Below are 230,686 nucleotides of genomic sequence, written 5' to 3'. Positions count from 1 at the left end.
GATTAGAAGATGAGTACCCTCCAGGACTACAAGTTGCTGCTCAGGTAGTATCTATCCAAAAATATGGCTTTTTTGTAGAATTTGGCTTAAATGGAACTGGCTTAGTTCACAAAAGCAAACTCAAAAATATAGAGTCTTTGGATAGTTATGAAGAAGGTGATTGGGTGGAAATCGAAGTCATAAAATATAATCGTGACCATAAGAAGTTTGATCTTAAGCTTGTGGATTCTCAAAATTAATACAGTTGAGCTTATTGCAACTATCCTCTATTGAGATCAAGAAGATATTAATCTAACCATTAAAAAACACCAGAAAATTTATTTTCTTCAAAATATCTACTATTCTACTTAAGCGACAACACAAAACAGCCAGTAGAATGAAGCGCCAATTACCCCTAGCCTTATTAACCTTCATCGCACCTTCCCTAAATAACCACCAAACTGTACGACCAATAATTTGGTAAAAAGTATGACGGTAATTTGGTTCGCTACACCTTGTAGAAGGAGACTCCATGTCTAAGCCTATCTTTGCCTGGATGGGTGGCAAGCGTATACGAAGTAGATGAACAAGGTGATAAACGATAGGAGGGGAGAGCAGGTAAGCCCGCTGATTAGCAGGGGCTTATCTACTTTGATTACCATCAAAGTGTATACTAGTAGTTTAGTGTGCTCCACCTTGAATCAATCTTCAAACGGAGAGCCTAGAGATAGAGCTGAAACACCAGTTTGAGGCTCTCTCAATCAGTTTGATGAGGAAGAGATTAAAATCGCTAAAGCTTTATTGGAAAGCTTGATTTTAAAACATAATTCAAAGTGGGGTTTTTTGTAGAAACTTAATTATTCTGAGTTAGTACTAATTTTTTGCTTATCGAACATACCCTTCATTATTAGAAGATAAATAGTAGGTAAAACAAACATAAAAAATAAAGGTATAGCACTAGTAACTTCTCCATGTAATGTGCCAACTAAAGCTAGAAAGTGTGCAAACAAACAACAGCACAATGTTAGTCTATTTTTCACAAAGTACTTTGCATTATTTGAGGTAATAATATTATTTATTAAATATTTCACTTTTAATCCTGAATACCAAAATTTATATTTTGCTATGGCTTAAAATTTTAAAAACTAAACTTTTTTCAGATGCCAAGCAATGCTTGGCTCTAGTATTATAGTAGTATTAATTGCCTGCCATACCTGACATTGCTTCTTTTAAGCCATTAGATAATGCATCAGCAGCACGCTTCATAGTAGTATTTGCAGGATATGCTCCTCCCATTAAATATGGATTCATACTACAAGCCATTGCTCCTGTTACTCCATCAGCAATCGGGTATAATATGATTTTTACTGGATCAAATCCATTTTGAATTTGAGAAGTAACTTCACTTACTACTCCCCAACCGAAGCCAAGGACTGCTCCTCCAGCAGTTGATACTGGATTTGCTGCCTCTCCAGTAGAGTCTGAGTATTTTAGAGGGTTACCCAATACATAAGCATAAGTATTCAGTCCACCTTCAAGTCCAATCGGATCACTCTGAACATAGCGTCCAAGGTTAGGGTCATAATCCCTAAAGTAGTTGTAGTGTAGTCCTGACTCTGGGTCAAAAACCTGCCCAGGAAAACGCAGTGCAACCACTGTTTTCTGGCCATTGCCATCAACATCTTCATTGGCCCGGCCAACCCCAAAGGCATCTGATTGCCACTGCCAAACAGCCTGGCCTGCTGTATTGGAGGCAACTCGCGGGGTGTTAAGGTGATCACTGTGAATATACGCCACTTGCTGTTTAGTGCTTTGGCCTTTGTCGTTTAGCCATTGCTCTAACATGGCAATTGGTTGAGTACCTAACCATGCATAGTTGCGGGTGTAGAACAGCTGGTTGTTAGCGTTGTAATAAGCTTCTGCTAACAGTTGCCCGTTTTGGTCATAGTTGTAAATAACGGTTTGGTTATTTAAGACTTTTACTAATCGTTCGCCAATCGCGTTATAACGGTATTCAGCTTGGGTAGTTCCACCTTTAACAACAGCTTTTAATCGCCCTTGACCATCATATTGGAGCTGTAAACCATTACCATTATTTTGGGTATTGCCCATGCCGTCATAACTGACATTGCTTTCTTCATGCTTGATTAAGCGGTTGCTGTTTTCGGCATAAGTTAGTTTTTGGGTTTCAGTTTTACCGGCTTTTTCGGTTGTACGCTTAGTACGGTTACCGACCGGATCATATTCATAGGTTTTACGGCCATAGTTAGCTTGCTCTTCGATTAAGCGGTCTAACGCATCATAACCATATGAGCTGTTGTTTTGCTGAGCTAATAAGTTATCAATGCCGGTAATGTTTCCGTTTGGATCGTACTGGTAATTCAGCTCTTGGATGCCTTGTACCGTTTGCTGAATTAACTGTAAGTCCTGATCATATTGGCGGTTTAAGGTTTTCCCATTACCCCACGTCAGTTGTTGTACAGGGCCAAACGGTACATAGCCAATATTGTTGGCTAAATTAATGACCTGATCGCTGCCCTTAAATTGACCGGTAACCTGGTTAACTTGCCCATTGCTATTGCGTTGGTAGCTGATAGTTAAACCAGAGGGGTATTGGATACGAGTCAGTTGGTTAGCTAGGTTGTAGCCATAGGCCACACCAAAGAATTGATCCTTACCATTGAAGCTAACCGAGCGCATGGTTTTGGTAACATTACCCCGGTCATCATATTGGTAAGCAATTAAGCCTGATTGATCCTGAATGCCCGTTAAGCGGCCAATGCCTTTGTTACCATCATTGGTGCCATCATAAAGGTAAGTAACATTCAGCTCTGGACTAGCAGGATAAGACCGGCTGGTTTGACGGTTTAAAGCGTCATAGCTGTATTTGGTAACAACACCACGGCCATCTACCTTTTGAGTCACATTACCGGCGGCATCATGGCTATAAACCGTTTCACCACTGCTAGGGCTGACTTCTTTTACCAAACGCCCTAAACCATCATATTGATAAGTGGTGGTAACGCCGCGCGGGTCAGTGACTTGGGTTAAATTATCTTGCGAATCGTATTTAAATTGGGTGTTTTGGTTTAATGCATCAGTGCTAGTGACTAACCGATTTAACGCATCATACGCATTACCACTTTTATAATTACGAGGATTAGTTGCACCTGTTGTATTACTGTTTTTATCGTATTCAAACCGGCTGGTTTGACCATTAGCGCCAACAGACTTTAACAGTCTACTCATTTCATCATAAGCCTGGCTAAATTGGCTGACTACTGCGCCAGTAGAAGATTTAACGACCTGCTTAGTAATATTCCCAGCATTATCGTGTTGATATTCGACACGCTCGCCTAAACCATTTTGAATAGCCGTTAAACGTTTCGCTCCATCATATTCATAATGCAATTCACTGCTATTGGGTAAATAGATCGCTGTCACTTGGCCAATGGCATCGTATTCAAAGCGAGTGGTGATATCACCCGCTGTACTTTTAATAGTGGATTGGGTTAATTGCCCCATCTCATCATAGGACAGATTAGTTACCGTGCCATTAGCATCAGTAATTTTCTGGGGATTTCCAAAGGCATTATGGTCAGATAATTGTGTCGAATGTCCCAGTGCATTAACAACTTCGGTTAATTGCCCTTCATTGTTGTAACGAAATTGAGTGATATCTTGCACATCAGTGCGTGGACCATCAATTTGGCTAACCTTGTTCTGGTCATTATATTGATAGCTGGTATTAGTAGTGATCGCTGAAAGCGCTAACGGGGAAATAACTAACGATAAAGCCCCGGCTAATAAAGTCTGTTTAAACTGCATAATATGACTACTCAAAATAAATTTAAAACCTGGCCAAGGCGGTCTAGTGCCGCCTAGCAATTTAAATTAATTGATTTTATTTAGCGCTTTCCTGCCGTTGACTTGTTAGCTGGCCTTTATCGCTATATTCGTAAATGGTGGTTTTACCTGGTTCTGTCACCTTTACTGGTAAACTAAAGGTTTCGTGCCATTCCGTGGATACTGTTCGAGCTTGTGGTGTACCTGCCGCTTCTGTTTTTTCAGTTGCTAAACCACGATCATTATATTGATAAGTAGTTTTAACACCTTGCCAATCGGTTTTGGATTTTAATAACCCATTATCGAAATATTCGTAGTCTTTATTAGCGGCTAAGCAATTAGCAGAGGCATGACCTTCCACTGATTTTACTTTACGAAAACCATTTATTTCCTCAAAACGATACGTGGTTTTCTTACCGAGAGGATTAGTAACAGTCGTTGAGTTTTCATCAGGATAGCTAAACGTAACATTATCTACATCCCCTGCGTGTTTACTAACTGTGGCACGGCCCTTTTCATCATACTGCCAAGTAGCATAACGTTGATTGTTCGCGTTGGTAATACCCGTTAATAAGGTAGGATACTGATCATTCTCATAATGGTAGGTTTCCTTATAGTTACCATTAAAATCAGCACTCGTTAATTGACCTTGCTCATCATATTGATAATTACGCACTAAACTACCGCTTTCAATACGGGTAATTTGCTGATTATCGTTGAGGTGATAGTTAATCGATGAATTGCCTTGACTAATAACTAACTTTTTATCCTCATAAGCCAATTCTATTGCCTGCTGTGAGGGAGACTCAACTTTAATTAAGCGGCCTTGATTATCATAGGTCTCGGTTAAGTTAGCAGCTGTTACTAGCTGGTATTGACCATTTTCCAATGCCTTAACTTGATAACCGTTAGCATCATCATCCTGCCAAACACCATCTTCTTGGTACATAACTACTTCCTGGCCGTTGTCACGAGTGATGTGGGCAATGAGGTTATCGGCACTGAGATAAACACTTAACTTACGACTAAAGCTAAAACGCCAACTACCCGTTTTACCTGCTTGAAGATAAAGGCGCTTAATAGATAAGTTGGACAAGCTTAAGTCAGTAAACCACTGAATTTTATTGCCTGTAGCAATATTGACAGGGTTTCCTTTTAACGTCTCGCAGCTTTGAGGCTGTGCATTTTTGTTAATACAACCACTGACTTTCTCGTCAAAGACTAAAGGAGACTCACACCCTTTTCCTTGAAGACCTGCATTCAGGTGCCATTGATAGCTATAGCCATTTGGATAAGTAAATAAATAAGAGCACTTTTTAAAATTAGGATTTACCTTCCCTGCCCAATAAGTATTTTCAACAGCTAAAAAACTATATCCTCGGCCATCTTTCCTAAAAGCATCTGCAGAACGCTGATACGAATTCATCTGCTCTATGCAAGACTCATAGGGAGTGGCTACATAGACACCTGATATACTGTCTGTTTTCCATGGATCATGTGAAGTGTAAGGAGCATACCATCTAACTTCAGCCTGAGTGCTACAACAAAGAACTGAGGCTAACCCAGCCCCCAACAAGAAAGACAACTTTACATTAATGCTCATTCACACATCCACTTCTGAAACGATCAAAACTATGTTTTGCAAACATGAAAATGCGCAATTTTTACTCACACACAAGCAAAGATCAAATTTAATTCACGTTTATTAATTTCAGTTATAGGGAAAGTAATTAATCATAAGTGTGAGTGATTATGGCTCGGTAACTACGTAGAAAATACCACCCAATCAAGCTTGACAAAGAACATGAAAAAGGAACAAGAAAGGAAAGCTAACCCAATATTGGGCCTGCTATATGATGTGGCTGGAAGCAAGACTAAACACGGTTACTTACAGCTTATTTTTCGGCTTGCTATGTACTTCAACACCATAGCTAACCAGATAACTTATTCTTCGATATTAACACTCATCCAAAAGAGCAATATTTGATGCTCTATTAATTGTGCGTAAAGCTTGCTCCATTTCTATAGCTTTCATAGTCACTTTTAAATATTTATTTTTTAACTCCTTATACTCTTCTATGCTCACATGACCAATCTCATCTGTCGTCAACGACGATTGGTTTAACTCAGCTATTAACTTTTGTATTTGGTTATTATTCCAGGGTTTATTTTCAGACATTCTTAGCCCTTGTTAATCAATGATTGAAAAAGGGTGTATTCACACCTGGTGCTATTTAAAAAGCTATGATACTGAAAAATTAGGGGAAATTCTTCCAGGAAATATTTTTAGAACCAAACGATAAATTGATCTGTTGTGTATTTAGTTCACTAACTGATGCAAAAGGACCTTATTGACGTAAAAGCGATATATTAAGGTTATAAAAACATCTATAAATATAAATAATTAATCTAAATATTGGTTCTGGTAATGGCCTGAATTTATAGAAAGTGGAGCGTCTTCAGAATGAAAAGTAGAGGCCAGCTGAGTGGGGTAGGGGATCGATTGTTAGACGATAGATCAAAAGACAAGAAGCCTAAATTTTAACCACGACAGGTGTTACCTATCCCAAAGGCCCAGAATGTCTGCAATATGCACCTTGTAGCCCAGGATTCATAAGGGGGTATAATGGCTATAATGGGTGTAGGACAAGAGGGTGCTTTTTTCAATAAAATCAATAGGTTATACTAGATCATAGGATATATATGGGGTTGTGGGGGTCGGAGGTTCGAATCCTCTCACTCCGACCATTTTTTCTCTTTAGATTCAATTACTTACATCCTTTCTGCAATTAAGAATCATTCTTCTTTAAGTATAAATTAAGTATATTTTAAGTAAATAACACCAGATTCTACCCCTGTTTTTAGAAGTCAGTTGACGTGTAATCTAGTTCGCTAAGTCTATTTTTTTAGTTGAGCCCTACTTCATGCTATATTCTTATATGATCTAAAAACAACAGTTTGTGACGTTACTATTAGCGTGGTATGACTTGTAAATGAAGTTTGATCCCTGATATCGACGGTTTGAAAGCCTTCTGTATTGTATGGATTTAGTCATGGAAGATGAAATTATCAAAAAGTTAAAAGAGTCCATGTTTACTTCGCACATGGATTCATTTCGTTTCTTGCAAGATGAGAGCATGCCAATAGGAGCAGAGTACCTGTTAACAGTAAATGCTGCTAAAGCAATTGATGAGTTGAACAAGGATCCAGGCACGCCATTCACAAGCGGGGTATACCAAATTTTCTTAGAACATAAGACAGCTAAGCTAGAATCTAGGTGTAAACCACGTCCTTCAAGAAGGCCTCTTATGTCAAAAAAAAGTTGGCTATATCCGAGGGAAGTTTATGGTCCCGGAAAAAGGGTAAGTAGAAGAGGAAGAGTTGATATTGCTGTATACAAAAAAAGTAGGAATCCTATAATTCACGATCCGCTTTGCGTGATAGAATGTAAGGGGTTTAATCCAGTAAAAAAATATATTCTTCGAGACTTGAAAAGAAATAGTGAACTCCTTAATTTAAAATTTACTACAGGTGTCTCAAAACTTTCTTTTACGGCATTTATGGCTTTTCACAGTTTTAGAAAAGCTATAAACGACTCAGACAAAAATAAGAACAAAGAAAAAATAAAAAAACGTTATAAAAAATATATAAGGCATGAGCCAATTCTAAATAAAGTATCACAAGATATAAATGTTTTTACAGTTGAAGAGGGATATTTTCCTAGACCTGATGATCCATATGTACAGGAATATGAACTAGATGGAAATGAGGATTATCAGCTTGTTGGAGTAATTGTTATAAGTAAGAAAAGCGATGGGCTTTAAATAAATGTATTGCCTTGGCAATCGTGAAGCGAATTTTTATATACACATGGTTGCCAAGGGGAATGTAATTTATGATAGTACCACTAATCTGGTATGACTAGTTCAGCTGAACATTCTGTCCATCGATTAGCATGACCATCTAAGTAATGTGATGTCATTTTTTCAGAAGTATGACCCATTAGTCGTCTAATAAAGTCCTTGTCGTATCCCGCTTTTTCATAGAGGTAGCCACCCAGGGATCGTATTTCGTGAAAGGTGGGGCGCTCTCTGGCTTTTAACTCCTTAAATAAGTTAGTTTTATCCCGCACCTCAGAGAATGCTCGGCTGAGATAATCACGCTTAATAGCTGTCCAGTGGTCATTACGCCGATGGCTGCTACTGCGCCTGTCAGGGTTTCTGTGAACAATGTAGGGGCTACGTATACCACTCTCGCTTGCTCGTTTAATAACTGCACCTAGCTCTTCGCCAATGTTGATGGCCAGGTAGGCTGATTCACCATGCTTTTCTGTCTTCTGTTGTATAACAAAGAGGCGGTTGTCTTTGATGTCCTCAAACTTCATTTTTACAACATCACCTGCACGTTGAAGGGTAATTAACCCAATATCCATAGCATTTTTCAACCAAGGGTCTGCTAATTGGTATATAGCGTGGTATTGCTCAATGGTCATCCGTTGCCGTATTTTTTCAGCTTTTTTATTCATTGTTACTTCAGCGGGGTTGAAAGTTAGTAATCCTTTAGTGATACCGAAGCGACAAACTTGAATTAAAATTGATCGATGTTGGCAGTAAGAGTCACCTGAAAAACTATTATCTAGATAGTCAGCAACAGTTGGCACTGTAAGTTCTTTTAATGGCAGCTTTCCAATATCCCTGGCAATGCGATTTAATCGATACTCAGAATTCAATAAGCTGCGAGGCTTAAGGTTGCGAGTAGGTAAAAACTCTTTTTTAAACCTATCAATTAGCAGCTCAACATTAGCTGCATCGGAGTCCATCACATGAGCGACCAGCATACACTGGCCATCAAGCCTAATATTCAGCTGACGAGCCGCCGCTTGTGCTTTGGCTCGATTCTTACCCATGGGGTGGTACTTTCCAGTAAGGGGGTGCTTGTACCGGAAGTAGTCGTTTTTTGGTCCATAGGTATATAAGTTAGGCTCTAGCCCTAGATTTTTCCTACTTCTTTTGCGTGGTGGCATAATTACAAACCATTTAATACTTTATCAACCAGCTCATTACCAGTCATACTCTTTTCAATATCTGCTTCAATGTACCAAGTATTGCCTATTTTAGTGGCGGGTAGTTTACCTTCACGACATAAGCGGTTTACTGTGCTAATAGAGGGTGCACCTGAAATAAAGCGGGTTGCAATCCAATCTTTAATTGATAATAAATTGGGTTTTTTTATCATAAATAATTACCTTTATATTTGTTGGTTGTTGTAAAAACCTCAAGTCACTACGCCAAAATAAGTTTGACTATTACTCCTGTTAAAGCCTGTTTCAATTTCATCACGCTCGACTTTTATGTGTTTAGGTGCACTAACACTTAGCTTTGCCTGCCCCATTGACTTAGATAAACTCTCCCTATTGCTAGGGTAGGGGTAAACTGTTATCTCGTGATTCAACTTAAGGGGGTGGCCAAACTCAATGTCTTTAATGCTTATATGACCTCGATGCAAGGTAGTGAGCGTTACTCCGCCCACTCTTCTCGCTCGCATTACCAGCCGGTAATCCCCAACCTTCAGGGATTCACCTATACGACGTGTTACAGTCAACATAATTAAACAGCTCCTAAATAGTGCGTGTACATTACCCCTCGGAAATTTTTAGGGGGTGAGATTCCAGCTTTTCTGCAATCACTTTTTATACTTCTTATCTGGTCGTGAGTAAGCCAAATAAAGTGTGGCTTACGACCTTTATTCGCCTCAAAAACTTGAATGTATTGGTAAATTTTATTAACTAGCTTTTGGTTATCTTTACTCAATTTTTCAGCATCAAAGTCATTATTTTTTAATTTATTTGAGGCAACCATTTTAGCTATTGCCTGGTTAGCGATACCTGCAGACTGATCAAGAATAAACTCAGTGACGCCTATTTCATTACTATTAGCATCAATACGACGATAATTAAACACCCTGGTGCGTGGTTTCCATGGTTGTAAGTCCAGTTCGTTATTGATCATGGTTATCGGCGTCTTCCTTAGTTTAAGGGTATAAGCCGCACGCCATTAATGGTATACGGCGGCTTGCAATTGTATTTAATTAAGTTCGTTTTAAAGGCTTCCAACTGCTCTTTAGTAATATGTAATTGTCTTGGTTTTCTATTTTTAGCGAGGGTGTAATACTCAATATATTGTTTGGCTTTCTCGTATAGCTTTAAATTCTTTTTAGTTAACTCCATTCGATTGATTTCCATGTCAATTTCTCCATAATAGATAGTATTAGCTACTTAATGAGGTCAACTGGCATAAATATTTCGTCAATTCTTGGTTTTTCTAAAAAGCTTTCTTTGATAGTAAATCGATAGCCTTCCCCTAATGTTCTAAATAAGCCATAAGACTTCCAGTCACACGCTTTACCTTCTTTTGACTTCACACCAGAATTACACTCATAAGGATTAGTTGAAATACCATTGCATGCAGGGCACTTGAAAGCGACTGTTTTTATTGCAGCTTTCAAGTCTTTTAGTGTTTCATATACATCAACACCTTCTAGACTGGGAAAGTTTGACTCTTGATAATAGTTAATGGCTGAATAATTTCTGGTTTTTTCGATAGCAGAGATAATTTCGTACTCGGAGTAGCCAAGTTTTTCTGAGTATTCGGTAAGCATTTTATTCAAAAAGGACTCAAGTTTAACTGCTCTGTCTTCACCGACTTTTCCTTCCCAACTACCTCTAGCCTTCTCTTTAAGTTCATTGATGATGGTTTGGGTATTCATTAATTATCTCCTTTCTTCAGGCAATAAGGTGCCGTGGCTCAAAATTGAGCATTTAATAACTATTATTTATTTAGTTTAAAAAGTTGCTGGTTCTACAAATAACTTATGCCGGGTTTTATCAAGCACATACCGCATTCGACAGCGCAGACTTTTATGAATAGCTAAATCAGCTTGATATTTTTCGGTTATTTTATCCCATAGCAAATCGGCTTCTGTTTTTCTCCTTCTTTGTTGCTGGTTAATAACTATTTCATTCTTAGGTAATCGAGTAGCCATAGTCATGCAGCCACCATGTGGTTTAGCATTATGGCAGTTTTGCCACTGCTAACTATTTGTGTAAATAACTGTAGAAATAACTTATTTAAATCGATATCTTGATTGTTAACGACTAAGCAGCCTCGCTCCGTATCAATATAAACCTCAACCACTGTTGTTATTTTGGGTGCCTGAGGAATCAGCCCGGTTCTAATTTCTTTCCATACACATTCAATTTGCTGTTTAGTCAAACGTTCTCCCGTAAGGTCTTTATGGTCTTCAACAGCTTCAATGACACGCTGTCTTAAAACCGTAGGTGATAATACCTTTTTCTCTAATTTAACTTTGAATACGGCTAATTTTTTTCGTGTCTCCAGATAACTACCTTTTTTAACCGGTACAAAACCATAACTTAATTCTTGATATTTACTACAAGGGGTAAACTCAGCATCTCTAACCCCACCTAATAACTGCTCAACAACATAATCAGCATTAGCATTTAGCTGATATACATTTGCGTTTTCATACATAGCTCGTCTCCTTTTGAGTTATCTAACGGTAAATACTCCAGCCGTCTTCCAGTCCGTTGTACTATGCGGACTTGCCTGGGTTTATCAGGGTTATCATTCACCACCATCGGCACACTATTAACGACAAATGCAGATAACAACATCATCACCACTGGCGAAACATTAAGGGTGACAATCTTCAGCCGTATTAACTCGGCCACTAAATGCGCTCGATTAGCAGTTTTAAGCTTGTAATGTACGTTTTTTATTCTGCTGCTCACTGAGTTGGGCTCTACACCCTGCTCACGAGCAATGACTTTATCAGTCTTGCCGGATAGTAAACCTAAGCAGTATTCAGTCTCACGTGGCGCTAAATATGGGTTGTCCAAGTGAGCTTGCCAGTGTCCATCTGAAGTTATTGTGCTGTCCATAGCTATACCAAAACACTAAAGTAACCATATAATAATTTGTTAAATTTGAGTAGATTTGAAGTTTATTTTGGTTATTGTAAAGAAAAAAACAATAGATAAAATCTATTTGTATGAAATTCAAGGAGGTTCAGAAAGGAACAGGAAGATAGCGGTAGGTAGTTATTTTTTATCTTGCCTATTTTCAATAACATCAAGGAAAGCTTTCAACATCTGGATATCACTTGCTGTAACGCGTTTTTCAAATGCTAGCTTGGTCATTCTTATTGATAGCTTACTAATTTCTTCAACAAAGCCTGCTTCATCTGCAACAGCTTTTTGCCCGTATGTTTTAGAAGCGGAATCTTCGACAATATTAGGTGGTGATGAGCTATCTTCGTTTATACCTGCCTTCCACTTCTTGCCAAGAGCAACCTCATCAGAGGATAGCCATTTGTATGGGCAATCAAAAATTTCACTAACCCTTTTAATTATTACCTCATTAGGTCTACTGCGGCCAGTTTCCCATGCCGCAACGGCAGCCGGGGTAATGTGTAACTGTTCAGCCAGCTCCTTTTGAGTAAGTTTTCGAAACTTTCGTACAACCTTTAGTCGATCTTTAAACTCACTATTCTTTTCAAATCCTGTCTCAATCCAGTCATCAGTAATATAAGTTTCATCAGACTCTAGCCACTCTAAAGGGGTATCAAGAATATTAGCCAACTCTTTCATAACAAGCTTTGAAGGATCATTCCTACCTTGCTCCCAAGCACCTACAGCCGACTTAGTTACTCCTAACTTATCGGCTACTTCTTGCTGGGAAAAGCCAAGAGCTTGTCTAGATACTCGGATTCTATCTTTAAGCTCGCTATTCTTTTCAGTCATATTTACAGGTAACCAAACTGTAACAGAAATTAGTTTAAGTATTCTAAAACAATTGTTATTGACAACTTAAAACGCTATTAATACTATTCAACTCATAAATAAAAAAGCCGGACCTCTCATATAGGAAGCCCGGCCTCATAATAAACCCTTATCAACACTAACACTAGTGCTTGAGAGGTACCCTTACGCCAAAGTTTGGGGGTGAGTGTTAGACCCAGCTCTCGTAGTTCTAGCGCTCATGTTGTGTAAAAACTATACCGAGTTTCTGTTTGGTTGTCATTGAAACTAAAAGGTCTGTCTACTTGTACAGTATCCAATATAAAGGAGCGCTGATATGGAAGTAGTAAAACCACAATGCATTAATCCAAAGTCTCAGTCTGGGTAACTTAACCGTTATCAATTATTGGGTTTAACGCTCAATTAGTGGCTAGCAAATAAATTGTTTTTGCTGGCAGGGTATTTTTACGCGCTGATTTTCTTAGCTGTAGATTGGCGGGGATAAATTTTAGGCATAAAAAAACTGCTTTACCCGTCAAAGCGAAGCAGTTTTTTTAACAACAAAAGGATGTAGATATTATGCAGAAAACTGTCGAAAAAATCAACATCAATTCAGTGTTTCAAGAGGGTTATTTATGAGTATTCAAGCGATGTCTTGGGTATTTACCCTTTCGAAACTAGACCCTTATAAAAAAATCGTTTTATTGTCATTGGCTGATAATGCGAATGACCAAGGCTACTGCTGGCCGTCAATGGATACAATTGCCAATAAATCCTCAATGTCCAAGCAGACAGTTAGACGACACTTAAAATCATTAGAAGAATTAAATTTAATTACTAAACAACAAAGAACGCGTGCAAATGGCGCCACCAGCACGAATGGTTTTTTCTTGCATATCGGTGCAACCATTAAAGAGCCACTAACCGAGGAACCCCAGAAAAATAAGGGGGTAAAATCTGATACCCCTATAACAGAAGGGGTATCAGAGCTCTGTAAGGGGGAGGGTATCACAGCTGTGGTACCCCTAGAATCATCATTAGAATCATCAAACACAATTACAACAACCGCGCGCGAGGTCAAAAATTCAGAGCCCGATATTTTTCAAAAAAAATACGAAACCCCAGTAAAAACCCAAGGCAATCCCATGACTGCGGATTGGCAACCTGACTGGCAACGAGTTAAAGCGAGTTTAATGCTGGCAGGCATTGATCCCGCTTTTGCAACCTTGAGTCTTGAAGAATTTAAAACCTACTGGCTTGATCGAACACATGTCGTCCACCCATCATGGACAGCCAAGTTTATCAAACACCTGATCAGCCAATGGCCTTACTACCAAAGCCAACAGAAACGGCAGCAGCAACTTAACCAGGCGTTGGAAAAGAAAACTCAGCAGCAAGTGCAAAACATCGAGCAAGAAACCAAAAACCTTGCCAGTAAATCAACTAAGAAACCCGTTGACCTTGATGATGAAACCTGGGCAGACGATATGGAGGTTTTCAAATGAAACGCATCAACGAAATTACACAAAACCTGAAACCTGGTCAGTTGCCACCTCAGCCAAAATTAACAGCTGATGATAAAAAAATAGCGGTTAAGCTAATTAACGATGTTTTTCAAAAGCTCAAAGGTTGTTGCCCGGCTTGGAGTCATGCATACCCAGATAATGAGTCGCTTAACCTAGCTAAACAAGAATGGTTAAAAGCGTTTATCGAGAATGGCATTAACACTGACTTTCAAATTTACTATGGCCTCAAAAACGTGCGTAACCAGGGAAAAGCATTTGTCCCTACGCCCTCAGAATTCATTAAGTTTTGCCAACCAAAGCTTGAAGAGCTGGGATTGCCCGAGGTTGAAATTGCTTACCGTGAAGCGTGCAGGCATAGCCACGAACCACTAAAAGCGAAATGGTCACACCAAGCCGTATACGAAGCAGCAAAACAAACGGGTTTCTTTGAATTAAAGTCTATGGCAGAAAAACACATACTGCCTGTCTTCACGAGAAACTACGACATTATCACCAAGAAAATACTCAAGGGCGAGCCCATCAGTGATATACCCAAAGCGTTACCTGGCCAAGTACAAAAGACCATTGCTGAGCGAAACAAGGCTTACCACGATGATCAGCAGAAAAAACAGTTACAAGAAAAAGGGTTGGATCAATTAAATAATCCAAAGGACGCAATGAGCGAAATATATCGCATGTTGGGTAGGAATTAAAAAAAGCACTGCTTCGTCAACGCAGGTTTAGGGAGTAGTAGGTAAAACGAAGCAATGCACACGGGGGCTACCGTGTAATCAGTATGACCCTAGCCAATTAAAGAAGTTCACACTTAGTGCTTTATATCGATCCAAAGAGGATATACATCATGTCAATCATGAACGAGCTAACCGAAACTATTGGAGAACAAGCAGCTATCAAGTTAGGTCAGTGCCTTGGAGGGGCTAGGTTATACATCCCCCGAGTTATAGGTAAGGGTCATCTGATCACCCTTGCTGTTGGTCATGAGGCGGCTAATAAAATTGCAGCACGTCTCAGTGGGCAAACAATTCATTTTCCAACGAAAAACGAATTTAAAGAACTCAGAAATCAGTTAATTAGGAAAGAGTATATCAATACAAAACCTAGCACAGGTGTCTCAAGAGCTGACTTAGTTGCATTAAAATATGCATTATCAAGAAGGCAGGTGTTTAACATTATAGGTTGCAGAGGAAGAAAGATAAAAATTTCTACAAGTAATTAGTTACTAAATAGTACTATTTTGGTATTTAAAAAACTTTCTTTGATAGGTACTTAAGCTCCATTTTATATTAATGAGTGTAATATCTAATTAAATTGAGATAACCTGTGATATCCACTTAGACTAAAGAAATATTGTTTTTCATGGATGTTGGATAGTGTTTATGTTGCTAAAAGAAGATCCTCAATTTAATTCCAGTTTAATACCTGTCAATAAAATTCGGTCAGTCTTTAATTTGTTAAAGCGGTTACCTTACATTAAAGCAGAAGAGGTATCGAAGCGTTTATCGTTAAACTTATATGAAATTAATCGAATATATAAATTTATTAGATCGTCAACTAAGCTACAACATGAATTAAAAAGCTCAGATAATAGGGATTATTTTGATACAGTAAATAATCACTTTGGCAGGAAAATATACACTGTTGTTTTTTTTGTAGGCTTATATTGTCCTGCAAGATGTCATTTTTGTCCAAGCGTCAAAATACATGAAGATGGATATCGTGAACTGTTTAGATTTCAAAGTAAAACACCAGGTAAAAAGAAATTGAATTATGAGGACTTTGTAAGAATATTTGATGATTTAGGAAAAATGATAGAGGAAGGTGTACAGGTAAATATTAAAATTTCAGGAGGCCTAGAACCTTTTACTGATCCTAAAACTATAGAGTGGATTTTGCAGTTATCCAGAAAGCATGGCATAAACTCAACAATATTCACAAATGGTATGCTACTTAAGATTGAAAAGAATCGCAAACTAGCTCTGCAGTGTGACAACTTACGCGTTAGTCTAAGCACATCAGATAGTAATAGCTACAATGAAGCATATTTTGGAGACCATATAAAAAACAAAAAAGTAGCTAGTTTGTCTGAGTTGATGGAAACACTTAAGGAGCTAGTGTTAGTTCGTAATAAAATTGGGTCAAAGACTCAGCTTGGTATCAATACAGTGGCTGGCGAGTTTAATTTTCACGAGCTTGAAAGGCTTGTTCGTGATATTTCCAATATAGAAATGGATTACATTGAAATAAAAAGCGATTATTTTGATAACAAGAATGATGCTTACTTTAATCAGCTAGAGACAATAGTGAATATAATTAAAAATGAAATTGCTGATGGAAAATTTGGTGTTACTAAGGTTAATTTAACTGGTTCGCTCGGTCGTGACAACTTCTTCAATAGTATTCCAAAAGGATATTGTCTACCAAAAGACCAGGTAGCTCATAAATTATTTATAAACCCTTTTGGTGAATGTACTCCACTTCATTATTGGGCATACCCCAGAAGTGGCTGTGAATTAGATAGCAGTGAATTTATTGGTATTATTAGCGATACAAGTAGCTTGTTAGACTTAATAAAAAAGGGAAAGCCTCTACCAAGACTTGACTACATTAACCTGAATCCTTTTGAGCTAATCCTCGCCCTAGAATCTGAAAGAGTCAGAAGTGACATAGAATTTGGTATTGATCCTGTTAATAACCCCTACATCTCTAATGTTATATAGTTAGGAATAAAGATAAATATGTTATATGAACTTCGATATTATTATATCCAACCCGGCATGATAAACGACTTCATTAAAATAATGGAAACGTGTATTATTCCATTTCAGCTATCTCAAGGTATGCTAGTAATTGGAAGCTTTATCGATACTGAAGACGAGAACTGTTATATTTGGTTGCGTAGGTATAAAAATAAGGAAGAGAAACAACAGCTGTATGACCGAGTGTATGGTAGTGATCATTGGAAAAATAATATACGTCCCAAAATTGCAGATATGATTATTCGTGAGAAGACACGAGTCAATATGCTAAAGCCTACCCCGCAATCATTTCTACAGTAAATACAGTCTTTTGATAGTTGTTGCAAAAAATAATTTAAGCGAACTAAAACAGTTCGCTTAAAAAATTACGAAAGTGCAACGTTGCACCTAAACACAACTCTTTTTTCCCTTCATAATTAATCTAATTCCTCGGTTTTAAACCAGTTTATTTTTTCAATTTAGATTCAGGAGCAACAAATTGCTATCTGGACGTACAGTAACCAAAGAACAAAAGCTATTTCATGATGCCTTGGCAGAACACGTCGGCTGTATTGCATGTAGAAAAGCTGGTTGCCACAACAACTGGGTATCAATCCACCACATAGATGGCAGAACAAAAGACCACGCTCATTGGTATGTATTGCCTCTATGTGCTGGACACCACCAAGACGGCACCGGCCATAACATATTAAAAGGCTGGGCAATTCACCCATACAAAACCCGATTTGAAAAACGCTACGGTACCCAACACCAGCTGTACATCGAATGCTTACACCTACTTGCTAAAAACCACTGTCCTCTACCAGAAGGATTAAAAACTTGGATAAGGGAAACAAAATGACAAGCATCAACTTGCCACTCATAAAACAGCAGTTTCCAAAATCAATGTTCAAGCAGTTAGCCAAACCTGCAGTCAGTAAAACTGCAATAAACGTAAAGCCCGGTCAGTGGGTATGGGAAGACGGAAAAGGCAACACATACAGCCTAGATGGAGTAGTTGAATGGCATACCCGCAGTGAACCAGATAATGAAGCTCAAGCTATGTATGAGGTGTATTTAAAACTAAGCCAGTTATGTGGTCATTCGATAGAGCGATGTTAAAAAAAAGCATTACCTCAGCAAAAAAGTACGGACGAACAGAAGGAAGGCTGAGGCAATGCACCATAACGAATGGCTTTAAGTGTCTTATACAAATCGAGCCAGACAATACAACATGTGAAGTCTACTTGGCTAACAATAAATGAATGGTAAGTCATAAAACAACCCAGGGTTTGATATGAGTCAATTGGAGTTAACCTTAGAACTTTACTTAAAAGCCCACAAGCTCCCCATGCCAGTAAGCGAATACAAGTTCCATCCCACAAGAAAGTGGCGCTTTGACTTTGCTTGGCCAGATAAAAAGTTAGCAGTAGAGGTAGAAGGAGGCGGATGGGTAAACGGAAGGCACAACCGGGGTAAAGGCTTTGCCAGCGATATGGAGAAATACCACGAAGCAATGAGCCTCGGCTGGAACATCTACCGCTGCAACAGCGAGCTAATCCACAGTGGCCGAGCGGTAGAACTGATACAAAAGCTGTTGTCTGCTAGTTCCTAGTAGGCGTGCTAGACAGCCTGAGACCGAATTAGGGGGTGGAACACACAATAAACTAAGTACAACGTATTAAGCCTAAATCAGCTGCTAATACCTGAATTAGAGCGGCTAACACCAAATCAACAAGCATAAATCAAGAAAACCAACAACAAGAATAAAGCCTCCAATTTGCCGCTACTTATCGTGCTAGAGAGGCTAAGACCATATTAGTAAGAACGAATAAACCCTTGAAGGAGTGAAGTATGGTAAATGCAAACGTAATGGCATTATTAGCCCATGGCAGTATCAATTATGAAGGTGTAGCTGGAGGTACTCCCCAATTAACCGCTGAAGATGTTGCCGGTGCATTGGGTATGGGCAACCTACCACGAGAGGCGTACTTATTAGGGCTGTTAAAGTATGCAGGTGATAAGACTGTGTTGCATGAATTGGATAGATTGGTGCAGGAATATGTAATTCGTGTGGGGGTGAGGGAAAAATGGCGCGAACCATGGCCAAATGACAAAAAGCGCTCCTTAATGTTCTTTAAGCAATTTGCCCGATTAATGATTAACGAAATAGTATTCGAAAACCTATGTGATGTATGTAAAGGAACAGGCATTGACAAACGATCTAATAAATTCAGAAAGTGCAATTGTAATGATGGCAAAAGACCACTAACTAAAATGAAGCAAGCAGAGTTTTGCGGTATATTTGAAAAGTGCTGGCGTGAACGTTGGTATGCACGTTATGAAGTATGCTTAAAGCAAGTTCATAAATGGCATGCTCAAATTATTTTTCATTTAAGTGAATATTTGGAAAAAAATAAAAAATCCCTTTGACAGAGGTCGGTGAATTGTGTACTATTTTTCCAGAATGTATTTTTGCGTCTAATCAAAATTCATTCGAGTATAGAAAGTCTTGAGAAGAAAGCCCTATCATTCGATGGGGCTTTTTTTATGCCTGCAGAAAACCATTTCCCTACTAGATATCACTATGGACACTACTAGCTTATATGCTGGCTCGCTTGTTAGATTAAAATCAGGCGGACCGGTGATGACTGTTATTAATGTAAACACTTCAGCTGTCGAATGTCGTTGGTTTGATGGCGCTACCCCACATAAAGACGTATTCCCTAAATCCGCTTTAGAGCAAGTTAATTCTTTTTAACTATGAAAATCACTAAACTCGTTGTTCATTGTTCTGATACACCCGACGATAGAGATATATCAGCTGAGGATATCCATCGATGGCATAAAGAACGGGGGTGGGACGGCATTGGTTATCACAAAGTCATTAAACGTGATGGCACAGTTGAAAATGGACGCCCTGACTATTGGCCTGGCGCACATGTTAAAAACCACAATCAACACAGTTTAGGTGTATGCTTAATTGGCCGTGATTGCATTACTTCCGCTCAGTTAGTTAGCTTAGGAAAAGTAATTGACGACTGGCTATTGAAATATCCTGATGCTGAAGTGGTTGGCCATTGTGATTTAGACTCGGGTAAAACCTGCCCTAACTTTGATGTGCCTGAGTGGTGGATTTCGGTTAAGGATATTAGGAAATATAGCCAGAATGGAATTAACGATTAGCTTTTTCATCATTCTTGCAGCTGCCTTTATTGGCATTGCATTACCTGCCCTTGGTTTATTAGTTTACTGTAATTACCAACGCAGTAAGTATTCCCAAGACTACTTAAATAGAAAGTGCAAACCAAATGATAGCCACTATCGTCACAGCCGTTAGTAGTTTATTTCAATCCTATTTAACCAACAAACAACACAAAGCCGAACTAAAACAAGCCATTCACCAAAAGCAATTAGACGAAATACAGCAAGGTAATATCAGTGCCTCAGAGCTTGATTCGATAAGCATTCAGTCGCGTGGCTGGAAAGATGACTTTTTGTTGATTATTACGGTGTTCCCGCTAGTCATTTGCTTTGTACCTGGTATGAGCATTTATATTCAGGATGGTTTTGATGCTTTAAAAGCCAGTGTGCCTGAATGGTACTTATACGCCTTAGCCCTTGTATTTATTGATACCTTTGGATTTAGAAGAATACTGCGTAGTGTGTTAGTTCAGTATTTAACAAAACGATTTGGAAAGTAACTGACAACACGGTTAGTCCAATGGTGACTGAAAAAATCATTTCTAATGCCCCTTATGTTGCAAGTGCAGCAACCGTAATTGCAGGTATGACAGTCAAAGACTGGGGTGTAATCATCGGTGTTATTCTCACTACAACTACCGTTGTGGTTAATTGGATTTATAAGCATCGACAAGATAGGCGTGAAACAGAACGTTTTTATCGGGAAATGTATGGTGGTGCATCATCACCTGATAAAGAGTAAATAGCTAACCACCAACCTTTGCCCACGCCCTGTGGTTTTTTTTTAAAACAACAAAGAAGATAGGTAATTTATGAATATTATTCCTTTCGAATTTAATCACTCATCAATTCGTGTTATCGACAAAAATGGTGAACCTTGGTTTGTGGCTAAAGATGTTGCAAAACTATTAGGTTATAGCAATCCAAACGCTACAATAGGTCGTCATTGTAAGGGGGTAACGAAACGTTACCTCCCCACCACTAGTGGAGTTCAAGAGTTAGCGATCATTCCGGAAAGTGATATATTTAGGTTAATTGTTAAATCTAAACTTCCAGAGGCTCAAAAGTTTGAAGAGTGGGTAATGGGAGAAGTATTGCCAAGTATTCGCAAAACTGGCAGCTATGGACTAACTCAAATTGATTGGTCTAATCCACAACAAATTGCAGGTATCTTGGCTCAATCAATGGAAAAAATACAAGAACAAAGCCTGCAAATAGAAGTAATGAAACCGCAAGCAGAGGCCTATCATCGCATTGCTGAATCCGATGGTGCATTGTGCATTACTAATGCAGCTAAAGACTTACAAGTGAGGCCAAAAGATTTATTTAATTGGTTATCTGAAAATAAATGGATATATCGCCGGACCGGTAATGCCAACTGGATAGCGTATCAGGATAAAATTCAACGTGGCCTGTTAGAACATAAAGTGACTGAAGTATACCGTTCCGATGGAACAGAAAAGATAGTTGAGCAAGTTAGGGTTACCCCAAAAGGACTAACATTTCTAGCAAAACAGTTGAATCAAGCATTATTAGTGCATTAATTTAACCAGTAAACTCAAAAGGAAGCTTGCCCACTTCGGTGGGCTTTTTTTTAGGTATTTATTATGCGATTTATCTTATTAGTCGTTTTAGTCTCTTCACTATTTAATTACTCACTAACTACTACTGACGTAGATAGCAACACTAAAGAACATCATGCCTAAGCGCACACCTCGTCCTTGTCGATCATTAGGTTGCAATGGTTTAACCCGAGAAAAACACGGTTATTGTGAGCAACATAAACAACAGGCGTCAGGCTGGACTCAATGGCAAAAGAACAAAGGCAACCGCCACCAGCGTGGCTATGGCAAACCATGGGAAAGACTGCGAAAGCAGGTATTAGAGCGTGATACTTATCTATGCCAAATGTGTTTATTAATGAATAAATATACACCTGCGAATAGTGTTGACCACATTAAACCCAAGAGCCAAGGTGGTGATGATGCGCTTGAAAATCTACAGGCTATCTGTCGTGCTTGCCACCAGAAAAAAACCGATCAAGAAAAAAATTATCGTCGCTAAGACTGTCTGAGAGCCTTTGTAAGCAACGCTAAAGATGATTAATGTCCTGCTATTAAATTCCTGCAAGGGGAGGGGCGGGGTTAATCTCTGGGGCTTGTAGCTAGGTATCGAGCGTTTCAAGAATTTTTTTATTCCCGCGAAATTAAAAATTACAACATGCGATGGCTAGAGGTCGAAAACCAAAGCCCACCCAGCAGAAGTTACTCGCAGGGAATCCCGGCAAACGGGCTTTAAATCATGATGAACCGAGTTATGGTGCACTGACTAATGTTGACCCGCCTGCCTGGTTGGATGCCACTGCTACGGAGTTGTGGGGCTATCTAGCCCCGAAGTTAATCAAGAGTGGTGTGTTAACTGAAGTCGATTTTCATAACCTGGAAATCTTTTGTACGGCATACGCGCGTTGGCGTGCCGCTGAAGCAGCGATAGAACAACACGGCATTATGGTCACAGATAACAACGGTAACTTAAAGAAAAACCCGGCTTGTACCGTGGCGAACGAATCCATTAAACAGGTGGATAGCTACGGTGCCAAGTTGGGTCTTGATCCTGCCAGTCGTGCTCGATTAGCGGTTGGCCAGCCAGCGGAAGAAACCAACGAATTTAATTTATGATGAATTACGAGCGCGCTCAACATTACGCGAAGGCGGTGGTCGCTGGTGATATACCGGCTTGCCAATACGTTATTCAAGCATGTCAGCGCCATTTAACCGATTTAACCCAAGTTGATGACCCTGATTTCCCTTATTATTTTGATGAGGAAAAAGCCGAGCGTATTTGTAAATTTGTTCAGCTACTGCCGCATACCAAAGGCAAGTGGGCCTCTAAAAAGCAAAATATTCAGTTAGAACCCTGGCAGTGTTTTGCGTTTGGTGTGCCGTTTGGCTGGTGCAAGAAAAAAGACCACACCCGCCGTTATCGTGAGGTGTATTACGAAGTCCCCCGTAAAAACGGCAAGTCCATTTTGGCGGCAGGCGTTGGCTTATATTGCTTTGCCATGGATGGTGAGTTTGGTGCGGAAGTGTATTCAGGTGCCACCACTGAAAAACAAGCCTGGGAAGTATTTCGACCGGCCAAAATCATGGTCGAGAAAAGGCCGAAGCTGCAGGAACATGCGGGCATTCAAGTCAACGCCAAAAACATGCATATTGTATTAGACCATGCCCGCTTTGAACCGTTGATTGGTAACCCGGGTGATGGTGCTTCACCGAGTTGTGCATTAATTGATGAGTACCACGAGCATCAAACCAGTGATTTATACGACACCATGCGTTCAGGCATGGGAGCGCGGGAACAGCCATTATTATTTGTGATTACCACGGCAGGCTTTAACATTGCTGGGCCTTGTTATGATAAACGACAAGAAGTGATTAATATCCTTAACGGTTCCGTGCCGAATGATGAACTGTGGGGACTCATTTATACCATTGATGAAGACGACGACTGGACCCAACCGGAAGCATTAATCAAAGCCAATCCGAATTACAATGTATCGGTATTGGAGGATTTTTTATTATCCCAGCAAGCCAGTGCCGTTGCCAATGCCAGCCGCCAAAATCCATTTAAAACGAAGCACCTGAATGTTTGGGTCAATGCCCGAGAAGCCTGGATTAATTTAGTCGATTGGCATCGGTGCTGTGATAAAGGGTTATCCCTTGATGATTTTAAAGGGGATGAGGCTGTTTTTGCGATTGACCTTTCATCACACATTGATATTTGTTCTTTTGTGCAGGTATTTACCCGTCAAGTCGCAGATAAACAGCATTATTATGCCTTTTCTCGTCACTATTTACCGGAAGACACGATCTATGACGAGAATAATAAAAACCATTCCGCGTATCAGCAGTGGTTAAACGAGGGTTATTTAACGAAAACTGATGGGGCTGAAATTGATTACAGCCAAGTCAGGCAAGATATTCTAGAACTATCCGAGCAGCATCAAGTCAGGGAAATTCCCCACGACCCTTGGGGCGCGGTACAACTGGCACAAGAGCTGGATCAATACCATTTAAATCCGGTTAAATTTCCTCAAACCACCTCCAACTTTTCACCGGCGATGAAAGAGTTAGAGGCAGCGATAAAAGCGCAGCGACTTCACCACGATGGCAACCCCATCTTAACTTGGATGATGTCGAACGTCACGGTGAAAGAAGACGCTAACGAAAATATCTTTCCGCGCAAAGAAAAGCCCCATAATAAAATTGATGGTGCCGTTGCATTAATTATGGGTATTGGTCGCTCCATGCTCGACGATGATAATCCTTCATTAAATAAAGTGTACGAAAACCACGGCATTCGTTTTCTATGAGTTTTTTTAAAAAACTGTTTACCAAAAGTCAGGCGGTCCCATTTGATTCGCATGCTTTGCTGCAAGCGTTAGGCATGGGTTATGAAACCGATACCAATATCACGGTTACGCCTGAGAGTGCCATGCGTTGTTGCACGGTGTTTTCCTGTATTCGGGTATTGGCTGAATCGGTTGGCCAGTTACCGCTGAATTATTTTGTGCAGCAAGGTGAAAAACGGGTAAAAGCCACTGGGAGTCGTCTTTATAGCCTACTTAAACTGTCGCCGAACAGTTATATGACGTCCCAAGAGTTATGGGAGTTGTGCATTACCCATTTATGTTTGCGCGGTAATTTTTACGCCTATAAAAATACGGTAAAGGGTGAACTACGGGAACTATTACCCTTAAACCCGGATAACGTAGAACCCAAATTACTGGACAATTACACCCTGGTTTATGATGTCACCTTCGCTAATGGTAGCCGCGACATTCTTACCGCTGATGAAGTGTTTCATGTGAAGGGGTTTTCCGTTGATGGCATCAAAGGTGTGTCACCCATTAGCTATGCCCGTAATGCCATTGGCTTGGGTTTAGCCACGGAAAAACACGGTTCGAAATTATTCAGTAATGGGGCACGTCCTGGGGGCATTTTAAGCACGGATCAGCAGTTAACGGATGATGTGGTTAAGCGTGTTAAACAAAGTTGGGACGATCAATATCAAGGGTTAGATAACGCTCATAAAGTCGCGATTTTAGAGGCTGGCTTAAAATGGGTGAGTGTGGGCATGACGTCAGATGATGCTCAGTTTTTAGAAACCCGCAAATACCAACGTTCGGAAATTTGTGGATTATTTCGCGTGCCACCCCATATGGTGGGTGATTTAGAAAAAGCCACGTTTTCCAATATTGAACATCAAGCCCAAGAATTTGTGGTCAATGCACTGGTGCCGTATTTAACCCGGATTGAACAACGTATTCAGGTGAGTTTAATTCCTGAAGCCAAACGTGCCAGCCACTTTGCCAAGTTTAATGTGAATAGCCTGTTGCGAGGGGATATGAAATCCCGTGCTGAGTTTTACACCAAGCTGCAACAAACCGGCTCCTTATCCCCCAATGAAATTCGGGCACTGGAAGATTTAGACCCAAGGGAGGGCGGTGATATTTATTTAACCCCCATGAATATGCTGATTAATGGCAAAGAGCCAGAAAAAAATGAAACTCACTAAGATTGCTAAACCCTTTGAAATTAAATCGATAGACGAGTCAGGGGTATTTGCGGGTTATGGCTCGGTGTTTGATGTGGAAGACAGTTACGGTGATGTGGTTGAAAAAGGCGCTTTTTTACAATCACTGAATCAGTGGCAACAGAAAAATAAATTACCCGCTTTATTGTGGCAGCATCGTTATGACGAGCCCATCGGCGTCTATACCAAAATGATGGAGGATAACCACGGCCTGTATGTAGAGGGCAAATTATTAATAGACGATGATCCCTTAGCGAAGCGGGCGTATGCCCATTTAAAAGCGGGTTCAGTCACCGGGTTATCGATTGGCTTTACTCTTCCCAAAGGTGGTGGTGAATGGGATGAAGACACCGACACCTATCGTCTAAAGCAAGTGAAATTATGGGAAGTGTCCTTAGTAACATTTCCTGCCAATGAATCGGCCACGGTGGATGGCGTTAAATCCGCCATTGACGGTGGCCCCAAAACCTTTGAGCGATTCCTGCGCGAAGCCGGTTTATCGCGAGCCCAAGCCAGAGGCTTAATGGCCGATGGTTATCACGCCTTGAATCAGCGCGACGCTGAGTTATCAAGTACCGTGAATCAATTGCAATCCCTTATTCAAACCTTAAAAGGATAAATGAATGGCTTACGCTGAAGAGATTAATAAGACAATTGAGGCATTAGGTGGTGCCTTTAATGAATTTAAAAAAACCAATGATGAACGCTTAACGACCTTAGAAAAAGGTGACGCGCTGGATGGATTGGTGGAAGGCAAACTGAAGTCAATCAATGACAAACTTTCGGAACTGGAAAAGCTCAAAGGTCAGTTTGAAGAATTGGAAACCAAAGCGAATCGCCCCGGCAGCACGTTTGGCGGTAAACAACAAAACGCCGAATATGAAAAAGCCTTTGATCAATTTGTCAGAAAAGGTAAAACCGACCAGATCGATGATTTAAAAACCAAAACCATGCAAACCGGCAATGATGAGGATGGCGGTTATGCGGTACCGGAACAATTAGACCGGCAAATTATCGATTTTGGCCGTGATCAAGTGGTGATGCGTTCGGTTTGCGCCAGCCAAACCTTATCGACACCTGAGTTTAAAAAACTACGCAAAGAAGGCCGAGCGACATCGGGCTGGGTAGGGGAAACCGACCCAAGACCACAAACGGATACCCCTAAACTCAAAACGATTACACCCACCTGGGGAGAGATTTACGCCAATCCTGAAGCCACGCAAACCATGCTGGATGATGCCTTTTTTAATGTACAACAGTTTTTAGTGGGGGAAGTTGGTGAAGAATTTAGCGAACAAGAAGAAATTGCTTTTACTCGCGGTGATGGTAATGACAAGCCAAAGGGATTGTTTGCTTATCCTCGCACCCTAGAAACCGACGACAAAAGAGCGTTTGGCAAATTGCAGTATTTGGATACCGCCACCGCTAAGCTCGAAGCAGATGACCTGTTAAAGCTGTTGTACGCTTTAAAACGTAAATACCGCACCGGTGCTCGCTGGATGATGAACAGCACCAGTGTTGGGCAAGTACGGCTGATGAAGGATAATGACGGTAATTATTTATGGAGCCCTGGTTTACAAGCCGGTGAGCCGTCGAAACTGCTGGGCTATTCGCTGACGGAAAATGAGCAAGTCGATGACATTGCTGCGAAAAAAGCGCCGATATCCTTTGGTAATTTTAAGCGGGCGTATTTGATCTTAGATCGGATTGGTACACGGGTATTGCGCGATCCCTACACCAATAAACCCTTTGTGTCGTTTTATACCACCAAGCGGGTGGGGAATATGTTGTTGGATAGCAATGCTGTTAAGGTATTACAAATTAAAGCGGGATAATTAGAGGCGGGGATTCCCGCCTTTTTTAATCGCCCAGTGCATATGGTTAGTATTTGCATGTACTTCCCTCATAATCCCATGCGCCACCCGCATCTAAACAGGCATCAATTTGTAATGCGTTGGGATCAAAATCATGGAGCGCATAAATAATACCTGTCGCGGCCAGCCAAAAAAGAATAGCCATACCGCCCAAAACGGCAATAATAATTAACAACTTCATTTTGATGTTTTTACTCACAGTACAAAGAGCCTCACCAGACGTTTAAATTATCCATCTCAATATACTACTGGTTATTGAAGCAATTGGTGTGCATTAAATTTGCAAATTTTGTGCAGAAAGGCCCTTTATTTATTGTTGCGCGGTTAATATTAGGCAATCACTATGCTTGAACTCAACCTAGTTAAAAAACACCTGAATATTGATGAAGAAATAACCGAAGATGATGCCTATTTACAGGTATTAACCGAGGCGGCTATCGCTCATTTTGAAAGCACGACACAACGCTTGCTAGTGCAAGAAAACCTCACTGATACCGCCGTGGTGATCACCCGTGAAATTGAAATTGGTTTACTCATGCTCATTGGCCACTGGTATAACAACCGGGAGTCTGTAGTGATTGGCGGGGTTGTCAGTGAATTACCGTTATCTACCCAAACGATTTGGAATAAATACCGTTTTAAATCCCTATGAGAGCTGGACGTTTAAAACATCGTATTACCATTGAAAAACCTGAGTTAACTAAAGATGAATTTGGCCAGCCCACTAAAACTTGGGTCGTGGTATGTACAACAAGAGCCGCCATTGATCCCATATCAGGTAAAGAGTTTTTTGCTGCCCAGCAAATTAATAACGCCATTAATTACAAAATAACGATGCGTTATCGGCCAGGCATTAAGCCGCAGTGTCGGGTGAAGTATAAAGATCGGCTTTTTGACATTCACGCAGTACTCAACCCCAAAGAAGCCAATCGCGAATTACAGCTGATGTGTGAAGAACATGGAACTTAATCTGAATTTAACCGATGTGGAAGAGTTAACCGAGCAGTTTCGTGATGTAGAAGAAAAGCTAATTAATCGGGCGGTACGGCAAGGCTTGTTAGAAATTATTAAGCCGGTTAAAAAGCAGATGAAGCAGAATGCACCGGTTGATACGGGTGAACTAAAAAAAGCGATTAATCATAAATCCTTTGCTAAAGACCAATTTGCGGTGGTTTATTCGGGCATTTCGCAAAAAAAGCATCAGCCATCCGTCGTACAAAAAGCGTTAGCCATGGAATATGGCAACAACCGGCAAAAAGCTAAAAAGCCCTTTATTCAACCCGCTGTTGATCAATCCAATTTTTCCAACGCTAAGCAGGAGGTTATCGAGCTGATTGAAAAAAGGCTTGATGAATTGCTAAATGATTGAAATTAAAATCCAACAAGCCTTGTCCGCATTAGTGGATGATCGAGCTTACCCAACCATACTACCTGAAAAAGCCAAATACCCAGCCATCACTTACCATCGGGTGAATGCAGCTCAAGGCAGTGGCCGTATTAATACCACTGAGATCAGTGGACAAAACAGCGTATTTCAGGTGGTTGTTTGGAGCCAAAATTATGGCCAAGCACATTTGCTACAAAAGCAGTGTATAACTGAGTTTGCCGGTTTAGGGCTGCAACTGATATCCAGTGCGGATGGCTTTGAGCCAGAAAAAATGCTGCACTCGGTGATTATGGAGTTTGAGTGCTGGGGTGATTTAGCCTTAGTGGCAGATCGGCAAAGCACCCCAGACAAAAGCCCAATTAAACAGTTTTTAAATAATGTACAGCAGCAGCTGTCTATGGTTTCCAATACCGCGCTGACTGATTACCAACTAGTTCAGCCAGTATTACCCGCCATTGTCCTTAAGCTACGACAAATTAAGCCTGCTAACGATTGGAGTGGGCCGGGCGCAGTAGAATGTAACTTAACTGCCTATTGCTGCCACCAAGTTGGCTACGCTGGGGATTTGGCGACTCAAGTATCATTACTGATTAATGCAAATCAATGGGACTTAGGCGACGCGCTGGACTTCCCGAAAAACATTACCGCTGATCAAGAAGTTATGTCACTGGGTGAGACACCCTACGAGCGCTGGCAAGTGAATTGGCAGCAAGTGATTAGAACCGAAGCATCAATCTGGCAAGACAGCGGTACACCACCAACCACTGTCTTATGCAGTGACGCCCCTGAAATTGGAATCCCTCATAAAGATGACTACCGAGTTGTTTCGCGTTAATGAGCTTTACCGGCTTTTAGTTAACTTAATTCGCCCTGGCACCATTCACCAAGTGGATCACCAACGCACGCGCGTCAGAGTGCAAATCGATCAATTAACCTCTGGCTGGTTACCTTGGTTAACCACCAGAGCTGGCCATGACCAAAGCTGGTGGGCACCGGAAGTGGGTGAGCAAGTCATTGTGTTATCCCCCAGTGGCGAATTAGCCAATGGTTTTGTGTTACCGGCTGTCTATCAAAACAAGTACCCAACCCCTAGCCATGATCCAGATGAGTGGGTATGGCAGTTTAAAAATCATGCCCGGTTTAGCTATCACCGAGGCAGTGATGAATTAATCATTGAGTTAACCGGTGCAGGTAATACCAAATTAATTAGTCCCGAAGGTATTCATTGTGTCGGTGATTTATTGGTTGAGGGGAATATTAAAGCCACTCAAGAAATAACCGACCACACGCGAAGTATGCAAGGTGATCGGGATATTTATAACGGCCATGGGCATGATGTGCCAGGTCATGGTACAGCGGTGCCGACAGGAGCTAAACAATAGCATTGCCAAACAGCGTCTGTTCAATTAATATACACGCGCTACAAAATCTAGGATTAAAGCACGTTGTGGAGAAATTAGTGAAAGAGCCTTATGCTGTACCAGAATCAAGCCTTGAAGACTGTAAAATAGAGTCAATGAGTACGTGGGCTGTACTGCTATCACTAGGGCTGATTGTTTTATCTTTATTTATCCATATTGGAGTAATTTTTGTTATTCCACAATTTCAAAAAGTATTTGCTGGTTTTGGGGCTGATTTACCAGCTATTACCGAGTTTGTTTTAAGTACTTATCGGTTTTATTTCTTAGTGTTTCTGGTTCTTTTACCTATTTGCACTCTTATTTACAGAAAAAAATTAATTTACAAAGGTAAGGAAAAACGCCGTAAAAACCCAATGCTTGCTTTTTCAGTTTTAATATTCGTGTTAACACTAGTTATAAATGGATTTTCGATGATTTCTATGTATATACCTATATTTTCTTTAGGATCAGTGGTATAAAAATTTTATAATGACATTAAATTTTAGTTGTTAATCGTTTTAGTAATTAACTCCTCTAAAATATTTTATGAAAGGCACTCACCGACAAACCGGTAAACCCCTTTCTAACCTCTATCACCTCCGCCAATCCATCACTGACATTCTAACCACCCGCATTGGTACCCGACTGATGCGGCGTGACTATGGCAGTCGTTTACCTGAATTAGTGGATCGCCCCATGAATGGTCAGTGGCTAGTGGAAATCTATGCGGCCACCGCTGAAGCCTTAATCCGTTGGGAACCTCGTATAAAGGTCACCAAGGTGCAAGCGTTTCGTGGTGAACCTGGCGAGTTATTGATTGCGTTAGAAGGGATTTATTTACCCGAAGGCAAACCCATTACATTGGATGGCATCATTGTATGAGCGAATTTACTGCCATTGATTTATCACAGTTACCCGCGCCAGATGTGATTGAGCCGATTGATTATGAAATGGTCCTAGCATCCATGCTAGATGATTTACAAAAGCGCGATAGTAGCTTTACAGCCTTAGTCGAATCAGACCCGGCCATGAAGATTTTAGAAGTCTGCGCGTATCGCGAAATGCTAATTCGCCAGCAATCGGTGTTTGTCAACGTAGTTGTCGTGTTATCTTCTTATCTTCATCGAGCTATCTCAAAACGTGAGGCATAATAAATATTAATAATCAATTTAGGGCTAATTATTAATAACACAGACAACACCCATTGCTCCTTCTGGTGGACGCCTTGCGATGCAAAGCATCCATCCTCAGCAGCTTCAATTAAAGAGGGGAGTTGCACAGTTTTAAATGGATATTAACGAGTTTGATTTCTCTCAGGGTTTAAGTGGACTTCATCTGCCAACTCCCAGTTTCGTATATTCCCACTCCATCGGTTAGGGGAAGCTGCTTTAGCTTGCTCATAAACCTGTTTCCGCCGGCTTAAAATAACTAGGTCTTCACCTGTATGGCGTTGTACCGGTGTTACAAACTTTAATCCACTATGCTGATGCTCATGGTTATACCAATGAACAAATTGATCAACCCACCGTTGAGCGCTTTCTAATGAGGTAAACCCTTGGTGAGGGAAATCTGGTCGGTATTTAGTGGTCTTAAATATGGACTCTGCATAAGCATTGTCATTGCTAACTCGCGGTCGACTATAAGAAGGCTCAATACCAAGTTCAGCGAGTTTGACTTGTAAAGCGCTTCCCTTCATTGGACTCCCATTATCTGAATGTAATATCAGGGGCTGCTGGTGAATTTTATGGAGATTTTCCCGCCAGAAGGCTTTCTGTATTAAGTCTGCCGCTAGGCTACTACGCTCACAATCGTGCACCTCCCAGCCAACCACCTTGCGGCTGAAAACATCAAGGATCAAATACAGGTAAAAAAAGATGCCGGTGACGGGACCTGGCAACCAAGTGATATCCCAGCACCAAAGTTGATTAGGGCCTGTCGCCGTGTGGGTGGTTTTCGGTTTGGGTTGACGAGATTGGGTCTTCCCTCGATGGGTTGATAACCCTTCTGCCCGCATGAGCCGATAAAAGCTGGCTTCACTGGCAATATACTCACCTTGATCTGCTAATTTAGGCACAATCTGAGAAGGTGGGAGGTCAGCAAACTCCGGTGAATTCAGCGTTTCTCGCATCTGTTGATGAACATTGGGAGGCAGCTTATTAGGCGGCAATGGACGCTGTGCAGTGGTGCGGCCATCCGGTTGTAGCTCACCGCCTTGCTGCCACCGTTGATAAGTGCGCGGGGTTAACCCTAATACTTCACAGGCCTTAAATTGCCGAGCCCCTGCAGTTGTGGCTTCCCCAATTAACTGAACTGTTTGTTGCCTATCCGCATACGACGTTAGGCTTCCTCGTCCGGTCCCCAGATTGACTGAGCTTTTTTTTGAAGGACTAACAGGGCCGCGGCTTCGGCCAGTGCTTTTTCTTTTCGCTTTAGCTCTTTTTCAAGTTGTTGGCACCGCTGCTTTTCCACTTGCAAGCTTTTCTTTAGCTCCTGGGAGGGTTGCTCTGGCTGAATAAATGCCTGTTTCCACTGCTCAACTTGCTCAACATACAACCCTTTTTTTCGGCAATAGGCTGCTAGCTCTGCTTGAGATAAGGCCGCTGTCTCAATGATCACATTAAGCCTTTGTTCTGATGACCAGCTTTGATTTGATGTTTCTTTCGGCATGTTGGCAGATTGACTTCGCACTTTGGTTTTCCAAGTATGCAGGGTTGACTGAGGAATGCCAGTCATTTTGTGTACCACTGGGACTGATTTATTTTCGGGTGGGAGCAATAGCTTTAAGATATTTTCTTTTTGCTGTTTGGTATATTTAGCCATCAGTTATCTGTCGTCATCTCAGTGAATAAAAACGACAACTAGCCTGACAGAGAGGGCAATTTAATGAACGAGCAAAAGCGGTCATGTTAGCTTATGCGCAAGGTTCGGATTTAGATCATTTGGGTGCGAATTACGGCGTTAAACGTAAAGTGATTAAACCGGCTGATGATAATCAAGTGCCACCCACACCTGCTGTGATGGAATCTGATGAAGACTTTCGTCGTCGCATTCAATTAGGCCCTGAAGGGTATTCAACCGCTGGCCCGGTTGGGGCATATTTAGCCCATGCCCATAATGCCCATGATCAAATTGCCGATGTCTCGGTGTATTCTGATCAGCCGGGCGAGGTGGTTATTACTTTTTTACGGCGACCATTGGCTGATGAAGCGGATATGGCACCGGATGAGGAAATAAAACAGGCGTTGTTAACCGCGTTAAATGATGAAGATGTCAGGCCATTAACTGATCATATTACTGTGCAAGCGGCGGAAATTATCGACTATGCCATTGATGCGAAACTGCATGTACAACAAGGGCCGTCTTCCAAAACCATTATGGATACGGCGACGGCTGCCTTAAATACGTATGTTGATCAGTGTTATAAGCTGGGTAAAACCGTCGCCTTATCGGGTATTTATGATGCGTTGCATATGGGGGGCGTTACTCGCGTCGAATTAATTGCTCCAACTTCTGATATTCAAGCCAAAGTTTTTCAAGCGCCTAAAGCTAAATCTATTTTCATTACCCTCGCATAACTTCATGAGTTTACTACCGAATAACACCACTCCTTTAGAGGAAGGGTTAGCCGACAGTACCCGTCGTATCAGTGAAATACCCGCTTACCCTAATCACGTCTGGCATCCTGAGTCTTGCCCGGCTAATTGTTTACCCTGGTTGGCTTGGGCCTTATCGGTGGATGAATGGGACGAAGCTTGGGAAGAGCAAACCAAGCGTAATGTCATTAAGGCATCCATTGAAGTGCATCGACATAAAGGCACCCTTGGCGCGGTAAAAAAAGCGTTGGCTGCAACAGGTGTAGATATCACGGTAACCGAATGGTTTGAATATAACGGCCAGCCTTATACGTTTAAAGCCGATGTGAATTTAGAAACCCGTGGCCTTACTGAAAAAGAATACGACAATATTAATCGGCTAATTAAGCGTACTAAAAATGTTCGGAGTCATTTTGACTTAACCGTTTATTTAACCAATAAAACAAAAATGCCGCGTGTGGCAGTGACATGTCAACAAGGTCAACAAACCACGGTTATTCCCTATTTAACCAAAGAAATGAATAGCCAGCTGTGTACTTGTTTGACGTCCGGTTACCAAAGTGCTGTGACACACCAGATTTATCCATTTATTACAACGCAACTGACAAGCAACATTTGCCGGGTACTGGTGACGGGCTATCAAGCAGTTAATACCATCACGATCTATCCCAAAGGAGCCTAAATTTGAATCAAGAATACTTTAGTCTGCTCACTAAGCTTGGGCAGGCCAGGATTATTAATGCCCAAGCATTGGGTAAAACGGTTAAAATCACCAAACTGAAAGTGGGTGACGGTGGTGAAGATGGCGGTAAAGAAACCAACCCCAAAGAAACGGATACATCACTGGTTAGAGAAAAATGGCAGGGGCCTATTAATAGTATTTTCCAAGACCCGGATAACGATCATTGGCTGGTGATTGAAACGGTCATCCCTGAAGAAGATGGTAACTTTTATATTACTGAATTTGGACTGTATGATACAGATGATAATTTAATTGCCATCGGTAAATACCCGAAAACGTATAAACCCACTTTGGCTCAAGGTAGTGGTAGTAGCCTATATATAAAGGTTATTTTTGAGCTAAGTAATACAGCGAATGTAGAACTTAAAATTGATCCTGCAATTGTATTGGCTTCTCGCTCATATGTTGAAAACTTGTTAGCCAATAGTTTTTCACAAATACCGGTTGCTGCAGAAATACTGAATGACGATAACCGGCTTAAAGTCAATCTGAGTAGCCAATTATTAACGATAAAGCCCAATCAAATTATACGCTGGCGCGGGTGGAAAAACTTCAATACGGCAAGTTATTCAGAAGGTGAACGTACATTCTCCTATGAGCAAGACAAAACCTATCACTTACGATGGTCACCTTCTACAGGCTTCAATTTAAGAGACTTAGAGGATGGCACGTATAATACTCATGGTTTGGATGAACAACATGTATCTTTTGATTCAAGCTATGACGATGTGTTGTTAGGGAAAATTGAAAGCAGTGAATTTTACCCAACGATCATTGCATCTAAACGGATATATCGACCACAAGTTTCCGGCAAAGGTACGCTATGGTTACCGCTAGGCTATCGAGATCGTTCTTTTCGTTTATTAGTCACAATTAGAAATCAACAGCAGAAAGGAAATATTTTAATCCAGTCAGTTGATAAGGCGCATACTGCATTATTTACCATGAGAGGAAACAAACATGGTGACAACATGAGTGTTGAACTAGATAGTGATGATGAATTTTGGTTGACCAGCAATAACAGTAACGGTGAAGTCAGTATTAGTACATTAACCGGTGATATCATTGATGACTTGCTGTATATGCAAAACCATCAAAGTGAATATGTGAAAAAAGTTAGCCCGGACGATACGATTGATGGTGATGAAGAACTATTTTCAATGGGAATAAAGCGCTTAACGACTGAACAAGTTAAAAAAGGGCTACCACTGGAATATGAAGATATTGAAAGTGCCACTATTACCTTCGAAGTCTTTTAAATAAATTTACCCTACCTTGTATTTTTGACTTCATTCTTTAATCATAAAAAGGAACCCCCATGCCAGGTGAATTTCTCCATGGCGTCGAGGTCGTTGAAATTGACAGCGGCCCACGCCCCATACGTACCGTTAAAAGCAGTGTGATTGGTTTAGTCGGCACAGCCCCCGACGCGAAAGACGACGTTTTTCCTTATGACACCCCGATTTTATTAGCCGGCAGCTTAAAAAAAGCGAAAGCACTCGGTAAGCAAGGGACGTTACCAGCCGCCTTGCAAGGTATTTTTGATCAGATTGGGGCGATGGTGGTGGTTATTCGGGTTAACGATAAACCGCCTGTATCCCCAGAAACCACAGATAATGAAAATACGGCACTGAATGCCATTATTGGTAAGCAAGGTGAACCTAATACCGGCATGTATGCGTTGCTGGATGCTAAAAGTACGGTCCATGTCGAGCCCCGGATTTTAATTGCCCCAGAATTTTCACATATCAAGGCCGCCGCCCAAAAGTTGGTGCTCGTAGCAGAGCGATTAGGCGGTATCGCGATCATTGATGGCCCTAATACGACCGGTGAAGAGGCGGTTAAATATCGTGATGTATTTGGTAAGCGTTACGCTTACCTAATCGATCCGTGGGTTAAAGTCTGGAATAGCGACATAAACGAAGGTAAAGGTGGCATTGTCATTGAACCCCCTTCGGCTCGTGTGGCGGGATTAATGGCTAAAATTGATAACGATCATGGCTTTTGGCATTCCCCGTCGAATAAATTAATTAACGGCATTTTAGGTACGGCTCGACCGATTGATTTTAAATTGGGGGATAAAAACTGCCGAGCCAATTATTTAAATAGCCATGATGTCACTACCATTATTCAAGAAGACGGCTACCGTCTCTGGGGTAACCGGACTTGTAGTGGTGATCCGAAATGGGCGTTTGTCAGTGTAGTGCGTACCGCAGAAATTATTTATGACTCACTGCAACGGGCACACCTATGGGCAGTGGATCGTAATATCACGAAAAACTACATCGCTGATGTCACTGAAGGTGTAAATAATTATCTGCGCCGGTTAAAAAATATCGGTGCTATTTTAGGTGGCACTTGCTGGGCTGATCCTGAATTAAATACCCCGGATGCTTTAGCCGATGGCAAGGTGTATTTTAATTTTGATTTTACGCCCCCCGCACCAGCGGAACATATCACCTTCAATGCCACCTTAACCGACGATTATTTTAAGGAGGTGTTTAATGCACGCTAATCACGTCGCTTATGCCACGTTATTTATTGATGGGGCTAGCCAAGCGGGACGGGTCCAGTCCATTACCTTGCCCAAGCTTACCCTTAAAACTGAAGAGTTTAGAGGTGGCGGCATGGATGGAGTAACCCATTTGGATTTGGGGATGGAAGCCATGGAGCTGAGCTTTACCATTGACGACTGTAATACCGACGTCCTTAAGCATTTTGGTTTTCAAAAAGGCAAACAGGTGCCGTTTAATATTAAAGGCGTCCTGCGCAATCCTGGCCAGGGTGAACAAGGGATTGATGCGGTCTGTCGTGGTTTGGTCAGTGAACTGGATTTTGGGGAATGGAAACAAGCGGAATTATCCAGCTTAACCGCCACCCTCAAACTGGATTACTACAAACTCACCATTAACAACCAGCTGATTTATGAGATTGATGTGGTTAACCATGTCCGTAACGTAGAAGGCACTGACCACATGCAAACTATCCGTGAATTATTAGGCTTATAAAAAAACCAACTATCTCAACCAGCTAACAAGCAAACAAACACACAACACAATAGGTACACCATGAGCGAAATTATTAAATTAAATTACCCCATCGAAATCAATGGCGAAGTCATTAACGAAGTCACCTTACGCCGCCCTAAAACCAAAGACATGAAAAATATTGAAAAACGCGGTGGCGGTGAAATTAGCCAAAGTATCCATATGATTGCGGATTTATCCGGCTTGGATATTAAAACCATAGAAGAGTTAGATGCCGCTGATTTTCAACACTTGAATGATGTGGTGGCGGGTTTTTTAGACTCGACTGGCGATCGGTCCAGCAAATCTGTTTAAACCTGTCTTATTACCTGCGAGGTACGCCATTGTCTGAGCTGTTAGACATGGACCTCGACGACTTGCTTGATTGGTATCAATCCCTTCCTAAGCAACCATAATCATGGCCAATAAACTCAATATTGCTATTGGCGCTTATATTGATAAGTCGCTGGCAAAAAGCTTTAAAAAAACCGAATCCGCTGCCAGTAAATTAGGTAAAGCCTACCGGGAAACCAATAAAAAACTGGCCGCTGTACGACAGGTAGATCGGTATCGCCAACGCTTGGCTCAATTACGTCGGCAACAGCAACAAGCCGGGGGAAGTAATCAACAGTTAGCCAATGCGATTCGGCGTACCGAACAATCCTTATCACGGGCCTCTCGCTCTGCACAACGCTATGGGGTGAATTTAAATAACCTAGCCCGCACACAGCGACAGTTGCAGCGTACTGCTCGTTTTCAAGGACTTCAGCAATCAGGGTTGAGACGGCTTGGCCAGTTAAAAACTGCCGGTAAATGGGCGGCCGGTGGATTAGCCGGGGCAGCGGGTGGCCTATTGGCCATGGTTAAATCCACGGCTGATCGTGGTGACCCCATTGCCAAGCATGCAGCTAAATTGGGGTTTACTGTTGAAGGACTCCAAGAGTATCAATATGCCGCTGAACGCTCTGGGGTATCGACGGCACAGTTTAATACCGCTTCCCAACGGATGGTACGACGGGTGTCGGAAGCGGCTGCCGGGATTGGTAAAACCGGTAAAGCGCTCAAAGAATTAGGGCTAGATGCTAAGTGGTTAAACTCACTGAAACCTGAAGAGCAGTTTGAGCAAATCTCAGAAGCGATGAAGCATATCCCCAATAAAGCGGATCGTGTACGACTGGCCATGAAGCTATTCGACACTGAGGGTGTTGGGCTGGTGAATATGCTGAATGGCGGAAAAGCGGGCCTTGAAGCATTAAGAAAAGACGCCAGAGCGACTGGTAATATAATTTCTAAAGAAGATGCTAAAAATGCCGAGGATTTTCAGGATGCCTTTTTAGACTTTAAACAAATCATTGGCAGTGTCAGTACATCCATTGGGGCCAAGTTTATGCCCTTGGTTACCCGAATGATGATTAAGTTTAAAGCCTTTCATGAAAAATACGGTGCTCGCTTTAATCAATTGCTAATCCACATAGCAGATTCCTTAGTGAATGTGGGTCGCTTTATGTGGAGCCTGGGTAAAACGGTATTTACCGTTGCCAGTCAAATTAATCATTTTATTGAGGCCACTATTGGCTGGAAAAATATTGCGGCTGTTGTAGGCGCATTAATTGGGGTGAAATTAGTCGGTGCCGTATTAGCAGCAGGAACGGCAATAGTGGCATTAATTCCAGCCATTAAAGCTGTGGGCTTAGCCATGATGGCCAATCCCATTGGCTTAATCATTAAACTTATTGCTGTTGGCGCTACGTTGATTTATACCAACTGGAGCACCGTTTCTACCTTTTTAGGGGATACATTTGATTCGATTGCTAATGCTTGCAGCTATGCATTTGAAATAATTAAAAAATACTTTCTCAACTTCACGCCGCTTGGTTATATCGTTTCTAACTGGGATAGCATCAGTGATTTTTTTAGCAAACTATGGGATGGGATTGGTAAGGCATTTGATGGTGGAGTAACAGGTATTGCCAGAAGCTTTTTAAGTTATTCGCCGTTAGGGTTAATGATGAAAATCTGGCAGCCCGCCATTAATTGGCTACGTAGTAAATTTAAATGGATTAATACCGCCATTGAAAAACTAAAAGGCATTAAGCGCTGGTTTACGGGTGATGACGAAGAAGAAAAGCAAACCGTTGCAGGCAAAGTTAATCAACGGATGGAACAACGCCGAGCCCAGATACAAGCGACACAAGGCGTCAATGCCAAACAAATCGAAAGGCGGCTGCAGCAAATCAACCAACAAAAAAACATGAATGCTACCACCCACATCAATGCACCGATCACGATTCAGGGGGCAACAGGCATGTCAGCTGAAGAAATTGCTCAGCAGGTTAATGCCAAACTTGAAGAGCGCGAGCAGGAAGCTGAAGCCAGGCAGCGAAGTGCTTTATACGACATGGATATGGCGACTCTATGAGTTATACATTGCTTAAGCTGGGTGATTTTATCTTCTCGATTAAAACAGCCAGCTACCAACAACTACGTCAACAATGGCAATTTAAATGGGCTAGTCAGCCTATTATCGGGGGTTATCCCCAGCAGCAGTATACCGGGGAAACCGTGCGAACCATGACTTTAACCGGCACCATGTACCCTGGCCAGTATGGCAGTCGTGATAGCCTGCTTCATATGGTTGAGCTGGCGGGTACAGGTGCGCCCTTTATCCTGGTAGCCGGTACTGGTGAAATTCTCGGCTACTGGTGTATTACCCAAGTCAGTGAAAGCGGTTCCTACCCGGATAAAGAAGGCAAGTGCCGTAAGATTGAATTCAGTGTGAGCATAACCTACTATGGCGACAGTCTACCGAACCAAAGACGGTGATACCCTGGATTGGATTTGTAAGCAGTATTATGGTAATGAAAGCTTTGTGCTGCAGGTGTTAGATGCCAATCCTAGGTTAGTGGAGCAAGGGCCAGTTTTAGCTGCAGGGATTGAGATTAAACTACCTAAGCTTGTCCTTAAAGCCCAGGTGTCTGAGAATTTATGGTCCTAATTTATTTCATCAACTTAAAAAATATAAAGATAATTAATTTCTTATTACCAAGAGCCAAACATTAAAAATACTGGCACTAAAGATAGGCGTGTTATAACAACAGGGAGCCAAATAGATTCCCAGTCTTCACCTATAGCTAATTTTAAAACGAGAAGCATAACACCCAAAGAAATTAGTCCTGCTCCAGCAGTAGGAATAAAAGCCGCACACACTCCTGATGCAATGCAGGCTACTACAGGTTGCCAAATTTTATATTCGATTTTCAATATTTTTAATACAAAACAAAGGATTAATGATCCACCAATAGCATATATCAACCCAAACTCAATATTTTCCATCTTTATTTTTACTCAAATTAGGTTTCGGCTTCTAAAGCACCTTAAAGCTAAGCCAATAAAAAAGAACGAATTTTAATCAATTTGCTTTTTTGTTACAAGAGTAATTTAAAAATATAGGTATTTTCTTTTACAGTTATTCACCATGTTTATAAAGCATCAAGTCACCATACCATCGTTCCCCATTAACATCCAAAACCACCTAATCAGCCTAGAGCTTACCGATGAAGCGGGTATCAAGTCAGATAGCGTAACCCTTAAACTTTCTGATCATGATGGCAATTTACCGATACCCGCCAAAGGCACTAGGCTATCAGTCGCTATCCAGAACATTCATATGGGTGATTTTATTATTGATGAAGTGTCACTTTCTGGCCCACCTAACCAAATGACCATTCAAGCTAAAGGGGCAAACCTTCGATATCAACTCCGTAGCCCTAAATCACGCTCATGGCATCAAAAAAAGTTGGTAGATATTGTCACCACAGTGGCCAATGACAATGGTTTGAAACCTAAAATTGCAGAAGTATTTACCTCCATTGTCATTGATCATATAGACCAGACAGAAGAATCTGATATTAATTTTTTAAGTCGCATTGCGTTAGATCATGGGGCAATTGTTAAGCCGATGATGGAACATTTAGTGTTTGTCGAGCGAGGAAAAACTAAAACGGCTACTGGTAAACAATTGTCACCTATAACAATTTCTAAAATTAATAAATGGAGTTTAAAAGCACCTGACAGGCAATATTATAAAAGTGTGATGGCTAAGTATCACAGCGCTGAAGGTGGTAAGACAGAGCATGTTAAGGTGGGTAATGGCGAACCGACCTATACTATTAAAATGGTATATCCGACCAGGGAAGCAGCCAAAGCCAGTGCTAAAGCCAAACTAAGTGGATTAAATGATACAGAAGCCAGTTTAAGTATAACTGTAGTGGGTAATCCTGAATTAATCGCTGAACGGCCTGTGATTATTCAAGGAGTAAGGATTGGCGTTGATGGTCGGTGGGTGGTAAAGAAGGCAAAGCATTCGGTAAGTGCTTCGGGGTATACAACAGGTGTCAGTTTAGTTAAGTGATGTATAAAGCGAGTTATGCGTCAGCATGACACAAAATATTAGGCCACTCAGACGTGTAATAGAAATATAAAACTCATTGAAGCTATTAAAAATCAGCTATTTATAGAGAGTAGTTAAATATTAATCTGGATATAAAAACTATGAATTTAATCAGTTAATGTTAATTAGGTTATAACTAGGAATCACGATGGATACTAAAACCATAAGAAATTGGAGCGAATTTGATGAGTTTGTAAGGTGTAAGCATTTTCGCAAGTGGATTTATAGGGGGCAGTCTGACTCGAGTTGGCCTCTGGAAAGCTCATTACATCGTGCATTCGAAGAAGCTCAGTTAATACATAAATTGAAAAATGGCAATGAGAAGCGATTAAGTAGGTTTGAGCATGAAAAGGTAATGATAGACCGTTTCAAATGTAACGCTCATTTGTATCTTGATCACTTGCCTCAATTTGAAGATCATTTAAGTTGGTTGTCTTTGATGCAGCACCATGGAGCCCCAACAAGACTGTTGGATTTTTCGTTTTCGCCCTACGTTGCGCTCTACTTTGCCTTAGAGTTTGGTGAAGAAGATGCCTCTGTTTATTGCATTAGTCATGATGCCATTCGTAATGATGATGATGAATACTTCGGAAAAAATAGACTCAAAGTTTATTCAAGAATACTTGAGCCTATTAGCTCAAAAGATGATCCTTGCCTTTTTGCTTTTGAGCCTACATTCTCTAATCAACGATTACTCTCGCAACAAGGGTTATTTGTAGCTACGAACACTTTAGACTTAAGCCATGGGAAGATCTTAAATGATTACAATATTCATAATGGTTATGTACTTAAAATTATTATTCCTGCCAGTCAGAGGCTTGAAGGCCTTCGACAACTGAACAAAATGAATATCAATTCAGCCAATATATATCCTGGTTTGGATGGTTTTTGTAAGAGTATGCGCCGACAACCAATTTTTGGTCTTGAGAGGCAAAAGAGAATCGGTAATGAGCTGTAACAAAGCACTGTAGCGGACATACCACTGAATGTAAGTCTTATGTCTTAAGTCAACCTATCTCGTGACATTTGATGAATACCCAATGAAAACTATTATTTGGGACTTCGACAACACTTTGGTAGATAGCAATAGAAGGATTCGTGAAGCCCTAGTAGCTATGTATTCCCAAGTTCCAGAAACTACATGGCATAACATTCAGCAAGCGCTCCCCATGTCATTACAAGGGCTATACAACATACTCAAGTCTAGCAATCTAGAGAGCCGAGAGTATTCAGAGTTTGAAATTTTATTCAATAACGCGCAACCCAAAAACCCATATCTGTTACCGTGCATCAAGGAGATACTATCTATACCTGATATAGCGGAGTGTGAAAATATAATCTTCTCAAGATCAAATAAAGACTTTATTGTAAATCAAGTAGCTAATAACTCACTTCCTTTTTCATTTGATGATATCTATTCGGATTCAAACAAATACATTGACTGTGAGTCACTATGTCGATTTATCCAGTCGATTAATAAAACATTTGAAGAATGTATTTACGTCGGAGACTCTTCGAAAGACAGAAATTTGGCTGCGCGAGCCAATGTCAAGTTCATTAATGTTCGTGACTTAATCAATAATGGACTTACCGAATTCAAGGATACATTACTAAATGAAACTGTGTCTAACCCAGAAATGCTTCAACTACAATATCAGTCTCTACGTAGAGAAGTCGCTGAGTTACAAAATAATAATGCATCCGGTGTATCGATGATTGTTACTGCATCAACAGTTATCTGGGGTTTCTTTATTACAATTTCATTGTCAAATGAAGTACCTTTTTTACTTGGGTTTTTATTTACTTTGCCCGCTGTATTAGCAATGATTGCGCTTTCCAGTTATTCTGTAAATAGCAAGAGAGTTGCCAATATTGGTGCTTTCTTAGCTATTAGGTACCAGAAATATTTCAACGCAAGAGAGAATTGGGAATTTCAAATATCCAAGTTTGCAAATCTTGCAGTCATTGATCTATCATCTAACATATCTATTAAATTGTTATATCAAATAATATTTCGAATCAGTGTTTATGGAGCTTTGGTAGTCCTGTTTATAAACTTGTTTTTTCGAGACTTTATGCCATTAATGATATTAGACCAGGCTATCACTTCTTTAATTGCACTATCAATAGCTATTCCTAGTTACTTAATCAAGAAAAAGGATATCAGCTATAGGAAATTACGATGCTGTCTTGATAAGTACTGGTCAGATAACTAATGATAATAGCAATACATCTAACTCATGAAGCACCACCTGATAAAGTAGCTGGAATAGGGAAATGGTTAAGTTATCTTCTCGATTCGCAATCATCTTGCAATGCCGTCAAACACATCCCTCTAGCTATGAGTTTTCCTGGCTTTCATAACTATAAAGGTGGACTATCTCAAGAGGGTTGGTATCGTACTGAACCTTCTGGTCACTCCAGCAATTTTAGCGAAAGCCTAATAGAACAAAACGAACAGCTTTTTACGTTATTTGAGAGTGTTATTAATCATCTGGATCAACCCTTAAATAGTATTATAGTTCATTGTCACGATTGGTTGTGTTGGGTGGCCGCAAAAAAAATTCGGCAAGAATATTCTTGTCCAGTAATTTTGACAATACATACTGTACTGAACGTCAGGCTCAAAAAGGGGTTTCTGGAATTGCCAGATAAGAAAGGGCTTAATTTAGCCTTAAATTTACAAAGGGAGGCAGCAAAAAATTCTGATGTCGTAACGTTCTTTGATAAAAAATCGGCTTTAGATAGTACTCTGTACTTTTCGATTCAAGGCATAAAAGAGGTTCTTCCTCTAGGTATTCCCATAAAAAAATATTCCAAGCAGTATTTTTCCCCAATTAACAGATTGCGTATTGGCTATTTAGGAAGATATGCATCTGAAAAAGGGTGTGATTTACTATGTGATTTCATGAAATACTTAGGGCCCACGGCAAAACTATTTCTTGCTGGTAGTGGACCATTAGCGAAACAACTTCTGTGGAGCCTATCATTTAATGAAATTTCTTACGAACATCAAGGATATGTTTATAATCTAGAAAATTTCTTTCAGAATATTGATGTGCTGATAATTCCCAGCTTTTATGATCCTGGACCATTAACTGCACTAGAAGCTATATGCCATGGAACTCCTGTTGTACTAAGCAGTCGATGTGGAATTAGTCATTATCTAAAAGGCTACACAAAATGTATCTCAATTGTAGAACCAAACAGCATAGAGTTTGGAAAATCAGTTATGTATTTAACTAAATATTGGCCTGAATGGAATGCTGAGTTACGGAGAGTTATTGGCAAACTATGTCAAAGTGAACTAGATATAAATAGAACTATAAGAAGACTTAAGTGTATATATAATTACTCTCTTAAAAAGGAAAAAATTAACAACATCATTCTCGATATAATTGAGTGCATTCCAAATGGTATTGGAATTAAGTCTATATATCTATTTGGTAGCACACTACAAACAGAACACTCAAGAGATATCGATTTGCTTATTCTTGTCAGTGAGTGGTCAAGTCATTTGGAGGGTGAACTACATATTAATGCAAAGATAATGAATTATAATATACATACTGACTTTGGTATTAGCCTAAATGACGATAAAAATCAGCTACACCTATTGTTTATAACTAGCCAAATAATGGAGTTGCTTTCGCCTTTATTTTTGCACCAATCTATTAATAATGGAATCTGCATTTTTGGTAAAGAGTTGGCAGTGAAAAAGCCTAACCTACACCAATTAATAAACTCTGAGGGCGGGCTATATAGCGCATTAAGTCAAATCAAAAATGAATTTTTGTTGGTAAACAAATGGTCATATAATAAATTAATAACAATTCAATATATTTTGAAGCCCAATGACTTACCGAAGCTATTAGAATTTTACTTGAGAATGTCTAGGTTGAACATCATGGAAGTTAGCGGATTCTGCTCTGCTCTACCAAAAAGTTTCGAAAAGAGAATAGCTGTTAAATGGATAAATGATCAATTGGAATATCTGCATGCAACAGCTGAATGATACTGCTTTTATTGGAATAAGTATCTTTAAACCAAGATTTATGGATAAAAAATCACTTGTTAACTACTTGAGTTTTATCAGGAAAGAATGGCCTAGGTTAACGATTGTTATTGCTGACAAGCCGGAAATTTTTAATCTACAGACAATGGAAAATATTAAATACAATCAAGCAATGCATATCATCACAAAAAGAGGTGTCGATATTAAGAAAAATATTCAGGAAAAGTTTAACGACGTGAATATCGTGCTGTGGCAGGACATAGAATTTAAACTAGAATCCTATGTTACAATCCTAAATTCTCACATAGAAAGCTGCGCTGAATTTAAATATCTTCTTTTTGGTACGGTAGCCGAAAACTTACGTCCACGATATGGCGATATTGAAATGAGAAAGCTATACAATCTGTCCAAATATCTAATACAAGAATTAGCACAGACTATTTACTTCAATATTGACCTTGGAATAAAGAATGAAATATATCCAGGAAAAATTGGGGAAGTTAAAAAATATGTAGCTGAGCTAATGGATCTAACATATTCCTATTATGATGTTCGGAACAGAAGTATAACAAAGCTATACACTAGGACAAGCAAACAGTCTCTTGTACCTAATAATGCCAATGATTGCTGACGTTAGCCTAAAAGTAAACTCTTTTTTAATAATTTTCATATTTTACCAGTCTACCTCTACTTGCAGTGCGCTTATAAGTAGTTTTTCCCTTGTAGAAGGAGACTTCATGTCAAAGCCTATTTTTGCCTGGATAGACGGCAAGCGTCGTTTAGTCTGATGAAGTAGATGAATGAGGTAATAAATCGATGGGAATGCAGACAAGCCCACTGATTAACAGGGGCTTACCTACTTAAATTACCATCAAGCTGTACGATAAATAACTAGGCAAAAAGTATAACGGCAATTCAGTTTGCTACACTAAATATAACAAGGTAAAAGCTTGATATTAAATTACTTAAGTTTATTTTCTGGGATGGATATGTTGGCATTCATCTTCAAATTAACTTCCTTTGCTATTTCTATATAACTTTCAGAGGCATTCCCTTCTTTTAGAAAACGCTGAACTTCTTTTATTGCAGCTGTTTTTTTATCTTGCTCCCATAATATATGCATCAAGCCGCGTGATATTTTTTCAGATTTAGGCCCTAATTTTACTGCTTTATAAAAAAATTCAGTTGCAATATCAATACGACCTAAGTCCCAATAAAGATTTGCGAGCGTTGCTGTAAGCATAGGTGACTCGGGATTAGCTTGTGATAATGATTCAAATATAGGCAGCGCTTTATTCAAAGCGCCATTCTTATATAGGTCAGTACCTTGTTCAAAAAGCACCTTATCAACTTCATTCAAACTTAATTTATGCAACATAAATAGCTATTTTATGATCAACTACTGTACTTCTTTGAGCAATCACAGTCTTTATTCCGATTTTTTAAAAATTCAGAAGCCAGTTGATACTGACTCCAGATTATTTGATCAGCCCGATCCTGGGCATTAGAACTATTCCCACCAGAGAACCTCTCACGAAACTTATCATATGTAAAACTATGATATGAGTGCAAACAAGCCCGCTGATTAACAGGGGCTTATCTACTTAAATTACCACCAAACTATATGGCCAATAATTTGGTAAAAAGTATGATGATAATTTGGTGTGCTACAACTAACTAGATTTATTAACCAAATAACATTGTTTTTTTTGCTCAATTAGAAATTGTAATTTTGGAAGCGCATCTTCAACTATCTTTTGTGTCAAGGAGTCTAAATTGCCTGCATTTTTCTCTAATGCATAAGAGTACGCTGATTCTAAGTCTATAATTCTATCTGTAAAGTCATGCTCCCACTTCTGCTCGACTTCCTCTAGAGCATCTCTTAAAAACATAAGGTCTTCAATCAAAGACCTTAAATCAATTTTACCATCCTTATATGCACTTATTTGGAGGTGCATTTTTTCTAATTGACGTAAGTTATAATCGCTCATTGTTATCTTTTTCCTGGGATGACGGTAATTACATCATTACCTTCGGTGATGACAGTTATATTATTTTCAGAACTATAGTTTCTTGTTCTGCCTGGTATAGGGTCTGGACTTTTACTTCCATTTTGAATTGCATCTTCAATAACTGATGGAGTAAGCCCACGATTTTGAGCCTGATCTAATGCATGTCCTGTATAACGGCGACCATTTACCACTTGGTCGGCGTTTCGAGTTGGTTGATAAGACGTATTTTGTAGAGGAGACCCCTTCCGGCCAACAGGTGCTGTTGCAGGAGTTCCTCCATCAAAGCCTTTCTTTAAATGTTTTCCGTGCTTTAGTTTACCAATTGGTGTTACACCAATTAAAATTTCTGGCCAGTCTCTCCAGTCAATATTAAAATCGTAAGTCCAGCACCCATCCGCTGTTTGATAAGGTTCAGATACATAATATTCTGGAAACTCCCCAAGACCCAAAAAGATCGGCAGGAACATGTCTAGCATCCAAACATTTCTATCGTGCTGAGCTGCTTCTTGAGATTTAAATTTATCACCAGGTGCCAATCCAAGAGGGTCGATCAGTGAGACTGGATTATTCAGCACATAAGCATAAGTATTCAACCCACCATTTAACCCAATCGGATCACTCTGAACATAGCGTCCAAGGTTAGGGTCGTAATCCCTAAAATAGTTGTAGTGCAATCCTGACTCAGCATCATAAACCTGCCCAGGAAAACGCAGTGCAATAACCACCTTCTGGCCATCACCATCAACATCTTCATTGGCCCGGCCAACCCCAAACGCATCCGATTGCCATTGCCAAACAGCCTGGCCTGCTTTATTGGTAGCAACCCTCGGAGTGTTAAGATGATCACTGTGGATATACGCAACTTGCTGCTTAGTGCTTTGGCCTTTGTCGTTTAGCCATTGTTCTAACATGGCTATCGGCTGAGTACCTAACCACGCATAGTTACGGGTATAGAACAGCTTGTTGCTAGCGTTATAATAAGCTTCTTCTAGCAGCTGTCCATTCTGGTCGTAGTTGTAAACAACGGTTTGACTGCCAAGCTCTTTAACGATTCGCTCGCCGATAGCATTGTAACGATAGTGCGTGGCTCTTGAGCCTCTAACAGCAGCCTTTAATCGTCCTTGGCCATCGTATTGCAGCTTTAACCGCATTTTATCAAGACTGTTACCCATTCCATCATAATTAATGGTTTGGCGGCCACGCTTAATTAAACGGTTGCTATCATCGGCATAAGTCAGATTCTGCGTTTTAGTTTTACCGGCTTTTTCGGTTGTACGCTTGGTGCGGTTACCGACCGGGTCATACTCATAGGTTTTACGACCGTAGTTAGCTTGCTCTTCGATTAAGCGGTCTAACGCATCATAACCATATGAGCTGTTGTTTTGCTGAGCTAATAAGTTATCAATGCCGGTAATGTTTCCGTTTGGATCATACTGGTAATTCAGCTCTTGAATCCCTTGCACGGTTTGCTGAATTAACTGTAAGTCCTGGTCATATTGGCGGTTTAAAGTTTTACCATTACCCCACGTCAATTGTTGTACAGGACCAAATGGCACATAGCCAATATTGTTGGCTAAATTAATGACCTGGTCGCTTCCCTTAAATTGCCCTGTCACTTGGTTAACCTGACCATTGCCATTACGTTGGTAGCTGATGGTTAAGCCAGAGGGGTATTGAATACGGGTCAGTTGGTTAGCCAGGTTGTAGCCATTGGCCACACCAAAGAATTGATCCTTACCATTGAAGCTAACCGAGCGCATGGTTTTGGTGACATTACCCCGGTCATCATATTGATAAGCAATTAAACCTGACTGGTCCTGAATGCCCGTTAAGCGACCAATGCCTTTGTTACCATCGTTGGTGCCATCATAAAGATAAGTAACATTCAGCTCTGGACTAGCCGGATAAGACCGGCTGGTTTGACGGTTTAAAGCGTCATAGCTGTATTTGGTAACAACACCACGGCCATCTACCTTTTGAGTAACGTTGCCTGCGGCATCATGGCTATAAACCGTTTCACCACTGCTTGGGCTAATTTCTTTAACTAAACGGCCTAAGCCATCATATTGATAAGTAGTGGTAACACCACGCGGGTCAGTGACTTGGGTTAAATTATCTTGCGAATCGTATTTAAATTGCGTGTTTTGGTTTAATGCATCAGTGCTAGTGACTAACCGGTTTAACGCATCATACGCATTACCGCTTTTATAATTACGAGGATTAGTAGCACCTGTTGTATTACTGTTTTTATCGTATTCAAACCGGCTGGTTTGGCCATTAGCGCCAACAGACTTTAACAGTCTACTCATTTCATCATAAGCCTGGCTAAATTGGCTCACTACTGCACCGGTTGAAGATTTAACAACCTGCTTGGTAATATTCCCTGCATTATCGTGTTGATATTCGATGCGCTCGCCTAAACCATTTTGAATAGCCGTTAAGCGTTTTGCTCCATCGTATTCATAATGCAGTTCGCTACCATTCGGTAAATAAACCGCCGTCACTTGGCCAATGGCATCGTATTCAAAACGAGTGGTGATATCACCCGCTGTGCTTTTAATGGTAGATTGGGTTAATTGGCCCACCTCATCATAAGACAGGCTAGTTACCGTGCCATTAGCATCAGTAATTTGTTGGGGATTACCAAAGACATTATGGTTAGATAATTGTGTGGAATGCCCCAGTGCATTAACAACTTCGGTTAATTGCCCATCATTGTTGTAACGAAATTGAGTGATATCTTGCACATCAGTGCGTGGACCATCAATTTGGCTAACCTTGTTCTGGTCATTATATTGATAGCTGGTATTAGTAGTGATCGCTGAAAGCGCTAACGGGGAAATAACTAACGATAAAGCCCCGGCTAATAAAGTCTGTTTAAACTGCATAATATGACTACTCAAAATAAATTTAAAACCTGGCCAAGGCGGTCTAGTGCCGCCTAGCAATTTAAATTAATTGATTCTATTTAGCGCTTTCCTGCCGTTGACTTGTTAGCTGGCCTTTATCGCTATATTCGTAAATGGTGGTTTTACCTGGTTCTGTCACCTTTACCGGTAAACTAAAGGTTTCGTGCCATTCCGTGGATACTGTTCGAGCTTGTGGTGTACCTGCCGCTTCTGTTTTTTCAGTTGCTAAACCACGATCATTATATTGATAAGTAGTTTTAACACCTTGCCAATCGGTTTTGGATTTTAATAAACCATTATCGAAATATTCGTAGTCTTTATTAGCGGCTAAGCAATTAGCAGAGGCATGACCTTCCACTGATTTTACTTTACGAAAACCATTTATTTCCTCAAAACGATACGTGGTTTTCTTACCGAGAGGATTAGTAACAATCGTTGAGTTTTCATCAGGATAGCTAAACGTAACATTATCTACATCCCCTGCGTGTTTACTAACTGTGGCACGACCCTTTTCATCATACTGCCAAGTAGCATAACGTTGATTGTTCGCGTTGGTAATACCCGTTAATAAGGTAGGATACTGATCATTCTCATAATGGTAGGTTTCCTTATAGTTACCATTAAAATCAGTACTGGTTAATCTGCCTTGCTCATCGTATTGATAGTTTCGCACTAAACTACCGCTTTCAATACGGGTAATTTGCTGCTTATCGTTGAGGTGATAGTTAATCGATGAATTGCCTTGACTAATAACTAACTTTTTATCCTCATAAGCCAATTCTATTGCCTGCTGTGAGGGAGACTCAACTTTAATTAAGCGGCCTTGATTATCATAGGTCTCGGTTAAGTTAGCAGCTGTTACCAGCTGGTATTGGCCATTTTCCAATGCCTTAACTTGATAGCCACTAGCATCATCATCCTGCCAAACACCATCTTCTTGGTACATAACAACTTCCTGGCCGTTGTCACGAGTGATGTGGGCAATGAGGTTATCGGCACTGAGATAAACACTTAACTTACGACTAAAGCTAAAACGCCAACTACCCGTTTTGCCTGCTTGAAGATAAAGGCGTTTAATCGATAAATCAGATAAGCTTAAATCAGTGAACCATTGGATTTTATTGCCAGTAGCAATATTGACAGGGTTTCCTTTTAACGTCTCGCAGCTTTGAGGTTGTGCATTTTTATTAATACAACCACTGACTTTCTCGTCAAAGACCAAAGGAGACTCACACCCTTTTCCTTGAAGACCTGCACTCAGCTGCCATTGATAGCTATAGCCATTTGGATAAGTAAATAAATAAGAGCACTTTTTAAAATTAGGATTTACCTTCCCTGCCCAGTAAGTATTTTCAACAGCTAAAAAACTATATCCTCGGCCATCTTTCCTAAAAGCTTCTGCAGAACGTTGATACGAATTCATCTGCTCTATGCAAGACTCATAGGGAGTGGCTACATAGACACCTGATATACTGTCTGTTTTCCATGGATCATGTGAAGTGTAAGGAGCATACCATCTAACTTCAGCCTGAGTACTACAACAAATAACTGAGGCTAACCCAGCCCCCAACAAGAAAGACAACTTTACATTAATGTTCATTCACACATCCACTTCTAAAACGATCAAAACCATGTTTTGCAAATATGAAAATGCGCAATTTTTACTCACACACAAGCAAAGATCAAATTTAATTCACGTTTATTAATTTCAGTTATAGGGAAAGTAATTAATCATAAGTGTGAGTGATTATGGCTCGGTAACTACGTAGAAAATACCACCCAATCAAACTTGACAAAGAACGCGAAAAACGAATAAGAAAGGAAAGCTAACCCAATATTTGGCCTACTATATGATGTGGCTAGAAGCAAGACTAAACACGGTTACTTACAGCTTATTTTTCGGTTTGCTATGTACTTCAACACCATAGCTAACCAGATAACTTATTCTTCGATATTAACACTCATCCAAAAGAGCAATATTTGATGCTCTATTAATTGTGCGTAAAGCTTGCTCCATTTCTATAGCTTTCATAGTTACTTTTAAATATTTATTTTTTAACTCCTTATACTCTTCTATGCTCACATGACCAATCTCATCTGTCGTCAACGACGATTGGTTTAACTCAGCTATTAGCTTTTGTATTTGGTTATTATTCCAGGGTTTATTTTCAGACATTCTTAGCCCTTGTTAATCAATGATTGAAAAAGGGTGTATTCACACCTGGTGCTATTTAAAAAGCTATGATACTGAAAAATTAGGGGAAATTCTTCCAGGAAATATTTTTAGAACCAAACGATAAATTGATCTGTTGTGTATTTAGTTCACTAACTGATGCAAAAGGACCTTATTGACGTAAAAGCGATATATTAAGGTTATAAAAACATCTATAAATATAAATAATTAATCTAAATATTGGTTCTGGTAATGGCCTGAATTTATAGAAAGTGGAGCTTCTTCAGAATGAAAAGTAGAGACCAATTGAAAGGGTAGGGGATAGATTGTTAGACGATAGATCAAAAGACTTAAAGCCTAAATTTTAACCACGACAGGTGTTACCTATCGCGAAACCCCAGAATGTCTGCAATATGCACCTTGTAGCCCAGGATTCATAAGGGGGTATAATGGCTATAATGGGTGTAGGACAATAGGGTGCTTTTTTCAATAAAATCAATAGGTTATACTAGATCATAGGATATATATGGGGTTGTGGGGGTCGGAGGTTCGAATCCTCTCACTCCGACCATTTTTCTTCTTTAAATTCAATCACTTACAGCTCATCTGAAATTGAGAATCATTTTGGTTTAAGCAAAATTAAGCAAGAATTAAGCAAACTCTTGAATGATTTTACCCTGTTTTTATACACCGCAAGTCGTATATTGGATTTGTCAGTGAGCTGTTTTTAAATCTCTGATGGCGTTTTTGTTTCATTGTTGTTTTGATTATTATCTTTTAATAAGTCAATGTTTAGCTCAGCTGAAACATGAGTCCATCGCTCTGTGTGTCCTTCTAAATAATGGTTGGTCATATACTCTTCTGTATGCCCCATTAAGGCCCTGATGTAGTCTTTAGGGAATCCATGCTTCTCATATAGATAACCCCCTAGTGCTCTTATTTCGTGGAATGTGGGCTTGCTAGCGGCTGGCATACCCTTAAACTCGTCCAGGCTGTCACGTACTTTGGAAAACTCTCTACTTAATGTGTCGCCTGTTACATAGGTCCAATGTTTGTTTCTTATGTGGCAGCTGCTTTTATGATGCGGTTTACGGTGAATGATAAAAGGGCTATCTAGTCCTGACTGTTTAGTGAGATGAATTAACGCTTGAAGTTTAGGGGATAGTTCAATGGCTAAATAAGCGGCGTCTCCCCATTTTTCAGTTTTTTGCTGAATTAAAAATAATTTCCCATCCTTAATATTCTTATATTGCAGTTCAACCAAATCACCACGACGTTGCAGGGTGATCAAGGCTAACTCTAATGCAATTTTTAACCAGGGTTTTGCCTGTTGGTAAATGGTTTTAAACTGCACTAATGTCAGTCGTTTTCTTTGCTTAACCCGTTTTTTATTGATCGTCGTGGGCACGGGGTTTTCTTTCATTAACCCTTTTGTTACAGCAAATCTCAGCACCTGATTAAGGACAGAGCGGTGTTGTACATAAGAATCCCGTTCAAAGTTTTCATCAAGATAGTCTGCAACCGTCGGTACATCTAATTGCCGTAATGGCATTTTGCCGAGGTCGCTATTTAACCGTCTCAATCGCTGCTCCATATTGTCAAGGCTGCCGGGTTTTAAATGCCGGGTAGGGAGGTACTCTTCTTGAAAGCGCTCAATCGCTTGAGAGACTGTAGCCGTATTCATCCCCATCACTGTCTCGACCAGTCCAGCCCCTTTCATTAAGCGAGCATTGAGCATTCTCGCTGCCGCTTGGGCCTTTCTGCGATCAGTACCCATGGCAAAAAATTTACCCGTCACGGGGTGTTTATACCGGTAGTATTTATTGCCAGGGCCATAAGTATATAAGTTTGGTTCCAAGCTTTTGGTTGTGGTTTTTTTTCTAGGCGCCATGGCTTTGTTAACTTCTTAAAATACTATCAACAAGGTCATTACCCGATAGAATTTCTTCGGCTTCAGCATCGATAAACCATAAGCCACCAATTTTCTTAGCGGGGAGATAACCTTCTCGGCACCACCTAGCAATACAAGTCGGGGGGTTGTGTTGCAAATATTTAATTAATTCAAAAACTATTTTCCCTTGGGCGCACTTAGCCTACTAGTGCATAAAATTGTTCAGCCGGTGATAAATTGCCACGATAGTGTTTTTTCATTTGCCCTTTTTTAATCATATGCATCAATTCAATACCGGCTAAGGTTTTCTGCGCTGAATGAAAATTGTAAAACCCCATCATCGGTCGGGTAATGCGCTTAACACCACGATGGTCTTGCTCAGCCATATTATTGAGATATTTAACCTGGCGTATTTCAATGCTATGATCGGACGCTTGATTATAAGCCCTTACTGCTGCTTTATTAGCACCACTCTTATCCATATTAATTAAACTGGGTTGGGTATTGCGCCGAATGGCTTTGGTTAAAAAGCGTAAGGCGGCTTTTGTATCACGCTTGGCGGTTAATAAAAAATCAATGGTATCACCTGCTTTATCAACCGCACGGTATAGGTATTTCCATTGGCCTTTGATTTTGATGTAGGTTTCATCCAATCGCCAACGCCCCTTGGGGCGTCGCTTCTTTTTTTGGAAAGCCTTCTCTAGCTGTGGACAATAATGAACGACCCAACGCTGAACGGTCGTATGATCCACATCATAGCCACGCTCTTGCATGATTTCTTCGATCTGCCGGTAGCTCAACGGATACGCGACATACCAGCGAACCGCTTGCAAAATCAAGGTTTGATGGAAATGGCGGCCTTTAAAGCTGATCATTAACTACTCGCTTTGCATCAATCAAAGAGAATTAGGCTAACAGATGACAAGGGCTGTGCCTATTTGCAACACAACCGAATAATTAAAAATAGAAGAAAATAAAACCATTAATAATACACACCGCATAATTAATTCCTTAATAAAAAAAGCCCACCGAAGTGGGCAACATTCCATTCCAATTTAGGCGACTAACCGTTGACTCCATAATGCTTTTAATTCCTTCAGTCCTTTACCCGTAATTAATGCTGTGACGGCTTGTTTTAACCCTTGGGTAGGATGGTCAAACTCACTTAATTTAACGTCAAGATAACCTTTTTCAATTAATCGTTGATAAGGCTCATTAAAATAGGTGACCCATTTAATATCACGTAAGAACTTAAATAATCGATTACGTCCCGTGCCCATAATCTTAGCCGCTTCGGCTATGGTAATAGCATCATCCGATTGAGTAACTTGATCATGAAACTCGGCTTTAGGGGTTAGCACTTCAATTTGTTTCGTTTGCTCTTGCACTTTTTCTAATGACTGAACTAATAAACCGGCTATTTGCCCCGTATTAGACCAATCAATTTGAGCGACACCATAACTGCCTGTTTTGCGAATACTGGGCAGCACTTCATTCGTTACCCATTTTTTGAAAGTTTTTGCCTCAGGGCGACGGCTTTTAAGAATAGCTGAGTAGAGACCGGATTCATTAATAACCTGTAATGCCTGGTCTCCACCAAGGGTCCCCACAATCTGGCGACCCTTTTCATCGTCATCTAAGTTGCGTGTCATTTTATACGCTTCAGAGTAGCCAAGAACTTTAGCTACATCAGTCGCTACAAACCAAGGCTCACCATCTTTATTAATAACGCGAACGGCGGATGAACCAAATTGAAATGGAATTAAATCATTCATTTATTAACTCCCTTTTATATATTTTTTGGGAATAAAAAATTATGTAGCGAAGTAAATAAGTTACTAACTAAAGGGAAGGTTAAACATACATTTGTTACATACTCGAACTCCTTATTATAGCGGCACTATGTAAATCAGTACTATTAGTAAAAAATTGCTAAGCTTATTATTAATTGACGTTTAATTGTAACTAAAATGAGACTTTCACGAGTAATGGTCTTTTATGAAAAACAGTATAACTTGTTATTGAGAGCCCACTATAAACTACCGTAAATTTAACTTGATATGAAATCAAAAAAAATCATTCAAAATACTCAATATATAGTTCTTCTATCTACTTTTTTTATTTGCAACCTATCAGCTAGGGAAATTAGCATGGTAACGTCCGAATGGGAACCATTCTTTGCATCAACATTGAAAAATCAAGGAGTACTGATTGAAATAGCAAAAACCGCTTTCATGCGTAAAGGGCATAGTGCGAAAATTCAATGGTACCCTTGGAAACGATGCATGTATTTAACCGCAAAAGGAAAAAAAGATATCGCTATAGGATATTTTAGTAAGGAAAGAGCAAAAACTTACCTATATAGTAAACCATTTTTTGAAGTCGATATTGGTCTTGTTGCACTTAAAGAAACTAACTTATCTTCATATAAGTCCCTTAAAGATCTTAAGCCATATGTCATAGGTGTAAATAAGGGCTGGGTAAACTCTTCAGAATTTGATTCAGCAACATACTTAAATAAAGACTATTCACTGCTTCATCATACAACCATTCGAAAGCTTTTTGGAAAGCGTATCGATATGATTGTAACATCAATACCTGTTTTTCGATATGAAGTGAATAAAATGAATAAGTATAGCCTATCAGATGTTGTTATTTTGAAACCATTGCTTTCAAAAAATGGACTTTATTTATTCTCATCATTTAATGTAAAAGATCACCGTCAGATAATCCAAGATTTTAATGAAGGTCTAACAGAAATCCAACAAGACGGAACTTATGAGAAAATATTCATTGAACATGGCTTCTAGTTTTATTATTTAATACTTATCCTATTAAAACAGTTATTACTCTTCTTTATAGTCACTTGAATTATTGACTTTTTGATAAAATAACACTGTCTCCCGCTTATCCTGCCGATGCTTATATATCCAGTTAACAACAACGGTAATCGTAGTCAGAATAATACCAATTATCACACCCCAGTCTTTGAGTGTTAGACCAGCAATCACAGTGGCAGCACTGGCTACATAAGGGGCATTGGATATGATTTTTTCAGTTACCATGGGGCTAACCATTATCGTTGTCGAGCAACACCTTTTAATTTTTCGGCAGTTCGTTGAGCACCAAGACCTAACAAGGTAAAGACAAGTGTCATTAATTCACTGGTTTCAATTGTGGGTAGCATGGCTACCACATCAGGGCGATTGGCTAGCGACAAACCAATCACAATAAAATCACGTAGTATCCAAGCGTAAGCCAACAACCCAACACATAACCACCCTAACCCAGGCCGCCAGCCCGAAACCCACAATGATGGATGCTTGGCTTCTTCTAAATTGGTTAGTGCTTGGAGTAAATGCGGTTGATTGAGCGTTTCTTGAAGCTTTTGCTTAGCAGCTAAGCGTTCTTCGTCTGAAGTGAATAAGCTATCCAAGCCAGACAAAATGGTGTTAGCGATATTATCAAGTGATATCAATTTCATGGGAATAAAAAAGCCAAGACTGCTTAGCCTTGGCTTAATTTAGAGTGGATTCAGATTGTAATAGGTTTTAAAGGTCCAGCTGTTCACGTAGCTTTTTATTCTCTTGTTTCAACTCTTTCACTGCTTCGATTAAAACACCAACTAGTCCAGCATAGTTAACTTGTTTAAGTGTGACTTCAGCACCATTCTTATCTGTAACTTTGATATTATGAACTAACTCAGGAAATACTTTTTCTACATCCTGAGCAATTACACCTATACTTTCATCTTTTTTCCATTGAAATGTAGCACCATTAAGATGAGCTATTTTGTTTAAAGAGCTGTTAATAGGAGTAACATTTTTCTTAAGGTTCTGATCACTATATCGTGGTCTTGCTAATTCACTTGCATACCTCATTATGCATGTGAATATTTTCTCTAATGGGAGGTCTTTACAATGTGCAAGGATCTCATCAAATGGATCAGCATTCGCAATCACTGGTAGTAAAACCAAATAAGTAACAAGCAATATTCTTAGCACTGTAAGCACCCACAAATATTTGATTTAATTTCTATATTAAAAATCTATTCAGTTCGACTAACCGGTCGCAACCTATCTAAGTATATTTCTTTATATGACACTAAAAGTATATTTGATTTTTGTAAAATTTCGTAACACTTATAGGTTATTTTGGTGAATTTTTTATCGTGTATTATTTTTTAATACTGCTGACAAAGCTTTCTACATTACTGATTACAGTAAATTAAAGAGTTAGCTATTGCTTCAATACTAACTGTATTCACTTATATCTTTAACTACACTCCGCTAACTAGTCACATCAAAGTTAGGACAAGTCTTACCAGAATCTAAATCACAATGCCCAATCACCTCAGCTTCAGGGTTTTTAATGTGCCAGTCGATAATCACTTTCTCTAAGCTATCAAGCTGAGCATCAGTAAACTGATCTCGACCTACTAAACAAACACCTAGGCTATTGCTATTGTGACCTTTAACATGTGCACCGACCCAATACTCAGGTCGGCCATTTTCAACTGTGCCATCACGCTTAATTACTTTATGGTAGCCAATACCCGACCAGCCTCGTTCAATATGCCAGCGGTGAATATCTTGGGCTGAAATGTCTTTGTTGTTGGAAGAATCTGAGCAGTGGACGACAAGTTTGGTGATTTTCATAAGTTAGTTATTAAATAGAGTTAGGCTCATCACAGTGATCAGCTAGTACTAAGGTTTCTAAATTGAAGCTACCTGTATGTAATACATCAGCCTTATCAAACCAACAACACTCATAGAAATAGCTACCCTCACTCAGCACGGTCATTTTAGGTCCACCAGATGCAAGCTGAACAACAGAGCCTGATTCAATTGTATCCATTTTATATTTCCTATCTAGATTGACTTATAAAGTTTTCGAAAGAATAATCATCAGGTTAAACACAACAAAGGGAATTTATCTTATGGAATCTAATTTAAAAATGGGTGATGTGGTCATGCTCAAAGCAAGATCATCTAAGTCACCAGTCATGGTTATTGTTGATGACTTTGAAACACAACAACAAAAGCCTTCAATTCCATCAGCTGTATGCGCTTGGTTTGACTCTGTTGAAAATAGCTATACCTACAAAACTGAAACAATCCCTTTAATTGCATTAGAAAAGCATGTACTAAGAGAGAAAAAGAAATAAAGCCTGCATAAGCCCAGCTATGTAACTGGGCTTTATCGAGTAGATCAGTTAATAATGGTGGTACTGCAGATTAGGCGTATTGCTTGTGCTTAAGTGAGCATAAAAGTTGTTAGCCTGAAACGAAAAAAGCCCCGTCATCTGACAGGGCTTTCATTAGGGTGCAAAATCACATCATGGGTTTAACATATACAACCTAGCGTACCCTGTCAACACTCTTTTTTATTTTTTTTCAATAAATGTATGTAAATGCCAAATTAATTGAGCACGCCAGGTGTGAATTTGCTTTAATGATTCAGTATAACGGGTATGCCACCGCTCACGCCAACACTTTTCATTAATGCCGCAGTACTTTGCTAATTCTTTTTTCAATGGTGCTCTTCTACCGTTATTACAATTACACTTTCGATGATGGGATGTACGACAGTCAATTCCAGAGCCATTACATCTTTTACAAAGATTATCGTCTACCACTTCATTTATCATTGATCGAGCAAACTGTTTAAAGAACATAAGGGAGCGCTTTTTTTCATTTGGCCATGGTTCCCGCCAACCTTCCTCAATCCCTTTCTTAATGACAAACTCTTGAACTAAATTATCAAGCTCATGTAAAACCGTCTTATCATCGGTATACTTTAACAACCCCAATAAATACGCCTCTCGTGGTAAATCTCCCATCCCAAGCGCCGCTGCGACATCTTCAGGGGTTAACGTTGGCATTCCACCAGGTACACCTTCATATTTTACTGACTTAGGTGTTAATAAGGTCATTGCACTCATTTTTATATACTCTTCGTCGTTTCGGGTCATTAAACACTTACGCTATTTTTTTATTTTCGGGTAGCGTTAAGTAATCTTGAATCTGCTGCTTAGCGGTATCGATTCCACGACACAAGACGGCTAGGTAACCTTGATCAGCTAACCGGTTTAGCCATTCTTTTTGATTGGCTGACACTTGTGTTTTAGCAGGAGGACTGGCTTTAAACTCAATGACCAACCCATGGTAACCACCACGGGGCATCATAATAAAAATGTCAGGTACCCCAGCTTTAACGCCTTGCTGTTTTAATTTGTTTGCTACCGCCACATGCCGATGACCACCATTAGGCACATGAAAGGCATGCCGATACACATCAGGGTAGTTGCCATGTAACCAACGAAATAAATCGGCTTGTTCTTTTCCTTCAAGGTCACGCATTGTTATTTACTCTCCACACATACCACACTTGCCACTTTTAAGCCCCTCAGCCGTTTTTCTCACTGCCAGGGCTAGTTCTCTGCTGCCATGTTCTAAACTGTCTTCTAGCTGCTCTGCGAGCCTCTCAAAGCGTTTTGCCATGGCAATCAAGTTGGTCGTTCGTTCTTTGCTTTTCATTGTTGTTATTCTCCATTCGTTATTTCGGGTTTTACGTACTTTTGACAACCTTGTCTTTAATCTGCTTTTACTTTGTCAAAACTAAGAATCTATAAACTATTGATATATAATATAAAAAATAATAATAAATATAATAATGACAATTTTGACAATAATGACAAGGGGGTACTTAAACCCTATTTATTAGTTTGTTTTTTAAGACCCTGCTGCGTAATTGTCATAATTGTCAAAACTCCATTTTTCCTTTATTTTTCAGCCACTTGTTTTGACACGTTAATTGGCATAATTGTCTTTATTGGGTTGTGTTGCAAATATTTAATTAATTCAAAAACTATTTTCCCTTGGGCGCACTTAGCCTACTAGTGCATAAAATTGTTCAGCCGGTGATAAATTGCCACGATAGTGTTTTTTCATTTGCCCTTTTTTAATCATATGCATCAATTCAATACCGGCTAAGGTTTTCTGCGCTGAATGAAAATTGTAAAACCCCATCATCGGTCGGGTAATGCGCTTAACACCACGATGGTCTTGCTCAGCCATATTATTGAGATATTTAACCTGGCGTATTTCAATGCTATGATCGGACGCTTGATTATAAGCCCTTACTGCTGCTTTATTAGCACCACTCTTATCCATATTAATTAAACTGGGTTGGGTATTGCGCCGAATGGCTTTGGTTAAAAAGCGTAAGGCGGCTTTTGTATCACGCTTGGCGGTTAATAAAAAATCAATGGTATCACCTGCTTTATCAACCGCACGGTATAGGTATTTCCATTGGCCTTTGATTTTGATGTAGGTTTCATCCAATCGCCAACGCCCCTTGGGGCGTCGCTTCTTTTTTTGGAAAGCCTTCTCTAGCTGTGGACAATAATGAACGACCCAACGCTGAACGGTCGTATGATCCACATCATAGCCACGCTCTTGCATGATTTCTTCGATCTGCCGGTAGCTCAACGGATACGCGACATACCAGCGAACCGCTTGCAAAATCAAGGTTTGATGGAAATGGCGGCCTTTAAAGCTGATCATTAACTACTCGCTTTGCATCAATCAAAGAGAATTAGGCTAACAGATGACAAGGGCTGTGCCTATTTGCAACACAACCGTCTCAAAAGTGCCTAATACCTTTTACACACGAAAGCATTACTATAAACAAAAGTTACACCTATTATACTTTTAGTGTTGTATATTCTGCAGCGTTTGAATACTACTATGAAAGGATTAACATGCTTAAGAAAATGGTATTTATCACAGCCATAGCTTCAGCAGCTAGTGCCGATGTAAGTCCAGAGCTTGACCCGTTTAGAGTTAAGCCTATAGAGTTTGCGTCTAAGGAAGTGTGTCCAGTAGGACTGGAGTGTAATGATGATATTAGTAAGCCACAAAAGGGTGTTAAGTTCGCCGTTAAGGGTGGTCCCAGTTGCCCAAGACCACCAAAAGGTAATATAGCTGGATATGAGTCAATTGAATTTGCAAATTTTGACAAGTCTCATTCAATATGGGATCCAATTGAGTTAGATCAATGCACACACAAAGACTGTTCTGATAATATAGTGAATATTTCATAGCGAAACTTAATCAACTGACTATACTCAATCCGATCAGTTGTAAAAACAAACAATTAATATCCTTCAAGCCCCAAATTTTTGGGGCTTTTTTCGTTTTGGAGCGTATAAACTTTCTTATATTACTAACGTTTAGTAGTTTCTTTTTAAGAGCAATTCTTAGCCTGACTAAAAGTAATAGCTGGTCTCTTTGTTGTCATCTTTATTTATATTTTTTTGACCGTATAATCCGCGCTTTTTCCATCAACGCAAAAGAATGAATTATGAAAAAAATATTAGTTACAGCTTTAGCTGTTGTAAGTACTAGTAGTGCGCATGCTGAATGGACAAATGTAATCTGTGCAAAACCTGATGCAAGTCATTGGGACTGGTTAAAAGATAATGATGGGAACCAAGTTACAATCTCTGGTCAGGAGGGAATAGCTACCTTATCAAACAACTATGAATTCAGTTATTTCGGTGTTTCTGAAGCTAGCTATAGGTCGGCTTATATTCAATGTAGAAATAAATTTACAACAGAACATGTGCCACAACCAGCAGACAGTAGTCTTAGTATTTGGAAGGTATTCCAAGTGAATAAGCCTAACGGTGAGCAATATATTGCACCGGGGCATTTTGATACAAGCCGCCCCTTTTGTTCCGCTGAAATTTGGGGAGACTGTATAAGAGCAGGAGGATAGTACTTCTTGATATACAGCTAAGCTGACTAGCTGCTCAGCTGTATATCATAAGCTAAAAACAAGACGTAGGACTATATCTGCACTTAAGTGGAATAATTCCACCTGTATACTTACCAGGAGCAAGACCTTTATTTCCATTTGGTAGATTTACTTCAAAAACATAAAGTCTATCATTACTATTATATGGTTGTGGCCAATAACCGTTATTACATTGATTAACAATACCTTTATAATCCTCATATGACACCATAAAAACTTTAATATCCCCGCCTGCTCTTGAACTTAAAGCATTTCCCCATTGACCAGCAATAGTTACGTTATTTGCAGATTCATCTTTTAGATTGTACATTGCAGAACCATCCGACTTTACACATAACACATTAGTCCATTCAGCAAAAACATTTGATGAGATCACAATAGTTAATAATATTGATGGTTTAATAAAGTTACCTAATTATCACTATACCTAAGCCATTAACTGCTGTATATTTGAACAGCATGGAAACTTAATTGAGAAGGTATAAATAATGGCTATCAACAAAGTTCAATTTCAAAAAGGCCTGAGTTTAAACGAGTTTCTCAAACAATATGGTACAGAAGAACAATGCTTTAATACCTTATACAAATTGCGATGGCCAGAAGGTTTTCAGTGCCCCAATTGTGGATACGACAAATGCTGTCAACTCACTACTAGAAAGCTTCAGCAGTGCTATAAATGTCACCAGCAAACATCTGTAACTGCAGGTACTATCTTTGAATCAACCAAATTACCATTAAAGACTTGGTTCCAAGGGATGTATTTGATCTCCCAAGACAAAAAAGGTATATCAGCCATAGAATTACATCGCCATTTAGGTATTTCCTATCAAGCTGCCTGGAGAATGAAACATAAGCTCATGAAAGTGATGCAAGAAAGAGAAGGCACCAAGCAATTGTCGGGTTTTATTGAAATTGATGATGCCTATCTTGGTGGTGAGCGTACAGGTTGCAAAAGAGGTAGGGGAGCAGATGGGAAAATACCTTTTGTAGCAGCCGTAGAAACAACAAAACAAGGTCAACCGACACGAATTAAACTGAGCATTTTAAAAGGGTTTAATAAAGAAGAGATAACGGCTTGGAGTAGGCAGAATTTGGCCAAGGGCAGTACCGTAATCTCCGATGGACTGGCCTGTTTTAATGGTGTCATAGAAGCAGGTTGTCTTCATGATAAAATTGTATGCGGTGGTGGTCGTGCATCAGTAGAGGAACCTGAATTTTATTGGGTTAACACCATCCTTGGAAACTTAAAAAGTGCTTTACGTAGTACTTATCATGCTATTCGCGCTAAATATGCACAACGTTATCTTGCTGAATTTCAGTATCGATTTAATCGAAGATTTAGCTTAGTAGAATTTATTCCTAGGCTAGCATTTGTAGCACTGAGAACACCTCCACTACCAGGTAAGCTACTAAATATAGCTTAGGTATGATGATAATTAGGTAAAGTTATAAAGCATTACTATTACCTTAGATACAACAATAATATGGCTTATATATTATTTTTTATATCGGTATAATAGGTATGACACAGATCAAGAAAACTGTCTGGTATAAATTGGTTTAATTATGAAAATTACTAAGCTCGTTATTCATTGCAGCGACTCACCTAATCACAAAGATATTTCAGCCGAAGACATTCACCACTGGCACCTTGAACGAGGCTGGTCGGGTATTGGTTACCATAAAGTGATTAAGCGTGATGGCACTATCGAAAATGGTCGGCCTGAATATTGGGTCGGTGCACATGTTAAAGGTCACAATAGCAATAGCCTAGGTGTTTGTTTAGTCGGTCGAGATCAGTTTACTGATGCTCAGTTTGATAGCTTAGAGAAAGTGATTATCGACTGGCACATAAAATACCCTAATGCTGAGGTGGTTGGACATTGCAACTTAAATCCGAAAAAAAACTGCCCTAATTTTCAAGCTAAAAGATGGTGGAATGTAGTTCGTGATATAAAAAGAATACTGTAAAAGTCTCTCTCGAATAAAAAATTCAAAAGGTACGCTACAATCCAAGAAGACTTTACTTCACATGGCAACCCCACCATATTTAATTATGCTATTTTCAAAAATTGACACCGTAGCCAGTGAAATTATGGGTGGCCTTGATAGCTTATTCACTTCAGACGAAGAACGCTTAGCTGCTAAACAAAAACTTCAAGAAACACTCACCCAGCCGCATTTACTCCAAGCATTAACCAATTTAGAAGAAGACAAGCATCCATCATTGTGGGTTTCAGGTTGGCGACCTGGATTGGGTTGGTTATGTGTTGGGCTGTTGGCTTTGTTGTGGCTTAATAAATTTGTACACCTAACTGTATGGTATAATCCCACCATTGATAGAGGTACAAACATTGAAAAAGCCGAATTATTCAACAGAATTTAAAATTGATTCAGCTAACCTGGTCATTTACCAAGGTTACAGTGCCAAAGAAGCCGCAGAAACAGTGGGTGTCAGTGAGGCAGGCAAGCCGTTGGTGTGAGCTTGCTTTACGCGTGGATCAACCAACAGGCTGTCAGGGAAACAATGAGCAAAGATCAAAAACATTCCGTGCCTCACAACAAGACTCAACAATATCATTGAAATTTTTAAAACAACGATTTGCCAGTGAATCTTCTCTCAGTTTTTCCCATATCCGCTCTACCGGGTTAAGCTCTGGGGAAACGGGTGGTAAATTTAATAGCGTGATATTCGCAGGTATTTCTAGGCGATGAGTCGTATGCCATGCCGCTTGATCAACGATAACCAGTCCGTGTCTTCCCTTAGAAATGGCTTTTGAAATTTCTGTTAAGTGCAACCTCATTGCTTCTGTGTTAGCAATAGGTAATACAAGAGTCACTCCTCTATCTTTATACCAATCGTGGTAAATAATCTGTAAAATACCTGGTCACAGTATTTCACTTAATTTGACTAGGAATTTAATAATGGCAAGGATTGCTTCTATTCCAGATGAATTGTATGACTACGACTTTGATGCCTTACTGAACAGAGAGCCACATCCAAGAACACGGCTTCGCTTATTAGCGATGGCTCATTTACAAGCAGGTTGGTCTCAAACTGAAATAGCACGAGCATTAAGGAAATCAAACAATACCATTCAGGACTGGCTCAACCGTTTTAGACGAGATGGCCTTGAAGGACTTTATGAACAACCCGGTAGAGGAAAAAAACCGTTTCTTTGTCCTTCACAATATAATGAATTTAAAGCAGCGGTTATTACCTTACAAAACCATCGTCAAGGCGGTAGAGTTCAGGGTAAAGACATACAACAGTTGCTGCTGGAACAATTTAATATAGACTACAGCTTAAGTAGTATTTATGAGGTATTGCATAAAGCAGGACTTTCTTGGATTACATCAAGATCTAAACATCCTAATCATAGCCCAGATAAACAGCAAGCATTTAAAAAAACTTTGAAAAAGAGGCCTTAAAAGTACTTCCCTCATGCGTTTCTCCAGATAAAGTTGATATTTGGTTTCAAGATGAAGCCAGAGTGGGTCAGCAAAATACCTGTACGCGTATTTGGGCAGAGAAAGGTACGCGTCCACGAGTGGTAAAGCAACAACAGTTTGAGTCAGCTTATCTCTTTGGCGCTGTGTGTCCTGCTAAAGATAGAGGAGTGGCTCTTGTATTACCTATTGCTAACACAGAAGCAATGAGGTTGCACTTAACAGAAATTTCAAAAGCCATTTCTAAGGGAAGACACGGACTGGTTATCGTTGATCAAGCGGCATGGCATACGACTCATCGCCTAGAAATACCTGCGAATATCACGCTATTAAATTTACCACCCGTTTCCCCAGAGCTTAACCCGGTAGAGCGGATATGGGAAAAACTGAGAGAAGATTCACTGGCAAATCGTTGTTTTAAAAATTTCAATGATATTGTTGAGTCTTGTTGTGAGGCATGGAATGTATTTGTGAATAAGAAAAATAACATTAAAAGCTTGTGCTCCAGATGTTGGGCTGTTTTAACAAGCTAATAAACAGGATTGGTATTAGCAGGACACACAGCGCCAAAGAGATAAGCTGACTCAAACTGTTGTTGCTTTACCACTCGTGGACGCGTACCTTTCTCTGCCCAAATACGCGTACAGGTATTTTGCTGACCCACTCTGGCTTCATCTTGAAACCAAATATCAACTTTATCTGGAGAAACGCATGAGGGAAGTACTTTTAAGGCCTCTTTTTCAAAGTTTTTTTAAATGCTTGCTGTTTATCTGGGCGATGATTAGGATGTTTAGATCTTGATGTAATCCAAGAAAGTCCTGCTTTATGCAATACTTCATAAATACTACTTAAGCTGTAGTCTATATTAAATTGTTCCAGCAGCAACTGTTGTATGTCTTTACCCTGAACTCTACCGCCTTGACGATGGTTTTGTAAGGTAATAACCGCTGCTTTAAATTCATTATATTGTGAAGGACAAAGAAACGGTTTTTTTCCTCTACCGGGTTGTTCATAAAGTCCTTCAAGGCCATCTCGTCTAAAACGGTTGAGCCAGTCCTGAATGGTATTGTTTGATTTCCTTAATGCTCGTGCTATTTCAGTTTGAGACCAACCTGCTTGTAAATGAGCCATCGCTAATAAGCGAAGCCGTGTTCTTGGATGTGGTTCTCTGTTCAGTAAGGCATCAAAGTCGTAGTCATACAATTCATCTGGAATAGAAGCAATCCTTGCCATTATTAAATTCCTAGTCAAATTAAGTGAAATACTGTGACCAGGTATTTTACAGATTATTTACCACGATTGGTATTACGTGTGGATCAACCAACAGGCTGCCAGGGAAACAATGAGCAAAGATCAATAACAAACAGAGGCTCAGAAGATCAAGGATCTAGAGGCTGAGAATAAAAAGCTAAAATTTGAAAATGCCTTACTAAAAAAGGCGGCAGCATACTTCGCGAAAAACCAGATGTGAAGTATGCCTTCATCAAAGCCAATAAACAGAGCTGGTCTATAGCCTTACAGTGTAGGGTTTTTCGTGTTTCTCGGTCAGGCTATTATAAGTGGTGCCATTCAGTTACGTCACAAAGGATAAAGCTTAATGAGAAGCTGGATGCTGATATTATCGAGTTATTTGAACACCATAAAGGTCGTTATGGGGCACCTCGTATTACTCAAGCCCTAAAAGACAACGGAGAGCGTATCAATCACAAGCGGGTTGCAAAGCGAATGGTTGCACTAGGGCTTCGAGCTAAACAAGCGAGGAAGTTCAAGGCTACAACAGATAGCAAGCATTATTTACCGGTCCCTAAAAATAGCTTGCAACAAGATTTTAGTGCCAGTAGACCCAATGAAAAATGGGTGGGCGATATCACTTATGTATGGACCACAAAAGGCTGGCTGTATTTAGCCATCGTGATAGATTTGTTTAGCCGCCAGGTGATCGGTTGGTCGATGTCGAAACAGATTAATAAGGCGCTTGTCTGTGATGCACTGCTGATGGCCTTGTGGCGTCGAGGCTTTCCGAAAGGGGGCATCGTACATACTGACAGAGGTAGTCAAAAAGTACCAGCAGCGGCTTAAAGACAACAAGCTTATCTGTAGTATGAGTGGCAAAGGCTGTTGTTACGATAATGCCGTTGCAGAAAGCTTTTTCCATAGCCTAAAAGTGGAGTGTGTTTACGATTATACTTTTAGTCATCGTGAACAGGTAAAAATAGATAATTTTTGAGTACATTGAAATTTATTATAATCAGCAAAGATTGCGCTCATCTATTGGTTACAAAACACCAGCAGGATATGAGCAGCTATGCGCTTAAATTCCTAATGACAAGTGTCCGCTAAATGGGGGAAAGATCATGCCTAAATTTCAATGTTGAAAGGTGGGTAAGAATAAATCAATAAATAAAGAGTACTGACTATACTAATCTGGTTGTAGAAATAGTAACAAAAAAATGGTTTTTCACTGGTTTTAATTAACTGCTATTAGATACAGTTTGTTACAAAAAATTACTATACTTTGACTTCTCTTTAAAGTGATACTTGGTTGTAACATAAGGCATAAATAAAGCACGGGTGAATCAATATGAAAAAAATAGGTATTATTGCAGTATTATACTCAATTTCAGCTGTTTCTTATGCATATAGCCACAGTACTCCAGGCGCTAAAACAGCAATAAGCAAGATAGACTATAAAAATACTTTGGAAAACAGTGGTCGTGAGAATAATGAGCCAATACAAGTCAACTATGCTGTGCTTACAGAAGAGCAACGAGAGGCGCTGAGGAAATTTATATTAATAAACCTCCACTGGTTATAATACTGCTCCAATTACTTGTTTTAACAATATCTCGAATCAAGTTGGTACGAGTTAACTAAAATGAACAAGATGGTGAGTGGGCATTTGCTTGCTTATCCCTGTTTTTATTTTCTGTAGTAGCTTAATGTAAACATGATCAGCATGGGATTTGTATTTGGGAGTACGCCCGTGGTGTTTAGAGTGGCCAAAACCTCAAGTAAAACACTTCACCTTTGAGTAATGCACTTGAAAAAGTATCTCAATTAAAAGGAGTTGCTTTTAAGTGGAAAAACCTGAAGAGACTAATATCGAAACTCTTTCTCAAGGAAAAGATATTGGTGTAATTGCACAGGATGTTGAAAAAGTGTTTCTCGGCCTATTTCATAATGTCAAAGTCACAGATGAAAATGGTACAGAAAAACACTCAAACAGGTTAACTATGCTGGAATTGTTAGTATTTTAATCGAAGCAGTGAAAGAGTTGAAACAAGAAAGCCAAGACTTGATAGGTCAGATAGCGTTATAATTAATCTAATTAGCTACCTTTTTGGAGGATGGCTTTCAACTTTATGCCAAAGTACTTCATTATCAATAGGTGTTTCTGGTGGAAGCAATGGGTTTTGTAGAGTAAAAATTATTCTATTTTCCATTTTGGCTGAATTTAAAGTACTAATATGTGAAGGATGATTATAGAATATCCTGTCAAACTCCCCACTTTTAATGGCTACCCAAAGTCCTTTGCTGATCTGATGAGCAAGCTCTTTATTTGATTTATTTACAAAAAAATAGATTGGTGCTGGATAATAAAGCATTAGGGTCATATCGAGTATAAGACCTTTGTTTGAGTGTTCTTTAAGTTCCTGCCAAACTTCTGTTACACCTCTAGGGAAATAATCGAAACGGTTGTGCTCTAACATAGTAAATAGTCCTTCATAACTTGGGCTTGGAGTTACAGGAAAACCATTTGCTTGAAGTATTTTCGTATCAGGCCAATCATGACCTTGACCGGCTCGTAACTGCTTTAATTCCTTAAGTGTTTTAATTTTAGTGAATTTTTCCTTATCAGCTTTTCTTATTATAAATATACGATGGCCTAACAAGCCTTTCAGTAGCGGTATTCTAATTGGTAACAATAATTTTTCTCGTTCAACTGATGTCATTGTCCATAGTACATCGATGAATTGTTTTTTCTGGAGGCTTGCAATTGCTCGTTCTTGGTTCATTATTGATTGTGACATTTCAAGGCTGAAGACTTCATTTGACCCTTGAGTATTCTTGAGCGCTATTTTTAATAGATCGATAAAGTAGGTATGCCGCTTATCATGAATACTGTCTGGAGGAACATGTCTTACAATCAGTTTTCCATAAGAAGTACTACTTATAGCAATAGTTAAAGAAATGATTATCTTTATGAGCGTATTCATCTAATACTACAACTTATTTTATTTATAACTTACTATTTTAGTACTTTCATTATAAAAGATAGTCAATTTCAAACATAGTTAGGGCCTGTTAATATTATTGAAGAAAACACTTAGTTGCTAAGCAAAAACTCTAAACCAACTCCCCTTACTCCAGGCATTAACCAATTGAGTAGAAGCTAAATACCCTTCATTATTAGGTTCGGGTTGGCAACCTGGGTTAATGCGGTTATGTTTGGATATGGCGAGATTTTATTGTGATTGGTTTGTCGTTAGCTAATCGCTCTGATGTGGTAACCATGCTAAGGACAATTAAAACCAGTTAATTAATATATCCTCTTGAGTTTGGTGGCTCAGAAAAATGTCCAAAAATTCAAGGTGTTACTTGACAATGATAATGGTTAGTCTCATGGTAACTGAAAACATCATATCCAATACCCCTTCCTTCTATTGTTAGTGCAGGCTCTGTGGTTGCTAGTCTCACAGCTAAGGGCAGGAGGAGAATATTCTAACCATGATAACTATTGTTGTTAATTGGCTCTTCAAGTATCAATGGGATAAGCGGGGAATGGTGTTGTTTTATCAGAAGATATTTGGTTTGTCTGATTCAAATATTGATTAGAAGTAGGGAGTTTAATCGAATAATATAGTAAAACTAAAATTCAGGTTAGATTGCTCTGCTCGTTCAAATTGATTTTCAAGTCGATTATTGATGCTGTGCTCGAGATGCAAACTAGAGCCTATCTTAGAGCGATTATCAGGAGAGTTGAATTCAAAGAGTATATTGCTACCCTTATCTTTTGCTTCTAATGAGTCACCTGTAAAAATATTAACGGATTTGTTTTTTACTTAAAGGGTCTGCAGATAGTGTCGAGTGGCTAATAAATGTAGCTATAAACAAAGTGCATAAAATGCCAGCTTTCATAACTATTTCCTAACTGCTTGGATACTTAAGGAATGAGTTGTAAATGACCGTAGTGCTGTTCATTCGAGAGCATAATAGTAATTCTAACCTATAATTAAATCAATAGAATTTTAATTAATTAAAGTTACATAAACATCATGTATTTATCATGTAATTTTCTTTGTTAGTAGATATTTAAAATAACTTAATTTCTATTTAGTCTAATCGATATAGCTTTTGCTGCCACTTAAGTTGCCTATGATTCCTTTAAATTACTAAGAAGAGAGTTAATAAATAAATGATTTAACTCTATTTTTATTAGGATCAATTGTTGTTTGTGCACTGGATATAAGCAGCGAGCTTTGGTGTATTGAGAAAGACATTGCTGATGTATTTGGCTATTAGCATCAGAGTACAGTGGCACGGAATGTAGATGCAGATGAAAAGAGTGTATCAATTTTTTCATACCCTTGGTGGAATCCAGAAAAAATATTATTTTGTTGTACTTGAGTTAAATGCATTAATATGTATAAGGTATATCCGGTCAGCTATAATTTATATAGTTTTAGCTATGTTTATAAAGAGCTTATATAATGAATGCTATCTCTAGTTCTTTAATTATTCGCCTTTTGGTAAATTATTTTTTAATTTATTTTATATTTGAAACAAATTCGTGGGCAACATGCCATATGAGAATTCGTGTAAGTGTTACACTGCCATTTTATATAAAAACTCCTTCTGGAGATTGGACAGGCTTATCTATTGAATTAGGAAAAATATTGCTTAAAGAAGCAGGTTGTACTTTTGCTTATGAGAAGGTTAGTTGGAGCCGAGCAATTGAATTGATGAGAAGCGGCGGCATTGATATGATGACAAATTTATCAATAACAGAGGAAAGAAAAAAATATATGCATTTTATTGGTCCTCAAATGGATGAGTCTGTGGTCCTTGTTCTTAGAGATGATATTAAACTAGAAATTAACTCATTGGATGATCTTAAAAAAATTACAGGAAAGATTGGTAGGCAGAAAGGAGCTTATAGAGGAGAAAAATTTAAAAATAAATTAATGAATGATGAAGTTTTTTCTAATAAATTTGAAATTAATTACTCTAGTCAATTAAATAGAAAGAAAATGCATGCTGGTAGAATTGTGGGTATGATTGATGAATTTTATGCGGCTAACTTTAATTTGAAAAATGATGACTACAAGAATTTTAAAATACATGATTATATTATTCATAAATACTACGTTTATTTTGGGTTTTCCAAAAAGTCAGTCTCTAAAGGCATGTTAAAAAGTATAAAGAATGCATATGATTCAGCAATTCAAAAAGGACTGTTTGAGAGTGTAATAAAAAAATATAAATAATTGTTTATATTTTGGTTTTGTGATTTTACACTAAATTATGATGTTAGGGCCTGTTAATATTATTTTAATTACCTATGCCGTAGACTATTTTTTCGCCCGGCAAGGCACAAGTCATTTATGTAGTCATACTACATAAATGACTTGTAATACAGTTGGGAGTAAAATAATCACGTGCAGTCTTTATGAAGGCATGAAAATATGTAGCTATTTACATCAGAATAAAGCGCAGGTAGATGTTCACCTGTATTTATAACAATAGTCGTTGACCTATTAAGCTACCTTAGTTTACCTACTAGATTATTGTAATCTTCTTCGGGCAAGGCACCTTTGTTTAAAAGGTCTTTAATTTCGTTTTTATAAATTTTTTTAGGAATGTTACCAAATTCAAATTTGAATAGTTGGTCTACTTGGGATAAATAAGTATGGGCAATAGTAAAATAAGCTTTTAACCCAGTTTCTTTGACATCTAAGCCCTTAAATGCAAGTGGACAGTCATCTAAGATGGTTTTATATTTTTTTCTATCATTGTGTTCAATATTTGTCACCTCTTCAATTTTTTGTAAGTTACTTTCTACTTTTTCAAAGGCAGTAAAAAAACTTCTTTGAGATGGGTCTTCATTTATGTTTAGTTGTTTTAGGTTAGCGATAGTCTCTTTAATAAGATCATCTACAGTGTCTTTTAGGTTAATGTCTATACTTAAATTTCCTGCCTTGGAATGAGGGTAAAAAAGTTCATGTAATGATGTTTTTGAGTAAAAGGATATATTTTCTATATTATCAAGATGCTTTCCAAACATTTCATAGTGCTTAAAGTAGTTTGAAAATATACGTTGTTCTTCTATGATACGTATTTGCTCTGCAGATTGTATAGAACGGTGATGTGCTGCCATGATTCCTAGAATAGGTATTAATAAACTAAGAATTACTAACGGAACTTTAAAGGTGTTTATCAAATCAGTAAAACCCTGTGCATTTGGAGTAAACGTTATATTTTCATTTAGAAAAATAAGGATAGATATTATGAGTGCAGTAATTATTATGATGAATATTACAGTTTTAGTTGAAGCTTGAGCCATAAAACTTTTTATTGCAACTTGTTGGAGGTTAGATGCCATAATAAATTCCTCACCCTAGCCGTTCAATATTATGCAATAAAACTATAATAGATAGGTCTGATTATTATCGCCAACATGAAAATCTAGCTTTGATTGTCTTTAATAGCAAAAGAGTAACACCAACTGTCATTTACATGCTTATGCTTCTGTAAGAGGTGGAAAGTCGGTGGTTGCGAGCATCTTGCAGCTCTTGAGCTGCAAGATAACCAGAGTGCTATATCGAATAGTGTGAAGGCTCTTGCTTAAATTTTCGCATATCTTACTGCCAGGGTAATTTCGTTTTGTTATTAGTACTATAAAGTGTTAATTATTTATTTTGTACTGGCGTAATTCAGTAAAAGTAGTGTGTTTTGTGTCAAATTCTCCAATATCGAAAAGCATAGACATGTCTAAAAAAGCGAGATAGCCATCAGGATCCCACCAAATCCCCGTTCCTGCCCCAGAATCAACAACTGGACTCTCACCAATGAACACTCCGGTTTCATTGTTATATAGTTTTGCAAATGATTTATATTCTGCAACACAATAAATCACAATTTTAAATTTTTTATTTGGGCTGATTACTTCCCAATCTGGAGTTGCTAACCCTTTTTCAGCCCATTTTAGAAAAAGTGCACCGCTAGCAAATATCATAATTAACAAAGATAAAGTAATTATAATCTTTTTCATAAACCAGGCAATAAAGCTCCTGTAATCAGTTGCTGTTAATCTCAGGGATGATTTAATGATTAGTAAAAGGTGTATATTACTGGTAATATTTGCAAAGCTTAAGTTCTTTATTCGTAAATTTTGTGCAGGTGGTAAAGTGATTGGTTTACCGGAAATTCATTTGCAGAAGGTTGATTTTATGTTGATTAAGTGCAGTTTGTTTTGTGTACTGGCAGTGTTCAGTTCAATAAGTTACTCCCTTGAAGGGATCTCATTTGAGCATAAGGATTGGTACTTAGTTTGTGATAATTCAGGAACATGTCGCGCAGCTGGATATACGGCGGAAGGTAGAAGCCATCGTTCATCGATTGCGGTAATGTTCACGCGAGAGGCTGGTGAGAGTGCAGAAGTCAAAGGCAAGGTTTTTATTGAGGAAAAGACTGGCCATTTTGATTCGTTAACCCTGACAATTAATAAGAAAAATTGGGGCAGTTTGATGAGTGATGGCACCTTGAATCACTCTCAAGTAAAAGCGCTCTTAGATGCTTTACCGCAGAAAGATGCTGAAGTTGTATTTAGCGCTGGTCATACAACTTGGGAACTTTCTGATAAGGGAGTCAGTGCTGTATTTAGAAAGATGGATGAATTTCAACAGCGGCTAAACACGCCCAGTGCTTTGGTTGTAAAAGGTGATCAAGCGCAAAAGAAGCTATTAGCTCCTCAGTCTATACCTAAGATAAAGCTTGCAAGAGTGCATGATGAAAAAACATCTGTAATTAGCTTAGATGATAATCGTTATCGTGAATTGCTAGCAGAGTTAATAAAAAATACCGATAAAAAAGAATGTGAAGTAGAAAAGTACGTAGCATATAAAGATGATTTTTTTTCAAAAATGGAGTTTGCTGAGTTAAATGATAATCAAGCTATAATAAAGATGCTTTGTTGGCACGGAGCATATAACTATGGCTACGGTGTATGGTTGATTAATAATAAGAAACCGTACAATCCTAAATTGGTAACAGATTCTGCTACTTATTATCAAGCTGGGCGTGTTGGGAGGGCTCATAAAGGAAGAGGGCTTGGAGATTGCTTTGACCATGAAGAATGGGTATTTGATGGGAATAGCTTTCAGTTAGCTCAAGCTTATGATACTGGTCTTTGTCGTTCAGTAGCAGGAGGAGGAATTGATCCTATGTATACATTTATTAGTAAGATAATTAAAGACTGATACTTATGTGTAGAGGAATATTGGTTTGTAACGATGAAAAGTATGAGGTGATGACTAATGGTCAAAGCTGGGATAGTATGTTTGGTCGTATTGACTCTAAAGCTAGTGTTGTTTGTTTTATAGCCATTTACAAAAAATGATTTCATAAAACTAGGTTTCGCTTGTGATATACAAAAAATGTAGTCTTACCATTATTGTTGCTGTATTTAGCGGCTATTTTCAATTGGTAAATGCTTTTCCATATACAAGCGATCATATTTTATATCCTGTTGAGGAAGAGGTGGTTGACCTCAAAGTTCAGTCTGTTGAGGTATCACCTCTTCAACCAGCACTTCAGTCTGGTCTGTCAGCTCGATTCACTCCTGATGGCTCTTATAAAGCCATTGTGTCTTCCTTAGGTGGTTGTTTAACGGTAAGTGGTGATGAAGTAATCATTAATAATCATGCTTATTGTTTGGAAGATGAAAGAAGCCATTGGCTGATGACTGAAAAAGGCGAGCTACGATCTCAAATAATGTCAAGTTTATGTCTTGATGTAGGGAAATACTTTAAAATTGGCTCTATAGTCCGGTTGGCGAATTGTTCTGGATATACTCATCAACAGTGGTTTTGGGAAAATAGCACTTTGCGTAATAAAGCTAACCCAAATTTTGCTTTGGAGTATAATACTAATGACAACCAATTAAAGTTAATGCCCGTAAGTGGGGTAAGTGAACACCAGTTTCGTTGGTAATAAAATTATTACTTACTTTGTTAGCAAGGAATGTTTTAAGTGATTAGTGATGAGCTATTCCTGCTATAAATAATTTGGTAGTAGGAATAGTTTTGTTAGTTAAGCTTCTTCAGAAAACTCACACTTACTCCTTAGAAATGAATTAGCCTGTAGCTCTCTATGCTTTTAGAGAGAATGAAGTATTCATTTACTATTTCTATAAATAGATGGGTTAATATTGACTGCACAAAACTAGGAAAAATATTTGTGTCTGTTTACTTTTTGTGGGTTGTCGGTGTGTTTGTTCAAGCTGAGTAATGTTTATGCCTTTGAAGGCCACTGACTTCTCAATAAGTAATGAATAGTCATGGTAGAATAGCTTACAAGTTATTCAAATGGCTTATGAAACGCTTGTTTATTATAAGTCATAGTGATGTAGAAGCTATTTCAGGTATTAATCATAACATGCAGTTATTAGGTTTAGCATTCATTGCAATAGGGTTGATTGGACTTAACTTTGGCGATAACTATGCGATTGGTTTACTCGTGGTTGGCTCCGTTGCTACTTGTCTCTATCTACTTGCTGATGGAAGGAAAACAAGTACCAGTGTTGAGGTAAATGAGTTTACCTTAGATGCCTAGGTATTAAGTATGCTGACTCATTTGTTAGTGACAGTCCTGTGTTGAATGCTTAGAGTTAACAAATTGAAAAACAGTATTAATAGATAGAAGTTATAAAAATTCAATTTGATAGACTTAGCAAATAAAATAAAAAATGCCCAGCTAACATGCTGGGCATTTTTGTTTAGTAACTTGAATTTTTAAGTATTCCTTAAGATTATGGTTGAACAGTGATGAATTGCGCAGGACTAGCTTGTGTTCTTGAACGAAAATGTTTGAGTAGCTCTTCAAACTCCTGATGCACTTGCTGATAGCTCTGTTCTTTTATATGGCCAAAACCTTTTATTTTACTAGGTAATTTGGCTATTTGGATGGCAATTTCATAATTAAATAAATTGAGTTTTTCTAAAATTAACGCAATATCTTCTTCGTAATTGTTGATAAGCATTTTTTCGAGTTTTCTATCACTAGTATAAGAAAAGGGATCGAATGGTGTATTTCGCAGCCATTTGAGTTGTGCCAATCCCTTCATCAAAGGCTTTAACCAAGGACCAAATTGACGTTTTTCAGGTAGCCCAGTTGCAGGGTTTCGTTTGCTAAGTAATGGTGGGGCTAAGTGAAACGCTACTTTGTAATTGCCTTCAAATTGCTGGTCGATTAGCTTCCAAAAATGATTATCACTATATAAACGGGCCACTTCATATTCGTCTTTGTAAGCGAGAAGTTTGCCATAATTTTCAGCAACAGCTTTAGCTAGCTGCTCTTGGCCTTTGCATTTCTCGTGCTCTTTTGTAGCAACTTTATTAATTAACTGCTCGTATTGGTTAGCGTAAGTCTTATTTTGATAAGCTGTTAAATGAGTTTTATATTTTTCAATAATTTCAGATAAACCTTCTTCTTGATTTTTTATAATCTGCTGTTGAGGTGTTGCACTGGCATGTTGTTGTACTGTCGCTAGGTTTTCAGCTGCTTTACGTCCCCAAATAAATGCTGTTTGGTTAAAATCCACTGCGACACCATTTAATTCGATGGCTCGCATAATAGCGCGTTCAGGTAAAGGAATTAACCCCTGTTGCCAAGCGTAGCCAACCATAAATAAATTGGTGGCAATTGCATCGCCTAACAAGGCTGTAGCTAATTGCTGCGCGGGAATAGCAAATTGTTGCTGAGTATATTGTTCTAAGGTTGATAACATGTCTTCGCCAGGAAAAACTAAATTGGGGTTTTTCGCAAAGCTACCGGGCATTGATTGCTGAGTATTGATTACTGCCTGGGTATGGAGAGCAGATAATTTGTCTAATGCATCGTCACTATTAGCGACCATAAGATCGCAGGCGAGTAACAGGTTAACGCTGGTGGCAGGGATTTGCGCACAGGCCAAGGCCTGTTGTTCATCGGCAATTCGTACATGGCTGCTAACGGCACCAAACTTTTGTGCCAAGCCTGTTTGATCAAGGGTTGTAACACCTTTACCTGCAATGTGAGCTGCCATGGCTAAAATAGCGCTAATAGTCACTACTCCCGTGCCGCCAACGCCAGTAATTAAAATATTATAGGGTACTTTACAGCCAGGAATTTTAGGTTGATTACTGGGTAAATCAGGTTGTAGTTCGGCTTGTTTTTTGCGGGTTTGTCCACCAATAATGCTAACAAAGCTAGGGCAAAAGCCTTTGCTACAAGTGTAGTCTTTGTTGCAGGCAGACTGATCGATCATCCGCTTTCTGCCAAAAGGTGTTTCTTTGGGCACAATGGAAAGACAATTGGACTGTTCACTGCAATCTCCGCAGCCTTCACAAACGTCAGGGTTAATCATTAATCGGCGAGGTGAGTCAATAAACGCTTTACGTTTATGTCGGCGACGTTTTTCTGTTGCACAGGTTTGTTGGTAAACTAAGACACTGGTACCTGTATACTCTCTTAGCTGTTTTTGTAATACATCTAATTCTTCACGATGGTGAAGAGTGACATTAGGGGCAAAGCCTTGTTGTATGTTTATTTGATTGGGGTTATCGCTAACCACAACAATTTTTCTAACCCCTTCAGCGTACACTTGTTGGGTAATTTGTTGTACGGAGAGTTGACCGTCGACCGATTGGCCACCAGTCATTGCCACAGCATCGTTATAAAGAACTTTAAAAGTGATATTCACTTTGGCAGCTACACAGGCTCGAATAGCTAATATCCCTGAGTGAAAATAAGTGCCATCACCTAAATTTTGAAAGACATGTTTAGTATTAGAAAAAGGGGCTTGTCCGATCCAGGTAACTCCTTCACCACCCATTTGGGTAAAAGTGTCAGTTTGGCGATCCATCCAGGTCACCATATAATGGCAGCCAATGCCAGCGATTGCCCGGCTTCCATCAGGGACTTTGGTAGAGACATTATGAGGGCAGCCAGAACAAAAGTGTGGGGTTCGACTAAGACGTTGTTTTGGCTCAGCTAATGCTTGCTGCTTTTCAGTAAGTTGTTTAAGTCGTTGCTCAATGTTTAATTTTTGTTTTAACAGCGGGGATGGAATGCTGGTGATGATTTGTTGAGCCAAAGCCTGAGTAATTTGGCTAACCTTGAGCTCTAGTGTTGAGGGTAGTAGTGGTTGATTGGTATTGGTTTTACCAATAATTTCAGGTTTTATATTGTCAGGTAACTCATACAACAGTTGTTTAATCTGATTTTCCAGAAGAGGACGTTTTTCTTCAATAACGATCAGCTTATCAAGCCCCTTGGCAAACTGATTTAGTTGAGTCGGTTCTAGAGGCCAAACGACAGCAACTTTATAAATGGCTAAGCCAATTTGCTTGGCAATTGTTTCATTGATTCCTAAATCAGATATAGCTTGGATAACGTCGAGATAAGACTTACCAGCTGTGATAATGCCTATTTTGCTATTCTCGGTTCGCCAAATGGAGCGGTCGAGCTGGTTGGCTCTTACAAATGCTTGAGCAGCAGGTAGTTTATATTGATGTAAACGGGCTTCTTGCTCTGGTGGAAGATCTGGCCAGCGAATATTTAAACCACCTGATGGTAACGTAAAGTCAGAGGGTAGTATTATTTGAAAATTATTCAGGCCAATATCTACTCGCATGCTAGAGTCCATTACTTCGCCCAAACATTTAAAACCTACCCAGCAGCCACTATAGCGGGATAGTGCCCAGCCATATAAACCATACTCAATGACTTCTTGAACATTGGCGGGGTAAAGTACAGGCATCATTGCATCAATAAAGGCGTAGTCACTTTGATGGGGGAGTGTGGAGGACTTGCAAGCGTGATCATCACCTGCAACCGCAAGGACACCACCATGCTGGCTGGAACCTGCCGCATTAGCATGTTTGAATACATCGCCTGTGCGGTCAACCCCAGGGCCTTTTCCATACCAAAGACCAAATACTCCTTGATAGCGGGCATCTGGAAATAGTTGGGGCTGTTGAGAGCCCCATACGGCTGTAGCGCCTAAGTCTTCGTTAATGCCAGGAATAAATTCAATATTATGCTCGGCTAAGAGTTCTTTCGCTTCCCATAGGGATTTGTCAAAGCCTCCAAGGGGTGAACCACGATAGCCTGAAATAAACCCGGCTGTATTCAATCCCTGCTGTTTATCTAATTGTGCCTGCATTAATGGCAGCCGGGTAAGTGCCTGAATACCTGTTAATAATACCATTCCTTGTTGTTGTGTATATTTATCATCAAGGGTAACTGCAGTTAATGCCATAACTGACTCCTATCTATCAGGCTGTAACAAAACAGCGTTAGCTGTGTTCTGCTACAAAAGCTTTTTATAAATTGGTACAAGTTGAACTTGTTTAATTGTTATTTGTTTTTTTGTTTGGCTTGATGAATGATTAAGTCGTGAAAGCAATAATTAGATAAGTATCAGATTGATTAGAGCTTATATGATGGGGGGAAGTATGGGGAGTTAATCTATAGTTATTATTCGTTAGCTGGGGCATGGTTTTATCCTCGTATGCAGGATCACTGCATCACAGTTTTTAATTATAGTTATACCCTTCATATGGGGTACATTAGCCACAACATCCGTTTTAGTGAATTTATTGAGAATGCTAATAGAATAAATTATTGGGCATTCTTTTATTTTGGGTTTGCTACTTGTTATGGCTTATTTTTATGTTGCTCAACCAGTTCTCCTTTGTGAGGAGTGGTTGCAAAATGAACTACAGGCTAACCAATAAGTAAAAGTACTGTCAATATATCCTGAAGTTTTGTAACTCCCATTTTTTGTAAATACCCTGGTATCCTCAAAGACTAGTGATATAGCTTGACTGCCCGTATAATTCCCCTCTTAGACACAAACCAATACTTATTTAGATAAAATTTATGACTGTTCGCACAAGAATTGCTCCTTCACCAACTGGTGATCCACATGTGGGCACGGCTTATATAGCCTTATTTAATCTGTGTTTTGCTCGTCAACACGGTGGTCAGTTTATTTTACGTATAGAAGATACAGACCAGGCTCGCAGCACTGAAGCTTCTGAACAGATGATTTTGGATTCCCTCAAGTGGTTAGGGCTGGAGTGGGATGAAGGTCCTGATGTTGGGGGGGAATTTGGCCCTTACCGGCAAAGTGAGCGGGGAGATATTTATCGTCAATATGCAGAACAGTTAGTCGTCCAAGGTCATGCATTTTACTGCTTCGCAACGCCTGAAGAACTGGATGAAATGCGTAAAGAGCAAATGGCCCGTAAAGAAACCCCTAAGTATGATGGGCGTGGCTTAGCATTAACTGAAGAAGAAGTGCAACAGCGCTTGGTAGCTGGTGAGCCTCATGTTATCCGGATGAAGATACCGGAACAGGGTGTTTGTGTTATTGATGATATGCTGAGGGGAAAAATAGAAATTGAATGGTCCCAAGTGGACATGCAGATCTTGCTCAAGCAAGATGGTATGCCAACCTATCATCTAGCTAATGTAGTGGATGATCATTTAATGGGTATCACCCATGTGATTCGTGGCGAAGAATGGATTAACTCGGCACCTAAACATCAGCTGTTGTATCAGTATTTTGATTGGCAAATGCCACAGTTGTGTCATATGCCGTTGCTACGCAACCCAGATAAAAGCAAGCTAAGTAAGCGGAAAAACCCTACCAGTATCAATTACTATGAGCGAATGGGCTTTATGCCTGAAGCGTTATTGAATTACATGGGACGGATGGGGTGGTCGATGCCTGATGAAAGAGAACAGTTCTCTTTACAGGAAATGATTGATCATTTTGATATAAAACGAGTATCGCTTGGTGGGCCGATTTTTGATCAGGAAAAACTAAGCTGGTTGAATGGACAGTGGTTAAGAAACTTATCTACTGATGAGTTTGCAGGGCGGATGCAACAGTGGGCGATTAATGAAAACTATTTAAAGCCGATTATTCCGCTAATTCAAAGTCGGGTTGAAACTTTTTCTGATGCACTACCACTGGCGGGTTTCTTTTTAGCTGGCATGGTGCAAATTGGAGAGGCTGATTTTAGTCATAAAAAACTCGATTTAGACAGCTGTCGAAAAATACTACAGTTTACGACTTGGACTGTGGAACAGCTGCAAGATTGGACTAAGGATGCCATTTATCAGGCACTTAGCCAGTTAGCCAAAAATATGGATGTAAAGTTTAAAGAGTTTCTGTTCCCTATCTTTGTCGCAATTACTGGCTCAGGCTCATCAGTGTCTGTATTGGATGCAATGTCATTACTAGGACCAGATCTCTCCCGTGCTAGATTACGCTATGGAGTTGAAGTGTTAGGTAGTATGTCAAAGAAAGAAGCTAAACGCTGGGAGAAGGAGTTTCGTCAGTTAGATAATGAATCGCTAACTTAAAAAAATAAGCCAGAGTTGGGTTGAATCCTGCCTCTGGTTAGTCTCTTATCATCAAGATGAGTAAAGATATTTTGATGATAAATGCTTGACACACAAGACATTGCTACATAGAATGCGCACCACATTTCGGGGCTGAGCCGAGCGCTAAGGCACTGAAGTTGAAGAAGTGAAAAGCCTAATGCCCAACATCATGTGTAAAAACATGGGTTGGAGAGGCGACGCAAAGCTTGGGGCCATAGCTCAGCTGGGAGAGCGCTACAATGGCATTGTAGAGGTCGGCGGTTCGATCCCGCCTGGCTCCACCAAAGTTTTAAAATGCGTCCCCTTCGTCTAGTGGCCTAGGACACCGCCCTTTCACGGCGGTAACAGGGGTTCGAGTCCCCTAGGGGACGCCACTATTTATTTAAAGTGATGCTATAACTGATAGATCACTTTAAATTTGCGGGAATAGCTCAGTTGGTAGAGCACAACCTTGCCAAGGTTGGGGTCGCGAGTTCGAGTCTCGTTTCCCGCTCCAAATTTTTAAGGGTCGGCATATGTCGGCTTTTTTGATCCTTTACGAAGGCTTTAAGCAGTCCCCTTCGTCTAGTGGCCTAGGACACCGCCCTTTCACGGCGGTAACAGGGGTTCGAGTCCCCTAGGGGACGCCACTATTTATTTAAAGTGATACTATAACTGTTAGATTACTTTAAATTTGCGGGAATAGCTCAGTTGGTAGAGCACAACCTTGCCAAGGTTGGGGTCGCGAGTTCGAGTCTCGTTTCCCGCTCCAATTTTAAAAGTCAGCATCAGTTGGCAACGTTAATCATTAACGAAGGTTTTTATGCAGTCCCCTTCGTCTAGTGGCCTAGGACACCGCCCTTTCACGGCGGTAACAGGGGTTCGAGTCCCCTAGGGGACGCCACTTTAGTTATACCAATCATTATAATCAGCAGAATATTAGTCACCTGAACTAGAGACACTTAAAGCAGGTGAATCCTAAATAGACCCACATAGTTGATCTTGATTACCGCTGTTAGGCGGTGTTTTGCGTTTGTTATCAATTTGATAGATAAGTTCTACTTGGCTTGTTGGCAGTATCTTTGCTGTAGCAGTATAGTGCTTGCTTTGGCGCTGACTCTAGCTAAGCAGCTTTCTTAACAGTTGTTGGATTTTTAGTTATGAATGATGCTCTGATTGGTTATTTTGCTGCATTTTGTACTACATTAGCCTTTTTACCTCAGGTATTGCATATTATTAAGCACAGAGATACTGCGGGTATCTCTGTTTTCATGTACTGTATTTTTGTATTTGGTGTAGCACTATGGTTGGTTTATGGGATTATGCTGGTAAACTGGCCAATGATCATTGCTAATGTTATTACACTGATACTTTCTTCTATTGTACTTGTGTTGAAGTTAAGACATGGCTAGGTGTTTACTGCTGTTGTGGGTTGACCGGTTTCTGTAATGTGACTTGTATAGTGTCAATACGATTACATACAAAACCGGCAATACAATAGGCAAGATAATATCTCCAAGTTTTCCTAAACTTTTTGTCAAACCCTATTCTGTCCAGCGCTTCTTGATTGTTAGTGAAGTTTGCTAGCCAGTCTTGAAGCGTGTGCTTATAGCTTTCACCAATACTAATCAGGTTGTTTATTTGAAGGTTATGCTGCTCTGCCAGGCTAACTACTTTACTACGCGTAGGCAGCATACCGCCAGGAAAGATATACAGCTGAATAAAATCAGGTCGGCTACGATATCCCTCAAAAAATATTTCATTAATCGTAATAACTTGTAAAACTGCAGTGCCTCCTGGCTTTAAACAACTTTCAAGTTGCTTAAAGTAGGTATGCCAATATTGCTCTCCTACGGCTTCAAACATTTCTATGGAAACGATATAAGAATAGGTATTTTCTAAGTGACGGTAGTCTAGTTGTTTGAAACTGGCAGCCGATAATTTGGCTTGGCTAGAAAATTGTTGCTGACAATATTGAAACTGTTCATTTGACAGGGTAATGCCGAGCACTTTGCTTCCTTGTTCAACTGCGTAAGCTGCAAAGCCTCCCCAGCCGCAGCCAATTTCAAGGATGGTTGCTCCTGGTTTGGGGTTTAACTGCTTATATATTCGATGATACTTATTACTCTGAGCTTGTATAAGTGTATCCGCGGGTTTTTGATAAATGCCGCTAGAATATGTCATGGTTTCATCTAGCCATAATTTATAAAACTCATTACCAAGGTCGTAATGAAATTGAATATTCTGTTTTGATCCTAAGAGAGAGTTTCTGGCTCTAAAGTGTAACCATTTATTTTTTAACCTATTCCAAACTGATGTTAAAATAGATGGCTTGAAGCAAGGTTCATTAATAGCAAAAAATAATAGGCAGTTAGTTAAATGAGTTGTAGTCCAGTATCCTTCAATATAACCCTCCGCAAAACCAATATCTGACTTACGTATTAAAAGTATTAACATTTTTGTTAAATTATTGATGTTTATATTAGCAGAGGGACCTGTTTGTTTTCCTTCTATATGATAAGTATTGTCATCGTAGTAGACTGTTATCACTCCATATTGAGTGTTATTAAGCAGCTTAAATAGTTTTTTTAGACAAAACTTTTCATACCATGAGGTACTGGAGTGTTGATTAATAGAATTGAGAGAACTTCTTAACATTGTTTATCCTTGCTATGTCTGTAATTAGGATGAGGGTAGAAAGTAACGCCTTTTAACCATATTTTTAGTGCTTGCCAATGAATCATTACAATTACTTTCCAAGTCATCAGTGGGATTGATAAAAATATCTTTAATAAATTACCCGAAGAAAAAGGTATTTCTTTAGCGTACTGATTGGCAATCAACAGTAAAGTATCTTGTTGGTATTGGCATATAGATATTGTTCTTGTAGTTGGTTTATCTTTAATTTTAAACTGGTATCGTGCATCCATACTAATAAAAGGGGATACATGAAAAGACTTATTAGCTTTGCCAGTAAGGGTTTTATCTTTAACGCAGTTGATTATATATGTATGGGTTTCTTTAAAAGTATTATGTACTTCTAAAATAGCAGCGATTAATTGGGAGTCTTTATAGCAATACCAAATAGCAAGTGGGTTAAAAGAGTAACCTAAAACCCGAGGAAAACAAAATAACTCAACATTATCTGGCTGGAAGCTTATACCTGCTTTAAGTAGCGACTGGTTTACCCATGGCCGAAGCTTCATTTTACCTTTTGGACCGAAGTCAGCGCGATAAAAACTAAATAGGTTCCATTTGTCTAGTGATATAAATTTACTTTTTGAAAAAGTGTCTTCAAGTTTATCGATATTGACTGCAATGCTAAAAACACGATATGTAAACCGGTATCGTATTGGAAAGAAACGTTGATGAGATACTTTACCAATAAATAGCCGTGGAGTGTTATAGGTTAATTCATCTGTTGCCATGGTGCTTCACAGTTGAGTAAGTTGGCCACTGAGAGAGCTGACTTAAAGCCATCCTCATGAAAACCATAGCCAGTATAGCTGCCACAAAACCAACTTCTTTTTTGACCTTGAATACTGGCTAGCTCTTGTTGAGCTTGGATGGCGGCTGTATTAAATACAGGGTGTTGGTATTCGATTATTTTAATGGTTTTTTTGGGGATGGGCTCGACAACTGGGTTAAGGGTAACAAAAAATTGTTGCTCAGTCGTAAGTCTTTGAAGCAGGTTAATCCAATAAGTGACGGACACTTGTGAATTCTGTTGTGTACGTTGGTAATTCCAGGCTGACCAGGCTCTCCTATTAGTTGGCATTAATCGATTGTCGCTATGAAGAACAGCAATATTTTTTTGATAATTGAATGCATTTAATATTGAAGCTTCTTGGGGTGAAGGCTTGTCCAATAATTGTAGGGCTTGATTAGCATGGCAAGCAAAAATTACTTGATCAAATTGCTGTTGTTGATTACTTGTAGTGATAACTGTCGTATAATTTTTATGTCGAATCACTGTTTTTATAGGTTGGCTTAATTTCCAGGTGCCATTAAATCGGGCTAAAAACGCTTTGATGTAATGATAACTACCATTACAAACAGAGTGCCATTGAGGTCGATCAGTAATGTTTAGCAATCCATGATTATAAAAAAAACGTAATAAACTTGTGGCTGGAAACTGTAACATTTTATTTATTGGACAAGACCAAATGGCTGCAGCCATTGGTAATAAATAGTTTAGGTTGAAAAACGGGTTAAACTTGTTGTCCTGTAAAAAAGACTTCATCGTGACATCAGCAGATGGATTGCTGGCTAAAAATTTTTTAGCCAAATGATTAAATCGAATGATATCGGCAAGTAATTGCCAGAATTTAGAGCTAATCAATTGCCTTCGTTGGCAGAATAAAGTGTTTAAGTTACTGCCAGCATACTCTAGTTCGCCATTATTGACAGAAACACTAAAGCTCATGTCGGTTGGTTGGGTTCTCACATCTAGCCAATTGAAAAAGGCTGTTAGGTGAGGGTAATTAGCCTGATTATAAACGATAAAACCAGTATCAACGGGGATGACTTGCTGGCCAGCTTTTACCTCAATTGTATTAGTATGGCCACCCAGATAGTTGTTTCGTTCAAAAATAGTGACTTGGTATTGCTTCTGGAGCAGCCAGGCGGTGGCTATCCCAGAAATACCGGAGCCTATGATAGCGATTGTTGGTTTGCTCATGGTGATTCTTTCTTTTACCAATCTTTTATTTTGTATAAGATTAGCTATATTTTTGTATAAGTTCAACTGGTTTGTAAAGGTTAAGATATTGTGCAAAATAGCTTTTTTATTTCATTAAGTTATATAAATGGACATTAGCGAACGATGAAAACAGTGTGGATTGTAGGTGGAAGTACTGGGATTGGTTTGGAGCTGGCAGTTCAACTGGCTTGCTCTGGCCATAGAGTGATTGTGTCAGCACGTAACACCAGCAGTCTTGTACAATTGATTGAGCAGCGAGATACTTTAACTGACAAGCTGACAACCCTTCAGTTGAATGCAACTGATCAAAGTGCCTGTATAAAAGTATGGCAAAAAATTAACCGGCTATATGGTAAAGTGGATTGGGTTTTTTTAAATGCAGCCGTTTATGAACCAGCCCCAGTCATCCCATTTGATCAGAGTAAATGGAAAAATATTGTTCACACAAATATTGATGTTGTGTTAAATCCTTTAGCAGCGATTTTGGAGCATCCTGACTTTATTCCTAAACAATTGTTTATTACGGCAAGCTTAGCAGGCTATCGGGGACTGCCAAAAAGCGGTGGTTATGGTATGAGTAAGGCGGCGTTAATTAATTTAGCTGAATCAATACGGCCTGAATTGGCTGCATTGGACTGTAGGGTTCGGTTGATTTCACCAGGGTTTGTCGCTACACGAATAACGGCGAAAAACCATTTTAGAATGCCAGCATTAATTTCTGTCGAAGAAGCCGCTAAACAGATTATTAAGAAAGTTAATGCAAACTCATTTGAAATTACTTTTCCTTGGCGTTTTGTTATTTGGATAAAAATACTACGATTGTTGCCATATCGTTGGTTTTTTTTAATCACTAAGTGCATGGTTAAACAGTAAGGATTTAGTAATATGGAAAAAATTGCTGTGATAGGAGCTGGTGTGGCAGGGTTAACCTTAGCTCATCAACTAAAAGATATTGCCGAAGTGACTTTATTTGAAAAATCACGAGGGGTGAGTGGACGATTAGCCACTCGATATTCAGGTGATTATGTTTTTGACCATGGGGCTCCTTTTTTTACTGTACACAGTAAGGTTTTTAAAGAGTTTATTCAAGACGCAATCCACAAAGGGCTGTTGGTTGAGTGGCAACCTAAAGTAATCACGCTGGAAAAAACGAATAAGCATTATCGACGAGATTGGTTTGAGCCTCATTATGTTGGTTTTAAAAAAATGAACAGTTGGTGTAAAGCTCTGGCGAAAAACTGTAAAATAGAACTAAATACTAAAATCTTGAGGATACAAAAAGTCACAGCACAGTGGCAACTGGTAGATATTAATGGAAGTGTAAAAGGAGTATTTGACTGGGTTATTTCAACAGCGCCTGCACCGCAAACTCAAGAATTATTGACGTTGGCTTTTTCCCGGTATTATGCCTTGCAGCAGGTTGTAATGAAGCCTTGTTTTTGTCTAATGGTAGGCTTTAAACAAGTTGTCGATTTACCCTGGGATTTGGCCAAGGTGAAAAACTCCGCTATTCAATGGGTTTCATTTGAGAATTCCAAACCAGGGCATGATCATCATGTTACTTGTATTGTTATTCAGTCAACAGAGGAGTGGGCAAATGAATATCTTGAACATGATCTTGGCTGGGTGACTGATCAGTTATTAACAGAATTTGTTGATTTGGTCGGTTTGCCTATACCAGAAAATGCTCATATTGATATCCATCGTTGGCGTTATGCTGGAATAAACTTAAAAAATCACACTATTTATCAAGCTCAAACGAAAGATCCTTTTTTGTTAGATCCCGATCAACGTTTAGCAGCCTGTGGCGATTGGTGTCTTAACGGTGATGTTGAGTCAGCTTTTCTGAGTGCCTATGAATTAGCAAAGGACTTTCATAGGTATTTGAGCTAGTGCTAAGTATAATATAACGAGTGTATTTTTACTTTATTGGTAATATGTAATAGGACGCTTTCCATGAGCATACTTATTGTCGGTGGAAATAGTGGTATTGGTCAGAGTTTAATTCAATATTATTGTGAGCAGTCTACGACGGTGTTAGCTGTAAGCCGTTCTGAAATTGAGTTTTCTCATCCTTTACTTAGCACTTTAATAGTCGATTTAACAAAACAGCCAGGTTTTTTGTATGATTGGTTAAAGAAAAAATACAACCAAAATAATGTTAAGCCTAGCATTATCATTAGTTGTATAGGGCTACTGCATACACCAGAGACATTTCCAGAAAAAAGCTTAAAAGCTGTTAATCAATATTTTTTTCAGTTAAATATGCAAGTCAATTGTTTTGCGAATATTTTGTTGGCTCAGTGTTTGGCTAAGTTGTATGGACGGCGTGACAGTTTTAAAATCATAATATTGTCGGCAAAAGTAGGCTCAATAACAGATAACCAATTAGGTGGGTGGTATAGTTATCGAATGAGTAAAGCGGCATTAAATATGCTGGTGAAAACCTTAAGTATTGAATGGCATAGAACTCACCCTAACGGTTGTATCGTAGCGGTTCACCCTGGTACCACAGATACAGCGTTATCTAAGCCTTTTCAGACTAGTTTGGCAGCTCATCAGTTGTATTCGCCACAGTTAACAGCACAACGAATTGCCAAAATAGCTGAAAAATTAACGGTAGAAAAAAGTGGTCAGTTGTTATTTTGGGATGGCAGTACGTTACTTTATTAAATCTGGTCAATGTTTTTATTTAGCCATTTTGCACGTAATATGATTTGTTTTTGAATATCTTTTGGTTTGTTTTTCCAGTTTTTGACTTGCATAGCAAGGCGAGGATGTTTAGCTAGCCAAACTATATGTTGACTAATAAAATGCCAATATAAGGTAGTGAAAGGACAAGCTGAGTCACCATGAGCTTGTTTGGGGTTGTAAGGACAATGACAACAGTAGTTAGACATTCTATCAATATAAGCACCACTGGCAATGTAAGGCTTAGAACCAACAACACCTCCATCAGCAAACTGGCTCATCCCTATGGTGTTTGGTATTTCCACCCAAGCCACGGCATCAACATACATGGCTAAATACCACTGATGTACTGCTACAGGTTTACTTCCCCAAATTAAGGCGAATAACCCTGTTACCATCAGTCTTTGAATATGATGACCATAACCTTGATTGAGAACTTGGTTAATGGACTCTTGCAAACAAGTCATGTTGGTTTTGCCTGTCCAATAGAAATCAGGTAATGGCTTTTCTGTATGAAAAAAATTGAAGTTTAGCCATTTATTTGCATTAGCCCAGTATAATCCTCGAATGTATTCACGCCAGCCAAGTATTTGGCGAATAAATCCTTCCACAGCATTAATAGGGGCTTTACCTTGGCGGTAAGCAGCTTCTGCTAATGTTACCACTTCTCTTGGGTTGAGTAATTTTAAGTTTAGGCTACTGGAGAGAAGGGAGTGATATAACCACGCCTGGTTTGTCCACATGGCATCCTGATAATCACCAAAAAATGGAAGACGGTTTTCGATAAAATCATTGAGTGCTTGGAGTGCCTGCTGACGATTAATGGGCCAATTAAAGTGTGTTAGCTGACCAGGCAAATCCGGTAAATATTGGTTAATATCACTAATTACGCTTTTAACAATGCTACTCTGATGAAGTTTAAGGGGAGCGTTTTTTGGCGGAGGGCTCTGTTTACTGAAAGACTTTCTGTTTTCTTTGTCGAAGTTCCATTTTCCTTCTAGCGGCTGTTGCTTGTTATCGACTAAAATATTTCTGGTTTTGCGCAGATAACGATACCAGTATTCCATCCTGTTTTGTTTTTTACCTGCTAACCAACTGGTGAATTCATCCGGGGTACTAAAAAAGTGTAGATCGTCCAGCCATTGCAGTTTGAAGCTCTGGGTTTGGCAAAAGTCACCGATTTGTTGCTTGATTCGACAATCACCAGGTAAAACACAATGAATCGCCTTAGGGTGTAGTTCTGTAAAGGTTTTTTGTAAGGCTTCTGTAAAACTCTTAAGCTGAAGGCTTATATGTAGATAGTAAACAGTGATGCCTTGTTTTTCTAACTGTTGAGCAAAGTGCCGCATTGCAGCCAGAAATAACACCGTCCTGGTTTTACTGGAAATAGGGTGGGTTGATTCTTCATTAACTTCAGCCATCCAAGCAATATCCTGGTTTGGATCAAAATGCTGCCAAATTAGACTATCGTGGTTAAGCTGATCACCAAGAATGATACAAAGGTTACGAATGTTACGCATCATTGTTGGTTCTTAACTAGGGTAGCTAGAAAATCTTTATTCAGTTCTATGCTATGTAAAATTCCCAAAGAATCGAGCTGATTTGCGTGAATAGTACTTGCATCACCTATGATTCCTAAGGGGCAGTTAATAGTATTTAACAACTGCGGTATTTCTCGTTGAAAAAGATTGTTCATTGACTGATGACTGACAAGTATTACACTATCGAAGTGAGTTTTGGTGGTTATGTAACTGATTTCATTTATTGGTAAATCGGGTCCAAATAGTTGTATTTGATAATTATAACTAACCGCTAATAGGGCTGGAAAATACAAATATATATCAGATGGTTCTGTAGAGGGGGCTACCAATAAGAGTTTATCACCTGTTGTCTGTTTGTTGGCATGATACAGTTTAGTATTGAGTTTATTACGTAAATACTGATAGAAAAAAATTCGCTCTGCCTGGCGGCCATATTCGTTTTGCCAGGTATTTTCTAGTGTTTTTAATACGGGGAGAAGCAACGAGTCGCTGACAGTATTAATAGGATAAATAGCTAATGCCTGATTACACAGATCATCAAGCTTTGACTCGTTGAAATGTTGGACAGCAGTTGAAATTTGCTCTTGATAGGATAACCACTGTTCATTGTTGGTTGATTCTGTAGGTGGTGTTTCAGTTGTGGTTGGTTGAGTACTCTGTCTTTCAAGTAACCCTTTAACCTTACTAACAGCTACACCGCGATTTATCCATTCTACAATTTGATTGATGCGCTTAATGTGGCCCATTGAATAGAGACGGTGGCCTTTAGCTGTTCTATTCGGCTTAATTAACCCATAACGACGCTCCCAGGCTCGTAGCGTAACTGCATTAACCCCAGTAAGTTTAGATACTTCCCTAATAGGTATTAATTGTGAAGTATCGGTATTTTCAATTGTCATGATTACGATAGATTGCCATTCACTAAGTCAAACCAAATAGTAACATGGGTAACTGCTTATAGTTGATTTCTTAGCCCAAGCGAAGGGGGGTGAGGGTTTAGGTATGTTTGTAGCCTAATATAGTCGTTTCCATATTGTTCGACATAATGATTAATGAGAGTGATAGGTACTATCAAAGGGAGTATGCCAGTGCGATAAGATTCGATTGATTCAAGAATTTGTTGTTTACTTTTGGCTGAAGTATTTTTTTTCAAAAAGCCTAAAATATGTTGCAAGACGTTACAATGGCTTTTACGTGTGGCTTTAACTGAAAGGACTTTCATAAAAGCTGTAATATAAGTATCGGCTAGTTGTTTTAGTGATTTATTGGCAGTTTGTGCAACGAGACGGCCCAGTGACCGGTACCCTTTTTGTTGGTGGGCCATCAATAAGTACTTATTGCGGCTATGAAATTGAATAATGGTATTTCTGGAAAGATGTTGGGCGACAGTTGTTTGCCATTCATGATAAGCAAAAACACGGATGATAAAGTTTTCTCTAATCACTGGATCGTGCAATCGACCTTCTTCTTCAACTGGTAATAGGGGATAGGCTTTCATCAATTCTTTAGCAAATAACCCAACGCCACCACCCGGTTGAGCATACCCATTACTCGCATAAACTTTAACCCGTTCCATGCCACAGCTAGGTGATTTTTGCATTAAGATGTAGCCACTTAAATGAGCTAACTGTTGCACTTTGTGTTGAGAAAACTCAACCAAAGCGGTGGTGATATCCTCTTCTGGATGGTGAGTTTTTACGGCACTTGGATTTGCGATGTTACCAACAAGCCTAATGGGTTCTCGAGGTATTCCCAAACCGATCCCCACTTCTGGGCAAATTGGTTCAAATTGGAAATGCTCTGCCAGTTGCTGGGTGCAGTATTTTGAATGCTTATGACCTCCATTGAATCTGACATTTTGACCTAGCAAACAAGCACTGATACCAATATGAGGCTTTTCTGGGTGTGGACTCATTGTACATACTCCCTGGCTGTTAAGAGCTTGTATTGTACAATTTAGTTCTTTTGTATAAGTTTGTAAAGGTAAGCTTTCGAGATAAACGCTGATACTATATTTTTTTATTAAAAACAGTAGGTTATGTTTTGGATAATCTTTGCTGTATTGTACAGCTTTTCTATAACGCGCTATCAGTTAGCGGTTGTTCCACTATTGTATATAAACTAAATTATGGGCAAGCTTAAGAACTATTACGGAGTAACGCGTGATTGATGCAAACCTATTACAGCTTTTGGTAGATAATGCCAACGATGGCATTGTGGTTGCCGAACAAGAAGGGGATGAGCACATACTCATTTATGTTAATAAAGCCTTTGAGCGGTTAACAGGTTATAGTGCTGAAGAAATCTTATATCAGGACTGTCGTTTTCTTCAGGGAGATGATCGTGATCAACCGGGCATCAATAATATACGGTTGGCATTAAAAAATAATCAGCCAGCCTGTGAGCTTATCAGAAATTATCGTAAAGATGGTTCAATGTTTTGGAATGAACTGCGTTTAACCCCAGTGTTTAGTAATGAGGATCAACTTATGTACTACATAGGTATTCAAAAGGATGTTACAAAACAGAAGGAGATGGAAAAGCGCTTAAAAGTATTAGAGCAAGCTGAAAAATAAATGTCAGCCTTTATACTATGAAAGAAATGGTTCACTGATAAGTGTAACTAATATCAACAACATAATTTTCATCGGGGTTTTTTAATAGATTGGAAATCCCCTGGTATCGAAGTAACCGCTTGGTTTGCTTGTTATATGTCACTTCAATTGGGTCTGCTATCCACCTCAATAACATATTATCTAATGCTAAATGAAAGGAAACAGTCGCTTCGGATTGTTGAATTTTTTTTGCCACAAAACCATAAGACTTGCCATTAAATAGCGCAATAAAACGAAACTTTATGTTCTTATCCTGAGTAAGAGGCTGCCAATTTAGTTTAATCATCGAATCAAACCCTGCATCAACAATAGTATTCTTATCCAGCAATGTTTGAGTGTTGGTAATAATTTTGTTCTCCACTTTTTCAGTAATAATAATAGTATTGTCGATGACTTGAGAGCGTTGCTGGTAATTCAGTCGATAGTCAATAAATTCGATGTTGGGTGTTTTAGGGAGTTTATAGTTGACGGTCTTTTTTGCTAGTAGCTGATCGTTAGGGCCGTAGTATTTGACAGTATCAGTGATAGGTACTTGAGTGAGCTGATTAATGTTAAACTGGTGATGCTCTTGGTATAAGGGTTGTCTGGTTTTATGGTCGACAGCTGTTCCTATGACAGTGATTAGGGTTGAGTTGGCAAGCGCGTTAATACTGTATAGTAGGGTTAAGCTAAACAAGCAGTTATTGAAAAAAACAATCATACTCTAGTCTCTAGTTTAATGAGTCGATACTCTTAGGGTTATACCTGTTGCGAATCTATAGTAGTGTCTGAGGTGGCTTTTTGTTGGTAAAAATCAGCAAACAATAATAATAACGGGAATAAAACCAGCCAGCTAACAAAGATAAACCATAGACCATTGGGGCCTAAACTAAGCTCAGTTAGTTGTATCCCTACCGCGTAGCTGGCAGAACCGGCAATGCCTCCAGTCGGTATTGCAATAAGCTTATGGGATTTGAACCAGGCCAGGCTATGATTGAGGGTAGTAGCAAAAATTACCCACAAGCAGGCTAGCCATAATGGAACTAATGCTGTTTGTGTATCTGGTTTGATAATAACTCCTAGCTGTATCCAAAAACTGTCTATACTTGCTCCAACTAACAAAACAGTTGCTAAAAGTTCGCGCTCTTGTTGCCAATTACCAATCAAGTAAAAATGAATGGATAATATAATGACCAAACAAATCACTGCAATGTGATTACCTCCTAAGATGCAACCGAACCATCCCAGTTGAAATAAAAAAGCATTGAGAATAAAGATATGGGCTTTACTTTTCATTTACATAAAATCATTTCTAGATATTGTGTTTAAGCTTCTTTACTAAATAGCCAAGCACAGGAATATGTTCATAAAGCATGCTGCCTAGATCAAAATAATCTCGATGATAAAATGCTTTACCATTATCTAAAAATTTAATCAGGCTAATGCCACTTAATTGAATGGGTTGGTTTCTGTTCAGCTTTAAATGGCTATAAGTCAGTTGCCAAGGGATAGTTGCAATACCTTGAGAGTTTATATATGTCTCCTCTTCAAATTTAAATGTGCAGGAGGTTAAATTTTGATATAAAGCTTCAAAATAGTTTTGTAGAGAGGTTAAACTGGTAAACTTGTTCACCGGGTCAATAAACACAACATCTTCAGTGTACATTGTGCTGAGCTGATTTAAGTTATCCCTGTTCAGCAACAGATAGCGGCCTTTAAAGGCTGTTAATATTTCCTCATAATTTACTGCAGGCATGACTTGACTTCCTTTAACTGCTTGAAGGCTGTTAGCACCTGTTCTCTTGCCAGACTGTGATCTACTATTGGGGCAGGGTAAGTATTGGGCAGCTGATTTTGTTGTAAATAGTCTTGGGGTTGATGAATATATTTCATAGGGACTGATTGTAATTCTGGAACAAATTCTTTAATAAACTGCCCCTGTGGGTCAAATCTCTTCGATTGGCTAGTGGGGTTAAATATTCGAAAATAGGGGGCAGCGTCAGTGCCTGTTGATGCTGACCATTGCCAGCCACCATTATTGGCCGCTAAATCCCCATCAACTAAATGTTGCATAAAAAATTTTTCGCCTAGCCGCCAATCCAACATTAAATCCTTAGTTAAAAACATGGCTACGATCATTCTGAGTCGATTATGCATCCAACCAGTCGCTACCAATTGTCGCATAGCGGCGTCGACAATAGGAAAGCCTGTGTTGCCTTTTTGCCAGGCATTTAAGAGGTTAATATCATGAGACCAGGGAATTAGTTTGGTTTCAGCTAAAAATGGCTGGTGCTGAGAAACTTGAGGAAATCCAACCAGAATATGTTTATAAAACTCTCGCCAGATAAGCTCATTTATCCAACAAGTGATCCCAGGGTTGCCTGAAGCAAATTCACCAAGATTGGCGCTACGAGCTGCATGAAGGCATTGTCGAATCGAAATAATTCCTGCTGTTAAATAGGGTGAAAGCTGGCTGGTAGCAGGATGAGAGGGAAAGTCGCGGCTTTCCTGATAATGTGTTGCTTTGTGATTAATAAATTGTTGTAAACGTAGTTGAGCTGTTGATTCACCTATAGGCCAATGATCAAACAGTTTAGCAATAGCTTGGTTGCAATAATCTATCGCTAAGCTGTCTTGAGTTAATATTAGATTAAAGTTTTTTTGTTTGGCTGGCGAAGGAAGTGGTAATCGCTTCACTGAGGCTAATCTTTCATATAATCTGCGTTTAAACTGGGTAAAGACTTTATAAAAATTGCCTGATTGGTTTTTTATTGTGCCAGGGGTAAATAGCAACTGGTCGGTAAAGCTTTGGCAAGTCAGCTGCGCCTGTTGGAAACACTGATGAACTTGTCGGTCTCGGTTGATTTCATTGATCCCGTATTCTTCATTAAAAAATAAACCGCTGCATTGATATTGTATCGCTGTGCTTAAAAGAAATTCTGCAGCTTCATTAAATTGATGAAGTTTCTTGATCAATAAAGGAATATTTAGTTTGTTAAGTGTTTGTTTTAAGTCTGCCAAGTGGGCAAGTTGAAATTTAATTTTATTAGGTGAGTCATAGTGCTGTTGCCATTGTTCTGGGAATAATAAATACACAGCAATCACTTGGCCTTTATTGCTAGCTTCATATAAAGCAGTGTTATCGCTGACTCTTAGATCGCTACGAAACCACATTAAATAGGTATTAAAACTCATTTAACTTAAAATCCATTAGACTGGTTTTACCTGACTGAATATCTGAAAATAGGTAATCAATTTCCGGTAAAATTTTACTAAAAAAGAAATGGGCGGATTTAACCTTAGACTGGTAAAAGTCTGTTTGAGTGGTACTTTGCTGCAACTGTTGATTAGCCAGTGTTGCCATTCTTAGCCATAAGGCACCCAAACAGACCAAAGCTACCAGCCTCAAATAAGGAGTAGCCACAGCTGCTGCTTGCTCTGGGTCTTTACTTCCATGTTGGGCTAACCATTGGGTTGCCTCTTTAAGCTGGCTGATGGCTTGCTGTTGCTGAGCAAAGTGTGGACTATTAGTATGGGGTTGAATCAGCTGATTGATTTTATCTAACAGTCCAGCAAATAAACGTCCCTGGTGCAGAGGAAGTTTTCTGCCCACTAAATCCAAGGCTTGAATACCATTGGTGCCTTCATAAATACGGGTTATTCTTACATCACGGACTAGCTGTTCAACTCCCCAGTCTTTGGTGTAACCAGCTCCCCCCAACGTCTGTAAAGCAAGGTTACAGCAATAGCTGCCTTCATCGGTTAAAAAGGCTTTTACCACAGGTGTCATCAGTTGAATAAAATCATCTGCTCGTTGGCGCTCTGTTTTATCTGGGTGATATTCACTGATATCAACTTCAGCTCCCACCCAATAGGCTAAGGCGCGGTTACCTTCATTGATGACTTTTTGCCTTAACAACATCCGTCGTACATCAGGGTGGACGATAATTGGGTCGGCAGCTAAATCAGGAAATTTGGCACCGGTGATTGCTCGACTTTGTAAACGCTCTTTAGCAAAGGTTAATGCGGTTTGATAGGCGGTTTCTGCAAGTCCTAACCCTTGCAAACCCACCATTAGTCGTGCGTTATTCATCATGGTAAACATACAACGCAAGCCGCCATTCGGTGGGCCCACTAGCCAGCCTTGTGCGTCTTCAAAATTCATTACGCAGGTAGCGGAGCCATTAAGACCCATTTTATGTTCTAAGCCACCACAAGATACGCCATTACGACTGTTGTCGGACAATAGTTTAGGTACCAGAAATAATGAAATACCTTTGGTACCCTCAGGCGCATCTGGTAGTTTGGCAAGTACTAAATGAACAATGTTATCAGCTAAATCATGTTCACCGGAGGTAATCCAGATTTTAGTGCCAGTGATACGAAACTGGTTGTTTTCATTAGATGGAATAGCCTTGGTTTTGATTAGTCCTAAGTCAGTCCCACATTGTGGTTCAGTCAAGCACATGGTACCAGACCACTTGCCTTCTGCCATAAGCGGTAGATATTGCTGCTTTAACCCTTCACTAGCATGAGCGTTGATACAATTAATTGCGCCTCCAGTTAATCCTGGGTATGCGCTAAAAGCCAAATTAGTTGCACAGGATAGTTCTTCCATCACAAATCCAATTAAGTGGGGTAAAGCTTGCCCCCCATAGGCTTCATCAAGTGTCACACCATTCCAGCCTGCTGCTACATAACGCTGGTAGGCCTGCTTGAAGCTTGGCGGCGTTTTAACACTTTTATTGCTTGGGTCATATACACAACCAATTTTATCTCCCTCTGTATAACAAGGGAAAAGCTCTTGCTCACAGAGTTTGGCTCCTTCGTTAATCATCGTCATGATCAGATCTGGGGTTATTTCTGCAAAACGAGGCAGCTGGTCTAGTCTGGCATTATTCAGTAGCTGGCTGTAGATAAACTCTATGTCTTGAAGAGGCGCTTGGTAATGCAAAGTCATGGTCGATGTCCTTAACTTATACATGTTTTCTTTATTGTATAAGATATAATTGATTTTGTATAATTATTTTATAGTCAAGCAAGCTTGAGCATCTCAGTATTTAATTGGTGTCTCATACTAATCTCAGAGAACAGCTCATACATTATTAAGGACAACTTAGTAAAAACAATGAAAATTCTAATAACAGGCGGAACAGGGTTTATTGGTCAGGCATTAGTTAAAAGATGGTTAGAGAGAGATTATCAATTGACAGTGCTAACCCGTAACCCAGAACAGTGGGTAAGCCATTGGCATAACAAAGTTACCTGTATTAGCCAGTTTGACCAGTTAGGGCAAGATGATGAATTTGATGGCGTGGTTAATTTGGCGGGTGAACCTATAGTAGACAAACGTTGGACTGAGCAAAGAAAACAACAATTAAGAGCCAGTAGAATTGAGCTGACGGAAAAGCTGATTCAATTTTTACAACAGTTAGACAAGCCACCAAAAGCGTTAATGAATGCATCAGCTGTCGGCTTTTATGGTTATCGCCCAGCTGATAAAAAGATTGATGAAAGTGAACATGCAGCTGATGATTTTGCTGCCAAACTTTGTCATGACTGGGAGCTAACTGCAAAAAAAGCTGAGTCGCTAGGTATGCGCGTTTGTTTGATGCGTTTTGGGGTGGTTTTAGGGCGCGGAGGTGCTTTACAAAAAATGCTGTTGCCATTTCGGTTGGGTTTAGGGGGGCGAATCAGTACTGGTGAGCAAGTGATGTCTTGGGTGCACCTGGCAGATTTACTGAATGCCATCGATTTTCTAGTTGCTAATGATAAGTTGGCAGGCCCGTTTAACATTACCAGTCCAAATCCAGTGACAAACCTGAAATTTGCTAAAACATTAGCTGCACAACTCAATCGTCCTGCTATTTTTCCTGTGCCGGCCTTTATATTGAGGTTAATGTTGGGTGAAGGTGCTGATTTGCTGGTAAAAGGGCAACAAGTGTTGCCTGAACGATTGCTTGAAGCTGGTTTTGAGTTTCAATTTGGGGAGTTGCAAAGTGCTTTAGCTGATATTTTAGCAAGACCTTTGCCAAGTTAGAATTAACATTATATTAGTGTTTGCCACGGTGTTTTCTTTTATTAGGTGTATGTGGAATAGTGATGTGTGACTTATCTGGTTTAGTGGTTTGACAGTCACTTTGCATTTCTTTAACCATAGCTGTTAGCTGGGTAAGTTCGTTAGAAAGCCTGTTTAACAGAGTGCGCAAGTCTTCTGGATTTTCCGATTGTTCTTGCTTGCTAGACAATGGGTGTTGTGTGGATTCTGTTGGCTTTTCGTGGGCTGCTTTATCATGTTGTTCGTGAAGACGCTGTTCTAATTTTTCTCCTTCCTCAACTAAATGGTCAAATAAGCGTTGGCTTTCTTGCCCAGCTTTTTCTAGTTGAACAAAAGCGCCTAAACCTGCTAGCCAAATCTTGTGAGCTGCATTTTTTAACTGGCCTAGTTGAAAGCCAGAGTCTTTAACGAGTTCCATACAACAAACCAATGAGGTTAGAGTGGGAATTGCGGTTAAGTTAAGTTCTATTATTTTAGTCTAGTATTAGTTGAGTTACTTAATAAAATGATAGCTTGATAAAAAGCTAGGAATCTTCCAGTGACTTCATTAAACTGACATGTAAAACTGTCATAACCGAAAAGAAAATCGGAAAGAAAGGAATTAGGTTTAAGGTTAGTGACAAGTTCACTCATATTACTTAGCTTTGTTTAAGTGAGTCTAGGTGTAAGTTATTTATCACTAGCTATAAATGGTTTGTGCTTAGGTGTAATTTATTTGGTAATGGTAATTTGTTAGGTATAGCTAGGTACAAGTTGCTCAATACAAAAGGTTATTCATGGAAACAGTTGCTGCTAAGGATATTTCGCAACGAATTAAAGAAATCGGCTTAGCCATTGAACAGTTGGAAGAAGAAGATGTAGCAGCTGCTCGTCGATGCCGTAAGCAGTTAGCCAAGATAATTGGCAGAGAAGTCAATGGTTCGACGGATGCCTATATTGATTTTGAAAATATGGCAGGCCCCAACCCTATTATAGGGATACATGCCAAAGATATTACTGATACTTTAATGGTTATGGCTAAGCAGGTGGTGAAACACCCGCAGCTGGCTTTATATCAAAGTTGGCAATTGTTAGGTGATGCTGTACAAGTGTTACTGGGTAATTCAGATTTAAAACCATCGAAACAAGATAAACGTTTTTATGATCCTACTTGGCATGATAACCCATTTTATAAACGTTATATGCAACTTTATTTTGCCTGGTGTAATCGGTTGTGTGAGTGGACTGAGCAGGTAAGCCTTGAAGATGCAGAGCAACGTCGTGCTAGATTTATTTTATCGCTTATTACTGAGGCGTTAGCACCTACAAATACGTTGTTAAATCCTGCAGCAATAAAAAGGATTTTTGAAACTGCTGGAGAAAGTGTTCAGCAAGGTGTGGTCAATTTGTTTGATGATTGGCTACATAATGGTGGAATGCCTGCACAAGTTAATAAGCGAGCCTTCAGTGTGGGGGAAAATCTTGCTACAACGCCAGGTTCGATCGTATTTCGTAATGAAGTATTGGAGTTAATTCAATATAAACCCATTACTCCTCAAGTTTATAGCAAACCCTTATTTATTATTCCTCCGCAAATTAATAAATTTTATATTTTTGATTTAACACCAGATAAAAGCTTTGTTCATTATGCTTTAAGCTTAGGTATTCAGGTATTTGTTTGTAGCTGGCGTAATCCCAATATTGAGCATCGTGACTGGGGGTTGGAAACTTATATTGTTGCTTTGGAAGATGCTATTGATGCAACCTGTGAAATAACGGGTGCAAATAATGTAAATGTTTTAGGCGCTTGTTCAGGGGGAATTACTGCAGCCACCTTGGTGGGGTATTTACAGGCCGTGGCTAAAAGTAAAGTTAATGTGCTGACGTTAATGGTCAGTGTATTGGATATGAATATTGACTCTGATGTTGCCTTGTTTGCTACCGAACGTTCACTGGCGCAGGCAAAAAGCTACTCTCATCGCAAAGGGGTATTAGAAGGACGAGATTTAGCGAAAGTATTTGCCTGGATGCGGCCAAACGACTTGGTTTGGAATTATTGGGTTAATAACTATTTATTGGGTTATCCACCACCGGCTTATGATGTACTGTATTGGAATAATGATACTACCAGGCTGCCGGCGGAGCTGCATGGGCAATTTCTTGATATGTATGAGGAGAACCCTTTTCATCATCCTGGTTTATTGAAAATTTGTCATGAACCGATTGATTTAAGCCAGGTGGAGTGTGATTTATATGCAGTTGCTGGGTTGAATGATCATATCACTGCATGGGAAGCCTGCTATCGATCAACTTTGCTTTTTGAAGGGCATTGTGACTTTATTTTAAGCAATAGTGGTCATGTCCAGTGTATTTTGAATCCACCCGGCAATCCGAAAGCATTTTATTATACTAACAGCAGTCACCCTCAACGAGCCGAAGAATGGCGCAAGTCTGCCGCTAAACACCGGGGAAGTTGGTGGGAACATTGGGCTGGCTGGATTAAAGAAAGATCAGGTGAGCAGCTACAAGCCCCTAAAAAATTAGGCAGTAGTTTATACCCTCCAACGGATATTGCTCCTGGCACTTATGTTCATGAATAAAAAGCTTTATGAGAAATAGGCTTCATGAGTAGATAGGTAATGAATAAAGCAGCAGAAAAAAAATGGGCTAGATATCCTGATTTTGACATTCAATATCAGGAAGTAGCCGGCCAACAATTACGGGTGGCCATCCGACCAGGCAGCCTTGAAAATAAGCCACCTTTGTTACTATTGAATGGTATCGGTGGCAGTGTTGAGTTTTTGCAACCCTTGGCTGATGAATTAACGGGTGTAGAAATTATTGCTTTTGATGTACCTGGGGCTGGGGGATCGCCAGCTCCTTTGGTACCGTATCGTTTTGCAGGGTTATCAGAATTAACTGCAAAATTGCTAAATAAGCTGAATTATGGACAAGTTAATGTCATGGGGTATTCATGGGGGGGCGCGCTTGCCCAACAGTTTGTTCATGACTTTAGCAGACGTTGCCGTAAACTGGTATTGGCTGCTACTACAATGGGAGTGGTAGCAGTGCCTGGTCATGTTTCGGAGCTATTGAAGATGGCTTGGCAACCCAAAAAATATTTTAGTCAGGCTATTAAAGGAGCTTTAATCAACAACTATAGCCGGCACGCAAGTTTGCCTGAGAAGCCACCTTCCCAGGGCATGGTAGGTTTTTCCTATCAGTTACTGGCAGGTTATGGATGGACCAGTTTTTTGTGGCTAAGTAAGGTGCGCAATGACACCTTACTGTTAGCAGGAGAGAAGGACACGATTGTACCTGCCATCAATATGAAATTGATGGCAAGGTTGATGGCGAATGCTGACTTAAAACTGTTATCGGGTGACCACTTTTTCCCTATTGTGACCCCCAAACAAACAGCCGACTTAATCCTTAGTTTCTGCGATTATCATTAAACTTAGGTATGTGTAAGCTCCTTAGTGACGCTGTTGGTTACCAGTCGTTTGAGCTGCGAGAATTTGTTTGGCTGCCTGCCAGTCAAATGGCTCACCTGACATTTCTGCAGCTAACCGTTGTTCTTCTAATTGCTGATAAACGGCAATTTCTTCTTCTGGCATGAAGTGCAAACATTCTCCACCTAGCAGCCATAGTAAATCTCTTGGAATAACAGGTGTTAATTGTGGCCAATAACTAATGAGCTGACAGGTTAAATCTTGTCCTTGCTGATAGGCAGATTCATCGCCTTGTTGAAAATAATGGGCAATTTCTTGACAGCGCGTTACCCAAGTGCTTAGGGCTTCCTGATTAAGCTCTGCACTGGCTTTTTTCATTGTTTCACTCAACTGGTGAAAAAGTACTTCTAATGATGGTGTTGCTGACATAGGCTTGGATTTCTATTGATTGACCTCAATTAAAGAGGAAAGGGTAGCGGATTTAAGGCTTGTTATCACTATTAAAATTATTATTGCAGAGCTACTTACCTGACCTGCTGTGTTATCAGCTGTCTATCGCAGTTGGCTACACTTCACTCTGAATTTGACTTTTCCTAGTCCAGGTGTCCAAGCCTTCAAAAGGCATCTATGTCAGGTTGAGTCAGTCTTAAGATGGGTTACATTGCATGAAGTCTTTAGCACTTGAGATTAATGATTTACATAAGACCTATGAAAATGGTCATGAAGCACTAAAAGGTATCAGTTTGACTGTTGAACAAGGCGATTTTTTTGCCTTGCTTGGGCCAAATGGTGCGGGGAAGTCTACCACAATAGGTATTATATCCTCCTTGATAAATAAAACAGCAGGTGATGTTGCAATCTTTGGCTATAACCTGGAACAACAGCGCTACCTGGCAAAAAAGCAACTGGGGGTTGTTCCACAAGAATTTAATTTTAACCAGTTTGAAAAAACCAGAGATATTTTAGTGACGCAAGGTGGTTATTATGGAATGAGGCCACAACAGGCCAAAAAGCAGGCTGATCATTATTTAAAACAGTTGGGTATTTGGGATAAGCGAGATGTTCCGGCAAGAATGTTGTCAGGTGGGATGAAACGCCGGTTAATGATTGCCAGAGCACTAATCCATGAACCACAACTGTTGATTTTAGATGAACCAACTGCCGGAGTGGATATTGAGTTGCGTCGTTCTATGTGGGAGTTTTTAACGGATATCAACAAAAACAGAGGGATTACCATTATTTTAACCACCCATTATTTGGAAGAGGCAGAGCAACTTTGTCGAAATATTGCCATTATTGATAAAGGTAACCTGGTGGAAAATACCAGTATGAAATCGTTGCTCAGGAAGCTCCATTTAGAAACCTTTATTTTTGATACACAACAAGCAATAAGCCAATCACCCACTGTTAACGGTTACCCTGTCAGGGTCGTTGATGACCATACTTTGGAAGTACAGGTAGAAAAAAGCCAGGGCCTTAATTCACTCTTTTCCCAGTTATCTCAACAACAGATTGAGGTGACCAGTATGCGTAATAAAGCCAATCGCTTAGAAGAGCTATTTGTATCACTGGTGGAAGCAAGTAATGGTAAGTAGTCAGTTTTTTTGAGCTGGGTATTTTAGTCTAAAAATAAATTATAATAGGTATCGCATGTATTGGCAGCACATTTGGATTGCATTTCAAACCATCTATTTAAAAGAAGTTCGTCGTTTTCTCAGAATTTGGCCACAAACTTTATTGCCACCGGCTATCACTATGGTGCTGTATTTTGTGATATTTGGCAGCATCATTGGTTCGAGAGTGGGCGAAATGGGGGGCTTTGCCTATATGGAGTATGTGGTACCTGGACTGGTGATGATGTCAGTGATTACCAATGCTTATAGTAATGTCTCTTCGTCTTTCTTTAGTAATAAATTCCAGAAAAGTGTTGAGGAAATGCTGGTAGCGCCTATCCCTAACTGGGTTATATTAGCTGGCTTTGTTGCTGGTGGAGTTACACGTGGCTTAGCTGTTGGATTGATAGTCACTTTATTATCTCTGGGTTTTGCCAACTTACAAGTGGTTGATATTGGGGTGACAGTGATTGCAGTGTTATTAACGGCGATTGTGTTTTCGTTGGGTGGTTTTATCAATGCAATTTATGCAGAAAAGTTTGATGATATATCAATTATTCCTACTTTTGTGCTTACCCCTTTGACCTATTTAGGGGGGGTATTTTACTCAGTAGAGGTGTTACCTGAGTTCTGGCGACATTTATCCCATGCCAATCCAATCCTTTATATGGTTAATGCTTTTCGCTATGGAATACTAGGTTATGCGGATGGTATTAATATTTTATTTTCAATTGGAATGTTGGTGTTCTTTAGTCTATTGCTAACAATGTATAGCTTAAGACTGCTTAGCAAAGGTAAAGGGTTGTTGCATTAAATAGGTGCAACGTTAAGGTGTCTGATATTTAATGGATAGTATGGTTGCAGGGGGCATTAGGCCCTCGCTGGACTAGATAATGACTTTATCTCGCAATTTTTTGGCGGCATCTTGTAGGGCTGTAATGATTTTTTCTTTGTCGTAACGTTGAACATTTGCAGTATCCAAATACATTGAAAAACCTTCAAGCTCGTGTTCGATAAAGCTTTGGGTTGCTCCAAGATCACGTCTAAAATCCACCACTTGATAGATAGCAATTGGCCGAGAAAAGCCTTTAACACTGATATTACCTTTATCGCGGCACATGATGACATCTTTGATTAATGAGTAGGTTTCGTAAGAAATGAGAATTTCATTGGGTTCAGCACTGCTTTCTAAGCGACTGGCTAAGTTAACCTCTTTACCAATAATGGTGTAGTCCATTCGGGACTCTGCTCCAAAGTTACCCACGGTGCAATAACCGGTGTTAACTCCCATTCTGATTTCTAGGGGTTTGCTGATACCTTGGCTGCGCCATTGCTGACGTAATACTTTCATATGTTTGCGCATGGCGATTGCCATGGATACTGCTGACATTGCATCTTTTTTAGCGCCTTGGCTATTTGGGTCGCCAAAAAATACCATAATGCTGTCGCCCACAAACTTATCGATAGTGCCTCCATATTTGAGGGCAATGTTGGACATTTCGGTCAAATAGTTATTCAGTAAGTCAGTTAATGCCTCAGCTTCCATTTCTTCAGTTAATTCAGTAAAACCTTTTATGTCTGAAAAAAATACAGATAGCTTTTTACGCTGGGTTTCTAGGCGGGCTTTATGTTTACCAGAAAAAATCAACTCATACACTTGAGGAGAGACGTACTTACAAAGGTTGTTAGCCAACTGCAGTGACTTTTCTTTTTGTAGTTGGACTTCTTTTTTACTGGTTTTTAATTGCTCCCCTGTATTATGAAACTGATGAGCGATATATAAAATATAAACACCACAGCTGATGCCTGCTGCTACTGCCATGAGAGTTGGCGTTGGCCCTGCCAATTGCCCCTGATTGAAGACATAACCAGCCATGGCACTTGCTATGAGGAATAAATTAGTAGTGGAAAGGGTTTGCCGACCACTAAAGGCAATCGTGCTAAATTCCAGCATTAAAATAAAGAGTGTAGTGGGCACTGCAGAAAACCCCATGAGCCCAATGACTACACCTGTATTAATTGCGTCTAAATAGTGAAGGGTGCGACGGCTTGCTTTACTGGCATGCTGGAAAAAACGTTGGCAAAACAGATAAGTAATATGAGGGTAGAGTAACGCGTAAGGTACGACCCATAAGATGCTGTGAGCCAAATGCCCAGTATAGGAGCCAGATGCTATGGTAACAGCACCTGCAAGATAAGCCAGGATGCGAACATTGTAGTCCCTGATCAAGGGGTTATTAGTTACTGCACTCATCTATGTTGATGGCCTATTCTTCAATATCGACAACAAGCAATAGGTGTGGCTGCTATCAATTATGGCTTTTAATTCAAGAGGTTAGAAGTCAATCTTAACCTTGCCACTACCTTTCTGCAATATACCCTGTGAAATAGGTATTGGTATTTTTTTAGTTCTTGCTCAATATTTTCTTTGAAAAATCGTCATTTTCATAGTGATGTAAGTGGCCTTAATTGACTGTGAATATTACAAGAATAGCGGAAGGCTGTCGGGTTATGGGCAAGAAGCAAAAGTTATTCTATTAACTTCTAACATCGTTAGATCCAAGTAGATTTTTCTACTTACTGTACGAGAGTTAGCTGTTGTTCATTATTGGTATTGGCGATGATGGGCTTGATTTGATTGGTTACATCCATTTGCTCGCCTAATGGCTCAGGACAAACCAAGCTAAATAGGTTTAACTCATGTAGATTACTAGGGAGCGTAAGTAAAGTGTACTTTAAAGCACTTTTCAAATTTAACCGATGTCCCACTGATATATACACGGGCGGATAATCTTCATGCAAGCGTAAAATAGCGCTGTGGGCTTGTTGGTGGGTTTTTAGCGGCACCCAAGTTCCCCGTTTGCGAGGTAGTTTGTGATGTACAGGCATATGAGGAATAGAGCGAATGCCAATTGAGGGGGTGTTGGTTAGCAGGCCGATATGACTGGCTAAGCCAAATCGATCAGGGGGAATTAGCCCGCGGCCATCACACAGAATCAAGTCTGGATTAATTTTTAGGCTTTCCAATGCTTTGAGCAGCACAGGCGCTTTTCTGAATGAGATTAAGCCATTTTGGTTAGGAAAGGTAAGTTTTTCAGTAGCGCTGTGCTGTTCAATGATTTTATGATCAGCAAGCCGTAATAACGTAATGTGAGCAGTGGAGTAGTCTTGATCTAAATTGATTTCAACTTGTGCTCTGGCCACATATTGAATATGAGTAAACTGATCATCAGTGACAATCCAGGCGCGCAGGCACTTTTGGATAGACTCAGCCTCAGCAGGTGAGATATTCCATGGATGCAACTGATGTATCTTCATATGTTAATAATTGGTTAAAGATATATGTTCGAACTATTTAATACCAGTCTCTTCTAATCGTAACCTGAGTATAGAAGTAATGGAAGCTTGTTTATAAAATTCCTTCCTGATAAAAATCTATTCTAATGTTGATAAGTGATTATTAATGGAAATATTAACTGCATTACATAACCGAGTTTCTATGCCTAGACTAGTCGAGCCTGGGCCATCTGATGAGCAATTGACTGCTATTTTTCAAGCGGCTTTAAGAGCGCCTGATCATGCTATGTTAAAGCCATGGCGTTTTTTAACGATTCAAGAGGAAGGCTTAAACAAACTGGGGCAGCTATTTGCAGATGCAGCCAGACAGGATCAGCCTGATTTAAGTGAAGAGGCATTGCAAAAGTACTTGGGCATGCCACTACGGGCACCAATGGTGATTGTGGTGATCTGCAGTCCAAAAGAACACCCAAAGGTGCCAGAGGTAGAACAGCTTTTGTCAGCAGGTGCAGCTACTCAAAATATCTTATTGGCATGTCATGGGATGGGAGTTGGAGCCATGTGGCGAACTGGTGCAATGGCCTACCATCCACATGTAAAAGCAGGGCTGGGGCTGGCTGAGTCAGAAATACTAACGGGCTTCATTTATTTGGGCACACCTCAAGGTACGGCTAAACGACTCCCGTTGTTAACACAAAGTGATTTTGTACGGGAGTGGTCTTAGTGTGGTTTTTGGTAGTGAGTGAACTATCTAGATAAGCTGCTCTCAAGTTATACTATTATTCGTTTTTAACTCTGTTTTGCATAAAAACAGGGTTAAGATGGTTAATGATTGAAGTTTCTGCAAAAAGTGCCTGTGAAATAACCAACATAAAAAAGTTGGTCTCGTTAGTTTTTCATAAGACAGTCACAGAAATTCATATACTCCATTGTTAGACTAAATAATATTAGTTATTTCAATAACATAGCTTAAACCTGTAAATTTTATCGACAGTTTTGCTATTAGCTCATACACTTGAGAGTAGGGAGCTTAATTGCAGGTTGGTTGTTGCATTTAATAAAGAATCAACTATCAAGTTGCAACCACTGCTTTAAGCAAGGGGAGATTATTTAGTTTGCATGTCACTTCTATGTCAGGGCTAACGGTAATGCCCTTCAAAACACTGATCACTATTAAGGATTCACTAATGAGTGGGGCTCTCCACTTGATTACAACAGGAAGTAACTATGGATTCAGTTGGTTTAGTCAGCTATAGCATTGCTGCAGTTGCCTACCTTGTTCTTACTTTCTTACTGAGTACTCGCCTTAAAAAAGAAGCTGTTGTTGGGAGTTGGTTGGTACTGGCTACATCAGGCATGTCAGTTTGGGCAGGAATTGTTGCCTATGCCAGTTGGGATGAGTCGATCTTTCTTGCTGATGTGCTACCAGTAGAAGCGGTTAGAACACTACTATGGTGTTGGCTCTTGTTAAAGTTGCTGGGTTATACCACGTTAGCTGCTAGTAAGATTATCGCAATAGGTCGGCCAACTTTATTAGCATTAGTTGCCTCATTGGTTTGGCTAGAACTGGATCCGGATTTACTGGCGCGCATACAACAGGATAGTACTTCAGACCTACGTATTATTAGCCATTTATTACTGGCTATTACCAGCTTGTTCCTGATAGAACAGCTATACCGAAATACGCAAGTGGATAAGCGTTGGGCAGTTAAACACCTGTATTTGGGGTTAGCAGTAGCATTTGCCTTTGACTTTATTTTATATGCTGAAGCGTTACTTTATAGTCATATTAACTTGGTTATGTGGAATGCCAGAGGTTTGGTTGACGCGTTAATTGTGCCATTGATTGCTTTGTCAGCAACACGTAACCCGAAGTGGTCAGTTGATGTATTTGTTTCTAGGCGGATTATTTATCGCACCTCAGTATTAGTCATTACAGGAGGCTACCTGCTGATAATGGCGATTGCTGGTTATTATATCAGAGACTTTGGTGGGGAATGGAGCGAAGTATTTTTGGCTGTTTTTGTCACTTCAGCCATTGTTGGTTTTTTTGTTTTGTTATTTTCTGCACAAATTCGTGCACAAATTAAAGTATTAATTAATAAACACTTCTTTCATTTTAAATATGACTATCGTGATGAATGGATGCGCTTGAATAATGCTTTAGTATCCATTGATGCCACAGAACCATTACAACAACGTTGCATTAAAGTAATGGCCGATACTGTTGATAGTCCCGCGGGAGTGCTGTGGTGCAAAGATAAAAAATCAGTGTTTAAACCAATATACGGTTGGAATATGCGTTTTGCTGATCACTGGCAGGAAACCCGAGAGTCTGAGCTGGTTCGATTTTTGATAGATAAAAAGTGGGTAATCAATAAAATAGAATATGATGCTAACCAGTCATTATATGATGGTGTTGCTTTTCCTGATTGGTTTACTCAAAACCCTGATAACTGGCTAATAGTGCCGTTAATTAATCATGATGATCTATTTGGTTTTATTATTTTAGCCAAGCCAAGAGCAAAACGGGCAATTAACTGGGAAGAACATGATTTATTAAAGATGATTGGTTATCAACTGACGAATTATTTAGCATTAATTGATGCAAGTGAAGAGTTGGCTAATGCCAGGCAATTTGAAGCTTATAATCGTCTTTCAGCTTTTGTTGTACACGATTTGAAAAATGTAGTCGCGCAACTGTCGTTGATTGTAACGAATTCATCAAAACATAAGCATAAGCCAGAGTTTATTGATGATGCATTGGAAACACTAACTAATGCTGTGGCTAAAATGAATCGAATGTTAGAGCAACTTCGTAAAGGTAAAATACCTACTAAAAATAAAACCATCGTTGATTTAAATGATGTGGTTTCTGAAGTTGCCAGACAGCAATCTGGTTATGTTCCTTCAGTAACAGTCATTAATGCGAGCCAAGTTATTCCATTAAAAATTGATCGAGCAAAATTGGTATCGGTTTTGGGGCATTTAGTACAAAATGCTCAAGATGCAACAGAAGACTCTGGTTGGGTTAAGTTAACCGCAGCTCATGAAAATAACCATGCCATTATCAGTGTTGTAGATAATGGTGCGGGAATGGATTCTGACTTTATTAAGACACGACTTTTTAAACCCTTTGATACCACTAAAGGAAATGCAGGCATGGGCATTGGTGTATTTGATGCCAAGGAATTTATTGAGTCACAAGACGGCACAATTTCAGTTAACAGCGAACCTGGTAAAGGTACCGAATTTATTATTCGTTTACCCCTACACCAGGGGTTGCCTAACGAAGCAACAAAAAGCACTGAAGGAGAACAAGCATGTCAGATATAAAGCGGACATTGCTTATTGTTGAGGATGATCCGGGCTTACAAAAACAACTTAAATGGTGTTTTGATGATTATGAAACGATTATTTGTGGAACGCGAGAAGAGGCTATTAAACATCTTAGACGCACTGAGCCACAAGTGGTCACTGTTGATTTAGGATTACCCCCTGACCCAGCTAATGCTAGTGAAGGCTTAAAAACAGTTGAACAAATATTATCATTGGCACCACAAACTAAAGTGATTGTTGTGACTGGTAATGATGATAGGGAAAACGCTATTCGCTCCATTGCATTGGGTGCTTATGATTTTTATCAAAAGCCAATTGATACTGATGTATTAGGGCTAATTATTGAAAGAGCATTTCATGTTCATGCATTAGAACAGGAAAACCATCGTTTACAACAAAAATATAATGCAGAACCCTTATCGGGTATTATTGCTTGTAGTGAAAGCATGCAAAAAATAACTCGAAGCATTGAAAAAATTGCACCAACAGATGTTGGAGTGTTGCTATTGGGGGAAAGTGGTACGGGTAAGGAAGTGCTGGCTCGAGCAATTCATAATTTAAGTAATCGAAAAGATAATAATTTTGTTGCGGTTAACTGTGCGGCTATCCCTGAAAACTTGCTGGAAAGTGAGTTATTTGGCTACGAAAAGGGTGCTTTTACTGGTGCTGTTAAGCAAACCAAAGGAAAAATTGAATACGCAATAAATGGTACGTTCTTTTTAGATGAAGTAGGTGATCTGCCTATGTCATTACAAGCCAAGTTATTGCGCTTTTTACAAGAACGAACCATTGAACGGGTTGGCGGCCGAGAGGAAATTCCTGTTGATGTTAGGGTTATTTGTGCTACTCATCAGAATTTACCCAAGCTGATTGATGAAGGCAGATTTAGAGAAGACTTATATTACCGAGTAAGTGAAATTACCTTGAAAATTCCACCCCTTAGGGAACGGCATGGTGATGCAGTGGTAATTGCACGCAATTTATTACAACGCTTTAATGAACAGCACAAGAGAAACTTAAAAGGCTTCACTAATGATGCCCTTGATGCAATTTCAAGTTATCACTGGCCAGGCAATATCCGTGAGTTAGAAAATCGCTTAAAAAGAGCTGTGGTGATGGCTGATGGTAAAATGATCAATGCAGAAGATCTGGAATTAGAAAATGTCGAGTTGAATGAATTTCCATTTAATTTAAAAGAAGTAAGGGAGAAAGCTGAAAAAGAAGTCATTAATCGAGCGATTGGATACACTAACAAAAATATATCTAAAACTGCTGATTTACTAGGTGTAACAAGGCCTACTTTATATTCACTCATGCATAAATATGGAATAATGGAATAAAACAATGTTAAATCGCAAGAAACAGAGTAAAAGCAAAAAAAGTCAACCAAGTTATTTGAAACAATCATTGCTGGCGATTTGTTTAGGTGTCACCCTGCCATTACAAACGTTATTTGCGGCTGATCTTTATCAGGAAGCTGAAAAGTATTATAAAGATGGTGAATATAAGACAGCTATTATTCAATTAAAAAATCTACTAAAAGAAAATCCTAAAAATGGTAAGGCACGAGCACTATTAGGCCGTGTTTATGTTAAATCTGGTAATTTTTCCTCTGCAATTAAAGAGTGGGAAAGAGCTAATAAGCTCGGGACATTAGCTGACAAAGATAAGTTAGAGCTTGCTGAATTATATTTATTACAAAGAAAATACGCAGAAGCTATTTCTTTGGTTGAGTTAGATACTATAAAAAAAGAATTAAAACCTGATGCGCTTGCAACCCATGGTTTTGCTTATTTAGGACAAGGGATGTTAGCTGATGCTAAGGATGCCTTTAATCAAGCACTTGCAATTAAGCCCAGTATTCCGGCACAAATGGGCTTGGCACGGGTTGCCTTTACTGAATCAGATATAATGACGGCTTATGGCTATATTGGTAAGGTTTTGAAGGAAAATCCAGATCATGCTGAAGCACTTACTTTACAGGCACAACTTAAGCTAAAAGAATTAAAAATAGATGAAGCTATTACCATCTTAAATAAAGTACTCGATAAAAACAGTAAGAACTTTAATGCTTTACTGAAACGTTCAGAAGGGTTTGTCTCTTTAGATAAGCTAAAAGAAGCTAAAGATGATGTGAATGTGGTAATAAAAGAAGTGCCTAATCATCCTGAGGCCAACTTTGTTTTAACAAAAATTTTATTAAAGGAAAATAAGTTTAGTGAAGCAAAAGAAACAGCTGATAAAGTGCTACGTATTCAGCCTGGGTTTTTACCTGCTGTTTATTTGCAAGCTATAGCTAACTATGGGCTTGAAAACTATCAGCAGGCAGCAGAAAGTTTGGAAAAATATGTATCTAGTGTTAAAGGAAACGAAGGAGCTAATATCCTATTAGCGCAAATCTACTTAAAAGAGAATAATCCTAAGGCAGCCATTAAAGTATTGTCTCCGTTAACTGGTCGAGATAGCCAGCATCAGGCTAAGGTATTTGCTTTATTGGGCAATGCTTACATGAAGCAAAACAATTATGCTAAAGGAACTGAGTTTCTTGATAAGGCACTTGAGTTGGAGCCGGATGTTTCTCGGCTAAGAGCACAAGCTGCTGTTGGTCACCTGTTTTCTGGTGATGTAGATACGGCTGTTAAAGAGTTAAAGACTTTATCTGATAAAGCTTCTACACCCAATGATGCTGATTTATTATTAGTTAGAACCTGGATACAGCAAGGAAAACATGCTGAAGCGACAGAGCTTGTTGATCAAAGAATTAAAAAATGGCCTGATAACCCTGTGTATTATAATTTGAAAGGGATTATTCAGCAGGTGAATGAAAAGCCTGAAGAAGCTGAAAAGTTATTCAAAACTGCTCTTGAAAAGGATAGTAAGTATATTCCCTCAATCATGGCTTTAGCGTCGCTTGACGCTGATAAAGGAGAAAAGACTAAAGCAAAAGAGCATTACCAAAATGTTATTAAAATCAATGAAAAATATTTGCCTGCTTACTATGCGTTAAGTGCTTTAGCATCAGCAGAACAAGATAATGATTCTGCAATTGAATGGTTGAAAAAAGCAAGTGAGGTAAATCCAGGTCATACCAGAACGAGTACATTGTTGGTTGAAGCCTATATGAGAACTCAACAGCCGCTTAAAGCTGAAAGGGCTATAAGTGAGGCGTTAAACAAACAGCCTAACAGTTTAGGCTTGTTGGATTTAGCTTATCAGGTTTACTTTAGTCAAAACAAAAAAGATAAGGCACAGTTTTACTTAGAGAAACTCTATAATAAGCAGCCTGATAATAAAAACATACTTGGAAAGTTAATCAATTTACATCTGGACAATAAGAACGCTGTAGGAGCTGTTAAGCTAGTTGATGCTGCAATTTTGGCTAATCCGGACGATATGGATTTGTTACTTACTAAATACAATATATTAGTTGGTGATAAGCAATATGATAAAGCCATGTTAGTCGCTGAGTCGATAGTTAAAAAGAACCCTGATAAGCCTTCTTTGGAAACGCTTATTGCCAGTATTGAAAGCGCAAAAGGTAATAAAGACAAAGCAGCTCAGATTTATCAAAAGCTTTTTGATGAGCTGGCAGAGCCCAATGTGTTCTTACCTCTTTATCAGTATTATTTAAATAATAAAGACGAGAAGAAAATTGCTGATCTGTTTGCTAAAGCAACTAAAAAGTTTGATAAGAACCCAGAGATTAAAGCTAGGTATGCTGGTTATCTTCACCAGCAAGGTAAACTTGATGATGCTATAAATACCTATGAAGAAGTGTTAACTCTACAGCCTAATCATATAGAATCGCTTAATAACCTTGCTTGGTTCTATATGTCTACTAATAAAGAAAAGTCTTTAGATTATGCTAAAAAAGCTTATAGCTTGATGCCACAGCAGCCTGAAATTGCTGATACCTATGGCTGGATTTTATTGGAAAATAACCAAGTTGATGAGGCGTTAAAGCTATTGCAACAGGCATTGGCAGGTGCACCGAATAATGGTGATATTATTTACCATTATGCTGTTGCACTGGCTAAAAAAGGAAAAACCAAACAAGCCAAAGAACAGTTACAAACTTTGTTAAGTAAAAATATGGATTTTTCTGAAAAGTCTGAGGCGGAAAAGCTACTGTCTGAACTCAACTAACACCAAACATAAGTGGATGTTTAAAAAGGCTGAAGTATATTTATACTTCAGCCTTTTTATTATGACACCTTTCTCGAATGAATTTTAGGGTTTGTTACTGTCGTTCTTTATGCTAATTTTTTGTTGAGTTATGAAATCATAGGGTTTCAACGTCCAACGCCTGCCTTTGTAAAGCATTCGTTTTGGCTATATATGAAACTATTTATTTTTTTAAAGTTGTTGTTGATGTTTTAAGATAACGTTTTTAATAAACCAAATCATACCTTTTTGAATCATATTATCGTTGCCACCAGGGCGATATGTTATCTTTAACTTGTTTCGATAAGCATCAAAGTGCAGTCCCCAGGGGGCAGCTAAAATAGGTCCGCGATGCAATAGTATTTTTAATACATTGGTAGCTGCTACACCTGCACATAAGTCGCAGCCCATAATTGTCGAAGGTCCTTTTTTGTTATTTAGATTGACTCGTTTTTTATCCATTAAATAAGGTCTTTGTAACATGGCTGGAGACAGACCTACTAGAAATTTAAGTGCTTGGTCTTCTTCTGAGCATCCTTCCAGCTTAAAGTACTCTTCAAATGTCATTTTCCCTGGCATAAAGTTTAGCACTGCTGTTCCCATTCCTAATGGTGCTGCAGTAGTAGCAGGAATATTACGTTCATAGCACTCAGCAAAAACAAGCCGCCGGGCTTCAAGAGCAAAAAAATCTAATGAATCAACATAAAGGTCAATTCCTTTTACAAACTCATGGGCATTTTTTTCATTAATACCTTCTGGAAATTCTTTTACGGTTAGCTCTGGATTAATATCTTTGGCCATTTGCACCAGTGTAGATAATTTAGGTTGGCCAATTGATGACATTTTAGCGCCTGCCTGGCGATTAAAGTTTTCAACTTCAAAGCTATCATAATCAGATAAATGAAAGTGGCCAATTCCCAGCCTGGCTAATGTCATCAGGTGGGCACCGCCCACTCCTCCCATTCCTGCAATGGCAATAGTTTTATTACGCAGTTCATGTTGCTCTTCTTCAGTAACCCAGCCAATATTACGAGAGAATGCAAGGTCATAATCAAAGTTAGCTTGTTCCATATTATTTCTTCACTATTAAGGTTTGTTGATGAGAGATATTATGTATGGATAGCTCAGAAGAAAATTGATCTGACAAGTCACTATAAACTCGCTCAAAAAAAGGTTTTGCCAAATGAGGTAAATTCTTATGAAATATACCTTCATTAATATAATAAGGTGCCCTACGTCCATGGTAATCAACAACAGGTCCAATTTGTTGAAAAATTATTCCCATCATACTTAAGTGCTTAGCTAAACGGGGTTCCATCATAACAAAAACATGTTCAATATTATTTAGTTTGGCGATAGCTGTGACGGAAAGATATAAGCTTACAGCAATAAAAGGAAAATTACGGCGCTCTTCTGCCTGACTGGTTTGCTTTACCTCTGGTGCGCCAGTAGGTGTTTTTGAGTCTCCAGAACGGCGTCGAAATTGGTTTTTAACTGCCAGCCGTGAAATTTCGCCAAAGGTACCACGCTCAAAACTTTCAATATCTACAATTGACTTATCAAGTGCTTCATAGCAGTACTTTTCTAGAGGGAGTTGCGCATCACGATTATTTTTAGGAGGTACGACTAAACGCACACAGCCTGCGTAACTTTGGCTAGAAAGGTGTTCAATTAATACATGTTGGGAGTAATGATCAAAGTCATCTGTTTCAAAGTCTGAGGTGGTATCTGGCTCAAACTTGAGTTCTTTACAGTACACGTCGCAACGAATGCGGTAGGCATGTTGAACCAGAGACAGGTCACTGGCAAGTACCGGTTTAAAGTATTGATAAAAGTGATCAACAATAGCATTGGGGTTGAGCATGAAAGTTACAACCTGATACAACTAGTTTTAATGATTAACTATAGGTAAAACAAGTCTAGTTGAGATTATGAAACAAAAAGATATTTTTAAATTAATATATTTTTTTATTTTAAAAATAAATTTTTATTTTTCTAATTGTACTAATGAGAGGGATGTACATTACTTAATGAGAGGGGGAGTACAGTTAAGGAAAATTTTTAGCAGCAGTTTGTTAGAAACTGACTAAACATACTGGCTATTCTCTATCTATACTGATCCGTTAATGTAGTATTCGTTTAAGAGAAGTATCATGAAGCAGATCCAATGGATATGTTGTTTTATATTACTAAGCTGGTTTACCTCTTTCCCATTATTAGCAGCCAGTGATGCTGCAGCGTTGGCCAAACGGATATATGAACGCCCAGACGGAAATGATCGGGCGAGTTTTGGCTATATGGTTTTAGTGGAGCAAGGGCACAAGCCTAGAGTTCGAGGCATGTTTAGCTATGGGAAAGATAAGTCGTATAGTGATGTCTGGTCATTAATTCGTTTCACTTCGCCGAAGGACATAGCGAATACTGGTTTGCTGACATTGGATTCAGAAGCTAAGGACAGTGAGCAATGGGTGTATTTACCTGGACTTGATCGAGTAAGGAGAATTTCTTCCAGCAGGAAAGGCGGACGATTTGTTGGTTCTGACATTTTTTATGAAGATCTACAAAATCGTTTATATACAAAAGACAACCATAAAATTCTTGGCAAGGAAAAAGTGAATAAGCTTAATGCCATTATTTTAGAGAGTACTCCGAAAAAAGCAGATGATTCAGCCTATTCCAAAAAGATCAGCTGGATTCACGAAAGCTCATTAATCGCATTGAAGGTTGATTATTATCAAGATGGTTCAGCTAAACCAATGAAGCGGTTGATGGTTAATAAAATTAATAAAGTACAAGGTTATTGGACGGTTTTAGAATCCACGGTTACTGACCTTGAGTCTGGTCATAAAACCATTATGAAAGTTAAAAATATTTTATATGACCAAGGTTTAGTCGATGATATGTTTACTGTTCAAGTTTTGGAAGACCCTGTGAGAGAAGTAACGTATAGGCCAAAACAACTGGAACAATAATAAAACTTCATTGGTATGAAAAAAATAATAGAAAAAAATATACTCAATACGTTTTCTTGGGTTGGGGTTTGTCTCATTACTTTTATCAGCGTAAATGCATGGTCAAAAGGTGAGTTTGTAAAGCGTCATCAGTCTTTAAATGATTTGAGATTATTTTTTTTGGCTGAGGCTGATGTTGATTCAGAATCAGTACTTGATGTGACTGAAGATGCGATCAGTGATGAGATTAAAGAAGATGAGGAAGGAATTTTATTAGATGTAGATAGTGATGAGGGGGAAATAGATTTAGAGTCTTTAGAGGAACTGGCAGAAGGAGAATCAACTGATCGTTATGGTATTACCTATGGTTTAAGCACAACTGCTACTGGTTCTTGGTTAAGTCGATCAGATAGTAATGTGAGTCATTATGAATATGCACAGTTAAATGGCTTTTTGCAATATCAGCCTAGTGAAGCTTGGGAGTGGCATTTGGGGGTTCGTGCTGATTATGATAAGCAAGTAGGCAGTCCAGATTTTGAAGCATTCAAGCTTGATTATGACGAAATTTATTTACGTCATCGAACAGATCAGTTCAGTTTTACCATTGGCAGTCAAATTGTATTGTGGGGAGTGGCAGATGAAGTAGCGCCAACGGATCAGGTTAGTGTTCAGGATTTAACTCGGGGATTAATACCAGACTGGGAAAACCGGCATCGTGCTTACCCAATGTTACGGTTTGAATACTTTATGGATAGCAGAAAACTGGACGCAATTTGGTTGCCGGACTTTAGAGCGGCTGAGTTACCCAATGATGATAGTATTTGGGCTCCAATAAAGAGAGATACAGGACAAGTATTTGCGCCATTACGTTCATTTCAAGTGTCACAAATTACCATTGGTGAAGACGATGATGGTTCTGGTGGTGGAGGATTACGATATAGTGTCACAGCTGAAGGCTTTGATTACTCTATTGCACTTCTCCGGGTTAAGCGTTCATTACCTTATTATAAGCTCAGTAATGAAACACTAAATATTTTAAGGACCAACCCTAATCCCTTAGCTATTTTAACTGCCAGTGATGATAATTTAATAGAAACACATCCTTATAGTTGGGTAGTTGGAGGGGATATTACTTTTCAAGCATGGGATGTAACTTGGCGGCTTGAAGGAGCTTTTTCCAGTGAAAAGCCTGCCACTAAGCAAACACTTGATTACACTACTTATGACGGTTTTGATTGGGTTTTTAGTGGTGAGTTTTACCCAGGTGATGGGGATGATCGTTTAAATTTGCAGTTAGTCGGTAGCACTATTAATGCAAATGATAAGCTAGTTGATAGAAAACGAGTTTATTCTTTAAATGGTCAGTATGAGGGACTTTATAGTAATGAGCGCTGGAGACTACGAGTTCGTTTCAATCATGGCTTAAATTTACATGATGATTTTATTGCTACAGAATTTGCTTTTCTTGGTTGGGAGCCTCACGAATTTTATTTAGCATCTTACTTTTTTGATGGTAGTCCAAGAAGTGTTGGTGGTTTTTTTAAAAATAATAATATGTTTACAATTGGGTGGCGAGGAGAGTTCTGATGCCAGACCGGTGGAAGGCAATAGCTTGCCTGATTACTTTATTAATTATGAATGGCATTCCCTCGTTATTGTTCCTAACCATCAATAATGCTCCAGAGCAATATTTACCCAAAACACAGCCTAGTGTTCAATTCAGTGATGAATTAAGAAAAGAATTTCCTGAAGATCAAGTATTGATGGTGTTATTTGAAGGGGAAGGCCTGTTTAGTAATGAGGTTTTAACAAAGGTTGAACAGGCAACGAAAGCGATTAAAAAGCATCCTAAAATTGATCGAGTCGTTAGTGTGTCCTCAGTTGATCATATTGCAGGCACAGCTGATGGCTTTGAAGTTTTACCATTAATGAACAACAAGCGGCTTCGTCAGGTTAAGGAAACGGATCGAGCGGCTTATATTAGAGATGATCGCTTTGCCTTAGGGGCATTAATTGGTAGAAATGACGATGTTCTTGCTATGGTGGTCAGGCCGGAGTTGTTAGATGACACTCAAGCGCGCCAAGAAATATTAGACTTTACTTTACAAGCATTAGACAAGGCAGGTTTATCCAATCTAATTTCTGCGATAGCTGGTCCTGTCCCCCTGGAAACTTACCAGCTAGCTTCAATGTTGCGTGATACCTTCACTTTTGTTCCCATCACAGTGCTGTTGGGGTTGGTGTTAATAGCCTTATTATTCAGACGTTTGTTAGCAGTAGTAATGACCCTCTTGACGATTGGCGGGGTTGTGAATGTCACTTTATTATGGTTTATCCCCTTTGGTCAGCCTTATACACTTATTTCCAGTATGATCCCTTCGTTGTTGGCAGCATTAACCATGGCTGTGTTGATTCACTTTTTTAATGGTTTACGGCTTGCGTCAGGCTTTAAATTTGAAGGAAAGAAACGTGTTAGTTGGGCATTGGCAGAAATTAAAAAGCCAGCTACTTACACCGTTGCGACAACGGCTGCGGGCTTATTGTCATTAGCTGCAAGTGAAATTCCGCCTATTAGATACTTTGGAATCATTTCGGCGTTAGGCGTGTTGTTTGGATTTGCAATTGTTATTTTATTATTACCACCTATTTTCAGTTATTGGGATAAAGCCAGTTGGCCATCTGATAATCTGCTGATGAAAGGACTCACTCAAACTGTAAAAAAACTTACCATTTTTGCAATACGTTACCCTGTACATGTGTTGATATGTTTTGTTGTTGGCTTGATTATAGGTATCCCCCAAATCTTTAATGTTAAAGCAGAAACTAATTTACTGGCTTTTTTTGCCGACGATCATCCAATTACCATTGCAACTAAGAAAGTGGAAGAAAAACTGACAGGTGTAACACCCTTGGAAATTGTCATTGATGGGGATAAGCGTGATGCAATTAAACAACTTGAGACACTACAACTGATAAAAAAAATACAACTTCACGCAGCAGCAATGCCAGAGGTTGAAAAGGTACAATCGGTTGTTGATTTTATTGAGGATATGCACTGGGGTTTTCACGAAGAGGAACCTAGTTATCGTGTAATTCCTGATCAGCAAAATCTTGTTAATCAATATTTACTCTTATACGACGGAAATGACTTGTATGAAATAGTCAACAAGGAGTTTAACCGTACCCGTATTTTATTGAATCTGAATGTTCATAGTTCTCATGATATTAGGAAAGTGGTAAAAAAACTGACAGAGTATTTAAATGAAAAAATTTCTGATAATTTAAAATGGACTATTTCAGGCTATGGCAAGTTGTTTGAAGACCAGGAAGTGTTACTAGTACAAGGGCAAGTTAATAGTTTGATAGGTGCTGTATTACTGATTTTTGTCATGATGTTGTTACTATGGCGTAAATTCACTACTGCATTACTGACTTTGTTTCTGAATTTGGCGCCAGTTGTGGTAATGTTTATTTTGATGGGATTATTTTCCATCTGGTTAGACATGGCAACGGCAATGATTGCTGGTGTCATTGTGGGTATTGCAGTGGATGATACAATTCATTTGTTTCATGGTTTTCAGGATGGTATTAAGCATGGCGCTAAACCACTTAGAGCATTATTAAAAAGTTATTATCAGTCGGGTAGTGCTGTGACGGTGACAACAATAATATTGGGTTTTCAATTTTCTGTGTTATGTTTCTCACTGTTTCAGCCGACTGTTCACTTTGGTTTTTTGACGGCAGCTGGTTTAATCACAGCGCTTATATTTGATCTGATTCTAATGCCCGCTTTAATTGTCATGACGTTTTCTTTTAACAAGTGACGCCGAAGTTGTGAACTACTATATTTATCAAAGTAGTTATCAATGCTAATGTTTACTCGCTTTTAGAATAGATACTTAAATGTAAGTATTTGTTAACTAAATAAAAATTCACGCGTTACAGGTTGCAAGGTTTATAATGATTGCATCCCATCACTTAGGTTTGGAGCGAAACTGATGATCAAGGATGTGAAGAAAGCAGCATTCTTTCTCTCTATCTTAACGTTGGCGGCTGGTTGTGCAAATAAAGAATATCCACCTTTAAATGCGACAACAACCAAGCAGCCTTTAACTACGGATCCCGCTAATTACAACTATCGAATTGGTCCTGGTGATCAATTACAGGTATTTGTTTGGCGAAACCCTGAATTATCTACCTCTGTTTCAGTAAGACCTGATGGCAAGGTCACTTCTCCTTTAGTTGAAGATATAAGTGTGAGTGGTAAGACGGCAACTGAAGTGGCACGAGCTTTTGAAAAAGAGCTGGCAAAATACATTCGTGACCCAATTGTCACTGTTTTGGTTGAAGGGTTTACCGGCCCTTATAGTGAACAGGTACGAATTGTGGGTGAAGCGAGCCAACCTCAGGCACTACCTTACCGTGAAGATATGACCCTATTAGATGTCATGATTACAGTGGGAGGACTAACTGAGTTTGCTGCAGGCAATCAGGCAACCCTAGTCCGCATTGAAGATGGGGCGCAAAAGCAATATTCCATTAGACTGGAAGATTTAGTCGAAGGAGATATCTCCGCTAATGGCGATGTCTTGCCAGGTGATGTTATCATCGTTCCAGAAGCTATCTTTTAATCGCGATAGGACAGGAAGTCATCCATGCAAGATATTATCGGGTTGGTTGTAGGCTACCTACGCGAAATATGGTTAAGACGTTGGTTGGTAATACTGGTTGCGGTCACTGTTTCACTGGTTGGCTGGTTTGCTGTTATAAAGTTGCCTGACCAATACCAAGCCTCTGCTCGTTTTTATGTTGACACTCAAACACTGTTAAGACCGCTATTACGAGGTTTAACAGTTCAAACTAATATTGACAATCAAGTTAACTTGATTGTCAAAACGCTGTTAAGTCGACCTAATACTAAGAAAATTGCTTTAATGGCTGATTTGGATTATGCGGTTGATGAAAGCAATCCTGAAGAGTTTGAAGCGTTGATGACCAAATTACGTAAGGAAATCAAACTTAAAGGCTCGAAGCGGGAAAATGTCTATACAGTAGAATATACCAACGCGAATCCAGCAACGGCTAAAAATGTGGTGCAATCGGTACTGACAGTATTGGTTGAAAGCTCTTTGGGAGAAAGCCGTGAAGAAACCGTTAGTGCTCAGCGTTTTATTGATCAGCAGCTGAGTGAATATGAAAAGCGTTTGGAAGAGGATGAAAATAAACTAAAAGAGTTTAAACGCAAGCACGCAGGAATTATGCCTTCTGCTGAAGGTGACTATTACCAGAGACTTGAAGCTGCAAGAGCTAAGTATGAGTCGGCAAATCTAGAGTTAATGGAGCTTGATAGAAAATATCAGGCTTTGCAAAGACAATTAAAAGGTGAAGAGCCCAGTTTTGGTTTTTCTGATCGGCCTGCGGCATCATCAGTAGCAACCAGCTACGATACCCGGATAGCCGCTTTGGAGGAGCAGTTAGATGGTTTACTACTAAAATATACCTCTCGACATCCCGATGTGAAAGCGACTCGGGAGCAGTTAGGTTTGCTAAAGCGGGCGCGAAAAAAAGAAATAGCTGAGCTTAAGCAAAATCCATCTAGCCCTACTAGCTTGGACCAAAATCCTGTTTACCAGCAGCTGAAGGTTAACCTAAGTGAGGTAGAAGCAGAAAAGTCTTCAATGCAAGTGCGAGTTCAATCCTTTAAAGATAAAGTTGATGAACTTGAAAAAATGGTGAATACCATTCCTGAAATTGAAGCACAATTAATTGCGCTGAATCGTGGATATCAAGTTACAAAAAGAAAATATGAAGATTTACTTTCTCGACGAGAGTCTGCTCAAATTTCTCGAAAAGCTTCACAAGCTACAGATGATGTTCAGTTTAAAGTAATTGATCCTCCCCATGTACCTAACGAACCTGTTGGTCCTCATCGGCCGCTGTTTATGTCTGTAGTGTTTATTTTTTCAATAATTATCGGCTTGGGGGTTGCTTTGTTAATTGCGCTATTGAAGCCAAGCTTTACCAGCAAAAAAATACTTTCTGATGTCACTGGTTTACCAGTGTTAGGGGCTGTTAATGCAGTGGTGAGTGATCATTACCGGCATCGACAACGCTTGTTTAATATGACATTTGCATTAACTTGTATTAGCTTTGTTGCAAGTTATGCATCTGTTATGGTTTTGTTCTTTTAAAGGTGGCTGGTATGGACACCATAGAAAAAGCTCTGCGCAAACATCAGCAGAAATTTAATGAAGAGTTTATTGCTCGTGATAAACAGTCAAGTGCTGATTTACCAGAACCAGATTTATCTGATATTGATAAAGCAATTGGTGATGATTCTGTTGTAGCTGAAGCAAGGGAGGGTGAAAGTCATCATGTTGGCTTAGCTGATGAAGAAAAGGAAAACAGACGGGTTGAAATTCAGTTTGACCGATTAGCAAAGCTGGGGGTGATTGTTCCAAGTGAAGATCGTTCTTTAACTAAAGAGCAGTTTCGTCAAATTAAGCGCCCACTACTTAACAAAGCATTTGGTAAGCATGCTGAAAAAGTGCCTAATGGTAATCTGATTATGGTTACCAGTAGCTCACCTGGGGAAGGTAAGACATATAACGCAGTCAATTTGGCAATGAGCATTGCCTTAGAAAAAGAGCGTAATGTGTTATTAGTGGATGCAGATGTGCTTAACCCTTCTGTCAATAATTTATTAGGGATTAAAACAGAAGAAGGTCTAATTGATTATTTATCAGATGATATAAATGATGTTGCTGATATTCTTTATAAGTCCAACATAGAAAACTTGAGTATTATTCCTACCGGTAAACGACACCATTTAACTAATGAATTGTTAGCCAGTGATAATATGTCTAATTTAATGCATGAAATGGCTAACAGATATCAAGACCGGATCATTATAGTTGATACACCACCTTTACTTCATACGACAGAAGCTTCTATTCTAGCCAGGTTGGCAGGGCAAATCGTATTGGTTGTTGAAGAAGGTAAAACTCATCAACAAACGGTTAAAGATGCGCTGTCGTTATTAGATCCTTCAATGCATATCGGCCTAGTTCTGAATAAGAGTAAGTATAATCAAGATGGCAACTATTATGGGTATTACGGATAATGGCCCCCGTAACCTCTTGCAAAGCAGATGTGTTATTACTTTTTCACTTTTTTTCTTTGGTTCAGTAACGTGCCATGGAGCGCAGTGGACAATTACTCCATCAATTACTGTTGAAGATACTTATTCAGATAACATTAATTTATCAAGCAATAATGAGCAAAGTGATCAAGTACTTGAAATAGTCCCTGCAGTTAGAATTCAAGGGGAAGGGCGACGCTTACGACTTAATTTCGATTATAATGCACAAGGTTTACATTATTTCGAAAATACGAATGATGATGAAGTAAATCACCGCTTGCAGTCGGGATTAAGTAGTGAGCTTATAGAAAATCATTTATTTCTAGATGCTACAGCAAATATTTCACAACAATTAATTGATGAACGTAGAGGTGGTTCATCTGATAATATTAGTGGGTCAAATAACCTTTCTGATGTTTTCACCTATGAAATAAACCCCTATTGGAAGCAAAAGCTCAGCTCTGATGTAGAAACTGAGTTAGGGGTTCGCTATAACGAAGTGAATTATAGTGAAAATGACAATGGAAGTGATAGCAGTGGTCAGTCGCTTTATTGGTCGGCTAATAGTGCGCCTGGGGTGGGCCCCATTTTTTGGCGTTTTAATTATAACTATGATGAAGTGGATTATGACTCACAAAATGATACTGAGCGTCAGTCAGAGTCTATTTTAGTTGGCTATCAATGGACTCCGAAATTTAATACCTCGTTAACCGTTGGCTATGAAAGCCAAGATAATGATGCAGAAAACATTCGTAATGACACTGATGGTGCTTTTTGGATTGCGGGAATGGATTGGGCTCTAAGCCGGAAAACGTCTTTATCAGCCCAGTATGGTAAGCGATATTATGGGGATACTTATGGCTTTAACCTAAGTCATCAGCGAAAGCGCTCTACATTTACATTAAGTTATAGTGAACAGCAGCAAACAGTCAGGGATCAAATATTAGTAGGTAATTTCTTGGTTTGTCCAGAAGGGGGGGCGATTGGACCTGGTTGTAGTAGAGAGCAGCTTAGAGTAGGTGAAAATCCTGAAGCAGGTAAAGAGATTATTGCTCAACTGCCTGGTGGCACTACGAGCCAAGTAGATGATTATTTTATTAGTAAAGATACTACTTTAGGCTGGTATCATGTACGAAAACGTGATTCATTTAATGTAAATGCTTACCGTCAGGAAAGAGAATTCCAAACTCGTGACAATAATGAGCTGGTTCATGGTATAAATGTAGGTTGGAACCGCCGCTTAAGTCGAAAAGTGACTTCAAATATTAATTTAGGCTGGTCAACATCAGATTTTGATGACAACTCTGATAACAAAACTTGGTCAGCGTCATTTCAGTTGCAACGTCGGCTTAGTCGCGATATGAGTGGTGCTTTGGAATTTGCTTCGCAAAAGCGTACAAGTGATATAGAAACTAATGAATATACAGAAAATCGCATTAGTGTCAGTATAAGGAAAACTTTCTAGTAAATTGGTACACAGATGTACGAGACTTTTTATAACCTAACCAGTAAGCCTTTTCAGCTAAGCCCTGATCCACGATTTTTCTTTAATAGTCGTGGCCATAGTCGGGCAATGTCCTATTTACGCTATGGTCTTGGTCAGTGTGAAGGTTTTATTATTATTACGGGTGATATTGGTACTGGTAAAACAACCTTAATCCGTAATTTATTTGCTGAGCTTGACCAAACTCGTATTATTGCTGCCAATATTGTCACTACCCGGCTGGGTGCTGATGACTTAATTAAAATGATTACTTCTGCTTTTAATTTACCTTATGAAGGTATGAGTAAAACTGCTTTACTACGACAGTTTGAAGAATTTCTACGAGAATGTGATCGCCGAGGTAAGCGAGTGTTACTGGTGGTGGATGAGGTACAAAATCTACCGGCTGCTTCTGTTGAAGAATTACGGATGCTTTCCAACTTTCAAATTAATAATCAGCCTTTATTACAAAGCTTTTTACTGGGTCAACAGGAGTTTAGGCAGACAATTCAGTCTCAGGGAATGGAGCAATTAAGGCAGCGGGTAATTGCTTCTTGCCACTTAGGTGGGCTTGATGAAAGTGAAACCCGGGAATATATAATCCATCGAATGAAACATGTGGGTTGGGATAATGACCCGGTTATTCCAGAGCAAAGTTTTATTGACATTCATCAACTGACTGATGGAGTGCCTCGGCGAATCAATGTATTTTGTGACCGATTACTACTATTCGGCTATTTAGAAGAAACCCATGAGTTAACACCAGATGTTGTTAAAATGGTGGCAGAAGAAATGAAAGAAGAGGTTTCGTCGCCTTTTAACGCTGTAAAAAAAGTGCCAGCTTCAATGGAGCATGATATTGCTCAAGAGATGCAAAAATTGCAACAAATTGCTCAACAGGTGACAAGCCCTTCAGAACAGCCAGTAACTGGAGAGTATTCAGAAGGACTTGAAGTGGCTGATCCAAACAAAATTCAAAATATTCGCTACACAATTGAATCCTTGGAGATAGCTATTGCCAGTCGTCTTAATACCCTTAAACAGTTAGTTGATAGTATAGAAAAATAGAGATCCAATGACGGTAACAAAAACTTTAATCTGTGTGGTTGGAGCAAGACCAAACTTCATGAAAATTGCTCCAATTGTTAGGGTATTAAAAGCGAAAGCACCGAGCTTAAAGCTGGTACTTATTCATACTGGTCAGCATTATGACCAAACGATGAAAGCGCAATTTTTTGATCAGCTTGGGATTCCAGAGCCTGACAAAGACTTAGAAGTAGGAGCCGGCTCACTAGCGGTACAAACAGCAGAAATAATGAAACGCTTTGAGCCTGAGGCGGATCATTATAAGCCAGACGCAGTATTAGTGGTAGGGGATGTAAATTCTACAATTGCTTGTGCGCTGGTGTCTGCCCAGAAGAAAATTCGTGTTGTACATGTAGAGGCAGGTTTAAGAAGTCGCGACCGTACAATGCCAGAAGAAATCAATCGTGTTTTAACCGACCAGCTTTCTGATCGGCTTTATACAACAGAAAAACTGGCCGAAGATAATTTGGTGGCAGAAGGTATTACACGAGATAAAATCGTTTTTGCCGGTAACGTAATGATTGATACTTTGAAGTATAATCTTTCCCAAGCTAAACATCCTTCTGAGTTATTGGCAAACAATTATTCAGTAATTGAAAAAGCAGGTCAGTATGCTCTACTAACATTGCATCGTCCTTCTAATGTCGATAATCCTGAGATACTGCAAAAATTATTAGTTTTTATTAAAGAAGCTGCAGATAAAATTCCTGTTGTTTTTCCTATTCATCCACGTACACATAAAAATATTCAACGTTTTAAGTTAACATCTTTGCTTGAACATCCACAGATAGTTACACTGGCACCTGTTGGCTATCTTGAAATGTTAGGTTTAATGAGTAATTCGAAGTTGGTTTTAACTGACTCTGGTGGTGTCCAGGAAGAAACTACTGCACTCGGCATTCCATGCCTAACATTACGTGAAAATACCGAACGACCCATTACTGTGTCGGCAGGGACTAACACGATAGTAGGTTCTGATATTCCTTTAGTAAGAAAAGAGCTGGATCAAATTTTACAAACTGGTGGCAAAGCAGGTAGAGTCCCAGAATTATGGGACGGAAATGCTGCAGAGCGTATTGCTGAAGACCTGTTAGCTTGGCTTTAAAAGAATTTAGGTATTCGTTATGCAGTCGATTGTCAATGCAATGAGTGTTGATGTAGAAGATTACTTTCAGGTTTCAGCCTTTGAAAAGACTATTCAACGCTCTGATTGGGATAATCTACCTAAGCGAGTTGAACTAAATACCCAACGAATTCTAGAGTTGTTTGCCAAACATCAAATTAAAGCTACCTTTTTTACCTTAGGTTGGGTTGCAGAGCGATTTCCACAGCTCATTCGTACGATAATTGCTGAGGGACATGAGCTTGCAAACCATGGCTATGGGCATTTACGGGCAACTAGTCAAACACCTGCAGAGTTTAGAGAAGATATCTGTAAGGCCAAGCAGTTATTGGAAGATATAAGCGGCAAAGCAGTTGTAGGCTACCGAGCGCCAAGCTACTCCATCAGTAAAGATAATTTATGGGTGCATGATGCATTACTAGAGACAGGGCACCAATACAGTTCCAGTATTTATCCTATTCACCATGATCTTTACGGTATTCCGGATGCCCCTCGTTTTAAATATCAATGTGACAATGGGTTATGGGAAATTCCTATTACAACTGTAAAAGTGAGTCAGAAAAATTTACCTTTTGGTGGTGGTGGGTATTTTCGCCTATATCCGTATTGGTTGTCCCGTTGGGGTATAAAGCAATTAAATAACAAAGAAGGGCAGTCGGCAGTTTTTTATTTTCACCCTTGGGAAATAGATGCTGAACAGCCTAAACAGAATAATATTAGCTTTAAAACTAAATTTCGCCATTACCTTTGTTTAAGTCGAATGGAATTGAGACTGACTAATTTATTAAAGGACTTTAAGTGGGATACGATGCAAAACGTGTTTTTACCTCAGTTAGCTACGGGTAATAATCGTGAATGATTTGGTGATTGAAGAACTTTCAAACGAAAGCGATATAGCTGCATGGAATGCTTATGTCGAGCAATCAGCACAAGCAACTTTTTTTCATCGGGCTGAGTGGCGAGATGTTATAAAACAGTCATTTGGTCATAACAGTTATTATTTACAAGCTAAACAAAGTGGTCAAATTGTGGGGGTTTTACCTTTGGGCCATGTTGCTAGTTGGCTATTTGGTAATGCATTAATTTCAGTGCCTTTTTGTGTTTATGGTGGTGTAGTAGCTGATAATTCGGCGATTCAGCGAGCACTGCTTGATAAAGCGGTCGAGCTTGCTAAACAATTACAAGTAGATTACCTGGAGTTAAGAAACCAACAGGCTATTACTATAGAAGGCTGGCAAGAAAAGTCGCTCTATGTAACTTTTTGCAAAACCATTAGTGATAATGATGAAGAAAATTTAAAGGCTATTCCACGAAAACAACGAGCGATGGTAAGAAAAGGGATTAAGTCTGAATTAACAACAACAGTTGAACACTCTGTTGAAAATTTTTTTCAGGCATATTCAACTAGTGTTAGAAATTTGGGAACACCTGTATTTCCTAAAAAATACTTTAAAGTGCTACTAGAAGCTTTTACTAATGATGCTGATGTAGTCACTATCAATGATAAACATGGTAATTTAGTGGCAAGTGTTCTCAGTTTTTATTTTAAAAATCAGGTTTTGCCTTACTATGGGGGCGGCACTGACTTAGCCAGACAAGTGGCAGGTAATGATTATATGTATTGGCAGCTGATGTGCCATGCAGTTGAAAAAGGCAAGCATGTTTTTGACTTTGGACGCAGTAAACAGGATACAGGGGCTTACAGTTTTAAGAAAAATTGGGGTTTTAGTGCAGAGCCTTTGAGTTATCAATATTACCTAGTAAAAGCAAAAGCATTGCCTAACGTCAGTCCAACTAACCCTAAATACCAGCTATTTATCAAGCTATGGCAAAAATTGCCGCTTGCTGTTAGTCAATTACTTGGGCCAATGATTGCTAAGAATTTGGGGTAAGTGATGACAGCAGTTTTATATTTAGCACACCGGCTTCCCTATCCACCAAATAAAGGCGATAAAATTCGCTCATATCATTTATTGAAGCACTTAGCTTCACAATACCAAGTATTTCTCGGTACTTTTATTGATGACCCACATGATTGGCAATATGTAGAACAGATTAAACCATTGTGCACTGAGCTTTTTATCAGACCTATCAATCCACTTTTAGCTAAATGCAAAGCTTTAACCGGACTAATCACTGGTCAGCCATTAACATTGCCTTATTATACTGATAATAAAATGAAACACTGGGTCAAAACTGTAATGGCTAACCAAGGGATTAATAATGTGCTGGTGTTTTCGTCAGCAATGGGACAATTTGTTGACTTGGATAGCCCTGCTGCGGTGAATAAGGTAGTTGACTTTGTTGATGTAGATTCTGATAAGTGGCGTCAGTATAGTGATAAAAAATCTGGGTTATCTGCCTGGGTATATCGTCGTGAAGCAGAACAGCTACAAGCTTATGAAAAAAAACTGGCAAGCTCAGCTACTGCATCTTTGTTTGTTTCTGAAGAAGAAGCCAATTTATTTAAACAATTAGCCGCTAACCAAACCGAACAAATTTATGCGATGCGTAATGGGGTAGACCTCAATTATTTTAATCCTCAAGCAGACTTTAATTCAACCGAACATCTGTCTGGTTCAGCTCGTATTGTATTTACAGGAGCGATGGACTATTGGGCCAATGTTGAGGCGGTCAGCTGGTTTGCTAAAGAAGTATTGCCTCTACTAACTCAAGTTCAACCTGATGTGCACTTTTATATTGTTGGAGGCAACCCTACCAGTGAAGTACAACAGTTAGCATCTCCCCATGTGACTGTCACTGGCCGAGTAGAAGATGTACGCCCTTATATTGCTGCTGCTGACTTGGTGGTGGCACCACTACGGATTGCCAGAGGGATTCAAAATAAAGTGCTAGAAGCAATGGCTATGGCGAAATGGGTGGTAGGGACAGAACAGGCGATGGAAGGCATTAACCCACCTGATGAAATTGCAGATACATTGCCTGCAACTCCTCAATTGATGGCTGAGACCATCCTAGCCCGACTTAACTCAACAGAAAGGCAAACTAGCCATCAGGCTGCTCGCCAATGGGTTGCTCAGCGCTTTAGCTGGGAGTCTAGCCTACAACAGCTAAACCAATGGTTTGGTTCACCCTAGGGAAAGATAATGCAAGTTTCGGTTATGACAACACCAACAGATAGTAAACGGCCATTATATTGGCTAGCAGTAGCTTTATTGGTTTGGCTGGTTGCTTATTTTCCTACCCTGCATGCTATGGTGACAGTTTGGTTAAACTCGGCAACCTATGCGCACGGTTTGTTAATAGTACCCATGTCGTTATTTCTTTTATGGCAAAAAAGAAATCAACTGAATTGGCAACAGATACAACCGAGTTGGCTACCACTATTTCCTTTATTAATGCTCTCGGTCATATGGTTTATCGCTAATGTATCAGGCATTAATGTTATTCAGCAATTAGCTGTTGTATTAATGATTCCTTTATTGGTTTGGGCTTGCTTAGGAACAACAATAACACGCCAAATAGTGTTTCCTTTGGGGTACTTATTATTTGCAGTGCCAATGGGGTCTGGGATTGTTCCCTATTTACAAGAAATTACTGCTTGGTTCTGTGTGTGGGGATTAAAGCTGGTTGGTATTCCGGTATTTTGGGAAGGCTTGTATATTACTATTCCTTCAGGTGAGTTTTTGGTTGCAGAAGCTTGTAGTGGGATTCGTTATTTAATCGCCTCCATGGCGTTAGGCACTTTTTATGCCTACATCAGTTATACCAGCTTGAAGAAACGCCTGGCAGTATTTGCACTTAGTATCATTATTCCAGTAATTGCCAATGGCATTCGGGCTTTTGGTATCATTTTAATTGCTTATTACTCTAACATGGAATATGCCACAGGCGCTGATCATTTACTGTATGGTTGGGTTTTCTTCGGTATTGTTATGATGTTGTTATTTTGGTTGGGCTCTAAATTTGCTGATGATATGAGTAACCTGACAAAGCCTGATCAGCAAGCCGCAAGCAATGAAAATGTTGTGACAAAACCATTAACTATTTTAACCGTGTTAGTCGCTGTAGTCTTACTGCCTTTATGGGCTGCATTTAAGCCAATACCAGCCGCTCAACCAGTGTCATTAAAGGTTGATAATCCTGCTAACTGGCTATCAGCACCCTTTAGTTCAGAATGGACGCCAACTTTTAGTGCTCAACAGCAGCTAAAACAAGCTTGGCGAGAGGGTAAACACCAATTAGAACTGTTTATTGCCCATTATCCAAAAGAGCAGGAAAACATCGAGCTAGTTAGTTTTGCCAATAAAGTATTTAATGAAGATTCATGGAAATTACTTAATAGTCACGCCAGGCAATTGCAGGTTGGCGAAACAACTATTTTTCTCAAAGAGTATCAGCTGGAATCACATTTCCAACAACGTTTGGTGTGGAGCTGGTATTTTGTTAATAACACTACTCAAAGTGATCAGTATCGGGCTAAGTTCCAACAGACTTTAGCTAAGGTGTTAAATCGTCCTGCAGGAGGTAGCTTTATTGCTTTATCTGCTCAATTCGAGTTTAAACCAGAAGAAGCTAGGGCGTTTTTATTGAAGTTTTTACAAGAAGCTTATCCATCAATAGTTGCGGCTGTTACGCCAAATCAGTGATTTTGAAAATAGTTTAAATAAGTATGACAAATCAGTCGTATCAGCAGCCTCCGTTAATTGCTCACTTAATCTATAAGCTGGATGTTGGTGGGTTGGAAAATGGGCTAGTGAATCTTATCAATCACATGCCTGAAGATGGCTTTCGTCATGTCATTATTTGTCTTACTGACTTTACTGATTTTGCCACACGAATTTCTCGGCAAGATGTGGAAATTGTTTCTTTGCATAAACAGCCTGGCCAGGATTGGCGATGGTTCGTTCGTTTATATCAAGTATTAAGGCAGTTGCGCCCACAGATATTTCATACCCGTAATCTTGCTACCGTAGAAGGCCACTGGGTAGCCTGGTTAGCAAGAGTGCCTGTGAGAATTCATGGAGAGCATGGTTGGGATATGAATGATTTGGGTGGCATTAATAAAAAATATCAGTGGATAAGAAGATTAATCCGTCCTTTTGTTAAATTTTTTATTGCACTTTCTGAAGAAAGTAAAAACTATTTAATTGATAAAATAAAAGTTAAACCAGCAAATGTTGCGTTATTGTGTAATGGTGTTGATACTGATCGGTTTAGTCCCGGTTGCAATAGAAAAAGTTACCCTGAGCCTTTTCAAACTCCCAATACTTTTATTATTGGCTCGGTAGGGCGATTAACTCCAGTAAAAAACCAATTGTGCTTACTACCTGTATTAGCAGAACTGATTAAAAAGAATAGTCAATTCCAGATTAAACTGGTTATTGTTGGAGATGGTCCAGAATATGCCGCACTGAAACAACAGGCACAATTATTGGGAATATCTGATCAGTTATGGATTACTGGTGCGAGACAAGATGTACCACAGTTGTTGAGTGGCTTTAACGTGTTCGTATTACCTTCATTAGCTGAGGGGATTTCTAATACTGTTTTGGAGGCAATGGCTGCAGGCAAACCGGTGATTGCAACCAATGTTGGTGGTAATGTCGAGTTGGTTGCCAACCAACAAACAGGCATCTTGGTTAACCCGAGAGATCAGCAACAATTACAGGCTGCATTACAATGTTATCTTGATGACCCTGCATTATGCTGTCGTCATGGAAATGCAGCTAGACAGCTAGTGGTGGAAAAATTTAGCTTGACTGTAATGGTGCAGCGGTATTTAGAAATATATCAGCAGTTAACTGTTTTGTAACAGGTGATGTAGCTATGTGTGGGATTGCAGGAATTTTTAATGTTAAGGAGCCAGCGGCTGTTATTAATGAGGCCTTGCTCCATCAGATGAATGAAACTCAGTTTCATCGTGGGCCTGATGAAGGGGGCATTCATATAGAACCAGGTATTGGGCTTGCTCACCGGCGGTTATCCATTATCGATATTTCAACAGGGCAACAGCCGTTATTCAGTGAAGATGGTAATGTCGCGATTGTATTTAATGGCGAGATTTATAATTTTCAGGCATTGCGTGAGGAACTGATTACCAAGGGATACCACTTTAAAACTCACTCAGATACTGAAACGATAGTTTATGCTTGGATGGCCTGGGGGCCTGATTGTGTTAAGCATTTGCGAGGGATGTTTGCGTTTGCTATTTGGGATCGTCGACAACAGAGTTTATTTTTAGCTCGTGATCGACTAGGGATTAAACCATTATTTTATAGCACCTTAGCTAATGGCGAATTGATTTTTGGCTCTGAGCTAAAGGTATTACTTGCTCATGCAAAGTTACCTCGTACTATATATACGCCTGCTATTGAGGATTACTTTACATTTGGTTATGTACCAGAGCCTTCAACCATTTTTGAAGGGGTTTATAAATTACCACCAGGACATACTTTATTAATTAGTCGTGATAAGCCAAACGCGACACCTGTCCAGTATTGGGATGTATCATTTGACCCATCAGCTATTGTGCTGCCGGATGATGTTAATGAGCAACTCATAACCCAGTTAAAGGAAGCTGTTGGGGTTAGGATGGTGGCAGAAGTTCCACTAGGTGCCTTTTTGTCAGGAGGGGTAGACTCTAGCGCGGTGGTTGCCATGATGGCAGAGCTTCAGTCAGATCCTGTTCATACTTGCTCAATTGCTTTTAATGAAGCTGATTACGACGAATCAACATTTGCAAAAGAAGTGGCCAATCGCTATAAAACAGATCACTTTGAAAAAACATTAGCCGTTGATGACTTTGAGTTACTTGATTTATTAGCCACTTTATATGATGAGCCTTATGCTGATAGCTCGGCAATGCCAACTTATCGGGTTTGTCAATTAGCCAAGGAAAAAGTAACGGTGGTCCTTTCGGGAGATGGGGGGGATGAAGTATTTGCTGGCTATCGCCGTTATCGCTGGCATATGAATGAAGAAAAAGTAAGAAGCCGCTTTCCTTTAGGCTTTCGCAAACACATATTTGGCTTACTAGGTGAGCTTTACCCTAAGGCTGACTGGGCTCCTCGAGTGTTAAGGGCAAAAACCACTTTCCAATCGTTAGCGCGGACCCCACTAGAAGCTTATTTGCATTCTGTTTCCCTGCTCAACCACCAACAGCGTAAAGAGTTATACAGCAGTAATCTAAAGCGGGAACTACAAGGTTATCATTCACTTGAGGTATTTCAACGGCACGCAGCTAACTGTCAAACCGATGACATGTTGTCGTTAATCCAATATCTGGATATGAAAACCTATTTAGTAGGAGATATTTTAACGAAAGTGGATAGGGCGAGTATGGCTCATTCGTTAGAAGTGAGAGTGCCGCTTCTCGATCATAAATTAATTGAGTGGTCTAGCCGTCTTCCGTCTTCTGTTAAATTGAAGGGGCAAGAAGGCAAATATATTTTGAAAAAATCGTTAGAGCCATATTTATCGGATAATATTTTGTATCGAGATAAAAAAGGCTTTGCAGTACCTTTAACGAAATGGTTTAGAGGACCTCTGAAAGATAAGCTTAAAAATGCCTTACTCAGTGAGCGAATGCTAGATAGTGGTTATTTTGACGCAGATTATTTAACTCGTTTAGTGAGTCAACATCAAAGTGGCTTGCGTGATCACAGTGCAGCACTCTGGTCGCTGTTAATGTTTGAAGCTTTTTTAAGGCAAGTAGTCGATGAGTCCAGCACTGTGGCTCGGGTGGCATAATGATGCGTGTGTTACATGTTCTTGATCATTCAATCCCCTTACACAGTGGTTATACTTTTCGGACCCGCTCTATTTTGCTCCATCAGCGGCAGTTAGGATGGGAGACCTTTCATTTAACTAGTCCTAAGCAAGGTGCAGTACCACGATTGAAGGAGACAGTTGACGGGTTAGATTTTTATCGCACTCCGCCACTACCTGGTTGGTTGAATAAAATGCCAGTGGCTAACCAGCTAGCCATTATTCCTACACTGGCAAAGCGTATTCAGCAAGTTGCTATGGAAGTAAAGCCTGACTTAATACATGCCCATTCCCCAGCATTAAATGGAGCAGCAGCTTGGTTGGCAGGTAAAAAGTTAAATATTCCTATAGTCTATGAAGTAAGAGCTTTTTGGGAAGATGCTGCTGTTGATCATGGTACTTCTGTGGAAGGTGGTTTGAGGTATCAATTAACCCGAGCATTAGAAACTTTCGTATTAAAACGGGTGCAGGGGCTAACCACCATTTGTGAAGGATTGAAAACGGAAATGGCTGGACGAAGCCAAAATTTAGTACCGGTGACAGTCATTCCCAATGCTGTTGATACGGAAAGGTTTCAGCCATTACTTGAGAAACAGCAAGCAATTGTCACTAAACATCAGTTGCAGGATAAGTTGGTATTAGGTTTTATCGGGTCTTTTTACGCTTATGAGGGGCTCGATACTTTGATTAATGCTATGCCAGAACTGGCTTCAGCAATCCCCAATAGTTGTTTATTGTTAGTCGGAGGGGGCCCCGAGGAAGCTAAGTTAAAGGCAATGGTGGCCAATAACCCAGTAAAAGATAAAATAATCATGGTTGGCCGAGTACCTCATGATCAGGTACAAGACTATTACAGTGTAGTGGATCTATTTGTTTATCCACGAAAGTCTATGCGTTTAACTGAGCTAGTCACGCCCTTGAAGCCGCTTGAAGCAATGGCTCAACATAAGTTGGTGGTAGCATCTGATGTAGGGGGGCATCGGGAGTTAATTCAGCATGGCCATAATGGTTTGCTGTTTAAAAAAGGTGATGTGAGTGATCTAGTGGCAAAAGTGAAAGCCATTCAGGCTAACCGAGAACAATGGCAACAAATATTACAAAATGGACGGCGCTATGTGGAAACAGAGCGCACCTGGGAGCGCAGTGTGAGTTATTATCAGGGTGTTTATCAGCAAGCGTTGGCACATATGAGCTAATAACAACCACTTACATTGTTTCCCTATACTTATGATTTTGCAGCACCCGGTTTTATGAACATACTGGTATTTACGGCCCTTTACCCGAATGAACTACAACATCGTCATGGGGTTTTTGTCGAAAACCGCACTCGGCAGTATGTGATGAATACAGGTAATCAAGTAACCGTAGTGGCACCGGTGCCTTGGTTTCCACTTTCTCATTCTTGTTTTGGTCAATACGCTATTTATAACAAAATTCCTGACGAAGAAATCCGTTACGGCGTTAAGGTTTATCACCCACGCTATGTCAATATTCCTAAAATAGGCATGAATATTCAGCCTAACTTAATGTTTACGTCAATGAAACGCTTTATAAAGCAGTTGATGGCGAGTGGGCTACAGTTTGATGTTATTGATGCCCATTATTTTTACCCGGATGGAGTAGTGGCTGCTTGGTTAGGAAAGTACTTTAATAAACCTGTCGTTATTTCTGCCCGTGGTCAGGATATTAGTTATATTCCACAATATGAAAAGCCGCGGAAGCTAATACAGCAGGCGGCGAAACAAGCGAGCTACTTAATTGCTGTGTGTGACGCGTTAAAACAACAAATGTTATCACTAGCCATTGATACCCCGATTGATGTGCTGTTGAATGGGGTAGATTTGCAGTTATTTCAGCAACTGGAAAACCGCCAGCAGATTCGCCAGCAGTTAGGGCTAAATCAATTTACATTGATTTCTGTGGGGAATATGATTGAGTTAAAGGGACATCATCTAGTAATAGAAGCATTAACAAAACTGCCTGACGTGCAGCTGATATTGATTGGCGAAGGGCCTGAAAAAGTAAAATATCAGAAGCTTGCCAATAGGTTAGGAGTATCTGAACGGATAACGTTTTTGGGGAATTTACAGCAAAAGCAGCTGGTAGATTACTATAATGCGGCTGATGTATTAACACTGATTTCACGACGAGAAGGGTGCCCTAATGTATTATTAGAGTCTATGGCTTGCGGTAACCCGGTAATTGCTAATAATGTGGGGGGAGTGAGTGAATTAGTTAAGAGTCCTGTAGCTGGTACTTTATTAAAAGAGCGTTCAGTTGCTGCTATTGTTGGAGCTGTTCAAGCACAGCAGCACTCCCCTGTAATAAGAGCATCAGTGCGAGCATATGCGGAACAATTTAGCTGGTCCCAAGTCAGTGCTGCACAACAGGCTATTTTTGAGCAAGTGGTTAATGGGTACTAGATAATTACCTATTACTGGCCACTTCATGACCTAGTGCCCGGCGATTCCATTTCACATGGCCAATACTATGGTTAGCTAATTTTTTTATTTTCCTTGCTAACTCTCCAACTCCATATAATTCAGCCTCAAACTGTATTGCTGCTAAATTCTCTCCATCTAATATTCGGTCAAGTGCCAATAATTGACTACGTCCATTAACAAAACCGGGTTTACAAGTAGTAGCACTGGCAATACCGGCTTGTTGTAACCAGCTCCAGTGTTGTCTGTCCCATTCTCCACTGGGGTAGCAAAAGTGGTTTAAATGACCTGCGTTAAGTTTGGTTAGTGATTCCCTGTTATCATTAATTTCTCTAATAGTTCCCTCTTTAGAAAGAGGGAGGCGGTGGCGATGAGTGTGTAACTGTAAGTCAATTAATCCATTTAAGGTATTCGTAAGTTGGTTATCGGTCATTAATGTAAATAACTTTTCATCTCGAATGCTTTGGTAATTTTCATCTAACATAAACCCAATAGCTTCAGCTAATGTTTCTCTAAATTCATTATGTTCTGATTGATTACCGAGTTTAATAAGTTGATGCATTAACTCTCGAGGGTGAGTGCTAAGGTTAATGGTATTATCGGAAAGTAGCGTTTTGATGTTAGTTAAATTAAAAGATGAGCGTTTACTTCGCCAAAACATATATTGCACAGCCAGCTCAAACACTGGCGTTTGTTTTGTTTGAAAATAGCTGGTGACATAAACTGTAGCTGGTAAATTAAAGGTTTTTAACACCGGGTAAGCAAGTTGGTAAACACTTTGAAAGCCGTCGTCAATGGTAATAACGGCATTTAACCCTTTGAGTTGATTGTTTTGTAACAGGTTAATGGCATCATCAAGGGGTAAAACGCGATAACCGGCTGATAATAGTAGCTCCAGTCGTTTACGAAAAGTGGTTTGTTTTTGGAAAAGCGCAGGACGAAACAGGCATTCATCTCTTAGCTCAAATGCATGGTAACATAAAATTAATAATTTATTTTTGGCAAATGGCTTAGTGAGCTGAAATGCTCCTAAACGCTTCAATGTATGTAAATAATGTAACTTATTCATCTTCGTCAGCTAGCCAATGTTAAATAGTCTGGCAGTTGTTGGGATTTAGTTTCATTATTGAAATGATGCTGGTAGTGCAATGAGCCAACATATTCGAAATTATTTTTTTCAATTACATGTCGAGAGGTAGTGTTATCTGCCCTTACCACAGTAAAAACTTGTTTTGCTCCGTACAGAGTAAAAGCGTCATGAATCTGTTGTTGTATACAGGCCTGATGTAGTGCTTGACTATTTGCGGTTGGGATAGTGCAAATATCATATAAAACGGCGCTATTTTCAGGTAGGTGGATACCTTGTTTAACCTCACTAAAATAAGCTTGCCTAGTATTAGGAATTAACCAACCATTAGCTAGTAGCTTATGGTTATCAGTGTAACTATAGGGAATATCCCCATTAGCTAGTCGCTTGCGACACTCAGTTAGAAATTGTTGACGGTCTTGACTAGTAAGATCGGAGTAAAACTCAGTTAGGTCTGTTAAGTTAAATGTATTAAAAGTAAAGTGGCTGTTTGGATCATCACTAATATTGGGCTGGCTTTTAAGTCGGTAAATTTTTAGCTCAATGTCGCAGTAATATTGCTCAATTACAGTTTTTAGTGCTTTGCTTGATGTGAATTTATGGGGGAGAGAAAGAAGACTATGATAACGCTCAGGCGTAAATCCCATGTGTCCACCAGAACGTCTAATAGTAGCAGAGGTTTGCTGCATTTTTTCGTATCGTTGCTTGTGTTTTATATTGCTAAAATAAATAAGCTCAATTAGGCTCTCTTGCTCATTGCTATGTTGCTCAATTAGTGGGTTTTCACATAACGTGACATCCAGATAGTCATAACCTTCTTCTTTTAATAGCTCAACTAGCTTGAACAGGTGAATTTTCTCTGGTGAGTAAACATGATATTGGGGGGCGCAGCAGAAAAGTCCTAAGTGGACAGTACTTTTGTTGATAAAACCTAAGTGTACAGATACTAATTTTTTATCTAACCAAATTCCTGTAATATGGAGTTGGTTAGTCATCTCTAGACAAAGCGTTGTATAGAACTTGAGTTTGGCAGGGTCTTCAGAGAAAGGAAGCTTGTTATTTTTGATCCCCTGCTGAAAATCATAAACAGGAATCAGTTGTTTTAGTAAGTCAATTTGCGCTTCAGCTGTTTTGATTCGAGTAAAGTTTAATTCATCTATTTTCTCTAGTTGATTAATTGGCTTTTTATTACCATTAGTTGATTGCAATTGACTAATATTAATTTTATCTAAATTAAAGAGCCTACCTTGGTAATTGTTAACTGTTAAATGCTCGTTGAGGCCTGTATCTTTTTCTAATGTCTGTGTAAGTAACACTGTAGGTAGGTATTTTAATGTTAACTGGCCATCGGGAAATACCTGCTGTATATCTGTTACTAACGCAGAGAAGAAATCAAACTGTTTCTCTGGAACTGTTAACCAGGCTTGATAGGTGGTTTGATGATTACCCACTGCAGTAATCTGGTTGCCCCTAATACAAAGGGGAAGACAAGCAACGAGTTGATTGTTGTTATATCCCAGTGAAAAAGCCAGGTCATAATTATGGTGATAAGAGTGCCACCAGCTATTAACATAAGTAGGGGTTTGATACGGAAAGGCAACTGGTGACTGATTATATAACTGTTGCCACTGATGAATAAACTGCTCGTTTGTCAGCAGTTGCTCTGCAGCGAGTCCCGTAACGAGAGAGGTATCCATAGTTTTATTCAGTGCCTGATTTTATTTTTAAGTACACTAATCTTTTAATTTGGTGATGTGCTTCATCGGTTACATGTATTGATTCTACTGACTAAATGCGACAAACCAAAATGACGAGTTACAGTATACTGTGCTCTTAATTAAAACTATAGTGTTCAGCCTCATTAAGTTTTAGCTAAAATTCTCTTAAAATAAGTAATTGCATACATTGACTTTATTAAGAAATATGAAGAATAGCTTGTTTAAAAGAGTCATGTTTTTTTAAATAGGTTTCAGGTATAAAATGATAGTTGTGTAACAAAAAGCATTTTACTTATTAGTTGTCGCTAACTTGCAAAGTATTGTTAATGGATGAATTTAACATGGCTTTCTAAACTATGAATAGTTAGCAAGCCATTTTAAAGGCTATTAGGAGTAAACAAGCGTAATGTCAGCTTGTTTGCCATGAAAGCTAAAGATATTACCCTATGCGTGACCTACTGGTTTCAGTCATCATATTTGCTGCAATTCCCTATATTCTCATGAATCCCCATGTGGGTATTTATTTTTCCGCATGGATTGGCTATATGAATCCACACCGATTAGGCTGGGGATTCGCTTACAACTTTCCATTTGCGTTTATTGTAGCGATTGTGACCATCCTTGCCTTCTTATTTTCTAAAGAAAATAAGAAGTTGCCAGTTACACCTGTGACAGTCGTATTAATTGTTTTTATTGTTTGGATAGGAGTGAGCACGGTACTTGCTGTATATCCTGAGAATGCCTGGCAAAGCTATATTGATGTCCTCAAAATTCAGCTGTTGGTTTGCCTTTCGATGATTTTGATTCAAAGCAAAGAGAGAATTCATACCTTGGTGTGGGTTATTGCATTATCTATTGGTTTTTTTGGGATAAAAGGAGGCTTTTTTTCTTTGGTTACTGGTATGCAATATCGGGTATGGGGACCACCAGGATCAGTGATTACTGGTAATAATGAATTAGGTATTGCCTTGTTAATGGTTATTCCCTTATTTGTTTATCTTTTTTCAACAAGCAGCCAAAAATGGGTAAAACGACTGACGTTAGCGGCAATATTTCTTTGTGCATTGTCAGTCATCAGCACTTTTTCCAGAGGTGCTTTTTTAGCCTCTTTATGTATGTTTGGTTTCTTATGGACAAAAAGTAAATATAAGCTGCCAATAGCCCTCGTTGGAATTATTGGTCTATTGGTTCTAGTGCCCTTTTTGCCTGGGCACTGGGTTGACCGAATGGGGTCAATTCCTGTGGTAGGGAAATATATTACTCAGTCAGAAACGGGGCCAGAAATAGATGAGTCAGGCAAGGGCCGGCTAAGCGCATGGCTGATGGCTTATAATATTGCTAAAGCGCGAATCACCGGGGGTGGTTTTCATTGTTGGACGCCAGAAAATTTTGCCCTCTATTCAGACCCTAAGAGAGTATTTGATGCCCATAGTATTTATTTTGAAGTGTTAGGCGAACAAGGATTTCCCGGGTTATTTTTGTTCTTGCTGGTGTTTTTGTTAGCCTGGCGAACGGGAAGTTGGATCATTCGTCACACTACTGATCAAACAAACATGCTATGGGCGAATCAGTTGGCTAAAATGATTCAAGTAAGTCTTGTGGCTTATGCAACGGGTGGAGCATTTTTAGGTTTAGGCTATTTTGATTTGCCCTATCATTTGGTTTGCCTGTTAGTTGTAACTCAACTTTGGGTTAGGCAGGAATTAGCGAGGCCAGTTGAAGTGAGTCAGACATCAATAGCAAAGCTGTCAACGGAACCACCAATATCAACACAAAAATGGCCTTGGGAAAAGTAGTTACATGAAGTTGAAATCGTCACCAGTCGTACGCCGTTCCCTTCAATGGGTTGCACAGGGACTAAGCCAATTTGCCAACCAGAAGCGGCTGGCGATTTTGATTTATCATCGTGTGTTAGCGGAACCTTCGGAGCGAGGGACGGGCATGCTTGATGCCAGCACATTTCGTTGGCAAATGAATTTAATTAACGAACATTTCAATGTGCTGCCCCTCAGTGAAGCGATTGAGTTGCTTCAGCATAATAGCCTGCCACCTAGAGCTATTGCTGTCACCTTTGATGATGGTTACGCTGATAATGCTACAGTAGCGCTACCTATTTTGCAGGAATTACAAATCCCAGCCACTTTCTTTGTCGCCAGTGGTTTTCTTGATGGTGGCTGCATGTGGAATGACCAAGTTTCTGAGGCTATTTATCGTACCGAGCAAACGGATATATCATTGACTGACTTAAGGCTACAAAGGTTATCTTTAAATACCATGGGTGACAGGCGTCAGGCTGCTCGCTACTTAGTAAAGCAACTGAAACATCGCCCCTTTGAGCAGCGTCAACAGCTGGTGGCAGAAATTGTTAAACGATCTAACGTAGTGCCGCCCAAAGATCTGATGATGACTTCTAGCCAAGTCAAGCAATTGCATCAAGCGGGAATGGAGGTAGGAGCACATACTTGCCATCACCCGATTCTCCAGCAAATTAATAAAGATCAGGCAGAGCAAGAAATTGCAGATAGTAAGCGACAATTAGAGGCTATTATTGGCGCACCAGTCAATTTGTTTGCTTATCCTAATGGTAAGCCCAAGCAGGATTACGGTATTGAGCATGTGAAAATGATGCGTCGGCTTGGGTTTAAGGCAGCAGTAACCACGGCTTGGGGAGTCGCCACTGCCAACAGTGATATTTACCAGTTACCTCGTTTTATGCCATGGGATAGGCAACCTGATAAGTTTATGGCTAGGTTAGTGTTGCAATATCGCAAAACTCATCCAGAACTGGCTGCTTAGGAATGTACACATTCCTTAGCCCATATGAGTTTTTAGCCAGCTGCCTAAGGTCATCAATAACCAAATTAACTCACCATAGTAAGCACTGTGGCCTTGCTGGTGCATAGCTTTGGCATTAGCTAAAAAGTCCGGGTTAAAGTAGGGCTGGTCAGACAGATAGTCGATGGCCTCATAAGCCATTTGTTGTAATGGCTGATGGTCTTTGGTCCAAACGCCAAAAGGTAGACCAAAACCATGTTTGGACTTATTAATAATCTCATCTGGTAAGAAGCCTTTAATCGCTTGCTTATAAATACCCCGTAACTGAGTGAGATTAACTTTAAGGTTGGAAGGAATGGTGCAAGATAAATCTACCATCTCGTCGTCTAACATAGGATAACGCACATCTACGCCAGCCAGATAACACATGCGATTGACTTTGGGCAAGTCATTGTCTGCTAGGGTTCGTTTCCAGTCTAAAAACAGCATACGATTGATGTAGTCAGCTTGTTTTGGCTGATGATAGGTAGCTTGGATTTCTCGTAAAGGCAGCTGAGTATCAACATTTTGCAAAAAAGCTGAATTAAAAATTTCAGCTGGTTGGTGGCGATGAAGAAAATTATAAGTCTCTAAACGGTCTGGTAGTGGGATATTGGCTTGATCAATATAACTGTGTGCCTTACCGCCGAGGGGTAATTTATTAAACCAGGGGTGGCGAACGACTGGTTCGAGTGCTCGCTGGCGAAGTAAACCTGGGATATGTTGATACAGTTCAAAAATGATTTGCTTTTGATAGCGAGTATTACCGGCAAACAATTCGTCGCCACCATCACCTGCCAGCATTAGGTTTACTCCATGCTGCTTAGCTAATTTCGCACAAAAATAGGCAGGTAATGCAGAAGAGTTACCAAATGGCTCATCAAACCCTGTTATCACTTGTTGATAATGACTAAGAATATCTTCTGGCTGGATAAAGTATTCGTGTTGCTCTGTATTAAAGTGCTTGGCAGCTAGCCGGGCATATTCAATTTCATTATATTTTTCTACGGGAAAACCAATGGAAAAGGTTTTTGCTGGTTTATCGCTGAGTTGACTCAGTAATCCTGATACGGTTGAGCTATCCAAGCCACCACTTAAAAAGCTACCTACATTACCCTGCTGACTGGCACGAGAAACAGCATTTTTTAGGGTGCTAAGAATTAACTCAGCCTGTTCGTTATCCGTCAGCTGACTTCTTGATGCAAAAAGTGGAGACCAATAATAGTCTGTACTGAGTTGTCCTGATTGATAACAAATATATTGCGCTGGTTCTAGTTTATATATGTTGTCGTAGACTGTGCCCGGGCTGGGAATCATATGAAAGTAAAGATAGTTATATATTGCCTGGTCACATAGTGACGTGCTGCTGTCTGGATGGTTTTTGACAATGGAAGCAAAGCTGCCAAAAAAGAGCTGGTTATTATGTAATTGATAATAAACCGGCTGGGTAGCCATTCGGTCAGTGGCCAACATAAAAGCATCCTGCTGATGGTCATATAAAAACAGGCTGAACTGGCCATGTAAACTGGTTAAGCAGTTGGTACCAAGTGCTTGATAAGCAGCTATCGCGGCAATTGCTGGATTTTGCTTGCTGCTGATATGGCTGTAGGGTGCTTCTACCCACTGAGGATAACCACTGATTAACACAGTAATACCCTCTTGTTGGGCTAAGTGACTGGTGTTATCAGCCGTTTTAATGAGGGCTAGTTTAGCGTTAACAAAGGTCTCCAGGGGGTGGTGCTCGGGGCGAGGTAGTAGGGTTTTCAAGGTTTCTACAGCACTACCTTCATTAAGTGGATCAGGGGTTAGCCAACCACCAAATGGAATCATGGGACATCCTTTAAAACAAGCAATAAAAGTATCAATTTATAAAGCAAACAAACCCATTTGATACCCAAGTTAGCCAGCACTTGGGGTTGAGGTGCTTACCAAACACCGGCAGCATTCAATTTTTGCTTAAGTCCTGCCAAGGGGTAGCCTTGTTGGTAAGCTTTTTGTGCATGGTTTTTTGCTTCTTGTAGTTTCTTCATGTCAATGTAAAGCAAGCCCAGATTATAATGAAGCTCAGCAAAATTAGGAGAGAGGCGTAGGGCATTTTGGTATTTTTTTAGCGCTTCATCATATTTTTGCTTTTTATGTAAGTAAATACCATACAACATGTGAACTACAGCATCATCTGGTTTAAACCGTAAGGCTCGATCGAAAAAGCACTCAGCTGACAAATATTTCCTATCAAGCTCAACATTAGGTTGAGTGTAATATTTGACAACTGAAAATAACGCGCGATGGTGGTTAGGAAAAGCCTTTAGGGTATAAGAGAGGTCACCGATGACAGCACCAGTCATGCCTTTGTTTAATGTTTCGACATCTCGATTAAAATGAAACTGCTCGACTATGGATAGTTTTTCTTTAAAGTGACGTGGGTTAGTGTAGTCAAAAGGGCCGTATTGATTCTTTAAACTACCGCACTCAAACTCACCAGCCCAGCTATTTGATATGACGCTTACTAAGAGTAATGTAAATAACCATTTAGTTTGCATAAATAATCCCTCAAAATAAACATGCACATAACATTATGCAAAAAATCCTCCATGGATTAACTATAGGATGGCCAACTTAGTAACTAGTATATAAGAAGTCGAGCAGCTGCTAAAGATAAATAAAGAATGAGAAAAATATAAGACTGTTTGGCTATAAAATTTTTATGTCGCAAAGTATGCTTTTAATAAAAATGGAAAAATAGCTGCCAATAAATTGTATTCAAAGCAAAAGGGGGAGCAAGCACATACAATAAGTCGACATATATTAATATGAAGATTAGTTGCTACTTACATTATAGCGCTGAAATAATAACTCTAATGTACAAACTCGGTTAAACTGCTCGTTGTCTTTAATTTTATCAACATGAACATATTGAGAAAGATAGGGAAACTCAATATTAATCAGCTGGCGTAAATAATCTGCCGTTAAATAGTAAGGACGCTGTAATGTCTGGCGTCGATGTTTAATCCGATACGTCATCTGTCTTAGTTTGGGAGGGCGGATATATGTCAGCCAATCTTTAAGTTTGTGTTTTAAGGGGGGAACTGCAGCAAAATGGTGACCATAATCCGACTGATAACCAGCTAGAATGGGGTCAACATTAAGAATCATCCGTGCTTCTAATATACCGTGGTTTTTCCATTTGATTGGCACATTCACTGCGGTTGTTACACTGTTCATTTCCATAAAAGGGGTAAGGGCTAAGCCGAAACGATTATTCAGGCTATTATTGCGGCCAGCCCAAAACCGGCAACGGAAAGCCGGGTATAAGTATTCAATTGAGGTGCGGTTTAAACGATTTCTAGCCTGATTGAGAGTGGTTTTGACCTTATCAGCTAGATTTCGATGATAAAACTGTTGTTGAAATGCCTGGGTGCACATGGCTGGATCAAACTGGCTGTAGAAGCTCCATAAAAACTGTTGAACGGTATAAGACTTATCAGGTAAATAAAAGAAGTTTCGGTAAATCTCACCACCACCACCATTTAAAGGTAATCGGCCACCTTCACTGCGCTGCTGACGGGTCGCTAAGTCTTGACCATTATCCCATACCCCATCAATAGGGTAACCATCGAACCGGTAAAAGGTTTGATTCACTTGTTGAGCTAGCGCATCGGGCGAGAGTGGAAGCTGTTGTTGCTTGTCGACTTGCTGTAAAGGAATATGCTCGCTTTCGCAAATAGTTTTAGCCACTAGCACATCAGGGTCTGTACTTTTGCCATAAACATGTAGGCGGGGGGTGGTTCCTTGTTCTCTTAGCATGGCTAACATTAGGCGAGAGTCGTATCCTCCAGATAACGCTGTATCAATTTTATTGCCAAAGCAATGATTGATAGCGGCGAACTGCTCTCTTAGGCTGGCTACATTATCTTCAACTAAAATCTCCAATGGTCCGTAGGCGGCTTTAAACTGAGGGTGACAAGCACGGTAATAGGTTTTGTTGTTTGGGATTAACTTATAAAGCCAGTGGGGCTCTAAGGTTGCGATTTGGTTAATGACTGTATCTGTGCCGTAAGTTGCCCCTTGAAAAATATACTCGTAGACACATTGCTTGTTGATTACAGGCTTGCTGGTGGCAGTAATTAAAGCCAAGAAAGATGACGATAAGATGGTTTGCTCTTCATTGTGGTATACCTTGTATAAGCCAAGGCTATCAGTGAAACAAAATAAACGACCTGCTTTATAGATAAGTATGCAATATGTGCCGTAAAATCGGTTATGGGGGATTGGACGTTGGTTAAAGTCATCAAGCAAGCTTCTTAAGGCAGGTTCGCCGTGTAAACCCTGATACATAAGGGTACCAACACTTACACAAAAATCCCCGTGGCTATTTTCATAGTAATTGCTTATAGGGTTAACCTGCTTAGGGCAGATAAAGAGTTGAAATCCAGGCCGGGTCAGTTGTATTGGTCGTTGAAAACCTTGTTGTTGCAACGATTGGCTAACAGGCTCAATAAAGCTAAAGGCCGACTCCTTTATCAAGGCAAAGGCGCCCATATTTATTTCCTTTCAGTTGTGAGGCTGATTAAGATGGCTGAATAGGTTCAACAGATGACTCAGTCGATTTTATTGGTAGTAACAGTTGTGGTGTATGCCTTTGGCTAATTGATAAGTGTATATAAGGTGCATGGCTGGCTAGCATTAATTGCCAGGAGCCAATACAAATAAACGTAACAGCTCCCATTCGAGTGGCACCCAGACGTTGGTGAGAGGCTAAAGAACCTGTATTAAAGGCTGAAATCCTGCACAAGGTCCATTTTACTCCTTGCTGGGATAAATACTCGTTGACACTTTGCCATAGTTTAGGAAAAGCAAAACCAAGTCGGGCCGCTGGGGTAATGTAAACATCATAATCCCAGGCGGTTTGTTCTACAGGGCGGGGGGAAAATAAGCAACGTACTTCATCTTCTGGGTAGTCAACTTGACTAATCCAGATATAGCCTACAAAGTTACCTTTAAGATAAGCAGCAAAGCATTGGCCTTGTTCAGCAAAGCGGCGCTTGATTACTGTCAAGGGCCGAGGAAAGTGCTCGAAACAGCCTGTGTCATCAGCGGTGATTGTTTTAATCTCGATTTGTTTCCCGCGATTGGGTGGGAGTAACGGTGTCTCTGGGATAGGTTGATAATACAAATAGTACTTTATGATTCGGAACCGACCAATGGTGAGTTTGTTTAAACTGGTATGTAGTAAATAAAGTAAGCCGTTTAGCCAACCTAATTCCTGGGTTAGTTTACGAAACTTGACGAGCATATATCTTCCCAGATGTAAGCGCTGATAAATGGTTAAAAAATATAGTTAAACATTATGTTTTTAAAATAATGTTGGTGCTAACATTCTAGCACTCAGTTTTTTATACCCTATAGCATATAAAAACCAAGGAGTTATTGGTAATGGATGTGATTAATGATGTGAAACAAATTCTAGTTAGCCAACTACAGTTGGGTGATCAGTTGTCAGCTGCTAATGAAGATACACCGCTACTGGGAGCAATACCGGAGTTTGATTCAATGGCTGTAGTAACTGTTATCACTGCATTGGAAGAGCAGTTTGGGTTTGTTGTTGATGATGATGAAATCAGTGCTGAAGTTTTTGAGTCGCTAGGTAGTTTATGTGAATTTGTTCAAACAAAAGCTTAGCTGATTGCCATGGATAGGCTTCAAATATCGCCACATTTTATTTCAAGTCAAATCGGTCAGCTATTTGCGGTGCATTATGTGCCGCCCCCTACAACACCCACTCAGGGTTATGTTATTCATATACCTGCTTTTGCTGAAGAGATGAATAAGTCCCGCCATATTGTCAGTAAACAAGCTAGGCTAATGGCAGAGCAAGGTTGGCAGGTAGTAGTGTTTGATTTATCTGGGACAGGGGATAGCGAGGGCTTGCTGGTTGAGGTCGATTGGCCCTGTTGGCTTAACGATATTCAAACAGTGGTAGACTGGCTAGTGACTGATCAGTTACCCATTGTATTGTGGGGGCTTCGTCTAGGTGCTAGTTTAGCCGTTGATTATCTTAAACAATTGTCACAGTCGGTAAATTTTCATTTATTACTTTGGCAACCGGTGATTAAAGGGCAACCTTTTTTACAACAATTTTTAAGGATGCGTTTGGCCGCTGATTTATTAGGTGAGCAAACGGGTGAAACGGTTAAATTATTACGTGAGCAGCTCAAAAAAGAAGGCAGTTTGGAAGTAGCTGGATATTTACTGCCTTACCCATTAACAAGCACTATTGATCAATTGGATTTAACCCAACAGCTATTGCCCTCAACAGTTCAGGTGATTTGGCTTGAAATAGTGCGTGATGCAAATGCTTCATTTTCTATACCCAGTCAAAAAACGATTACAGCATGGCAACAAAATAATAATAAAGTTTACCAAGCAAAAATCTTCGCTGATCCTTTTTGGACAACCCAAGAGTTAACAAAAGGTGACGAATTTATTGAACAGAGCCTTCACTATTTATCTCAGTTACTCGCTAAACCTGAACTGAAGCAACCAGTTGCTAGCTTGGAAGGCTAATTTTTTTGATTTTATTTTAATGTTGAATCATGAGTATCATGAACGAGCAGCCCGTTATTTTTTCCTGTTTAAATGAAAAGCTCATAGGCGTAATTCACCATGGGGAAGAGCCAGGTGATGTGGGTGTATTAATTATTGTCGGTGGCCCTCAAATGAAAACAGGCAGTCATCGTCAATTTGTCTTATTAGCCAGAGCGTTAGCTAAGCAGAACATTGCCACCATGCGCTTTGATTACCGTGGCATGGGGGATAGCACTGGGGAGTTGCAAGGATTTGAGACAATTAATGATGACATAAAAGCAGCAATTGATGAGTTTTTTAAACAGCAGCCTAAACTGCAACATGTCGTATTGTGGGGATTATGTGATGCAGCATCAGCTGCTTTATTTTACAGTTGGCGAGATCCAAGAGTGAAAGGTTTGGTATTGGCGAACCCTTGGGTACGTTCAGACGTTGGGTTAGCTCAAGTATATGTAAAGAGTTACTACTGGTCTCGACTATTGGATAAAAACTTCTGGCGCAAAGTGTTTCGAGGCCAGTTGAAGATAACCAAGGTAGCCACGGACTTTCATCAAAATATCACAAAGCTTTTGTCAAATCGTAAGTCAGCAAAGAAAGTTGATCTAGCTAATACCACTTCAAATGAATTGGCAGAGCCAACGCATTTTATTGAGAGAATGCATTATGGTTGGGATAAATTTTCAGGTAAAACATTATTACTGCTAAGTGGAAATGATCTTACTGCAGCAGAATTTATTCAACTCACCAACAGTCAACCACAATGGCGACAGTTGCTAAAGAAACTGACAGTTACCCAATGGCATTGTGCAGAAGCCAATCATACATTTTCAACTGCCAGATGGCGGAAGCAAGTAGAGCAGCAAACAGTTAATTGGATTGTGGGTGAGTTGGTTAACTATTAAACCCGGCATGGTAGTTGTATAGCTAAACATCAAGTAGTTCATTAAATCAGTAGCATGGTGACCGAAAATTTTATGAATCTCCTAAGTGGCAGAAAAAAGCTTATGTTGGGTTCAGTATTAATTAGCCTGGCTGCCTATGGTGGCCTTCAGGTTGATCATCATCTTAGTTCCCAGGCAAAAAACGATAAAGCGGCAGTAGTGGTGACCAAGCAACTTTCCGAGTTTGCAGTAAAACAGCTTGCCACTAATCTTGACGAACACCAGCTTGATGGTCAGCCCATTGCTGACCATCCACGAGTATTTTTGAATTTTTTACAAAACTGGAAAGGTAAGACTGTCCATCCTATTTTGCAAGAACGGATGGCACTGTTTAGAAAGCGAAAAGTTATCTCAGTTAATCCTTGTGTTTATAAGTCTGCACTTGCTAATGCGGGCTGTTGGGTGACTAAGCCGGAAAAAGCCATAGGTGAACAGTTAGTTAAAAGCTTGTTTAAATTTTATTTAATGCCGCCTCGATCTAGTGGCTATTATGGTAATGCTTGGGAGTTGGCGCTGGCTTATGATTTAGCTTGTACGTATCCTGGTTTTCGTCAGGAAGATCGCGAAGAAATAGAAAACCGATTAGAAAAACAGCTTGAAGAACTGCTGGATTTATTGGCCGATGATGGGTTGTCAATGTGGCATGGCCGGGCCTCCGTCGCTTCCCAAGCTTTTTTAGTGGCTATGGTATTGGATCATAGTAGTGATCATCGGCGGGAGTTGTTAAAGAAAAGCCAAGCTTATTTTCTGGATTTAATGGCTGCATTGGATTTAACTGAAGCGTGGCCGGAAGGTTATAATTATTGGATACAAAATCGGGCAATTCCCATTGCATTGGCATCAGCTGCTTATATCAATGGATTACAGCATAGCCAAAAGGGGGAGAAAATTCGTGAAATTATCCGGCGCGCAGGCCATTGGGTTGTTTATGCTACTCGTCCAGATGACAAAGTGGAAGGCATCGGTGATGAAGGTTCTCGAGTTGACTTAAAAGATGTTTCCCGCCCTTATATTGACTTTATTGCTCAGTTAACTCAGGACACGGAATTAGCTGAATATTCTGAATATTTGTACCAGGTTCATCAAGGGCAAAGTTATTATGATGGTTGGCGATGGGCTTTTCGCTTATTTAATAATCCGCAGTTGGTAAAGCAGCCAGTTAAATCAAAACAACTGGTTTTTGCTCAAGGCAAGTTGCCTGTTGCTGATATTTTTGGCAAAGGAGGATTTAACCAAGCTTATATTCGTTCTGGCTGGTCTGATCAAGATACCTTGATTAGTTTTCGTGCAGGCCATCAGTTTAGTCATCATGGTCATTATGATGCAGGACATTTTACAATTCACAAACAGTCGCCATTAGCCATTAATAGTAGTACTTATGGTCGTTATGATGCACCTCATCGGCTTAATTATGCAATCCGCTCCGTTGCTAAAAACACCCTATTAATTATGCGCCCTGGAGAGGCAGTACAGCCTAACCGGTTTTTTAAAAAAAATGTTGCTGATGGAGGGCAGCGATTAGTTCAACCAACTGGCAGTTCTATTCCTTCTGTGAGTTATTGGTATAAAAACCTCTATAAAGGTAAACATTTAGAGGGGGGGACTATTGCTAGAGCCGATTTATCATCAGCTTATAGTTATCTCTATGCAGACTTAACCGGTGCTTACAATAACAGTGAGTATGATGATAATGGTGACATTGGCAAAGTGAGTAAAGTGACCCGTGAGCTTTTTTACTTACAAGAACAAGATCAGTTATTGGTACATGATACCATTGCAACAACTAACCCTGCTTATATTAAAAAATGGCTTTTACATAGTGTCTATCAGCCTGTAGTTAAGGGGTTGAAGTTGGTTCAAGGTGAAACTCATAATGGTATTATGACCTCGGATGCATCAGAAGCTACCATTGTTAACGGAAATAGCCGACTTTTTTTGAAAAAATTGTTACCTGCAAACAGCAAGTTAAATGTGATTGGGGGGCCTGACTATCGATATTATGTGGATATTGATGGCAATGGCCATACTTGGGATGGTGTTAATTTTGATAAAGGGGCCTCTAATAAAAAGTGGTTTGATCCTGGTTTTTGGCGTTTAGAGTTAGCCTCAACAGCATCACAGTCAGTTGAACATTTTTTGGTTGCCTTAACTCCCCGGTTGGATACAAAAAAGTTAAATCAAAGTGATATTACTATCCTAAAAGCAGAACAAAACTATTATGCTGTCCGCTTGAAGTCTACAGTTGTAGTGTTTTTAGCGGATGCGAACATTAATCAACTGGATTTAGACTGGGAAGCACCACTTAAAAAAATCTACATCGTTGGGTTGGCCCCTAAACAACAATTAGAAGTAAAAGGAAAGCAGTTGTCTGCTCAAAAAATTGCAGCTAATTTGCAAGGTACAGCTGTGATGAAAATTCCATCACAAACAATGCAAGTGCATATAGGCCTGCTAAAAAAGTTATCAACTAAGGGATAGCCAGTAAAAGGACTTACCTGCAATATTTGCAGCTTGCACTGGTTATGAAAACAGCCAGTGTAAGCGCTTAATTTAGGGGTATCCTATAGTAATTCACGAAAAGTATATTAAAGTAAAATTTCTTTTACTGGTGGGTGACTCAAAAATTCAGAAGGGCTTGCCGTGGGGCCATAAGCACCTGATTGAGTAATGACAACCAGATCGCCAATGTCTGCTTTAGGGAGCATGACTTTATCGCCTAAAATATCAAGTGGCGTGCATAATGGGCCGACAATTTGGACCGGTTCATAGTTAGCTTCACTCATTTTATTGCCTAAATAAACCGGGTAGTTTTTGCGAATAACTTGGCCAAAATTACCAGAATTAGCTAAGTGATGATGGAGCCCACCATTGGTCACTAAAAACGTTTGGCCACGAGACTGCTTAATATCAATGACTTCCGAGACATAAATACCTGCTTCACCTACTAGGTAACGGCCTAGCTCAATGATTAACTCACAATTATTCAACGATGATGAGTGATATTGGACAATCAACTGTGAAAGGTTTTGACAGACGGGTGATAAATCCAAGTCAGCTTCACCAGGAAAGTAGGGGATCCCAAAACCACCACCAATATTTAATTTCATTAATGGGTTGGGAGAAACAGCAGCTAATTCAGCTGCTAATGCAAAGGTTTTATTATGAGCTTCAATCAGTGCTTCTACTTTTAAATTTTGTGAGCCTGAAAAAATATGAAAACCTTGTAGATTAACTTGACCTGTATTAAGTTGATTGAGAATTGCTGGTAGCTGTTCTGCATCAATTCCAAACTGTTTGGGGCCACCTGACATTTTCATCCCGGATGTTTTTAGCTCATAGTTGGGGTTGACCCGAAAGGCGATGTTAGGTTTAAGTTTGAGTTGCTGACCGACTTTTTCAATTCGTTTTAATTCTCCCATTGACTCAACATTAATCGTGATTGAGGCGGCAATCGCCGCTGCTAGTTCTTGGTCAGTCTTACCAGGGCCTGCAAAACTAATGTTGCTGCTATTCATTCCGCTGTTTAGCGCCGTATGTAATTCCTTGATAGAAGCGACATCCAGACCATCAACCAGGGTTGCCATGTGATCAACAACAGCGGGCATTGGATTCGCTTTAATCGCGTAGTGAAGCTTGATTGGTTCAGGCAGCGCTTGTTTTAACTGGTTAACCCGATGGTTAAGCAGTTGCCGGTCATAGCAGTAAAAGGGGGTACTACTCACGATTTTAGTAATTTGCGAGAGGGGTTTACCTGCTACCTGTAAACAGTTGTCGTCGATCGTAAAACCTTTTAACGGTGCATGAATAGGTTTATTTTGCATAATCTACTCGTTGTATAATCTTAACTTTTATTCGAATAAGCCGGGCAAGCCACTGACTAATGCTTTACGGTCAATTTTACCATTGGGATTCCTTGGCAGTGTTTGATAACTGACGATTTTTTGCGGAATCATAAAGTTCGGTAATTTTTGCTTACATAGATTAATAATGGCTGTTTCATCAATTGACGTTTCTGGCTTGGCTGTCACCGCTAGGACAATTGCCTGGCCTAATTGCAAATGAGGAATACCTAATGCGGCTACCTCTGCTACTAAGTTAGAAGCATAAACTACTTCTTCAACTTCAGTAGGACTAACTCGATAGCCTGAGGTTTTGATCATGTCATCATTGCGTCCAATAAAATATAAAAAGCCTTCTTCGTCTTTTTTGACCAGATCCCCAGACCATACTGCAAGCTCTGGGGTGGGAATCCCATTAACTGGGTTCGGTGCTGGTTTAAAACGCTCTTTGGTTCTGGTTTGATCATTCCAATAGCCCAGTGCGACCAGGCTCCCACGATGGACTAATTCGCCAGGCTCATTGGCCTCACATATTTCTCCAGCTTCATTAATAACTAATAATTCAGTGTTAGGGATTGCTTTACCCATCGAAGTAGGTCGTTTTGCCAGCTCACTGGGGGGGAGGTAACTGGAGCGAAACGCTTCGGTTAAACCATACATCAGATAAGGTGCAGTTTTTGGCAATTGATGCTGTAGCTTCTCAAGAGTAGCGGTAGGCATGGCTCCACCAGAGTTGGTAATATAACGTAGGTGACTGGAGGTTTCAGTTGGCCAGGGTAAGTCTGCCAGTTGCACCCATAAGGGGGGGACCGCCGCCAGGCCGGTAATTTGATATTTATTAACGGCTTTGATGACATCCCTTGGTAATAAATAATCCATCAGATAACAGCAAGCACCCACAGAAAAAGCTGTGGTCAGTTGGCTGAGCCCATAATCGAAACTAAAAGGCAGTACCGCTAAAATTTTATCTTGAGGGTGATTTTCCAAATAGGCTGCGACGCTATGGGCGCCTGTTACCATATTGCGGTGGGATAATACGACACCTTTAGGACGCCCAGTACTACCCGAAGTATACAAAATAGCAGCCATATCCATATCGATAGCATCAGTCGAAAACTGCTGTGAGGAGCAATCTAATAGCGCTTGCCATGATATAACTGGTTGTGGGCTACTTTGCTCGGTGGTTGATTCATCAATCAACACCACTTGTCTTAGATCATGGCATTGAGATAACTCGGGGGTTAATTGTTTTAATCGGGCGGCATTAGTGATTAATACTCGAACATTACAGTCTTGCAAAATATAACGGACTTGCTCGGGTTTGAGTATGGGATTAACAGGAACAAATACGCCACCAGCAGCTGATGCTCCCATCATACTGAATACTGCCTCTGGTAATTTAGGTAAGTAAATTGCCACCCGCTCATGGCGGCTTAGCCCTAGATTCATTAAGCCATTGGCTACTTGCCAGATGCTATCAACTACTTCCTGGTAGGTGTAAGTAATATCTTTGTAACCTATGGCTGATGCTTCAGGTGTGGTAGTGTTTTGTTTGATGGCTATTTCGTGTAAAAGTAGGCTCATTGCAATAGCTCGTCCTTAAGTTGTTTGAACGTTATTAACTCATTATAAAAAACGTCAACAGTTGTTGTTAATCTTAGATTTTCGAGTGCTCTGTATGATGACAATGACTATTAATTAATATTATGATTTTTTGGTTTTATGAGTGAATGGAATCTTAATGGTGATGTGGAGTAATTCAAGGTATTCTAAAATTAGTAGCTGGTTCATTTTAGTATTAACTATCATCGTACCAAATAGTTTTGCTAAATCATTAGCTGATTCTATACAACAAATCAAGCCAAGTGTTGTAGGGGTGGCAACTTATTTGCCAACTAGAAGCCCTCCAGTCAACTTATTAGGTACTGGGTTTGTTGTTGATGATGGGTATCATGTGGTGACCAACGCACATGTTATACCAGCTAAACTGAATCTGGCTAAAAAAGAACGTTTGGTTGTACTTTATGGGCAAGGTAGAAAGCCATCAATGAGGGAAGCGAGGGTTTTTAAAGCTGATGAGGCTCATGACTTAGCATTGCTACGACTTAAAGGAACAACATTAAAACCTTTAACATTAGGGGATTCCAGTCAAGTGAGAGAGGGCGATAAAATAGCTTTTACTGGTTATCCCATAGGGCTGGTGTTAGGTTTATATCCTGCGACCCACCATGGTATTGTGGCCAGTATTACCCCAGTGGCTATTCCTGTTGCTTCTGCAAAAGAGTTAGATATAACGCATATTCAACGGTTGCGAAGCCCATATAATGTTTTTCAACTGGATGCGACGGCTTATCCGGGCAATAGTGGCAGTCCAGTATTTTTAGCGACAACCGGTGAAGTGATTGGAATTGTAAATAAAGTATTTGTTAAGCAAACAAAAGAGTCGGTTTTAGAAAAACCAAGTGGAATTACTTACGCGATTCCAATTAAATATGTAAAGGCACTAATTAAACCTTAATAAGAAACTAGCACCTTCATTATCAAGGGGTAAGCCGTCTTTCTTTATGGTTTCTTCTATTTGAAGTGACTAAGTTGCCTTCTGAATCAGTAAACGGGTAGTAAATAGGTTTTTGGTTTTTACGACGATCGTAGTGTTTGTTATGTTGCCAACAGGTTACAGGCTTATTTGCAGAGTAACGTTTAGCAGCACTGGTGAAAACAATGATTGCCATACAGCCAATAATGGCAATCGTGATGAGTAGCAGCCATATACTCGTCATTGGCGCACCCCTCATTTTATATTTTAATACTGAACATTTTTAGCAAAATGTGAGCCTTACCCATCAATTTGATTGATTATCAAACGGTTATATTTATTATTAGCCCTCATGCTAAATTAAGCTGTAATATTTTTTGACGCTTTTGTGACATTCAAACAGTTGAGGGGGCTTATGCCTGGATGGATTGGGGTCGATTTAGATGGCACCTTGGCACACTATGATAAATGGCGAGGCCCAGAGCACATTGGTGAGCCAATCAAACCGATGCTGGATCGCGTGAAAAATTGGGTACTGCAGGGACAGGAAGTAAAAATATTTACAGCAAGAGCTTCTGTTCCTGAATATCTTCCCTATGTTGAAAAATGGTTAACTGAACATGGTTTAGCTGGGCTAGAGGTTACTAATGTGAAGGACTTTAGGATGATTGAACTATGGGATGATCGTTGTGTTCAAATTTCTACTAATAAGGGGAAGCCAGTAAGGTTTAGCAAACGACTCGGCTTTTAGTAGCAAGTTATTCTACTTATACAAATACGTAAACTGTATGTATGTAGGGCTAGAAACAAAAATAAGAATAAAAAGGGAGCTGAGCCGACTAGCGGGCTCCCTTTCCAAATAAAATAACTTCAACGGTTTGAATTAAAATTAAGATATCCAAAAACAGGCTGTGATTTTTTACATAATAAAGGTCATATTCTAGTTTGTGTCTGGCATCATTATCTGAAGCACCATAGGGGTAACAAAGCTGTGCCCAACCTGCAATACCTGGCTTGATACGATGGCGCTCGTCGTAGTAAGAAATTTTTTCTTTTAAGTTAGCTACAAACTCAGGGCGCTCTGGTCTAGGGCCAACAAAGCCCATGTCTCCTTTCAGGACATTGAGGATTTGTGGTAACTCATCAATTCGATATTTACGAATGATCCGGCCGGTTCGAGTTATACGAGGATCATTTTGGGTGGCCCATTGTGCTTTACCACTTTTTTCTGCATCAATCCGCATGCTGCGAAATTTGAGTACATCAAATACTTTACCATTAAGGCCAACACGGTGTTGGCGGTAAAAAATAGGGGCTTTTAATCCCTCTTCCAGCCAGATACCGATCACTGCAAAGGCCATTAAAGGCCAGGCAAAGCAAAGGAGGGCGAGGCTGGTAACAATATCAAACAAACGCTCGGAATAGGTTCTTAGGTTGCTTTGACTAAAGCCGTCAGAAAAAACCATCCAGCTGGGGTGGAGCAGCTCAAGCTCAATTTTTCCTGTTTCTCTTTCAAAGAAAGTTAGGATATCAACAACTTCAATGCCGCTTAACTTGCAGTCTAATAGTTCATTGATAGGGAAGTTTTTCCGGCGATCATCAACCGCCACGACAATTTCATCGATTCTATTGTCGACTGCATATTCTAGTAACGATCCTTGGTGATGGATGATAGCTTCATTAACGACTGCATCTGCTTCATTAGCTATGTGCATAAAGCCAATGATAGTAAAACCGCGACGATCGCTTTTGCGGCGTAATCGCTGGCAAATGTTATTTGCTCTTCTGCCTGCGCCCAATACCAAGACTCGCCGCTTTAAGATTTTTTCATCTACAAGCCTGGTAAAGCACCAGCGAATGCAGGCAATACTTAAAAATGCAATGGTAATCGTGACGATAAAAACACCGCGACCAATGAGTAATGTGGGAAAAAGGAAAAAACAAAGAGAGAGAATGATGCTGCCAAGGACAAAGCTAATAGCTGAGCGAATCAGCATGCCTGTGAGGCCTTCTCTTAATCGAGCCTGGTAGAGGCCCATAGCAACCATGCTAATAATGAATGCAGCACCAACCACTAATGCGCGAATAATTAAAGGGCTGGCAGGGTCTTGGCCGGTAGGATCCATTGTGCCAAAACGTATCAAAGTACCGATGTAGGTTGAGGCAATAAAGGCGCAAAGTTCAAGTAGCCCTAATAATAAGTAAGGTACTCTGATATGGTGTTTGAAAATGCGAATACTGCTCACTGAAACTCCCTTTATCCTTAGTGTGGTAATGGTTTTCCGTGTGCACGTTAATGGCTTCTGCATCCTTGTAAAGAGGCACGTCCCCCTATAAAACCAACTAGCGCGCTAATTTATTATAAGAAGTCATTTAAGTCAGTTAATTACTTCAACATATTTAATGTTTTTTAGTTATAACAAGACTTAAGTTAAATCAGCCTCTGAGTTCCTTCTTACTTTTAGCTGCCATTTCTGCTGGCCAATGATAACACCAGTTAATATTAAAGTGACCGCCATCAACTGCTCTGATGTTAGCCATTCGTCTAAAATAAGGGCAGCTAAAATGACAGTAAAAACAGGAATTAAGTTAACAAATGTTGATGCTTTGTTGGCTGATAATTGACTGACTCCATAGTTGTAGAGGCCATATGCTCCACATGTGACGATACTACCCAGATAAATAATAGCTAGGGTTGGTTCTAATTCAATTTGTGTTGGTAGTTCATTTCTTAAAGCGAAAGGCAGAAAAAATAGCGTACCTGCAATGGATTGGACTGCTGTTAGTGTTATAGCACTATAACGAAAAACCAGTTTTTTCAGTACTATGGTATAAAGAGCAGCAAGAATCATAGCGATAAGCTCTAAAGAATTACCCAGCAAAGGATTGGCTGCATGCTCATTCGCTTCTGATAAAAAAGTTAACCAAAGGGCTCCTACAAATGCAATCACTAACCCTGTAAGCAATTGTTTGGATGGTTTTTCTTTTAAAGCAAACCAAGCGCCTATCGTAACAAGGGCTGGGTACAGCGCAGTGACAGCACCTGCTTGAGCGGCACTGGTATATTCAAGGGCAAGGCTTTCAAAAATGAAGTAAAGGCAAGGTTCACACAAAACCATCATAATCAATAGTTTAAGATCCCCTTGCTGATAATGACGAAATGAAATTCGGCGAAAGCAGGCCAGAAAGCAAAGAGTAGCAATAAGCATTCGAGCAAAAACTACCAGCCACATAGAGTAATAACTAAAGGCTATTTTTAGCGCAATAAATGAGCTACCCCAAAGCAGCATGGCTAAAACTAAAATACTGTAAGCAAACCATGGTGTGCTTTGATTTGTTATGTTCATAGAGATGCAGCAACTTAAAGGTTTATGACAGCAAATTCAGAGGCTGCTATTAGATAGTTTTTAGCTTACATAATCAACAAGTGGGTAATAGCTGACTTAAGGAAGTATAGGGGAGGAATAGGAAGAACGCTGACACTAGTTAGTGTCAGCGCATGATAGGTGATAAAGCCAAATGTTTGTTGTTTGTCACTGTATGAAGCTGCTATTGTCGAGTATCTAAACAGCCTTGCTTGACTGCTTTTAACTTGCGACAGATATCCATAGCAGTTGATTGGCTTTGAATGCCTGTAAATAACACTCGGTAATAAGTGCCCCGTTTTCCATAATTAGCTGACTTCACTTTAGGTTGCAGGCCGTTTAATAGCTGGCCATGGCGCTTTTGAATATTACTAATCGCTTGGTCAGCAGCGGCAGCTGATTTATATGATGCTAGTTGAATTGCCCAACGAGCAGTGCCGACAGGCGCTGATGTTGAGGTGCTGGCAACTGCGCTAGTAGGGCGGGTATAGGTATTAGTTGGCAGGGACACAGCAGGTTTACTGTAAGTCGTTGGTTGTGTGCTGCGTGACCCATAGCTTTCAGAAGTGTTGCTTGTAGTAACTGGGCGAAGCGATTTTTGTGCATTGGTATGAGGTGTTGCTGTAAACAGCTTATTGGCATCATCAGGCCTGGCTCGTTCAACATCGTATTTTTCTGTACGTTTGTCTACTGCACTTTTGATTAGTTTGATACTTGAGTATTTATCTCGAGTTAACCCATTCACTTCATTCGCATTGCGAATAATTGTGGGCTTGATAAATACCATTAGATTTCGCTTTTTATGAGAATTATTGTCATTTTCAAACAAGCGACCAACTAAGGGAATGCTACTCAATATAGGAACAGACGATTCACCTTGAACAACGTCATCTTGTAAAAGCCCCCCTAAAACAATAATTTTTGAGTCATCTACAAGAATTGTACTTTTGATTTGTCGCTTACTGGTTACCTGGTTAAGATTGTTACTACTCTCTGCTGAGGTAATGACATTAGATATTTCCTGATCGATTTCTAGGCGCATAGTGTCGCCTTCATTAATATGTGGCGTAACTTTTAATTTTAGGCCAACATCTTTACGCTCAACAGTGGTGAAAGGGTTGTTTGCTCCGTTGGAGTTTGTGGTATAAGAGCCCGTTTGGAAAGGCACTTCTTGCCCTACCAAAATTTCGGCTTCTTCATTGTCCATGGTCATTAGGCTAGGCGTTGATAGCAAGTTGCTATTGCTTTGTTGGGTAATAGCATTAAGTAATATCCCAAAGTTGCTATTACGTAAGGCGACTTGACCAATAGGGATCTTTGAATTATCAACAGCTGCACCAATAATAGAGCTAATTGCAGAGCCACCATTATCTCCACCACCTGTTTTGGTATCTTTGCCTGCAATACCCCATTGGATACCCAGTTGCTCAGATATGTCTCCAGAAACCTCAACGATTGCTGACTCAATCAATACTTGAGCTCGGCGAACATCTAGTTGTCTGACGATATTTTCTAGTTCTCGGATCATTTCTGGCTCAGCGGCAATGATCAGGGCATTTTGAGACTCATCAGCTTTTATGATGGACTGTTTGGCATCTTTTTTATCTTTACCCGATTGAATGGTTAGCGACTTAGATAGCTCAGAGAGAGCTTCTGCAAGGTTTTTTGCATCTGCATGACGTAAGTGAATGACTCGAGTTGAAGACGCGCTATCAGCTTCTATGTCCATTGATCTAGCCATTCGCTTAACCTGGCTACGAAAAGATGGTTTGCCTGTAACAATTAGCCGGTTGGTACGTTCATCGGCAATAATTTGACCAGCTGGGTTACGCTGCTTTTGGTTGCCAAACAATCCTTCCTTGATGATCTTAACCACATCCCCCACCCAGGCATGCTCCAACTTAATAACATCATGTTCAGCATCTTCAGCTAAATCCATTTCTCTAATAAGCTTTGCTAATCGTTTTACGTTAGCACTATGGTCGCTGATGATGATCGAGTTGCTCGATGCGATAGCAGCTGCATGACCATACTGTGGAATTAAGGGGCGAATGACTGGAATCAGCTCTACTGCTGATAAGTTAACCAGAGGGACGACTTTAGTAATCATATGCCCACTGCGAGGGCCAGATTTGCCATTAAAAATAGGTACATCACTTTTTGCTTTGTTAGTGGGTACTATATTAATGGTTTTGCCATTAGGTACAGCGGTAAAGCCATTGGCATGTAACACTGAAAGAAATACATCGTAAATTTCTTCCTTGGAAAGGGGTGAAGCAGATACCACCGTTACATTATTGGGCCCTTTGATACGTGGGTCGACAATAATTGTTTCTCCTGTAATAGAGGCGACCTGGGCAATGAACTCTCTTATATCAGCGTTTTTTTGGTTAATGGTCCAGCGTTTACCACTATCAGTACTTGTTTCAGCTAATGTAAATGGAGTAACTGAAAAGCACAGACAAAGTACTGAAGCATGAAAAAGTTTGGTTAATCTGGCCATAGTAAAGCGTTGTTGTTGGTAAGACATGTGATTATTATTCCAAGAATCCTGCTTATTATCCTGGTAAGTGGCTGCTTTCGTTAAGGCATTTAGCATATTTGGTTAGCCTCCTCCGGCACCCTTATCTAATTCCCTCATACGTGCTTGCAGCTCTTTCATTCGTTGCTGTGCGGCTATATTTTCTGGTGACTCTGGTGGTGAAGTAACAGAAACTGGTTCGGGAGGCTTGGGCAGCTGGTGTGGCCCTTTATATTCTTCAATTCGGTTTGGACTATTGGCTTCAGGAAAGTAGAGTGTTTCTAATATGCCATTTCTTGAAATAATCACATGATCTGCTTTCACTTTATGTAAAGTTGCTTGGCCCGGTAGAGGATCACCTATCTGATAGAGCTCAGCTCGACGGTTACTACCTTCAATGATTGCGCTGGATAATTTATCATTTGGATTCGCAAAAGCGCCTTTCAATACCAATCTTAAGTTGGTTTTAGGGATATGTTTTTGTGCCACTGGCTGTTCTCCTACCCCTTGTCCAAATAACAATGCAATGTTTTGTGCTCTGTATTCAGTGCGTGGTTTGCTGCTGGCAACATTGCGAACAGCCTCTACTTGCGGTTTTGGCGCAGTCAATGTTTGGTATAATTGCATACCTTTAGACGCTAAAGTCATACCTATAAGCACTAGGACAATAAGACATAAAGCAGAAATATTTTTTTTATGCCCTAATGTGAGATAAGGCGATAATGCTGTTGAGTTCATAAGATTATTGAAAGCTGCTTGTAAGCTATTCCTTATTGAATAAATGCCTAAAAAACTGAGCGAAAGTCCCAACGTACCCTTGTTTAACGTCGGCTGCCATAATAACAATTATTGCTTGAAATGGGTCAAGCAAATTGCCTTAAGAGTGTGAAATTTGTAAAAAAATACTGTAAAACTGATGCCTATTAATACAAGGCGCTATGAAAACGACAGTTAGCCTAAGTTAAAATTTCACACATTATAACTCTAGGCTAAGTTGGGCTTTTCGACATTATGACTGTACTGTATCCAGTTGGTTCCAATTGCTGTTTAGTTAACAAACAGCTCTAAGGGAACTTACCTGTGGTTAAATGATCTTTGCCTTAGGTGTTTTTGGTGAGTCGAGCATTGGTTATTTAGAAATAAACGTAAAAACTAGAGGCTTAACAACTAGCAACATATATAGGGAAGGGATAATGTTTAGTGAGTATGCGGTTACCTAATCCCTCATAAGTAAATGTTTATAAGTATGAGTGTTTATAAATAAATGTTGCTAGAAACAGCAAATATCTGTGAATAATAAGAATTTATGAACAACTATTTATGAATAGAACGTTAGTAATAGGTTTCATTGACCAAGTAAGCAGCAGTGAAACAGACTGCAACAGCTGCGTAAAAGTGCAGCAGCTGGGGGAATAGTAAATAATTTGGGGAACAAGTTGGTTGAGTGGTGGTTAAAAAGTATTTTGCATGATGATACCTATTGAAAGATGCTTTTTTTCTAACCAGACTTTCAACTGAAAAGAGGTTACAGAACATTGAACGTGCCAGCAGTTGCTAATGGTGAAGCAGGAAGTGATAGCCAAGGGGAAGGGTCACTTTTAAAAGGCTCTCCTGCAGATAAAAGATTGCCATTTACCTTTGCCAAAAAATATGGCGTGCTTATTTATCGGCAGATGGATGGCAGTGCTAAAGTTTGTCATAAACAAGGGCTTACACCGATAGTGGCCTCTGAAGTGAGGCGCTTTGCAGGTGGTGCTTTACCCTATGAGTTAGTCGACGAGAGCCGCTTTTCAGAGCTGTTATCAGAAACCTATCAAAGTGATGGTTCTGAAGCATTTCAGGATGCAATTGGTATCAGTGATGATATGGATCTAGCCAGCCTGGCGGATGCTGTTCCAGAATCTGAAGACTTGCTTGAACAAGCTGACGATGCCCCTGTTATCCGGCTAATAAATGCCATTTTTACCGAAGGCATTAAAGAAAATACCTCAGATATTCATATTGAAACCTTTGAAAAAAATTTAGTGGTTAGGTTTCGTGTCGATGGCGTGCTGAGAGAAAAGCTTAGGCTTAAGCGGCAATTGGCAGCTTTGCTAATATCCAGGATTAAAGTTATGTCGAAACTGGATATTGCTGAAAAGCGGGTGCCTCAGGATGGTCGTATTTCATTACGAGTAGCAGGTAAAGAAGTCGATGTTCGGGTGTCTACCTTACCGTCGACCAATAGTGAGCGGGTGGTTATGCGGCTGCTGGATAAAGCGGCAGGGCGCTTGGATTTGAACCACTTAGGCATGTCTGCTGATGACACCAAACTGCTGAAAGGCATTCTTCTTAAGCCCCATGGCATTATTCTGGTTACAGGGCCTACTGGTTCAGGTAAAACCACTAGCCTATATGCATCGATTTCTACCTTAAATGATCAAAGCCGTAATATTCTGACTGTTGAGGATCCTATTGAATATAACCTGGAAGGGATTGGTCAAACTCAGGTAAACCCTAAGGTGGATATGACTTTTGCTCGTGGATTGCGTGCTATTTTGCGGCAAGACCCAGATGTAGTAATGGTAGGTGAGATTCGTGATGTCGAAACAGCGCAAATTGCTGTTCAAGCTAGTTTAACTGGTCACCTAGTGTTATCCACTTTGCACACCAATACAGCTGTCGGTGCGATTACCCGATTACAGGATATGGGAGTTGAGCCTTTCTTGCTTGCTTCCAGTTTGGTAGGGGTTTTAGCGCAGCGATTAGTGCGTAGGCTCTGTGATGACTGTAAAGAGCCTTACCGACCAGATGAAGCAGAGTGTTTGCGACTGCACTTAAACCCTGATGCTCCACCGGAAATTTATCATGCGAAAGGTTGTTCTACCTGCAACCAACAAGGTTATCGTGGTCGGATGGGCATCTATGAAATTATTCCAATTGATAATGAGATGCGAAGGTTAATCCATAACAATGCCGGTGAGCAGGAAATTATTGAATACATCCGTATTGGTAGACCCAGTATTCGTGCAGATGGCCGGCGTAAAGTGCTAGCGGGACAAACCACCCTTGAAGAAGTACTTCGAGTAACGCAGGATGATTAAGGGGTAAGCAGTGGCGGTTTACGAATTTGTAGCCCTTGATGCTAGAGGTAAGCAACAAAAAGGGACTTTAGAGGCCGATAGTGCAAGGCAAGTACGGCAGATTTTGCGTGAGAAACGCATGTCGCCATTAGACGTAGAACTGGTTGCACAAAAGCAGAAACAGGCTAATAGCAAAGCGGGAGGTGGTCTATTTTCTAGAAGTATATCTACCAGTGACCTCTCAATGGTTATTCGCCAATTAGCCACCCTGATACAGGCAGCACTGCCTATTGAAGAAGCTTTACGGGCTGTTGCTGAGCAACAGGAAAAACAAAAGATAAAGAAAATATTTCAGGCCGTCCGCTCTAAAGTGCTAGAGGGGTACACATTGGCGCAAAGTATGGAAAGCTTTCCAGGGGTATTTCCCTCAATGTATTGCGCCACTGTAGCAGCGGGTGAGCATGCGGGTTTTCTTGATAAAGTGCTTAATCAGCTAGCCGATTACTCTGAAAGCCGTCAGCAGTCACAACAAAAAATCAAAATGGCATTGGTATATCCTGTGTTACTGGTAGTGGCTTCTATAGCGATTGTTAGTTTTCTATTGGGATTTGTCGTACCAGATATTGTCAAAGTCTTTATTGATAGTGGTCAGGAATTACCCGCTTTAACTCAAGGCCTGATTGACTTAAGTAACTTATTTCAAAACTACTGGTATTTTATGTTGCTTGGGTTGATTGGGATTATTTATATTACCCGCGTTTTGCTAAGCAAGCCCCCAATTAAGCTGCGCTTTCACCGAGGCATGCTGCGGGTACCCTTGATTGGTCGATTTAATCGACAAATGAATACGGCACGTTTCGCCAGTACCTTAAGTATTCTGACGCGCAGTGGTGTGCCGTTAGTAGAGGCCCTAAAAATAGCGACTGAAGTTGTTTCAAACCTATACATAAAAGCCAGTGTGGCAGATGTTGCCCAGCAGGTGAGTGAAGGCTTGAGTTTAACTAAGGCGTTAGAACAAACAGGGCATTTCTCACCGATGATGATGCACATGATCGCGAGTGGTGAAGCGACAGGTGAGCTTGATGACATGTTAGAACGAACGGCCCTCAGTCAGGAAACTGATCTTGAAAACCGAATGTCAGTAATAGTGGGTTTGTTTGAACCACTGACCCTGATGCTCATGGGGGGCATTGTGTTGGTGATTGTATTGGCGATTTTATTGCCGATTCTTAACATGAACCAGTTATTGAATTGATAGTAAGTATTAAAAAAAGGAACGAAAGAGTGAAAAAGGTGATTGCTAAGTCAGCACAGCAAGGGTTTACCTTAATTGAAATTATGGTGGTGGTCGTTATTTTAGGGATATTAGGTGCGTTGGTTGTACCAAACATCATGAGTAAGCCTGATCAAGCCAAAGTTACAGTTGCAAAGGGTGACATACGGGCAATTGCATCTGCATTGGATATGTACAAGTTGGATAATTTTAATTACCCCAGTACTGATCAAGGGCTAGATGCGTTAGTTAAAAAGCCCAGTGGTTCACCAGAACCTAAAGGCTGGAATAATCCTTATCTTAAAAAAGTACCTGTTGATCCATGGGGTAACCCTTATAAGTATCTGTCTCCTGGTGTTCATGGTCCGTTTGATTTGTACTCGTATGGGGCTGATGGCAAAAAAGGTGGTGAAGGCTTCAATGCTGATCTGGCTAACTGGGAAGAGTAATTAATGCTCATGTTGTCTCGTTTACCAAGGCAGCAGGGCTTTACTTTAGTTGAGGTGCTAGTGGTGGTTGTCATCATTGGCACTTTAATTGGTATAACAGTATTAAGCCCATTACTTGGAGATAAAAGTAAACGCCTGGATGACGAAGCACTACGTATTTCCAAGGTGTTTGAATTGGCTGTTGATCAGGCGCTGGTCAAAGGGTATGAGCTTGGTTTTAAGGCTGAGCCATCAGGCTATAGTTGGATGCGATATAACCAAGAAAAAAATGAGTGGCTACAACTAAAAGAAGGCTCATTTCGTCCTTATCAGCTACCTGAAGGTTACAGTCTGACATTAAGTGCGGAAGACGATAAATTTACCAAGTTCAAATTAGCTGATGAAGAAGATGATAAAACCAGCTTTAGTCTTGAAAGTGAGAAAGATAATAAAAAGAAAAAGTCTTCATTAAAGCCACAAGTAGTTATTTATACAGATACTCAGACAACCCCTTTCGAGCTCACGATTGATAGTGAGTACAATGACAAGCCCAAGAAGTTAGTAGCCGACGGAATTAACCGTGTTGAAGTTAAAAAGCAAGACTAAAGGGTTTACCTTATTAGAAGTAATGGTGGCACTGGCTATTTTTGCCAGCGCTGCTGCTGTATTAGTTATTTCTGATGGTAGTGCAATTAAGCAAACGATTTATTTAGAAGAAAAAATTCTTGCTAGCTGGATTGCTGAAAATCAACTGGCGCGTATGCAGTTAGAAGCCCAATGGCCAGAACTCGGAAAAAAAGAAGGTACTGTTAGTTTTGCTCAGCGTAACTGGAAGGTAGTTACTGAAGTATCAAAAACCTCTCAGTCTAACTTTAATAAAGTAGAGTTAACCGTCTCACGACAGGAGCAAACTCAATCGGCGGAAGATAATGTATTGTTTACCTTAACAGGGTATTTAAGGAAACAATCTTAATGAAGTGTTTTAACATACCTGAAAAAGATTTTAAGCAGCGTGGTTTTACTTTGTTGGAACTGCTCATTGCTATTGCCTTATTTTCAATTGTGAGTATCGCAGCTTTTCGTTTATTTGATACTGTTGCTAATACGAAACAGGCGACAGAAAAAAGCTTATCACGTATTAATCAACTGCAGCGGGCATTGTTAATTATTGAGAAAGACCTCAGTCAAATTATTCCTCGCCCCATTCGTAATGAACTAGGTGATAAGCTTCCCGCATTTATTGCCAACAAAGATGGTTTTTTAATCCAGTTTAGTAAAACGGGTTGGCGAAATCCTAGCTATGCTAAGCGCAGTGATATTCAGCGGGTGGCTTACATTTTTGCTGCATCAGATGGTCAATTAATACGTCAATACTGGCTATCTTTAGACAGACCTGGTGAAACCAAACCAAAACAGCAAGTTTTAATTGAAAAACTGCAAAATGTATCTGTGCGTTTTTTAGACCAAGACCGAAAGTGGAAAAACGAATGGTCAACGCCTGCCAGCAACCAGCAAATATCAGGTATTCCTGGTGGTGGCCAGCAACAAGATCCAAATAAAAAGGTGCCATTAGGCATTGAAATTACATTAACAGACCCACGTTATGGCCAGGTAAATAAAATCATTATGGGTGTCACTATTCCTAAGCCTAACTCTAATCTACCTGGCAAAGATAATGACAATACCCCGTGATTATCCAAACCACCATAAGCTTAATGACCCCTTTAAATAACGCTAGTGAAGTAGATGAGTTGGATGAGTTATAGGCAGTTAAAAAAACAGCAGGGAGTTGCCCTCATTTTTGTGATGGTGATTTTTAGTCTAATCACTGTTTTAGCTGCAAAAATCGTCACCAATATCCGGTTGGAAACCGAGCGCACCAGTCATTTGCTCATGCGTCAGCAGGCCAAGCAATATGCCTATTCCGCAGAGCAGTTAGTAGCTGAGTTATTGAGGGCTGATAAAGAAAATGATGAGCGAAATAAAGCGGATAAAGACCATTATTTTGAAGCTTGGCATTATCAGCAGGAAGAATTGAAAATTGATACGGGTGATATTGGCAAAATTGAAATTGATGTGTTTGATCTGCAAGCATTTATTAATTTAAACAGTTTGGCTGCAAAAACTAATTCACCACCAGATGACGGCAAGGATTCAGAAAGAAAAGATAAAAGTACCTCTTTTAAAAGTAAAGATGTAATTGTCCGGCTGTTGGGTTTGCAAGGTATAGAAACTGATAAAGCGAAGCAGATCGTTAGCCAAATTACGGACTGGGTGGACGCCAATCAGCAGGTAAGCTCTAATGGTGCTGAAGATGATGACTATCTGTTAGGTGACAACCCCTACCGTACCGCAAATGATCAAATGGCTTCTGTATCAGAGCTAATGTTGCTAGCCAATATGGACTATAAAACCTATCGCAAGCTAGCCCCTTTTGTTGCGGTGGTTCCAGCAGCTTCAACAGATACTAAAATTAATGTTAATACGGCACCAGCTAAAGTGATTCAAGCAATTATTAAAGAAGGCCTCGATAGCAAAGCTGCCAACAGTATTATCCAAAAGAGAGGTAAGGAAGGGTTTAAAGAAGTCCAAGATTTTAAACAATTACCTGAGCTGACAGGTAAAACTGTTCCTGATGGCAGTTTGAGTGTTAAAAGTGATTATTTTAAGGCTGTCATAAAAACTAAGTTTGCCGATGCAGAATATTACCTAGTGAGTTATTTTCATCGGAGTCCTAAAGAGGGGGTGAGTGTGATCTCTCGACAAGAAGGACAACCATTAATTCGATTGGCTAAACCAAAAGTAAAAAAAGACTAACGTAAATAGGTCGCTGTTGTTATGGAAGGGTATCTTTTTATCCGCATTACAGATGTATCTGGCTCAGAGCCGGATCAAGTAGTTGCTGAATGGCTTGGATGTAATTCAGATGGTGAGTTACATTTTGGCCCTTCCCGGGGACAGCTTAGCACTCTTCAGCAAGCCCTCGCTGAACAGGAGGGTGCGAGTAGAGCAAAAGTAATAGTAGTAGTGCCTGCTGATCATGTATTAATGATGAATGTGCCAGTTAATGCAGGGCAAATGAAGCACCTAAAGCAAGCGTTACCTTTTATGCTGGAAGAATATCTTATTAATGATATTGACGACATGCATATTGTTACTAACCGTCGGGTTGTTAATGATATGTTGCCGGTGGCTGCAGTTAATCATGATTATATTTCCCCTTTGTATGAAGCTATCCAGGCGATAGGTTTGTTGCCAATACTCTGTATTTCTGAGTCACAGTTAGTCACGACTGATGATGACACTATCCAGGCCATTATTGATGGTGATCGCTCCTTATTAGCTATTCCTCCTAGCTGCTTTTTTGGGTTGGATATGCATGCACTCCCTTCAACCTTAATGACAGTTCTGGAAAACCCAACTGAATATCGGCAAATTGATGCTGAAGATGATCCTAGTGCTGCCATTTCGGCTGAGTTCAAGCGAATTAAGGTAACTGTTGCCAAGCCATTAACCACTGAAGTAAAAAAACTGCTCAAACAACTGGAAACACAGTTGGCTAGTCATCAAATTGGTTTGGAATATGCGGCGCTAAAAGGCACTATTTTCCACTACTTATGCCGTAGTTTTTTGCAGCTTCCAGATCATTCTACTTTTATTAACTTGCTTCAAGAGCCTTACGGTACTAGCTCTGACAGTGTGGGACTGGGAGCTTGGAAGCCACTGGTTGGGCTAGCTGCTGGCTGGTTGATATTGGCTGTTGGGTTAAATGTTGGTCAAGGAGTGTATTTTGATTTACAAGCCAGTAAGCTGAAACAGCAAAGTATTTCTCTTTATCAGGAAGTGTACCCTAACGATGATGCGGAAGAAGAACTTCAAGAGCGCATGCTCAGCCGGCTAAAAGCGGCAGGGGGCGGAAAACAAGAGAGCCCATTTATGGATATGTTGGTTAATGTCTCTTCTGTTACTCAGCAGCTGGGAGTACAACAGATAAAACCTAAGAGCCTCGACTTTAACCAGTCGGCAGGCTCGCTGGCTATTGAAGTGCATGCAAAGAGTTATGAGGTTTTGGATAACTATGTCCAAAAGTTAAAGGGTAGTGGCCTTTCAGCTGATTTGGAAACAGCCAACCAAGAAAAAGCCAGTGTATTGGCTCGTATTAGTATTAAGGTTTAGGTCAAGCAGGTTATATGAAAGCGTTATCTGAGCAGTTACAACAGTCAGCTGCATTTAAACAGCTTCACAGCAAGTATCAGGCATTAAATGAGCGAGATCGAAAAGCGTTGCTCTTAATGAGTGGGTTTTTAGCTTGTGTCTTATTGTATGTTATGGTTTGGCAGCCATTGGCTCGATGGGCTAACAGTGCTCAGGCAGATTATTTTCGTGAGCAAGAAACCTTTGCTTGGCTAGAGGTTAATGCGCCTATTGCCAAGCAAGTACAAGCTAGTCAGTCTAGAGGGCAGCAATTTAGTAAAGATAAAATATCGGCGATAGTGACCAGTGCGGCCAAGCGCAGTGGCATTAAACTGAGTAGGGTTCAGCCAGGTAGTCAGGGGGTAACGGTTTGGGCTGAGAAAGTACCTTATCAAAAGCTAGTAGAATGGTTGGTTTTCTTGCGTAATCAATATCAACTCTCTGTTGATAAAGTACGTATCGATGCCCAGGATGAGCCTGGTATCGTGAGAATTTCAGTGAGCATTACGGTATAAAACAAAGCCGTATCTTGTAGCAGAATGCCCTATACCGACTCTTAAAGTGCTATATAAAGTGCCATAATAGTGCATTGATAGAGAGAAACTTCTTTGACGGAAGAGAAGAGTTTTTATCATCATATTTGAAAAAATCTTGACAGTTTGTCATTTATCATTAGAATACGCTTCAACTGTCGGGCAGATAGCTCAGCTGGGAGAGCATCGCCCTTACAAGGCGAGGGTCGGGGGTTCGAACCCCTCTCTGCCCACCAATTTCGACAGTTAATAGCTAGACCAGCTACTAACTAGGTGTAAATAAACTAGCTAGAGTAGTAGCTTCCATATTCAATTACACTATGAGTAATTGTCTGGAGCGGTAGTTCAGTTGGTTAGAATACCGGCCTGTCACGCCGGGGGTCGCGGGTTCGAGTCCCGTCCGCTCCGCCAAATTTTAAATCCCCTTTAAAACTATCTAAGAAACCTAAATCAATACTGGCATATTAGTTGCGTCTGACTTTATTAGTAAAAAACACTAATAATCGCCAGGAGTGCTGCCAGTGGAAGACTATTTAGAAGAGTTGTTAGAGTCAAATGAGCCTGTTGAATTTGACGATGACGATGATGATATTGAGGATGCGTTTGAACTGTAAAAAATAGCAACAAATCTCCTAATTTCTAGCTTCGTTCGCCACTGTAAGTTAACATTGGCTACTAATTTGTGGTTCTTTGGTTCTAGGTTGTACCTGTGATATCTGTTGTTGTAGCTATCTTCAGCTGTTTGGTTTAAGAAAACAGTTCCTTACTAGCTTTTATCTTGTCGCTTTATTTTAGTGTTGAATATGTCTTTCATTATCCTACACACCCAAGGAATAAGTTGTGATAGGTAATCAATTTAGTATTTTGCTGATTATAAATAAAACTGCAGTTGCCTATTAGGTTTTTTAATTGTTGTAAATTAATATTTACCCTGTGTGGACTTAATGATTTTGCGGTTGAAATTTAATCAGTTTAGGGTGGGGTTTTAATTATTAGCCAAAGGTAGCATTACTGAAGAATAGACTTTTATTGCCAGCCTAATACAAATTGTGATTTATTTAGCGTAGAAATATTGAGGTAATAGCTATTAAAAATTTGATGCATTTTTTAATGCGCGAAGGAAATTATGGATGGTCGAAATTTGATCTGGCTAATGGTAATCCCTTCACATTAGGGGGAGTAGCAATTCAATAAAATATATGTCGAATGAAAGGTGCACGGTTACTTAAGCAGAAACTCCAAAAAAACACCGACAGGTAATAGGTAAAAACAGGTGTAAGTGCCCAGTTCATCCAATAAGAAAAGCTGTTTTATTTTCTATAAATAAGCATAGCACAAGCAACCAAGCTTGTTAGTTCATACTCAATTCATTGAAAGCAAAGTGAATGTATAGATCACTCATCTGATTTATTGATGAGAATATCGAATGACTGAACTGGCAGTATTGGGGAGATATGACAATAGAGCGGCCATTTATCTATTGATCATAGTTTCGGCATAAACGACATTCAGTTACCTTGTTGTAAGGTAAAAGGAGTAGACCTTGGGACACAAACCCTATGAAGAAGCCATTATGTTTTTTAATGGCCATGGGCTCTGTAAGCAAATGCTGTATTCAGAGTTTGAGGCTGTTTTAGATGGCATCGCTCTGGTTCAGGAGTTTGCTTCACAAACCATTAAAGGCGCTTATGTCAGAGTGGCTCCTTCCCTAACAATTCAATCTGTTGTGCTGTTTTATGTAACCTTTAATGAGGAAGGTCGAGCTGATAGTAAGTGGAACATTCCTGTTCAGCATATGGCTGAGGTTGCTGGCAGGGGGCCTGATTTGGGGGATGGGTATATTCGTCTGGCTTGTCGTAGTCAGTGTCCAGTGAGTTGGCATCAACGACTTTTATGGGACCCTAAAGCGTCAGCTATTAATGAGTTGGTGTTGATTAAAGCGGCTCTTAAAAGAAATAAGCTGAGGTATTACGAAGACTATGTAGAGCAGTCAGTTCCACAACAACAGTCACGCCCTCAGCAAGCACCAAAGCAGGCTTCATCAGTTCAAGGCTATCAACAGCAATTACAGGCACTGAAGGATCAGCTGGATCAGCGTATTCAAAACCAACAGCTTAAACACGAAAATAGTGTTGCTAAGCTTGATTTAGAGTTAATGGAGTTGAAATCTCAACTGTCAAAAGCTGAGCATGAAGCGAAACAGTACCGGCAGCAACTGGTGCAAAAAAATCAAGAGTATCAAGCCAGCCGTAAGGAAATGACCCGTCTGCTTCAAGATATTGAAACACAGAATCAAAATCGTTTAGCAGACTTAAAAGAAGTAATTACCAAAAAAGCCGATGCAAAATACCGTAATCAACTGACGGAATTACGTGACTTGGTAAAAGCAAAAGATGTGGAAATTAGCTACTTGGAAGACATCGATAAACAGCAGCAGCTGGAACTTGAAAAACTGCAACAGGAAAATAAGCAGCTTAAATCTGCTCACCCTGGTGATGTGTTAGCTCAACTGTCTGCAAAAGGAGTTATGTTTATGGCTTACCACCCAGGGGTTGGTCATGTCACTATTCCAGTGAAGGATGTCGATGAATACTTAGCAGATAATATCGCTTATGTAGCTAAGCGGTGCTTTGTTTCCAAAGAGCATTACTTAAGCTGGCGCAGGCATTATGAAAATGCCACTTGTGATGCAACGGAGAATGGCAAGCGTTGTGGCCAGCCAATTACGCGAGTGGAAGTGCCAAGAGAGTTTGAAATTGGTGTTTCTAATGCTTGTGTTGACCACCAAAAAGCAGAAAAGCCTGAACAAACGGAAAATGGCCAGCCGCAATTAAAAATCTCTCGCTAAAATTAAAATTTGCACTAGCCTGAAGAACCCTTCGGGCTAGTGTATTTAGCTCCAGTTACTCAACAAGCTATCTTCAGAAGAGTCCTTCAAGCCTTATCGCCATTAATTACTCAACTATTGCTGGCAAAACATTTAAAATACTCAGTATTTTGAACCAATGTAAATTATTATTATGAGTAACCAGTGGCAGGTGCTAACTGAGCAAATTGCTAAACCCAATCTTCAACGTCTAAATTACCCGTTATTTGAGCAAATGAATGTCCAAGTTTGGGTGTTGAGGTTGGACGAGTTGCATCCTCTTTTATCTGGAAATAAGTGGTATAAACTAAAAAATAATTTACAGACTGCTTTACAGCAAGGCTGTCAGAATATAGCAAGTTTTGGCGGTGCTCATTCTAATCACTTACATGCATTAGCGGCAGCAGGAAAACTGTTAAATTTAAACGTCACAGGTTTTATTCGAGGCTATGGGCATCAACCGCTGAGCCCTACATTAATTGATGCCACTGAGTGGGGGATGCAACTGCATTGGTTAAACCGGCTCGACTATCAACGAAGATATGAACAAATATATTGGCAGGAATTAGCCTCTCGATTTTCGTTAACCAATCCGGTGTATTGGATTCCTGAAGGGGGCTCTAATTTACTGGGGGTGCAAGGCTGCCAAGATATACTGCTTGATACGCCTAACTATCAACAGTTTGATACTATTGTGGCTGCTTGTGGTACAGGGGCAACATTGGCTGGTATGATTTCGGTGGCGAAACCTCATCAGCAGGTATTGGGGGTTCCAGTGTTGAAAGCCGAGCCGTGGTTGCAACAAGTAATTAATGATTGGTTAATCAAGCTGGGTACCCAGGGTGCTCAGTGGCAATTATTAAGCGATTATCACGAAGGCGGTTATGCTAAATTGTCTACAGAATTAGTTGCTTTTATGGACGATTTTATCCAAACCACCAAGATTCCTTTAGACCCTGTTTATACCGCTAAAATGATGAAAGCAGTAGTAGACCAGGTTAAGAATAAAAAAATAGCCAGTGGTAGCCGTATTTTAGTGGCCCATAGTGGTGGCTTACAAGGTTGTCGTGGAATGAAACAAAAGCTAACAAAATTCCGGGATACTTTATCTTCTGGAGCTTCTAGCTTTGACTAACCAGTTATCCGACACTAGAAAAAAACGTACGTTTTCTTGCCAAATCTCATTATGGCTGGTGCCACTAGCAATTAATAAAGGGTAGGGATAAGGACTATTAGTAAAGTGTTGAGTGGCATACTGGCTAAGTGCTGCTGAAGACAACAACCGATGTTGTATTATATTAGTAGAGGAGTTAAAAGCAGATAACCACTCATGTTTAGCCAGTACAATAAATGAGGCTGATAACTGTTTATATTCTATAAACTCAGTGAGTTGTTGGGGAGTTAGCCAATAACCCATTAAGTGATTAATATTGGCATGTTGAGGCGGTGGGCAGTAACTGCCAAAGGGATAAAATAAATAACCCTGTAATAAAATCTCTGCGGTAACAGGTAATAAATGTTGTTGTTTTAATAGTTCATGCCCTGCTGTTGATTGACTTAAGCGCCCTTGTTTATTCACTAATTTATTGGCTTTTAAATCTAGTCGGTCTCTTAACCCAGGCCCAACCCAGTAAGACCAGGGTGTTTGTTCTAATTTAGGTTCACAAGGTAAACCTAAATAATATTTAACCGCTAACTCTCGATGAAAAAATTGGTTGGAATTTTTCGTCTGATAAATTAAATCAAACTCGCCTAAAGTACCTTTATCAGATTTAACCTGTAAATTAGTTGCTCGCAATTTGTAGCCTAACTTTTCGGCTAATAAATAATGCCAGAGAACTTCATAGTAAATTCCCAGCAAGTGACTTTTTCGGACTGTTAACCGCTCTGTCACCTGCTTTAAATCATAGTTACTTACTACCAGCTTGATTTTTTTAGGAAGAGGTCTGGTTAGCCAATACCCTTCAGGTAAATTGGTTATATCGAGTATAACGGGGCTATTGGCGATCCAATGCAAGTCTCGTTTTAATTGACTGATAGAAAGTGGCATATTAAGCATGGGTAACAGGTTGAGTGTTTAGGATTCGTTAGGTGTGTCTTGACTTGATGACTTGCCATCATACCGGATGAAAAAATGCATTTTAAGAGGCTTCCTTTAGAGATAATGGTTATAATGGGACTTATACCCTACGCTTTGGGTATATAAAGTAAACTAACTGTGTGGTTTATATTCAGCCTCCTAATTCAGCTACCATGATTAAGCTTATTTTATACTATGGAGCAATTTAGAAACGTTGGTGTTATCGGTCGTTTAGGTACTGCTAAGATTGTCGATACTTTAAAGCAGTTAAAGCGCTTTTTATTGAGTCGTGGCTGTCATGTTATCTTAGAGCAAGAACTTTCAGACGTGCTACCAGGTCATCGGTTGCAAACATGCAGCCCGAAAATGATGGGAGAAATCTGCGATCTGGTCATTGTGATTGGGGGGGATGGCAGTCTATTGGGGGCTGCACGAGCTTTGGCAAAGTCACAAGTGCCTGTATTAGGTGTTAATCGAGGCAGACTAGGCTTTCTGACTGATATATCCCCTGATGAGATTGAAGAGCGAGTCGGTGAAGTACTAGATGGCAAATACATCATCGAAAGCCGTTTTCTGCTTGAAGCAATAGTCAAGCGTGATGGTGTGCCTGTTGGTCAGGCGGATGCTTTGAATGATGTAGTCCTTCACCCTGGTAAAGCCACACGAATGATTGAATTTGAAGTGTATATTGAGGGACAGTTTGTTTACAGTCAGCGTTCTGATGGTTTAATTATTGCCACACCAACAGGTTCTACGGCTTATTCGTTATCTGGTGGAGGCCCGATTATGCATCCCAAGCTGGATGCAATAGTGCTAGTGCCGATGTTTCCCCATACACTGAGTAGCCGTCCACTGGTCATTGATGGCAATAGTGAAATTAAAATTACCATTAGTAGTCAAATAGGCACCTATCCACAAGTTAGCTGTGACGGTCAGGTTAATATTCCTGCTGCACCAGGTGATACGGTCACCATTTATAAAAAGCCGCAAAAACTAAAGCTTATTCACCCTTTAAACCATAATTATTATGAAGTATGCCGCAACAAGCTAGGTTGGGGTAATCGGTTGGATCAATGAGAGTGAAGTGAACGATGTTACCTCAGCAAGGTTATGATGTAATCGGCGATATCCATGGGTGTGCCATTGCGCTAAAAATGCTACTAGAGCAATTAGGCTACTCAAAAAAGGGTGGTGTTTGGCAGCATAAAACCCGACAGGTGGTGTTTGTAGGTGATATCGTTGATCGAGGTCCAAGAATTCGTGAATCGTTGCATATTGTGCACGATATGGTGGACAAAGGTATTGCTCAAATTGTTATGGGTAATCACGAATTTAATGCCTTGGGGTATTTTACGCCTGCAGGCTCAGGCAATGCTTATTTACGTGAGCGAACAGCTCGCCACACACGAATTATTCAAGAAACCCTCGACCAGTTTGCCAACCATCCACAGGATTGGCGCGACTTTTTAACCTGGTTCAAGGCTATGCCATTATTTCTTGAGTTTGAAAAATTTCGAGTTGTGCACGCTTGCTGGGATCAGCCGCTGATTGACGAATATCTGAAAAAATATGGACATAATCGGTTAACCGATGAAGGGTTGATAGAAACTACTGATCGTCATTCTCTACCAGGGCGCTTAATCAATCGGTTAATGAGAGGGATTAACTTACCGTTGCCTGACGGTATTATTATGAGGGCGAAAGATGGTTATGAACGACACTTGTTTCGGGCAGACTTCTGGACAGAGTCGCCCACTTATTATCAGGATGTAGTGTTTCAACCAGATCCGTTGCCATCAGAAGTAGCTACTCGTAAGCTCCCGGAAGAACAAAAAGCTAAGCTTTGTTACTATGACCTCCAAGAAAAGCCTTTGTTTATTGGTCACTATTGGCGGATGGGTAATCCAAAACCAATTAGACCGAATATCGCCTGCTTGGACTATAGTGCTGTGAAGTATGGTAAACTGGTTGCCTATCGGTTTGATGGTGAACAACAATTGCAAACAAAAAACTTTGTTTGGGTGAATGTTGAGCAAAAAGCGCCTTTTACCACCACCCTCAATTTCTAGTCTTTGGTAATGACACTTAATTTACGATGGCCAACTATCAGGCTAAACGATGCTGTCAGAATAGGTTATACTAGTCAGGATTAATTTTTTAGTAATAAATAGCAAAATACCTAATAATTGTTACCCCCTAGATGTGATTAGCCCATGCAGTTTGAACAATTGATTAGCCAAATTACTCCCGATATCTATCAAAACTTAAAACAGGCTGTAGAAATTGGACGTTGGCCTAATGGAGAGACATTAACCAACGAACAACGAGAGTTGTCATTACAGGCTGTTATCGCTTATGAAGCCAAGCACTTACCTGAAGACCAGCGAACAGGCTTTATGCCTGCTGCATGTAAAAGTCAGCAACCTGTTGCAAACGTAGAAACCATCAAAATCACCCAATAGAGTGCAGCTTAAAAGCTAACGCCAGGCGATGTATGACCATTGTCCGGGAAGGGTAAAACTGGATAGATAAATGAGTTATCAATTTAATCACTCAACAGTGGGTGACTTAAGAAAAATGCGTGCTCAATTGGCGGAAACTGTCAGTTATCAGTTGCCAGTTGGAGAGCAGTTGATTGAAATAAATCACTTACTTGGCCAGGCAGTTCAACTGGAATATTTGGGTGAAATTCACTGTGTTCATTGCGGTCGCCGCTCGAAAAAGAGTTTTAGCCAAGGATACTGTTATCCTTGTTTTAAAAAGTTGCCGCAGTGTGACACCTGTATTATGAGCCCAGAAAAATGCCATTACCACGAAGGTACCTGCAGGGATAGCCAATGGGCTGATCAGTTTTGTATGACGGACCATGTTGTCTATCTGGCAAACTCTACAGGGTTAAAAGTGGGCATTACTCGTGTCAATCAAATACCTACCCGTTGGCTGGATCAAGGAGCAATACAAGCGCTACCGATAGTAAAGGTTGCTACTCGTCAACAGTCAGGGTTATTAGAAGCTGTATTAAAACAACAGTTGAACGATAAAACCAACTGGCGAGCATTACTAAAAGGGGATGCAGAGCCATTGGATCTCCAGCAGGAGCGCAACTCTTTATCCCCACTGCTTGATCAAGCGATTGCGGAATTACAACAAACATTTGGTATTCAAGCAGCGCAACCATTGACGGATAGTGAGGTCGTTTCGATACGTTATCCTGTGCAATCTTACCCTACTAAAATCACTACCCATAATTTTGATAAAATCCCAGTGGTAAATGGAAAGCTGATCGGGATTAAAGGTCAGTACTTAATGCTGGATACTGGGGTACTAAATATCCGAAAGTTTACTGCTTATCAGGTAAAAGTGAGCTGGTAAAATAGCTGCTAATTCCCTCTCACGTGAGGGGGCTCACTAGCTAAATGCGTAGTGAGCGATAACTGGAACAGGGTGAGGGACTATTTCAGTTTGTGTTTTTGCAAAATTTTATCGAAAGTACCATCTGCTTTTATTTCTTTTAAACCTTCATTAAAGGCTTTGATAATTGCCTCATTCTTTGGGTTTTTTAGCCCGGAAGTAACATGCAGTTTTTGGATAGATAAAGCATTTTTCGTAAATTCTACTTGCTCAATAATTTTTGGTTCTTTCTCTGCAATTAATGCTCGCGCAACGATTTCATCTTCTAACGTTAAGTCAATACGCTTGGCAACCAGTTTTTTTAGGTTTTTTATTAAATCACTGGTTTCTGGGCGGCTAAAATTGGTTGCATTTAGGAATTCGTCACCATAGCCATAACCTCTAATAATCCCTACTTTTTTATCATCTAAACTTTTAAAACCATTAAACTCAAATTCATCACCTTTACGTTTAATAAATTTAATTTGGTTTTCTAAATAAGGATCACTGTAATTTAAAAACTTAGTACGTTCTTCAGTCCACCAAGTCCCAACTAATACATCATAACCTTTTACAGAATCACTGGCTTTTTTAACTCCATCAATAGCCCTTGCCCAGGGAACAAAGTTCATATCTAGCTCATAACCTTTTCTTGCGAAAGCAGTAGTCACTATTTCAAGCGCAACACCCTTGCCAGGTAAGTCAGGTGAAAGGAATGGAGGCCAGGGATCTCCTGCGCCGGTTATTTTTATATTATCTCCATAACAGATGCTTGCTAGCAGCCAGCACCAGATGATCAATACTCGTCTCATAGCGATACCCCTTTATATTGCAAGATGATGGCAGGTTGGTTTCAGTATAGACACAGGTCGGATTATCCGTCGCTAAAAAAGAGTGCGTGTTAACAGGCCATAGGGGTTGCTGATTTACACTGAGAGGATATGCTATAAAGACTGTTTATAAATGTATATATATGGGCAGAGTACCATTAACATAGCCAAAGCGAACGATCTCATAAAGATTATTTGCAAAAGGGTATTACTTCACGAGTAACTAATTGAATGAAAGACGCACAACCCAAAACCATCTACTTAAAAGACTATCAAGAGCCTGACTACTGGATCGACGATACTGAATTGAGCTTCGATTTGGGAGAGGATATAACGGTCGTACAATCAAAATTGTCAGTTCGTCTGAATGAAAACAAAAAGCATGACAGCTTACCTCCTTTAGTGTTAGACGGCACTGATCAAGTATTGAAACAAGTGCTGGTTGATGGCCATACCATTGGCTCTAACCTATACCAGTTAACGGATGAAACGTTAACACTTCCTATTAGCCAGAAGGCATTCACTGTCGAAATTACCACAGAAATCAAGCCCCAGGAAAATACCTCATTAGAAGGGTTGTATAAGTCAAATGGAATGTTTTGTACCCAGTGTGAGGCAGAAGGGTTTAGAAAAATAACCTATTACCTGGACCGGCCAGATGTGATGGCCAAGTTTAAAACCACTATTATTGCTGATCCCAAACATTATCCTGTCATGTTGTCTAACGGTAATGATATCGCTAGAGGAGAACGGGAAGATGGCAAACAGTGGGTAACGTGGGAAGATCCATTTAAAAAACCCTGCTATTTGTTTGCCTTAGTGGCAGGTGATTTATCCAATATTACAGAAAAATATACAACTTGTTCAGGTCGTGAGATAACCTTAAAAATATTTACCGAACATAAAAATATCGATAAATGCGATCATGCCATGACATCGCTAAAAAAATCGATGAAATGGGATGAAGAAGTTTATGGTCGTGAATATGATCTAGATATTTTCATGATCGTAGCAGTGGATCATTTCAATATGGGGGCTATGGAAAACAAAGGGTTAAATATTTTTAACTCATCTTGTGTGTTAGCAAAACCTGATACTGCGACAGATAGCGTCTATCAGAAGATTGAAGCAATTGTTGGTCATGAGTATTTTCATAACTGGTCAGGTAACCGGGTTACCTGTCGCGATTGGTTTCAATTAAGTCTAAAAGAAGGCTTTACGGTATTTCGTGATGCAGAATTTTCTGCTGATATGAACTCACGACCAGTAAAGCGTATTGAAGATGCCAACTTTTTACGTACAGCACAGTTTGCTGAAGATGCCGGGCCCACAGCCCATCCAATTCGCCCGGATTCTTATATTGAAATATCCAATTTTTATACCCTGACGGTTTATGAAAAAGGGGCTGAAATTGTTCGGATGATTCACAATATTGTGGGGAAAGAAGGTTTTAGAAAAGGCAGTGATTTATACTTTGAGCGTCATGATGGTCAGGCTGTGACCACAGAGGATTTTGTCAAAGCTATGGAAGATGCTAACCAGGTAGACCTAACGCAATTTCGGCGCTGGTATAGTCAGGCAGGCACCCCTGTTATTTCTGTCACGGATCAATATGATGCAAATAGCCAGCAATATCAGCTGACGATAAAACAGCATTGCCCTGCTACACCAGGCCAACCTGAAAAAGAACCTTTTCATATCCCCGTGGCTATTGGTTTGTTAGACCTGGAAGGGAATGACTTTGTTTTGAATGAAACAGGTGATACGACCCAAGTCTTGGATGTTTCTGAACAGCAGCAGACGTTTACTTTCAATAATATTACTCAGCAGCCATTACCTTCTTTATTGCGCGGTTTTTCTGCCCCAGTGAAAGTAAAATACGCTTATAGTCGAGATCAATTATTATTTTTAGCGTCTCATGATAGCGATGGATTTAATCGCTGGGAGGCAGGCCAACAATTAGCAGTTGATATCCTGGAAGAGCTGGCAGAAAAAGCGCGGCACAACCAATCATTAACATTAGACGAAAGACTAATTCAAGCCTATCGAGCGGTATTGCAAGATGAGCAGCTAGACTCAGCTGTTGCTGCTAAAATGCTGGCTTTACCTTCAGAAGGCTATTTAGCTGAGCAAGCAGAAACTATATATCCCTTGGCTATTCATCAAGCTAGAGAGTTTGCTAAGCAACAGCTAGCAGAAGCTTTGGCAGAAAACTGGTTAGCTGTTTATCAACAACTCTTGTCGGATAAACCGTATCAACCATCAGCAGCAGACATTGCAGAACGAAGCTTGAAAAATACTTGTTTGGGCTATTTATCTCAATTAGGTGGGAAACAATTGGCGCTGTTAGAAAAACAATATCAAACGGCCACTAATATGACAGATAAATACGTAGCGCTAAGTTGTATAATCAATGCGCCAGCGGAGTCGGCAAAAACAGCTGCTGAAAGTGCTTTAAATGACTTTTATCAACGTTGGCAAAATGATGTGCAAGTTATGGAGCAGTGGTTGGCAGTACAAGCGAGCTGTAGCCAGCCAGAAGCTTATAAGCGTATTCTTGGTTTACAAGAACATGAGGCATTTGATATTAAAAACCCCAACAAAGTACGTTCATTAATCGGGCAGTTTGCAATGAATAATGCTGTACATTTTCATCAGGAAACAGGGGCAGGGTATAAATTACTAGCCGACTATGTAATTAAACTCAACATTATGAACCCGCAAATAGCCTCTCGGCTATTAACCCCATTAACCCGCTGGAAACGTTATGGTGAGCCTCATCAGGCACAAATGAAAGCGGAGTTGGTCCGAATAAGAAAACAACCTGAGCTATCAAAGGATGTGTACGAAATAGTGGAGAAGAGTTTGAAGGCTTAGTTGCGCTTACCTGTTTATTCTCCCCCTTAGCCCTTTTATCAAAAAAAGGGCTAAGGGGAAAAGAGCCTTACACTTGCTTCTTCCTTACAGACCAAATAAATCCATCATACCAGAAATGTAAAATCGAAATTAAAATAAGCAGAGCATAAATATAGTCACTCTCTGCTAGTGTAAATTCAGCCCAGGTACCATAAGCAAAAGCTAATCCTAAAAATATAATTAAAGTAATAAACTTTGATAGTGGTAAATTATGTACCCTGAATAACTGGCTCATATTATGCTTTTCATTGTGCCAGACAATAGCAAAATACTGGATGGCATGGAAAAAATTCATAATAAAAAAGGCTTCACCAAAGCTATTAAAGCCCCAGCTATAAATGGAACATAAGCCTGTTGATACTAATAGCATGACCTTTTGTGGCGATACTGCATAACCAAGTTTAGTATAACGCCAATAGGCATATAAATAATAAATAAAGAAAGGAATGCCGGTACCCACAACAAAGTATAAAAGGTAGCGTTGATAGTGCATCGTATAGGCAGGAACTGCAGTAAAAAATATACTGCCAACAGCTTGGAACTCCTCAAAGTCTTCAATGTGATCAATTAATGTGATCCCTGCTAAAATAGGACCGGCATAAAGATATAGATTTAAAAAATAATCTAATCTGCGTCCAACAGTAGCTTTATTGCCAACTTTGGCATCGTAAATACGGCCTAATCCAAAGGTTTGTAATCCAGAATGGTAAACATCCCACCAGGTTGCCAGCACACTCATGCTCACCAACACCCATAGGGAAGAAACCATGCCGATATATAAAATAACAGGGATCAAAAAAAATCGAACAGGAAATTGTTTTACAATATTGTTATTACCATGGCTTCTAAAAAACACAATAACTAAATGAGCCATGATTAAAGTGCCAATAAAGGTATTAGTAAATGACCGCTGTTCTCCTTCATAAATAAAGGTAATATCTCCCCAGCCAGTTTTGTAAATTAAATAGCCAAGTGTTAATGCGATAAGAGGAGAGAAAATAAAGAAGAATGAATCGTAAACTGGATTAACAATAAAAGAGTTGTCAATATGACTAGTTTTGGATACTACAGTTGTATTCATAACACACCAAAAAAGGCAGCCATTAGGCTGCCTGAGTATACACCTTATTATTACTGGTCTATTTTAGGGGCAAAGGTAACAGTTTTTACTCTATCGATAAACGACACGCCTTTAATCTCTTCCTTTAAATCTACATCTAAAGTTTCTTTAAAGTAGACCTCAGTTGAAGAGGAAGCAAAAACATCAATGAAAATGGCTGCGGCGGCTGCACCGGCTGCTGCATAATAATTACCTGATGCTAATGCTGAAGCTGCAGTTTTAGCAAGTTCTCCTGCGACCTCTCCTGCTGCTTCGTTTTCCCTGCCAGTGTTGCTTGGTGGTGGGGTATTTTCTGCATCTTGGCAGGCTAGTTCATAACCAGCTTTATTCTTTTCACTGATGGAATCAGGAGTGGTTTCTGAATTACTTGTTGACTTTTTATCAGAAGAGTTTGCTGCCAGTTCGGCAGTACCACTTGTTGTAGTTTCAGGTGCCGTTTCTCCTTCTGATTTATCTTTAGGCTTAGTTCCCTTGAATTTACAATTTTTGGCTAAGGTTTTTGCAAAAACACCTGCCCCTGTAATGGTAGTTTCTTGGAGTTCTGGAACCATTTTTCTAATATCAACAAAAGTAGCAATATGTTTTACAGCTCGGTTTATAAGCGTACTCTTAACTTCCGAGGCAATACGAGCTTGCTCCTCTGGCGTGTAATTGAATTCACCTCCATCAGCTAAAAACTCTATGGTAAAACCTTCTTCTACAATTTTGTTTTCATAGCCTTTGGTTTTTTTCTTGTGCCTTATGAAACCACCACCTTTTGTTTTGGTTTTCATATATTTTTCGTACATCCTGTATAAGTTGTATTCAGCTTTATAGCCTCTGTTCACTTTTACTTCATATTCTAAAATTGCATTAGGCATTAAATAACTATGTAACTCTTTGCTAGCATCTTCTTTTATACTACCTTCGTGATCAACTAGTGGGCATGCTCCCATCAAACTTAATCTTACTTGTCCAGAAATAGAGTCAGTAAAAGGTATATTTTTATCAGACTGCTCACCGAGTTTTTGTGGCGATTCTAAAGTGTTTGGCTCCACAAATAAACCGCTACGTTTACCTGCAACACTCACTGATAATGCACCTGGTAGTTCCCTAAAAGCTGTTTCTAAGGAACTTGCTTGTAGGGTGTTAAATTTGAAGTTACTGTCTTTGATAGGTACTGCCTGGAAGCTAATACTAGGGTTAAGTCGTTGATACTCATTAACTAACTCATTCCAGGGTAATGTATAAGTGATACCTGCTGTCATTCCTTCTTTCAAGGCAAAGTCTTTATAGGTATCCATTATGATTTTACGTAATGAGTTTATTTCAGCTAAAGACTTAACAGAGGTGGATTTCAATTGATCAGCTTTATCTTGCTCAGCTTGCATCTTCTTTGTGAGAGTTTTAATTTGTAATGAAATATCATAGTTTTCATTAATTAAAGTTGTCTCTTCGCGCCTAACATCTTTTAGTTTGCTACGTTCTTCTTTAAAAATGGCTAACTCTTCTGTGCACTCTGTTGCAGCATCAACACTAGATTCCTTACAGTCTATATATTCAGTTTTTGCTGTTCTTATCGCCTTTAATATATCAGTACGTAGCTTTTCTTGTTCTTCAAGCTTGCTAATAATAATCTCACTTTGAGCCTCTAGTGGTGCCAGATCTTTAGCAATTACGAACATTTTTTCATAAACAATTCTTTCTATCTCATTTTGATTTTCATTATAATTTTTCACTTCATCTTCAATATAACTGATAAGAATTTTATTGCTCTCAGTTAAGCTGTTTATGCTGCTACAAAATTCAAGGTTTGCATTAGGAGCGACAGAGGTTACAGTAACGTCTCCTATTGCTGGTGGAAGCACATACGCATGATCACAGGATTCTCCAAAAAGCACCCCAGTCCCCAGTTCCGGGGCCTTGATTTTAGTATCGCAAGTTTTAAATGTTGGTATTGCCATTGCTGTCTGTGTAGTGACAGTAACTAATGTAGCTAAAACTAAATTTTTCATTGTTTAATAAATTTCCCCAAAAAAGTTATATTTCTTCGAACTCACCTAAAGGACTATTTTTATATCGCTCCAGCCTTTCTTTATGTTCCTGTTCGTATTGTGCCATTTTTTTCTCAAAATCTTTTACTAATATTTTAAGTTCTGCTGAACGCAGGCTGGTTAATCGTTTAAATAACTCGCCTGCTTGTGCTCGCTCCTCCTGCATTGCTAAACCATTGTTAAGACGGTTGATTAAGTCACCATTGGAAACTATTTTCTCCAGGTCTTCAATTTCAGAGCGTAGTTCTGTAACTGGCATACTAGAAACCGGGGTAGAAATATCATAATTAAAAACTAAGTATTCAGATTTTTCCTGCTGTTTTTTTATGTCTCTTTCAGGTTTTGAGGGTATCTGTTCAATAACCGTTTGGCTTTGTTTTACTTGATTTAGACTTTCTTTAGTATTATGTAGCTTAACAGTAGTAGATGCCGGTGAATTATAGGAAATAAGTGGCTTTTCTTTCTGTTCAGTTAGTTCTGTATAGGCTATAACACCTATTGCAATGCTTACTGAAAGTATACCAAAACTAATGAAGAATTTATTCATAATTAGCCTATAGATTATCTGTCCTTCAAATAAAGGTTGCTTTTGAAAGACAGTACTTCATGCATAAAATATAAGGTGTATATAATAGTCTATTGCTCGATGTATTTTAGTAATGAAACACCTTGGTAAGTTCGAGCGGGTAATTTTTTAGTGACTCCGTTAGCTAATAAATCCGCATTATTTAAATCTAGAACTTGTGTTTCTTGGTTGATTAATTTGTTAAAAATAATCGCGGTATCAGCTTTTTGGGGTAAAGTAATCGCAGCACTTTCAAAAGCTCGACCTAATTGAAAATATGATTTGGCCTTGCTGTCTTTAATACCTTCAATTGGGTGGCTTTCGATAAAACTTTTAATAGAGTATATATCCGCTGAGCTAAGGATTGTGTCTTTTAAGTTAGGGTTACTTTCATAACCTTTTAGCTCAATTGATACTTTGACTTTACCATTAAATATATCGCAAGCCAAGTCCAGAGCATTCAACTCTGAAGCACTTGTTCCCCCAAATAGTATATTTTCATTAACGTTACTTGAAAATTTGTTCAGAACAGCTTCTTCATTGCCCAAGCGCTTAATATTCGCATCATCTTCTATTTCAAAAGATAAATCGTAATGGTTGAAACTAATGTTATTTTGTATATGGTAACCAGATCTAATTATTCCAGCATTAACAGCTGCCTGACTAGCTGTTTTATGTAATTTAGGGTCAGTTAAGAATGGTGCTGCTGTTACATGAAGTAATAGTGTATTGTTGTTTCTGATATTATTCAAAATATTCTTTTGAAGCATAGGAACACTAGAGTAGCGCTCATATACATCTATTTTTTCTGCGACATCAGAGCAGGTTTCAGTGTTAAGCTTTCCCTTGGTAAATAAAGGGGAGTTAATAACCTTATACTCAAGTTTACCTATGAATTCAGTAGGGTAATTGAGTAAAGAGATATTGCCATAGCTGTCAACATTAGCTTTTATAGGTTGGTAAAAGCCTTCATAAGAAAAAGATATCTCATCAGCAGAACCTATTGCGCTGTGGGTAGCTAAAACTGCTAGAGTAAGTGGTGCTAACAAATTTTTCATAAATAGTTTCCTTGATACATGTAATGGTTTGAAAGTTGTTTTTTAGTAAGAAAAAAATAATGCAATGCCAATTACTTTTTCGTAAATGGTAGTCGATGATTATTGAGTACAAATAATCAAATCATCCCCTTCAGCACAATTCCTACAATCATAATCGCCCATATTGCACTAACACTGCTTATACATAAATAAAAAATATCTCTGGTTTTCTTGTTAATGAATAAAGAGACTGTTGATAGTATTAAAGCACAAGGAGCTCCTATTATGATTATACCAAAAATAATCATTTCTTGTTTATTGTTAAGGATAATAAGATTCACCACTTCATCTGCAAAATAAGTGATCGTGGCTAGTATCACTGAGAGACAAACAATATCAGTTATCCAGCGTAAAGTGACTATTCTAAAATTATTGTCTCTCATAGTGCTTATCACTATAGTTTTTTTATGTAATTAAAAAGGTCTTTATCAACAGAGTTCCATAGTGTGTCGGCAAGCCAAACGTTGGGACCACCATAAGAACCAGTTCCTTCGCCATAAGTATTAATTGTAGTTACATTGCTAGCATTGGTTACCCACCGTCTGACAATACCTGGGTAAAGATCATGGTTTTTAAGTGTAACATTAATGACAGTTTCACCTTGGTTATATACTTCATGCCGTACTGAACCTATTGTATAACCAAGAGATTTAACAACAGAAACTTGTTCATCTCTAATAGGTGAACCATTACCACCTGGAGCGGGAAAGCGCAACAAACCTTGCTTTGCATTTCTATAATTACACCAGGAACTGCTGTTATCACAGAAATTTGATAAAAAATAATGGTGAAAATCAGGGTGTGTTTCATCAAAAGAAGGCACGCCATCGGTGTTGACAGAAATGATACCATCATTATTATTTGCAGATAGATTATTATCTGAAATAGAACGTCGAACGCGAGAGTTAACAAATGAAAAATCAGTTTTGGTCACAATGTTCTGATGAATTCTTTTAGTTACCTTCTCAAGTGAGCCATCTGCTTTATATGAATATGCAGATGAATATTGATTACCTCGAACTGAGCAAAGTTTACCTTCACCATATTTGCACTCATCATAGGTATATTTATATACAAGTAAGCCATTTTCAAGCCGGCTAGTGACTCGACTTAAATTATCATATTGATACTCTATAGTGCGATCGGTACCAATTTTTTTCTCGGTTCTTAACCCTTCTGTATTATATTTGAAAGATACAACACCCTTTTTGGAATTAGTAATAGAGCTAACTTGATTTAATTCATTGTATTGGATAGAAACTTTTTCATCATATTCATTTGTGTAAAACTTAACTCGACCATTTGAGTCATAGTCACATTGAGTAAAATTTTGCTCACAGTAGGTTGGTATGTCAGGTTGACTAATTGTAGTCGATACAGCGTATGATTGCTGGATACTTAGAGCAATTACAGACGCGATGAGCTTATTCATTCCATAAAATCCTTCTAATTAATTCTTGTTTTACTAGCTCAATTAAAAACTTTATACATCAGGTAAACTCAAATAATATTATTTGTAGTGCTAGAAGTTTTGCTGCGGTAAATAAAATGAGGGGCAGTGATAATATACAACAAGAAGCTTCCTTACCATTATAAAACACCTTTGGTCACAACTAAGCTAGTTCTCCATTATAATACATATGATGGCTAATGGATAGGGTTATTTTAAACTGAGTGTAATAAGTAGTTAAGGAGTAAATCGGAAGTGAGTAATAACTTTGTTAATTATTTGTTCGTATCTGCACTCGTCTAAGTTTTTAAAAGTAGCTTAAACAACTCGTTTGCTAACAAGGATGCAATTAATCCCCCTTTAATAAAGGGGGAATAGAGCTGTGGCTAGGGTTTTACACTACCTAAACCCCACCCAACCGGTCTTAGGTCGATAGCGAATCCCATATACGACTTCTTCGACCCATTTGGAATTGCCTTGTTTAAATTGTTGGATGGCTTTGGTGTCGTCATTGTTGCCGGTTAATTGACCTAACCAATAGCCATAGCTGCAATCTTTATTTTGCTGGCACTGGCTGTTATCCGCATATAAGGCACCAATGGCAGTATTGACTCGGCGGACTAAATCCGATTTTACTTCACGGGTAATTTGATCCTGTTCAGCAGGGGAGTAGGCGTACTCACCACTGGTGGCGTCGAATTGAATATTAAACCAATCGCTGGTAATAAATTTTCGCACAATATAGGTCTTTTTCTTCTTTTTAAACCATTTCCTCTTTTTCTCGGTGCGGACAATGGTTTTGACAAAGGTGTCGAGCTTATATTTCGCGGTGTAACCTCGTTTAATTTGTTCTTCGTATTCATACTGAATGTGTGGGGTTAAGTGAGCGGCTAGGTTTTCTACCGGCTGGGGTTGATTGGCACTTGGCGCAAACGGGCAATAGCCGGCTAAGCTCAGGCCAATAGTCCCATTGATTTTACTGGGTAGATTAATAGTATTAGATGGCCCCTTACGTAAGGTGCTGGTAATGACGGTATCGCCCTTGGGCATTAATGTGGTTTCATAACCATTAATTTTTACATTAGCCGCTTGGTCATCAATGCTGGTATACAAGACAGCGGGTAGGGTAATGGCTTTATCGCCGAGTGGGGTTTCAGGTTTTTCTTGCAATTCGGCGAGGATTTTTGTACCCGTCACTGGTAAGGGTTGCCATTGCATTTTTAATAGCTGGTTTAATTGCTTATAACGATTAACCTGTTCAGCCCAATCCCATTGGTATTGGATTTGTGCGGTGGCGCCTTCCAAGCCCGCAAATTCTCGGTAAAGCGCTAACTCCTTATCTTGCAGAGCTTTAAATTCCTCAAATAAGGCAGCTAACTCCGTATCCACGGTTAAGTAGGCATCTAACGCCTCGCCATAGGCATCAAACGCTTGGTCATACAACTGTTGTTTAACTAACCGGGCTTCGACGGCGGCATCTAATTCGGTTAATAACTGAGTTAAGGCTTGTTGGGCGGCATTGAGTTGATGTTGCGCTGTATTACAATCTGTGCCTAATAACGCACAATCTTCCACATCCAATTCCAACTGGCCAATAGTTCGTCGCTGAGATAATACCGTTTTTCGCACCGCCGCTTCGGCTTGCTCAGCCGCTAATAAATCATTAAAAGCCTGTTCCCGCGTAGTCGCATACGTCATCAGTTGGGTATCGTGAAGCAGACTACCCATAATGGTTTTAAACTTGGTGTTGGCTTGTCCCAGTTCTTTTAATAATTCCGTTTGCTCCGTTTGTGTGGCTGTTAGTTTAGGGCAAAAGGCGGCATTGTCAGTGGCAGGGGTTAATGCCGTGACTTCTGTTGTGCCGGTGGCTGGTGGACTGACATAAGCCGTACGACAGATGTCATCAAATAACACGGTTGAAGGGTTTTCGTCTGGGTGCTGGGTTAACAAGGCGCGGTTACAAAAACGACTTTTATATAATGACGGGCCATTATATTTACCAATGCCCGTATCCACTTCTGTTTTAGAAAAATAGCCATTAGAGCCAGTAAAAGCAATTAAATCAGGCGCGTTGGGACGGGTGATTAATAGATCTTTGAAACCATCTTTGTTGCGGTCTAGGATAGTAATGGTGACGTTTGACCAGTCTCCTGTGAAATGTGAAATATCTAAAACTTTGGGGCCTTGGTTGTTTTTTTCAACTTCTTTTCTGTGCAGGTGACCACTAGTCAGGAAACTGTGTCCATTGACATGTTTTTTTAAGTTGAGATTGTCTAACTCTCTTCCATAAAAAATTAGAGCTTTTTGGTGAAATGCTTTATTTTTAGTCAGATAGAGAAGATCTGTTAAACCATCATTGTTAAAGTCAGAGTAATAGGTTCTTCCAGGTTTTTTTTTAATATCACTAATATCGCCGCGACATCTTTGGTTTCGTTTAACCCCAATATCATGTAGTTTCCATTCTTTTAAATTTTTTCTATAAGATTTATGATTGTCAAATATATAAAATTGATAGAATCCATTAAATACATTGTTTTTCTTTGTACCTATGGATGTGGTTGTTATTACATAGTCGAAATTTCTAGTACTTTGGGTAATGAAAACCTTGGAAGATGATTCAAAGTAATTGATACGTTTTTCACATGACCCATTATTTAGATAAATAGGAGCAAGAATCGGCGTATGCCAATAACTTGTTTTATGTTTTTCGTAGATATTGATTTTGGATGGTTTATAATCAATAATGTGGTTTGTGCCGGAAACAGTTATCTGAGAGTAAAATAAACTTAGGCTTAGTAATACAACAAGCTTCCTTACCATAGGTAAACACCTTTTATTACAACTAAAATTGGCGGGCCATTGTAAGACATTTAGGCTGTATTGAGTAGGGTGAAGTTTGGCTGCGTATTTTATAGGGAATAAAAGGGATGAAAATAAAGTGAGTAGTAACTTTATTGTTTGTTCGTACCCATACTTGTCTGAGCTTTCAAAGTAGCTTAAACGACTTGTATGGTAATAACGATGCAATTATTCCCCCTTTAATAAAGGGGGAATAGAGCTGTGGCTAGGGTTTTACACTACCTAAATCCCACCCAACCGGTCTTGGGTCGATAACGGATACCATACACGGTTTCTTCCACCCATTTGGAATTCCCCTGTTTAAATTGTTGGATAGCTTTGGTGTCGTCATTGTTGCCGGTTAATTGACCTAACCAATAGCCATAGCTGCAATCTTTATTTTGTTGGCACTGGCTGTTATCAGCATATAGGGCGCCAATGGCGGTATTGACTCGGCGGACTAAATCCGATTTTACTTCACGGGTAATTTGATCCTGTTCAGCAGGGGAGTAGGCGTATTCACCACTGGTGGCGTCGAATTGGATATTAAACCAATCGCTGGTAATGACTTTCCGCTCGATATAGGTTTTTTTCTTCTTTTTAAACCATTTTTTCTTTTTCTTGGTGCGCACAATGGTTTTGACAAAGGTATCCAGTTTATATTTCGCGGTGTAACCCCGTTTAATTTGTTCTTCGTATTCATACTGAATGTGGGGGGTTAAATGGGCGGCTAAGTTTTCTATTGGTTGTGGTTGATTAGCACTGGGTGCAAACGGGCAATAACCCGCTAAGCTCAAACCAACAGTGCCATTAATTTTACTGGGTAAACTGATCGGGTTGGAGGGTTCTTTACGTAAAGTGCTGGTTATTACTGCATCCCCTTTCGGCATTAATGCGGTTTCATAGCCATTGATTTTCACGTTAGCCGCTTGATCATCAATGCTGGTATACAAGACAGCGGGTAGGGTAATGGCTTTATCGCCGAGTGGGGTTTCGGGTTTTTCCTGCAATTCCGCCAGTATTTTTGCACCCGTCACCGGCAAGGGTTGCCATTGCATTTTTAATGATTGGTTTAAAGCTTGATAACGATTCACCTGCTCAGCCCAATCCCATTGGTATTGGATTTGTGCGGTGGCGCCTTCCAAGCCCGCAAATTCTCGGTAAAGCGCTAACTCCTTATCTTGCAGAGCTTTAAATTCCTCAATTAAGGCAGCTAATTCCGTATCCACAGTTAAGTAGGCATCTAACGCCTCGCCATAGGTATCATAGGCTTGGTCATACACCTGTTGTTTAACTAACCGGGCTTCGACGGCGGCATCTAATTCGGTTAATAACTGAGTTAAGGCTTGTTGGGCGGCATTGAGTTGAAGTTGCGCCGTATTACAATCCGTGCCTAATAAGGCGCAATCCTCCACATCTAATTCCAATTGGCCAATGGCTCGCCGTTGGGATAACACGGTTTTACGTACGGCCGCTTCGGCTTGCTCAGCCGCTAATAAATCATTAAAAGCCTGTTCTCGCTTATCGGTATACGCCACCAGTTGGGTATCGTGAGGCAGGCTACCCATAATGGTTTTAAACTTGGTGTTGGCTTGTCCCAGTTCTTTTAATAATTCCGTTTGATTGGTTTGAGCCGTTGCTAATTTAGGGCAAAAGGCGGCATTGTCAGGATCAGGGGTTAATGCGGTGACTTCTGTTGTGCCCGTGGCGGGTGGGCTCACATAAGCCGTACGACAGATATCATCAAATAATACTGTTGATGGGTTTTCATCAGGGTGTTGGGTTAATAAGGCGCGGTTACAAAACTGGCTTTTATATAGAGAAGGGCCGTTGTATTTACCAATGCCGGTGTCGACTTCGGCTTTAGGGAAACTCCCATCAGGGGCGGCAAAGGCAATTAAGTCGGGGGCGCCAGGGCGGGTGATTAATAGATCGTCACGGCCGTCTTTGTTGCGGTCTTGGATGGTGATATTGTAACTTGATGCTTTTCCATTAAATAAATACGATATGTCTTTCAATGATGTGAAGTTATCTCGATCAACAAGCTCAAATAGTTTACTCGGTGGCAAATAAAACTTTAAATTTAACTCAGATATTTTAAAGCTATTGAAAACATAAGCTTTACCATTAATAGAATGATGCTTGGGAATAAAAAGGATGTCTTGTTCATTGTCCCCATTGAAATCACCATAAAAGACTTCTTCAAGATAGCTTTTTGTCTCAGATATGTCATTAGGACAATTTTTTATCGTAGGAAGTGATATAGGTGTGTTATTTATTTTTTTATATGACTGATGAGTGTATCTATAAAAATAGGAGTAGTTAGGTGTTAAAAATGGAGCATTGAAAACAATTCCATAGAGATACACATGTTTTTTATCAGTTTTATTAAATTGAACTGCTGTAGTTTCATATGGATTGGCACGGCAATAATTTGAAAGGACTTCATTATGATCTTTGGCATAGCTAAACTTGACTTCAGCGCTATTTAAATCAAAATTTATAACATCATTATTTGTATCAGCAGTAACTTGAGTAGAGATAAATAGAACTGAACTAAGTAATACAACAAGCTTCCTTACCATAGGTAAACACCTTTTATTACAACTAAAATTGGCAGGCCATTATAAGACATTTGGGTTGTATTGAGTAGGATGAAGTTTGACTGCGTATTTTATAAGGAATAAAAGGGATGAAAATAAAGTGAGTAGTAACTTTGGTGATTATTTATTCTTACCTTATCTATTTTTTTGATTAACTCACTGCATAAGCTCCCTCACTCTCCCCAGCGTCCCCCTTTGATAAAGGGGGACGCTGGGGGATTTCATAAGGTCTACTCAAGGATATAGTCGCTTTTTCTATGGCTCAGTGCCACAAAAAGCAACCCTAAGTATCTTAGGGAGCCTAGTCATATCAAGAGCTGTGCCACAGTTACTTGCTACGGCCACACAAAAGTATTACTCTTACCAGTATGGGTAATACCCAGGAGCAGCACATGAAAGTCACCACTAAGGGGCAAGTCACTATTCCCCAAGCCATTCGAGACAAAAAAGGCATTACGGCTGACACTGAAATCGAGTTCATTGAGAGCCCGGATGGTCGTATTTATATAGAAGTGATTAAGCCAGCGACTAAGAAAAGCCGCTTTCGAACAGCCCATAAAGTAGCCAGTGTCGTGATGTCAACTGATGAAATTATGGCTCTGACGAGAGGCGATAATTAATGTCGGTTGCTTTGGTTGATAGCAATATTTTACTCGATTTAGCCAAACCAGACTCTGATTGGTATGAGTGGTCAGCAAGCACCTTAGAAAAGTTAGATGAACACTATACATTGGCAATTAACTCAACTGTTTATGCGGAAGTGTCCATTGGTTTTAATAAAATTGAAGAATACGAGGAGTTTATCAGCCACTGCCAATTTGAAATGCTGGAAATTCCTCGCGAGGCGTTGTTTTTAGCTGGTAAAGCTTTTCTACAATATCGTCGCAAAGGTGGCAATAAAAGTAATGTATTACCTGATTTTTTTATTGGAGCACATGCAGCAGTTAAAGGCTATTCGCTAATTTCCAGAGATAAGGGGCGATTTACAACTTACTTTCCTACCGTGAGTTTAATTACGCCGGTATAGGTTTGTTTTGTAAGCCCCTCACCCTGAGGTAGAGGGGACTGTTTAGTAAAAGGTGTATGGTATGGGTTAAAATCTTAGCATTTTTCTCCCCCAGTGGGGGGAGAAGGGTAGAATGAGGGGGGTAGTCTGCTACTGCAAGACTAGTTATAGCATTAAAAAAATTATCTAAACCCCACCCAACCGGTCTTAGGCCGGTAGCGAATCCCATATACGACTTCTTCCACCCATTTGGAATTCCCCTGTTTAAATTGTTGGATAGCTTTGGTGTCGTCATTGTTGCCGGTTAATTGACCTAACCAATAGCCATAGCTGCAATCTTTATTTGCTTGGCACTGGCTGTTATCAGCATATAGGGCGCCAATGGCGGTATTGACTCGGCGGACTAAATCCGATTTTACTTCACGGGTAATTTTATCCTGTTCAGCAGGGGAGTAGGCGTATTCACCACTGCTGGCGTCGAATTGGATATTGAACCAATCTTTGGTAATCACTTTGCGTTCGATATAGGTTTTTTTCTTCTTTTTAAACCATTTTTTCTTTTTCTTGGTGCGGACAATGGTTTTGACGAAGGTATCGAGTTTATATTTCGCGGTATAGCCTCGTTTAATTTGTTCTTCGTATTCATACTGAATGTGTGGGGTTAAGTGTGCGGCTAAGTTTTCTACCGGCAGGGGTTGGTTAGCCGATGGTGCAAACGGACAATAACCCGCCAAGCTCAAACCAACAGTGCCATTAATTTTACTGGGTAAACTGATCGGGTTGGAGGGTTCTTTACGTAAAGTGCTGGTTATTACTGCATCCCCTTTCGGCATTAATGCGGTTTCATAGCCATTGATTTTCACGTTAGCCGCTTGATCATCAATGCTGGTATACAAGACAGCGGGTAGGGTAATGGCTTTATCGCCGAGTGGGGTTTCGGGTTTTTCCTGCAATTCCGCCAGTATTTTTGCACCCGTCACCGGCAAGGGTTGCCATTGCATTTTTAATGATTGGTTTAAAGCTTGATAACGATTCACCTGCTCAGCCCAATCCCATTGGTATTGGATTTGTGCGGTGGCGCCTTCCAAGCCCGCAAATTCTCGGTAAAGCGCTAACTCCTTATCTTGCAGAGCTTTAAATTCCTCAATTAAGGCAGCTAATTCCGTATCCACAGTTAAGTAGGCATCTAACGCCTCGCCATAGGTATCATAGGCTTGGTCATACACCTGTTGTTTAACTAACCGGGCTTCGACGGCGGCATCTAATTCGGTTAATAACTGAGTTAAGGCTTGTTGGGCGGCATTGAGTTGAAGTTGCGCCGTATTACAATCCGTGCCTAATAAGGCGCAATCCTCCACATCTAATTCCAATTGGCCAATGGCTCGCCGTTGGGATAACACGGTTTTACGTACGGCCGCTTCGGCTTGCTCAGCCGCTAATAAATCATTAAAAGCCTGTTCTCGCTTATCGGTATACGCCACCAGTTGGGTATCGTGAGGCAGGCTACCCATAATGGTTTTAAACTTGGTGTTGGCTTGTCCCAGTTCTTTTAATAATTCCGTTTGATTGGTTTGAGCCGTTGCTAATTTAGGGCAAAAGGCGGCATTGTCAGGATCAGGGGTTAATGCGGTGACTTCTGTTGTGCCCGTGGCGGGTGGGCTCACATAAGCCGTACGACAGATATCATCAAATAATACTGTTGATGGGTTTTCATCAGGGTGTTGGGTTAATAAGGCGCGGTTACAAAACTGGCTTTTATATAGAGAAGGGCCGTTGTATTTACCAATGCCGGTGTCGACTTCGGCTTTAGGGAAACTGCCGTCTTCAGCAGCAAAAGCAATTAAATCTGGTGCGCCAGGGCGGGTGATTAATAGGTCGTCGCGACCGTCTTTGTTGCGGTCTTGAACTTTCAGAGTTAAATTTTTTAATGATATTTTATCAATAGTTTCTATTGCTTTTGCAAATAGATATTTGCCATATTCTGCTTCGGATCGTCTTTTCTCACAAGTATTTGGTTGATTTGTTAATAAACCATATTTAGCAGTTTTGATCAGTTTATTATTAGCTCCATAAAAAATTAGGGCTGAATAAGGGGAAGATTCGTGATCTATTCGGTAGATAACATCACCAAGACCATCTCCATTAAAATCACCATAGTGTTCATCAAATTTAAGAGAATCGTTTACATGTAATCCTTCACATTGCATTGCTGACATTGGGTCTTTAGGTATATTGATGTTTGGGCAATATATTTTACGTTCCTCTTCCGTTAAATAGTTTCTAGTAATTTTAAATAAGCTGTTCTTAAGGAAATCATTGTTAGAAACGAAACCATGTGAATAAATTCTCTTTTCAGCAATGGTTCCAGTTATAGATGTTTTATTTTCTTCTATAGGTAGTTTATTTAACCAATAACCCATACCAGTGTAGTGGCTTAAACTGTTGGATCCTAAAGAAAATATACACTTTTCTGGATCGTTAGGTTTGCCTTGAATTATTGTTAATTGAAAATCTTGTTTTCCAGGCAAAAACTCAATGACATCGTCTGTGTTTGCTGTAATTTGACTAGAAAAAAATAAAATTGAGCTAAGTAATACAGCAAGCTTCCTTACCATAGGTAGACACCTTTTATTACAACTAAAATTGGCGGGTCATTATAAGACATTTGGGTTGTATTGAGTAGGGTGAAGTTTGGCTGATTATTTTATAGGGAATAGGAGGGATGAAAATAAAGTGAGTAATAACTTTATTGGTTATTTATTCTTACCCATACTTGTCTGAGTTTTCAAAGTAGCTTAAACAACCCGGTTGTTTATTGTGATTCAATAACTCCCCCTTTGGAAAAGGGGGAGTGTATGAAAGACTATCTAAACCCCACCCAACCAGTCTTAGGTCGATACCGTATGCCATATACGACTTCTTCGACCCATTTGGAATTCCCCTGTTTAAATTGTTGGATAGCTTTGGTGTCGTCATTGTTGCCGGTTAATTGACCTAACCAATAGCCATAGCTGCAATCTTTATTTTGTTGGCACTGGCTGTTATCAGCATATAGGGCGCCAATGGCGGTATTGACTCGGCGGACTAAATCCGATTTTACTTCACGGGTAATTTGATCCTGTTCAGCAGGGGAGTAGGTGTATTCACCACTGCTGGCGTCGAATTGGATATTAAACCAATCGCTGGTAATAACTTTGCGTTCGATATAGGTCTTTTTCTTCTTTTTAAACCATTTTTTCTTTTTCTTGGTGCGCACAATGGTTTTGACAAAGGTATCCAGTTTATATTTCGCGGTGTAACCCCGTTTAATTTGTTCTTCGTATTCATACTGAATGTGGGGGGTTAAATGGGCGGCTAAGTTTTCTATTGGTTGTGGTTGATTAGCACTGGGTGCAAACGGGCAATAACCCGCTAAGCTCAGGCCAACAGTGCCATTAATTTTACTGGGTAAACTGATCGGGTTGGAGGGTTCTTTACGTAAAGTGCTGGTTATTACTGCATCCCCTTTCGGCATTAATGCGGTTTCATAGCCATTGATTTTCACGTTAGCCGCTGGGTCATCAATGCTGGTATACAAGACAGCGGGTAGCGTAATGGCTTTATCCCCTAATGGAGTTTCGGGTTTTTCCTGTAGTTCCGCCAGAATTTTTGCACCCGTCACTGGCAAGGGTTGCCATTGCATTTTTAATGATTGGTTTAAAGCTTGATAACGATTCACCTGCTCAGCCCAATCCCATTGGTATTGGATTTGTGCGGTGGCGCCTTCCAAGCCCGCAAATTCTCGGTAAAGCGCTAACTCCTTATCTTGCAGAGCTTTAAATTCTTCAATTAAGGCGGCTAACTCCGTATCCACCGTTAAGTAATTATCCAAGGCTTCGCCATAGGCATCAAACGCTTGGTCATACACCTGTTGTTTAACTAACCGAGCTTCGACAGCGGCATCTAATTCGGTTAATAACTGAGTTAAGGCTTGTTGGGCTGCATTGAGTTGATGTTGCGCCGTATTACAATCTGTGCCTAATAACGCACAATCTTCCACATCCAATTCCAACTGGCCAATAGTCCGTCGTTGAGATAACACCGTTTTACGTACGGCCGCTTCGGCTTGCTCAGCCGCTAATAAATCATTAAAAGCCTGTTCCCGCGTAGTCGCATACGTCATCAGTTGGGTATCGTGAGGCAGGCTTCCCATAATAGTTTTAAATTTAGTATTGGCTTGGCCCAGTTCTTTTAGTAGCTCGGTTTGATTGGTTTGAACCGATGCTAATTTAGGGCAAAAGGCGGCATTGTCAGGATCAGGGGTTAATGCGGTGACTTCTGTTGTGCCCGTGGCGGGTGGGCTCACATAAGCCGTACGACAGATATCATCAAATAGCACCGTTGATGGGTTTTCATCCGGGTGCTGGGTTAACAAGGCACGGTTACAAAAACGGCTTTTGTATAGAGAAGGGCCGTTGTATTTGCCAATACCTGTGTCGACTTCGGCTTTAGGGAAACTGCCGTCTTCAGCAGCAAAGGCAATTAAATCGGGGGCACCGGGGCGGGTGATGAGAAGATCGTCACGGCCGTCTTTGTTGCGGTCTTGGACTTGAATGGTTACGTTTTTTAATGATACTCCGTCGATGGTTTCTATTGCTTTTGCGTATGGGTATTCACCTTTTTCTATTTGATTTAGTCTTTTACTACACTCCTGAGTTAAGTGGTTGCTGCCATGATTTTTTTTGACTGTATTGACTGTTTTATTTGTGCCGTAAAATACTAATAATGAATAAGATGTAAATTTATGGTTAATCTGATAAATAACATCACCTAGGTTATCTCCATTAAAATCCCCATAATATCCATTGAGGAATATTTCCTCTAAAGTGTAGCCTTTGCAAAATAAAAAATCTTTCCAATCAAGGGAAGGTTTGCTGTTTGCGCAGTATTTTGATTGTTCTTTGTCTGTTAAGTAGTTTTTGGTGAAACTAAATAGTCCAGTACTGAGAGCGCTAGAAAGACTTCCAGAAAATTGATTAGCTAATAGTCCATTAATTATTTTTCTATTTTCTTTAATTGGAGTTAATTCTAGAGAGTATTCAAGAGCAGTTATTGGATAGGAACCGCGACCTAAAACACATTTTTGGTACTCATTATTATTGCTCATTGAGTTTTTGAATCGACCTTTAAGGTAACCTAGAGATAACTTGTTTTTTCCAGGTAAAAACTCAATGACATCGTCTGTGTTTGCTGTAATTTGACTAGAAAAAAATACAGTTGAGCTAAGTAATACAACAAGCTTCCTTACCATGGATAAACACCTTTTATTACAACTAAAATTGGCAGGCCATTATAAGACATTTGAATTGTATTGAGTAGGGTGAAGTTTGGCTGAGTATTTTATAGGGAATAGGAGGGAGGAAAATAAAGTGAGTGGTAACTTTATTGGTTATTTATTCTTACCCATACTTGTCTGAGTTTTCAAAGTAGCTTAAACAACTCGGTTGTTTATTGTGATTCAATAACTCCCCCTTTGGAAAGGGGGATTGTATAAAAGACTACCTAAACCCCACCCAACCTGTCTTGGGCCGATAACGAATACCATATACGACTTCTTCCACCCATTTGGAATTCCCTTGTTTAAATTGTTGGATGGCTTTAGTGTCGTCATTGTTGCCGGTTAATTGACCTAGCCAATAGCCATAGCTGCAATCTTTATTTGCTTGGCATTGGCTGTTATCAGCATATAAGGCGCCAATAGCGGTATTGACTCGACGCACTAAATCAGACTTTACCTCGCGGGTAATTTGATCCTGTTCAGCAGGGGAGTAGGCGTACTCACCACTGGTGGCGTCGAATTGGATATTAAACCAATCGCTGGTAATGACTTTGCGCTCGATATAGGTCTTTTTCTTCTTTTTAAACCATTTTTTCTTTTTCTTGGTGCGGACAATGGTTTTAACAAAGGTATCGAGTTTATATTTCGCGGTATAGCCTCGTTTAATTTGTTCTTCGTATTCATACTGAATGTGTGGGGTTAAGTGAGCGGCTAGGTTTTCTACCGGTTGGGGTTGATCGGCTGATGGGGCAAAAGGGCAATAACCGGATAAGCTCAGGCCAATAGTCCCATGGATTTTACTGGGTAAACTAATCGGGTTGGAGGGTCCCTTACGTAAAGTGCTGGTTATTATTGCATCCCCTTTCGGCATTAATGCGGTTTCATAACCATTGATTTGTACATCATTATTTTGCTGATTAATGCTGGTATACAAAACGGCCGGTAGGGTAATGGCTTTATCGCCGAGTGGGGTTTCAGGTTTTTCCTGTAGTTCCGCCAGAATTTTTGCACCCGTCACTGGTAAGGGTTGCCATTGCATTTTTAATGATTGGTTTAAAGCTTGATAACGATTGACCTGCTCAGCCCAATCCCATTGATAGTGAATTTGCGCGGTAGCGCCTTCTAAGCCCGCAAATTCTCGATAAAGCGCTAACTCCTTATCTTGTAGGATTTTAAATTCTTCAATTAAGGCGGCTAACTCCGTATCCACGGTTAAATAGTTATCTAAGGCTTCGCCATAGGCATCATAGGCTTGATCATACAATTGTTGTTTAACTAGCCGGGCTTCGACAGCGGCATCTAATTCGGTTAATAACTGAGTTAAGGCTTGTTGGGCTGTCGTTAATTGGTTTTGCGCCGTATTACAATCGGTGCCTAATAACGCAAAATCTTCCACATCCAATTCCAGTTGGCCAATGGTTCGCCGTTGGGATAATACCGTTTTTCGCACCGCCGCTTCGGCTTGCTCAGCCGCTAATAAATCATTAAAAGCCTGTTCCCGCGTAGTCGCATACGTCATCAGTTGGGTATCGTGAGGCAGGCTTCCCATAATAGTTTTAAATTTAGTATTGGCTTGGCCCAGTTCTTTTAATAATTCCGTTTGATTGGTTTGAGCCGATGCTAATTTAGGGCAAAAGGTGGCATTGTCAGGGTCAGGAGTTAACGCGGTGACTTCAGTGGTGCCGGTGGCGGGTGGGCTGACATAAGCCGTACGGCAGACATCATCAAATAACACGGTTGATGGGTTGTCATCAGGGTGTTGGGTTAACAAGGCGCGGTTACAAAACCGGCTTTTATATAAAGAAGGGCCATTATATTTGCCTATGCCGGTGTCGACTTCGGCTTTAGGGAAACTGCCGTCTTCAGCAGCAAAGGCAATTAAATCGGGGGCACCGGGGCGGGTGATGAGTAGATCATCGCGGCCGTCTTTATTGCGGTCTATGATATGAATAGTAACATTTGACCAATCAGTTATTAATTTAGAAATATCAAGTACTACAGGGCCTTGGTAGTTTTTCTTAACATTTTCATGATGCTGGTGTCCTATAGAGATAAAACTATGCCCAGCTGGAAACTTTTTTAACTCTATGTTATTTAGTTTTTGGCTATAAAAAGTCAGTGCCTTTTGGTGGTGTGAGCTATGTTTCGTTATGTATAGGAGATCTGTTATGTTATCTCCATTAAAGTCGGCATAGTATGACTTGCCTGGATTTTTTTTGACTTCATTTATATCCCCATTGCATTTCTCATTATATATGGTTCCAATATTATTTATCTTCCAAAGCTTCAAGCTTTCATTAAAATAAGTGTCCCCTTCAAAAATATAAAATGAATAATATCCACTCAATAAATTTCCAGGCGGTCCCATAGAAGTTGTTTGTATTACATAGTTGAAGTTTGTATTTTCTTGTGTGATATAAATATTAGAATATGTACCCCAGTGTTCTGGGTTATTCATGCATGGCCCTGGGCTACCAGAAAGAGGAGAAGTGTACCAGTAACTCAGTTTATATCTTTCATAAATATTAATTGAAGATGGTTGGAAATCAATAATATGATCTGTGTTAGCAGCGATTTTAGAAGAGAAAAATAAAATTGAGCTAAGTAATACAACAAGCTTCCTTACCATGGAGAAACACCTTTTATTACAACTAAAATTGGCGGGTCATTATAAGACATTTGGGTTGTATTGAGTAGGGTGAAGTTTGACTGAGTATTTCATAGGGAATAAAATCAATGAAAGCAAAGTGAGCGATAACTTTGTTGTTAATACAATATACAATCCCCCTTTGGAAAGGGGGATTGTATATTGTATAAAAGACTACCTAAATCCCACCCAACCGGTCTTAGGCCGGTAGCGAATCCCATATACGACTTCTTCCACCCATTTGGAATTCCCCTGTTTAAATTGTTGGATAGCTTTGGTGTCGTCATTGTTGCCGGTTAATTGACCTAACCAATAGCCATAGCTGCAATCTTTATTTGCTTGACACTGGCTGTTATCGGCATATAGGGCACCAATGGCGGTATTAACTCGGTGGACTAGATCAGACTTCACTTCGCGGGTAATTTGATCCTGTTCAGAGGGGGAATAAGCATATTCACCACTGCTGGCGTCGAATTGGATATTGAACCAATCTTTGGTAATCACTTTGCGTTCGATATAGGTTTTTTTCTTCTTTTTAAACCATTTTTTCTTTTTCTTGGTGCGGACAATGGTTTTGACGAAGGTATCGAGTTTATATTTCGCGGTGTACCCCCGTTTAATTTGCTCTTCGTATTCATACTGAATGTGTGGGGTTAAATGGGCGGCTAGGTTTTCTACCGGCTGGGGTTGATTGGCACTGGGTGCAAACGGACAATAACCCGCCAAGCTCAAACCAACAGTGCCATGAATTTTACTGGGTAAACTGATCGGGTTGGAGGGTTCTTTACGTAAAGTGCTGGTTATTACTGCATCGCCTTTCGGCATTAATGCGGTTTCATAGCCATTGATTTTCACGTTAGCCGCTGGGTCATCAATGCTGGTATACAAGACAGCGGGTAGCGTAATGGCTTTATCGCCGAGTGGGGTTTCAGGTTTTTCTTGCAATTCGGCGAGGATTTTCGCGCCAGTCACTGGTAAGGGTTGCCATTGCATTTTTAATTGTTGGTTGACTTGCCTATAACGATTGACCTGCTCAGCCCAATCCCATTGATAGTGAATTTGCGCGGTAGCGCCTTCTAAGCCCGCAAATTCTCGATAAAGCGCTAACTCCTTATCTTGCAGGGCTTTAAATGCTTCAATTAAGGCGGCTAATTCCGTATCCACCGTTAAGTAATTATCCAAGGCTTCGCCATAGGCATCATAGGCTTGATCATACACCTGTTGTTTAACTAACCGGGCTTCGACAGCGGCATCTAATTCGGTTAATAACTGAGTTAAGGCTTGTTGGGCTGTCGTTAATTGGTTTTGCGCCGTATTACAATCCGTGCCTAATAACGCACAATCTTCCACATCCAATTCCAACTGGCCAATAGTTCGTCGCTGAGATAATACCGTTTTTTGCACCGCCGCTTCGGCTTGCTCAGCCGCTAATAAATCATTAAAAGCCTGTTCCCGCGTAGTCGCATACGTCATCAGTTGGGTATCGTGAGGCAGGCTTCCCATAATAGTTTTAAATTTAGTATTGGCTTGGCCCAGTTCTTTTAGTAGCTCGGTTTGATTGGTTTGAACCGATGCTAATTTAGGGCAAAAGGCGGCATTGTCAGGATCAGGGGTTAATGCGGTGACTTCTGTTGTGCCCGTGGCGGGTGGGCTCACATAAGCCGTACGACAGATATCATCAAATAATACTGTTGATGGGTTTTCATCAGGGTGTTGGGTTAATAAGGCGCGGTTACAAAACTGGCTTTTATATAGAGAAGGGCCGTTGTATTTACCAATGCCGGTGTCGACTTCGGCTTTAGGGAAACTGCCGTCTTCAGCAGCAAAAGCAATTAAATCTGGTGCGCCAGGGCGGGTGATTAATAGGTCGTCGCGACCGTCTTTGTTGCGGTCTTGGATGGTGATGTTGGCGTTGGTCCAGTCAGATACTAAATGGGAAATATCTCGTACATAAGGAATTAAGCTGCTTTGATTTTCTGGAGTATTAATTATAAAACTGGGAGCTGTACCTTTAACTAAAGCAACAGCTGAAAAAAATGGTCCATCATTTTTATGATAAAAGGACACGTTTTTTACATTAATACCATAAAAAATAAATGACTTATTTTTTAGTTTATCAATATTGGCTATATATAAAACATCTCCCAAGCCGTCTCCATTAAAATCAGCATAATGAGTGATACCAGAATTTTTTTTAATTACTAAGTAATCTGTATCGCACTGATATGTATATGAATCTTTATTCTTGCTGTTTAGCTCTTTATATACTGAGTAATTAGAAAGTGTGTTTGAGTTATAAGCTGCAAGCAATGCGTGACCTTTTGTTACTATTGCATCTATGCTTATGTCTATAGAAAAATAAAAGTTATCTACTTTAGAGATGGTTTGTATATATGAACGAGTAAATAATGAGGGGCTTTTCCCGCAATGATTTTTATTTGTATCAAAAATACCAGGTAGGATACCATAGTTTTTACTATACCCTTCATAGATGTTAAATGTAGAGGGTTTAAATTCAATTTTATAGTCTGTATTAGCTGATATTTGAGAAGAAGAAAACAGGATAGAGCTAAGTAATACAACAAGCTTCCTTACCATAGGTAAACACCTTTTATTATTACGACTAAAATTGGCGGGCCATTATAAGACAAATGTCTTTTACTTAATAGGAGAGTTTTTGTTAGTAATTTTAAGTAGAATTAATTAGCCAGAAAATAAGTGAGTGGTAACTTTGTTGTTAATACAATTAATCCCCCTTTGGAAAGGGGGATTGTACAAAAGACTACCTAAACCCCACCCAACCAGTCTTAGGTCGATACCGTATGCCATATACGACTTCTTCGACCCATTTGGAATTCCCCTGTTTAAATTGTTGGATAGCTTTGGTGTCGTCATTGTTGCCGGTTAATTGACCTAACCAATAGCCATAGCTGCAATCTTTATTTTGTTGGCACTGGCTGTTATCAGCATATAGGGCGCCAATGGCGGTATTGACTCGGCGGACTAAATCCGATTTTACTTCACGGGTAATTTGATCCTGTTCAGCAGGGGAGTAGGCGTATTCACCACTGGTGGCGTCGAATTGGATATTAAACCAATCGCTGGTAATGACTTTCCGCTCGATATAGGTTTTTTTCTTCTTTTTAAACCATTTTTTCTTTTTCTTGGTGCGCACAATGGTTTTGACAAAGGTATCCAGTTTATATTTCGCGGTGTAACCCGTTTAATTTGTTCTTCGTATTCATACTGAATGTGGGGGTTAAATGGGCGGCTAAGTTTTCTATTGGTTGTGGTTGATTAGCACTGGGTGCAAACGGGCAATAACCCGCTAAGCTCAAACCAACAGTGCCATTAATTTTACTGGGTAAACTGATCGGGTTGGAGGGTTCTTTACGTAAAGTGCTGGTTATTACTGCATCCCCTTTCGGCATTAATGCGGTTTCATAGCCATTGATTTTCACGTTAGCCGCTTGATCATCAATGCTGGTATACAAGACAGCGGGTAGGGTAATGGCTTTATCGCCGAGTGGGGTTTCGGGTTTTTCCTGCAATTCCGCCAGTATTTTTGCACCCGTCACCGGCAAGGGTTGCCATTGCATTTTTAATGATTGGTTTAAAGCTTGATAACGATTCACCTGCTCAGCCCAATCCCATTGGTATTGGATTTGTGCGGTGGCGCCTTCCAAGCCCGCAAATTCTCGGTAAAGCGCTAACTCCTTATCTTGCAGAGCTTTAAATGCTTCAATTAAGGCAGCTAATTCCGTATCCACAGTTAAGTAGGCATCTAACGCCTCGCCATAGGTATCATAGGCTTGGTCATACACCTGTTGTTTAACTAACCGGGCTTCGACGGCGGCATCTAATTCGGTTAATAACTGAGTTAAGGCTTGTTGGGCGGCATTGAGTTGAAGTTGCGCCGTATTACAATCCGTGCCTAATAAGGCGCAATCCTCCACATCTAATTCCAATTGGCCAATGGCTCGCCGTTGAGATAACACCGTTTTTCGCACCGCCGCTTCGGCTTGCTCAGCCGCTAATAAATCATTAAAAGCCTGTTCCCGCGTAGTCGCATACGTCATCAGTTGGGTATCGTGAGGCAGGCTTCCCATAATAGTTTTAAATTTAGTATTGGCTTGGCCCAGTTCTTTTAATAATTCCGTTTGATTGGTTTGAGCCGATGCTAATTTAGGGCAAAAGGTGGCATTGTCAGGGTCAGGAGTTAACGCGGTGACTTCAGTGGTGCCCGTGGCGGGTGGGCTGACATAAGCCGTACGGCAGACATCATCAAATAACACGGTTGATGGGTTGTCATCAGGGTGTTGGGTTAACAAGGCACGGTTACAAAAACGGCTTTTATATAACGAGGGACCATTGTATTTACCAACACCGGTATCCACTTCGGCTTTAGGGAAACTACCATCTTCAGCAGCAAAGGCGATTAAGTCTGGGGCACCGGGGCGGGTAATTAGTAGGTCATCGCGGCCGTCTTTGTTGCGGTCTTGGATGGTGATATTGTATTTGTCAGCTTTGTTATTAAATAAATGAGTGACTTCTTTGAATGCATTGAATTCATTTGAAGCAGTCATTTCAAAAAGGTCTAAGGTCCATTTAAGTTTTAATTCTGATACTTTAAAGCTATTGAAAACATAAGCTTTTCCTTGTACTGAGTGATGTGTAGGAATAAATAGAAAGTCTTTCTCTCCATCTCCATTGAAATCACCGTAAAGAGTCCTTTCAAGTTTATTATTGATTTCTGTTATATCATTTGAGCATGTTTTGGTTGAAGATAAGAACCCTTTCCCCATGTTCTTTAATTTTAGGTTGTTCTCATGTGAAACTCTGTAGAAATATATAGGATTAATTATTCTGAAAAAGTCAAACCCAAATGAATAAATATACTTTTGATCTGTTGCCTTAAATTTAACTCCTGCTCCGGTTGAGCTATTTGGAGAACACCAGTGAGGACTGAGGAGTCCACCACTTGAATATAATTTATAATATGTAAATTCTTTTTCAATATTGTCTGATGAAACGCTGATTGTATCTAAAGTTGCAGTTAAGTCCTGTGCTTTCGATAAATTTATTAACGAGTATATGAGAACGGCTATAGGCAGTAAAACAAGCTTCCTTACCATAGGTAAACACCTTTTATTACAACTAAAATTGGCGGGCCATTATAAGACATTTGGGTTGTATTGAGTAGGGTGAAGTCTGACTGAGTATTTTATAGGGAATAAAAGGGATGAAAATAAAGTGAGTAGTAACTTTGTTGATTTTTTATTCTTGCCTTATCTATTTTTTTGATTAACTCACTGCATAAGCTCCCTCACTCTCCCCAGCGTCCCCCTTTGATAAAGGGGGACGGAGGGGGATTTCATAAGGTCTACTCAAGGATATAGTCGCTTTTTCTATGGCTCAGTGCCACAAAAAGCAACCCTAAGTATCTTAGGGAGCCTAGTCATATCAAGAGCTGTGCCACAGTTACTTGCTACGGCCACACAAAAGTATTACTCTTACCAGTATGAGTAATACCCAGGAGCAGCACATGAAAGTCACCACTAAGGGGCAAGTCACTATTCCCCAAGCCATTCGAGACAAAAAAGGCATTACGGCTGACACTGAAATCGAGTTCATTGAAAGCCCGGATGGTCGCATTTATATAGAAGTGATTAAGCCAGCGACTAAGAAAAGCCGCTTTCGAACAGCCCATAAAGTAGCTAGTGTCATGATGTCAACTGATGAAATTATGGCACTGACGAGAGGCGATAATTAATGTCGGTTGCTTTAGTTGATAGCAATATTTTACTTGATTTAGCCAAACCAGACTCTGATTGGTATGAGTGGTCAGCAAGCACCTTAGAAAAATTAGATGAACACTATACATTGGCAATTAACTCAACTGTTTATGCGGAAGTGTCCATTGGTTTTAATAAAATTGAAGAATACGAGGAGTTTATCAGCCACTGCCAATTTGAAATGCTGGAAATTCCTCGCGAGGCGTTGTTTTTAGCTGGTAAAGCTTTTCTACAATATCGTCGCAAAGGTGGCAATAAAAGTAATGTATTACCTGATTTTTTTATTGGAGCACATGCAGCAGTTAAAGGCTATTCGCTAATTTCCAGAGATAAGGGGCGATTTACAACTTACTTTCCTACCGTGAGTTTAATTACGCCGGTATAGGTTTGTTTTGTAAGCCCCTCACCCTGAGGTAGAGGGGACTGTTTAGTAAAAGGTGTATGGTATGGGTTAAAATCTTAGCATTTTTCTCCCCCAGTGGGGGGAGAAGGGTAGAATGAGGGGGGTAGTCTGCTACTGCAAGACTAGTTATAGCATTAAAAAAATTATCTAAACCCCACCCAACCGGTCTTAGGCCGGTAGCGAATCCCATATACGACTTCTTCCACCCATTTGGAATTCCCCTGTTTAAATTGTTGGATAGCTTTGGTGTCGTCATTGTTGCCGGTTAATTGACCTAACCAATAGCCATAGCTGCAATCTTTATTTGCTTGGCACTGGCTGTTATCCGCATATAGGGCACCAATGGCGGTATTGACTCGGCGGACTAAATCCGATTTTACTTCACGGGTAATTTTATCCTGTTCAGCAGGGGAGTAGGCGTATTCACCACTGCTGGCGTCGAATTGGATATTGAACCAATCTTTGGTAATCACTTTGCGTTCGATATAGGTTTTTTTCTTCTTTTTAAACCATTTTTTCTTTTTCTTGGTGCGAACAATGGTTTTGACGAAGGTATCGAGTTTATATTTCGCGGTATAGCCTCGTTTAATTTGTTCTTCGTATTCATACTGAATGTGGGGGGTTAAGTGAGCGGCTAGGTTTTCTACCGGCTGGGGTTGATTGGCTGATGGCGCAAATGGGCAATAGCCGGCTAAGCTCAGGCCAATAGTCCCATTGATTTTACTGGGTAGATTAATAGTATTAGATGGCCCCTTACGTAAGGTGCTGGTAATGACGGTATCGCCCTTGGGCATTAATGTGGTTTCATAACCATTAATTTTTACATTAGCCGCTTGGTCATCAATGCTGGTATACAAGACAGCGGGTAGGGTAATGGCTTTATCGCCGAGTGGGGTTTCAGGTTTTTCCTGCAATTCGGCAAGGATTTTCGCGCCAGTTACTGGCAAGGGTTGCCATTGCATTTTTAATGATTGGTTTAAAGCTTGATAACGATTCACCTGCTCAGCCCAATCCCATTGATAGTGAATTTGCGCGGTAGCGCCTTCTAAGCCCGCAAATTCTCGATAAAGCGCTAACTCCTTATCTTGCAGAGCTTTAAACTCTTCAATTAACGCAGCTAACTCCGTATCCACCGTTAAGTAATTATCCAGGGCTTCGCCATAGGCATCATAGGCTTGGTCATAGCGTTTTTGTTTAACTAGCCGGGCTTCGACAGCGGCATCTAATTCAGTTAATAACTGAGTTAAGGCTTGTTGGGCGGCATTGAGTTGATGTTGTGCTGTATTACAATCCGTGTCTAATAAGGCGCAATCTTCCACATCCAATTCCAGCTGGCCAATAGTCCGTCGTTGAGATAACACCGTTTTACGTACGGCCGCTTCGGCTTGCTCAGCCGCTAATAAATCATTAAAAGCCTGTTCCCGCGTAGTCGCATACGTCATCAGTTGGGTATCGTGAGGCAGGCTTCCCATAATAGTTTTAAATTTAGTATTGGCTTGGCCCAGTTCTTTTAGTAGCTCGGTTTGATTGGTTTGAACCGATGCTAATTTAGGGCAAAAGGCGGTATTGTCAGGACCAGGGGTTAATGCGGTGACTTCTGTTGTGCCCGTGGCGGGTGGGCTCACATAAGCGGTTCGACAGATATCATCAAATAATACCGTTGATGGGTTTTCGTCTGGGTGTTGGGTTAACAAGGCGCGGTTACAGAAGCGGCTTTTATACAAGGAAGGGCCGTTGTATTTACCAATGCCGGTGTCGACTTCGGCTTTAGGGAAACTGCCGTCTTCAGCAGCAAAGGCAATTAAATCGGGGGCACCGGGGCGGGTGATTAATAGATCGTCACGGCCGTCTTTGTTGCGGTCTTGGGTGGTGATGCTGGCGTTGGACCAGTCAGATATTAAATAGGAAATATCAAGTACTGTGGGGCCTTTGTATTTTTTCTTGGCAACCTCATTAGTTTGATGTCCAACAGAATTAAAACTGGGTCCAGTTGGTGTTTTTCTTAGTTCTATATTATTTAATTTTGTTCCGTAGAAAATAAAGGGTTTTCTATTAAATGAGCTATGATTAGGTATATATAGTAGATCATCTAAACCATCTGCATTAAAATCGGAATAATACGACTTGCCTGAGTTTTTTTGAACTTCAAGGATATCTCCTGAACATTTTTTGTTGTACTCAATTCCTGGTTTATCTAGTTGAAATTTTTTAGAAAAAATACTATACAAGTCTTTTTTGTTATAGATCTCAAAAGAGTGATAATCTTGGAGGAGATTTCCCATAGTGAGAGTTCTTGTTATATAAGAATAATTATCGTTTTTTTGTGTAATAATAATACTTTTCATTGACCCATTAAAAAGGTTTTCAATGTTTTTACAAGTGCCTGGTCTGTCTGAGAGTAAAGGAGTATGCCAATAGCTTTTTTCATAATACTCATAAATGTTGATTGAGGTTGGATTGTACTCAACTAAATGGCTTGTATCGGCAGTAATCTGAGAAGAGAAAAATAAAGCTGCACTAAGTAATACAACAAGCTTCCTTACCATAGGTAAACACCTTTTATTATTACGACTAAAATTGGCGGGCCATTATAAGACAAATGTTTTTTACTTAATAGGAGAGTTTTTGTTAGTAATTTTACGTAGGATTAATTAGCCAGAAAATAAGTGAGTGGTAACTTTGGTGGTTGTTTGTTCTTGTTTTAGCGGTTTGTGTTTTTTTAATAGCTCACTACGTGAGTTAATTTATAAAAAATACTGGCTGATCATACGAAGTGGCCTTTAAAATTACTTTATTTAATGTGATACCTAAAAATGAGATTAAAATCCATTCGACTTATGTCTACTTTCATTCTTCAATAGCCTGCCTGTAAATCAATCGAGCTGGATATAAAGCGACAGTCTTTTGATCCTTATGCATCAATTAGAATCCAATGTATTAGCTACCATTCAAAAATAAATATCGACCAATTAGTCAAAAATAGTTAAAAGTTACTCTTTTTCAGTAAGTTGTGTTTGGGTAACAGTGAGTAAAGATACATAAACCGGTTGTTTTGCCCTCAATCGAGCGTTTGATTAATTCTTACAAGATTGTTATCGTGCTATCTAATAGGGATAGTGTAGATGTTGCTGCAAATCTATTGCGCTTGTAAATACTTTGTTAAAAGTCGGCTCAAAGTGCTTATTTATTAGGTATAAACTCCGCTTTTTCGCTGATTTTTGCCTTGTCTTTACTGCGCTCATGACGTTTTGCAACAACCTCTTGGAATGAAAGGACATCCTCCTCAGGGAAGGGGGGAATGGGTATAGAAAGAACAAAAAATAGTCAGGCGTAAAATATAAAGCACAAACTTAGTGACTATTCAAAAACAAAACGACTATTGATCTTAACAATAAAAAAAGTTACAAGACGCAACACTTATAACAATACATAAAAGCAGCTACGCCATTAATAAAGCAAGTGTAGTCTGCGGGGTTGATTTGTTCCACGGAGTCAGACATGGAAACCATACGTAACATGAGTAGTTCCAATGAAAGTCATTTTTTAGTGAGAGCAAGGCAGCGGCGCACGGAAAACCAGAGTGTACAAAAAGTACATGAGGCTTTGAGTACGGCGCTAACACAGCTATCGCTGAAAAAGGGAGTTATTGGGACTGCTCAATTAGCATTGCGCTTGGTCCCTGCTAGAGCAGGTTTTGTGCTAGCCAGTGCTTTAGCTGTGCTGCCAGCAGCCCATGGGGTTGAGTTTGAATTAATGGATGGCGATGTCACCGGCTCGCTAGATACTACCTTATCCTACGGGGCCATGTGGCGGGTAGAAGGGCGAGATACCCGAAAATATGCAGGCGCTGATAAGCCTACCCATGATGATGTGAATACTAACGATGGTAACCGTAATTATGATACGGGCCTGGTTTCCAACACTTATAAAATAACTTCTGAGTTAGAAATTAATTACGCTAACCCAACAGAAAGTATTTCTAATGTGGGGGCTTTTGTACGGGGCCGGGCTTTTTATGACTCTGTAGTGATGGATCAATCCACTGACTGGCTCCATGCTAATGATCAGTTTACTGGCCGGGGCTATCCGGACCAAACAGGTACCTATCCTCACGGGGATGGCTTTAGCCGCGATGTTGAAAATTTAATCGGTAAAGATGCATCTTTATTAGATGCCTATGTATACACCAGTTTTGATGTATATGATAAGCCAGTTGATATACGTTTTGGCCAGCAAGTGCTCAACTGGGGGGAGGGTTTATTTTACCGGGGTGGGATTAATACCATAAATCCCATTGATGCCGCCCAATTTTCCCTACCTGGCTCAGAAGTAAAAGACTTATTAATCCCGCAAATGGCATTATCCTTTAATGTTGGGTTGACTGATAGCCTTTCCATGGAAGCCTTTTATATGTTGGAATGGGATGAGACGATTGTCCCCCCCCGTGGTTCTTATTTTAGTAATAATGATATTTTTTCAGAGGGGGCGGATAAAGGATATAATGAAATTACTTCTGATTTAGTAGGGCTGGGAGCAGGCTACTTCTTTGCTTCTGGTGGTAGAAGCTTGTTTAGTGATTTTAATATAAATACTGATGGAGACTATTTAGTAGTAGCAGATACAAGTCAAAAGAAAAATTCAAGTGATGGCGGGCAGTGGGGTGTTAATTTTAAGTATTTTGCTGAAGAGCTAAATGATACGGAATTTGGTTTTTATTTTGTAAATTATCATTCACAAGCCCCATTTGTTCAAGCTACTGTACCTCTAGAAGGAATAAACTCTGCAGTTGCGCTCTTAGATAGTAGGGCAGCAGTTTTTAATGCGTTAGGTCCTTCGCTAGGTGCAGTAAGCCCCCAGTTTTGTAGTGCTGGCTTATCAGCTATTTATGGATTATCGGGAAATTGTGCAAATATTGGTTATGCAGGTGTAGGACAGGCAAGAATTTTATCAAATAGTGTTTTTGGACGCAGAGTATTTCCAGAAGATATTAGAATGTTTGGATTAAGTTTTAATACTACTGTAGGTGATACTTCAATAGCTGGAGAGCTGACTTATCGACCGAATATGCCAATATGGATCGATCACCCAGATGATTTAGTATCAGGTATTAAATCTAATGTTGCTTCTATTTTAGCTAAGCGTAAATTAGGACAAGAGTTGTGCACTGGAGATACGGCATTAGGTGGAGGAGCTTTATCACAAGGGCGTCCTGATAATGTTGCTTGTGTTGGTGATTGGTATAACAATTATGAACGTGTAGAGTTATGGACAGGCTCCTTAGTCTTTATTCATAACTTTGGCCCTACCCTAGGCTTTGATGGTTTTATGGGGTTAGTAGAGCCTCATTTTGAGAGAATTTCTGGTTTAGGTGGCGATTATGATCGATTTTTGTCTACTGGCTCAGGCCCCTATGATCAACGGACATTTTCCAGCGATTATACACCAGCCCATGAGCGGTTAGACAAGTTTAGCTGGGGTTATACACTGGTGGCTTCTGGCACCTGGAATGATGTATTTGCTGGGGTGAATTTAAACCCGGTTTTCCGCTTTAAACATGATGTGGAAGGTAACTCACGGCGGACAGGTAGCTTTATGGAAGACCGCAAAGCAGCGACTATTGCGTTAAATGCTAATTATTTAGGCACCATGTCGGCGGGTATTAGTTATACCAACTTCTTTGGGGCTGAGCGGCGGAATAAGTTGAATGATAGGGATAATATAGCGGTGAATTTTAAATACGCTTTTTAAAGCACTGCTTATTAGGTTTTTGATTAGCGATGACGGCGTTGTCCATGTACTCAACTTATCATGTATTATTTATACACTCAAAGTTTCCGTGCATGGACGCCTTGTCCTCACTAACCAAAATTCCTACTAAGCAGCACTTTGTTGAGAGTAGAAAGTTGAAGGAAAAGCCTTCGCTTTGTTTTACCTGCGCTCATAACGCTTTAAACGTAAAGGTTTAAAGGTTGAGATTTAGATTACATATTACTAAGCAGCACTTTGTTGAGAGTAGTAGGGTAAAAAACCTTCGCTTTGTTTTGCCTGCGCTCATAAACGCTTTAAACAACGCACAAGTTGAGACTATTTTTGCTAGACAAATTTTCAATTGAGATAATGTTGAGGATTTCGCAATAGTTTGATGTATGGAGTAGTAGGGTGTTCTGTAGCTAAGGCATGGATGCCTTTTTAACTCTTGATCGGCCAAGGATGGCACTTCAAGAGTGGCGGAAGAATATTCGACTACACCGTACTTAACATATTTTATTGTAAGAAGATAAAACAGCCTTGTGGTATATCCCTGTTTAAAGGGGTAAGTAAAAAAGAGATAACCTCATGCTAAAAAAACAAACAATTATTGGTGGGTTAACGGCTTTAGCCCTGGCAACGCAGATGGCTGTTGCAGCCGTGTCGCCAAAAGAAGCGGAGCGGTTAAAAAAAGATTTAACCCCCATTGGTGCTGAAAAGGCCGGTAATAAAGCAGGGACCATTCCTGCCTGGACGGGTGGTTTACAAAAAAGTGATATCCCAAAAAGTTACACTCAACGGGGTCAACATTACCCCAATCCATTTCCAGGTGAAAAGCCACAATTTGTGATTACTTCCAGTAACTTGAGTAAATATCAGGCTAATTTAACCCCTGGGCAAATTGCGTTATTTAAGGCTTATCCTAAGACCTTTAAAATTCCAGTATATAAAACCCGGCGGTCAGGTTCGTTACCTCAGTTTGTGTATGATAATACGATTAAACATGCTACCACCGCTAAGCTGAATAATGGTGGCAATGGTTTTACTGGGGCATACGCTGGTTTTCCATTCCCACTTCCAAAAGACGGTTTAGAAGCACTATGGAACCATATTGTGCGTTATCGTGGCGAATATGGTGTGCGTAAAGCGGCAGGTGTGCCGGTGCATCGTAACGGTAATTACACGCCTGTTATTACCCAACAAGAGGCGTTTTTTAAGTATTATGACCCTAATGGCAGTGAATCGACTTTAGATAATATTATTATCTACTACCTGTCGTTTACTACCAGCCCAGCTCGGCTAGCTGGTGGGGCAGTGTTAGTACATGAAACATTAGACCAGGTAAAACAGCCCCGTCAGGCTTGGGGTTATAATGCGGGTCAGCGTCGAGTGCGTCGTGCGCCTAATTTAGCTTATGATACGCCGATTTCTTCTGCTGATGGGTTAATCGTGGCGGATGATACCGATATGTATAACGGCGCACCAGATCGGTATAACTGGAAATTAGTGGGTAAAAAAGAAATTTATATCCCCTACAATAACTATGAGTTGATAAGCCCCAAACTTAAAAACGAAGACATCTTAAAAGTTGGCCATGTTAATCCAGACCATACCCGTTATGAACTACACCGGGTGTGGATAGTGGAAGGTAATTTGAAACCAGGCGAACGCCATATTTATTCAAAGCGGGTGTTGTATTTGGATGAAGACAGCTGGGGTGCAGCCGTTGTTGATCAATACGATGGCCGTGGTGAGTTATGGCGAGTAAGCATGGCTTATTTATTAAATAACTATGATTTGCCAACCACTTGGACTGGCTTAGATGTGTTCCACGACTTACAAGCACGCCGTTATTATGTACAAGGCTTGGCAAATGAAGAAAGCACCTATGTGGATTTTTCAAAAGCCATACCTGATGACAAATACTTTAAGCCAGCAGCATTGAGACGAAGAGGGCGCCGGTAAGACATTACCCTACATAACGGGATAACATAGCAACCTCACTTAGAATGTTTCTTCTACAGGTAAGCGGGTTAAGCCATAATCCGCTTATCTTTCTTTTGACTTTACCTCTTTTCGCTCCTTATTCTGTTTTTGATAGCTAAGCCTTGTTTTTTCGGTATGATGGCTTGTTAGTTGGGTATTTTTGTGAGCTAAATATAAAAATGACTGCCAAGTCAGTAATAATTACACCTTCTGTGGTCAAAATTAGATAAAACAACAGTTTGAATTACGAGTAACTAACTTGAACAAAAAAACACTGTAATCCAGTGAGAAACAACGATAACGATAAGGGAGTAGGCGCATGCGATTTGCCGCTCGGCAACGACGATTCGCTCGAGTTAACCAGTGGCCAGCTCTCAATGCACTGCTTAAAGCTGGCCTGTTGATTTTGCTGCTAACCAATACTTTTAAATTATACGCTGATAATAAAATAACCGATCCACCGGCTGTTGCTAGTGACAAGGCAAGCCAAGGGTTGTTGTTGGATATCACGGCGTTGCCCAGTAGTCAGCGATTAGTGGCTGTGGGTGAGCGTGGCCATATTGTTTATTCCGATGATCAAGGCAAAAACTGGCAACAGGCGAAGGTGCCAACCAGTCAGTTAATTACGGCACTACATTTTGTTGATCAACAGCAGGGTTGGGCGGTAGGCCATGATTCAATTATTTTAGCTACCAATGATGGCGGCGCTACCTGGCAACGCCAGTATGATAATTTAGCCGTGGAAGCACCTTTGTTGGATGTATGGTTTATAAATACCCAGGAAGGTTTTGTGGTGGGTGCTTATGGACAAATTTTGCGTACGACAGATGGTGGTAATAACTGGCAGGACTGGTCCCATACAATCGAGAATGAAGAAGAGTTTCACTATAACAGCATTACTGCGATTGATAATGATCGGCTGATGATTGTGGGGGAAGCAGGTTTATTGTATCGCTCCGTCAATCGGGGCAAAAATTGGGAGTTATTAGAAAGCCCTTATGAAGGTTCATTATTTGGTGCTGTTGCTTCTGGTATACCAGATGGGGCATTAATTTTTGGGTTGCGCGGCCATGTTTTTCGTACTAATGATTTTGGCGATACTTGGCAACAAGTAAAGGTGAATACCGAGCAAGGTTTATATGGTGGACAGTTGTTGGCTAGTCAGCAAATTACCATTGTGGGTAATGCCGGTGTGGTATTAGTCAGTAAAGATGCCGGGGTGAATTTTCAGGTAATGCAGCGAGCTGATCGTAAGGCCCTAAGTAATGTGGCCAGTTTGGCAAACCAAAATTTAGTATTAGTGGGTGAGGGTGGTGTTAAATTAGCTTCTCCCTTTGGCAAACCGTTAGTAAATAAAATAACTGAATAAATAAGGGGGAGGACATGGCTAAATTTCATCATCCAAGTGAAACCGAACCCTTTTTAGAGCGTATCTGTTTTAACCACCGGCCATTATTATTGCTGGTGTTTGCATTTTGTACGTTAGTGCTAGGGTATCAGTTAACCAAGTTAAAGCCAGAAACCAGTTTTATGAAGATGATTCCTGTGGAACATCCTTTTATTCAAAACTGGTTAAAGCATCAAGATGAGTTGGAAAACTTAGGCAACTCGATTCGTATTGCGGTGGTGGCTAAAGAAGGGGATATTTTTTCGGCTGATTACATGGAAACCCTTAAGCAAATGACCGATGAGGTGTTTTATTTGCGAGGGGTTGATCGAGCAGGGTTAAAATCCCTTTGGACGGCCAATGTACGTTGGATGGAGGTGACTGAAGATGGCTTTGTGGGTGGGCCAGTGATTCCTAAGGGATATGATGGTACGCCGACAGTATTAGAGGAATTACGCAATAATATTTTACGCTCTGGGCAAATAGGCCGTTTAGTGTCCAATGACTTTAAATCGTCCATTATTTATGTACCATTATTTGAAAAAGACCCAGAAACAGGCGAAGCATTAGATTATCAGGCACTTTCTCAAACCATTGAAGAAAAAGTCCGCACTAAATTTGCAGATCAAGGCATTGAAATAAAAATCATTGGCTTTGCCAAAAAAGTAGGGGATTTAATTGAGGGTATAGACTCTATTGCTTACTTTTTTGCCATTGCTATTGGCATTACCTTACTGTTGTTGTTTATCTACTCACGTTGCAGTTTCAGTACCATTATCCCAGTTATCTGCTCTATTGTGGCAGTTATCTGGCAGTTAGGGTTATTAGCCACCTTAGATTATGGGTTAGATCCTTATTCCGTATTAGTGCCCTTTTTAGTATTTGCCATTGGGGTAAGCCATGGGGTGCAAATTATCAATGCGATAGGGTTGGAGGCAGCTGCTGGGGCTGATTATTGCACGGCTGCACGGCGAGCATTTCGGTCGCTGTATATCCCAGGTATGCTTGCATTAATCAGTGATGCTATTGGCTTTTTAACCCTGTATGTTATTGATATCGCGGTTATTCGTGATTTAGCCGTTGCGGCTTGTATTGGGGTGGCAGTAATTATTCTTACTAATTTACTGTTACTGCCAGTGATCATGTCGTATTTAGGGGTAGGTAATACTTTTCGTGACCGGGTAAAAGCAGGCAGTGCTACTCGCTCGAAAGTGTGGGATCGTTTATCAAACTTTGCTCATCCCGTAGTAGCCCCTATTTCTATTGTTATTGCTATCGCAGGGTTTGGCTGGGGGTGGTACCAAAGCCAGGATTTAAAAATAGGTGATTTAGACCCGGGTGCACCAGAGTTACACCCTGACTCTCGTTATAATCTAGATAATGCCTATATTACCCAAAACTATTCCACTAGTGCTGATGTGTTAGTCACTATGGTAGAAACAGAAAAGGAAACCTGTTCAACCTATCCAGTGATGTCAGCTATTGATCGTTATATGTGGGCGATGGAAAATGTCAAAGGGGTACAAACGGCAGTGTCTTTGGTCACCGTGTCCAAATTGTATATTAAAGGCACTAATGAAGGGAGTTTAAAATGGCAAGGTTTATCCCGTAACCAGTATGTATTAAATAGCTCGATTCGTAGTGCCAGTAGTTTATATAACCCAGACTGTAGTATGGCGCCTGTCTTATTGTTTTTAAATGACCATAAAGCAGAAACCCTAGAGCGGGTGGTAAAAGCGACCCAGGCATTTGCCGCCCAAAATAATACTGATCAAATTAAGTTTTTATTAGCCTCTGGTAATGCGGGAATCGAAGCAGCAACTAATGAGGTTATTGAAGAAGCACAATACGAAATGCTGGTGTTTGTGTATGGCGTTGTCAGTATTTTATGCTTAATTACTTTCCGCTCACTACGGGCAGTATGTTGTATTATTATCCCGCTAGCACTTACTTCTCTACTGTGCCAGGCACTCATGGCTATATTGGGGATAGGGGTTAAGGTAGCTACTTTACCTGTTATTGCTTTGGGGGTTGGTATTGGCGTCGATTATGGTATTTATATTTATAGTCGTTTAGAAAGCTTCTTACGACAGGAGATGGATTTGCAAGAAGCTTATTACAACACATTGCGTACAACAGGTAAGGCCGTGAGCTTTACAGGCGTTACCCTGGCAATTGGCGTTGGCACTTGGATATGGTCTCCGATTAAATTCCAGGCAGATATGGGGATATTACTAACCTTTATGTTCTTGTGGAATATGATTGGTGCACTATGGTTGTTGCCTGCTTTAGCCCGTTTCTTTGTGAGGCCTGAGCGAATGGTCGCCAGTCCTGTTAAACTTGAGGTAGCTAAAACTGCAGACGTTGCTAAAGCGGATGAACCTAGCCAGCCAATGGAAAAGTCGTTGGAGTCAATAGATAAGTCTATATCTAGCAGCTTAACTTAACATACGCCTTGTGAACTAAAAAACCCGCCATTTGGCGGGTTTTTTAGTTTAGGTGAAAAATCTGATGCTAAGCATTCAAAGATTAAATCTATTTTTTTGAAAAATAAGACAAAATAGTAAAGTGTTAAAAATAAATTAGACTAATGGTTTTAGTGGTTTCAATTGTTAATTGAAAAATTGGTAAATGAATTTACATAGAGGGATTATTCGATGAGTCGATCAACACTGAATATAACGGATACGATTGAAAACTACATTTGGCAAGTAGGGGTGAGGGAGACGACGGTTATGCAGCAATGTCGTGAAGAAACTGCAGCCATGCCAAACGCAAATATGCAAATTGCACCTGAACAGGGGCAGTTTTTAGCACTGTTAGCACAACTGACAGGTGCAAAACGTATTATAGAAGTGGGTACATTCACTGGTTACAGTGCGCTATGGATGGCATCAGTGTTGCCAGAAGACGGTGAGTTGATTGCTTGTGATATCAGTGATGAATATACGGCAAAAGCTGAACATTATTGGCAACAAGCAGAGATATCGAGCAAAATCAGCTTAAAAATTCAACCAGCGACAGAGTCCCTTGCTGAATTATTAACTGTTGGCCAATCAGGTCAGTTTGATATGTTGTTTATTGATGCTGATAAAACCGGGTATCAGGATTATTACGAGCAAGGATTGCAGTTACTCCGCCAGGGGGGGTTAATGGCATTTGATAATACTTTGTGGAGTGGTTCAGTGGCAGAGCCCAGTGAAGATCCAGATACAGTTGCCTTGCAGCAATTTAATCGCCATGTGCATGGTGACCAGCGGGTGGATATGGGGTTGCTTCCAATAGGGGATGGTTTAACGTTGGTTAGGAAAAAATAGTGTTGTTTGCCCCTAGAGGGGTCCGCAAAACTACTGCGCTCATGACCTTTTGCGAGACCCTCTAGGGGAAGAAGGATAGGGTTAGTGCTAGCTGGGGAAGATTTATGCCTTTTCCAGCACCAACTCAAAAGTAACAGGTACTGCAAAGCTGATACTGTTTAACCCTGCCAGCTCTTTTAGTTTGTCAATACCAGGTGTTAATCCATATTTAGAGGCATTGAGTAGAATTGGCTGTAATGTGCTGACAACAATTTTTTTATCTTTTAATTTTGCCACAGCTAGTGTTGCATCAATAGGGTGAGTTTGACCATGCATGTTTAGATTTAGCTTTACGGTTTCGGTACTGGTTGCACCAGGAACAAGTTTGAGTGCTTTATTGATATCAATTTTGCCAGTGATGACGGCATTAGGGTATTTGCTGGTTTCAAATAAATATTGACGCATGCGTTCATTACGAATATCAATATTGGTTTGTACGGAGTCTAACTTAACCATAACATTGATTTGTCCTGCTGCATCAACACCGCCTTGAACATTGCTGAAAAAGTGGGATTCAGCGATATGTTCTTTTTTTATTGAAACAAAACTTAAGCGGGATAACTCATTATTGAGTTTCCAATCGGCCATTGCGATGGTGGCATTTGAGGCTAATACTAATGGTAGAAACAGGTGACGTAGTTTTTTCATGATAAGCAGTCTCGGCAGTTAAAGGACAAAAACTATAAATAGATCAAAAACAATTAGCTCTGGCAAGTTATAGTTTATTGAATAGTGTTAACAGGCCCTAGATAGTGTGTCTTCATTCCCTCAAACCAAAGACCATTAAGGTTTGAAGGAATAGATAAAGGAAGCAGGTTCTAGCAGTCTTTCCACCAGCATGCAACTTGCTGGCTAAATTCGGTTAAAGCGGATAATATTGCAGTTGGGGGGAAATGCCGATAAGTGGTTTCAATGCTGTAAATTGTTCAGTGGCTTCACAATCTTTCGCTGTTTTAGCGTATTTGAACGGATTATTTTTACACGTTCCACCTGGCAAGATGACCCTAATGTTACGAATATAATTACCATTTTTATTTGGGTCTGTTTCATAAATTGTTAATAATATACCACCATTAGTTGGCTTAACATCTAATACGTCTCGACCAGGTCGTGATAACGCTTGATTTTTTACTGCATTAAAATTGTATTCAATTCTGCCTTCTCCTTCATATAAAACAATACCTAATTATCACTATACCTAAGCCATTAACTGCTGTATATTTGAACAGCATGGAAACTTAATTGAGAAGGTATAAATAATGGCTATCAACAAAGTTCAATTTCAAAAAGGCCTGAGTTTAAACGAGTTTCTCAAACAATATGGTACAGAAGAACAATGCTTTAATACCTTATACAAATTGCGATGGCCAGAAGGTTTTCAGTGCCCCAATTGTGGATACGACAAATGCTGTCAACTCACTACTAGAAAGCTTCAGCAGTGCTATAAATGTCACCAGCAAACATCTGTAACTGCAGGTACTATCTTTGAATCAACCAAATTACCATTAAAGACTTGGTTCCAAGGGATGTATTTGATCTCCCAAGACAAAAAAGGTATATCAGCCATAGAATTACATCGCCATTTAGGTATTTCCTATCAAGCTGCCTGGAGAATGAAACATAAGCTCATGAAAGTGATGCAAGAAAGAGAAGGCACCAAGCAATTGTCGGGTTTTATTGAAATTGATGATGCCTATCTTGGTGGTGAGCGTACAGGTTGCAAAAGAGGTAGGGGAGCAGATGGGAAAATACCTTTTGTAGCAGCCGTAGAAACAACAAAACAAGGTCAACCGACACGAATTAAACTGAGCATTTTAAAAGGGTTTAATAAAGAAGAGATAACGGCTTGGAGTAGGCAGAATTTGGCCAAGGGCAGTACCGTAATCTCCGATGGACTGGCCTGTTTTAATGGTGTCATAGAAGCAGGTTGTCTTCATGATAAAATTGTATGCGGTGGTGGTCGTGCATCAGTAGAGGAACCTGAATTTTATTGGGTTAACACCATCCTTGGAAACTTAAAAAGTGCTTTACGTAGTACTTATCATGCTATTCGCGCTAAATATGCACAACGTTATCTTGCTGAATTTCAGTATCGATTTAATCGAAGATTTAGCTTAGTAGAATTTATTCCTAGGCTAGCATTTGTAGCACTGAGAACACCTCCACTACCAGGTAAGCTACTAAATATAGCTTAGGTATGATGATAATTAGGAAACAATATATTGTCCTTCTGGGTAATGACCTTTTGCTCCTTGAAACATTAGTTTTGAAATATAACGCTAATAAATATTGTCATCATTTTCATCAGGCAGAGACTTTACCCAGCCATTTTCATCTACATTTAACACGGCTTGTTCTTGGGTATTCCAGGGTGAAGCAGGAGAGGGTGGCTTACATGCAGCGTCACCCCAGCCTCGACATTGAGTCAACCACTCATCATTTGCCAATTTGAATGCATCTACAGAAAACCATTCTGTAGACCAATAACTTAATTCAGCAATGTTAATGCCTAAAGATCCTTTCGTTTGATAGGCCTCAGTGTTATAAACAAGTATGCTAAACAATAAGGGAGACAGAGCCCGTAGCCTGATTAACGAAGCCAAGAATGAAACTAACATAATGATGTCCTTATCATTAGTTGAGCCCTGGTGGGGCAGATTATTTGGTAATGGGTATTAGATATATGGTGGTTTAAATGGAAAGCACTTTCTCAGTATAAAAAAACAGCAGGTGGGATTAAACAGAAAGGAAATAGCATGATAAGATTATTTAATAACAGAAAATGAACTCTAATTTTTTATAGCAGCATCAATGTATTTATGGCTAAATAAAGTTGCCTATAATAAATGGAACTTACACAATGATTGCACTGATTGGGATTGTTA

218 protein-coding genes, 8 tRNA genes and 4 pseudogenes (2 of these 230 cut by a window edge) are annotated in these 230,686 nt (G+C 39.8%); 140 read left to right on the top strand and 90 right to left on the bottom strand.

Annotation, left to right across the window (positions count from 1 at the left end):
• Nucleotides 1-239, top strand: partial view of a S1 RNA-binding domain-containing protein gene (locus G4Y78_RS20235; RefSeq protein ID WP_163834727.1) — the 3' end only. 2,422 nt of this gene lie to the left of the window's left edge; only the last 239 of its 2,661 coding nucleotides appear in the window; its start codon lies beyond the left edge, outside the window; it ends in the stop codon at nucleotides 237-239.
• Nucleotides 240-1,176: 937 nt separating this feature from the next.
• Here G4Y78_RS20235 and G4Y78_RS20230 read toward each other — a convergent pair.
• The 3 genes from G4Y78_RS20230 to G4Y78_RS20220 form a co-directional block, all read right to left on the bottom strand.
• The gene (locus G4Y78_RS20230) at nucleotides 1,177-3,807 is read right to left on the bottom strand and encodes an RHS repeat domain-containing protein (RefSeq protein WP_163834726.1); all 2,631 of its coding nucleotides are present in this window, start codon (nucleotides 3,805-3,807) and stop codon (nucleotides 1,177-1,179) included.
• Between the two features lie 76 nt (nucleotides 3,808-3,883).
• Nucleotides 3,884-5,428, bottom strand: a complete 1,545-nt coding sequence (locus tag G4Y78_RS20225) for a DUF6531 domain-containing protein (RefSeq protein WP_163834725.1) — start codon at nucleotides 5,426-5,428, stop codon at nucleotides 3,884-3,886.
• A gap of 354 nt (nucleotides 5,429-5,782) precedes the next feature.
• On the bottom strand, nucleotides 5,783-6,004 hold the full coding sequence (locus G4Y78_RS20220) for a hypothetical protein (protein ID WP_163834673.1): 222 nt from the start codon (nucleotides 6,002-6,004) through the stop codon (nucleotides 5,783-5,785).
• Nucleotides 6,005-6,878: 874 nt separating this feature from the next.
• Between G4Y78_RS20220 and G4Y78_RS20215 the strand changes: the two genes are divergently transcribed.
• On the top strand, nucleotides 6,879-7,649 hold the full coding sequence (locus G4Y78_RS20215; protein ID WP_163834724.1) for a hypothetical protein: 771 nt from the start codon (nucleotides 6,879-6,881) through the stop codon (nucleotides 7,647-7,649).
• Between the two features lie 83 nt (nucleotides 7,650-7,732).
• On the opposite strand, the gene G4Y78_RS20210 is transcribed toward G4Y78_RS20215, so the two are convergent.
• The 10 genes from G4Y78_RS20210 to G4Y78_RS20165 form a co-directional block, all read right to left on the bottom strand.
• Nucleotides 7,733-8,848, bottom strand: coding sequence for a tyrosine-type recombinase/integrase (locus tag G4Y78_RS20210; RefSeq protein WP_163834723.1), 1,116 nt, complete (start codon nucleotides 8,846-8,848; stop codon nucleotides 7,733-7,735).
• A 2-nt stretch (nucleotides 8,849-8,850) separates the two neighbouring features.
• Entirely contained in the window at nucleotides 8,851-9,060 is a 210-nt protein-coding gene (locus tag G4Y78_RS20205; RefSeq protein WP_163834722.1) for a helix-turn-helix domain-containing protein, read from the bottom strand.
• A 39-nt stretch (nucleotides 9,061-9,099) separates the two neighbouring features.
• Entirely contained in the window at nucleotides 9,100-9,429 is a 330-nt protein-coding gene (locus tag G4Y78_RS20200) for a hypothetical protein (RefSeq protein WP_163834721.1), read from the bottom strand.
• 2 nt (nucleotides 9,430-9,431) lie between these two features.
• Entirely contained in the window at nucleotides 9,432-9,833 is a 402-nt protein-coding gene (locus G4Y78_RS20195; protein WP_163832273.1) for a hypothetical protein, read from the bottom strand.
• A 17-nt stretch (nucleotides 9,834-9,850) separates the two neighbouring features.
• Nucleotides 9,851-10,066 carry a hypothetical protein gene (locus G4Y78_RS20190; RefSeq protein WP_163834720.1) on the bottom strand — a complete coding sequence of 72 codons (216 nt, stop codon included), beginning with the start codon at nucleotides 10,064-10,066 and terminating at the stop codon, nucleotides 9,851-9,853.
• A gap of 29 nt (nucleotides 10,067-10,095) precedes the next feature.
• Nucleotides 10,096-10,590: a hypothetical protein gene (locus G4Y78_RS20185; protein ID WP_163834719.1), complete on the bottom strand. Its 495-nt coding sequence runs from the start codon at nucleotides 10,588-10,590 to the stop codon at nucleotides 10,096-10,098.
• 75 nt (nucleotides 10,591-10,665) lie between these two features.
• A complete protein-coding gene (locus tag G4Y78_RS20180) occupies nucleotides 10,666-10,872 on the bottom strand; it encodes a hypothetical protein (RefSeq protein WP_163834718.1) in 207 nt (68 codons plus the stop codon).
• Nucleotides 10,869-11,375, bottom strand: a complete 507-nt coding sequence (gene rdgC, locus G4Y78_RS20175; RefSeq protein WP_163834717.1) for a recombination-associated protein RdgC — start codon at nucleotides 11,373-11,375, stop codon at nucleotides 10,869-10,871. Before rdgC ends, G4Y78_RS20180 begins: the two co-directional genes overlap by 4 nt.
• Entirely contained in the window at nucleotides 11,345-11,785 is a 441-nt protein-coding gene (locus G4Y78_RS20170; protein WP_163834716.1) for a helix-turn-helix transcriptional regulator, read from the bottom strand. Before G4Y78_RS20170 ends, rdgC begins: the two co-directional genes overlap by 31 nt.
• A 159-nt stretch (nucleotides 11,786-11,944) precedes the next feature.
• On the bottom strand, nucleotides 11,945-12,646 hold the full coding sequence (locus G4Y78_RS20165) for a helix-turn-helix domain-containing protein (RefSeq protein ID WP_163834715.1): 702 nt from the start codon (nucleotides 12,644-12,646) through the stop codon (nucleotides 11,945-11,947).
• Nucleotides 12,647-13,278: 632 nt separating this feature from the next.
• Here G4Y78_RS20165 and G4Y78_RS20160 point away from each other — a divergent pair.
• The 22 genes and pseudogenes from G4Y78_RS20160 to G4Y78_RS20060 all read left to right on the top strand — a co-directional run bounded on the left by G4Y78_RS20160 (nucleotide 13,279) and on the right by G4Y78_RS20060 (nucleotide 27,538).
• Nucleotides 13,279-14,148, top strand: a complete 870-nt coding sequence (locus G4Y78_RS20160) for a helix-turn-helix domain-containing protein (RefSeq protein WP_163834714.1) — start codon at nucleotides 13,279-13,281, stop codon at nucleotides 14,146-14,148.
• Nucleotides 14,145-14,861 carry a replication protein P gene (locus G4Y78_RS20155; protein WP_163834713.1) on the top strand — a complete coding sequence of 239 codons (717 nt, stop codon included), beginning with the start codon at nucleotides 14,145-14,147 and terminating at the stop codon, nucleotides 14,859-14,861. Before G4Y78_RS20160 ends, G4Y78_RS20155 begins: the two co-directional genes overlap by 4 nt.
• Before the next feature lie 149 nt (nucleotides 14,862-15,010).
• The gene (locus G4Y78_RS20150) at nucleotides 15,011-15,385 is read left to right on the top strand and encodes a Mor transcription activator family protein (RefSeq protein ID WP_163834712.1); all 375 of its coding nucleotides are present in this window, start codon (nucleotides 15,011-15,013) and stop codon (nucleotides 15,383-15,385) included.
• A gap of 160 nt (nucleotides 15,386-15,545) precedes the next feature.
• Complete coding sequence (locus G4Y78_RS20145; protein WP_163834711.1) at nucleotides 15,546-16,886, top strand: radical SAM protein; 1,341 nt, start codon at nucleotides 15,546-15,548, stop codon at nucleotides 16,884-16,886.
• A gap of 18 nt (nucleotides 16,887-16,904) precedes the next feature.
• Complete coding sequence (locus G4Y78_RS20140) at nucleotides 16,905-17,225, top strand: NIPSNAP family protein (protein ID WP_163834710.1); 321 nt, start codon at nucleotides 16,905-16,907, stop codon at nucleotides 17,223-17,225.
• A 178-nt stretch (nucleotides 17,226-17,403) separates the two neighbouring features.
• Entirely contained in the window at nucleotides 17,404-17,766 is a 363-nt protein-coding gene (locus tag G4Y78_RS20135; protein ID WP_163834709.1) for a Ref family recombination enhancement nuclease, read from the top strand.
• A complete protein-coding gene (locus G4Y78_RS20130) occupies nucleotides 17,763-18,026 on the top strand; it encodes a hypothetical protein (RefSeq protein WP_163834708.1) in 264 nt (87 codons plus the stop codon). Before G4Y78_RS20135 ends, G4Y78_RS20130 begins: the two co-directional genes overlap by 4 nt.
• Before the next feature lie 175 nt (nucleotides 18,027-18,201).
• Nucleotides 18,202-18,519 (top strand): PDDEXK family nuclease, encoded by a 318-nt coding sequence (locus tag G4Y78_RS20125; protein ID WP_163834707.1) that lies wholly within the window; start codon nucleotides 18,202-18,204, stop codon nucleotides 18,517-18,519.
• Nucleotides 18,520-18,758: 239 nt separating this feature from the next.
• Nucleotides 18,759-19,337 (top strand): hypothetical protein, encoded by a 579-nt coding sequence (locus G4Y78_RS20120; RefSeq protein ID WP_163834706.1) that lies wholly within the window; start codon nucleotides 18,759-18,761, stop codon nucleotides 19,335-19,337.
• A 103-nt stretch (nucleotides 19,338-19,440) separates the two neighbouring features.
• Entirely contained in the window at nucleotides 19,441-19,665 is a 225-nt protein-coding gene (locus G4Y78_RS20115; RefSeq protein WP_329604974.1) for a YodC family protein, read from the top strand.
• Nucleotides 19,666-19,667: 2 nt separating this feature from the next.
• Nucleotides 19,668-20,090, top strand: a complete 423-nt coding sequence (locus G4Y78_RS20110; protein WP_163834704.1) for an N-acetylmuramoyl-L-alanine amidase — start codon at nucleotides 19,668-19,670, stop codon at nucleotides 20,088-20,090.
• Nucleotides 20,074-20,244, top strand: coding sequence for a hypothetical protein (locus G4Y78_RS20105; protein ID WP_163834703.1), 171 nt, complete (start codon nucleotides 20,074-20,076; stop codon nucleotides 20,242-20,244). The genes G4Y78_RS20110 and G4Y78_RS20105 overlap by 17 nt, the downstream gene beginning before the upstream one ends.
• Entirely contained in the window at nucleotides 20,216-20,608 is a 393-nt protein-coding gene (locus G4Y78_RS20100; RefSeq protein ID WP_163834702.1) for a hypothetical protein, read from the top strand. The genes G4Y78_RS20105 and G4Y78_RS20100 overlap by 29 nt, the downstream gene beginning before the upstream one ends.
• A gap of 23 nt (nucleotides 20,609-20,631) precedes the next feature.
• The gene (locus G4Y78_RS20095) at nucleotides 20,632-20,850 is read left to right on the top strand and encodes an HP1 family phage holin (RefSeq protein ID WP_222937544.1); all 219 of its coding nucleotides are present in this window, start codon (nucleotides 20,632-20,634) and stop codon (nucleotides 20,848-20,850) included.
• Nucleotides 20,851-20,920: 70 nt separating this feature from the next.
• Nucleotides 20,921-21,196 (top strand): annotated as a pseudogene (locus G4Y78_RS31775) (BRO-N domain-containing protein); the annotation flags it as partial.
• Complete coding sequence (locus tag G4Y78_RS31770) at nucleotides 21,191-21,652, top strand: phage antirepressor KilAC domain-containing protein (RefSeq protein ID WP_408022101.1); 462 nt, start codon at nucleotides 21,191-21,193, stop codon at nucleotides 21,650-21,652. The pseudogene G4Y78_RS31775 and the gene G4Y78_RS31770, both read left to right, overlap by 6 nt.
• Nucleotides 21,653-21,806: 154 nt before the next feature.
• Nucleotides 21,807-22,172: an HNH endonuclease gene (locus G4Y78_RS20085; protein ID WP_163834700.1), complete on the top strand. Its 366-nt coding sequence runs from the start codon at nucleotides 21,807-21,809 to the stop codon at nucleotides 22,170-22,172.
• Nucleotides 22,173-22,333: 161 nt separating this feature from the next.
• The gene (locus G4Y78_RS20080) at nucleotides 22,334-22,786 is read left to right on the top strand and encodes a phage terminase small subunit P27 family (RefSeq protein WP_163834699.1); all 453 of its coding nucleotides are present in this window, start codon (nucleotides 22,334-22,336) and stop codon (nucleotides 22,784-22,786) included.
• Nucleotides 22,783-24,480, top strand: coding sequence for a terminase large subunit (locus G4Y78_RS20075; RefSeq protein ID WP_222937543.1), 1,698 nt, complete (start codon nucleotides 22,783-22,785; stop codon nucleotides 24,478-24,480). Before G4Y78_RS20080 ends, G4Y78_RS20075 begins: the two co-directional genes overlap by 4 nt.
• Entirely contained in the window at nucleotides 24,477-25,685 is a 1,209-nt protein-coding gene (locus G4Y78_RS20070; RefSeq protein WP_163834698.1) for a phage portal protein, read from the top strand. The genes G4Y78_RS20075 and G4Y78_RS20070 overlap by 4 nt, the downstream gene beginning before the upstream one ends.
• Nucleotides 25,672-26,322, top strand: a complete 651-nt coding sequence (locus G4Y78_RS20065; RefSeq protein ID WP_163834697.1) for an HK97 family phage prohead protease — start codon at nucleotides 25,672-25,674, stop codon at nucleotides 26,320-26,322. The genes G4Y78_RS20070 and G4Y78_RS20065 overlap by 14 nt, the downstream gene beginning before the upstream one ends.
• Before the next feature lie 4 nt (nucleotides 26,323-26,326).
• Nucleotides 26,327-27,538, top strand: a complete 1,212-nt coding sequence (locus tag G4Y78_RS20060; protein ID WP_163830733.1) for a phage major capsid protein — start codon at nucleotides 26,327-26,329, stop codon at nucleotides 27,536-27,538.
• Nucleotides 27,539-27,584: 46 nt separating this feature from the next.
• Here G4Y78_RS20060 and G4Y78_RS20055 read toward each other — a convergent pair whose 3' ends face one another.
• On the bottom strand, nucleotides 27,585-27,776 hold the full coding sequence (locus G4Y78_RS20055) for a hypothetical protein (protein ID WP_163830732.1): 192 nt from the start codon (nucleotides 27,774-27,776) through the stop codon (nucleotides 27,585-27,587).
• A gap of 144 nt (nucleotides 27,777-27,920) precedes the next feature.
• Between G4Y78_RS20055 and G4Y78_RS20050 the strand changes: the two genes are divergently transcribed.
• The 8 genes from G4Y78_RS20050 to G4Y78_RS20015 all read left to right on the top strand — a co-directional run bounded on the left by G4Y78_RS20050 (nucleotide 27,921) and on the right by G4Y78_RS20015 (nucleotide 31,515).
• A complete protein-coding gene (locus tag G4Y78_RS20050; RefSeq protein ID WP_163830731.1) occupies nucleotides 27,921-28,229 on the top strand; it encodes a head-tail connector protein in 309 nt (102 codons plus the stop codon).
• Nucleotides 28,226-28,546 carry a phage head closure protein gene (locus G4Y78_RS20045; protein ID WP_163830730.1) on the top strand — a complete coding sequence of 107 codons (321 nt, stop codon included), beginning with the start codon at nucleotides 28,226-28,228 and terminating at the stop codon, nucleotides 28,544-28,546. Before G4Y78_RS20050 ends, G4Y78_RS20045 begins: the two co-directional genes overlap by 4 nt.
• Nucleotides 28,536-28,946 (top strand): HK97-gp10 family putative phage morphogenesis protein, encoded by a 411-nt coding sequence (locus G4Y78_RS20040; protein ID WP_163830729.1) that lies wholly within the window; start codon nucleotides 28,536-28,538, stop codon nucleotides 28,944-28,946. Before G4Y78_RS20045 ends, G4Y78_RS20040 begins: the two co-directional genes overlap by 11 nt.
• Nucleotides 28,939-29,799, top strand: coding sequence for a tail completion protein gp17 (gene gp17 / locus G4Y78_RS20035; protein ID WP_163834696.1), 861 nt, complete (start codon nucleotides 28,939-28,941; stop codon nucleotides 29,797-29,799). The genes G4Y78_RS20040 and gp17 overlap by 8 nt, the downstream gene beginning before the upstream one ends.
• Nucleotides 29,774-30,346 (top strand): phage baseplate assembly protein V, encoded by a 573-nt coding sequence (locus G4Y78_RS20030; RefSeq protein WP_163834695.1) that lies wholly within the window; start codon nucleotides 29,774-29,776, stop codon nucleotides 30,344-30,346. Before gp17 ends, G4Y78_RS20030 begins: the two co-directional genes overlap by 26 nt.
• 77 nt (nucleotides 30,347-30,423) lie before the next feature.
• Nucleotides 30,424-30,843, top strand: a complete 420-nt coding sequence (locus G4Y78_RS20025) for a hypothetical protein (protein WP_163834694.1) — start codon at nucleotides 30,424-30,426, stop codon at nucleotides 30,841-30,843.
• Between the two features lie 67 nt (nucleotides 30,844-30,910).
• Nucleotides 30,911-31,246 (top strand): GPW/gp25 family protein, encoded by a 336-nt coding sequence (locus G4Y78_RS20020; RefSeq protein ID WP_163834693.1) that lies wholly within the window; start codon nucleotides 30,911-30,913, stop codon nucleotides 31,244-31,246.
• Nucleotides 31,243-31,515 carry a baseplate J/gp47 family protein gene (locus tag G4Y78_RS20015; RefSeq protein ID WP_163834692.1) on the top strand — a complete coding sequence of 91 codons (273 nt, stop codon included), beginning with the start codon at nucleotides 31,243-31,245 and terminating at the stop codon, nucleotides 31,513-31,515. Before G4Y78_RS20020 ends, G4Y78_RS20015 begins: the two co-directional genes overlap by 4 nt.
• Nucleotides 31,516-31,658: 143 nt before the next feature.
• Here the strand turns inward: G4Y78_RS20015 and G4Y78_RS20010 are convergent.
• Nucleotides 31,659-33,184 (bottom strand): annotated as a pseudogene (locus tag G4Y78_RS20010) (IS3 family transposase).
• Between the two features lie 83 nt (nucleotides 33,185-33,267).
• Between G4Y78_RS20010 and G4Y78_RS20005 the strand changes: the two are divergent.
• From G4Y78_RS20005 to G4Y78_RS19965, 9 genes are all read left to right on the top strand, one after another.
• Nucleotides 33,268-33,939 (top strand): baseplate assembly protein, encoded by a 672-nt coding sequence (locus G4Y78_RS20005; RefSeq protein ID WP_163834691.1) that lies wholly within the window; start codon nucleotides 33,268-33,270, stop codon nucleotides 33,937-33,939.
• A 4-nt stretch (nucleotides 33,940-33,943) separates the two neighbouring features.
• Nucleotides 33,944-34,639: a phage tail protein I gene (locus G4Y78_RS20000; protein WP_163832310.1), complete on the top strand. Its 696-nt coding sequence runs from the start codon at nucleotides 33,944-33,946 to the stop codon at nucleotides 34,637-34,639.
• A 2-nt stretch (nucleotides 34,640-34,641) separates the two neighbouring features.
• Nucleotides 34,642-35,958 carry a phage tail protein gene (locus G4Y78_RS19995; protein ID WP_163834690.1) on the top strand — a complete coding sequence of 439 codons (1,317 nt, stop codon included), beginning with the start codon at nucleotides 34,642-34,644 and terminating at the stop codon, nucleotides 35,956-35,958.
• A gap of 59 nt (nucleotides 35,959-36,017) precedes the next feature.
• Complete coding sequence (locus tag G4Y78_RS19990) at nucleotides 36,018-37,214, top strand: phage tail sheath subtilisin-like domain-containing protein (RefSeq protein ID WP_163834689.1); 1,197 nt, start codon at nucleotides 36,018-36,020, stop codon at nucleotides 37,212-37,214.
• A complete protein-coding gene (locus G4Y78_RS19985) occupies nucleotides 37,204-37,707 on the top strand; it encodes a phage major tail tube protein (RefSeq protein WP_163834688.1) in 504 nt (167 codons plus the stop codon). Before G4Y78_RS19990 ends, G4Y78_RS19985 begins: the two co-directional genes overlap by 11 nt.
• 60 nt (nucleotides 37,708-37,767) lie before the next feature.
• Nucleotides 37,768-38,040 (top strand): phage tail assembly protein, encoded by a 273-nt coding sequence (locus G4Y78_RS19980; protein WP_163834687.1) that lies wholly within the window; start codon nucleotides 37,768-37,770, stop codon nucleotides 38,038-38,040.
• Between the two features lie 103 nt (nucleotides 38,041-38,143).
• A complete protein-coding gene (locus G4Y78_RS19975; RefSeq protein ID WP_163834686.1) occupies nucleotides 38,144-40,144 on the top strand; it encodes a phage tail tape measure protein in 2,001 nt (666 codons plus the stop codon).
• Nucleotides 40,141-40,548, top strand: coding sequence for a phage tail protein (locus G4Y78_RS19970; protein WP_163834685.1), 408 nt, complete (start codon nucleotides 40,141-40,143; stop codon nucleotides 40,546-40,548). The genes G4Y78_RS19975 and G4Y78_RS19970 overlap by 4 nt, the downstream gene beginning before the upstream one ends.
• On the top strand, nucleotides 40,517-40,720 hold the full coding sequence (locus tag G4Y78_RS19965; protein WP_163834684.1) for a tail protein X: 204 nt from the start codon (nucleotides 40,517-40,519) through the stop codon (nucleotides 40,718-40,720). Before G4Y78_RS19970 ends, G4Y78_RS19965 begins: the two co-directional genes overlap by 32 nt.
• Before the next feature lie 44 nt (nucleotides 40,721-40,764).
• On the opposite strand, the gene G4Y78_RS19960 is transcribed toward G4Y78_RS19965, so the two are convergent.
• Nucleotides 40,765-41,058, bottom strand: coding sequence for a hypothetical protein (locus G4Y78_RS19960; protein ID WP_163834683.1), 294 nt, complete (start codon nucleotides 41,056-41,058; stop codon nucleotides 40,765-40,767).
• Nucleotides 41,059-41,200: 142 nt separating this feature from the next.
• Between G4Y78_RS19960 and G4Y78_RS19955 the strand changes: the two genes are divergently transcribed.
• The 5 genes from G4Y78_RS19955 (at nucleotide 41,201) to G4Y78_RS19935 (ending at nucleotide 46,821) form a co-directional block, all read left to right on the top strand.
• On the top strand, nucleotides 41,201-42,136 hold the full coding sequence (locus tag G4Y78_RS19955) for a contractile injection system protein, VgrG/Pvc8 family (RefSeq protein ID WP_163834682.1): 936 nt from the start codon (nucleotides 41,201-41,203) through the stop codon (nucleotides 42,134-42,136).
• Nucleotides 42,137-42,323: 187 nt separating this feature from the next.
• The gene (locus G4Y78_RS19950) at nucleotides 42,324-43,133 is read left to right on the top strand and encodes an FRG domain-containing protein (protein ID WP_163834681.1); all 810 of its coding nucleotides are present in this window, start codon (nucleotides 42,324-42,326) and stop codon (nucleotides 43,131-43,133) included.
• An 82-nt stretch (nucleotides 43,134-43,215) separates the two neighbouring features.
• The gene (locus G4Y78_RS19945) at nucleotides 43,216-44,391 is read left to right on the top strand and encodes an HAD family hydrolase (protein WP_163834680.1); all 1,176 of its coding nucleotides are present in this window, start codon (nucleotides 43,216-43,218) and stop codon (nucleotides 44,389-44,391) included.
• Entirely contained in the window at nucleotides 44,391-46,190 is a 1,800-nt protein-coding gene (locus G4Y78_RS19940) for a glycosyltransferase (RefSeq protein ID WP_163834679.1), read from the top strand. The genes G4Y78_RS19945 and G4Y78_RS19940 overlap by 1 nt, the downstream gene beginning before the upstream one ends.
• A complete protein-coding gene (locus tag G4Y78_RS19935) occupies nucleotides 46,174-46,821 on the top strand; it encodes a hypothetical protein (RefSeq protein WP_163834678.1) in 648 nt (215 codons plus the stop codon). Before G4Y78_RS19940 ends, G4Y78_RS19935 begins: the two co-directional genes overlap by 17 nt.
• 330 nt (nucleotides 46,822-47,151) lie before the next feature.
• Here the strand turns inward: G4Y78_RS19935 and G4Y78_RS19930 are convergent, their stop codons facing one another.
• The 9 genes from G4Y78_RS19930 to G4Y78_RS19895 form a co-directional block, all read right to left on the bottom strand.
• Nucleotides 47,152-47,568: a tetratricopeptide repeat protein gene (locus G4Y78_RS19930; RefSeq protein WP_163834677.1), complete on the bottom strand. Its 417-nt coding sequence runs from the start codon at nucleotides 47,566-47,568 to the stop codon at nucleotides 47,152-47,154.
• A gap of 295 nt (nucleotides 47,569-47,863) precedes the next feature.
• Nucleotides 47,864-48,181, bottom strand: coding sequence for a hypothetical protein (locus tag G4Y78_RS19925; protein WP_163834676.1), 318 nt, complete (start codon nucleotides 48,179-48,181; stop codon nucleotides 47,864-47,866).
• A gap of 2 nt (nucleotides 48,182-48,183) precedes the next feature.
• Nucleotides 48,184-51,090 (bottom strand): RHS repeat-associated core domain-containing protein, encoded by a 2,907-nt coding sequence (locus G4Y78_RS19920; protein WP_163834675.1) that lies wholly within the window; start codon nucleotides 51,088-51,090, stop codon nucleotides 48,184-48,186.
• A gap of 76 nt (nucleotides 51,091-51,166) precedes the next feature.
• Nucleotides 51,167-52,711 (bottom strand): DUF6531 domain-containing protein, encoded by a 1,545-nt coding sequence (locus G4Y78_RS19915; RefSeq protein ID WP_163834674.1) that lies wholly within the window; start codon nucleotides 52,709-52,711, stop codon nucleotides 51,167-51,169.
• Nucleotides 52,712-53,065: 354 nt separating this feature from the next.
• A complete protein-coding gene (locus G4Y78_RS19910) occupies nucleotides 53,066-53,287 on the bottom strand; it encodes a hypothetical protein (protein ID WP_163834673.1) in 222 nt (73 codons plus the stop codon).
• Between the two features lie 724 nt (nucleotides 53,288-54,011).
• A complete protein-coding gene (locus G4Y78_RS19905) occupies nucleotides 54,012-55,175 on the bottom strand; it encodes a phage integrase Arm DNA-binding domain-containing protein (protein WP_163834672.1) in 1,164 nt (387 codons plus the stop codon).
• A 7-nt stretch (nucleotides 55,176-55,182) separates the two neighbouring features.
• Nucleotides 55,183-55,332, bottom strand: coding sequence for a helix-turn-helix domain-containing protein (locus G4Y78_RS30835; protein WP_230425625.1), 150 nt, complete (start codon nucleotides 55,330-55,332; stop codon nucleotides 55,183-55,185).
• 40 nt (nucleotides 55,333-55,372) lie between these two features.
• Complete coding sequence (locus G4Y78_RS19900; protein WP_163834661.1) at nucleotides 55,373-56,050, bottom strand: IS6 family transposase; 678 nt, start codon at nucleotides 56,048-56,050, stop codon at nucleotides 55,373-55,375.
• 180 nt (nucleotides 56,051-56,230) lie between these two features.
• The gene (locus G4Y78_RS19895; RefSeq protein ID WP_163834671.1) at nucleotides 56,231-56,950 is read right to left on the bottom strand and encodes a BRO family protein; all 720 of its coding nucleotides are present in this window, start codon (nucleotides 56,948-56,950) and stop codon (nucleotides 56,231-56,233) included.
• A 375-nt stretch (nucleotides 56,951-57,325) separates the two neighbouring features.
• On the opposite strand from G4Y78_RS19895, the gene G4Y78_RS19890 reads away from it, so the two are divergent.
• Nucleotides 57,326-57,985, top strand: a complete 660-nt coding sequence (locus G4Y78_RS19890; protein ID WP_163834670.1) for a substrate-binding periplasmic protein — start codon at nucleotides 57,326-57,328, stop codon at nucleotides 57,983-57,985.
• A 36-nt stretch (nucleotides 57,986-58,021) separates the two neighbouring features.
• Here G4Y78_RS19890 and G4Y78_RS19885 read toward each other — a convergent pair whose 3' ends face one another.
• From G4Y78_RS19885 to G4Y78_RS19865, 5 genes are all read right to left on the bottom strand, one after another.
• Complete coding sequence (locus G4Y78_RS19885; protein ID WP_163834669.1) at nucleotides 58,022-58,240, bottom strand: HP1 family phage holin; 219 nt, start codon at nucleotides 58,238-58,240, stop codon at nucleotides 58,022-58,024.
• An 11-nt stretch (nucleotides 58,241-58,251) separates the two neighbouring features.
• Nucleotides 58,252-58,659 (bottom strand): 3TM-type holin, encoded by a 408-nt coding sequence (locus G4Y78_RS19880; RefSeq protein ID WP_163834668.1) that lies wholly within the window; start codon nucleotides 58,657-58,659, stop codon nucleotides 58,252-58,254.
• A 67-nt stretch (nucleotides 58,660-58,726) separates the two neighbouring features.
• Nucleotides 58,727-59,179 (bottom strand): tail fiber domain-containing protein, encoded by a 453-nt coding sequence (locus tag G4Y78_RS19875; protein WP_163834667.1) that lies wholly within the window; start codon nucleotides 59,177-59,179, stop codon nucleotides 58,727-58,729.
• Between the two features lie 285 nt (nucleotides 59,180-59,464).
• On the bottom strand, nucleotides 59,465-59,833 hold the full coding sequence (locus G4Y78_RS19870; protein WP_163834666.1) for an N-acetylmuramoyl-L-alanine amidase: 369 nt from the start codon (nucleotides 59,831-59,833) through the stop codon (nucleotides 59,465-59,467).
• A gap of 10 nt (nucleotides 59,834-59,843) precedes the next feature.
• Complete coding sequence (locus G4Y78_RS19865; protein WP_163834665.1) at nucleotides 59,844-60,032, bottom strand: DUF2158 domain-containing protein; 189 nt, start codon at nucleotides 60,030-60,032, stop codon at nucleotides 59,844-59,846.
• Between the two features lie 82 nt (nucleotides 60,033-60,114).
• Here G4Y78_RS19865 and G4Y78_RS19860 point away from each other — a divergent pair, with 82 nt between their 5' ends.
• Nucleotides 60,115-60,342: a hypothetical protein gene (locus G4Y78_RS19860; RefSeq protein ID WP_163834664.1), complete on the top strand. Its 228-nt coding sequence runs from the start codon at nucleotides 60,115-60,117 to the stop codon at nucleotides 60,340-60,342.
• Nucleotides 60,343-60,561: 219 nt separating this feature from the next.
• Here the strand turns inward: G4Y78_RS19860 and G4Y78_RS19855 are convergent, their stop codons facing one another.
• The 4 genes from G4Y78_RS19855 to G4Y78_RS19840 all read right to left on the bottom strand — a co-directional run bounded on the left by G4Y78_RS19855 (nucleotide 60,562) and on the right by G4Y78_RS19840 (nucleotide 62,743).
• On the bottom strand, nucleotides 60,562-61,149 hold the full coding sequence (locus G4Y78_RS19855) for a hypothetical protein (RefSeq protein ID WP_163834663.1): 588 nt from the start codon (nucleotides 61,147-61,149) through the stop codon (nucleotides 60,562-60,564).
• A 7-nt stretch (nucleotides 61,150-61,156) separates the two neighbouring features.
• Nucleotides 61,157-61,537 carry a VRR-NUC domain-containing protein gene (locus tag G4Y78_RS19850; protein WP_163834662.1) on the bottom strand — a complete coding sequence of 127 codons (381 nt, stop codon included), beginning with the start codon at nucleotides 61,535-61,537 and terminating at the stop codon, nucleotides 61,157-61,159.
• Between the two features lie 6 nt (nucleotides 61,538-61,543).
• A complete protein-coding gene (locus G4Y78_RS19845) occupies nucleotides 61,544-61,714 on the bottom strand; it encodes a hypothetical protein (RefSeq protein WP_163832199.1) in 171 nt (56 codons plus the stop codon).
• 351 nt (nucleotides 61,715-62,065) lie between these two features.
• Nucleotides 62,066-62,743: an IS6 family transposase gene (locus tag G4Y78_RS19840; RefSeq protein WP_163834661.1), complete on the bottom strand. Its 678-nt coding sequence runs from the start codon at nucleotides 62,741-62,743 to the stop codon at nucleotides 62,066-62,068.
• 197 nt (nucleotides 62,744-62,940) lie between these two features.
• Here G4Y78_RS19840 and G4Y78_RS19835 point away from each other — a divergent pair, with 197 nt between their 5' ends.
• Together G4Y78_RS19835 and G4Y78_RS19830 are read left to right on the top strand one after the other, a co-directional pair.
• Entirely contained in the window at nucleotides 62,941-63,282 is a 342-nt protein-coding gene (locus G4Y78_RS19835; protein WP_163834660.1) for a hypothetical protein, read from the top strand.
• 260 nt (nucleotides 63,283-63,542) lie between these two features.
• Nucleotides 63,543-63,959: a hypothetical protein gene (locus tag G4Y78_RS19830; RefSeq protein ID WP_163834659.1), complete on the top strand. Its 417-nt coding sequence runs from the start codon at nucleotides 63,543-63,545 to the stop codon at nucleotides 63,957-63,959.
• 52 nt (nucleotides 63,960-64,011) lie between these two features.
• On the opposite strand, the gene G4Y78_RS19825 is transcribed toward G4Y78_RS19830, so the two are convergent.
• Entirely contained in the window at nucleotides 64,012-64,308 is a 297-nt protein-coding gene (locus G4Y78_RS19825; protein WP_163834658.1) for a hypothetical protein, read from the bottom strand.
• A 178-nt stretch (nucleotides 64,309-64,486) separates the two neighbouring features.
• Here G4Y78_RS19825 and G4Y78_RS19820 point away from each other — a divergent pair, with 178 nt between their 5' ends.
• The 4 genes from G4Y78_RS19820 (at nucleotide 64,487) to G4Y78_RS19805 (ending at nucleotide 66,481) form a co-directional block, all read left to right on the top strand.
• The gene (locus tag G4Y78_RS19820; protein ID WP_163830705.1) at nucleotides 64,487-65,422 is read left to right on the top strand and encodes an IS1595 family transposase; all 936 of its coding nucleotides are present in this window, start codon (nucleotides 64,487-64,489) and stop codon (nucleotides 65,420-65,422) included.
• A 142-nt stretch (nucleotides 65,423-65,564) separates the two neighbouring features.
• Complete coding sequence (locus G4Y78_RS19815) at nucleotides 65,565-65,969, top strand: N-acetylmuramoyl-L-alanine amidase (protein WP_163834657.1); 405 nt, start codon at nucleotides 65,565-65,567, stop codon at nucleotides 65,967-65,969.
• Between the two features lie 61 nt (nucleotides 65,970-66,030).
• Nucleotides 66,031-66,384 (top strand): hypothetical protein, encoded by a 354-nt coding sequence (locus G4Y78_RS19810; RefSeq protein ID WP_163834656.1) that lies wholly within the window; start codon nucleotides 66,031-66,033, stop codon nucleotides 66,382-66,384.
• The gene (locus G4Y78_RS19805; RefSeq protein WP_163834655.1) at nucleotides 66,353-66,481 is read left to right on the top strand and encodes a transposase; all 129 of its coding nucleotides are present in this window, start codon (nucleotides 66,353-66,355) and stop codon (nucleotides 66,479-66,481) included. The genes G4Y78_RS19810 and G4Y78_RS19805 overlap by 32 nt, the downstream gene beginning before the upstream one ends.
• Nucleotides 66,482-66,514: 33 nt before the next feature.
• Here the strand turns inward: G4Y78_RS19805 and G4Y78_RS19800 are convergent, their stop codons facing one another.
• Nucleotides 66,515-66,838 (bottom strand): transposase, encoded by a 324-nt coding sequence (locus G4Y78_RS19800; RefSeq protein ID WP_163834654.1) that lies wholly within the window; start codon nucleotides 66,836-66,838, stop codon nucleotides 66,515-66,517.
• 85 nt (nucleotides 66,839-66,923) lie between these two features.
• Between G4Y78_RS19800 and G4Y78_RS31425 the strand changes: the two genes are divergently transcribed.
• Nucleotides 66,924-67,430 (top strand): IS630 family transposase, encoded by a 507-nt coding sequence (locus tag G4Y78_RS31425; RefSeq protein ID WP_163831121.1) that lies wholly within the window; start codon nucleotides 66,924-66,926, stop codon nucleotides 67,428-67,430.
• A 23-nt stretch (nucleotides 67,431-67,453) separates the two neighbouring features.
• Nucleotides 67,454-67,981, top strand: a pseudogene (locus G4Y78_RS31420) (IS630 family transposase); the annotation flags it as partial.
• On the opposite strand, the gene G4Y78_RS31415 reads toward G4Y78_RS31420, so the two are convergent.
• Nucleotides 67,978-68,112, bottom strand: coding sequence for a hypothetical protein (locus G4Y78_RS31415; RefSeq protein WP_268934998.1), 135 nt, complete (start codon nucleotides 68,110-68,112; stop codon nucleotides 67,978-67,980). The pseudogene G4Y78_RS31420 and the gene G4Y78_RS31415 overlap by 4 nt on opposite strands.
• 62 nt (nucleotides 68,113-68,174) lie before the next feature.
• Nucleotides 68,175-68,681, bottom strand: coding sequence for an IS630 family transposase (locus tag G4Y78_RS19785; RefSeq protein ID WP_163832145.1), 507 nt, complete (start codon nucleotides 68,679-68,681; stop codon nucleotides 68,175-68,177).
• 207 nt (nucleotides 68,682-68,888) lie between these two features.
• On the opposite strand from G4Y78_RS19785, the pseudogene G4Y78_RS19780 reads away from it, so the two are divergent.
• The 5 genes and pseudogenes from G4Y78_RS19780 to G4Y78_RS19760 all read left to right on the top strand — a co-directional run.
• A pseudogene (locus tag G4Y78_RS19780) lies at nucleotides 68,889-69,527 on the top strand (IS3 family transposase); the annotation flags it as partial.
• A 22-nt stretch (nucleotides 69,528-69,549) separates the two neighbouring features.
• A complete protein-coding gene (locus G4Y78_RS31765) occupies nucleotides 69,550-69,675 on the top strand; it encodes an IS3 family transposase (protein ID WP_163834652.1) in 126 nt (41 codons plus the stop codon).
• Nucleotides 69,665-69,763, top strand: a complete 99-nt coding sequence (locus G4Y78_RS31760; RefSeq protein ID WP_163836546.1) for an IS3 family transposase — start codon at nucleotides 69,665-69,667, stop codon at nucleotides 69,761-69,763. Before G4Y78_RS31765 ends, G4Y78_RS31760 begins: the two co-directional genes overlap by 11 nt.
• Nucleotides 69,764-70,029: 266 nt before the next feature.
• The gene (locus G4Y78_RS19765) at nucleotides 70,030-70,263 is read left to right on the top strand and encodes a hypothetical protein (RefSeq protein ID WP_163834651.1); all 234 of its coding nucleotides are present in this window, start codon (nucleotides 70,030-70,032) and stop codon (nucleotides 70,261-70,263) included.
• A 262-nt stretch (nucleotides 70,264-70,525) separates the two neighbouring features.
• Nucleotides 70,526-70,705: a tail fiber domain-containing protein gene (locus G4Y78_RS19760; RefSeq protein ID WP_163834650.1), complete on the top strand. Its 180-nt coding sequence runs from the start codon at nucleotides 70,526-70,528 to the stop codon at nucleotides 70,703-70,705.
• A gap of 75 nt (nucleotides 70,706-70,780) precedes the next feature.
• On the opposite strand, the gene G4Y78_RS19755 is transcribed toward G4Y78_RS19760, so the two are convergent.
• Nucleotides 70,781-71,665: a substrate-binding periplasmic protein gene (locus G4Y78_RS19755; protein WP_163834649.1), complete on the bottom strand. Its 885-nt coding sequence runs from the start codon at nucleotides 71,663-71,665 to the stop codon at nucleotides 70,781-70,783.
• 1,494 nt (nucleotides 71,666-73,159) lie between these two features.
• Between G4Y78_RS19755 and G4Y78_RS19750 the strand changes: the two genes are divergently transcribed.
• Entirely contained in the window at nucleotides 73,160-73,936 is a 777-nt protein-coding gene (locus G4Y78_RS19750) for a substrate-binding periplasmic protein (RefSeq protein ID WP_163834648.1), read from the top strand.
• A 275-nt stretch (nucleotides 73,937-74,211) separates the two neighbouring features.
• Here G4Y78_RS19750 and G4Y78_RS19745 read toward each other — a convergent pair whose 3' ends face one another.
• Complete coding sequence (locus G4Y78_RS19745) at nucleotides 74,212-75,051, bottom strand: hypothetical protein (RefSeq protein ID WP_163834647.1); 840 nt, start codon at nucleotides 75,049-75,051, stop codon at nucleotides 74,212-74,214.
• A gap of 303 nt (nucleotides 75,052-75,354) precedes the next feature.
• Nucleotides 75,355-75,720, bottom strand: coding sequence for a hypothetical protein (locus G4Y78_RS19740; protein ID WP_163834646.1), 366 nt, complete (start codon nucleotides 75,718-75,720; stop codon nucleotides 75,355-75,357).
• Between the two features lie 55 nt (nucleotides 75,721-75,775).
• Here G4Y78_RS19740 and G4Y78_RS19735 point away from each other — a divergent pair, with 55 nt between their 5' ends.
• The 3 genes from G4Y78_RS19735 to G4Y78_RS19725 all read left to right on the top strand — a co-directional run bounded on the left by G4Y78_RS19735 (nucleotide 75,776) and on the right by G4Y78_RS19725 (nucleotide 78,281).
• Nucleotides 75,776-76,927 carry a DUF1176 domain-containing protein gene (locus tag G4Y78_RS19735; protein ID WP_163834645.1) on the top strand — a complete coding sequence of 384 codons (1,152 nt, stop codon included), beginning with the start codon at nucleotides 75,776-75,778 and terminating at the stop codon, nucleotides 76,925-76,927.
• A 163-nt stretch (nucleotides 76,928-77,090) separates the two neighbouring features.
• Complete coding sequence (locus G4Y78_RS19730) at nucleotides 77,091-77,660, top strand: RICIN domain-containing protein (protein ID WP_163834644.1); 570 nt, start codon at nucleotides 77,091-77,093, stop codon at nucleotides 77,658-77,660.
• 381 nt (nucleotides 77,661-78,041) lie between these two features.
• The gene (locus tag G4Y78_RS19725) at nucleotides 78,042-78,281 is read left to right on the top strand and encodes a hypothetical protein (RefSeq protein ID WP_163834643.1); all 240 of its coding nucleotides are present in this window, start codon (nucleotides 78,042-78,044) and stop codon (nucleotides 78,279-78,281) included.
• A gap of 196 nt (nucleotides 78,282-78,477) precedes the next feature.
• Here G4Y78_RS19725 and G4Y78_RS19720 read toward each other — a convergent pair whose 3' ends face one another.
• Complete coding sequence (locus G4Y78_RS19720) at nucleotides 78,478-81,969, bottom strand: indolepyruvate ferredoxin oxidoreductase family protein (protein ID WP_163834642.1); 3,492 nt, start codon at nucleotides 81,967-81,969, stop codon at nucleotides 78,478-78,480.
• 623 nt (nucleotides 81,970-82,592) lie between these two features.
• Here G4Y78_RS19720 and gltX point away from each other — a divergent pair.
• The 8 genes from gltX (at nucleotide 82,593) to G4Y78_RS19680 (ending at nucleotide 85,498) form a co-directional block, all read left to right on the top strand.
• Nucleotides 82,593-84,086, top strand: coding sequence for a glutamate--tRNA ligase (gene gltX, locus G4Y78_RS19715; RefSeq protein ID WP_163834641.1), 1,494 nt, complete (start codon nucleotides 82,593-82,595; stop codon nucleotides 84,084-84,086).
• A 229-nt stretch (nucleotides 84,087-84,315) separates the two neighbouring features.
• Nucleotides 84,316-84,391 (top strand) — tRNA-Ala (locus G4Y78_RS19710).
• Nucleotides 84,392-84,405: 14 nt separating this feature from the next.
• A tRNA-Glu gene (locus G4Y78_RS19705) sits at nucleotides 84,406-84,481 on the top strand.
• Nucleotides 84,482-84,527: 46 nt separating this feature from the next.
• A tRNA-Gly gene (locus tag G4Y78_RS19700) sits at nucleotides 84,528-84,603 on the top strand.
• A gap of 57 nt (nucleotides 84,604-84,660) precedes the next feature.
• Nucleotides 84,661-84,736: transfer RNA gene (locus G4Y78_RS19695), tRNA-Glu, on the top strand.
• Between the two features lie 46 nt (nucleotides 84,737-84,782).
• Nucleotides 84,783-84,858, top strand: a tRNA-Gly gene (locus G4Y78_RS19690).
• Nucleotides 84,859-84,914: 56 nt separating this feature from the next.
• Nucleotides 84,915-84,990, top strand: a tRNA-Glu gene (locus tag G4Y78_RS19685).
• A gap of 256 nt (nucleotides 84,991-85,246) precedes the next feature.
• Complete coding sequence (locus G4Y78_RS19680; RefSeq protein WP_163834640.1) at nucleotides 85,247-85,498, top strand: SemiSWEET transporter; 252 nt, start codon at nucleotides 85,247-85,249, stop codon at nucleotides 85,496-85,498.
• Between the two features lie 4 nt (nucleotides 85,499-85,502).
• On the opposite strand, the gene G4Y78_RS19675 is transcribed toward G4Y78_RS19680, so the two are convergent.
• Genes G4Y78_RS19675 through G4Y78_RS19665 form a run of 3 tightly spaced genes read right to left on the bottom strand, consistent with a single transcriptional unit; the run spans nucleotide 85,503 to nucleotide 88,767 of the window.
• Entirely contained in the window at nucleotides 85,503-86,744 is a 1,242-nt protein-coding gene (locus G4Y78_RS19675) for an SAM-dependent methyltransferase (RefSeq protein ID WP_163834639.1), read from the bottom strand.
• Nucleotides 86,738-87,514 carry a DUF1365 domain-containing protein gene (locus G4Y78_RS19670; protein WP_163834638.1) on the bottom strand — a complete coding sequence of 259 codons (777 nt, stop codon included), beginning with the start codon at nucleotides 87,512-87,514 and terminating at the stop codon, nucleotides 86,738-86,740. Before G4Y78_RS19670 ends, G4Y78_RS19675 begins: the two co-directional genes overlap by 7 nt.
• Entirely contained in the window at nucleotides 87,496-88,767 is a 1,272-nt protein-coding gene (locus tag G4Y78_RS19665) for an NAD(P)/FAD-dependent oxidoreductase (protein ID WP_163834637.1), read from the bottom strand. Before G4Y78_RS19665 ends, G4Y78_RS19670 begins: the two co-directional genes overlap by 19 nt.
• Before the next feature lie 144 nt (nucleotides 88,768-88,911).
• On the opposite strand from G4Y78_RS19665, the gene G4Y78_RS19660 reads away from it, so the two are divergent.
• The 3 genes from G4Y78_RS19660 to G4Y78_RS19650 all read left to right on the top strand — a co-directional run bounded on the left by G4Y78_RS19660 (nucleotide 88,912) and on the right by G4Y78_RS19650 (nucleotide 91,461).
• Nucleotides 88,912-89,661 carry an SDR family NAD(P)-dependent oxidoreductase gene (locus G4Y78_RS19660; protein ID WP_163834636.1) on the top strand — a complete coding sequence of 250 codons (750 nt, stop codon included), beginning with the start codon at nucleotides 88,912-88,914 and terminating at the stop codon, nucleotides 89,659-89,661.
• Between the two features lie 12 nt (nucleotides 89,662-89,673).
• Complete coding sequence (locus G4Y78_RS19655; RefSeq protein ID WP_163834635.1) at nucleotides 89,674-90,681, top strand: NAD(P)/FAD-dependent oxidoreductase; 1,008 nt, start codon at nucleotides 89,674-89,676, stop codon at nucleotides 90,679-90,681.
• Nucleotides 90,682-90,744: 63 nt separating this feature from the next.
• The gene (locus tag G4Y78_RS19650) at nucleotides 90,745-91,461 is read left to right on the top strand and encodes an SDR family NAD(P)-dependent oxidoreductase (RefSeq protein ID WP_163834634.1); all 717 of its coding nucleotides are present in this window, start codon (nucleotides 90,745-90,747) and stop codon (nucleotides 91,459-91,461) included.
• On the opposite strand, the gene G4Y78_RS19645 is transcribed toward G4Y78_RS19650, so the two are convergent.
• Genes G4Y78_RS19645 through G4Y78_RS19635 form a run of 3 tightly spaced genes read right to left on the bottom strand, consistent with a single transcriptional unit; the run spans nucleotide 91,458 to nucleotide 94,935 of the window.
• Complete coding sequence (locus G4Y78_RS19645; RefSeq protein ID WP_222937542.1) at nucleotides 91,458-93,002, bottom strand: cryptochrome/photolyase family protein; 1,545 nt, start codon at nucleotides 93,000-93,002, stop codon at nucleotides 91,458-91,460. The two genes, G4Y78_RS19650 and G4Y78_RS19645, sit on opposite strands and share 4 nt — an antisense overlap.
• Nucleotides 92,999-93,919 (bottom strand): MerR family transcriptional regulator, encoded by a 921-nt coding sequence (locus G4Y78_RS19640; protein WP_163834633.1) that lies wholly within the window; start codon nucleotides 93,917-93,919, stop codon nucleotides 92,999-93,001. The genes G4Y78_RS19645 and G4Y78_RS19640 overlap by 4 nt, the downstream gene beginning before the upstream one ends.
• Nucleotides 93,920-93,975: 56 nt before the next feature.
• Nucleotides 93,976-94,935, bottom strand: a complete 960-nt coding sequence (locus G4Y78_RS19635) for a YbgA family protein (protein ID WP_163834632.1) — start codon at nucleotides 94,933-94,935, stop codon at nucleotides 93,976-93,978.
• 247 nt (nucleotides 94,936-95,182) lie between these two features.
• Here G4Y78_RS19635 and G4Y78_RS19630 point away from each other — a divergent pair, with 247 nt between their 5' ends.
• Nucleotides 95,183-95,596, top strand: a complete 414-nt coding sequence (locus G4Y78_RS19630) for a PAS domain-containing protein (RefSeq protein ID WP_163834631.1) — start codon at nucleotides 95,183-95,185, stop codon at nucleotides 95,594-95,596.
• A gap of 31 nt (nucleotides 95,597-95,627) precedes the next feature.
• Here the strand turns inward: G4Y78_RS19630 and G4Y78_RS19625 are convergent, their stop codons facing one another.
• Genes G4Y78_RS19625 through G4Y78_RS19605 form a run of 5 tightly spaced genes read right to left on the bottom strand, consistent with a single transcriptional unit; the run spans nucleotide 95,628 to nucleotide 100,574 of the window.
• Nucleotides 95,628-96,335, bottom strand: coding sequence for a hypothetical protein (locus tag G4Y78_RS19625; RefSeq protein ID WP_163834630.1), 708 nt, complete (start codon nucleotides 96,333-96,335; stop codon nucleotides 95,628-95,630).
• Nucleotides 96,336-96,373: 38 nt separating this feature from the next.
• Nucleotides 96,374-96,910: a DUF2878 domain-containing protein gene (locus tag G4Y78_RS19620; protein ID WP_163834629.1), complete on the bottom strand. Its 537-nt coding sequence runs from the start codon at nucleotides 96,908-96,910 to the stop codon at nucleotides 96,374-96,376.
• 16 nt (nucleotides 96,911-96,926) lie between these two features.
• Nucleotides 96,927-97,370 carry a nuclear transport factor 2 family protein gene (locus G4Y78_RS19615; protein WP_163834628.1) on the bottom strand — a complete coding sequence of 148 codons (444 nt, stop codon included), beginning with the start codon at nucleotides 97,368-97,370 and terminating at the stop codon, nucleotides 96,927-96,929.
• Nucleotides 97,358-98,809, bottom strand: a complete 1,452-nt coding sequence (phrB, locus tag G4Y78_RS19610) for a deoxyribodipyrimidine photo-lyase (RefSeq protein WP_163834627.1) — start codon at nucleotides 98,807-98,809, stop codon at nucleotides 97,358-97,360. Before phrB ends, G4Y78_RS19615 begins: the two co-directional genes overlap by 13 nt.
• Nucleotides 98,799-100,574, bottom strand: coding sequence for an acyl-CoA dehydrogenase C-terminal domain-containing protein (locus tag G4Y78_RS19605; protein ID WP_230425624.1), 1,776 nt, complete (start codon nucleotides 100,572-100,574; stop codon nucleotides 98,799-98,801). The genes phrB and G4Y78_RS19605 overlap by 11 nt, the downstream gene beginning before the upstream one ends.
• Nucleotides 100,575-100,742: 168 nt before the next feature.
• Between G4Y78_RS19605 and G4Y78_RS19600 the strand changes: the two genes are divergently transcribed.
• On the top strand, nucleotides 100,743-101,654 hold the full coding sequence (locus G4Y78_RS19600) for a TIGR01777 family oxidoreductase (RefSeq protein ID WP_163834626.1): 912 nt from the start codon (nucleotides 100,743-100,745) through the stop codon (nucleotides 101,652-101,654).
• 13 nt (nucleotides 101,655-101,667) lie between these two features.
• Here the strand turns inward: G4Y78_RS19600 and G4Y78_RS19595 are convergent, their stop codons facing one another.
• A complete protein-coding gene (locus G4Y78_RS19595; RefSeq protein WP_163834625.1) occupies nucleotides 101,668-102,090 on the bottom strand; it encodes a phasin family protein in 423 nt (140 codons plus the stop codon).
• Nucleotides 102,091-102,448: 358 nt separating this feature from the next.
• Between G4Y78_RS19595 and G4Y78_RS19590 the strand changes: the two genes are divergently transcribed.
• Together G4Y78_RS19590 and G4Y78_RS19585 are read left to right on the top strand one after the other, a co-directional pair.
• Nucleotides 102,449-104,251 carry an alpha/beta fold hydrolase gene (locus G4Y78_RS19590; protein ID WP_222937541.1) on the top strand — a complete coding sequence of 601 codons (1,803 nt, stop codon included), beginning with the start codon at nucleotides 102,449-102,451 and terminating at the stop codon, nucleotides 104,249-104,251.
• Nucleotides 104,252-104,290: 39 nt separating this feature from the next.
• Entirely contained in the window at nucleotides 104,291-105,106 is an 816-nt protein-coding gene (locus tag G4Y78_RS19585) for an alpha/beta fold hydrolase (RefSeq protein WP_163834624.1), read from the top strand.
• A 21-nt stretch (nucleotides 105,107-105,127) separates the two neighbouring features.
• Here G4Y78_RS19585 and G4Y78_RS19580 read toward each other — a convergent pair whose 3' ends face one another.
• Nucleotides 105,128-105,532: a PA2817 family protein gene (locus G4Y78_RS19580; protein WP_163834623.1), complete on the bottom strand. Its 405-nt coding sequence runs from the start codon at nucleotides 105,530-105,532 to the stop codon at nucleotides 105,128-105,130.
• A gap of 236 nt (nucleotides 105,533-105,768) precedes the next feature.
• Here G4Y78_RS19580 and G4Y78_RS19575 point away from each other — a divergent pair, with 236 nt between their 5' ends.
• Together G4Y78_RS19575 and G4Y78_RS19570 are read left to right on the top strand one after the other, a co-directional pair.
• A complete protein-coding gene (locus G4Y78_RS19575) occupies nucleotides 105,769-106,698 on the top strand; it encodes an ABC transporter ATP-binding protein (protein ID WP_163834622.1) in 930 nt (309 codons plus the stop codon).
• A gap of 55 nt (nucleotides 106,699-106,753) precedes the next feature.
• Complete coding sequence (locus tag G4Y78_RS19570) at nucleotides 106,754-107,530, top strand: ABC transporter permease (protein ID WP_163834621.1); 777 nt, start codon at nucleotides 106,754-106,756, stop codon at nucleotides 107,528-107,530.
• A gap of 72 nt (nucleotides 107,531-107,602) precedes the next feature.
• Here the strand turns inward: G4Y78_RS19570 and G4Y78_RS19565 are convergent, their stop codons facing one another.
• Together G4Y78_RS19565 and G4Y78_RS19560 are read right to left on the bottom strand one after the other, a co-directional pair.
• Nucleotides 107,603-108,970: an adenylate/guanylate cyclase domain-containing protein gene (locus tag G4Y78_RS19565; RefSeq protein ID WP_163834620.1), complete on the bottom strand. Its 1,368-nt coding sequence runs from the start codon at nucleotides 108,968-108,970 to the stop codon at nucleotides 107,603-107,605.
• Nucleotides 108,971-109,293: 323 nt separating this feature from the next.
• Nucleotides 109,294-110,034 carry an endonuclease V gene (locus tag G4Y78_RS19560; protein ID WP_163834619.1) on the bottom strand — a complete coding sequence of 247 codons (741 nt, stop codon included), beginning with the start codon at nucleotides 110,032-110,034 and terminating at the stop codon, nucleotides 109,294-109,296.
• Nucleotides 110,035-110,179: 145 nt separating this feature from the next.
• Here G4Y78_RS19560 and G4Y78_RS19555 point away from each other — a divergent pair, with 145 nt between their 5' ends.
• The 4 genes from G4Y78_RS19555 to prsT all read left to right on the top strand — a co-directional run bounded on the left by G4Y78_RS19555 (nucleotide 110,180) and on the right by prsT (nucleotide 117,498).
• Nucleotides 110,180-110,737: a nitroreductase family protein gene (locus G4Y78_RS19555; RefSeq protein WP_163834618.1), complete on the top strand. Its 558-nt coding sequence runs from the start codon at nucleotides 110,180-110,182 to the stop codon at nucleotides 110,735-110,737.
• A 503-nt stretch (nucleotides 110,738-111,240) separates the two neighbouring features.
• The gene (prsK, locus tag G4Y78_RS19550) at nucleotides 111,241-113,349 is read left to right on the top strand and encodes an XrtA/PEP-CTERM system histidine kinase PrsK (RefSeq protein ID WP_163834617.1); all 2,109 of its coding nucleotides are present in this window, start codon (nucleotides 111,241-111,243) and stop codon (nucleotides 113,347-113,349) included.
• Nucleotides 113,337-114,692 (top strand): PEP-CTERM-box response regulator transcription factor, encoded by a 1,356-nt coding sequence (gene prsR / locus G4Y78_RS19545; protein WP_163834616.1) that lies wholly within the window; start codon nucleotides 113,337-113,339, stop codon nucleotides 114,690-114,692. The genes prsK and prsR overlap by 13 nt, the downstream gene beginning before the upstream one ends.
• A 4-nt stretch (nucleotides 114,693-114,696) precedes the next feature.
• Complete coding sequence (gene prsT, locus G4Y78_RS19540) at nucleotides 114,697-117,498, top strand: XrtA/PEP-CTERM system TPR-repeat protein PrsT (RefSeq protein ID WP_163834615.1); 2,802 nt, start codon at nucleotides 114,697-114,699, stop codon at nucleotides 117,496-117,498.
• Nucleotides 117,499-117,708: 210 nt separating this feature from the next.
• On the opposite strand, the gene G4Y78_RS19535 is transcribed toward prsT, so the two are convergent.
• Entirely contained in the window at nucleotides 117,709-118,587 is an 879-nt protein-coding gene (locus tag G4Y78_RS19535; RefSeq protein WP_163834614.1) for a ThiF family adenylyltransferase, read from the bottom strand.
• A 1-nt stretch (nucleotide 118,588) separates the two neighbouring features.
• The gene (locus G4Y78_RS19530) at nucleotides 118,589-119,380 is read right to left on the bottom strand and encodes a PEP-CTERM/exosortase system-associated acyltransferase (RefSeq protein WP_163834613.1); all 792 of its coding nucleotides are present in this window, start codon (nucleotides 119,378-119,380) and stop codon (nucleotides 118,589-118,591) included.
• Nucleotides 119,381-119,669: 289 nt separating this feature from the next.
• On the opposite strand from G4Y78_RS19530, the gene G4Y78_RS19525 reads away from it, so the two are divergent.
• The 17 genes from G4Y78_RS19525 to G4Y78_RS19445 all read left to right on the top strand — a co-directional run bounded on the left by G4Y78_RS19525 (nucleotide 119,670) and on the right by G4Y78_RS19445 (nucleotide 141,454).
• A complete protein-coding gene (locus G4Y78_RS19525) occupies nucleotides 119,670-120,488 on the top strand; it encodes an outer membrane lipoprotein-sorting protein (protein WP_163834612.1) in 819 nt (272 codons plus the stop codon).
• 15 nt (nucleotides 120,489-120,503) lie between these two features.
• Nucleotides 120,504-122,054, top strand: a complete 1,551-nt coding sequence (locus tag G4Y78_RS19520) for a hypothetical protein (protein WP_163834611.1) — start codon at nucleotides 120,504-120,506, stop codon at nucleotides 122,052-122,054.
• A complete protein-coding gene (locus G4Y78_RS19515) occupies nucleotides 122,054-124,291 on the top strand; it encodes an efflux RND transporter permease subunit (protein WP_163834610.1) in 2,238 nt (745 codons plus the stop codon). The genes G4Y78_RS19520 and G4Y78_RS19515 overlap by 1 nt, the downstream gene beginning before the upstream one ends.
• Before the next feature lie 174 nt (nucleotides 124,292-124,465).
• A complete protein-coding gene (locus tag G4Y78_RS19510; RefSeq protein WP_163834609.1) occupies nucleotides 124,466-125,098 on the top strand; it encodes an XrtA/PEP-CTERM system exopolysaccharide export protein in 633 nt (210 codons plus the stop codon).
• 24 nt (nucleotides 125,099-125,122) lie between these two features.
• A complete protein-coding gene (locus G4Y78_RS19505; protein ID WP_163834608.1) occupies nucleotides 125,123-126,658 on the top strand; it encodes an XrtA system polysaccharide chain length determinant in 1,536 nt (511 codons plus the stop codon).
• A gap of 11 nt (nucleotides 126,659-126,669) precedes the next feature.
• Nucleotides 126,670-127,590 (top strand): XrtA-associated tyrosine autokinase, encoded by a 921-nt coding sequence (locus tag G4Y78_RS19500; RefSeq protein ID WP_163834607.1) that lies wholly within the window; start codon nucleotides 126,670-126,672, stop codon nucleotides 127,588-127,590.
• Entirely contained in the window at nucleotides 127,562-129,073 is a 1,512-nt protein-coding gene (locus tag G4Y78_RS19495) for a TIGR03016 family PEP-CTERM system-associated outer membrane protein (RefSeq protein ID WP_163834606.1), read from the top strand. The genes G4Y78_RS19500 and G4Y78_RS19495 overlap by 29 nt, the downstream gene beginning before the upstream one ends.
• A 15-nt stretch (nucleotides 129,074-129,088) precedes the next feature.
• A complete protein-coding gene (locus tag G4Y78_RS19490) occupies nucleotides 129,089-130,159 on the top strand; it encodes an XrtA/PEP-CTERM system-associated ATPase (RefSeq protein WP_163834605.1) in 1,071 nt (356 codons plus the stop codon).
• A gap of 7 nt (nucleotides 130,160-130,166) precedes the next feature.
• Nucleotides 130,167-131,282, top strand: coding sequence for a non-hydrolyzing UDP-N-acetylglucosamine 2-epimerase (gene wecB / locus G4Y78_RS19485; RefSeq protein ID WP_163834604.1), 1,116 nt, complete (start codon nucleotides 130,167-130,169; stop codon nucleotides 131,280-131,282).
• A 19-nt stretch (nucleotides 131,283-131,301) separates the two neighbouring features.
• Nucleotides 131,302-132,159, top strand: coding sequence for an XrtA system polysaccharide deacetylase (locus tag G4Y78_RS19480; RefSeq protein ID WP_163834603.1), 858 nt, complete (start codon nucleotides 131,302-131,304; stop codon nucleotides 132,157-132,159).
• Nucleotides 132,152-133,192, top strand: a complete 1,041-nt coding sequence (locus tag G4Y78_RS19475; protein ID WP_222937540.1) for a FemAB family XrtA/PEP-CTERM system-associated protein — start codon at nucleotides 132,152-132,154, stop codon at nucleotides 133,190-133,192. The genes G4Y78_RS19480 and G4Y78_RS19475 overlap by 8 nt, the downstream gene beginning before the upstream one ends.
• Before the next feature lie 3 nt (nucleotides 133,193-133,195).
• Entirely contained in the window at nucleotides 133,196-134,398 is a 1,203-nt protein-coding gene (locus tag G4Y78_RS19470; RefSeq protein WP_163834602.1) for a TIGR03087 family PEP-CTERM/XrtA system glycosyltransferase, read from the top strand.
• Nucleotides 134,399-134,407: 9 nt separating this feature from the next.
• Nucleotides 134,408-135,910, top strand: a complete 1,503-nt coding sequence (xrtA, locus tag G4Y78_RS19465) for an exosortase A (protein ID WP_163834601.1) — start codon at nucleotides 134,408-134,410, stop codon at nucleotides 135,908-135,910.
• Nucleotides 135,911-135,933: 23 nt separating this feature from the next.
• Entirely contained in the window at nucleotides 135,934-137,076 is a 1,143-nt protein-coding gene (locus G4Y78_RS19460; protein WP_163834600.1) for a TIGR03088 family PEP-CTERM/XrtA system glycosyltransferase, read from the top strand.
• Nucleotides 137,077-137,090: 14 nt separating this feature from the next.
• Entirely contained in the window at nucleotides 137,091-139,013 is a 1,923-nt protein-coding gene (locus G4Y78_RS19455) for an XrtA/PEP-CTERM system amidotransferase (RefSeq protein ID WP_163834599.1), read from the top strand.
• Nucleotides 139,013-140,227 carry a TIGR04063 family PEP-CTERM/XrtA system glycosyltransferase gene (locus G4Y78_RS19450; RefSeq protein WP_230425623.1) on the top strand — a complete coding sequence of 405 codons (1,215 nt, stop codon included), beginning with the start codon at nucleotides 139,013-139,015 and terminating at the stop codon, nucleotides 140,225-140,227. Before G4Y78_RS19455 ends, G4Y78_RS19450 begins: the two co-directional genes overlap by 1 nt.
• A 54-nt stretch (nucleotides 140,228-140,281) precedes the next feature.
• Complete coding sequence (locus G4Y78_RS19445; protein ID WP_163834598.1) at nucleotides 140,282-141,454, top strand: glycosyltransferase family 4 protein; 1,173 nt, start codon at nucleotides 140,282-140,284, stop codon at nucleotides 141,452-141,454.
• Between the two features lie 4 nt (nucleotides 141,455-141,458).
• Here G4Y78_RS19445 and G4Y78_RS19440 read toward each other — a convergent pair whose 3' ends face one another.
• Together G4Y78_RS19440 and G4Y78_RS19435 are read right to left on the bottom strand one after the other, a co-directional pair.
• Nucleotides 141,459-142,541, bottom strand: coding sequence for a polysaccharide deacetylase family protein (locus tag G4Y78_RS19440; RefSeq protein WP_163834597.1), 1,083 nt, complete (start codon nucleotides 142,539-142,541; stop codon nucleotides 141,459-141,461).
• 5 nt (nucleotides 142,542-142,546) lie between these two features.
• Nucleotides 142,547-144,256 (bottom strand): GNAT family N-acetyltransferase, encoded by a 1,710-nt coding sequence (locus G4Y78_RS19435; protein WP_163834596.1) that lies wholly within the window; start codon nucleotides 144,254-144,256, stop codon nucleotides 142,547-142,549.
• A gap of 467 nt (nucleotides 144,257-144,723) precedes the next feature.
• On the opposite strand from G4Y78_RS19435, the gene G4Y78_RS19430 reads away from it, so the two are divergent.
• Together G4Y78_RS19430 and G4Y78_RS19425 are read left to right on the top strand one after the other, a co-directional pair.
• Nucleotides 144,724-146,073, top strand: coding sequence for a putative O-glycosylation ligase, exosortase A system-associated (locus G4Y78_RS19430; protein ID WP_163834595.1), 1,350 nt, complete (start codon nucleotides 144,724-144,726; stop codon nucleotides 146,071-146,073).
• Nucleotides 146,074-146,077: 4 nt separating this feature from the next.
• The gene (locus tag G4Y78_RS19425; protein ID WP_163834594.1) at nucleotides 146,078-147,073 is read left to right on the top strand and encodes a polysaccharide deacetylase family protein; all 996 of its coding nucleotides are present in this window, start codon (nucleotides 146,078-146,080) and stop codon (nucleotides 147,071-147,073) included.
• Between the two features lie 15 nt (nucleotides 147,074-147,088).
• Here the strand turns inward: G4Y78_RS19425 and G4Y78_RS19420 are convergent, their stop codons facing one another.
• The 4 genes from G4Y78_RS19420 to G4Y78_RS19405 all read right to left on the bottom strand — a co-directional run bounded on the left by G4Y78_RS19420 (nucleotide 147,089) and on the right by G4Y78_RS19405 (nucleotide 152,384).
• Nucleotides 147,089-148,921, bottom strand: coding sequence for an asparagine synthetase B family protein (locus G4Y78_RS19420; RefSeq protein WP_163834593.1), 1,833 nt, complete (start codon nucleotides 148,919-148,921; stop codon nucleotides 147,089-147,091).
• Nucleotides 148,922-149,016: 95 nt separating this feature from the next.
• Nucleotides 149,017-149,631 (bottom strand): tetratricopeptide repeat protein, encoded by a 615-nt coding sequence (locus G4Y78_RS19415; protein ID WP_163834592.1) that lies wholly within the window; start codon nucleotides 149,629-149,631, stop codon nucleotides 149,017-149,019.
• Between the two features lie 277 nt (nucleotides 149,632-149,908).
• A complete protein-coding gene (locus tag G4Y78_RS19410) occupies nucleotides 149,909-151,630 on the bottom strand; it encodes an asparagine synthetase B family protein (RefSeq protein ID WP_163834591.1) in 1,722 nt (573 codons plus the stop codon).
• A 28-nt stretch (nucleotides 151,631-151,658) separates the two neighbouring features.
• Nucleotides 151,659-152,384 (bottom strand): GNAT family N-acetyltransferase, encoded by a 726-nt coding sequence (locus G4Y78_RS19405; RefSeq protein WP_163834590.1) that lies wholly within the window; start codon nucleotides 152,382-152,384, stop codon nucleotides 151,659-151,661.
• 140 nt (nucleotides 152,385-152,524) lie between these two features.
• Here G4Y78_RS19405 and G4Y78_RS19400 point away from each other — a divergent pair, with 140 nt between their 5' ends.
• The 4 genes from G4Y78_RS19400 (at nucleotide 152,525) to G4Y78_RS19385 (ending at nucleotide 157,095) form a co-directional block, all read left to right on the top strand.
• Entirely contained in the window at nucleotides 152,525-152,770 is a 246-nt protein-coding gene (locus tag G4Y78_RS19400) for an acyl carrier protein (protein ID WP_163834589.1), read from the top strand.
• Nucleotides 152,771-152,779: 9 nt separating this feature from the next.
• On the top strand, nucleotides 152,780-153,655 hold the full coding sequence (locus G4Y78_RS19395; protein ID WP_163834588.1) for a hydrolase 2, exosortase A system-associated: 876 nt from the start codon (nucleotides 152,780-152,782) through the stop codon (nucleotides 153,653-153,655).
• Between the two features lie 29 nt (nucleotides 153,656-153,684).
• Nucleotides 153,685-154,578 carry a hydrolase 1, exosortase A system-associated gene (locus G4Y78_RS19390; RefSeq protein WP_222937539.1) on the top strand — a complete coding sequence of 298 codons (894 nt, stop codon included), beginning with the start codon at nucleotides 153,685-153,687 and terminating at the stop codon, nucleotides 154,576-154,578.
• 102 nt (nucleotides 154,579-154,680) lie between these two features.
• Complete coding sequence (locus G4Y78_RS19385; protein WP_163834587.1) at nucleotides 154,681-157,095, top strand: heparinase II/III family protein; 2,415 nt, start codon at nucleotides 154,681-154,683, stop codon at nucleotides 157,093-157,095.
• A 107-nt stretch (nucleotides 157,096-157,202) separates the two neighbouring features.
• On the opposite strand, the gene G4Y78_RS19380 is transcribed toward G4Y78_RS19385, so the two are convergent.
• A complete protein-coding gene (locus tag G4Y78_RS19380; protein ID WP_163834586.1) occupies nucleotides 157,203-158,438 on the bottom strand; it encodes a pyridoxal-dependent decarboxylase, exosortase A system-associated in 1,236 nt (411 codons plus the stop codon).
• Between the two features lie 27 nt (nucleotides 158,439-158,465).
• Complete coding sequence (locus G4Y78_RS19375; protein WP_163834585.1) at nucleotides 158,466-160,040, bottom strand: acyl-CoA ligase (AMP-forming), exosortase A system-associated; 1,575 nt, start codon at nucleotides 160,038-160,040, stop codon at nucleotides 158,466-158,468.
• Between the two features lie 142 nt (nucleotides 160,041-160,182).
• Between G4Y78_RS19375 and G4Y78_RS19370 the strand changes: the two genes are divergently transcribed.
• A complete protein-coding gene (locus tag G4Y78_RS19370; RefSeq protein WP_222937538.1) occupies nucleotides 160,183-160,974 on the top strand; it encodes a S1C family serine protease in 792 nt (263 codons plus the stop codon).
• Between the two features lie 22 nt (nucleotides 160,975-160,996).
• On the opposite strand, the gene G4Y78_RS19365 is transcribed toward G4Y78_RS19370, so the two are convergent.
• Nucleotides 160,997-161,236, bottom strand: a complete 240-nt coding sequence (locus G4Y78_RS19365; protein ID WP_163834584.1) for a hypothetical protein — start codon at nucleotides 161,234-161,236, stop codon at nucleotides 160,997-160,999.
• 171 nt (nucleotides 161,237-161,407) lie between these two features.
• On the opposite strand from G4Y78_RS19365, the gene G4Y78_RS19360 reads away from it, so the two are divergent.
• Complete coding sequence (locus tag G4Y78_RS19360) at nucleotides 161,408-161,743, top strand: hypothetical protein (protein WP_163834583.1); 336 nt, start codon at nucleotides 161,408-161,410, stop codon at nucleotides 161,741-161,743.
• An 88-nt stretch (nucleotides 161,744-161,831) separates the two neighbouring features.
• Here G4Y78_RS19360 and G4Y78_RS19355 read toward each other — a convergent pair whose 3' ends face one another.
• The 4 genes from G4Y78_RS19355 to G4Y78_RS19340 form a co-directional block, all read right to left on the bottom strand.
• On the bottom strand, nucleotides 161,832-163,238 hold the full coding sequence (locus G4Y78_RS19355; protein WP_163834582.1) for a TIGR03013 family XrtA/PEP-CTERM system glycosyltransferase: 1,407 nt from the start codon (nucleotides 163,236-163,238) through the stop codon (nucleotides 161,832-161,834).
• 180 nt (nucleotides 163,239-163,418) lie between these two features.
• On the bottom strand, nucleotides 163,419-164,339 hold the full coding sequence (locus G4Y78_RS19350; protein WP_163834581.1) for a DMT family transporter: 921 nt from the start codon (nucleotides 164,337-164,339) through the stop codon (nucleotides 163,419-163,421).
• A 202-nt stretch (nucleotides 164,340-164,541) separates the two neighbouring features.
• Nucleotides 164,542-166,956 carry a type II secretion system secretin GspD gene (gspD, locus tag G4Y78_RS19345; RefSeq protein ID WP_163834580.1) on the bottom strand — a complete coding sequence of 805 codons (2,415 nt, stop codon included), beginning with the start codon at nucleotides 166,954-166,956 and terminating at the stop codon, nucleotides 164,542-164,544.
• Nucleotides 166,957-166,962: 6 nt separating this feature from the next.
• Nucleotides 166,963-167,616: a type II secretion system protein N gene (locus G4Y78_RS19340; RefSeq protein ID WP_163834579.1), complete on the bottom strand. Its 654-nt coding sequence runs from the start codon at nucleotides 167,614-167,616 to the stop codon at nucleotides 166,963-166,965.
• A gap of 887 nt (nucleotides 167,617-168,503) precedes the next feature.
• Between G4Y78_RS19340 and gspE the strand changes: the two genes are divergently transcribed.
• The 13 genes from gspE (at nucleotide 168,504) to G4Y78_RS19275 (ending at nucleotide 180,369) form a co-directional block, all read left to right on the top strand.
• Nucleotides 168,504-169,961 carry a type II secretion system ATPase GspE gene (gene gspE, locus G4Y78_RS19335; RefSeq protein ID WP_268935103.1) on the top strand — a complete coding sequence of 486 codons (1,458 nt, stop codon included), beginning with the start codon at nucleotides 168,504-168,506 and terminating at the stop codon, nucleotides 169,959-169,961.
• A gap of 10 nt (nucleotides 169,962-169,971) precedes the next feature.
• Nucleotides 169,972-171,195 (top strand): type II secretion system inner membrane protein GspF, encoded by a 1,224-nt coding sequence (gene gspF, locus G4Y78_RS19330; protein WP_163834578.1) that lies wholly within the window; start codon nucleotides 169,972-169,974, stop codon nucleotides 171,193-171,195.
• Between the two features lie 29 nt (nucleotides 171,196-171,224).
• The gene (gene gspG, locus G4Y78_RS19325; protein WP_329604884.1) at nucleotides 171,225-171,662 is read left to right on the top strand and encodes a type II secretion system major pseudopilin GspG; all 438 of its coding nucleotides are present in this window, start codon (nucleotides 171,225-171,227) and stop codon (nucleotides 171,660-171,662) included.
• A 3-nt stretch (nucleotides 171,663-171,665) separates the two neighbouring features.
• On the top strand, nucleotides 171,666-172,247 hold the full coding sequence (gene gspH, locus G4Y78_RS19320; protein ID WP_163834577.1) for a type II secretion system minor pseudopilin GspH: 582 nt from the start codon (nucleotides 171,666-171,668) through the stop codon (nucleotides 172,245-172,247).
• A complete protein-coding gene (gene gspI, locus G4Y78_RS19315; RefSeq protein ID WP_163834576.1) occupies nucleotides 172,222-172,614 on the top strand; it encodes a type II secretion system minor pseudopilin GspI in 393 nt (130 codons plus the stop codon). The genes gspH and gspI overlap by 26 nt, the downstream gene beginning before the upstream one ends.
• Entirely contained in the window at nucleotides 172,614-173,333 is a 720-nt protein-coding gene (gene gspJ / locus G4Y78_RS19310) for a type II secretion system minor pseudopilin GspJ (protein ID WP_163834575.1), read from the top strand. The genes gspI and gspJ overlap by 1 nt, the downstream gene beginning before the upstream one ends.
• A gap of 63 nt (nucleotides 173,334-173,396) precedes the next feature.
• On the top strand, nucleotides 173,397-174,458 hold the full coding sequence (gspK, locus tag G4Y78_RS19305) for a type II secretion system minor pseudopilin GspK (RefSeq protein ID WP_163834574.1): 1,062 nt from the start codon (nucleotides 173,397-173,399) through the stop codon (nucleotides 174,456-174,458).
• A 21-nt stretch (nucleotides 174,459-174,479) separates the two neighbouring features.
• Nucleotides 174,480-175,817 (top strand): type II secretion system protein GspL, encoded by a 1,338-nt coding sequence (gspL, locus tag G4Y78_RS19300; protein ID WP_163834573.1) that lies wholly within the window; start codon nucleotides 174,480-174,482, stop codon nucleotides 175,815-175,817.
• A gap of 14 nt (nucleotides 175,818-175,831) precedes the next feature.
• Nucleotides 175,832-176,350 carry a type II secretion system protein GspM gene (gene gspM, locus G4Y78_RS19295; RefSeq protein ID WP_163834572.1) on the top strand — a complete coding sequence of 173 codons (519 nt, stop codon included), beginning with the start codon at nucleotides 175,832-175,834 and terminating at the stop codon, nucleotides 176,348-176,350.
• Nucleotides 176,351-176,528: 178 nt separating this feature from the next.
• Nucleotides 176,529-176,604 (top strand) — tRNA-Val (locus G4Y78_RS19290).
• Between the two features lie 98 nt (nucleotides 176,605-176,702).
• Nucleotides 176,703-176,779: transfer RNA gene (locus G4Y78_RS19285), tRNA-Asp, on the top strand.
• A gap of 1,132 nt (nucleotides 176,780-177,911) precedes the next feature.
• A complete protein-coding gene (locus tag G4Y78_RS19280) occupies nucleotides 177,912-179,216 on the top strand; it encodes a hypothetical protein (RefSeq protein ID WP_163834571.1) in 1,305 nt (434 codons plus the stop codon).
• Between the two features lie 172 nt (nucleotides 179,217-179,388).
• Nucleotides 179,389-180,369, top strand: a complete 981-nt coding sequence (locus G4Y78_RS19275) for a 1-aminocyclopropane-1-carboxylate deaminase/D-cysteine desulfhydrase (protein WP_163834570.1) — start codon at nucleotides 179,389-179,391, stop codon at nucleotides 180,367-180,369.
• Here the strand turns inward: G4Y78_RS19275 and G4Y78_RS19270 are convergent.
• Nucleotides 180,340-181,293 (bottom strand): DUF1853 family protein, encoded by a 954-nt coding sequence (locus G4Y78_RS19270; RefSeq protein WP_163834569.1) that lies wholly within the window; start codon nucleotides 181,291-181,293, stop codon nucleotides 180,340-180,342. The two genes, G4Y78_RS19275 and G4Y78_RS19270, sit on opposite strands and share 30 nt — an antisense overlap.
• 216 nt (nucleotides 181,294-181,509) lie before the next feature.
• Here G4Y78_RS19270 and G4Y78_RS19265 point away from each other — a divergent pair, with 216 nt between their 5' ends.
• The 4 genes from G4Y78_RS19265 (at nucleotide 181,510) to G4Y78_RS19250 (ending at nucleotide 184,686) form a co-directional block, all read left to right on the top strand.
• Complete coding sequence (locus G4Y78_RS19265; protein ID WP_163834568.1) at nucleotides 181,510-182,391, top strand: NAD(+) kinase; 882 nt, start codon at nucleotides 181,510-181,512, stop codon at nucleotides 182,389-182,391.
• A gap of 14 nt (nucleotides 182,392-182,405) precedes the next feature.
• On the top strand, nucleotides 182,406-183,383 hold the full coding sequence (locus G4Y78_RS19260; protein WP_163834567.1) for a metallophosphoesterase: 978 nt from the start codon (nucleotides 182,406-182,408) through the stop codon (nucleotides 183,381-183,383).
• A gap of 144 nt (nucleotides 183,384-183,527) precedes the next feature.
• Nucleotides 183,528-183,776, top strand: a complete 249-nt coding sequence (locus G4Y78_RS19255; protein ID WP_163834566.1) for a YeaC family protein — start codon at nucleotides 183,528-183,530, stop codon at nucleotides 183,774-183,776.
• Nucleotides 183,777-183,846: 70 nt separating this feature from the next.
• Entirely contained in the window at nucleotides 183,847-184,686 is an 840-nt protein-coding gene (locus G4Y78_RS19250; protein ID WP_230425622.1) for a DUF2797 domain-containing protein, read from the top strand.
• An 80-nt stretch (nucleotides 184,687-184,766) separates the two neighbouring features.
• Here G4Y78_RS19250 and G4Y78_RS19245 read toward each other — a convergent pair whose 3' ends face one another.
• Nucleotides 184,767-185,516, bottom strand: coding sequence for a transporter substrate-binding domain-containing protein (locus G4Y78_RS19245; protein ID WP_163834565.1), 750 nt, complete (start codon nucleotides 185,514-185,516; stop codon nucleotides 184,767-184,769).
• Between the two features lie 249 nt (nucleotides 185,517-185,765).
• Here G4Y78_RS19245 and pepN point away from each other — a divergent pair, with 249 nt between their 5' ends.
• On the top strand, nucleotides 185,766-188,411 hold the full coding sequence (gene pepN, locus G4Y78_RS19240; protein WP_163834564.1) for an aminopeptidase N: 2,646 nt from the start codon (nucleotides 185,766-185,768) through the stop codon (nucleotides 188,409-188,411).
• Between the two features lie 67 nt (nucleotides 188,412-188,478).
• Here pepN and G4Y78_RS19235 read toward each other — a convergent pair whose 3' ends face one another.
• The 7 genes from G4Y78_RS19235 to G4Y78_RS19205 form a co-directional block, all read right to left on the bottom strand.
• Nucleotides 188,479-189,531 (bottom strand): hypothetical protein, encoded by a 1,053-nt coding sequence (locus G4Y78_RS19235; protein WP_163834563.1) that lies wholly within the window; start codon nucleotides 189,529-189,531, stop codon nucleotides 188,479-188,481.
• Between the two features lie 50 nt (nucleotides 189,532-189,581).
• The gene (locus tag G4Y78_RS19230) at nucleotides 189,582-191,564 is read right to left on the bottom strand and encodes a hypothetical protein (RefSeq protein WP_163834562.1); all 1,983 of its coding nucleotides are present in this window, start codon (nucleotides 191,562-191,564) and stop codon (nucleotides 189,582-189,584) included.
• Nucleotides 191,565-191,589: 25 nt separating this feature from the next.
• Nucleotides 191,590-192,150, bottom strand: coding sequence for a hypothetical protein (locus G4Y78_RS19225; protein WP_163834561.1), 561 nt, complete (start codon nucleotides 192,148-192,150; stop codon nucleotides 191,590-191,592).
• 89 nt (nucleotides 192,151-192,239) lie between these two features.
• Nucleotides 192,240-193,226: a hypothetical protein gene (locus G4Y78_RS19220; RefSeq protein ID WP_163834560.1), complete on the bottom strand. Its 987-nt coding sequence runs from the start codon at nucleotides 193,224-193,226 to the stop codon at nucleotides 192,240-192,242.
• 433 nt (nucleotides 193,227-193,659) lie between these two features.
• On the bottom strand, nucleotides 193,660-194,697 hold the full coding sequence (locus G4Y78_RS19215; RefSeq protein WP_163834559.1) for a hypothetical protein: 1,038 nt from the start codon (nucleotides 194,695-194,697) through the stop codon (nucleotides 193,660-193,662).
• Nucleotides 194,698-195,114: 417 nt separating this feature from the next.
• Entirely contained in the window at nucleotides 195,115-197,535 is a 2,421-nt protein-coding gene (locus tag G4Y78_RS19210) for a hypothetical protein (RefSeq protein ID WP_163834558.1), read from the bottom strand.
• Between the two features lie 257 nt (nucleotides 197,536-197,792).
• Complete coding sequence (locus G4Y78_RS19205; protein WP_163834557.1) at nucleotides 197,793-200,138, bottom strand: hypothetical protein; 2,346 nt, start codon at nucleotides 200,136-200,138, stop codon at nucleotides 197,793-197,795.
• Between the two features lie 410 nt (nucleotides 200,139-200,548).
• Here G4Y78_RS19205 and G4Y78_RS19200 point away from each other — a divergent pair, with 410 nt between their 5' ends.
• Nucleotides 200,549-200,776 carry an AbrB/MazE/SpoVT family DNA-binding domain-containing protein gene (locus G4Y78_RS19200; RefSeq protein WP_163834556.1) on the top strand — a complete coding sequence of 76 codons (228 nt, stop codon included), beginning with the start codon at nucleotides 200,549-200,551 and terminating at the stop codon, nucleotides 200,774-200,776.
• Entirely contained in the window at nucleotides 200,776-201,183 is a 408-nt protein-coding gene (locus tag G4Y78_RS19195; protein WP_163834548.1) for a type II toxin-antitoxin system VapC family toxin, read from the top strand. The genes G4Y78_RS19200 and G4Y78_RS19195 overlap by 1 nt, the downstream gene beginning before the upstream one ends.
• Nucleotides 201,184-201,344: 161 nt before the next feature.
• Here G4Y78_RS19195 and G4Y78_RS19190 read toward each other — a convergent pair whose 3' ends face one another.
• The 6 genes from G4Y78_RS19190 to G4Y78_RS19165 form a co-directional block, all read right to left on the bottom strand.
• Nucleotides 201,345-203,777, bottom strand: coding sequence for a hypothetical protein (locus G4Y78_RS19190; protein ID WP_163834555.1), 2,433 nt, complete (start codon nucleotides 203,775-203,777; stop codon nucleotides 201,345-201,347).
• Nucleotides 203,778-204,025: 248 nt separating this feature from the next.
• Nucleotides 204,026-206,452 carry a hypothetical protein gene (locus G4Y78_RS19185; RefSeq protein WP_163834554.1) on the bottom strand — a complete coding sequence of 809 codons (2,427 nt, stop codon included), beginning with the start codon at nucleotides 206,450-206,452 and terminating at the stop codon, nucleotides 204,026-204,028.
• 247 nt (nucleotides 206,453-206,699) lie between these two features.
• Nucleotides 206,700-209,108, bottom strand: a complete 2,409-nt coding sequence (locus tag G4Y78_RS19180) for a hypothetical protein (RefSeq protein ID WP_163834553.1) — start codon at nucleotides 209,106-209,108, stop codon at nucleotides 206,700-206,702.
• 192 nt (nucleotides 209,109-209,300) lie between these two features.
• The gene (locus tag G4Y78_RS19175) at nucleotides 209,301-211,724 is read right to left on the bottom strand and encodes a hypothetical protein (protein WP_163834552.1); all 2,424 of its coding nucleotides are present in this window, start codon (nucleotides 211,722-211,724) and stop codon (nucleotides 209,301-209,303) included.
• A 184-nt stretch (nucleotides 211,725-211,908) separates the two neighbouring features.
• Nucleotides 211,909-212,301: a hypothetical protein gene (locus tag G4Y78_RS19170; protein ID WP_163834551.1), complete on the bottom strand. Its 393-nt coding sequence runs from the start codon at nucleotides 212,299-212,301 to the stop codon at nucleotides 211,909-211,911.
• A 25-nt stretch (nucleotides 212,302-212,326) separates the two neighbouring features.
• Entirely contained in the window at nucleotides 212,327-213,931 is a 1,605-nt protein-coding gene (locus G4Y78_RS19165) for a hypothetical protein (RefSeq protein ID WP_163834550.1), read from the bottom strand.
• A gap of 740 nt (nucleotides 213,932-214,671) precedes the next feature.
• Here G4Y78_RS19165 and G4Y78_RS19160 point away from each other — a divergent pair.
• Together G4Y78_RS19160 and G4Y78_RS19155 are read left to right on the top strand one after the other, a co-directional pair.
• Nucleotides 214,672-214,899 carry an AbrB/MazE/SpoVT family DNA-binding domain-containing protein gene (locus G4Y78_RS19160; protein ID WP_163834549.1) on the top strand — a complete coding sequence of 76 codons (228 nt, stop codon included), beginning with the start codon at nucleotides 214,672-214,674 and terminating at the stop codon, nucleotides 214,897-214,899.
• A complete protein-coding gene (locus G4Y78_RS19155; RefSeq protein ID WP_163834548.1) occupies nucleotides 214,899-215,306 on the top strand; it encodes a type II toxin-antitoxin system VapC family toxin in 408 nt (135 codons plus the stop codon). Before G4Y78_RS19160 ends, G4Y78_RS19155 begins: the two co-directional genes overlap by 1 nt.
• Nucleotides 215,307-215,467: 161 nt before the next feature.
• On the opposite strand, the gene G4Y78_RS19150 is transcribed toward G4Y78_RS19155, so the two are convergent.
• Entirely contained in the window at nucleotides 215,468-217,870 is a 2,403-nt protein-coding gene (locus G4Y78_RS19150; RefSeq protein WP_163834547.1) for a hypothetical protein, read from the bottom strand.
• 952 nt (nucleotides 217,871-218,822) lie between these two features.
• On the opposite strand from G4Y78_RS19150, the gene G4Y78_RS19145 reads away from it, so the two are divergent.
• The 5 genes from G4Y78_RS19145 to G4Y78_RS19125 all read left to right on the top strand — a co-directional run bounded on the left by G4Y78_RS19145 (nucleotide 218,823) and on the right by G4Y78_RS19125 (nucleotide 227,762).
• On the top strand, nucleotides 218,823-221,072 hold the full coding sequence (locus G4Y78_RS19145) for a DUF1302 domain-containing protein (RefSeq protein ID WP_222937537.1): 2,250 nt from the start codon (nucleotides 218,823-218,825) through the stop codon (nucleotides 221,070-221,072).
• Between the two features lie 588 nt (nucleotides 221,073-221,660).
• A complete protein-coding gene (locus G4Y78_RS19140; protein ID WP_163834546.1) occupies nucleotides 221,661-223,037 on the top strand; it encodes a DUF1329 domain-containing protein in 1,377 nt (458 codons plus the stop codon).
• A 340-nt stretch (nucleotides 223,038-223,377) separates the two neighbouring features.
• A complete protein-coding gene (locus tag G4Y78_RS19135) occupies nucleotides 223,378-224,427 on the top strand; it encodes a WD40/YVTN/BNR-like repeat-containing protein (RefSeq protein WP_163834545.1) in 1,050 nt (349 codons plus the stop codon).
• A 14-nt stretch (nucleotides 224,428-224,441) separates the two neighbouring features.
• Entirely contained in the window at nucleotides 224,442-226,892 is a 2,451-nt protein-coding gene (locus tag G4Y78_RS19130) for an efflux RND transporter permease subunit (protein WP_163834544.1), read from the top strand.
• A gap of 210 nt (nucleotides 226,893-227,102) precedes the next feature.
• Nucleotides 227,103-227,762 (top strand): O-methyltransferase, encoded by a 660-nt coding sequence (locus G4Y78_RS19125; protein ID WP_163834543.1) that lies wholly within the window; start codon nucleotides 227,103-227,105, stop codon nucleotides 227,760-227,762.
• Between the two features lie 102 nt (nucleotides 227,763-227,864).
• Here G4Y78_RS19125 and G4Y78_RS19120 read toward each other — a convergent pair whose 3' ends face one another.
• Nucleotides 227,865-228,449, bottom strand: a complete 585-nt coding sequence (locus tag G4Y78_RS19120; protein WP_163834542.1) for a YceI family protein — start codon at nucleotides 228,447-228,449, stop codon at nucleotides 227,865-227,867.
• Nucleotides 228,450-229,060: 611 nt separating this feature from the next.
• On the opposite strand from G4Y78_RS19120, the gene G4Y78_RS19110 reads away from it, so the two are divergent.
• On the top strand, nucleotides 229,061-229,996 hold the full coding sequence (locus G4Y78_RS19110) for an IS1595 family transposase (protein ID WP_163830705.1): 936 nt from the start codon (nucleotides 229,061-229,063) through the stop codon (nucleotides 229,994-229,996).
• 84 nt (nucleotides 229,997-230,080) lie between these two features.
• Here the strand turns inward: G4Y78_RS19110 and G4Y78_RS19105 are convergent, their stop codons facing one another.
• Nucleotides 230,081-230,419, bottom strand: coding sequence for a hypothetical protein (locus G4Y78_RS19105; RefSeq protein ID WP_163834541.1), 339 nt, complete (start codon nucleotides 230,417-230,419; stop codon nucleotides 230,081-230,083).
• 242 nt (nucleotides 230,420-230,661) lie between these two features.
• Here G4Y78_RS19105 and G4Y78_RS19100 point away from each other — a divergent pair, with 242 nt between their 5' ends.
• Nucleotides 230,662-230,686, top strand: the start of a protein-coding gene (locus G4Y78_RS19100) for an alanine racemase (protein WP_163834540.1). Its footprint extends 1,241 nt past the window's final position; the window shows 25 of its 1,266 coding nt (coding positions 1-25); the start codon lies at nucleotides 230,662-230,664; the stop codon falls past the right edge of the window.

Source organism: Spartinivicinus ruber (assembly GCF_011009015.1).
In the GTDB taxonomy this organism is placed as follows: domain Bacteria; phylum Pseudomonadota; class Gammaproteobacteria; order Pseudomonadales; family Zooshikellaceae; genus Spartinivicinus; species Spartinivicinus ruber.
This window is presented reverse-complemented; position numbering and strand designations above follow the sequence as displayed.

Excerpts from the sequence above, each read along its gene's own strand:
- G4Y78_RS19155 (WP_163834548.1), top strand. The coding sequence starts at position 214,899 with ATGTCGGTTGCTTTAGTTGATAGCAATATTTTACTTGATTTAGCCAAA.
- G4Y78_RS19175 (WP_163834552.1), bottom strand. The coding sequence starts at position 211,724 with ATGGTAAGGAAGCTTGTTGTATTACTTAGCTCTATCCTGTTTTCTTCT.
- G4Y78_RS19915 (WP_163834674.1), bottom strand. The coding sequence starts at position 52,711 with ATGAACATTAATGTAAAGTTGTCTTTCTTGTTGGGGGCTGGGTTAGCC.
- G4Y78_RS20075 (WP_222937543.1), top strand. The coding sequence starts at position 22,783 with ATGATGAATTACGAGCGCGCTCAACATTACGCGAAGGCGGTGGTCGCT.
- G4Y78_RS19430 (WP_163834595.1), top strand. The coding sequence starts at position 144,724 with ATGCGTGACCTACTGGTTTCAGTCATCATATTTGCTGCAATTCCCTAT.
- G4Y78_RS19870 (WP_163834666.1), bottom strand. The coding sequence starts at position 59,833 with ATGAAAATCACCAAACTTGTCGTCCACTGCTCAGATTCTTCCAACAAC.
- G4Y78_RS19205 (WP_163834557.1), bottom strand. The coding sequence starts at position 200,138 with ATGGTAAGGAAGCTTGTTGTATTACTTAGTTCAGTTCTATTTATCTCT.
- G4Y78_RS20210 (WP_163834723.1), bottom strand. The coding sequence starts at position 8,848 with ATGCCACCACGCAAAAGAAGTAGGAAAAATCTAGGGCTAGAGCCTAAC.
- G4Y78_RS19980 (WP_163834687.1), top strand. The coding sequence starts at position 37,768 with ATGAGCGAAATTATTAAATTAAATTACCCCATCGAAATCAATGGCGAA.
- pepN (WP_163834564.1), top strand. The coding sequence starts at position 185,766 with ATGAAAGACGCACAACCCAAAACCATCTACTTAAAAGACTATCAAGAG.
- G4Y78_RS19360 (WP_163834583.1), top strand. The coding sequence starts at position 161,408 with ATGCCTGGATGGATTGGGGTCGATTTAGATGGCACCTTGGCACACTAT.
- G4Y78_RS19435 (WP_163834596.1), bottom strand. The coding sequence starts at position 144,256 with ATGGATACCTCTCTCGTTACGGGACTCGCTGCAGAGCAACTGCTGACA.
- G4Y78_RS19480 (WP_163834603.1), top strand. The coding sequence starts at position 131,302 with ATGCAGTCGATTGTCAATGCAATGAGTGTTGATGTAGAAGATTACTTT.
- G4Y78_RS20080 (WP_163834699.1), top strand. The coding sequence starts at position 22,334 with ATGGCTAGAGGTCGAAAACCAAAGCCCACCCAGCAGAAGTTACTCGCA.
- G4Y78_RS19210 (WP_163834558.1), bottom strand. The coding sequence starts at position 197,535 with ATGGTAAGGAAGCTTGTTGTATTACTAAGCCTAAGTTTATTTTACTCT.
- G4Y78_RS19855 (WP_163834663.1), bottom strand. The coding sequence starts at position 61,149 with ATGACCCGAAACGACGAAGAGTATATAAAAATGAGTGCAATGACCTTA.
- G4Y78_RS19970 (WP_163834685.1), top strand. The coding sequence starts at position 40,141 with ATGAGTTATACATTGCTTAAGCTGGGTGATTTTATCTTCTCGATTAAA.
- G4Y78_RS19235 (WP_163834563.1), bottom strand. The coding sequence starts at position 189,531 with ATGAATACAACTGTAGTATCCAAAACTAGTCATATTGACAACTCTTTT.
- G4Y78_RS19425 (WP_163834594.1), top strand. The coding sequence starts at position 146,078 with ATGAAGTTGAAATCGTCACCAGTCGTACGCCGTTCCCTTCAATGGGTT.
- G4Y78_RS20015 (WP_163834692.1), top strand. The coding sequence starts at position 31,243 with ATGAGCGAATTTACTGCCATTGATTTATCACAGTTACCCGCGCCAGAT.
- G4Y78_RS19260 (WP_163834567.1), top strand. The coding sequence starts at position 182,406 with ATGTTACCTCAGCAAGGTTATGATGTAATCGGCGATATCCATGGGTGT.
- gspL (WP_163834573.1), top strand. The coding sequence starts at position 174,480 with ATGGAAGGGTATCTTTTTATCCGCATTACAGATGTATCTGGCTCAGAG.
- G4Y78_RS19250 (WP_230425622.1), top strand. The coding sequence starts at position 183,847 with ATGAGTTATCAATTTAATCACTCAACAGTGGGTGACTTAAGAAAAATG.
- phrB (WP_163834627.1), bottom strand. The coding sequence starts at position 98,809 with ATGAGTTTTAATACCTATTTAATGTGGTTTCGTAGCGATCTAAGAGTC.
- G4Y78_RS19670 (WP_163834638.1), bottom strand. The coding sequence starts at position 87,514 with ATGGCAACAGATGAATTAACCTATAACACTCCACGGCTATTTATTGGT.
- G4Y78_RS19490 (WP_163834605.1), top strand. The coding sequence starts at position 129,089 with ATGTACGAGACTTTTTATAACCTAACCAGTAAGCCTTTTCAGCTAAGC.
- G4Y78_RS19860 (WP_163834664.1), top strand. The coding sequence starts at position 60,115 with ATGGAATCTAATTTAAAAATGGGTGATGTGGTCATGCTCAAAGCAAGA.
- G4Y78_RS19865 (WP_163834665.1), bottom strand. The coding sequence starts at position 60,032 with ATGGATACAATTGAATCAGGCTCTGTTGTTCAGCTTGCATCTGGTGGA.
- G4Y78_RS19925 (WP_163834676.1), bottom strand. The coding sequence starts at position 48,181 with ATGAGCGATTATAACTTACGTCAATTAGAAAAAATGCACCTCCAAATA.
- G4Y78_RS19620 (WP_163834629.1), bottom strand. The coding sequence starts at position 96,910 with ATGAAAAGTAAAGCCCATATCTTTATTCTCAATGCTTTTTTATTTCAA.
- G4Y78_RS19740 (WP_163834646.1), bottom strand. The coding sequence starts at position 75,720 with ATGAAAAAGATTATAATTACTTTATCTTTGTTAATTATGATATTTGCT.
- G4Y78_RS19725 (WP_163834643.1), top strand. The coding sequence starts at position 78,042 with ATGAAACGCTTGTTTATTATAAGTCATAGTGATGTAGAAGCTATTTCA.
- G4Y78_RS19950 (WP_163834681.1), top strand. The coding sequence starts at position 42,324 with ATGGATACTAAAACCATAAGAAATTGGAGCGAATTTGATGAGTTTGTA.
- G4Y78_RS19450 (WP_230425623.1), top strand. The coding sequence starts at position 139,013 with ATGATGCGTGTGTTACATGTTCTTGATCATTCAATCCCCTTACACAGT.
- G4Y78_RS19945 (WP_163834680.1), top strand. The coding sequence starts at position 43,216 with ATGAAAACTATTATTTGGGACTTCGACAACACTTTGGTAGATAGCAAT.
- G4Y78_RS19755 (WP_163834649.1), bottom strand. The coding sequence starts at position 71,665 with ATGAATACGCTCATAAAGATAATCATTTCTTTAACTATTGCTATAAGT.
- G4Y78_RS19145 (WP_222937537.1), top strand. The coding sequence starts at position 218,823 with ATGGAAACCATACGTAACATGAGTAGTTCCAATGAAAGTCATTTTTTA.
- G4Y78_RS20170 (WP_163834716.1), bottom strand. The coding sequence starts at position 11,785 with ATGGACAGCACAATAACTTCAGATGGACACTGGCAAGCTCACTTGGAC.
- G4Y78_RS19140 (WP_163834546.1), top strand. The coding sequence starts at position 221,661 with ATGCTAAAAAAACAAACAATTATTGGTGGGTTAACGGCTTTAGCCCTG.
- G4Y78_RS19495 (WP_163834606.1), top strand. The coding sequence starts at position 127,562 with ATGGCAACTATTATGGGTATTACGGATAATGGCCCCCGTAACCTCTTG.
- G4Y78_RS19420 (WP_163834593.1), bottom strand. The coding sequence starts at position 148,921 with ATGATTCCATTTGGTGGTTGGCTAACCCCTGATCCACTTAATGAAGGT.
- G4Y78_RS20030 (WP_163834695.1), top strand. The coding sequence starts at position 29,774 with ATGACTACCGAGTTGTTTCGCGTTAATGAGCTTTACCGGCTTTTAGTT.
- G4Y78_RS19785 (WP_163832145.1), bottom strand. The coding sequence starts at position 68,681 with ATGGCAAGGATTGCTTCTATTCCAGATGAATTGTATGACTACGACTTT.
- G4Y78_RS19900 (WP_163834661.1), bottom strand. The coding sequence starts at position 56,050 with ATGATCAGCTTTAAAGGCCGCCATTTCCATCAAACCTTGATTTTGCAA.
- G4Y78_RS20040 (WP_163830729.1), top strand. The coding sequence starts at position 28,536 with ATGGAACTTAATCTGAATTTAACCGATGTGGAAGAGTTAACCGAGCAG.
- G4Y78_RS20105 (WP_163834703.1), top strand. The coding sequence starts at position 20,074 with ATGGAATTAACGATTAGCTTTTTCATCATTCTTGCAGCTGCCTTTATT.
- G4Y78_RS20000 (WP_163832310.1), top strand. The coding sequence starts at position 33,944 with ATGAGTTTACTACCGAATAACACCACTCCTTTAGAGGAAGGGTTAGCC.
- gspM (WP_163834572.1), top strand. The coding sequence starts at position 175,832 with ATGAAAGCGTTATCTGAGCAGTTACAACAGTCAGCTGCATTTAAACAG.
- G4Y78_RS19675 (WP_163834639.1), bottom strand. The coding sequence starts at position 86,744 with ATGTTAAGAAGTTCTCTCAATTCTATTAATCAACACTCCAGTACCTCA.
- G4Y78_RS19660 (WP_163834636.1), top strand. The coding sequence starts at position 88,912 with ATGAAAACAGTGTGGATTGTAGGTGGAAGTACTGGGATTGGTTTGGAG.
- G4Y78_RS19960 (WP_163834683.1), bottom strand. The coding sequence starts at position 41,058 with ATGGAAAATATTGAGTTTGGGTTGATATATGCTATTGGTGGATCATTA.
- G4Y78_RS19575 (WP_163834622.1), top strand. The coding sequence starts at position 105,769 with ATGAAGTCTTTAGCACTTGAGATTAATGATTTACATAAGACCTATGAA.
- G4Y78_RS20125 (WP_163834707.1), top strand. The coding sequence starts at position 18,202 with ATGAGTCAATTGGAGTTAACCTTAGAACTTTACTTAAAAGCCCACAAG.
- G4Y78_RS19500 (WP_163834607.1), top strand. The coding sequence starts at position 126,670 with ATGGACACCATAGAAAAAGCTCTGCGCAAACATCAGCAGAAATTTAAT.
- G4Y78_RS20060 (WP_163830733.1), top strand. The coding sequence starts at position 26,327 with ATGGCTTACGCTGAAGAGATTAATAAGACAATTGAGGCATTAGGTGGT.
- G4Y78_RS19415 (WP_163834592.1), bottom strand. The coding sequence starts at position 149,631 with ATGCAAACTAAATGGTTATTTACATTACTCTTAGTAAGCGTCATATCA.
- G4Y78_RS20180 (WP_163834718.1), bottom strand. The coding sequence starts at position 10,872 with ATGACTATGGCTACTCGATTACCTAAGAATGAAATAGTTATTAACCAG.
- G4Y78_RS19230 (WP_163834562.1), bottom strand. The coding sequence starts at position 191,564 with ATGAAAAATTTAGTTTTAGCTACATTAGTTACTGTCACTACACAGACA.
- G4Y78_RS19405 (WP_163834590.1), bottom strand. The coding sequence starts at position 152,384 with ATGCTCGTCAAGTTTCGTAAACTAACCCAGGAATTAGGTTGGCTAAAC.
- G4Y78_RS20005 (WP_163834691.1), top strand. The coding sequence starts at position 33,268 with ATGTTAGCTTATGCGCAAGGTTCGGATTTAGATCATTTGGGTGCGAAT.
- G4Y78_RS20230 (WP_163834726.1), bottom strand. The coding sequence starts at position 3,807 with ATGCAGTTTAAACAGACTTTATTAGCCGGGGCTTTATCGTTAGTTATT.
- G4Y78_RS19410 (WP_163834591.1), bottom strand. The coding sequence starts at position 151,630 with ATGGGCGCCTTTGCCTTGATAAAGGAGTCGGCCTTTAGCTTTATTGAG.
- G4Y78_RS19850 (WP_163834662.1), bottom strand. The coding sequence starts at position 61,537 with ATGCGTGACCTTGAAGGAAAAGAACAAGCCGATTTATTTCGTTGGTTA.
- G4Y78_RS19200 (WP_163834556.1), top strand. The coding sequence starts at position 200,549 with ATGAAAGTCACCACTAAGGGGCAAGTCACTATTCCCCAAGCCATTCGA.
- G4Y78_RS19935 (WP_163834678.1), top strand. The coding sequence starts at position 46,174 with ATGCAACAGCTGAATGATACTGCTTTTATTGGAATAAGTATCTTTAAA.
- G4Y78_RS31425 (WP_163831121.1), top strand. The coding sequence starts at position 66,924 with ATGGCAAGGATTGCTTCTATTCCAGATGAATTGTATGACTACGACTTT.
- G4Y78_RS19940 (WP_163834679.1), top strand. The coding sequence starts at position 44,391 with ATGATAATAGCAATACATCTAACTCATGAAGCACCACCTGATAAAGTA.
- G4Y78_RS19165 (WP_163834550.1), bottom strand. The coding sequence starts at position 213,931 with ATGGGGAAAGGGTTCTTATCTTCAACCAAAACATGCTCAAATGATATA.
- G4Y78_RS20225 (WP_163834725.1), bottom strand. The coding sequence starts at position 5,428 with ATGAGCATTAATGTAAAGTTGTCTTTCTTGTTGGGGGCTGGGTTAGCC.
- G4Y78_RS31765 (WP_163834652.1), top strand. The coding sequence starts at position 69,550 with ATGAGTGGCAAAGGCTGTTGTTACGATAATGCCGTTGCAGAAAGCTTT.
- G4Y78_RS19515 (WP_163834610.1), top strand. The coding sequence starts at position 122,054 with ATGCCAGACCGGTGGAAGGCAATAGCTTGCCTGATTACTTTATTAATT.
- G4Y78_RS20190 (WP_163834720.1), bottom strand. The coding sequence starts at position 10,066 with ATGGAAATCAATCGAATGGAGTTAACTAAAAAGAATTTAAAGCTATAC.
- G4Y78_RS19910 (WP_163834673.1), bottom strand. The coding sequence starts at position 53,287 with ATGTCTGAAAATAAACCCTGGAATAATAACCAAATACAAAAGCTAATA.
- G4Y78_RS19380 (WP_163834586.1), bottom strand. The coding sequence starts at position 158,438 with ATGCAAAATAAACCTATTCATGCACCGTTAAAAGGTTTTACGATCGAC.
- G4Y78_RS19195 (WP_163834548.1), top strand. The coding sequence starts at position 200,776 with ATGTCGGTTGCTTTGGTTGATAGCAATATTTTACTCGATTTAGCCAAA.
- G4Y78_RS19180 (WP_163834553.1), bottom strand. The coding sequence starts at position 209,108 with ATGGTAAGGAAGCTTGTTGTATTACTTAGCTCAATTTTATTTTTCTCT.
- G4Y78_RS19895 (WP_163834671.1), bottom strand. The coding sequence starts at position 56,950 with ATGAATGATTTAATTCCATTTCAATTTGGTTCATCCGCCGTTCGCGTT.
- G4Y78_RS19825 (WP_163834658.1), bottom strand. The coding sequence starts at position 64,308 with ATGTACAATCTAAAAGATGAATCTGCAAATAACGTAACTATTGCTGGT.
- G4Y78_RS19580 (WP_163834623.1), bottom strand. The coding sequence starts at position 105,532 with ATGTCAGCAACACCATCATTAGAAGTACTTTTTCACCAGTTGAGTGAA.
- G4Y78_RS19640 (WP_163834633.1), bottom strand. The coding sequence starts at position 93,919 with ATGACAATTGAAAATACCGATACTTCACAATTAATACCTATTAGGGAA.
- G4Y78_RS19220 (WP_163834560.1), bottom strand. The coding sequence starts at position 193,226 with ATGAAAAATTTGTTAGCACCACTTACTCTAGCAGTTTTAGCTACCCAC.
- G4Y78_RS19955 (WP_163834682.1), top strand. The coding sequence starts at position 41,201 with ATGTTTATAAAGCATCAAGTCACCATACCATCGTTCCCCATTAACATC.
- G4Y78_RS19600 (WP_163834626.1), top strand. The coding sequence starts at position 100,743 with ATGAAAATTCTAATAACAGGCGGAACAGGGTTTATTGGTCAGGCATTA.
- G4Y78_RS19245 (WP_163834565.1), bottom strand. The coding sequence starts at position 185,516 with ATGAGACGAGTATTGATCATCTGGTGCTGGCTGCTAGCAAGCATCTGT.
- G4Y78_RS20160 (WP_163834714.1), top strand. The coding sequence starts at position 13,279 with ATGAGTATTCAAGCGATGTCTTGGGTATTTACCCTTTCGAAACTAGAC.
- G4Y78_RS19750 (WP_163834648.1), top strand. The coding sequence starts at position 73,160 with ATGAATGCTATCTCTAGTTCTTTAATTATTCGCCTTTTGGTAAATTAT.
- G4Y78_RS19650 (WP_163834634.1), top strand. The coding sequence starts at position 90,745 with ATGAGCATACTTATTGTCGGTGGAAATAGTGGTATTGGTCAGAGTTTA.
- G4Y78_RS19130 (WP_163834544.1), top strand. The coding sequence starts at position 224,442 with ATGGCTAAATTTCATCATCCAAGTGAAACCGAACCCTTTTTAGAGCGT.
- G4Y78_RS19365 (WP_163834584.1), bottom strand. The coding sequence starts at position 161,236 with ATGACGAGTATATGGCTGCTACTCATCACGATTGCCATTATTGGCTGT.
- G4Y78_RS19810 (WP_163834656.1), top strand. The coding sequence starts at position 66,031 with ATGGCAACCCCACCATATTTAATTATGCTATTTTCAAAAATTGACACC.
- G4Y78_RS19890 (WP_163834670.1), top strand. The coding sequence starts at position 57,326 with ATGGTAACGTCCGAATGGGAACCATTCTTTGCATCAACATTGAAAAAT.
- G4Y78_RS19720 (WP_163834642.1), bottom strand. The coding sequence starts at position 81,969 with ATGGCATTAACTGCAGTTACCCTTGATGATAAATATACACAACAACAA.
- G4Y78_RS19625 (WP_163834630.1), bottom strand. The coding sequence starts at position 96,335 with ATGATTGTTTTTTTCAATAACTGCTTGTTTAGCTTAACCCTACTATAC.
- G4Y78_RS19555 (WP_163834618.1), top strand. The coding sequence starts at position 110,180 with ATGGAAATATTAACTGCATTACATAACCGAGTTTCTATGCCTAGACTA.
- G4Y78_RS20205 (WP_163834722.1), bottom strand. The coding sequence starts at position 9,060 with ATGATAAAAAAACCCAATTTATTATCAATTAAAGATTGGATTGCAACC.
- G4Y78_RS19400 (WP_163834589.1), top strand. The coding sequence starts at position 152,525 with ATGGATGTGATTAATGATGTGAAACAAATTCTAGTTAGCCAACTACAG.
- G4Y78_RS19985 (WP_163834688.1), top strand. The coding sequence starts at position 37,204 with ATGCACGCTAATCACGTCGCTTATGCCACGTTATTTATTGATGGGGCT.
- G4Y78_RS19560 (WP_163834619.1), bottom strand. The coding sequence starts at position 110,034 with ATGAAGATACATCAGTTGCATCCATGGAATATCTCACCTGCTGAGGCT.
- G4Y78_RS19505 (WP_163834608.1), top strand. The coding sequence starts at position 125,123 with ATGCAAGATATTATCGGGTTGGTTGTAGGCTACCTACGCGAAATATGG.
- G4Y78_RS19765 (WP_163834651.1), top strand. The coding sequence starts at position 70,030 with ATGAAAAAAATAGGTATTATTGCAGTATTATACTCAATTTCAGCTGTT.
- G4Y78_RS20115 (WP_329604974.1), top strand. The coding sequence starts at position 19,441 with ATGGGGCTTTTTTTATGCCTGCAGAAAACCATTTCCCTACTAGATATC.
- G4Y78_RS19840 (WP_163834661.1), bottom strand. The coding sequence starts at position 62,743 with ATGATCAGCTTTAAAGGCCGCCATTTCCATCAAACCTTGATTTTGCAA.
- gspD (WP_163834580.1), bottom strand. The coding sequence starts at position 166,956 with ATGCTAAATGCCTTAACGAAAGCAGCCACTTACCAGGATAATAAGCAG.
- G4Y78_RS19160 (WP_163834549.1), top strand. The coding sequence starts at position 214,672 with ATGAAAGTCACCACTAAGGGGCAAGTCACTATTCCCCAAGCCATTCGA.
- G4Y78_RS20045 (WP_163830730.1), top strand. The coding sequence starts at position 28,226 with ATGAGAGCTGGACGTTTAAAACATCGTATTACCATTGAAAAACCTGAG.
- G4Y78_RS19815 (WP_163834657.1), top strand. The coding sequence starts at position 65,565 with ATGAAAATTACTAAGCTCGTTATTCATTGCAGCGACTCACCTAATCAC.
- G4Y78_RS19885 (WP_163834669.1), bottom strand. The coding sequence starts at position 58,240 with ATGGTAACTGAAAAAATCATATCCAATGCCCCTTATGTAGCCAGTGCT.
- G4Y78_RS19665 (WP_163834637.1), bottom strand. The coding sequence starts at position 88,767 with ATGAGCAAACCAACAATCGCTATCATAGGCTCCGGTATTTCTGGGATA.
- G4Y78_RS19570 (WP_163834621.1), top strand. The coding sequence starts at position 106,754 with ATGTATTGGCAGCACATTTGGATTGCATTTCAAACCATCTATTTAAAA.
- G4Y78_RS19585 (WP_163834624.1), top strand. The coding sequence starts at position 104,291 with ATGAATAAAGCAGCAGAAAAAAAATGGGCTAGATATCCTGATTTTGAC.
- G4Y78_RS19255 (WP_163834566.1), top strand. The coding sequence starts at position 183,528 with ATGCAGTTTGAACAATTGATTAGCCAAATTACTCCCGATATCTATCAA.
- G4Y78_RS19735 (WP_163834645.1), top strand. The coding sequence starts at position 75,776 with ATGATTAGTAAAAGGTGTATATTACTGGTAATATTTGCAAAGCTTAAG.
- gp17 (WP_163834696.1), top strand. The coding sequence starts at position 28,939 with ATGATTGAAATTAAAATCCAACAAGCCTTGTCCGCATTAGTGGATGAT.
- prsR (WP_163834616.1), top strand. The coding sequence starts at position 113,337 with ATGTCAGATATAAAGCGGACATTGCTTATTGTTGAGGATGATCCGGGC.
- G4Y78_RS20145 (WP_163834711.1), top strand. The coding sequence starts at position 15,546 with ATGTTGCTAAAAGAAGATCCTCAATTTAATTCCAGTTTAATACCTGTC.
- G4Y78_RS19110 (WP_163830705.1), top strand. The coding sequence starts at position 229,061 with ATGGCTATCAACAAAGTTCAATTTCAAAAAGGCCTGAGTTTAAACGAG.
- G4Y78_RS19655 (WP_163834635.1), top strand. The coding sequence starts at position 89,674 with ATGGAAAAAATTGCTGTGATAGGAGCTGGTGTGGCAGGGTTAACCTTA.
- G4Y78_RS19215 (WP_163834559.1), bottom strand. The coding sequence starts at position 194,697 with ATGAATAAGCTCATCGCGTCTGTAATTGCTCTAAGTATCCAGCAATCA.
- G4Y78_RS20070 (WP_163834698.1), top strand. The coding sequence starts at position 24,477 with ATGAGTTTTTTTAAAAAACTGTTTACCAAAAGTCAGGCGGTCCCATTT.
- G4Y78_RS19920 (WP_163834675.1), bottom strand. The coding sequence starts at position 51,090 with ATGCAGTTTAAACAGACTTTATTAGCCGGGGCTTTATCGTTAGTTATT.
- G4Y78_RS19635 (WP_163834632.1), bottom strand. The coding sequence starts at position 94,935 with ATGAGTCCACACCCAGAAAAGCCTCATATTGGTATCAGTGCTTGTTTG.
- G4Y78_RS20020 (WP_163834693.1), top strand. The coding sequence starts at position 30,911 with ATGAAAGGCACTCACCGACAAACCGGTAAACCCCTTTCTAACCTCTAT.
- G4Y78_RS20150 (WP_163834712.1), top strand. The coding sequence starts at position 15,011 with ATGTCAATCATGAACGAGCTAACCGAAACTATTGGAGAACAAGCAGCT.
- G4Y78_RS19905 (WP_163834672.1), bottom strand. The coding sequence starts at position 55,175 with ATGGCGCCTAGAAAAAAAACCACAACCAAAAGCTTGGAACCAAACTTA.
- gspJ (WP_163834575.1), top strand. The coding sequence starts at position 172,614 with ATGAAGTGTTTTAACATACCTGAAAAAGATTTTAAGCAGCGTGGTTTT.
- gspK (WP_163834574.1), top strand. The coding sequence starts at position 173,397 with ATGAGTTATAGGCAGTTAAAAAAACAGCAGGGAGTTGCCCTCATTTTT.
- G4Y78_RS20165 (WP_163834715.1), bottom strand. The coding sequence starts at position 12,646 with ATGACTGAAAAGAATAGCGAGCTTAAAGATAGAATCCGAGTATCTAGA.
- G4Y78_RS20185 (WP_163834719.1), bottom strand. The coding sequence starts at position 10,590 with ATGAATACCCAAACCATCATCAATGAACTTAAAGAGAAGGCTAGAGGT.
- G4Y78_RS19535 (WP_163834614.1), bottom strand. The coding sequence starts at position 118,587 with ATGGAACAAGCTAACTTTGATTATGACCTTGCATTCTCTCGTAATATT.
- G4Y78_RS19395 (WP_163834588.1), top strand. The coding sequence starts at position 152,780 with ATGGATAGGCTTCAAATATCGCCACATTTTATTTCAAGTCAAATCGGT.
- G4Y78_RS20215 (WP_163834724.1), top strand. The coding sequence starts at position 6,879 with ATGGAAGATGAAATTATCAAAAAGTTAAAAGAGTCCATGTTTACTTCG.
- G4Y78_RS19565 (WP_163834620.1), bottom strand. The coding sequence starts at position 108,970 with ATGAGTGCAGTAACTAATAACCCCTTGATCAGGGACTACAATGTTCGC.
- G4Y78_RS20065 (WP_163834697.1), top strand. The coding sequence starts at position 25,672 with ATGAAACTCACTAAGATTGCTAAACCCTTTGAAATTAAATCGATAGAC.
- G4Y78_RS19520 (WP_163834611.1), top strand. The coding sequence starts at position 120,504 with ATGAAAAAAATAATAGAAAAAAATATACTCAATACGTTTTCTTGGGTT.
- prsT (WP_163834615.1), top strand. The coding sequence starts at position 114,697 with ATGTTAAATCGCAAGAAACAGAGTAAAAGCAAAAAAAGTCAACCAAGT.
- gltX (WP_163834641.1), top strand. The coding sequence starts at position 82,593 with ATGACTGTTCGCACAAGAATTGCTCCTTCACCAACTGGTGATCCACAT.
- G4Y78_RS20100 (WP_163834702.1), top strand. The coding sequence starts at position 20,216 with ATGATAGCCACTATCGTCACAGCCGTTAGTAGTTTATTTCAATCCTAT.
- G4Y78_RS19225 (WP_163834561.1), bottom strand. The coding sequence starts at position 192,150 with ATGAATAAATTCTTCATTAGTTTTGGTATACTTTCAGTAAGCATTGCA.
- G4Y78_RS19880 (WP_163834668.1), bottom strand. The coding sequence starts at position 58,659 with ATGAAATTGATATCACTTGATAATATCGCTAACACCATTTTGTCTGGC.
- G4Y78_RS19455 (WP_163834599.1), top strand. The coding sequence starts at position 137,091 with ATGTGTGGGATTGCAGGAATTTTTAATGTTAAGGAGCCAGCGGCTGTT.
- G4Y78_RS20085 (WP_163834700.1), top strand. The coding sequence starts at position 21,807 with ATGCCTAAGCGCACACCTCGTCCTTGTCGATCATTAGGTTGCAATGGT.
- G4Y78_RS20220 (WP_163834673.1), bottom strand. The coding sequence starts at position 6,004 with ATGTCTGAAAATAAACCCTGGAATAATAACCAAATACAAAAGTTAATA.
- G4Y78_RS19390 (WP_222937539.1), top strand. The coding sequence starts at position 153,685 with ATGAGTATCATGAACGAGCAGCCCGTTATTTTTTCCTGTTTAAATGAA.
- G4Y78_RS20155 (WP_163834713.1), top strand. The coding sequence starts at position 14,145 with ATGAAACGCATCAACGAAATTACACAAAACCTGAAACCTGGTCAGTTG.
- G4Y78_RS19525 (WP_163834612.1), top strand. The coding sequence starts at position 119,670 with ATGAAGCAGATCCAATGGATATGTTGTTTTATATTACTAAGCTGGTTT.
- G4Y78_RS19680 (WP_163834640.1), top strand. The coding sequence starts at position 85,247 with ATGAATGATGCTCTGATTGGTTATTTTGCTGCATTTTGTACTACATTA.
- G4Y78_RS19190 (WP_163834555.1), bottom strand. The coding sequence starts at position 203,777 with ATGGTAAGGAAGCTTGCTGTATTACTTAGCTCAATTTTATTTTTTTCT.
- G4Y78_RS19440 (WP_163834597.1), bottom strand. The coding sequence starts at position 142,541 with ATGAATAAGTTACATTATTTACATACATTGAAGCGTTTAGGAGCATTT.
- wecB (WP_163834604.1), top strand. The coding sequence starts at position 130,167 with ATGACGGTAACAAAAACTTTAATCTGTGTGGTTGGAGCAAGACCAAAC.
- G4Y78_RS19595 (WP_163834625.1), bottom strand. The coding sequence starts at position 102,090 with ATGGAACTCGTTAAAGACTCTGGCTTTCAACTAGGCCAGTTAAAAAAT.
- G4Y78_RS19965 (WP_163834684.1), top strand. The coding sequence starts at position 40,517 with ATGGCGACAGTCTACCGAACCAAAGACGGTGATACCCTGGATTGGATT.
- G4Y78_RS19530 (WP_163834613.1), bottom strand. The coding sequence starts at position 119,380 with ATGCTCAACCCCAATGCTATTGTTGATCACTTTTATCAATACTTTAAA.
- G4Y78_RS20200 (WP_163834721.1), bottom strand. The coding sequence starts at position 9,429 with ATGTTGACTGTAACACGTCGTATAGGTGAATCCCTGAAGGTTGGGGAT.
- G4Y78_RS20195 (WP_163832273.1), bottom strand. The coding sequence starts at position 9,833 with ATGATCAATAACGAACTGGACTTACAACCATGGAAACCACGCACCAGG.
- G4Y78_RS19150 (WP_163834547.1), bottom strand. The coding sequence starts at position 217,870 with ATGGTAAGGAAGCTTGTTGTATTACTTAGTGCAGCTTTATTTTTCTCT.
- G4Y78_RS19120 (WP_163834542.1), bottom strand. The coding sequence starts at position 228,449 with ATGAAAAAACTACGTCACCTGTTTCTACCATTAGTATTAGCCTCAAAT.
- G4Y78_RS19615 (WP_163834628.1), bottom strand. The coding sequence starts at position 97,370 with ATGCCTGCAGTAAATTATGAGGAAATATTAACAGCCTTTAAAGGCCGC.
- G4Y78_RS20050 (WP_163830731.1), top strand. The coding sequence starts at position 27,921 with ATGCTTGAACTCAACCTAGTTAAAAAACACCTGAATATTGATGAAGAA.
- G4Y78_RS19590 (WP_222937541.1), top strand. The coding sequence starts at position 102,449 with ATGGAAACAGTTGCTGCTAAGGATATTTCGCAACGAATTAAAGAAATC.
- G4Y78_RS20110 (WP_163834704.1), top strand. The coding sequence starts at position 19,668 with ATGAAAATCACTAAACTCGTTGTTCATTGTTCTGATACACCCGACGAT.
- G4Y78_RS19830 (WP_163834659.1), top strand. The coding sequence starts at position 63,543 with ATGAAAAAAATATTAGTTACAGCTTTAGCTGTTGTAAGTACTAGTAGT.
- rdgC (WP_163834717.1), bottom strand. The coding sequence starts at position 11,375 with ATGTATGAAAACGCAAATGTATATCAGCTAAATGCTAATGCTGATTAT.
- G4Y78_RS19375 (WP_163834585.1), bottom strand. The coding sequence starts at position 160,040 with ATGAGCCTACTTTTACACGAAATAGCCATCAAACAAAACACTACCACA.
- G4Y78_RS19185 (WP_163834554.1), bottom strand. The coding sequence starts at position 206,452 with ATGGTAAGGAAGCTTGTTGTATTACTTAGCTCAACTGTATTTTTTTCT.
- G4Y78_RS19275 (WP_163834570.1), top strand. The coding sequence starts at position 179,389 with ATGAGTAACCAGTGGCAGGTGCTAACTGAGCAAATTGCTAAACCCAAT.
- G4Y78_RS19845 (WP_163832199.1), bottom strand. The coding sequence starts at position 61,714 with ATGAAAAGCAAAGAACGAACGACCAACTTGATTGCCATGGCAAAACGC.
- G4Y78_RS19930 (WP_163834677.1), bottom strand. The coding sequence starts at position 47,568 with ATGTTGCATAAATTAAGTTTGAATGAAGTTGATAAGGTGCTTTTTGAA.
- G4Y78_RS31770 (WP_408022101.1), top strand. The coding sequence starts at position 21,191 with ATGGGAGAAGTATTGCCAAGTATTCGCAAAACTGGCAGCTATGGACTA.
- G4Y78_RS19340 (WP_163834579.1), bottom strand. The coding sequence starts at position 167,616 with ATGAACTCAACAGCATTATCGCCTTATCTCACATTAGGGCATAAAAAA.
- G4Y78_RS20120 (WP_163834706.1), top strand. The coding sequence starts at position 18,759 with ATGGTAAATGCAAACGTAATGGCATTATTAGCCCATGGCAGTATCAAT.
- G4Y78_RS20140 (WP_163834710.1), top strand. The coding sequence starts at position 16,905 with ATGTTATATGAACTTCGATATTATTATATCCAACCCGGCATGATAAAC.
- xrtA (WP_163834601.1), top strand. The coding sequence starts at position 134,408 with ATGCAAGTTTCGGTTATGACAACACCAACAGATAGTAAACGGCCATTA.
- G4Y78_RS19470 (WP_163834602.1), top strand. The coding sequence starts at position 133,196 with ATGACAGCAGTTTTATATTTAGCACACCGGCTTCCCTATCCACCAAAT.
- G4Y78_RS20130 (WP_163834708.1), top strand. The coding sequence starts at position 17,763 with ATGACAAGCATCAACTTGCCACTCATAAAACAGCAGTTTCCAAAATCA.
- G4Y78_RS19645 (WP_222937542.1), bottom strand. The coding sequence starts at position 93,002 with ATGATGCGTAACATTCGTAACCTTTGTATCATTCTTGGTGATCAGCTT.
- G4Y78_RS19270 (WP_163834569.1), bottom strand. The coding sequence starts at position 181,293 with ATGCTTAATATGCCACTTTCTATCAGTCAATTAAAACGAGACTTGCAT.
- gspH (WP_163834577.1), top strand. The coding sequence starts at position 171,666 with ATGCTCATGTTGTCTCGTTTACCAAGGCAGCAGGGCTTTACTTTAGTT.
- G4Y78_RS19510 (WP_163834609.1), top strand. The coding sequence starts at position 124,466 with ATGATCAAGGATGTGAAGAAAGCAGCATTCTTTCTCTCTATCTTAACG.
- G4Y78_RS19990 (WP_163834689.1), top strand. The coding sequence starts at position 36,018 with ATGCCAGGTGAATTTCTCCATGGCGTCGAGGTCGTTGAAATTGACAGC.
- G4Y78_RS19745 (WP_163834647.1), bottom strand. The coding sequence starts at position 75,051 with ATGGCATCTAACCTCCAACAAGTTGCAATAAAAAGTTTTATGGCTCAA.
- G4Y78_RS19135 (WP_163834545.1), top strand. The coding sequence starts at position 223,378 with ATGCGATTTGCCGCTCGGCAACGACGATTCGCTCGAGTTAACCAGTGG.
- G4Y78_RS19605 (WP_230425624.1), bottom strand. The coding sequence starts at position 100,574 with ATGACTTTGCATTACCAAGCGCCTCTTCAAGACATAGAGTTTATCTAC.
- G4Y78_RS19265 (WP_163834568.1), top strand. The coding sequence starts at position 181,510 with ATGGAGCAATTTAGAAACGTTGGTGTTATCGGTCGTTTAGGTACTGCT.
- G4Y78_RS19835 (WP_163834660.1), top strand. The coding sequence starts at position 62,941 with ATGCTTAAGAAAATGGTATTTATCACAGCCATAGCTTCAGCAGCTAGT.
- G4Y78_RS19105 (WP_163834541.1), bottom strand. The coding sequence starts at position 230,419 with ATGTTAGTTTCATTCTTGGCTTCGTTAATCAGGCTACGGGCTCTGTCT.
- G4Y78_RS19445 (WP_163834598.1), top strand. The coding sequence starts at position 140,282 with ATGAACATACTGGTATTTACGGCCCTTTACCCGAATGAACTACAACAT.
- G4Y78_RS19975 (WP_163834686.1), top strand. The coding sequence starts at position 38,144 with ATGGCCAATAAACTCAATATTGCTATTGGCGCTTATATTGATAAGTCG.
- G4Y78_RS19125 (WP_163834543.1), top strand. The coding sequence starts at position 227,103 with ATGAGTCGATCAACACTGAATATAACGGATACGATTGAAAACTACATT.
- G4Y78_RS19460 (WP_163834600.1), top strand. The coding sequence starts at position 135,934 with ATGACAAATCAGTCGTATCAGCAGCCTCCGTTAATTGCTCACTTAATC.
- G4Y78_RS19385 (WP_163834587.1), top strand. The coding sequence starts at position 154,681 with ATGTTGGGTTCAGTATTAATTAGCCTGGCTGCCTATGGTGGCCTTCAG.
- prsK (WP_163834617.1), top strand. The coding sequence starts at position 111,241 with ATGGATTCAGTTGGTTTAGTCAGCTATAGCATTGCTGCAGTTGCCTAC.
- G4Y78_RS19350 (WP_163834581.1), bottom strand. The coding sequence starts at position 164,339 with ATGAACATAACAAATCAAAGCACACCATGGTTTGCTTACAGTATTTTA.
- G4Y78_RS19820 (WP_163830705.1), top strand. The coding sequence starts at position 64,487 with ATGGCTATCAACAAAGTTCAATTTCAAAAAGGCCTGAGTTTAAACGAG.